General features: G+C 71.9%; 186 protein-coding genes, 1 tRNA gene and 2 pseudogenes (2 of these 189 running past the window's edge). 114 read left to right on the top strand and 75 right to left on the bottom strand.

Annotated features, from left to right (window positions below):
* Positions 1-1,022, top strand: partial view of a PucR family transcriptional regulator gene (locus O7607_RS22410; protein ID WP_442929498.1) — the 3' portion only. The gene continues 778 nt to the left of window position 1, outside the view; only the last 1,022 of its 1,800 coding nucleotides appear in the window; its start codon lies beyond the left edge, outside the window; it ends in the stop codon at positions 1,020-1,022.
* A gap of 222 nt (positions 1,023-1,244) precedes the next feature.
* On the opposite strand, the gene O7607_RS22415 is transcribed toward O7607_RS22410, so the two are convergent.
* On the bottom strand, positions 1,245-2,594 hold the full coding sequence (locus O7607_RS22415; protein ID WP_269705144.1) for a hypothetical protein: 1,350 nt from the start codon (positions 2,592-2,594) through the stop codon (positions 1,245-1,247).
* 87 nt (positions 2,595-2,681) lie between these two features.
* Here O7607_RS22415 and murD point away from each other — a divergent pair, with 87 nt between their 5' ends.
* Positions 2,682-4,028 (top strand): UDP-N-acetylmuramoyl-L-alanine--D-glutamate ligase, encoded by a 1,347-nt coding sequence (murD, locus tag O7607_RS22420; RefSeq protein WP_269705145.1) that lies wholly within the window; start codon positions 2,682-2,684, stop codon positions 4,026-4,028.
* 4 nt (positions 4,029-4,032) lie between these two features.
* On the opposite strand, the gene O7607_RS22425 is transcribed toward murD, so the two are convergent.
* The 3 genes from O7607_RS22425 to O7607_RS22435 all read right to left on the bottom strand — a co-directional run bounded on the left by O7607_RS22425 (position 4,033) and on the right by O7607_RS22435 (position 6,146).
* Positions 4,033-4,578, bottom strand: coding sequence for a DUF6114 domain-containing protein (locus O7607_RS22425; protein WP_269705146.1), 546 nt, complete (start codon positions 4,576-4,578; stop codon positions 4,033-4,035).
* A gap of 1 nt (position 4,579) precedes the next feature.
* Positions 4,580-5,209 (bottom strand): DUF6230 family protein, encoded by a 630-nt coding sequence (locus O7607_RS22430; RefSeq protein ID WP_269705147.1) that lies wholly within the window; start codon positions 5,207-5,209, stop codon positions 4,580-4,582.
* A 181-nt stretch (positions 5,210-5,390) separates the two neighbouring features.
* A complete protein-coding gene (locus O7607_RS22435; protein WP_269705148.1) occupies positions 5,391-6,146 on the bottom strand; it encodes a TetR/AcrR family transcriptional regulator in 756 nt (251 codons plus the stop codon).
* A gap of 349 nt (positions 6,147-6,495) precedes the next feature.
* Here O7607_RS22435 and O7607_RS22440 point away from each other — a divergent pair, with 349 nt between their 5' ends.
* Both O7607_RS22440 and O7607_RS22445 read left to right on the top strand, forming a co-directional pair.
* Positions 6,496-7,182 (top strand): Tat pathway signal sequence domain protein, encoded by a 687-nt coding sequence (locus tag O7607_RS22440; RefSeq protein WP_269705149.1) that lies wholly within the window; start codon positions 6,496-6,498, stop codon positions 7,180-7,182.
* Positions 7,183-7,310: 128 nt separating this feature from the next.
* Positions 7,311-8,606 (top strand): aspartate aminotransferase family protein, encoded by a 1,296-nt coding sequence (locus O7607_RS22445; protein WP_269705150.1) that lies wholly within the window; start codon positions 7,311-7,313, stop codon positions 8,604-8,606.
* 3 nt (positions 8,607-8,609) lie between these two features.
* On the opposite strand, the gene O7607_RS22450 is transcribed toward O7607_RS22445, so the two are convergent.
* Positions 8,610-9,989: an acyltransferase family protein gene (locus tag O7607_RS22450; RefSeq protein WP_269705151.1), complete on the bottom strand. Its 1,380-nt coding sequence runs from the start codon at positions 9,987-9,989 to the stop codon at positions 8,610-8,612.
* Between the two features lie 163 nt (positions 9,990-10,152).
* Between O7607_RS22450 and ngcE (O7607_RS22455) the strand changes: the two genes are divergently transcribed.
* From ngcE (O7607_RS22455) to O7607_RS22470, 4 genes are all read left to right on the top strand, one after another.
* Positions 10,153-11,568, top strand: a complete 1,416-nt coding sequence (gene ngcE / locus O7607_RS22455; RefSeq protein WP_269705152.1) for an N-acetylglucosamine/diacetylchitobiose ABC transporter substrate-binding protein — start codon at positions 10,153-10,155, stop codon at positions 11,566-11,568.
* Entirely contained in the window at positions 11,568-12,476 is a 909-nt protein-coding gene (locus O7607_RS22460; protein ID WP_013287344.1) for a carbohydrate ABC transporter permease, read from the top strand. Before ngcE (O7607_RS22455) ends, O7607_RS22460 begins: the two co-directional genes overlap by 1 nt.
* Positions 12,473-13,387: a carbohydrate ABC transporter permease gene (locus O7607_RS22465; protein WP_269705153.1), complete on the top strand. Its 915-nt coding sequence runs from the start codon at positions 12,473-12,475 to the stop codon at positions 13,385-13,387. Before O7607_RS22460 ends, O7607_RS22465 begins: the two co-directional genes overlap by 4 nt.
* Positions 13,388-13,472: 85 nt before the next feature.
* Complete coding sequence (locus tag O7607_RS22470; RefSeq protein WP_269705154.1) at positions 13,473-14,183, top strand: hypothetical protein; 711 nt, start codon at positions 13,473-13,475, stop codon at positions 14,181-14,183.
* A 167-nt stretch (positions 14,184-14,350) separates the two neighbouring features.
* On the opposite strand, the gene O7607_RS22475 is transcribed toward O7607_RS22470, so the two are convergent.
* A complete protein-coding gene (locus O7607_RS22475; protein WP_269705155.1) occupies positions 14,351-15,340 on the bottom strand; it encodes an N-acetylglucosamine kinase in 990 nt (329 codons plus the stop codon).
* A gap of 157 nt (positions 15,341-15,497) precedes the next feature.
* Here O7607_RS22475 and O7607_RS22480 point away from each other — a divergent pair, with 157 nt between their 5' ends.
* From O7607_RS22480 to O7607_RS22520, 9 genes are all read left to right on the top strand, one after another.
* Positions 15,498-16,445, top strand: a complete 948-nt coding sequence (locus O7607_RS22480) for a MurR/RpiR family transcriptional regulator (RefSeq protein ID WP_269705156.1) — start codon at positions 15,498-15,500, stop codon at positions 16,443-16,445.
* Entirely contained in the window at positions 16,442-17,191 is a 750-nt protein-coding gene (locus O7607_RS22485) for an SIS domain-containing protein (RefSeq protein ID WP_269705157.1), read from the top strand. Before O7607_RS22480 ends, O7607_RS22485 begins: the two co-directional genes overlap by 4 nt.
* Before the next feature lie 23 nt (positions 17,192-17,214).
* Positions 17,215-18,627, top strand: coding sequence for an N-acetylglucosamine/diacetylchitobiose ABC transporter substrate-binding protein (gene ngcE, locus O7607_RS22490; RefSeq protein WP_030500335.1), 1,413 nt, complete (start codon positions 17,215-17,217; stop codon positions 18,625-18,627).
* A gap of 22 nt (positions 18,628-18,649) precedes the next feature.
* Entirely contained in the window at positions 18,650-19,591 is a 942-nt protein-coding gene (locus O7607_RS22495) for a carbohydrate ABC transporter permease (RefSeq protein ID WP_120569017.1), read from the top strand.
* Between the two features lie 13 nt (positions 19,592-19,604).
* Positions 19,605-20,555 carry a carbohydrate ABC transporter permease gene (locus O7607_RS22500; protein ID WP_120569018.1) on the top strand — a complete coding sequence of 317 codons (951 nt, stop codon included), beginning with the start codon at positions 19,605-19,607 and terminating at the stop codon, positions 20,553-20,555.
* Between the two features lie 134 nt (positions 20,556-20,689).
* Positions 20,690-22,363 (top strand): bifunctional 3'-5' exonuclease/DNA polymerase, encoded by a 1,674-nt coding sequence (locus O7607_RS22505; RefSeq protein ID WP_269705158.1) that lies wholly within the window; start codon positions 20,690-20,692, stop codon positions 22,361-22,363.
* A gap of 140 nt (positions 22,364-22,503) precedes the next feature.
* A complete protein-coding gene (locus O7607_RS22510) occupies positions 22,504-23,097 on the top strand; it encodes a nucleotidyltransferase family protein (RefSeq protein WP_116507115.1) in 594 nt (197 codons plus the stop codon).
* A gap of 39 nt (positions 23,098-23,136) precedes the next feature.
* Entirely contained in the window at positions 23,137-23,469 is a 333-nt protein-coding gene (locus O7607_RS22515) for a TfoX/Sxy family protein (protein ID WP_269705159.1), read from the top strand.
* Between the two features lie 82 nt (positions 23,470-23,551).
* Positions 23,552-24,268 (top strand): VOC family protein, encoded by a 717-nt coding sequence (locus tag O7607_RS22520; protein ID WP_269705160.1) that lies wholly within the window; start codon positions 23,552-23,554, stop codon positions 24,266-24,268.
* 39 nt (positions 24,269-24,307) lie between these two features.
* Here O7607_RS22520 and O7607_RS22525 read toward each other — a convergent pair whose 3' ends face one another.
* Genes O7607_RS22525 through O7607_RS22560 form a run of 8 tightly spaced genes read right to left on the bottom strand, consistent with a single transcriptional unit; the run spans position 24,308 to position 33,353 of the window.
* The gene (locus O7607_RS22525) at positions 24,308-25,951 is read right to left on the bottom strand and encodes a DUF4127 family protein (protein ID WP_269705161.1); all 1,644 of its coding nucleotides are present in this window, start codon (positions 25,949-25,951) and stop codon (positions 24,308-24,310) included.
* Entirely contained in the window at positions 25,948-26,661 is a 714-nt protein-coding gene (locus O7607_RS22530; protein ID WP_269705162.1) for an N-acetylmannosamine-6-phosphate 2-epimerase, read from the bottom strand. The genes O7607_RS22525 and O7607_RS22530 overlap by 4 nt, the downstream gene beginning before the upstream one ends.
* Entirely contained in the window at positions 26,658-27,578 is a 921-nt protein-coding gene (locus O7607_RS22535) for an ROK family protein (RefSeq protein ID WP_269705163.1), read from the bottom strand. The genes O7607_RS22530 and O7607_RS22535 overlap by 4 nt, the downstream gene beginning before the upstream one ends.
* A complete protein-coding gene (locus O7607_RS22540) occupies positions 27,575-28,417 on the bottom strand; it encodes a carbohydrate ABC transporter permease (RefSeq protein WP_269705164.1) in 843 nt (280 codons plus the stop codon). Before O7607_RS22540 ends, O7607_RS22535 begins: the two co-directional genes overlap by 4 nt.
* A complete protein-coding gene (locus O7607_RS22545; protein WP_269705165.1) occupies positions 28,407-29,354 on the bottom strand; it encodes a carbohydrate ABC transporter permease in 948 nt (315 codons plus the stop codon). The genes O7607_RS22540 and O7607_RS22545 overlap by 11 nt, the downstream gene beginning before the upstream one ends.
* An 11-nt stretch (positions 29,355-29,365) precedes the next feature.
* Positions 29,366-30,649: an ABC transporter substrate-binding protein gene (locus O7607_RS22550; protein ID WP_269705166.1), complete on the bottom strand. Its 1,284-nt coding sequence runs from the start codon at positions 30,647-30,649 to the stop codon at positions 29,366-29,368.
* Between the two features lie 21 nt (positions 30,650-30,670).
* A complete protein-coding gene (locus O7607_RS22555) occupies positions 30,671-32,266 on the bottom strand; it encodes an FAD-dependent oxidoreductase (protein ID WP_269705167.1) in 1,596 nt (531 codons plus the stop codon).
* Positions 32,267-32,306: 40 nt separating this feature from the next.
* Positions 32,307-33,353: a LacI family DNA-binding transcriptional regulator gene (locus O7607_RS22560; RefSeq protein WP_269705168.1), complete on the bottom strand. Its 1,047-nt coding sequence runs from the start codon at positions 33,351-33,353 to the stop codon at positions 32,307-32,309.
* A 384-nt stretch (positions 33,354-33,737) separates the two neighbouring features.
* Here O7607_RS22560 and O7607_RS22565 point away from each other — a divergent pair, with 384 nt between their 5' ends.
* Complete coding sequence (locus tag O7607_RS22565; RefSeq protein ID WP_269705169.1) at positions 33,738-34,223, top strand: hypothetical protein; 486 nt, start codon at positions 33,738-33,740, stop codon at positions 34,221-34,223.
* Between the two features lies 1 nt (position 34,224).
* Here O7607_RS22565 and O7607_RS22570 read toward each other — a convergent pair whose 3' ends face one another.
* The 4 genes from O7607_RS22570 to O7607_RS22585 all read right to left on the bottom strand — a co-directional run bounded on the left by O7607_RS22570 (position 34,225) and on the right by O7607_RS22585 (position 41,213).
* Complete coding sequence (locus O7607_RS22570) at positions 34,225-35,034, bottom strand: metal-dependent hydrolase (RefSeq protein ID WP_073831818.1); 810 nt, start codon at positions 35,032-35,034, stop codon at positions 34,225-34,227.
* 198 nt (positions 35,035-35,232) lie between these two features.
* Complete coding sequence (locus O7607_RS22575; RefSeq protein WP_269705170.1) at positions 35,233-37,737, bottom strand: serine/threonine-protein kinase; 2,505 nt, start codon at positions 37,735-37,737, stop codon at positions 35,233-35,235.
* An 80-nt stretch (positions 37,738-37,817) separates the two neighbouring features.
* Complete coding sequence (locus O7607_RS22580; RefSeq protein ID WP_269705171.1) at positions 37,818-39,143, bottom strand: glycosyltransferase family 4 protein; 1,326 nt, start codon at positions 39,141-39,143, stop codon at positions 37,818-37,820.
* 126 nt (positions 39,144-39,269) lie between these two features.
* Positions 39,270-41,213, bottom strand: a complete 1,944-nt coding sequence (locus tag O7607_RS22585) for an amylo-alpha-1,6-glucosidase (RefSeq protein WP_269705172.1) — start codon at positions 41,211-41,213, stop codon at positions 39,270-39,272.
* A gap of 42 nt (positions 41,214-41,255) precedes the next feature.
* Between O7607_RS22585 and O7607_RS22590 the strand changes: the two genes are divergently transcribed.
* Positions 41,256-43,976, top strand: a complete 2,721-nt coding sequence (locus O7607_RS22590; RefSeq protein ID WP_269705173.1) for an MGH1-like glycoside hydrolase domain-containing protein — start codon at positions 41,256-41,258, stop codon at positions 43,974-43,976.
* 46 nt (positions 43,977-44,022) lie between these two features.
* Here the strand turns inward: O7607_RS22590 and O7607_RS22595 are convergent, their stop codons facing one another.
* Positions 44,023-45,345: a hypothetical protein gene (locus O7607_RS22595; protein WP_269705174.1), complete on the bottom strand. Its 1,323-nt coding sequence runs from the start codon at positions 45,343-45,345 to the stop codon at positions 44,023-44,025.
* Positions 45,346-45,483: 138 nt separating this feature from the next.
* Between O7607_RS22595 and O7607_RS22600 the strand changes: the two genes are divergently transcribed.
* From O7607_RS22600 to O7607_RS22635, 8 genes are all read left to right on the top strand, one after another.
* Positions 45,484-46,182, top strand: coding sequence for an HAD family hydrolase (locus O7607_RS22600; RefSeq protein WP_269705175.1), 699 nt, complete (start codon positions 45,484-45,486; stop codon positions 46,180-46,182).
* A gap of 22 nt (positions 46,183-46,204) precedes the next feature.
* Positions 46,205-46,990, top strand: a complete 786-nt coding sequence (locus O7607_RS22605) for a DUF4184 family protein (protein WP_269705176.1) — start codon at positions 46,205-46,207, stop codon at positions 46,988-46,990.
* A gap of 515 nt (positions 46,991-47,505) precedes the next feature.
* The gene (locus tag O7607_RS22610) at positions 47,506-56,637 is read left to right on the top strand and encodes a golvesin C-terminal-like domain-containing protein (RefSeq protein WP_269705177.1); all 9,132 of its coding nucleotides are present in this window, start codon (positions 47,506-47,508) and stop codon (positions 56,635-56,637) included.
* Positions 56,638-56,703: 66 nt separating this feature from the next.
* Positions 56,704-57,057 carry a hypothetical protein gene (locus tag O7607_RS22615; RefSeq protein WP_269705178.1) on the top strand — a complete coding sequence of 118 codons (354 nt, stop codon included), beginning with the start codon at positions 56,704-56,706 and terminating at the stop codon, positions 57,055-57,057.
* A 95-nt stretch (positions 57,058-57,152) separates the two neighbouring features.
* Positions 57,153-57,347, top strand: a complete 195-nt coding sequence (locus O7607_RS22620; protein WP_269705179.1) for a hypothetical protein — start codon at positions 57,153-57,155, stop codon at positions 57,345-57,347.
* A complete protein-coding gene (locus tag O7607_RS30600; protein WP_433493703.1) occupies positions 57,344-57,703 on the top strand; it encodes an HAD family hydrolase in 360 nt (119 codons plus the stop codon). Before O7607_RS22620 ends, O7607_RS30600 begins: the two co-directional genes overlap by 4 nt.
* A gap of 326 nt (positions 57,704-58,029) precedes the next feature.
* Positions 58,030-59,871, top strand: coding sequence for an AfsR/SARP family transcriptional regulator (locus O7607_RS22630; protein ID WP_269705180.1), 1,842 nt, complete (start codon positions 58,030-58,032; stop codon positions 59,869-59,871).
* A gap of 72 nt (positions 59,872-59,943) precedes the next feature.
* The gene (locus tag O7607_RS22635) at positions 59,944-60,645 is read left to right on the top strand and encodes an AMIN-like domain-containing (lipo)protein (RefSeq protein ID WP_269705181.1); all 702 of its coding nucleotides are present in this window, start codon (positions 59,944-59,946) and stop codon (positions 60,643-60,645) included.
* Between the two features lie 12 nt (positions 60,646-60,657).
* On the opposite strand, the gene O7607_RS22640 is transcribed toward O7607_RS22635, so the two are convergent.
* The 3 genes from O7607_RS22640 to O7607_RS22650 all read right to left on the bottom strand — a co-directional run bounded on the left by O7607_RS22640 (position 60,658) and on the right by O7607_RS22650 (position 61,765).
* Complete coding sequence (locus tag O7607_RS22640; protein ID WP_269705182.1) at positions 60,658-60,939, bottom strand: SCO0607 family lipoprotein; 282 nt, start codon at positions 60,937-60,939, stop codon at positions 60,658-60,660.
* Positions 60,940-61,010: 71 nt separating this feature from the next.
* The gene (locus tag O7607_RS22645; RefSeq protein WP_269705184.1) at positions 61,011-61,286 is read right to left on the bottom strand and encodes a hypothetical protein; all 276 of its coding nucleotides are present in this window, start codon (positions 61,284-61,286) and stop codon (positions 61,011-61,013) included.
* 47 nt (positions 61,287-61,333) lie between these two features.
* Positions 61,334-61,765, bottom strand: a complete 432-nt coding sequence (locus O7607_RS22650; protein ID WP_269705185.1) for a hypothetical protein — start codon at positions 61,763-61,765, stop codon at positions 61,334-61,336.
* Between the two features lie 396 nt (positions 61,766-62,161).
* Here O7607_RS22650 and O7607_RS22655 point away from each other — a divergent pair, with 396 nt between their 5' ends.
* From O7607_RS22655 to O7607_RS22670, 4 genes are read left to right on the top strand one after another with little or no spacing between them, the layout of a single operon-like run.
* Positions 62,162-63,445 (top strand): ABC transporter substrate-binding protein, encoded by a 1,284-nt coding sequence (locus tag O7607_RS22655; RefSeq protein WP_269705186.1) that lies wholly within the window; start codon positions 62,162-62,164, stop codon positions 63,443-63,445.
* The gene (locus O7607_RS22660; RefSeq protein WP_269705187.1) at positions 63,442-64,443 is read left to right on the top strand and encodes a carbohydrate ABC transporter permease; all 1,002 of its coding nucleotides are present in this window, start codon (positions 63,442-63,444) and stop codon (positions 64,441-64,443) included. Before O7607_RS22655 ends, O7607_RS22660 begins: the two co-directional genes overlap by 4 nt.
* Before the next feature lies 1 nt (position 64,444).
* A complete protein-coding gene (locus O7607_RS22665) occupies positions 64,445-65,281 on the top strand; it encodes a carbohydrate ABC transporter permease (RefSeq protein ID WP_269705189.1) in 837 nt (278 codons plus the stop codon).
* Between the two features lie 9 nt (positions 65,282-65,290).
* Entirely contained in the window at positions 65,291-66,499 is a 1,209-nt protein-coding gene (locus O7607_RS22670) for an ABC transporter ATP-binding protein (protein WP_269705190.1), read from the top strand.
* Between the two features lie 73 nt (positions 66,500-66,572).
* On the opposite strand, the gene O7607_RS22675 is transcribed toward O7607_RS22670, so the two are convergent.
* Positions 66,573-67,676, bottom strand: a complete 1,104-nt coding sequence (locus tag O7607_RS22675) for a winged helix DNA-binding domain-containing protein (protein WP_269705191.1) — start codon at positions 67,674-67,676, stop codon at positions 66,573-66,575.
* Between the two features lie 202 nt (positions 67,677-67,878).
* The gene (locus O7607_RS22680) at positions 67,879-68,370 is read right to left on the bottom strand and encodes a GNAT family N-acetyltransferase (RefSeq protein WP_442929499.1); all 492 of its coding nucleotides are present in this window, start codon (positions 68,368-68,370) and stop codon (positions 67,879-67,881) included.
* Between the two features lie 86 nt (positions 68,371-68,456).
* On the opposite strand from O7607_RS22680, the gene wrbA reads away from it, so the two are divergent.
* The gene (wrbA, locus tag O7607_RS22685; protein WP_120569050.1) at positions 68,457-69,074 is read left to right on the top strand and encodes an NAD(P)H:quinone oxidoreductase; all 618 of its coding nucleotides are present in this window, start codon (positions 68,457-68,459) and stop codon (positions 69,072-69,074) included.
* A gap of 66 nt (positions 69,075-69,140) precedes the next feature.
* On the opposite strand, the gene O7607_RS22690 is transcribed toward wrbA, so the two are convergent.
* Complete coding sequence (locus O7607_RS22690) at positions 69,141-71,060, bottom strand: chorismate-binding protein (RefSeq protein WP_269705193.1); 1,920 nt, start codon at positions 71,058-71,060, stop codon at positions 69,141-69,143.
* Between the two features lie 259 nt (positions 71,061-71,319).
* Here O7607_RS22690 and O7607_RS22695 point away from each other — a divergent pair, with 259 nt between their 5' ends.
* The 3 genes from O7607_RS22695 to O7607_RS22705 are packed head-to-tail and all read left to right on the top strand — an operon-like array spanning position 71,320 to position 75,807.
* A complete protein-coding gene (locus tag O7607_RS22695; RefSeq protein WP_269705194.1) occupies positions 71,320-72,690 on the top strand; it encodes a gluconokinase in 1,371 nt (456 codons plus the stop codon).
* A gap of 25 nt (positions 72,691-72,715) precedes the next feature.
* Complete coding sequence (locus O7607_RS22700; RefSeq protein ID WP_442929539.1) at positions 72,716-75,388, top strand: nitrate- and nitrite sensing domain-containing protein; 2,673 nt, start codon at positions 72,716-72,718, stop codon at positions 75,386-75,388.
* Complete coding sequence (locus tag O7607_RS22705; RefSeq protein WP_013287300.1) at positions 75,385-75,807, top strand: roadblock/LC7 domain-containing protein; 423 nt, start codon at positions 75,385-75,387, stop codon at positions 75,805-75,807. The genes O7607_RS22700 and O7607_RS22705 overlap by 4 nt, the downstream gene beginning before the upstream one ends.
* Positions 75,808-75,853: 46 nt before the next feature.
* Here the strand turns inward: O7607_RS22705 and O7607_RS22710 are convergent, their stop codons facing one another.
* Positions 75,854-77,347 (bottom strand): GH1 family beta-glucosidase, encoded by a 1,494-nt coding sequence (locus tag O7607_RS22710; protein WP_269705196.1) that lies wholly within the window; start codon positions 77,345-77,347, stop codon positions 75,854-75,856.
* An 851-nt stretch (positions 77,348-78,198) separates the two neighbouring features.
* Between O7607_RS22710 and O7607_RS22715 the strand changes: the two genes are divergently transcribed.
* Complete coding sequence (locus O7607_RS22715) at positions 78,199-81,096, top strand: glycoside hydrolase family 48 protein (RefSeq protein WP_269707065.1); 2,898 nt, start codon at positions 78,199-78,201, stop codon at positions 81,094-81,096.
* 288 nt (positions 81,097-81,384) lie between these two features.
* Here the strand turns inward: O7607_RS22715 and O7607_RS22720 are convergent, their stop codons facing one another.
* Complete coding sequence (locus O7607_RS22720; RefSeq protein ID WP_269705197.1) at positions 81,385-82,074, bottom strand: DUF3159 domain-containing protein; 690 nt, start codon at positions 82,072-82,074, stop codon at positions 81,385-81,387.
* Positions 82,075-82,166: 92 nt separating this feature from the next.
* Here O7607_RS22720 and O7607_RS22725 point away from each other — a divergent pair, with 92 nt between their 5' ends.
* Entirely contained in the window at positions 82,167-83,048 is an 882-nt protein-coding gene (locus O7607_RS22725) for a phosphatase PAP2 family protein (protein WP_269705198.1), read from the top strand.
* Between the two features lie 6 nt (positions 83,049-83,054).
* The gene (locus O7607_RS22730; RefSeq protein WP_269705199.1) at positions 83,055-83,726 is read left to right on the top strand and encodes a maleylpyruvate isomerase N-terminal domain-containing protein; all 672 of its coding nucleotides are present in this window, start codon (positions 83,055-83,057) and stop codon (positions 83,724-83,726) included.
* A 2-nt stretch (positions 83,727-83,728) separates the two neighbouring features.
* Here the strand turns inward: O7607_RS22730 and O7607_RS22735 are convergent, their stop codons facing one another.
* Together O7607_RS22735 and O7607_RS22740 are read right to left on the bottom strand one after the other, a co-directional pair.
* Positions 83,729-84,568 carry a DUF1028 domain-containing protein gene (locus tag O7607_RS22735; protein WP_269705200.1) on the bottom strand — a complete coding sequence of 280 codons (840 nt, stop codon included), beginning with the start codon at positions 84,566-84,568 and terminating at the stop codon, positions 83,729-83,731.
* Positions 84,569-84,614: 46 nt separating this feature from the next.
* Positions 84,615-85,826, bottom strand: coding sequence for a low temperature requirement protein A (locus O7607_RS22740; RefSeq protein ID WP_269705202.1), 1,212 nt, complete (start codon positions 85,824-85,826; stop codon positions 84,615-84,617).
* A gap of 144 nt (positions 85,827-85,970) precedes the next feature.
* On the opposite strand from O7607_RS22740, the gene O7607_RS22745 reads away from it, so the two are divergent.
* Positions 85,971-86,945: an LLM class F420-dependent oxidoreductase gene (locus O7607_RS22745; RefSeq protein ID WP_269707066.1), complete on the top strand. Its 975-nt coding sequence runs from the start codon at positions 85,971-85,973 to the stop codon at positions 86,943-86,945.
* 1 nt (position 86,946) lies between these two features.
* Positions 86,947-87,753, top strand: a complete 807-nt coding sequence (locus O7607_RS22750) for an SDR family oxidoreductase (protein WP_269705203.1) — start codon at positions 86,947-86,949, stop codon at positions 87,751-87,753.
* A gap of 15 nt (positions 87,754-87,768) precedes the next feature.
* Here the strand turns inward: O7607_RS22750 and O7607_RS22755 are convergent, their stop codons facing one another.
* The 7 genes and pseudogenes from O7607_RS22755 to O7607_RS30610 all read right to left on the bottom strand — a co-directional run.
* Positions 87,769-89,043 (bottom strand): MFS transporter, encoded by a 1,275-nt coding sequence (locus O7607_RS22755; protein ID WP_269705204.1) that lies wholly within the window; start codon positions 89,041-89,043, stop codon positions 87,769-87,771.
* 61 nt (positions 89,044-89,104) lie between these two features.
* On the bottom strand, positions 89,105-91,390 hold the full coding sequence (locus O7607_RS22760; protein ID WP_269705205.1) for a transglutaminase domain-containing protein: 2,286 nt from the start codon (positions 91,388-91,390) through the stop codon (positions 89,105-89,107).
* The gene (locus O7607_RS22765) at positions 91,384-92,538 is read right to left on the bottom strand and encodes a DUF58 domain-containing protein (RefSeq protein WP_269705206.1); all 1,155 of its coding nucleotides are present in this window, start codon (positions 92,536-92,538) and stop codon (positions 91,384-91,386) included. The genes O7607_RS22760 and O7607_RS22765 overlap by 7 nt, the downstream gene beginning before the upstream one ends.
* A gap of 2 nt (positions 92,539-92,540) precedes the next feature.
* Entirely contained in the window at positions 92,541-93,536 is a 996-nt protein-coding gene (locus O7607_RS22770) for an AAA family ATPase (RefSeq protein ID WP_269705207.1), read from the bottom strand.
* A gap of 24 nt (positions 93,537-93,560) precedes the next feature.
* A complete protein-coding gene (locus O7607_RS22775) occupies positions 93,561-96,125 on the bottom strand; it encodes a fibronectin type III domain-containing protein (protein ID WP_269707067.1) in 2,565 nt (854 codons plus the stop codon).
* Positions 96,126-96,330: 205 nt separating this feature from the next.
* Positions 96,331-97,101, bottom strand: a complete 771-nt coding sequence (locus O7607_RS30605) for a fibronectin type III domain-containing protein (protein ID WP_442929540.1) — start codon at positions 97,099-97,101, stop codon at positions 96,331-96,333.
* Between the two features lie 2,556 nt (positions 97,102-99,657).
* A pseudogene (locus O7607_RS30610) lies at positions 99,658-99,906 on the bottom strand (hypothetical protein); the annotation flags it as partial.
* Between the two features lie 125 nt (positions 99,907-100,031).
* Here O7607_RS30610 and O7607_RS22790 point away from each other — a divergent pair.
* Positions 100,032-100,115, top strand: a tRNA-Leu gene (locus O7607_RS22790).
* 53 nt (positions 100,116-100,168) lie between these two features.
* On the opposite strand, the gene O7607_RS22795 is transcribed toward O7607_RS22790, so the two are convergent.
* A complete protein-coding gene (locus O7607_RS22795; protein WP_269705208.1) occupies positions 100,169-101,560 on the bottom strand; it encodes a recombinase family protein in 1,392 nt (463 codons plus the stop codon).
* 224 nt (positions 101,561-101,784) lie between these two features.
* On the opposite strand from O7607_RS22795, the gene O7607_RS22800 reads away from it, so the two are divergent.
* From O7607_RS22800 to O7607_RS22815, 4 genes are all read left to right on the top strand, one after another.
* Entirely contained in the window at positions 101,785-102,249 is a 465-nt protein-coding gene (locus tag O7607_RS22800; RefSeq protein WP_269705209.1) for a hypothetical protein, read from the top strand.
* Positions 102,250-102,333: 84 nt separating this feature from the next.
* The gene (locus O7607_RS22805; RefSeq protein WP_269705210.1) at positions 102,334-102,720 is read left to right on the top strand and encodes a hypothetical protein; all 387 of its coding nucleotides are present in this window, start codon (positions 102,334-102,336) and stop codon (positions 102,718-102,720) included.
* Positions 102,721-103,132: 412 nt separating this feature from the next.
* Positions 103,133-104,254 (top strand): cytochrome P450, encoded by a 1,122-nt coding sequence (locus O7607_RS22810; RefSeq protein ID WP_269705211.1) that lies wholly within the window; start codon positions 103,133-103,135, stop codon positions 104,252-104,254.
* Complete coding sequence (locus O7607_RS22815) at positions 104,251-105,225, top strand: threonine ammonia-lyase (protein WP_269705212.1); 975 nt, start codon at positions 104,251-104,253, stop codon at positions 105,223-105,225. The genes O7607_RS22810 and O7607_RS22815 overlap by 4 nt, the downstream gene beginning before the upstream one ends.
* 7 nt (positions 105,226-105,232) lie before the next feature.
* Here O7607_RS22815 and O7607_RS22820 read toward each other — a convergent pair whose 3' ends face one another.
* Genes O7607_RS22820 through O7607_RS22830 form a run of 3 tightly spaced genes read right to left on the bottom strand, consistent with a single transcriptional unit; the run spans position 105,233 to position 113,650 of the window.
* The gene (locus O7607_RS22820) at positions 105,233-106,498 is read right to left on the bottom strand and encodes an aminotransferase family protein (protein WP_269705213.1); all 1,266 of its coding nucleotides are present in this window, start codon (positions 106,496-106,498) and stop codon (positions 105,233-105,235) included.
* A gap of 46 nt (positions 106,499-106,544) precedes the next feature.
* Entirely contained in the window at positions 106,545-106,808 is a 264-nt protein-coding gene (locus O7607_RS22825; RefSeq protein ID WP_269705214.1) for a phosphopantetheine-binding protein, read from the bottom strand.
* Positions 106,805-113,650, bottom strand: coding sequence for a non-ribosomal peptide synthetase (locus tag O7607_RS22830; protein WP_269705215.1), 6,846 nt, complete (start codon positions 113,648-113,650; stop codon positions 106,805-106,807). The genes O7607_RS22825 and O7607_RS22830 overlap by 4 nt, the downstream gene beginning before the upstream one ends.
* 135 nt (positions 113,651-113,785) lie before the next feature.
* Between O7607_RS22830 and O7607_RS22835 the strand changes: the two genes are divergently transcribed.
* From O7607_RS22835 to fabG (O7607_RS22855), 5 genes are read left to right on the top strand one after another with little or no spacing between them, the layout of a single operon-like run.
* Positions 113,786-114,910 carry an acyl-CoA dehydrogenase family protein gene (locus tag O7607_RS22835; RefSeq protein ID WP_269705216.1) on the top strand — a complete coding sequence of 375 codons (1,125 nt, stop codon included), beginning with the start codon at positions 113,786-113,788 and terminating at the stop codon, positions 114,908-114,910.
* A 1-nt stretch (position 114,911) separates the two neighbouring features.
* The gene (locus O7607_RS22840; RefSeq protein ID WP_269705217.1) at positions 114,912-115,817 is read left to right on the top strand and encodes an acyl-CoA dehydrogenase family protein; all 906 of its coding nucleotides are present in this window, start codon (positions 114,912-114,914) and stop codon (positions 115,815-115,817) included.
* Positions 115,814-116,575: a 3-oxoacyl-ACP reductase FabG gene (gene fabG, locus O7607_RS22845; RefSeq protein WP_269705218.1), complete on the top strand. Its 762-nt coding sequence runs from the start codon at positions 115,814-115,816 to the stop codon at positions 116,573-116,575. The genes O7607_RS22840 and fabG (O7607_RS22845) overlap by 4 nt, the downstream gene beginning before the upstream one ends.
* Positions 116,576-116,602: 27 nt before the next feature.
* Positions 116,603-117,346: a glucose 1-dehydrogenase gene (locus tag O7607_RS22850; RefSeq protein ID WP_269705219.1), complete on the top strand. Its 744-nt coding sequence runs from the start codon at positions 116,603-116,605 to the stop codon at positions 117,344-117,346.
* On the top strand, positions 117,333-118,109 hold the full coding sequence (fabG, locus tag O7607_RS22855) for a 3-oxoacyl-ACP reductase FabG (protein ID WP_269705220.1): 777 nt from the start codon (positions 117,333-117,335) through the stop codon (positions 118,107-118,109). The genes O7607_RS22850 and fabG (O7607_RS22855) overlap by 14 nt, the downstream gene beginning before the upstream one ends.
* On the opposite strand, the gene O7607_RS22860 is transcribed toward fabG (O7607_RS22855), so the two are convergent.
* Positions 118,087-119,994, bottom strand: coding sequence for a B12-binding domain-containing radical SAM protein (locus O7607_RS22860; RefSeq protein WP_269705221.1), 1,908 nt, complete (start codon positions 119,992-119,994; stop codon positions 118,087-118,089). The genes fabG (O7607_RS22855) and O7607_RS22860 overlap by 23 nt on opposite strands.
* A gap of 171 nt (positions 119,995-120,165) precedes the next feature.
* Between O7607_RS22860 and O7607_RS22865 the strand changes: the two genes are divergently transcribed.
* The 9 genes from O7607_RS22865 to O7607_RS22905 are packed head-to-tail and all read left to right on the top strand — an operon-like array spanning position 120,166 to position 128,128.
* Positions 120,166-121,194, top strand: a complete 1,029-nt coding sequence (locus O7607_RS22865; RefSeq protein WP_269705222.1) for a M20/M25/M40 family metallo-hydrolase — start codon at positions 120,166-120,168, stop codon at positions 121,192-121,194.
* A gap of 5 nt (positions 121,195-121,199) precedes the next feature.
* A complete protein-coding gene (lysX, locus tag O7607_RS22870) occupies positions 121,200-122,054 on the top strand; it encodes a lysine biosynthesis protein LysX (protein ID WP_269705223.1) in 855 nt (284 codons plus the stop codon).
* Between the two features lie 31 nt (positions 122,055-122,085).
* Positions 122,086-123,408 carry a DegT/DnrJ/EryC1/StrS family aminotransferase gene (locus tag O7607_RS22875; protein WP_269705224.1) on the top strand — a complete coding sequence of 441 codons (1,323 nt, stop codon included), beginning with the start codon at positions 122,086-122,088 and terminating at the stop codon, positions 123,406-123,408.
* Positions 123,405-124,238, top strand: coding sequence for a transketolase (locus O7607_RS22880; RefSeq protein WP_269705225.1), 834 nt, complete (start codon positions 123,405-123,407; stop codon positions 124,236-124,238). The genes O7607_RS22875 and O7607_RS22880 overlap by 4 nt, the downstream gene beginning before the upstream one ends.
* Entirely contained in the window at positions 124,235-125,197 is a 963-nt protein-coding gene (locus O7607_RS22885; RefSeq protein ID WP_269705226.1) for a transketolase family protein, read from the top strand. The genes O7607_RS22880 and O7607_RS22885 overlap by 4 nt, the downstream gene beginning before the upstream one ends.
* Before the next feature lie 47 nt (positions 125,198-125,244).
* A complete protein-coding gene (locus tag O7607_RS22890) occupies positions 125,245-125,415 on the top strand; it encodes a lysine biosynthesis protein LysW (protein WP_269705227.1) in 171 nt (56 codons plus the stop codon).
* Positions 125,412-126,449: an N-acetyl-gamma-glutamyl-phosphate reductase gene (gene argC / locus O7607_RS22895; RefSeq protein WP_269705228.1), complete on the top strand. Its 1,038-nt coding sequence runs from the start codon at positions 125,412-125,414 to the stop codon at positions 126,447-126,449. The genes O7607_RS22890 and argC (O7607_RS22895) overlap by 4 nt, the downstream gene beginning before the upstream one ends.
* Before the next feature lie 11 nt (positions 126,450-126,460).
* Complete coding sequence (gene argB / locus O7607_RS22900; RefSeq protein WP_269705229.1) at positions 126,461-127,285, top strand: acetylglutamate kinase; 825 nt, start codon at positions 126,461-126,463, stop codon at positions 127,283-127,285.
* Between the two features lie 9 nt (positions 127,286-127,294).
* Positions 127,295-128,128, top strand: a complete 834-nt coding sequence (locus O7607_RS22905; RefSeq protein WP_269705230.1) for an LLM class flavin-dependent oxidoreductase — start codon at positions 127,295-127,297, stop codon at positions 128,126-128,128.
* Here O7607_RS22905 and O7607_RS22910 read toward each other — a convergent pair.
* Together O7607_RS22910 and O7607_RS22915 are read right to left on the bottom strand one after the other, a co-directional pair.
* Positions 128,095-131,193, bottom strand: coding sequence for a non-ribosomal peptide synthetase (locus O7607_RS22910; RefSeq protein WP_269705231.1), 3,099 nt, complete (start codon positions 131,191-131,193; stop codon positions 128,095-128,097). The two genes, O7607_RS22905 and O7607_RS22910, sit on opposite strands and share 34 nt — an antisense overlap.
* The gene (locus tag O7607_RS22915) at positions 131,190-131,960 is read right to left on the bottom strand and encodes a thioesterase II family protein (RefSeq protein ID WP_269705232.1); all 771 of its coding nucleotides are present in this window, start codon (positions 131,958-131,960) and stop codon (positions 131,190-131,192) included. Before O7607_RS22915 ends, O7607_RS22910 begins: the two co-directional genes overlap by 4 nt.
* A gap of 236 nt (positions 131,961-132,196) precedes the next feature.
* On the opposite strand from O7607_RS22915, the gene O7607_RS22920 reads away from it, so the two are divergent.
* Complete coding sequence (locus tag O7607_RS22920) at positions 132,197-134,071, top strand: B12-binding domain-containing radical SAM protein (RefSeq protein WP_269705233.1); 1,875 nt, start codon at positions 132,197-132,199, stop codon at positions 134,069-134,071.
* Positions 134,072-134,197: 126 nt separating this feature from the next.
* Here O7607_RS22920 and O7607_RS22925 read toward each other — a convergent pair whose 3' ends face one another.
* Positions 134,198-135,484: an MFS transporter gene (locus O7607_RS22925; RefSeq protein WP_269705234.1), complete on the bottom strand. Its 1,287-nt coding sequence runs from the start codon at positions 135,482-135,484 to the stop codon at positions 134,198-134,200.
* A gap of 45 nt (positions 135,485-135,529) precedes the next feature.
* Positions 135,530-137,317, bottom strand: a complete 1,788-nt coding sequence (locus O7607_RS22930) for a cobalamin-dependent protein (protein WP_269705235.1) — start codon at positions 137,315-137,317, stop codon at positions 135,530-135,532.
* Positions 137,318-137,600: 283 nt separating this feature from the next.
* Between O7607_RS22930 and O7607_RS22935 the strand changes: the two genes are divergently transcribed.
* The 3 genes from O7607_RS22935 (at position 137,601) to O7607_RS22945 (ending at position 139,281) form a co-directional block, all read left to right on the top strand.
* Positions 137,601-137,822 (top strand): MbtH family protein, encoded by a 222-nt coding sequence (locus O7607_RS22935; protein ID WP_269705236.1) that lies wholly within the window; start codon positions 137,601-137,603, stop codon positions 137,820-137,822.
* A 94-nt stretch (positions 137,823-137,916) separates the two neighbouring features.
* A complete protein-coding gene (locus O7607_RS22940) occupies positions 137,917-138,858 on the top strand; it encodes a hypothetical protein (protein WP_269705237.1) in 942 nt (313 codons plus the stop codon).
* A 132-nt stretch (positions 138,859-138,990) separates the two neighbouring features.
* Positions 138,991-139,281, top strand: a complete 291-nt coding sequence (locus O7607_RS22945; RefSeq protein ID WP_269705238.1) for a hypothetical protein — start codon at positions 138,991-138,993, stop codon at positions 139,279-139,281.
* Here O7607_RS22945 and O7607_RS22950 read toward each other — a convergent pair.
* On the bottom strand, positions 139,273-140,055 hold the full coding sequence (locus tag O7607_RS22950; protein ID WP_269705239.1) for a transposase family protein: 783 nt from the start codon (positions 140,053-140,055) through the stop codon (positions 139,273-139,275). The genes O7607_RS22945 and O7607_RS22950 overlap by 9 nt on opposite strands.
* Positions 140,056-140,404: 349 nt before the next feature.
* On the opposite strand from O7607_RS22950, the gene O7607_RS22955 reads away from it, so the two are divergent.
* Complete coding sequence (locus tag O7607_RS22955; protein ID WP_269705240.1) at positions 140,405-140,710, top strand: HEAT repeat domain-containing protein; 306 nt, start codon at positions 140,405-140,407, stop codon at positions 140,708-140,710.
* A 1,018-nt stretch (positions 140,711-141,728) separates the two neighbouring features.
* On the opposite strand, the gene O7607_RS22960 is transcribed toward O7607_RS22955, so the two are convergent.
* The 4 genes from O7607_RS22960 to O7607_RS22975 form a co-directional block, all read right to left on the bottom strand.
* Positions 141,729-143,171: a GH1 family beta-glucosidase gene (locus O7607_RS22960; protein ID WP_269705241.1), complete on the bottom strand. Its 1,443-nt coding sequence runs from the start codon at positions 143,169-143,171 to the stop codon at positions 141,729-141,731.
* The gene (locus tag O7607_RS22965; RefSeq protein WP_442929500.1) at positions 143,168-144,067 is read right to left on the bottom strand and encodes a carbohydrate ABC transporter permease; all 900 of its coding nucleotides are present in this window, start codon (positions 144,065-144,067) and stop codon (positions 143,168-143,170) included. The genes O7607_RS22960 and O7607_RS22965 overlap by 4 nt, the downstream gene beginning before the upstream one ends.
* 10 nt (positions 144,068-144,077) lie before the next feature.
* Positions 144,078-145,010, bottom strand: a complete 933-nt coding sequence (locus O7607_RS22970; protein ID WP_030500465.1) for a carbohydrate ABC transporter permease — start codon at positions 145,008-145,010, stop codon at positions 144,078-144,080.
* 64 nt (positions 145,011-145,074) lie between these two features.
* A complete protein-coding gene (locus O7607_RS22975) occupies positions 145,075-146,346 on the bottom strand; it encodes an ABC transporter substrate-binding protein (protein ID WP_269705242.1) in 1,272 nt (423 codons plus the stop codon).
* Positions 146,347-146,612: 266 nt separating this feature from the next.
* Between O7607_RS22975 and O7607_RS22980 the strand changes: the two genes are divergently transcribed.
* The 3 genes from O7607_RS22980 (at position 146,613) to O7607_RS22990 (ending at position 148,914) form a co-directional block, all read left to right on the top strand.
* Positions 146,613-147,626 carry a LacI family DNA-binding transcriptional regulator gene (locus tag O7607_RS22980; RefSeq protein ID WP_269705243.1) on the top strand — a complete coding sequence of 338 codons (1,014 nt, stop codon included), beginning with the start codon at positions 146,613-146,615 and terminating at the stop codon, positions 147,624-147,626.
* Between the two features lie 326 nt (positions 147,627-147,952).
* Positions 147,953-148,336 (top strand): VOC family protein, encoded by a 384-nt coding sequence (locus O7607_RS22985; protein ID WP_269705244.1) that lies wholly within the window; start codon positions 147,953-147,955, stop codon positions 148,334-148,336.
* Positions 148,333-148,914, top strand: coding sequence for a GNAT family N-acetyltransferase (locus O7607_RS22990; RefSeq protein ID WP_269705245.1), 582 nt, complete (start codon positions 148,333-148,335; stop codon positions 148,912-148,914). The genes O7607_RS22985 and O7607_RS22990 overlap by 4 nt, the downstream gene beginning before the upstream one ends.
* A 7-nt stretch (positions 148,915-148,921) precedes the next feature.
* Here the strand turns inward: O7607_RS22990 and O7607_RS22995 are convergent, their stop codons facing one another.
* Entirely contained in the window at positions 148,922-149,626 is a 705-nt protein-coding gene (locus tag O7607_RS22995; protein WP_269705246.1) for a hypothetical protein, read from the bottom strand.
* A gap of 335 nt (positions 149,627-149,961) precedes the next feature.
* On the opposite strand from O7607_RS22995, the gene O7607_RS23000 reads away from it, so the two are divergent.
* From O7607_RS23000 to O7607_RS23070, 15 genes are read left to right on the top strand one after another with little or no spacing between them, the layout of a single operon-like run.
* Positions 149,962-150,549 carry a hypothetical protein gene (locus O7607_RS23000; protein ID WP_269705247.1) on the top strand — a complete coding sequence of 196 codons (588 nt, stop codon included), beginning with the start codon at positions 149,962-149,964 and terminating at the stop codon, positions 150,547-150,549.
* Complete coding sequence (locus tag O7607_RS23005) at positions 150,546-151,655, top strand: BtrH N-terminal domain-containing protein (RefSeq protein ID WP_269705249.1); 1,110 nt, start codon at positions 150,546-150,548, stop codon at positions 151,653-151,655. Before O7607_RS23000 ends, O7607_RS23005 begins: the two co-directional genes overlap by 4 nt.
* A 35-nt stretch (positions 151,656-151,690) precedes the next feature.
* Entirely contained in the window at positions 151,691-152,983 is a 1,293-nt protein-coding gene (locus O7607_RS23010; protein ID WP_269705250.1) for a DegT/DnrJ/EryC1/StrS family aminotransferase, read from the top strand.
* Positions 152,980-153,852: a transketolase gene (locus O7607_RS23015; RefSeq protein ID WP_269705252.1), complete on the top strand. Its 873-nt coding sequence runs from the start codon at positions 152,980-152,982 to the stop codon at positions 153,850-153,852. The genes O7607_RS23010 and O7607_RS23015 overlap by 4 nt, the downstream gene beginning before the upstream one ends.
* A complete protein-coding gene (locus tag O7607_RS23020; RefSeq protein WP_269705253.1) occupies positions 153,845-154,879 on the top strand; it encodes a transketolase family protein in 1,035 nt (344 codons plus the stop codon). The genes O7607_RS23015 and O7607_RS23020 overlap by 8 nt, the downstream gene beginning before the upstream one ends.
* Positions 154,876-155,040 (top strand): lysine biosynthesis protein LysW, encoded by a 165-nt coding sequence (locus O7607_RS23025; protein ID WP_269705254.1) that lies wholly within the window; start codon positions 154,876-154,878, stop codon positions 155,038-155,040. The genes O7607_RS23020 and O7607_RS23025 overlap by 4 nt, the downstream gene beginning before the upstream one ends.
* Positions 155,037-155,930, top strand: coding sequence for a RimK family alpha-L-glutamate ligase (locus O7607_RS23030; RefSeq protein ID WP_269705255.1), 894 nt, complete (start codon positions 155,037-155,039; stop codon positions 155,928-155,930). Before O7607_RS23025 ends, O7607_RS23030 begins: the two co-directional genes overlap by 4 nt.
* On the top strand, positions 155,927-156,952 hold the full coding sequence (argC, locus tag O7607_RS23035; protein ID WP_269705256.1) for an N-acetyl-gamma-glutamyl-phosphate reductase: 1,026 nt from the start codon (positions 155,927-155,929) through the stop codon (positions 156,950-156,952). The genes O7607_RS23030 and argC (O7607_RS23035) overlap by 4 nt, the downstream gene beginning before the upstream one ends.
* Positions 156,953-157,004: 52 nt before the next feature.
* A complete protein-coding gene (locus tag O7607_RS23040; protein ID WP_269705257.1) occupies positions 157,005-157,877 on the top strand; it encodes a [LysW]-aminoadipate kinase in 873 nt (290 codons plus the stop codon).
* Positions 157,877-158,965 carry a M20/M25/M40 family metallo-hydrolase gene (locus tag O7607_RS23045; protein ID WP_269705258.1) on the top strand — a complete coding sequence of 363 codons (1,089 nt, stop codon included), beginning with the start codon at positions 157,877-157,879 and terminating at the stop codon, positions 158,963-158,965. Before O7607_RS23040 ends, O7607_RS23045 begins: the two co-directional genes overlap by 1 nt.
* Positions 158,962-162,255 (top strand): non-ribosomal peptide synthetase, encoded by a 3,294-nt coding sequence (locus tag O7607_RS23050; RefSeq protein WP_269705259.1) that lies wholly within the window; start codon positions 158,962-158,964, stop codon positions 162,253-162,255. Before O7607_RS23045 ends, O7607_RS23050 begins: the two co-directional genes overlap by 4 nt.
* The gene (locus O7607_RS23055; protein ID WP_269705260.1) at positions 162,252-163,124 is read left to right on the top strand and encodes a thioesterase domain-containing protein; all 873 of its coding nucleotides are present in this window, start codon (positions 162,252-162,254) and stop codon (positions 163,122-163,124) included. The genes O7607_RS23050 and O7607_RS23055 overlap by 4 nt, the downstream gene beginning before the upstream one ends.
* A gap of 3 nt (positions 163,125-163,127) precedes the next feature.
* Positions 163,128-165,377 (top strand): acyl-CoA dehydrogenase family protein, encoded by a 2,250-nt coding sequence (locus O7607_RS23060; protein ID WP_269705261.1) that lies wholly within the window; start codon positions 163,128-163,130, stop codon positions 165,375-165,377.
* Between the two features lie 12 nt (positions 165,378-165,389).
* Complete coding sequence (gene cysD, locus O7607_RS23065) at positions 165,390-166,295, top strand: sulfate adenylyltransferase subunit CysD (RefSeq protein ID WP_269705262.1); 906 nt, start codon at positions 165,390-165,392, stop codon at positions 166,293-166,295.
* Complete coding sequence (locus tag O7607_RS23070; RefSeq protein WP_269705263.1) at positions 166,295-167,542, top strand: sulfate adenylyltransferase subunit 1; 1,248 nt, start codon at positions 166,295-166,297, stop codon at positions 167,540-167,542. Before cysD ends, O7607_RS23070 begins: the two co-directional genes overlap by 1 nt.
* A gap of 130 nt (positions 167,543-167,672) precedes the next feature.
* Here O7607_RS23070 and O7607_RS23075 read toward each other — a convergent pair whose 3' ends face one another.
* A complete protein-coding gene (locus O7607_RS23075) occupies positions 167,673-170,105 on the bottom strand; it encodes a non-ribosomal peptide synthetase (protein ID WP_269705264.1) in 2,433 nt (810 codons plus the stop codon).
* Between the two features lie 70 nt (positions 170,106-170,175).
* Positions 170,176-174,258 carry a non-ribosomal peptide synthetase gene (locus tag O7607_RS23080; protein ID WP_269705265.1) on the bottom strand — a complete coding sequence of 1,361 codons (4,083 nt, stop codon included), beginning with the start codon at positions 174,256-174,258 and terminating at the stop codon, positions 170,176-170,178.
* A 316-nt stretch (positions 174,259-174,574) separates the two neighbouring features.
* Here O7607_RS23080 and O7607_RS23085 point away from each other — a divergent pair, with 316 nt between their 5' ends.
* Entirely contained in the window at positions 174,575-175,918 is a 1,344-nt protein-coding gene (locus O7607_RS23085; RefSeq protein WP_269705266.1) for an MFS transporter, read from the top strand.
* A gap of 46 nt (positions 175,919-175,964) precedes the next feature.
* Here the strand turns inward: O7607_RS23085 and O7607_RS23090 are convergent, their stop codons facing one another.
* The 4 genes from O7607_RS23090 to O7607_RS23105 form a co-directional block, all read right to left on the bottom strand.
* Positions 175,965-176,630, bottom strand: a complete 666-nt coding sequence (locus O7607_RS23090; RefSeq protein WP_269705267.1) for a response regulator — start codon at positions 176,628-176,630, stop codon at positions 175,965-175,967.
* 340 nt (positions 176,631-176,970) lie between these two features.
* Positions 176,971-177,186 (bottom strand): hypothetical protein, encoded by a 216-nt coding sequence (locus tag O7607_RS23095; RefSeq protein ID WP_269705268.1) that lies wholly within the window; start codon positions 177,184-177,186, stop codon positions 176,971-176,973.
* A 563-nt stretch (positions 177,187-177,749) separates the two neighbouring features.
* The gene (locus O7607_RS23100) at positions 177,750-178,454 is read right to left on the bottom strand and encodes an SGNH/GDSL hydrolase family protein (RefSeq protein WP_269705269.1); all 705 of its coding nucleotides are present in this window, start codon (positions 178,452-178,454) and stop codon (positions 177,750-177,752) included.
* Positions 178,451-179,194, bottom strand: a complete 744-nt coding sequence (locus O7607_RS23105) for a class I SAM-dependent methyltransferase (protein ID WP_269705270.1) — start codon at positions 179,192-179,194, stop codon at positions 178,451-178,453. Before O7607_RS23105 ends, O7607_RS23100 begins: the two co-directional genes overlap by 4 nt.
* Between O7607_RS23105 and O7607_RS23110 the strand changes: the two genes are divergently transcribed.
* Complete coding sequence (locus tag O7607_RS23110) at positions 179,177-179,869, top strand: TetR/AcrR family transcriptional regulator (protein ID WP_269705271.1); 693 nt, start codon at positions 179,177-179,179, stop codon at positions 179,867-179,869. The genes O7607_RS23105 and O7607_RS23110 overlap by 18 nt on opposite strands.
* 553 nt (positions 179,870-180,422) lie before the next feature.
* On the opposite strand, the pseudogene O7607_RS23115 reads toward O7607_RS23110, so the two are convergent.
* Positions 180,423-181,052: pseudogene (locus O7607_RS23115) on the bottom strand (GNAT family N-acetyltransferase); the annotation flags it as partial.
* A 325-nt stretch (positions 181,053-181,377) separates the two neighbouring features.
* Positions 181,378-184,062 (bottom strand): helix-turn-helix transcriptional regulator, encoded by a 2,685-nt coding sequence (locus tag O7607_RS23120; protein ID WP_269705273.1) that lies wholly within the window; start codon positions 184,060-184,062, stop codon positions 181,378-181,380.
* Positions 184,063-184,159: 97 nt separating this feature from the next.
* On the opposite strand from O7607_RS23120, the gene O7607_RS23125 reads away from it, so the two are divergent.
* Positions 184,160-184,573, top strand: a complete 414-nt coding sequence (locus tag O7607_RS23125; protein WP_269705274.1) for a hypothetical protein — start codon at positions 184,160-184,162, stop codon at positions 184,571-184,573.
* A 179-nt stretch (positions 184,574-184,752) separates the two neighbouring features.
* Here the strand turns inward: O7607_RS23125 and O7607_RS23130 are convergent, their stop codons facing one another.
* Complete coding sequence (locus tag O7607_RS23130; protein ID WP_269705275.1) at positions 184,753-185,988, bottom strand: MFS transporter; 1,236 nt, start codon at positions 185,986-185,988, stop codon at positions 184,753-184,755.
* Between the two features lie 88 nt (positions 185,989-186,076).
* Between O7607_RS23130 and O7607_RS23135 the strand changes: the two genes are divergently transcribed.
* Positions 186,077-186,697, top strand: coding sequence for a CGNR zinc finger domain-containing protein (locus O7607_RS23135; RefSeq protein ID WP_269705276.1), 621 nt, complete (start codon positions 186,077-186,079; stop codon positions 186,695-186,697).
* A gap of 32 nt (positions 186,698-186,729) precedes the next feature.
* On the opposite strand, the gene O7607_RS23140 is transcribed toward O7607_RS23135, so the two are convergent.
* Entirely contained in the window at positions 186,730-187,518 is a 789-nt protein-coding gene (locus O7607_RS23140) for an SAM-dependent methyltransferase (RefSeq protein ID WP_269705277.1), read from the bottom strand.
* Between the two features lie 155 nt (positions 187,519-187,673).
* Between O7607_RS23140 and O7607_RS23145 the strand changes: the two genes are divergently transcribed.
* The 8 genes from O7607_RS23145 (at position 187,674) to O7607_RS23180 (ending at position 195,082) form a co-directional block, all read left to right on the top strand.
* Entirely contained in the window at positions 187,674-189,683 is a 2,010-nt protein-coding gene (locus tag O7607_RS23145; protein ID WP_269705278.1) for a hypothetical protein, read from the top strand.
* A 32-nt stretch (positions 189,684-189,715) separates the two neighbouring features.
* A complete protein-coding gene (locus tag O7607_RS23150; protein WP_269705279.1) occupies positions 189,716-190,111 on the top strand; it encodes a hypothetical protein in 396 nt (131 codons plus the stop codon).
* 417 nt (positions 190,112-190,528) lie between these two features.
* Positions 190,529-190,831, top strand: a complete 303-nt coding sequence (locus O7607_RS23155; RefSeq protein ID WP_269705280.1) for an urease subunit gamma — start codon at positions 190,529-190,531, stop codon at positions 190,829-190,831.
* A complete protein-coding gene (locus O7607_RS23160; protein ID WP_332367315.1) occupies positions 190,828-191,193 on the top strand; it encodes an urease subunit beta in 366 nt (121 codons plus the stop codon). The genes O7607_RS23155 and O7607_RS23160 overlap by 4 nt, the downstream gene beginning before the upstream one ends.
* Entirely contained in the window at positions 191,190-192,893 is a 1,704-nt protein-coding gene (locus O7607_RS23165; protein WP_269705281.1) for an urease subunit alpha, read from the top strand. Before O7607_RS23160 ends, O7607_RS23165 begins: the two co-directional genes overlap by 4 nt.
* The gene (locus tag O7607_RS23170; RefSeq protein WP_269705283.1) at positions 192,893-193,585 is read left to right on the top strand and encodes an urease accessory protein UreF; all 693 of its coding nucleotides are present in this window, start codon (positions 192,893-192,895) and stop codon (positions 193,583-193,585) included. Before O7607_RS23165 ends, O7607_RS23170 begins: the two co-directional genes overlap by 1 nt.
* An 88-nt stretch (positions 193,586-193,673) precedes the next feature.
* The gene (gene ureG / locus O7607_RS23175) at positions 193,674-194,345 is read left to right on the top strand and encodes an urease accessory protein UreG (RefSeq protein ID WP_332367316.1); all 672 of its coding nucleotides are present in this window, start codon (positions 193,674-193,676) and stop codon (positions 194,343-194,345) included.
* The gene (locus tag O7607_RS23180; protein ID WP_269705285.1) at positions 194,345-195,082 is read left to right on the top strand and encodes an urease accessory protein UreD; all 738 of its coding nucleotides are present in this window, start codon (positions 194,345-194,347) and stop codon (positions 195,080-195,082) included. The genes ureG and O7607_RS23180 overlap by 1 nt, the downstream gene beginning before the upstream one ends.
* On the opposite strand, the gene O7607_RS23185 is transcribed toward O7607_RS23180, so the two are convergent.
* On the bottom strand, positions 195,069-195,545 hold the full coding sequence (locus O7607_RS23185; protein WP_269705286.1) for a MarR family winged helix-turn-helix transcriptional regulator: 477 nt from the start codon (positions 195,543-195,545) through the stop codon (positions 195,069-195,071). The genes O7607_RS23180 and O7607_RS23185 overlap by 14 nt on opposite strands.
* Before the next feature lie 96 nt (positions 195,546-195,641).
* Between O7607_RS23185 and O7607_RS23190 the strand changes: the two genes are divergently transcribed.
* The 9 genes from O7607_RS23190 (at position 195,642) to O7607_RS23230 (ending at position 205,558) form a co-directional block, all read left to right on the top strand.
* Positions 195,642-196,724, top strand: coding sequence for a substrate-binding domain-containing protein (locus O7607_RS23190; protein ID WP_269705287.1), 1,083 nt, complete (start codon positions 195,642-195,644; stop codon positions 196,722-196,724).
* Positions 196,725-197,127: 403 nt separating this feature from the next.
* Positions 197,128-198,372, top strand: a complete 1,245-nt coding sequence (gene urtA / locus O7607_RS23195; protein WP_269705289.1) for an urea ABC transporter substrate-binding protein — start codon at positions 197,128-197,130, stop codon at positions 198,370-198,372.
* A 76-nt stretch (positions 198,373-198,448) separates the two neighbouring features.
* Positions 198,449-199,336 carry an urea ABC transporter permease subunit UrtB gene (urtB, locus tag O7607_RS23200; RefSeq protein ID WP_269705290.1) on the top strand — a complete coding sequence of 296 codons (888 nt, stop codon included), beginning with the start codon at positions 198,449-198,451 and terminating at the stop codon, positions 199,334-199,336.
* Positions 199,333-200,466 carry an urea ABC transporter permease subunit UrtC gene (gene urtC / locus O7607_RS23205; protein ID WP_269705291.1) on the top strand — a complete coding sequence of 378 codons (1,134 nt, stop codon included), beginning with the start codon at positions 199,333-199,335 and terminating at the stop codon, positions 200,464-200,466. Before urtB ends, urtC begins: the two co-directional genes overlap by 4 nt.
* On the top strand, positions 200,463-201,239 hold the full coding sequence (gene urtD, locus O7607_RS23210) for an urea ABC transporter ATP-binding protein UrtD (RefSeq protein WP_269705292.1): 777 nt from the start codon (positions 200,463-200,465) through the stop codon (positions 201,237-201,239). Before urtC ends, urtD begins: the two co-directional genes overlap by 4 nt.
* Positions 201,239-201,931 (top strand): urea ABC transporter ATP-binding subunit UrtE, encoded by a 693-nt coding sequence (gene urtE / locus O7607_RS23215; protein WP_269705293.1) that lies wholly within the window; start codon positions 201,239-201,241, stop codon positions 201,929-201,931. The genes urtD and urtE overlap by 1 nt, the downstream gene beginning before the upstream one ends.
* A 183-nt stretch (positions 201,932-202,114) precedes the next feature.
* A complete protein-coding gene (locus O7607_RS23220) occupies positions 202,115-203,182 on the top strand; it encodes a lytic polysaccharide monooxygenase auxiliary activity family 9 protein (RefSeq protein ID WP_269705294.1) in 1,068 nt (355 codons plus the stop codon).
* 97 nt (positions 203,183-203,279) lie between these two features.
* Entirely contained in the window at positions 203,280-203,864 is a 585-nt protein-coding gene (locus O7607_RS23225) for a hypothetical protein (RefSeq protein ID WP_269705295.1), read from the top strand.
* A 59-nt stretch (positions 203,865-203,923) separates the two neighbouring features.
* Complete coding sequence (locus tag O7607_RS23230) at positions 203,924-205,558, top strand: Ig-like domain-containing protein (RefSeq protein ID WP_269705296.1); 1,635 nt, start codon at positions 203,924-203,926, stop codon at positions 205,556-205,558.
* A gap of 24 nt (positions 205,559-205,582) precedes the next feature.
* Here O7607_RS23230 and O7607_RS23235 read toward each other — a convergent pair whose 3' ends face one another.
* Positions 205,583-207,121: an RICIN domain-containing protein gene (locus tag O7607_RS23235; protein WP_269705297.1), complete on the bottom strand. Its 1,539-nt coding sequence runs from the start codon at positions 207,119-207,121 to the stop codon at positions 205,583-205,585.
* A 353-nt stretch (positions 207,122-207,474) separates the two neighbouring features.
* On the opposite strand from O7607_RS23235, the gene O7607_RS23240 reads away from it, so the two are divergent.
* The 7 genes from O7607_RS23240 (at position 207,475) to manD (ending at position 213,741) form a co-directional block, all read left to right on the top strand.
* Positions 207,475-208,488, top strand: a complete 1,014-nt coding sequence (locus tag O7607_RS23240; protein WP_269707070.1) for a sigma-70 family RNA polymerase sigma factor — start codon at positions 207,475-207,477, stop codon at positions 208,486-208,488.
* Positions 208,489-208,526: 38 nt separating this feature from the next.
* Positions 208,527-209,366 carry a nuclear transport factor 2 family protein gene (locus O7607_RS23245; protein WP_269705298.1) on the top strand — a complete coding sequence of 280 codons (840 nt, stop codon included), beginning with the start codon at positions 208,527-208,529 and terminating at the stop codon, positions 209,364-209,366.
* Between the two features lie 103 nt (positions 209,367-209,469).
* A complete protein-coding gene (locus O7607_RS23250) occupies positions 209,470-210,630 on the top strand; it encodes an alkaline phosphatase PhoX (RefSeq protein WP_269705299.1) in 1,161 nt (386 codons plus the stop codon).
* Positions 210,631-210,769: 139 nt separating this feature from the next.
* Positions 210,770-211,906 carry a hypothetical protein gene (locus O7607_RS23255; RefSeq protein ID WP_269705300.1) on the top strand — a complete coding sequence of 379 codons (1,137 nt, stop codon included), beginning with the start codon at positions 210,770-210,772 and terminating at the stop codon, positions 211,904-211,906.
* Between the two features lie 49 nt (positions 211,907-211,955).
* A complete protein-coding gene (locus O7607_RS23260; protein ID WP_269705301.1) occupies positions 211,956-212,222 on the top strand; it encodes a hypothetical protein in 267 nt (88 codons plus the stop codon).
* Positions 212,223-212,279: 57 nt separating this feature from the next.
* Complete coding sequence (locus tag O7607_RS23265) at positions 212,280-212,450, top strand: hypothetical protein (RefSeq protein ID WP_184686617.1); 171 nt, start codon at positions 212,280-212,282, stop codon at positions 212,448-212,450.
* An 82-nt stretch (positions 212,451-212,532) separates the two neighbouring features.
* On the top strand, positions 212,533-213,741 hold the full coding sequence (manD, locus tag O7607_RS23270) for a D-mannonate dehydratase ManD (RefSeq protein ID WP_269705302.1): 1,209 nt from the start codon (positions 212,533-212,535) through the stop codon (positions 213,739-213,741).
* Between the two features lie 10 nt (positions 213,742-213,751).
* On the opposite strand, the gene O7607_RS23275 is transcribed toward manD, so the two are convergent.
* Genes O7607_RS23275 through O7607_RS23300 form a run of 6 tightly spaced genes read right to left on the bottom strand, consistent with a single transcriptional unit; the run spans position 213,752 to position 221,619 of the window.
* The gene (locus tag O7607_RS23275; protein ID WP_269705303.1) at positions 213,752-215,863 is read right to left on the bottom strand and encodes an alpha-glucuronidase; all 2,112 of its coding nucleotides are present in this window, start codon (positions 215,861-215,863) and stop codon (positions 213,752-213,754) included.
* Positions 215,860-216,549: a hypothetical protein gene (locus tag O7607_RS23280; RefSeq protein ID WP_269705304.1), complete on the bottom strand. Its 690-nt coding sequence runs from the start codon at positions 216,547-216,549 to the stop codon at positions 215,860-215,862. The genes O7607_RS23275 and O7607_RS23280 overlap by 4 nt, the downstream gene beginning before the upstream one ends.
* The gene (locus O7607_RS23285) at positions 216,546-218,072 is read right to left on the bottom strand and encodes a GH39 family glycosyl hydrolase (protein WP_269705305.1); all 1,527 of its coding nucleotides are present in this window, start codon (positions 218,070-218,072) and stop codon (positions 216,546-216,548) included. The genes O7607_RS23280 and O7607_RS23285 overlap by 4 nt, the downstream gene beginning before the upstream one ends.
* Positions 218,069-219,712 (bottom strand): ABC transporter substrate-binding protein, encoded by a 1,644-nt coding sequence (locus O7607_RS23290; RefSeq protein ID WP_269705306.1) that lies wholly within the window; start codon positions 219,710-219,712, stop codon positions 218,069-218,071. Before O7607_RS23290 ends, O7607_RS23285 begins: the two co-directional genes overlap by 4 nt.
* A 42-nt stretch (positions 219,713-219,754) precedes the next feature.
* Complete coding sequence (locus O7607_RS23295; RefSeq protein ID WP_269705307.1) at positions 219,755-220,693, bottom strand: carbohydrate ABC transporter permease; 939 nt, start codon at positions 220,691-220,693, stop codon at positions 219,755-219,757.
* The gene (locus O7607_RS23300) at positions 220,690-221,619 is read right to left on the bottom strand and encodes an ABC transporter permease (protein ID WP_269705308.1); all 930 of its coding nucleotides are present in this window, start codon (positions 221,617-221,619) and stop codon (positions 220,690-220,692) included. Before O7607_RS23300 ends, O7607_RS23295 begins: the two co-directional genes overlap by 4 nt.
* 67 nt (positions 221,620-221,686) lie before the next feature.
* Between O7607_RS23300 and O7607_RS23305 the strand changes: the two genes are divergently transcribed.
* Positions 221,687-222,712, top strand: a complete 1,026-nt coding sequence (locus O7607_RS23305) for an acetylxylan esterase (protein ID WP_269705309.1) — start codon at positions 221,687-221,689, stop codon at positions 222,710-222,712.
* Positions 222,713-222,799: 87 nt separating this feature from the next.
* Here the strand turns inward: O7607_RS23305 and O7607_RS23310 are convergent, their stop codons facing one another.
* The gene (locus O7607_RS23310; RefSeq protein WP_332367317.1) at positions 222,800-223,690 is read right to left on the bottom strand and encodes a sigma-70 family RNA polymerase sigma factor; all 891 of its coding nucleotides are present in this window, start codon (positions 223,688-223,690) and stop codon (positions 222,800-222,802) included.
* A 69-nt stretch (positions 223,691-223,759) separates the two neighbouring features.
* Here O7607_RS23310 and O7607_RS23315 point away from each other — a divergent pair, with 69 nt between their 5' ends.
* A complete protein-coding gene (locus tag O7607_RS23315) occupies positions 223,760-224,209 on the top strand; it encodes a carboxymuconolactone decarboxylase family protein (protein ID WP_269705310.1) in 450 nt (149 codons plus the stop codon).
* Positions 224,210-224,392: 183 nt separating this feature from the next.
* A complete protein-coding gene (locus O7607_RS23320) occupies positions 224,393-224,875 on the top strand; it encodes an iron chaperone (protein ID WP_269705312.1) in 483 nt (160 codons plus the stop codon).
* A 152-nt stretch (positions 224,876-225,027) separates the two neighbouring features.
* Here the strand turns inward: O7607_RS23320 and O7607_RS23325 are convergent, their stop codons facing one another.
* The 5 genes from O7607_RS23325 to O7607_RS23345 all read right to left on the bottom strand — a co-directional run bounded on the left by O7607_RS23325 (position 225,028) and on the right by O7607_RS23345 (position 229,166).
* The gene (locus tag O7607_RS23325; protein ID WP_269705313.1) at positions 225,028-225,858 is read right to left on the bottom strand and encodes an ABC transporter permease subunit; all 831 of its coding nucleotides are present in this window, start codon (positions 225,856-225,858) and stop codon (positions 225,028-225,030) included.
* Positions 225,855-226,814 (bottom strand): ABC transporter ATP-binding protein, encoded by a 960-nt coding sequence (locus O7607_RS23330; RefSeq protein ID WP_269705314.1) that lies wholly within the window; start codon positions 226,812-226,814, stop codon positions 225,855-225,857. The genes O7607_RS23325 and O7607_RS23330 overlap by 4 nt, the downstream gene beginning before the upstream one ends.
* A 95-nt stretch (positions 226,815-226,909) precedes the next feature.
* Positions 226,910-227,326 carry a VOC family protein gene (locus tag O7607_RS23335; RefSeq protein WP_269705315.1) on the bottom strand — a complete coding sequence of 139 codons (417 nt, stop codon included), beginning with the start codon at positions 227,324-227,326 and terminating at the stop codon, positions 226,910-226,912.
* A 128-nt stretch (positions 227,327-227,454) separates the two neighbouring features.
* Positions 227,455-228,231 (bottom strand): alpha/beta fold hydrolase, encoded by a 777-nt coding sequence (locus tag O7607_RS23340; RefSeq protein ID WP_269705316.1) that lies wholly within the window; start codon positions 228,229-228,231, stop codon positions 227,455-227,457.
* A gap of 122 nt (positions 228,232-228,353) precedes the next feature.
* A complete protein-coding gene (locus tag O7607_RS23345) occupies positions 228,354-229,166 on the bottom strand; it encodes an AfsR/SARP family transcriptional regulator (RefSeq protein WP_269705317.1) in 813 nt (270 codons plus the stop codon).
* Positions 229,167-230,375: 1,209 nt separating this feature from the next.
* Between O7607_RS23345 and O7607_RS23350 the strand changes: the two genes are divergently transcribed.
* Positions 230,376-230,686: the start of a helix-turn-helix domain-containing protein gene (locus tag O7607_RS23350; RefSeq protein WP_269705318.1), read on the top strand. The gene runs 604 nt beyond the window's last position; the window shows 311 of its 915 coding nt (coding positions 1-311); its start codon is at positions 230,376-230,378; the stop codon falls past the right edge of the window.

Below are 230,686 nucleotides of genomic sequence, written 5' to 3' on the forward strand. Positions count from 1 at the left end.
TGGCCCTGGGCCGGCTGATCCGGCGCGACGCCGAGGGCCTGGAACGGCAGATCCACCGCACGCTGCTGACCGCCCTGATCGACCACTCCCGCCCGGTGGACGAGGTGGCGCTGCGCGCCAAGGCGCTCGGCGTCGTCCTGGACCGCCGGCACCTGGTCGGCGTCGTGGTCCGGCACCGCGCCGACGAGCCGGCCGGGGACGCGGGCGCCCTCGACGACGAGTCCGCCCCGACCCGCCGGGGCGGGCGCCGCGACGCCGACGCCGAAGGCCCCGAAGTCGGCCCGGCCCGGTTGCGCGACCTCGCCGAGGCAGTCAGCCAGGCCGTCCGCGACGCCAAGCTCACCGCGCTGACCAGCCCGCTCGACGACCAGGCGGTGGGCGCGCTGCTGGCGCTCCCCGACGCCGCCGCCGAGGAGAAGGCACTGTCCGCGTTCGCCGCGGCGTTGCGTCGGGTACGCCTCGACGTCGCCCCCGCCCGCACTCCGGCGTCCCGCCTGTCGGAGTCACCCGACCGGCCCGCCGGCCGGGCCGTGACGTCGGGGAGCGCGCGACCGGCCGACGCGCCGCCCCGCGCCGCGATCGTGGTGGCGGCCGGGTCCGGCGTGGGCAGCATGCGCGAGGCGCGCCGGTCGCTGATCGAGGCGCGGCAGGTCGCCGAGGCGGCGCGGCGGGATCCCAGGGATCTGCCCTGCTACCGCCTGCCGCACGTCGGGCTGGCGGGGCTGCTGCACCTGCTACGCGACGAGCCCCGGTTGCAGACGTTCGTCGAGCGTGAACTCGGGCCGCTGCTCGCCTACGACGCCCAGCACCCGCGGGAGCAGTTGCTCGGCACCCTGCGGGCGTACCTGGAGCAGGGGCGGAACAAGTCGGCCGGTGCGGCCGCCGCGCACCTGTCCCGGCCGGCGTTCTACGAGCGGCTGGCCCGTATCGGCCGCATCCTCGACGCCGACCTCGACTCGGTCGACAGGTGCCTGTCCCTGCACGTGGCCCTGCTGGCCCTGGACGCCATCCGCACCCCCTGACCGCCCCCCGCCCCCGCCCCCCGGCCCCGCCCACCCTGCCCGCCCTCTCGGCCTCTGCCGCGCCGATCTTGGAGTTGTGGCGCCCAGAATGCCGGCTAAGCACCGTTATCAGAGGTGCCACAACTCCAAGATCGATAGGGTGCGGGCGGTGATCATGAGGTTGAGCCGGTGATTCGCCCTGAATTCGCACCGTCAAGTTCATGATCGACTGGGCGGGGTGGGTCAGGTCAGGGCTGTGAGGGTTTTGGCGTATGGGGCGGGCACGTAGTTGTCGCCGCCGGGGGTGAACACGTCGGAGGTCGCGGCCGCCTGCCAGGCGGTGTCGGGCAGCGCAGCCACCAGGGCGCGTACCACAGGGGCGTCGCGCCACTGGTCCTGCTGGGCGAGCAGGCTCAACGCGACGACCGACTCCTCCACCTCGCCCACGCACTCGAACGGCTTGTGCCCGTCGATGCCGAGCAGTTCCCGGTAGCCGGGGATCTGGGACTCGTCGGCCAGCAGGTCACCGCCGAAGATGCCGGTCAGCCGCTCGCGGGGCATGAACGGGGCCATGGCCAGGAACACGAACCGGCACTTCGGGCAGTCGCGGCACCAGCGCTCGCTCGCATCGCGCAGCTTGAACGCGGCGTTGCAGCTGGTCACCACCGCGTCGTACCGGTCGATCTCGGCGAACAGGCGGGCGATGTGCAGCTCGGACAGGGAACGCAGCAACGAGAAGTACGGCTCGGTGAGCCCGGCGTGCTCGGCCAGCGCGGCACGCAGGAGCCCTTCCGCCTCGACGCCCTTGGACCACTGGTGGTTGATCTCGTGACCGTTCCAGATGAGGTTCGGGTCGGACGCGGACCGCTCGTTCGACATCACCACCGGGCCGAGGCCGTGCAGGACCGCGGTGGCCACGGCGATCAGCGAGTTGATCGCGGTGACCGGGATGTGCCCGTTGCGCGCGCCGGCCGCGTTCAGCTCGAACAGCACCGGGTCCAGGCGCCGCCGGGCGGCCAGCGGCACCAGGTCCGACGCCTCGTTCACCGACACGATCACGTGGTTCGGGTTGACCGAGAACGGCACCGGCTCCAGGCCGGCGCGGCGCAGCGCCTCCAGCGTGACGATGGAGTCCTTGCCGCCACCCACCGCCGAGAGCGGACGGCGGTCGGAGTTGTCCACCGGCACCGCCGGGTCCACGGTGCCGGACGGCACCTCGGGACGCAGTTGCAGCACGTGCGGCAGCTCGTTGCGGTACGCGTACTCGGCGAGGCCCTTGGTGTAGACGGCGGTGACCAGCTCGACGGCGGCGGCGCCCAGCGGTGCGGGCAGCACCAGCCGGGGCGGCGCGGCGGCCTTGTAGTAGCTGACGCCGGCGACCACGTGCAGCAGTTCCAGCACCCGGGCCAGGGTGGCCGCGGTGGCGTCGGCGACCGGCTCGGCCGGCAGCGGAAGCGTGATCACCTCGGTGAACCGCTGCTCGCCGTCGGGGCCGGTCAGGGCGTAGTCGAACAGGACCTCGCCGGTGGCGAAGTCGATCGAGTAGGACGGGAACGTGAAGGCGTCCATCCGCCGCAGCTGCTCGTTGGGCACACGCCATACTAGGCCCTGGTTCGTCCGTCCGTGTCCGGCTGGGCCGGACCCTGCCCGCCGTGCGTCGACCGAGTCCGAGGAGAGCCCGTGCGCCTGTCTGATCTGCGCGGACGTCATGTCGCCGTCTGGGGCGCCGGCCGCGAGGGCCGGGCCGCGGTGACCGCGATCGCCGCGCACGGGCCGGCCGGCCTCGTCGTGGTCGACGACAGCGCGAACTTCCTCACGCTGCCGTGGGACGGTCCGCTCGCCGCCTCGGCGCCGCTCGTCACCGGCGAGGAGGGCTTCGAGCGCCTGGCCGCCGCCGACGTGGTGGTCCGCTCGCCGGGCGTGCCGAACACCCACCCGTGGATGGTGGAGCTGCGCCGCCGGTCCGTGCCGGTGACGCAGGGCAGCGCGTTGTGGATGGCCGACCATGCGGACCGCACCGTCGGGGTGACCGGCAGCAAGGGCAAGAGCACCACGTCCAGCCTGATCAGTCATCTGCTCACCGCGATGGACCGGCCGAACGTGTTCGGCGGCAACATCGGGGTGCCGCTGCTGGACCTGCCCGAGGCGGAGCTGTACGTGCTGGAGCTGTCCAGCTACCAGTGCTCCGACCTGACCGACTCGCCGCGGGTGGCGGTGGTGACCGCGCTGTTCCCCGAGCACCTGGACGCCCACGGCGGCGAGCGGGAGTACTACCGGGACAAGCTGAACCTGATCGCGCACGGTCCGCACGCCGTCGTGGTCAACGGCGCCGACCCGCGCCTGGCGGCGGAGCTGGGCGACCGGGCCGCGGTCCGGGCCGGTTCGCCGGACACCACGCACGTGGCCACCGGGCCGGACGGTACGCAGTGGTTCCACCTGCGGGACACGCCGCTGTTCCCGCGCGCGGTGCTGCCGCTGGTCGGCCGGCACAACGAGGGCAACCTCTGTGTCGCCCTCGCGGTGCTGGACGCGCTCGGCGTCGACGTGGTGGCGCGCAAGGACAGCCTCGCGGTGGCGGTCGCGGAGTTCCAGGGCCTGGCGCACCGACTCACCGAGATCGCCGACCCGTCCGGGCTGACGTTCGTCGACGACACGCTCGCCACCAGCCCGTACGCGGCGATGCACGCGATCGACGCGTACGAGGGTCGGCCGTTGACGGTGATCGTCGGCGGCGCCGACAGAGGGCTGGACTACAGCCCGCTGCGCGCGCACCTGGCCGACCGGGAGATCACCGTGATCGGCGTGCCGGACAGCGGCCCCCGCATCGTGGAGGCGCTGTCCGGGCTGCCGTCGGTGCGTACCGAGCTGGCCGACGACCTGGTCGCCGCCGTCGGGCTGTCCCGCAAGCTGACCCCGGCGGGCGGGGTGGTGCTGCTGTCCCCGGCGGCGCCGAGCTACGGCCGGTTCCGCAACTTCGAGCACCGCTCCGAGGTGTTCGCGCAGGCGGTGGCCGACACCGCCCGCTGAGCGGTCAGCCGCGCTCCGCGCGGGCGTTCCCCGGCGGGCCGGGCTCGCCGGAGAGGATCGCGTCGAGCGACTCCGTGGGCGCCGAACTGTCGACCGGCTCGCGCGGCGCGGGCGCCGTACCGGCGGACGTCGTCCCGGCGGGCGTCGCCTCCGGGCCGGCGTGGGCCGGGCGCCGCTTGACCGGCGTCCAGGCGAACGCGAGCGCGCCGCCGACGAGCGCCAGCAGCATGCCGATCAGGAACCCGCCCAGGTTCGAGGTGAGCCAGGAGACCAGCCCGAGCACGAGGGAGAGCACCGCGTAGAAGACGCGTTGCTGCGGCGTGGTGATCAGCAGCACGCCGCAGATGACCAGGACGGCCGGGACCAGGTACGCGGCCAGCCCTTGCGGCCCGACGTGCAGCAGCACCCCGAGCGGCGCGCGCAGCGTCACGAGCATCTCCGCGCCGCCGAGCGCGATGAGCAGCCCGGCGGTGAACGGCCGGGCCCGGCGCCAGCGCCGCCAGCGTGTGCGGACGCCGGCGGCGGGCGCCGAGTGCTGTCCCGCGGTCACGTCAGCACCCTTCGGAGCTGAAGCCCATGCGCAGGTTGGGCAGTGTGAAGACGGCGGCGGTGGTGGCGTAGTTGTTCTGCCGCAGGTTGGTGATGGTCACGGTGTCGGCCTGCTGGGCGAACACGCCCGGGTTGCCCTTGACGCCGGGGACCTTGTCGACGGTGCTGGCGTCCTGACCGACGTCGATGTTCTTGAAGGAGGCGTTACCGGCGATCTCGTCGCCGTCGACCACGAGTGTGCGCGCGGTGACGGGCTTTCCGGAATTGCCGGCGGTGATCCGCAGGTTGGTTCCGCCCAGGTTGATGCTCTGGCACAGATTCGTCAGTTCGGCCTTGTCGATCGCGGAGACGATCACGAGCACCTGCCCGCCGGTGTCGCCCTGGTTGGGGCTGTCCGGGATCATCTGGTCGAGCGTGGCGAACTGCTCGAACCCGGTGCCCTCCAGCTTGTCGGCGGTGACGGTGAAGGGCATGCCCGAGATGGCGAACTGCGCGCCGAGCACACCCTGCGCGGTCAGCACCACCATGCCGGCCGCCCCGGCCGTCACGGCGCCGAGCGTGACGGCGAACCGGCGCCAGCGTACGCCGCTTCGTGGTTGATCGGCCTCGATCTGCTCGATCTGCTCCGACATGCCGGCCCCTTTCGAGATCAATTCATCTGCGACGATGCGAATTGGCTTCGCATGATGCGCGCCGAGGGGCGCAGGCCGAAGTTACCGCTGAGTAAAGGGGCGGTCAACTGCCTGTAGCAGATCATTGGTCGGTATTTGCCAAAAGCGGCCAAAGTGAAAAACCGCTGCGGTTTCTCACCGCTCAGGGCTGGCCGGGCGCGCAGGGCGCGGTGGCGGCCGGACCGTCGTCCGCCCTCCCCGTGCGGGCGATGCGACCCGCCTCGTGCGGTCCGAGGAACGGCGCGACGGCCGCGTACGTGAGGGCCGGCAGCAGCAGCGGCAGCTCCTCGGCCCGCCCCTGCGCCACCCGCTCACGGATGGTGGCGTGGATTCCGCCGACCACTGTGGACAACAGTGCCTCGCGGTCCAGGTCGGCCGGCTCCGGTCCGGCGCCGGCGAAGAACCGGCGGAAGCTGCGCAGGAGCGCGTCGCGCTCCCGGCGGGCATCAGGCCCGGCCGCGTCCACCTCGACCAGCGCCATCCGGGCGAAGGCGGGCACGCTCGCCAGCACGTCGAGCAGCGTGCGCAGCGCCGCCCGGACGGCCTCCGGCCACTCCGGGCCGGCGTCGCGGTAGGCGTCCTCCATCAGGTGCGACACCACGGCGATGCCGTGCCGGTACGCGGCCAGGAACGCGTCCTGCTTGCCGCTGAACAGCGTGTAGAACGCGGGCCGGGTGACCCCGGCGGCGTGGCAGATGTCGCTGACCCGGGCGTTGTCGTACCCCCGGGTGGCGACCTCCCGGACCAGCCCGTCGAAGAGGCGGTCCCGCTGGGTCGCCGCCACCTCCTCGGCCGGCACGCGGCGCGGGCCGCGCTTGATGGCGCGGTCCGGGTCGCGGCCGTGGCGGGCGCCCGGCAGGGGTACGGGCGCCGGCGACGGCGGGCTCGGGACTGTCACTCATCGACCTTTCTTGATGCGTTGACTTTACGACCCTCCGGGGTTTATAACTTTCGACACGCTCAGTTCACGCCTCGTCACCGCTGGTGATCTCTCCTGATCGGTCACCCGAACGCGTCGAAGGAGGGCCGGATGGCTGCCATTATCGCCGCGCGGACCCGTCCCCCCAAGGCCGGAGAGACCCAGGTGACGCGGCGACGCCGCACTGCGCCACGCCGCCCGGCCCGCTGAGGCCGCCACGGCGCACCACCACCTGCGGCGGACCGATCCCGGCCGCCGCACCCACCGGCTCCGTCCGCTCCGGACGCCGCCGGCACCGTTTCCTGTCCCACCGCCGGAAGGAACAACCATGCCCAGGTACGGACGCATCGGCGCGGGCCTCGCCGCCCTGGCGCTGCTGACCGGTCTGGTCGGCGCCGCCCCCGCCACCGCCGCACCCACCACCTCGCTCGCCAGCGCCGTGCTGACCTACCCGACCGTCGCCGGCACCGCCGTGTCGGTGGGCGACGTCATCCAGGCCAGCCTGCGCAGCGGCACCAACGCCACGTTCTACTCCTCGACCAGCGGCACCACCGGCATCAAGTGCGCCGCGTCCAGCTTCAGCGCCAAGGTGCTGACCAACCCGACCGCACCCGGCACCGCGACCGAGAGCCTCACCGCGCAGTCGTTCACCAGCTGCACGACGAACGTCTTCGGCACCACCGGCGTGCAGAGCGTGACTGTCAACAACCTGCCCTACACCACCTCGGTGACCAGCGCCGGCGTCGTCAAGATCTCCGGGACGACGGCGGCGCCGATCCAGAGCACCGTCGTGCTCAACTCCCTGCTCGGCACGATCACCTGCGTCTACCGCACCAGCACGAACACGCTGACCGGTACGGCGTCCAACGCCACCAACTCGATCACCTTCACCAATCAGCCCCTGACCAAGTTCTCCGGCCCGTCGCTGTGCTTCGGCACCGCGTACTTCACCGCGGCGTACTCGCCGGTGAAGGACACCAGCAAGACCGGTAGCCCGGCCGTCTACGTCAACTGACACCCGGCTCTCGGGCCGGTGGCCGGCGATCCGCCGGGCACCGGCCCGTGGTCGCGCCACCGTGGCACTTGTCCCCGCCGCACCGTGGTGGCAGCGTGCGGAGACTACCGCCGCTGAAGGGTGCGCCGATGACCTCCGACGACCTGCTGGCCCGGCACCGGGCCGTGCTCCCGTCCTGGATGCCGCTCTACTACGCCGAACCGCTGGAACTCGTCGCCGGTTCCGGCCGCCGGGTCACCGACGCGGCCGGCCGGACCTATCTGGACTTCTTCGGCGGTGTGCTGACCACGATGGTCGGTCACGACATCCCGGAGATCCGGGAGGCGGTCGAGCGGCAGCTGCGGACCGGCCTCGTGCACACCTCCACGCTCTACCTGATCCGCCGGCAGGTCGAGCTGGCCGAGAAGATCGCCCGGCTCTCCGGCATCCCGGACGCCCGCGTCTTCTTCACCAACTCCGGCACCGAGGCGAACGAGGCCGCGCTGCTGGTCGCCACCAACCACCGGCGCTCGCACCAGATCCTCGCGGTGCGCAACAGCTACCACGGCCGGTCGTACGCGACGATGGGCGTCACCGGCAACCGCGGCTGGTCGGCCAGCGCGCTCAACCCGTTGCAGGTGGCCTGGCTGCACTCCGGTGAACGGCTGCGCGGCCTGCTGGCCCGGCTCGACGCCGCCGACCGGGTCGACGCGGCGGTCGAGGACCTGCGCGAGGTGCTCGCCACCCAGACCGCGGGCGACGTGGCTTGCCTGATCGCCGAGCCCGTCCAGGGCGTGGGCGGCTTCGTGCACGGCCCGGACGGGCTCTTCGCCGCCTGGAAGAAGGTGCTCGACGAGCACGGCATCCTGCTGATCAGCGACGAGGTGCAGACCGGGTGGGGTCGTACCGGTGAGCACTTCTGGGGCTACCAGGCGCACGGCGTGACGCCGGACCTGCTCACCTTCGCCAAGGGCATCGGCAACGGCTTCGCGCTCGCCGGCGTGGTCGGCCGGGCCGAGGTGCTGGAGTCGGTGCCGGCGATCAGCTTCTCCACCTTCGGCGGCAACCCGGTCTCCACCGCCGCCGGCAACGCGGTGCTCGACTACCTGCTCGACCACGATCTCCAGGGCAACGCCGCCCGCGTCGGCGCGATCCTCGGCGATGGCCTGCGCGCGGCCACCGCCGGGCTGGAGCAGGTCGCCGAGGTACGCGGCAAGGGCCTGATGCTCGCCGTCGAGTTCGTCCACCCGGGAACCGTCGAGCCGGACGCGGCGCTGACCACCCGCGTCTTCGAGGCGTGCCGGGCCGGCGGTCTGCTGGTGGGCAAGGGCGGCCTGTACGGCAACGTGATCCGGATGGGCCCGCCGCTGACGCTCACCGAGGAGGAGGCGCGGGAGGGCCTGGCGATCCTGGTCGACGCGATCCGCGCCTCGATCGAGGCGTGAGCGTCAACCCGGCCGGCGCAGTCCGGACCTGAGCAGTCGCAGCAGACCCGCCCCGGCCAGGTACGCCACGAGCGCCGGGGCGGGCAGGCCCAGCGGTTCCGGTGCCTCCTCGGGTGCGAGGCTGTTCAGCAGCAGGCCGACGAGCACGCCCGCGTACCCGGCGACGGCCAGAGCGGCGCGCAGCCGCCGGCCGCCCGCCCCGGCCGGCCCGGTCGCGGCCGGGCGGCGGGTGCGGGCCTCGACCGGGCCGAAGACGGCGACCAGCACGGCCAGCACCGCGGCCAGCGCGAGCAGCCACGGTACGCGCCACGCCCACCAGGCCGCCGAGCCGGCCGGGGGAGTGGGCAGCACGCCGAGCCGGTCCAGCAGGCCGACGAGCAGGATCGCGGCGGTCAGGTGCCAGAGGAACAGGGTGAGCACCACGGCGTTCACCGCGAGCACCGCCTGCCAGGGGCCGGACCGGCGCAGCCAGCGCCCGGCCGGGTGCCGCAGCAGCAGGATCAGGCCGAGCTGGGCGGCGGCCGCGGCGAGGAGCGCCAGGCTCGGCGGCGCCGCGTTGTCCAGCCGCTCGCCGGGGACGTGGAGCATCGCCACCGGGTACGGCCCGGCCACCGTGAGCAGCACCAGCGCGACCAGGCCACCGCCGAGCAGGACCGCGCCGGCCCGGCGGGACAGCGGCAGCCGGCGGCGGAGCAGGCCCCGCGGCGCGGCGTGTCCGGCGCGGGTGTCCGCCCGGGCGGCGTCGTACCAGGCGAAACCGAGCTGGTGTACGGCCAGCCAGCCGAACAGGTAGTTGCCGTCGGCGAGCACGGCCGGGCCGAGGAGCCGGCCGAGGTCGCCGAGCGCGACGAGGACCACGAGCACCACCGGCACGGCGAGTCCGAACCGGCGGTGCAGCGCCTCCATCGGCGGGGTCAGCGCCACCACCGCGACGTAGGCCACCAGGAACCACAGCGGGATGGTGGCGAACCAGACCACGGCGCGAACCTGCCCCGGGTCGGCGCCGCGCAGAGTGGCGATCCCCGCGCCCGCGGCCAGGACCAGCAGCAGCACGGTGGTGGGCCGGATCAGCCGGGCGCTGCGGTCCACCAGCCATCCGGCCGCCGACCCGCCCCGGCGCCGGCGGGCGGCCAGCGAGGCGGCGTTGGCGTAGCCGCCGACCAGGAAGAACACCGGCATCACCTGGGCCACCCAGGTCAGCGGCCAGGCCCAGCGCAGGTCCGCCAGCGCCGAGTGGCCGGCGGGACGGCCGTCGTCGTACCCGATCGCGGTGACGCCCCAGTGGCCGAGCACGACCATGGTGATGGCGAGCGCCCGGAGCAGGTCGATGTAGCGCTCCCGCCCCGGCGGCGTGCGTTGCGCGAGCTGCCGCAGGCGGCGCATGGGCTCAGGCTAGGCCAGCGGACGCCGACCGGTACCGATAACGGATCGGTCGAGAGGGCTTGTGGTCCCGGTCGCACTGTCGTAGAAATTCTTCATCGGAAATGCTTCTGGTGAAGACAAGCGACAGGGTGCTCACCGCGCGTACCCGGACCGAGGAGATGCGATGAACAGGCGTGAGATCCTTCGGCGCAGCGCCGCCGCCGGTCTGCTGGCCACCCCCGCCGCCGGGCTGCTCGCCGGCTGCGCCACGTCGGGTGGGGGCGACGAGGGCGACAAGGACGCGTACAAGGGCACCAAGAGCGAGCAGAACCCGCTCGGCGTGGCCGAGGACGCCCCGCTGGAAGTGGTGATCTTCAACGGCGGCTTCGGGGAGGAGTACGCCAAGGCCCACGAGGCCATGTACAAGGAGCGGTACCCGAAGGCGGCGATCAAGCACTCGGCCACCGCGGAGATCAGCAAGACGCTCCAGCCGCGCTTCGTCGACGGCAGCCCGCCGGACGTGGTGAACAACTCCGGCGCCGGCCAGATCGACTTCAACGGCCTGGTCTCGCAGGACGCGATCGCCGACCTGGGCGAGCTGCTCGCCGCGCCCAGCCTCGACACGCCTGGCAAGACGGTCAAGGACACGCTGCTGCCCGGCACCGTCGAGGTCGGCTCCTACGACGGCCGGTTCCTGGTGCTCAACTACACCTACACGGTGTACGGCATCTGGCACTCCACCAAGCTGTTCGCCGACCGCGGCTGGGAGGACGCCAAGACCTGGGACGACCACATCGCGCTCTGCCGCCGGATCAAGGCCGCGGGCATCGCACCCTGGACGTACGCCGGTGTGCACCCCCGCTACATGAGCTGGCCGCTGATCTCCACCGCGATCAAGCTCGGCGGCCCCTCGGTCGCGCTGGCGATCGACAACCTGGAGCCGAACGCCTGGAAGTCGGACGCGATGAAGACCGCCGCCGACGCCTGGCACCAGATCGTCAAGGACAAGTTCATCCTCGACGGCTCCCCGGGCCTGGACCACAAGCAGTCGCAGACCGCCTGGTGCCAGGGCAAGGCCGCGTTCATCTCCTGCGGCTCCTGGCTGGAGAGCGAGCAGAAGGACGTCACGCCGGCCGGCTTCAACATGACCGTCGCGCCGACGCCGAGCCTGGGCAGCGGCGACAAGCTGCCGTACGAGGCGATCCGCGGCACCGCGGGCGAGCCGTTCATGGTGCCGGCCAAGGCGCGCAACGTCGCCGGCGGCCTGGAGTACTTCCGGACCATGCTGTCCCGCAAGGGCGCCCAGGACTTCACCCGGAAGGTCGCCAGCCTGCCCGTGGTCGCCGGCGCCACCGAGGGCATCGACCTGCCGTACGGGCTCAGCACCGTGGTCAAGGCGCTCGACGCGTCCGGCTCCAACGGCTTCAACTGGGTCTACAACAACTACTACCGCAAGCTGGAGCGCAACCTGGTCGACGCGGCCTGCGGCGAGTTCTTCAGCGGCCGGATCGGCCCGGCCGAGTTCCTCGACCAGTGCCAGAAGGGCGCCGACTCGATCGCCGGAGACAGCTCGGTCAAGAAGTACAAGCGGTCCGCGTGATGCGACAGGGCCGCCTCCCCCTGATCCTCACGTTCCTGCTGCCCCCACTGGCGTTGTACGGCATCTTCGTGCTCTCGCCGTACCTCCAGGCTTTTCAGATCTCCACCACCGACTGGATGGGCTACTCCGCGCAGGCCGACCCGGTCGGCATGGCGAACTTCCGCACGCTGCTGCACGACGGGTACGTGTGGAACGCGTTGAAGAACAACGCGATCCTGCTCGCCGTGGTGCCGGTGGTGACGATCGGGCTGGGCCTGTTCTTCGCCAGCATGCTCACCATGGGCGGCCGCAAGGGCCGGGCCGGTGTGACCGGGGTGCGCGGCACCTCGGTCTACCGGCTCGTCTACTTCTTCCCCCAGGTGCTCTCGGTGGTGATCATCGCGCTGCTCTGGAAGGAGATCTACAGTCCGACCAGTGGCCTGCTCAACGGCGCCCTGCGCGCCGTCGGGCTGGCCACCCCGGCCTGGCTCGGCGACCCGCGCTTCGCGTTCTGGTGCGTGCTGGCGGTGATGGTGTGGAGCAACGTCGGCTTCTACGTCGTGCTCTTCGGCGCCGCCATGCAGGCGATCCCGCGCGACATCTACGAGGCGGTGCTGCTCGACGGCGCGTCCCGCACGACGATGCTGCGGAAGATCACCATTCCGCTGCTCTGGGACACCATCCAGGTCGCGTGGATCTACCTCGCCATCGCGGCGCTGGACGGCTTCATCCTGGTCCAGCTCATGACCAACGGCGGGCCGAACTTCTCCTCCGACGTGATCGGCCTGCGGATGTACGACACGTCGTTCGGCAGCGAGAACAAGTTCGGGTACGCCTCGGCGATCGGCGTGGCGATGTTCTTCCTGACCCTCTCGGTGGCGGTGCTGGCGCTGCGCACCGCCCGGCGCGATCGGATCGAGTACTCGTGACCACAGTGGATCCCACCGCGACGACCGCCGGCACCGCCCTCCCGGTCGACGGCGCGCAACCGGGCGACCGGCCGCCGCGCCGTGAGCTGGGCGTGGCGAACGTCTTCTCGCACGGCTTCCTGCTGCTCTGGGCGGCCATGACGGTGCTGCCGCTGGCCTGGATGGTGCTCAGCTCGCTCAAGACCAACGGTGAGATCGTCGCCGAGCCGTGGGGGTTGCCGGAGGCGCTGCGGTTCGACAACTGGACACGCGCCTGGACCACCGCGCACATCGGCCGGTTCTTCTTCAACAGCATCGTCGTGGTGGCCGGCTCGCTGAGCCTGACCATGCTGCTCGGCGCCACCGCCGCGTACGTCTTCGCGCGCTACGAGTTCCGCGGCCGGCAGGTGGTCTACTACCTGTTCGTCGGCGGCATGATGTTCCCGGTCTTCCTGGCCCTGGTGCCGCTGTTCTTCGTGGTCCGCAGCGTCGGCCTGCTCGGCACCTGGCCCGGCCTGATCCTGGTCTACACCGCCTACTCGCTGCCGTTCACCGTGTTCTTCCTGACCGCGTTCTTCCGGACGCTGCCGACGTCGATCGCGGAGGCCGCGCTGATCGACGGCTGCGGGCACTTCCGGCTGTTCTTCCGGGTGATGCTGCCGATGGCGCGACCGGGACTGATCAGTGTCGGGATCTTCAACTTCCTCAGCCACTGGAACCAGTTCCTGCTGCCCCAGGTGCTTCTGCCGGGCGACGGGCAGGACCGGATGCTCGCCCAGGGCCTGAGTTCGCTCGCGGTGAGCCAGGGCTACGCCGGTGACTACGCCCAGTTGTTCGCCGGCCTGACCATCGCGGTGCTGCCGGTGCTCGTGGTGTACGTGGCGTTCCAGCGTCAGGTCCAGTCCGGACTGACTGCCGGGCAGCTCAAGTGAGGTCGTTGCCACAGGTGACGGGGCAGTGGAGACGTTCGAGCTGACCTAGGGTGAGCCGGCACGCTCATCTATCGACAGGAATCTCATGTTCTTCCTTCTCTACACACTGTTGCTGATGCTCGGCGGCATCGCGATGGTCGTCGTCGGCGCGGTCGTCAAGGAACAGGGCAAGGGCTCCCGGATCCTCAACGTGGTCATCGGCCTGGCCTTCTTCGGGTACGGCTTCTACCTGCTGTTCCTGTTCGATGGCGACAGCTACCGGATCTTCTTCTACGTCTTCGTGCTGCCGATCCTGCTGATCGTGCGGGCGGTGAAGGCCCGCAAGGAGGCCCGCGAGCAGGCCGAGGCGCAGCAGTTCGCCGGCGGACCGCAGTTCGCGGGCGGCCAGCAGTACGGGGGCGGCCAGCAGTACCCGGGCGGGCCGTCGTTCCCGGGTGGTCAGCAGTACCCGGGCGGGCAGCAGCAGTTCGCGGGTGGGCAGCAGTACCCGGGCGGACAGCAGCAGCACGGCATGTACCCGGGGGCGGGGCACGGCCAGCCCGGCCAGGGGTTCCCGCCCGCTCCGGGGCAGCACGCCCCGGGTCAGCCCGCACCGTACGGCGCCGCGCCGCAGGAGCACCCGGGCCAGCCCGCCCCGCAGGGCTGGCACCCGAATCAGCAGGCACCTCAGGGCGGCGCGCCCCAGGGCCACCCGGGCCGGCCCACGCAGTACGGCCCCCCGCCGCAGGCCCACCCGGGCCAGTCCGCCCCGCAGGGCTGGCACCAGGATCAGCCGGGCTCGCAAGACCGATACTGATCAGCCGGAGTGCCTGCTCACGCCGACACCTGCCGGAGGCGGCGAGTGGAACGTCATGGGTGTCAAACGGGCGTTTTGACACCCATGGCGTTCCACCCAACGGCCGAGCCCCGCGGCGGGGCGGGCAGCGCGGCGGGCGGGCAGCGCAGCGCGGCGGGGCGGGCGGGTCAGGCGGGTGGGGGCACCAGGCGGGCGTGCAGTGCGGCCGGGTCGGTTACCTCGGGCAGGTTCCGGGCGGCGAGCCAAGCCGCGGCGGCCGCACCGTCCCCGGCGGCGTGCAGCGGCGCGTCCGGCCAGCGGCCTGCCAGTTCCGCGCGTACCGCGCCGGCCAGCGGGGTGTCGCCGGTGAGCAGCCCGCCGCCGAGCACCACCGGAACGGCCGCACCCGGCGGGCGGATCCGGGAGACGCTCTCCGCCAGCAGCGCCGCGGCCCCGGCGATCAGCGCGACGGCCGTCGGCTGCCCGTCGTGGGCCGACGACACGACGAGCGGCGCGAGCCGGGCCAGTTCCACCGGCGGCCGCCGCGTCACCGCCTGCACCACGGCTCCGGCGGTCGCCCGCGGCTGATCGTCCACCTCGGTGGTGCCGGTCAGCTCCGCCAGCACCTGGCGTCCCAGGTCGTCGGGGGCTTCCGCGCGGTCCAGGTCGGCCAGTAGCCGGCGGACCGCCTCGCGGCCGAGCCAGAACCCGGATCCGGCGTCGCCGAGCAGCCAGCCGTGACCGTCGGCGGTGCGGTCCAGCCGCAGGTCGCGTACCTGGGCGGCGATCGCGCCGGTGCCGGCGACGAGCACGGTGCCGTCCGGGGCGGCGGTGCCGGAGGCGTAGGCGACCAGAGCGTCGCCGTGCACGGCGTACGGGCACCGTAGCCCCGCCTCGGCCCACGCCCGGTCGAACGCGTCGCGGCCGTGCGGGTCGGCCAGGAGGCGGCCGGCCCCGGCGAGGCCGATGACGCCGGCGCGTACCCGAAGGGGGTCGATGTCGGCGAGCGCCGCGCGCAGGGCGGCGAGCAGCTCGGCGGCGGCCCGTTCGGCGCCGTGGCTGGTGGGGTTGCCGCCGCCGGCACGGCCGGTGCCCAGGCGTGTGCCGTCGAGGCTCAGCGCGGCCGCGCGGGTGGACGTACCTCCGACGTCGAGGCCGATCACGACGGTGTCCGACATGGTCTTCATGCTGGTCGGCCGCGTCGCCGGACGCAAGATCGCGCCGGTGCGCCAGGTAACAGTTTGAAAACTTCACCCACGCCCTTGACACGGAGGGGCCTTCAGTAAGAACTTTTACCACTAACAGTTAACACTCTTTTCCGAAAGGCTTCCGCCGATGGTCGAGCACGAGGTGGAGACTTCCGCGGCGACCGCGGTGGTCGATGCCGGTCCGGCCGACCGGCTGGGCGCCGACGGCGTGCTGGCCAGGGTCCGGGCCGGCACGGGGGAGCTGACCGGGGCGCTGCGCCGGGTCGCTGAGCACGTGCTCAGCGACCCGGAGGCGGCGGCCCGGGCCACCATCGTCGAGCTGGCCGAGCGCAGCGGCACCTCGCCGGCGACCATCACCCGGTTCTGCCGGGCGATGGGCTTCGAGGGCTACGCCGACCTGCGGCTCGGCATCGCCGCCGAGACCGGGCGGGCGCGCTCGGCGGGCTGGACCGTCGACATCGGACGCGAGATCCAGCCCGGCGACCCGCTGTCCCGGGTGCTCGACCAGATCATGGCCGCCGACACGCGGGCGATGCACGACACCGCCGCGCTGCTCGACCTGGCCGAGGTGGAACGCGCGGCGGTCGCCATCGCCGGGGCCAGCCGGGTGAACATCTTCGGCGCCAGCGGCAGCGCGCTCGTCGGCGAGGAGATGCAGTTCAGCCTGCACCGCATCGGCGTCGCCGCGTGGGCCTGGAGCGACGTGCACGAAGGGCTCGCCAGCGCCGCGCTGCTGGGCGCCGGGGACGTCGCCCTCGGCATCTCGCACACCGGGCAGACCCGGGAGACGATCGAGCTGCTCGCCGAGGCCGGCAGCCGCGGTGCCACCACCGTCGCGCTCACCGGCTTCCCCCGCTCGCCGCTCGCCGAACTGGCCGACATCGTGCTGGTCACCGCCAGCCAGGCCACCACGTTCCGGCCGGACGCGCTCTCCGCCCGGCACCCGCAACTCGTCGTGCTCGACCTGCTCTACATCGCGGTGGCGCAGCGCACCCACGACCGCGCCCACGCGGCCTTCCGGCGTACCGCCCAGGCCGTCGACGGGCACAAGGCCGCGAAGGGGTCCCCATCATGATCAGTGCCCAGCGGTACGCCGACGCGGTCCGCCCGGTGCTCGACCGGCTGGTGGACAGCCAGGCCGTGGCGGTGGACCGGGCAGCCGACCTGATCGCCTCCGGGCTGCGCTCCGGTGGCGTGCTCCAGGCGTTCGGCGCCGGCCACTCGGAGGCGTTCGCCGCCGAACTGGTCGCCCGGGCCGGCGGCCTGGTCCCCGCCAACCGGCTCTCCCTGCACGACCTCGTGCTGCACGGCGACGCGCCCCGCGATGTGCTCGCCGACCCGAAACTGGAACGCGACCCGGCCGTGGCGCACCAGCTCTACGCGCTGGCGGCGCCGCAGCCGGAGGACGTGTTCGTGGTCGCCTCGCAGTCCGGCATCAACGGCTCGGTCGTCGAGCTGGCGACGCTCGTCAAGCGTGGCGGCCATCCGCTGATCGCTGTCACCTCGGTCGAGCACACCGCCCGGGTAGCTCCTCGGCACCCCTCCGGGCACCGGCTCGCCGACCTCGCCGACGTCGTGCTGGACAACGGCGCGCCGTACGGCGACGCACTGCTGCCGCTCGAGGGCGGCGGCGCGGTCTGTGCGGTCTCCTCGGTCACCGCGGCGCTGCTGGCGCAGCTGCTGACCGCCGAGGTCGTACGACGGTTCCACCAGGCCGGAGAGGTACCCCCTGTCTACCTCTCCGCCAACGTCCCCGGTGGGGACGAGCACAACCTCGCCCTCGAGTCGCGGTACGCCGGGCGTCTCCGGCGGACCGCCTGACCCGACCCACAAGGAGAGACAAGATGTCGGTTACCCCCGAGAAGTTCGGCGACGTCAGCCGTCGGACCCTGCTGCGGCGCGCCGCCGCGGCCGGTCTGCTGGCCGTACCGGCGGCGGGTCTGCTGAGCGCGTGCGCCGGCAGCGAGCCGAGCAAGTCCGACGGCGGCGGCGCGGCCAAGAGCAAGGACAACCCGTTCGGCGTCAAGGACGGCAGCGCGGTCAAGGTGGTCGTCTTCAACGGTGGCCTGGGCGACCAGTGGGCCAAGGAAGACAAGGTCATCTTCAACGCCAAGCACCCGAACATCACGGTCAACATGTCTTCGACCCAGAAGATCAAGACCGAAGAGCAGCCCAAGATGGCGACGCAGCCGAGCGACCTGGTGATGAACTCGGGCGCCGACATGATGGACCGCAGCACGCTGATCAACGAGGGCGCGATCGAGCCGCTGGACGACCTGCTCACCGCGCCGGCCTGGGACAGCGAGGGGACGGTGGCCGACAGCCTGCTGCCGGGCACCGTCGCCGACGGTACGCAGAACGGCAAGTTCTACGTCGTGAACGTGGCGTACACGGTGTGGGGCAACTGGTACAACGCGGCACTGTTCAAGAAGGAGGGCTGGACGGCGCCGACCACCTGGGACGAGTTCTTCGCGCTCGCGCCGAAGATCAAGGCCAAGGGCATGGCGCCGTACGTGCACGACGCGGTGCACGGCTACTACCCGCGCTGGGCGCTGTTCGCCAGCATCTGGAAGGCGGTCGGCAAGCAGGCCGTCGTCGACATCGACAACCTGAAGGACGGCGCCTGGAAGGCCGACGGCATCGTCGCGGCGCTGGAGCCGTGGGAGAAGCTGGTCAAGGACAAGCTGCTGCTGCCGGGCAAGCTCGACCACACCCAGTCGCAGCAGGCGTTCCTGGACGGCAAGGCGGCCTTCATCCAGGTCGGCACCTGGCTGAAGAACGAGATGGCCGCGACCATCCCGCCGGGCTTCGAGATGACCATCTCCGACTACTGGAGCAAGAGCGGCGACAAGGCCGCCAAGGACGTCTTCGCCTCCTCCGGCGAGGGCTTCGTGGTGCCCAGCAAGGCCCCGAACAAGGAGGCCGCGAAGGAGTTCCTGCGGGCCATCCTGTCCAAGGCCGGCTCGGCGAAGTTCGCCGAGCTGACCAAGTCGCTGGCCTCCACCAAGGGCTCCGGCGACAACGTCCAGGACACCGCGCTGGCGTCGGCGAACTCGCTGATGAAGAACGGCAGCTCGGACCTGATCTCGGTGAAGTTCCCGGACTTCTACGCCGACCTGGACAAGGAGAGCCAGAACCTCTCCGAGGAGCTGATGGCCGGCCGCCTGACCGCGCAGCAGTTCGTCGACAAGATGCAGGCGGCCGCCGACAAGGTCGCCAAGGACTCGTCGATCAAGAAGCAGACCCGCACCGCCTGATCACCGCGAGGAAGTGAGTCCAATGCGGCACGGAGTCGCGCGTTTCGTCACGGGCTTCCTGGCCCTGCCCGTCGCGCTGTACCTGTTCTACGTGGTGTGGCCGTTCGCCCAGGCGGCGGGATACTCGCTGACCGACTGGGGCGGGTACTCCGATTCCCAGCGCTTCGTCGGGCTGGACAACTACGTCCGGCTGTTCTCCGACGAGCTGATCCGGAAGGCGTTCTGGCACAACGTGTTCTTCCTGGTCACCGTGCCGCTGTTCACGATCGCGCTGGCCCTGTTCCTCGCGTTCCTGCTCAACGTGGGCGGACGCGAGGACAGGGCCGGCATCCGCGGGGTGTTCGGCTCCGGGATCTACAAGGTCATCTTCTTCTTCCCGCAGGTGCTGTCGCTGGTGGTCATCGCCGTCATGTGGCAGCAGATCTACCGCACCGACGGGCAGGGCCTGATCAACGGCCTGCTCATCAAGATCGGGCTGGTCGACGCGGACAACCCGATCGCCTTCACCGCCGACCCGGAGCCGTTCCTCGGCGTGCCGGCGGTGCTCTGGTGGTTGCTGTTCATCGCGGTGTGGAGCGGCGCCGGCTTCTACATGGTGCTGTTCTCCGCCGCGATGCAGTCGATCCCGAAGGACATCTACGAGGCCGCGATCCTCGACGGCGCGGGCCGGTTCCACACGTTCTTCAAGGTGACGCTGCCGCTGCTGCGGGACAGCATCTCGGTCGCCTGGGTCTATCTGGGCTTCATCGCGCTGGACATGTACGCGCTGGTCTTCGTCATGACGCCGAGCCAGGGCGGGCCGAACCACGCCAGCGAGATCTTCGCCTCGGTGATCCAGTTCAACGCGTTCCAGAAGGGCCAGTTCGGTTACGCCTGCGCGATCGCCGTCGCGCTGGCCATCTTCACCATTCTGCTGGCCGCGCTCCAGCTGAGGATCACCCGCCGTGAGCGGATCGAGTACTGAGGAGGTCTGGACGATGAGCACTGTGACCCACACCTCCGGTCCGGCCCGGTCCGACACGGCACCGCCGGACCGGCCGCCGGCGGACCGGCGGAACGTCGGCAACGGCTTCGGCGGCCGCATCTTCAACGGTTTCTCGCACCTGTTCCTCGCGGTCTGGGCGATCATGGTGGTCTACCCGCTGCTGTGGGTGGTGATGTCGGCGCTCAAGACCGACTCGGAGGTGATCCGCGAACCGCTGTCGCTGATCCCCGACGCGTTGCAGTGGGACAACTTCGCCCGCGCCTGGACCGCCGGGATCGACAGCTTCTTCCTCAACACGCTGCTCGTGCTGGTGTTCAGCGTGACGCTGACGATGCTGCTCGGCTCGATGGCCGCGTACGCCCTGGCGCGCTACGAGTTCCGCGGCAACCGGCTGATCTACTGGATGTTCCTGTCCGGGCTGACGCTGCCGATCTACCTGGCCGCGGTGCCGCTGTTCAAGGGCGTCTACAACACCGGCGTCAGCCTCCCGTTGCTCGGCCCGAACAAGCACCTCATGCTGATCCTGGTCTACGTGGCGTGGTCGCTGTCGTTCACGATCTTCTTCATGCACTCGTTCTTCCGGACGCTGCCCGACTCGATCGCCGAGGCGGCCCAGGTCGACGGGGCGTCGCACACCCGCACGTTCTTCAGCGTGATGCTCCCGATGGCCAAGCCGGGCCTGATCAGCATCGGCATCTTCAACGTGCTCGGCCAGTGGAACCAGTGGTACCTGCCGACGCTGCTCATGCAGTCGGTGTCCGGCGAGCCGAAGAACCAGGTGATCGCCCAGGGGTTGATCGAGCTGTCGGTCAACCAGGGCTACAAGTCGGACTGGTCCGGACTGTTCGCCGGGGTGACCATGGCGATGCTTCCGGTGCTGATCGTGTACATCGTCTTCCAGCGCCAGGTGCAGTCCGGCCTCACCGCCGGCGTCGGCAAGTAACCCTCCGGGAGGTAAGGAAGGGCCCCTTCTTAACGCTCAGCGTTAACAAGGGGCCCTTCCTCTACCGCAGGCGTTAAGAGGGGGCCCTTCCTTCCCCGCGGAGCGTGTCGGGGGGAGGGGGCAGAATCACGTCCGTGCTGGTGGCGGTGGAGGCGGACGAGCGAGGCGGCGGCGTGCTGCAACCGCTGCGCGCCGACGGCACCCCGTCCGGCCCGCCCGAGGAGGTGGCCGACCTGGCCACCGCCGTCGCCGCCCGGGAGGCCGCCGGCCACCCCCGCTGGCTGTGGGCCGCCTGGGCCGGCGTCTACCCGGCGCTGCTGCGCGCCGGCGTGCGGCTCGACCGCTGCCACGACGTCGAGCTGACCGAGGCGCTGCTGCTCGGGCACGCCGGCCGGTGGGGCGAGCCCCGCGCGCTACCGGCCGCCTGGGCCCGGGTCACCGGCGCACCGGTCCCGCCGGACCCGGCGCCCCGCCCGCCCGAGCCGCCGGGCCACGCCCAGGCCGCGTTGTTCGAGCCGCCGTCCGGCCCGCCCGGTCCGGGCATCACGGCGTTGACCCGGGTGTACGCCGACCAGCTCGCCCGGATCGCCACGACCACCCACCCCGGCCGGTTCCGGCTGCTGGTGGCCGCCGAGTCGGCGGGCGCGCTGGTGGCGGCCGAGATGGGCGCGGCCGGGCTGCCGTGGCGCGCCGACGTGCACGACACGATTCTGGCCGGCCTGCTCGGCGAGCCGTCCCCGGTCGGCGGGCCGCCGCGCCGGCTGGCCGAGTTGCAGGCCCGGATCGCTGACGCGTTCGGCGTACGCCAGGTGCACGCCGACTCGCCCGCGGAGCTGTTGCGGGCGTTCGCCCGCGCGGGCGTGGACCTGCCGAACACGCGCGCCTGGGTGCTGCGCGGGGTGGAGCATCCGGCGGCGCCGCTGGTCCTGGAGTACAAGGAGCTGTACCGGATCTGGACGGCGCACGGCTGGGCCTGGCGCGACGCCTGGGTGTCCGGCGGCCGGTTCCACCCGGAGTACGTGCCGGGCGGCGTGGTCTCCGGCCGCTGGGCGACCCGGGGCGGCGGGGCGTTGCAGATTCCGAAGGTGATCCGGCGGGCGGTGGTGGCGGACCCGGGCTGGACGTTCGTGGTCGCCGACGCGGGCCAGCTCGAACCGCGCGTGCTCGCGGCGGTCTCCGGCGACGAGCGGCTCGCCGCGGCGGGCGGTGCCGGTGACCTGTACGCCGCGCTGGCCCGGGACGCGTTCGCCGGTGACCGGGCGAAGGCCAAGGTGGCCCTGCTCGGGGCGATGTACGGGCAGACCGGCGGGGCGGCCGTGCCGGCCCTGGCGGTGCTGCGGAAGAACTATCCGACCGCGTTCGGCTACGTGGAGGCGGCGGCCCGCACCGGTGAGGCGGGCGGGCTGGTCCGGTCGTGGTTGGGGCGCACCTGTCCGCCCGGGTCGGCGGGGTTCGCCGAGGGGGAGGAGGCGATGCCGGACGGCGGGGCCGATCCGCACAGCCCGTCGGCGCGGGCGGCCCGTTCACGTGGGCGTTTCACCCGCAACTTCGTCATCCAGGCCACCGCCGCCGAGTGGGCCTCCACGCTGCTGGCGACGCTGCGTACCGAGCTGGCCGGCACGGAGGCGGAGCTGGTCTTCTTCCAGCACGACGAGGTGATGGTGCACTGCCCGGCCGGGCAGGCGGCGGCGGTCGCCGAGGCGGTCACCGCCGCCGGGGCGCGGGCCACAGGGCTGCTGTTCGGCGACACCCCGGTCCGGTTCCCGCTGGACCTGTCGTCAGTGGACTGCTACGCGGACGCGGCATAGTCACGCAAATTTCCGTTTTGCCCCGCTACCCGGTCCCGGCCGTGCTCGTTGGGCCCGGTGTGCGTACGACGGGACGGACCGGGCGGCTGTGCCCGGTCCGTCCCCTGATCGAGGGGGCACCGCTGAACCGGATCGCTGCAATGATCATCGCCGCCGGTGGCGGCCGCCGCATCGGCGGACCCGAAGCGCTGCTGCACCAGGGCGAGAAGCCGCTGGTCAGCCAGATGATCGACACGATGGCCGAGGCGGGCTGCGCGCAGGTCGTGGTCGTCCTGGGCGCGGCGGCCGAGCAGGTGCGGCAGACCACCGACCTGACCGGCGCCACAGTGGTGGTCAACCGCGCGTGGGGCACCGGGGTGGGCTCCTCGATCCGGGCCGGGCTCGCCGCGCTCACCGACGACGACATCGAGGCGGTGGTCGTGGTGCCGGTGGACATGCCCGGGCTCACCGCGACGGCGGTCCGCCGGGTGACCGCCCTGCCGTATCCGGACGTGCTGGTCTGCGCCACCTACGACGGGCTGCGCGGCTACCCGATGCTGTTCGGCCGCCGGCACTGGTCCGGCATCGCCACGCTCGCCAGCGCCGACGTCGGGGCCCGACCGTACCTGCTGGCGCACAAGGACCAGATCGTCGACATCGCCTGCGACTCGGTGGCCGACGGCAGCCGGATCGACAGCCCGGAGCTGATGGCGCTCTACGGCCTGTCCATCCCCGAGCAACGCGTCGGCGCCTGAGGCGCGCCGCTTGTCGGACCCGGGTGCCAGGATCGGACCGTGGCCTACGACGAGGACCTGGCGAACCGCGTACGCGAACGCCTCGGGGGTGAGCCCGGCATCACCGAGCGGCGCATGTTCGGCGGCCTGGCGATGATGCTGCGCGGCAACATGGCGGTGGTCGTGCGCGGCGCGGGCGGCCTGATGGTCCGGGTCGACCCGGCCGAGGCCGAACGTGCCCTGGGCGAGCCCGGCGCCGAGGCGACAGTCATGCGGGGCCGGGAGATGCGCGGCTGGGTCACCGTGTCGCCGGCCGCCTGCGAGCGCGACGCCGACCTGGCCCGCTGGGTCGACCGGGGCGTCCGCTACACGCGCGGCCTCCCGGCGAAGTAGCCCGCCCGGATATCCGGGTGCGCGACCCGGCCGCCCGTCCTACGCTGCGGCCAGTCGGCAGCGGGGGATCGGAGACGGGCAGATGGCGGTTCACCTCTACGCGGTCAGCCTCGACGCGGCCGACCCGCGCCGGCTCGCGCGGTTCTGGTCCGGCGTGCTGGGCCGGGAGATCTTTGACGACCCGCGCGAGGGCGTGGCGCTGGGCGGCGACGCACACAGCGACGTCCGCATCCGGTTCCTGCCCAGCGAGGCGCCCAAGACGGTGCAGAACCGCATCCACTTCGACCTGACGAGCGCGTCGCCGCAGGCCCAGCGGGAGACGGTCGACCGGGCGCTGGCACTGGGCGGCCGGCACATCGACATCGGCCAGGGCCCGGACGACGACCAGGTGGTGCTCGCCGACCCCGAGGGCAACGAGCTCTGCGTCATCGGCGCGGGCAACACCTTCCTCGCCGGCTGCGGCCCGCTCGGCGCGATCAACTGCGACGGCACCCGGGCGGCCGGCCTCTTCTGGACCGAGGCGCTGGGCTGGCCGCTGGTCTGGGACCAGGACGAGGAGACCGCGATCCAGTCGCCGCGCGGAGGCGCGAAGGTCACCTGGAGCGGCCCGCCGCTGATGCCCAGCGGCGGGCGGGACCGCGTACACCTGGACCTGGTCGCGGCCGGTGACCGGGGCGCGGAGGCCGACCGGCTGCTCGCGCTCGGCGCGACCCGGGTCGGCACGGGCCGGCACACCGCCGACGACCTGGTGCTGGCCGATCCGGACGGCACCGAGTTCTGCCTGCTGACGGCCCGGTGACGCGGGTACGGCCCCAGGGACCGCACCCGCGTCGTCCGATCAGCGCAGCCGCAGGCTCGGCTCCAGCATGACCTCGAACAGCCGGTCCCACGGCAGCTCGACCCGCACCGCGGTGACCCGGTTCAGCGTCGCGGTGAACGTCTTGCGTCCGCGTACCCCGAGCACCAGCTCGTGCCCGGCGAAGTGGTCGGCGAAGTACCGCTCGGTCAGCGGCACCAGCCGGTCGCGTACCCAGCCGTCGAAGTAGCGCTTCTGCTCGGCGGTCAGCGCCAGCGGATCCCAGCCCTGCGCGCGGGCGTGCGCGTACGCCTCGACCTGCACCACGTTCTTCCACGGGTCGTCCTTGACGAACCGGTAGAGCAGGTACTCGGCGTGCGCCTGGGCCGGCCCGCGCAGCTCCGGCACGCCGAAGCCGCTGCCGGACGAACGCAGGTACGCCCACCGCGCGGTGCCGTGCGCGAGCGCCAGCCCGAGCGCGTTGCCGCCGGTGTTCCACCCCGAGTACGACAGCAGCGCCGGCAGGTCCAGGCGGGCCTCCATCCGGGACACCAGGTCGTGGTCGCCCTTGTTGACGATCAGCGGGTCCACCACGATCACCGGGGTGCCGGCGGCCAGCAGCTCACCGATGCGGCCGACGAACGCGTCCAGGTCGGCGGTCCGCTGCCCGGCCGTGGCCGAGGGGGTGTTCACCGCGAGGACGATGTCCGCGTCGCCGGTCACCACCCGGCCGCCCACCGAGGTGACGTGCCGGCGGATGTTCTCCGCGAACGGGATGCCCTCCAGCGCGGCGGTCCAGCCCTCCCCGGACACCCCGGCGTACTCCACCCGGTAGGTGGGCGCGGCGCCGGCGGCGACGACCCGCGCGACGAGCAGCGCGTTGACCTCGTCGGCGCCGGGGAAGATCTCCACCCGGTCGCCGACGCCGAGCCGCGCCACCAGCGCCTCCAGCTCGACCCGCTCGGCGCGGGCCAGGCCGACCGGCGCGGTGTCGTCCTCGGAGAGCACCAGGTGGCTGATCGTCCCGTCCGCGACCCACTCCACCATCAGCCGGTTGACCTGGTGGTTGCGTGCCCGCGCGGCCAGGTAGTCCTCGACCACGGCGTCCGGGATGCGCGCCCGCACGGCGTCGAGCTGGCCCCGCAGCGACTCCTGGCCCAGATTGACCACCTGGTCGTACAGCTTGGCCCACTGGACCAGCAGGTCACGGTAGTTGTCCAGATCGGTGCCGGTGCTGGTGATCGCGAGCCGCTGGATCGTGTCGTGCACCTCGATCACCGCGTCGGACCGGCGTGCGCGCAGCCGCCGGATCGCCTCCAGGTTGCGCAACGCGTCGGCCAGGGCCGGTGCGGCGGTACGCGAGGCGATCAGGCCCCCGTACGCCAGCATGCTCACCGAGATCACGTACCCGTCGACGCCGTCGACGCCGTCGAGCCAGCGGGCGATGCCGGCACCGTCACCGGGGGTGAAGAAGCGGCCCAGCAGGTTCCGCGGCGGCAACAGCACCTCGGCGTCGGCGCTCGCACCGGTCATCTCCGCGCAGTACGTGTTGACCGGCCGGTCGTCCAGCGGCACCAGCGCCACGCTCGGTCGCCGGCCGGCGGGCCGGGCGAAGGCGGGGCCGCCGAGGGCGACGGTGGCCAGGCCGGCCGCGCCGGTGGCCGCAAGAAGGGTTCTTCTCTTCATCGATGCTCCCTTTTCTCCGGCACGCTCGCCGCCCGGGGGGTGGCCGGAACCAGCCGGCGGGTGATCCACAGCGGTGAGGTGACGGCGTTGCCCGTCACCACCGCGTGGGCGCCCGCCTCGAAGGCCCGGCTGATCTGCTCCGTGGTCCGGTAGCGCCCCTCGGCGATCACCGGTACGGGCAGCAGCGCGGCGAGTCGCGCCACGAGCCCGAGGTCGGGCCCGTCGATCGGTGGGCTGGCCGGCGTGTAGCCGGACAGCGTGGTGGCGACCGCGTCCGCGCCGGCCTCGACGGCGGCGACGCCTTCGGCCACAGTGGCGACGTCGGCCAGGACCAGCGCGTCGCTCTGCTCGTGTACGGCGCGGACGGTGTCGGCGAAGGTCCGGCCGTCGGGCCGGGGACGGTCGGTGGCGTCCACCGCCACGACGTGCGACCCGGCCCGCGCCGCCTCCAGCGCGTGCCCGGCGGTCGGGGTGATGAAGACGCCTCCCGTGCCGTGCTTGTACAACCCGATCACCGGAACATCGACGGCGGCGCGTACCGCCCGCACGTCGTCGGGGCCGTTGACCCGGACCGCCACCGCACCGCCACGGACCACGGCGGCCGCCACGCGGGCCTGGACGTACGGGTCGCGCATCGGGTCGCCGGGGTCGTCGGGCAGGGGCTGGCAGGACACGACCAGCCCGCCGGCCAGATCGTCCAGGACACTCACGTGCTTGTTCCTCCGTCGTGGTGGATCGGTGCGGTGGCGAGCCGGGCGGCGCCGACCACCACCGCGTCGGCGCCCAGCGCCGCGGGAAGCAGCGGCACGTGTGCCCAGCCGCCGGGTAGCTCCGCCCGGTAGGCGGCCGTCGCGGCGGGGAGCACTGTGGCGGCGGCGCCGCCGGCGACCACCACCGCGTCCGGGTCGAGCAGGGCGACCAGCCCGGCCAGGGCCGCGCCGAGCGCGGCGCCGGCCCGGTCGACGACCTGCCGGGCGATCGCGTCACCGGCCGCCGCGCGCCGCGCCACCTCCCGCCCGGTGACCGGGTCACCGCCGGCGAGCGCGTACGCGGCGGCGAGGCCGGTGCCGGAGGCGATCGCCTCCAGGTGCCCGTACCGGCCGCAGCCGCAGCGCAGCCGGTGCGCGCCCGGGACCGGCAGGTGCCCGAGCTGGCCGGCCGCGCCCCGGGCGCCGCTCACGACCTGCCCGGCGTTGACGATCGCGCCGCCCAGCCCGGTGCCGACGGCGGCCAGCAACACGTGCCCCCGGCCCCGTCCGGCGCCGGCCCAGCACTCGCCGAGCGCCGCCGCGGCGACGTCGTTGGTGACGCGCACCGACCGGCCCAGCCGCGCGGCCAGCTCGTCGGCGACCGGGGTGCCGGCCCATCCGGGCAGGCTGCCGGTCGCGTACCGGATGGCGCCGGTCGCCGGGTCGACGGTGCCCGCGGTGCCCACCCCGACCGGTTCGGGGCCGGCGGCGGCGAGCAGGTCCGTGGCCAGGCCGGCGGCGGTGTCGAGCACCGCGGCCGGCCCGCCGCGCGCGGGGGTGGTCGCCTCGCGGCGGTCGAGCACCCGCGCGCCGGGACCGACCAGGGCGACGGCGGTCTTGGTGCCGCCGATGTCGATCCCGACGACCGGCGCGGTCATCCCTTCAGACCGGTGTGCGCGAGGCCTTCGACGAACTGCTTCTGCGCGATGACGAACACCGCCAGCACCGGCAGCGCGGTCATCGACGCCGCCGCGAGCTGGACATCCCACATCGGACCGCCGTATGCGTCGACGAACTGGGTGAGCGCCTGCGGCAGGGTGAACTTCTCCGGCGAGGAGAGGAACACAATCGGTTCCAGGTACAGGTTCCAGCTGTGCAGGAACGTGAAGATGGCCACCGCGCCGAGCGCGGGCCGGGACAGCGGAAGCGCGATCTTCCAGAACGTGGCGAAGCGTCCCAGCCCGTCGACCCGCGCCGCCTCCTCCAGTTCCCCGGGGAGGCTGATGAAGAACTGCCGCATGATGAACGTCGCCAGCACGCTCGGCGCCCCGAAGATCGGTACCAGGATCAGCGGCCAGTGGGTGTCGATCAGGTCGAGCTTGAAGAACATCTGGAACAGCGGCACGATCGTCACCTCGCTCGGGATGAGCAGGCCCGCGAGGACGACCAGGAACAGCACGTTCTGTCCCCGGAACCGGATCCGCGCGAACGCGTACCCGGCCAGCGACGCCACGGCCAGCGTGCCGACGGTGACCAGCAGCGCGATGTAGAGGCTGTTGAGGTACTGCTGCCCGAACGGCTGCAGCTCGAACACCCGCCGGTACGCGTCCAGCCGCGGATCGGTCGGCAGCAGCTGCGGCGGGAAGGAGAAGATGTCCGCCACCGGCTTCAGCGACGAGGTGACCATCCACCAGGTGGGGAACACGAACGGGACGGCCAGGACCATCAGCACCCCGTAAAGGACCAGCTTGGTCCGCCGGGACAGGTCACGATTCATGGAAGACCCACCTCTTGCGCATCTGCCACTGCAGCACTGTCAGCGCGAGCACGATGACGAACAGCAGGATCGACAGCGTGGCGCCGTAGCCGAAGTGATGGAACTGGAAGGCCTGCTGGTAGAGGTAGTAGACGAGCACCGTGGTCGAGGTGCCGGGCCCACCCTGGGTGAGCACCGCGATCTGCGCGAAGACCTGCAGCGAGCCGACCACCGTGATGATCGACGTAAGCATGATCGTCGGGCTGATCAGCGGCACGGTGATCCGCCAGAACTGGCGCAGCCGGCTCGCGCCGTCGACCTCGGCGGCCTCGTACAGCTCGGCCGGCACACCCTGCAGGGCGGCCAGGAACAGCACCATGTTCAGGCCGACGTTCTTGAACACCTGCACGACGATCACCGACAGCATCGCCGTGCCCTCGCCGCGCAGCCAGTTGGGGCCGTCGACGCCGATGGTGTCGAGCAGGCCGTTGATGCCGCCGTTGTCCTGCAGCAGGAAGCCCCAGACGATGGTCCACGCGACCAGCGAGACCACCACGGGGGAGAAGAACAGGGTGCGGAAGACGATGGTCCCGCGCAGCCTCTGGTTGAGCAGGACGGCCAGCAGCAACGCCAGGCCGAGGTTGAACACGACCAGGCCGACCGAGAACAGGCCGGTCGACCGCAGCACCGGGCCCAGGTTGGGGTCGTCGGCCAGCGCGGCGTAGTTGTCGGTGCCGATGTAGTCGAAGCTGCCGGCCAGCACGTTCCACTCGTGGAGGCTGTACCAGACCACGAGGACCAGCGGCAGGATCACGAAGACCACGCTGCCGAGCAGCTGCGGGGTGATGAACAGGTATCCGGTGAGCTGGTCCCGGCGGCGGGTGGTCCAGAACGGCCGGGCCCGGCCCGGGGCGGGCCCGGCAGCAGCCGGGCCCACCCTGGTGTCCGTCTGGGTCATGATCCTCGGCCCTACTTCGCCAGCAGCGGCTGGATCTTGGAGCAGACGCCGTCGAGTACGCCCTTGACGTCCGCGTCCGCCTTCCACAGCGGGTCGAGCGCGGCGCGCACCTGCTGGCTCAGCTCGGCCTGCCCGGAGTGGCTGGGCTTGACGGTGCCGTTGGTGATGCCGTCGATGACGACCTTCTGCAGCTGCTCCGGCTTGAGCTTCGGGTTCGTCTTCGCAAGCGTCTCGGCGGTCAGCTGGGACTGCCGCGGCGGCGGGAAGAACTGGGCCAGCTTCGCCGAGTTGGTGGGGTTGGTGAAGAAGGCCAGGAAGTCGGCGGCCTGCTCGGCGTGCGGGCTCTTCTTCATCACGCCGATGCCGGCCTGGCCGACCACCGCGTACGGGCCCTTCGGGCCGGCCGGCAGCGGGACCAGGTCCCAGTCGAAGCCGTTCTCCTTCAGCAGCGAGGCACGGGAGATCTGGGTGACGGTCATGGCGGCGTCACCGGCGAAGAAGTCGGCGGTCGTGCCCGGACCGGGCAGCGCCTTGCCGGTGAAGATCGCCTTGTGCAGCGTGGTCATCGCCTCGACCATCTCCGGGCTGTTGAACCCGCAGCTGCGGCCGTCCTCGCTCCACGCCTGGGCACCCCAGCCGGTCCAGAACGTGGCCAGGTTGTCCCAGCCCTTGTAGTCGAAGTCGCGGACCACGAGCCCGGCCTTGCCCGACTTCGCGGCGGTGGCGCCGGCCGCGGCGAGCGCGGTGTCCCAGGTCCACTGCCCGGCCGCGATCAGCTCGGCCGGGGTCTTCTGCCCGGCCTTCTTGAGCATGTCGTTGTTCACGAACACGCCGAACGGCGAGGTCGAGAACGGATACGCGAAGAGCTTCCCGTCGTTGCGCCAGAGCTTCAGCGTGGCGGGGGACAGGTCGTCGTACTGGTAGCCGTCGGCCTTCTTCAGCGTGTCGTCGAGCGGGCTCAGCGCGCCGGAGGCGACGAAGTCCGGTGCCGAGTTCTCGAAGATCCACGCGAGGTCCGGCGCGTTGCCGCCGGCGATCTGCGTGGTCAGCGTCGTGGTGTAGTTCTCGAACGGCAGCGGATCGAACTTGATCTCCGCGACGTCCGGGTTGTTCTTGCGGTACTCGTCGGCGATCTCGTTGAACAGCTTGAGGTGCGCCTCGTTCGCCGACCAGACGGTCATCCGCAGGCTCGCCGGACCGTCGTCCTTGGCGTCGCCGCCACCGCCGCAGGCGGTCAGGGCGAGCACACCGGTCATGGCCGCCGTGACCAGGCCGGACAGTCTTCCGTATCTCACTTTCTTCTCCTCACCGGGGGTTCAGTAGCCCGCGATCTGCGGCCAGCGGCATTCCACGCCGGCGGCCGAGATGCGGTCCGTGAATTCGGCCAGCAGGCGGGGGGTGCCGCGGACCGCGCGCGGGGACTCGCCCCGCGCAAGGCAGAAGTCGGCCAGCAGGCCGGCGACCTCACCGACGTTCCACTCGACCGGGTGCAGTCGGTAGCTGCCGTTGGTGATGTGCGTGGTACCGATGTTCTTGCCGGCCGGCAGCAGGTTCTCCATCCGCTGCGGGATGAGCGCGCCGAGCGGGATCTCGAACGGGCAGGAGCCGACGTCGATGTAGTTGTCGCCACCGGTCGACGGGTGCAGGTCGATGCGGTACATGCCGACGCCGATCGAGTCGGGGTAGCTCACCGCGCCGTGCTCGCCGCGTACGGCCAGGGAGAGGTCCTGCTCGACCACCGTGTACTCGGCGCGGATGCGACGCGACTCCCGGATGTAGGGCGCCTGCGCCAGCCCGTCGGGGCTGCCGGTCACGTCGCCGCGCAGCCGCAGCCCCGGGTAGCCGGTGCCGCCGTCGGGGCGGGGCGCCTCGGTCTGCAGCCAGTACAGGACGGAGTACGACAGCTCGCGCGCCTGGGACAGGTGCCAGGACGCGTTCGGCACGTCGATGACCGGGCCCTCGAAATAGTCGATCATCGGCCAGTTGACGAGCGTGATGTCGCTGCCGTACGCGCCGTCGACGAAGTTGCGCCGCGCGGCGATGCGCCGGAACGTCCAAAGGTTGCCGTCGCCCGGGTTGAGCCGCTGGTCGGCGTTGACGCCCAGCGGGTCGTCGTCCGGGTTGGGGGTGAAGCTGCGCTCGACGATCTCCAGCGTGCGCGGGTGCGGCGACCGCCAGGACAGCAGCCGGTCGCCCCAGAAGTCCGGCTTGTAGTCGCGCCAGAAGTCGTAGCCGGCGGGCCGGTCGATGGTGTGGTCGCCGTCGACGTGGTCGAGTGCGAAGCAGACCGACACCGCCTGCATGTTCAGCGGCTGCGCCTCGGCGGGCGCGCTCGGCTCACCGGTCTGCGCCTGCGACTCGAACCCGGTCACGTACTCGGTGCCGGTCAGCGGCAGCAGCTCACCGGTCTCGGTGGCGTCCAGGACGTACGGCGCCTCCACCTCGATCCGCTCGTCGCGGTCCCGGTGGACGAGCGTCACGCCGGTGACCCGGTCGCCGTCGGTCTCGGCCGCGACGGGCCGGTACGGCTGCAGCACCGTCAGCCGCCCGGACCCCCGGTACGGCGCGAGCATCTGCTCCAGGACGGCGACCGCGACCCGGGGCTCGTGGCAGAGCCGGCTCACCCAGCCGGCGCCCGGGTTCAGGTCGGTCCACGCCCGGGACCGCTCGGTCAGCGGGTAGTGGCGGCGGTAGTAGTCGCGGATGCCGTCGCGCAACTCCCGGTAGCTCGCGGTGGCGCCGAACTGCTCGATCCAGGAGTGCTCGTCCGGCGGGACAGCCTGGCTGGTGAGCTGCCCGCCGAGCCAGTCGAACTCCTCGGTCAGGATCACGGACCGGCCGGCACGGGCCGCGGCCAGCGCCGCGGCGACACCGCCCAGTCCGCCCCCGACGACGAGGACGTCCGCACGCATTAGTACCACTTGCTTCCTTCCAGTTGCGCGGCCGGGCGTGTCAGCGCCGGTCGGCCGCCGATCCAGGGACGCCGAGGGTGTCGCCCTCGACGAGTTCGCAGGGCAGGAGCCGTTGCTGGAGGCCGCTGGCGCTGCCGTCGATGACGCCGGTCAGCACCTCGACGGCCTGGCGGCCCATCTCCTCGCGCGGGATGCGGAACCCGGTGAACGTGATGTCGGTGGGCACCGGGACGGTCGGGTCGCCGAGGGTCACGACGGACAGGTCACCGGGCACCGTGAGCCCCTTGCGGCGGGCGGCCGCCTCGAGCGCCACGGCGGTGGCGAAGTCCTCCACGAAGGCGACGGTGCTGCCGTCGGCCCGCAGGGCGTCCACTGTGGCGTCGGCCGTCCCCGCCGTCGCGGTGATCTGGCGGGCGCTGTCCGCGCCGGTCGCACCGGCGTGGAAACCGCTGCGCCGGTCGTGCGATGACTCGGCCGAGGTGCCCATGCCCACGTACGTCAGGCGCCGGTGCCCCAGCTCCACCGCCCGCTCGGCCAGCCGGTGGACCGCGCTGGCGTAGTCGGCGCCGACGTAGGGCACCGGGCCGCCGGCGTCGTCGCGGCGTCCGACGGCGACGTAGGGGAACCCGTCGCGGTTGAGCCGGAGCAGCTCCGCGCCGTCGATCTCCCGGCCGAGCAGGATGCAGCCGTCGGCCAGCCGCAGCCGGTTGTCCTGGTGGAAGATGCGCCGCCGGCCGTCCACCACCGGGGCGCTGGTGAACAGCAGCAGGTCGCAGCCGACCCGTTCGGCGTACTCCTCGATGCCGAGCAGGAACGGGTGGAAGAAGTCCCGGCTGCCGCTGGGGAAGGCCGGCTCGTAGGTGAAGACGCCGATGATCCGGTTGAACCCGGAGGCGAGGCGGCGGGCGGCCGGGTCGGCGGCGTATCCCGTCTCGGCGATGACCTGCAACACCCGGTCCCGTGTCTCCGGCGCGATTCGGACGTCGGCGTCGGTGCGGTTGTTGAGCACCAGCGACACGGTCGCCTGGCTGACGCCGGCCATGCGCGCGATGTCACGCTGGGTGACACGCCTGGGGGGAGGGGTCACGTCGGTCCTTCCACTTCCGCTAATGCGTATTAGCGATCGGGTCGGGATGGAGCCTCGCTGCTCTCCCGGCGTCCTGTCAAGGGGTGCCCGGAAGATTTCCGCCCGATGAACTGCCTGATGTAATGCGGATTAGCAACCGTGTCCGTCGCCGCCTGGCGGCTGTCCGGCCGGGGATCTTGACAAGGGCCGACCGGGCGCGCGACAGTAGGCGGGCCTCGGCGCTAATGCGCATTAGCGTGTCGTCGATCGTCCACGCTGACGATCGACGGACTCCTGCTTCCCTACCCATAGTGATATTCGGGTGCGGCCTCTGCCCGCCGCCGCCCGGGCGCTACCGTTCTCATCGGACGGTCGTGGCGCCGTCCGCACGGGGGAGGGGACAACGTGGGCACCGCTGTCGCTCGTCATCTCGCCGGAGCCGTCGCGGCGTGGCTCGTCGTCGTCGCGGAGGCGGTCGCCGGCTACCTCGGCCTGCTGGCGTACGCGCTGGTCACCGGCGCCGACCCGGGCGGCCCGCTGGCCGGGCCGCTGGTGGTGCTGATCGTCGGGCTGCTCGGCGTGGCCGCGCTGCCGCTGCTGTTCGCGCCGGCCGTCGCGCTCGGCGAGGTCGTGGGCCAGCGCCGGGCCGCGCCGGCGCTCGCGTACGCCGGGCTCGTCGCGGTCGTGCTGGCCGCCGGGTACACCGCGGCGGTGGCGGTCGCCACGGACGTGCCCGGCGACCTGGTGCCGCTGGTGGCTGGGATCAGCGCGCTGCTGGCCCTCGCGCCGACGGCGGCGTACGCGCTCACCGCCCGCGGCGTGGGGTGGACGGCCCGGCTGATCCGGCGCCGGGCGGCCGGCGCCGGGGCGGCGCCCGCCGAGGCGGGCTGACCTACACCTGGATGTCGAAGCGCTGCAGCACCGAGGGCGCGACCAGCCCCACCGCGGCCAGCACGGACAGGATCGTCATCGCGGTGCGCAGCACCACCGTCTCGGCCTTGCTGCCGGTACGCAGAGCGATCTTGTTGGGCAGGCCGATCATCGTCCACATCCGCCGTTTGATCGGGATGGGCCACAGGATCGGCACCCCGGCCCGGGTGATCATGTCGCCGAGGATGTGCACGAAACAACCCACCCCGACCGCGAGCCCGATCATCGGGTAGCCCCGGTCGCCGGGCAGGTTGGCGAACGTGAACCAGGCCGCGGCGGCGGACACCAGCGTGACCACCACCCAGCCGGCGCGCTCGGCCCACCTGTCGAACAGCCCGCGCAGCGCCAGGCCGATCATGAAGAAGAGGATGCCGACCACCGCCCACTTGCCGTAGTGGGCGCACAGCGCGGTGGTGCCCCAGCCGACGAGCACGGTGAACGGGATGGTGTGGGTCAGCGTGCGGTGCCCGTTGTTGCGGCGCGGATCCTTGCTCAGCTTGGTGGCGTAGTAGACGCCGAGCGAGATCTTCTCCATCACCTCGGCGACGAAGAGGCTGACCACGCCGAAGGTGCGGGCCACGGTGGCGCCGCCCTGGTTGCGGGTTACCTTGCCGGACAGGTCGAGGTCGGGAAAGAGCGCCCCGCCGGCGCAGACCGCGGTGCCCACCGCCAGGGCCAGCGGTGTCTGGTGGTAGTCCGCGAACTGGGCCATCGCCCAGGAGCCGGTCAGCCACACCGCCGCGCCCGAGAGCGCGTGGGACGGTCCCATCATCTCGGCTCGCCCTTCCCGAAGATCTTGATCCACAAAACTACGCCACTGTAGTCAGCGCGTGCGACAGAGGGGCATCAGCCGGACGGTCCACTGGGGAAGGGGTTCCGTGGGCGCCGCGGGGCGTACCGCGCCCACCCGGGAGTATGGCGGCCCGCGCGGCCGGAGCCACGCCGACTGTCGGTGATGGGACGGTCCGGTTCAGCCCGCCGTCCGGGTGGGCCGGACCGTCCCCAGGCTCGCGCGGATGACGGCGAACTGCTTCGAGGCGGCCGGCCAGTCGGCGTCGGACGTGGTCCAGCCGAGCGTCCAGCCGGCCCGCTCGCCGGGCAGGACGCGCAACGCGCGCATCCGCTCTCCGTAGGGTGCGGTCCAGACGCACTCCCACGCCGCGCCCGGTCCGTCGGCCTCCAGCCGGATCTTCTCGTACTGCGGAAGCCGGCCCGCGGAGGTCAGGTCCCGCTCGGACGACTTCAGCCGGCCCACCGGGTCACCGCCCGGGTACGGCTCGACGCCCAGGATGCGCCGCGTGGCCGGATCCTGGAAGCAGGTGGTGTCACCGGAGCGCAGTTGCAGCCAGCCGGCGGGCAGGGCGATGCGGAAGCCGCCGGTGTCGGCGGGCCAGACCCAGCCGGCGGGAACCGCCACCGGCGGGTTGTCCGGGGGCGGCCCCTTGCGGACCGGAGTGCCGGCCACGTCGGGCCGGACGCACGGGAACGGCGGAGGCGGCGCCCCCGGCCCGGGCGGGCGGTCCCAGGGCTGTGCGACGGCCTCGCGGGAGCGGTCCCCCTGCGGTGGATCGTCGCGACCACCGGTGATCGCCAGCGCGGTGCCCACACCCGTCGCCACGGCGAGCAGCACGGCCCCCAGGACGAGTCCCCACCGGTGCAGCGGGTTTCCGCCCCCGGCCGGGACCGGAGGCTCGGCGGGGCGGGGGACCCCGGCGGGCCGGGGCGGGGCGGGATGCACCGCGCCGCTGTCGACCGGCCCGCTGTGTGCGACGGGGGGAGGCGTGGTGACCGGCGCGGCGCCGGGGCCGACGATGTGCACCGGGCTGAGGGCGTCGGCGCGGGGTGCCGACTCGGGGCCGGCCGGGCTGCCCGGGTCGACGAAGCTGGTGAGGACCGTCGGACCGAGGCTGATCGGGCCGGGGCGGGCCGGCCCGCCCCGGGGCGGCTCCACTGTCGCGCCGGGAGCGGCCTGCCCGGGTTCACCCGCGGTGCCTCGCTCCGGCGCACCCGCTCGGCCCCGTTCCGGTTCACCGTCCCGGCCCCGTTCCGGCTCGCCGCTCCGGCTCTGCCCGGGTGGCACGGCCCGGCCGACCGCGGCCGCGCGGCCGACAGCGCCCGCGCGGCCGACAGCGCCCGAGCCGGTCCCGGCCGAGCCGCCGACCGCACCCGAGCCGTTGGCCGCCGGGTCACCGACCACGCTCGCGCCGCTGTTCGCATCCGCACGGCGGTTCGCCTCCCCCCGGCCGGTCGAGGACGAGGGGTCGCCCGTGTCCGCGCGCCGGAGTGCGCCCGAACGGCCGCCCGGGGACGACTGACCGACGGCGTCCGCCCGTCCGGTGGGGACCGGCCGGGACGCCGTACCGGAGGGACCCGCCGGGCCGGACGTGTCCGCCACGTCGCCCGATGGTGACGCGCGGCCGCCCTCGGTGGGCGGCGCCCATTCGCTGCGCTTCGCCGCCCGGCTCCACGCCCGGGCGGCGGCAGCCGGTGGCATCAGGTCCGGGTAGATGCCACCGGGAGCCACTGCCGGGCTGCCCGGCGGCCCCGGCTCGTCACCGGCCCCGGCCCGCGCCGCGACGTCGTTCTCGCGTCCGCCGGCGGGCCGGTCGGACGACGCGGCGGGGGCGCGGCCCGCGGACCCGGCGGCCTCCGCGTCGGCCTCCGACACCGCGGCGACGCCGAGCAGGCGGGCCGTCTCGCGGTGCCCGAGGCGGGTACGCGGATCGCGGCGCAGCAGCCCGGTCAGCACCGGTGTCAGCGGGCCGGCGTGCGGGGCCGGATCGGGCGGCCGGGTGGCGAGCGCGGCGAGCGTGGCCATCGCGGTGCTGCGGGCGTACGGCGAGCGGCCCTCCACCGCGGCGTGCAGCGTGGCGCCGAGCGACCACATGTCCGCCTCGACGCTGGACACGCCCTCGGCGGCCCGCTCCGGTGCCACGTACTGGGGGGAGCCGAGAACCAGGCCGGGCCGGGTCATCGCGCCGTCGCCGCCCTCGAACACGGCCAGCCCGAAGTCGGTGAGCAGGACGCGGCCGTCCCGGGCCAGCAGCACGTTCGCGGGCTTCACGTCCCGGTGCAGCACCCCGGCTTCGTGCGCGGCGCGCAGCGCGGCGAGCACCGACAGGCCGATCTCGGCGGCCCGCCCGGGCGGAAGCGGGCCGTCGTTCTCGATGATCTCCTGGAGCGAGCGGGACGGGACGTACTCCATGATCAGCCAGGGTTCGCCCTGGACCCGGACCACGTCGTAGACCCGCACCACGTTGGGGTGGTTGAGGCGCGCCGACGTCCGAGCCTCGCGCAGCGTACGGGCGCGCAGCTCGTCCTGCTCGTTCTCGGCGAGCCAGTTCGGCGGCACGACCTGCTTCACCGCGACCTCGCGTTGCAGCTCCTCGTCGCGCGCCCGCCAGACCTGGCCCATCCCGCCGCGGCCGACCAGTTCGAGCAGGCGGTACCGCCCCGCGATCACTACCTCCCGCACCGCACTCCTCACCGCTGGTCAGTGGTCCACAATAGCCAACGGATCGGACGGTACCTATCGCATGTCAGTGCGTCATTCCCCTAACTTGCCGCGCCGGCGAGCAGGTTGCCCTCCGGGACGGCGATCGGGGACCGGTAACCGGCCAGCAGGGCGGTGGCCCGGCGGGCCTGGAACGCGTCGTGGTCGCGGCGGGCGGTGGCGTAGGCGGCGGCGGTCCGGGCGGCGATGGCCGACCAGGTGTACCGGCGGCTGACCATCGTCCGGGCCTTGCGCGCCACCCGCCGGGCGAACACCTCGTCGCCGAGCAGCCGGTCGACGGCGCCGGCGAGCGCGTCCGGGTCGCCGTGCGGGAACGTCACCCCGGTCACCCCGGGCTCGACGATCTCGGCGAGCCCGCCGGTACGCGAGACAGCGAGCGGCGCGCCGGCGGCCGCCGCCTCCAGCGCGATCATGCCGAACGGCTCGTAGAGGCTGGGGATCACCGTGGCGTCGGTGGCGGCGAGCACCGCGGGAAGCTGGGTGGCGTCCATGAAACCGGCGAACCGGACGGTGTCCCCGAGGTGCAGCCGCCGCGCCTGGTCGACCAGTTCGTCGCGGTACGGCCCGTCCCCGGCGATCACCACCCGCAGGCCGGGGTGCCGCTTCGCCAGGTGCGGCACGGCGTGCACCAGGTGCTGCACGCCCTTCTCGTAGACCAGCCGGCCGGCGTACCCGACGAGCGGCCCGCCCGCGGCGAAGCGTGCCCGGGCGGAGGCGACTGCGTGCGGCCGGGCACGCCAGGCCCGGTCGTCGACGCCGTTGGCGACCACGTCGATGCGCCCGGCCGGTACGCCGAACAGCCGGGCCACCTGGTCGCGCATGTATCCGGAGCAGGCGATCACCCGGCCGGAGGCGTTGCTCAGCCAGTGCTCGACGCCGTGGATGGTGCGGTTCATCTCCTCCGGCAGCCAGCCCTGGTGCCGGCCGGCCTCGGTGGCGTGGATGGTGGTCACCAGCGGCACGTCCAGGTGTTCGGCCAGCGTGACGGCAGTGTGCGCGACGAGCCAGTCGTGGGCGTGGATCACGTCGTAGGAGCCGGACGAGGCGGCGCGCAGCGCGGCCCGGGTCAGCGTGTGGTTGAACGCCATGGTCCAGGCCAGCAGCGAATCGGTGGCGAGCGGGAACCGGACCGGGTCCTCGGCGGCGCGGACGACGCGCACGCCGTCGGCGTACTCCTCGAGGGGAGCGCCCACGGCGTGGCGGGTGACGACGGTGACCTCGTGCCCGGCGGCGGCCAGCGCCACGGACAGCGCGTGGACGTGGCGGCCGAGGCCACCGACGAGCACCGGCGGGTACTCCCAGGAGAGCAGCAGCACCCGCAGGCGCCGGGCGGGCTGGATGTCGATCACTTCGGCGTCAGCTGACACGCGGCCCCCTTTGAGTTGTGGGCCCCACCCCGGCGGCGGTGTCGCCGCGCTCCGGTGGGGTCGGCACCCATCCTGCCGAGGGGTCGATAACCGGCGGCGACGCGCCGGTTGCCGGTCTGTAACGCGTTACCGGCGTGTCCGCCGCGCGCGCAGCAGCTCGGCCACCGACCACGCCTGGAACGGGCACCCGGTGGCCCTGTGCGGTGCCGCGCCGTCGGCGGTCTCGCTCACCGAGCCCAGGCCGTCCTCGGCCAGGTGACCCACCAGGCCCACCAGCAGGTCGTCGGTGGGCAGCCCGGCCCGGCGGTACGCGTCGAGCAGCGGCCCGGTCAGCCACGGCCACACGGTGCCCTGGTGGTACGCGGAGTCCCGCTCGGCGGGTCCGCCCCGGTGCCGCCCGCTGAAGCCGGGGGAGTCCGGGGCGAGGCTGCGCGGGCCGAGCGGGGTGAACAGCGCCTCGGTGACGCGGCGCAGCACGGCCTCGTCCGGCTCCAGCGGAGCGTGTGGCAGGGACCAGGCGAGCAGCTGGTTGGGGCGCAGCAGGTCGTCGTCGTGGTGCGTGGCCCCGCCCAGCGGGTACGCGGGCGCCGGGGCGTCCACCACGTCGTACAGCCAGCCGGCCGGGGCGGGGAAGCGCTCCCGGAACGCGGCGGTGGCCCGGCGGTGCAGGGCGTGCAGCGCGGCGGCGTCGCGCCCGGCCAGCTCGGTCAGCTCGGCGAGCCCGGCCAGCCCGTTGATCCACAGCGCGTTGACCTCGACCGGCTTGCCGGTACGCGGGGTCACCGGCACCCCGTACACCCGGGCGTCCATCCAGGTGAGCGCCACGTCCGGCGGGCCGCCCTGGGCCAGCAGGCCGTCGGCCGGGTCGACGCCGATGCCGTACCGGGTGCCCGCCACGTGGGCCTCGACCACGCCGTGCAGGGCGGGCAGCAGCTCGTCGCCCAGGTCGGTGTCGCCGGTGACGGTGACGTGCCGGTGCACCGCGTGCAGGAACCACAGCGTCGCGTCGACGGTGTTGTACTCGACCCGCCCGGTGTCGGCGGTGTTCGCCAGCATGCCCTCGCTCAGCGTGGCCGCGTACGCCCGCAGCAGGTCCCGGCCCTCGTCGGCCCGGTTCGTGCACAGGAACAGGCCCTCGTAGGAGATCATCGTGTCCCGCGACCAGGCCCCGAACCAGGGGTAGCCGGCGACCACGTCCGGGCCGGTGGCGGTGCGCACCACGAAGGCGTCGGCGGCGAGCGCGAGCGTCGCCTCGACCGCGTCACCGGGTTTCGCCGCGGCGACCACCGCCCGGCTGCGCCGCCGGGCCGCCTCGACCACCGCGGTCGCCGGGGGCGGCTCCTCGGCCAGGTCGTCCGCCCAGGCCAGCACCGACACTGTCGCGCCGGGCTCGTCGAGCGCGCCGGTGAACCGGCCCGCGTACCAGAGGTCCTCGTCCGGGTGCAGGCCGCGCTCGGCCTCGGTCCGGTGACGCACCCCGTGCCACCACTGCCCCTCCGGCGTCCAGTCCGGTCCGGCCAGGCGGTACGCGCCGTCGACCACCGCGCCGCCGGCCGCCGGCTCCAGCCGGGGCGCCGGGCCGTCGGCGCGCCGCTCGCCGTGCGCGTCGCGCCAGGTGCAGGCGGCGGCCAGGTCCAGCCGCACCGGGCCGCCGGAGATCAGCCGGTGCACCACCGCCACGCAGGAGCGGCCGTACGTCATGGCGATCTCCCGCTCGATCACCACGTCGCCGACGCGCCACCGCCAGCGGGGCACCCCGTCGGCCAGGTCGAAGTGCTCCAGCAGCTCGAAGCCGCGCGGGTCGACCACGCCCGAGGACCACTCGTGCGCGCCGAGGCGGACCTGCCGCCCCGACGGCAGCGTCACCGCCGGGTCCAGGCTCACCAGTCCCACCTTGCGGGACGCCGGCGTGTCACCGGCCACCACGAGCAGCCCGTGGTAGCGCCGGGTGCGCAGTCCGGCGACGGTGCCCATGGCGTACCCGCCGCGCCCGTCCGTGACCAGCCATTCCCGCGAGGCGGCGGTGGACAGCTCGCCGCAGACCCGCGGCCCGAAACGGATGTCGATCAACTTTCCTCCACCGCCAGCGAGGTGTGACATGCCACGGCGACAATGGCCGCTGTGGAGAAGTACCCCGGTGGCGTCGAAGATGTGCCAGTGATCACCGACCGGTCGACCTCCGCGTCCCCCGACCCCGAGCGGCACCGGCTCGCCCAGGCCGACGCCGGGGAGCAGGACTGGCGCGCATGGGGCCCCTATCTGTCCGAGCGGGCGTGGGGGACGGTACGGGAGGACTACAGCGAGCACGGTACGGCGTGGGACTACTTCCCCCACGACCACGCGCGGTCCCGAGCGTACCGGTGGAACGAGGACGGCATGGCCGGCGTCTGTGACGACCGGCAGACGTTCTGCTTCGCCCTCGCGCTGTGGAACGGGCGCGACCCGATCCTCAAGGAGCGGATGTTCGGCCTCGGCGGCGACGGCGGCAACCACGGGGAGGACGTCAAGGAGTACTGGTGGTACCTCGACAGCACCCCGACGCACTCCTTCATGCGCTGGCGCTACCACTACCCGCAGGCCGCCTTCCCGTACGACGAGTTGGTCGCGGTGAACGCGCTGCGCGGCCGGGACGACACCGAGTACGAGCTGGTGGACACCGGCATCTTCGACGACGACAGGTACTGGGCGGTCACCGTCGACTACGCCAAGGCGTCACCGACCGACATGTGCGTGGTGATCACCGTGGCGAACCGGGCCGACACCGACGAGACCCTGCACGTGCTGCCCACGCTCTGGTTCCGCAACACCTGGGCGTGGGGGCTGCCCGGCACCGACCGGATGCCGAAGCTGGTCGGCGAGGCGGCCGGGGAGGGGGCCGGCGCCCGGCTCGTGGGTGAGCACTGGGTGCTCGGCCAGCTGCTGCTGGAGGGCGACGGCGACCCGGTGCCGCTGCTGTGCGACAACGAGACCAACGCCGAGCGGCTGTGGGGGCTGCCGGGGCGGTCGGCGTACCCCAAGGACGGCATCAACGACCACGTCGTGGCCGGCGCCGCCACCGTCAACCCGGACCGCACCGGCACCAAGGGGGCGCTGCACTACGTGCTCGACGTGCCGGCCGGCGAGCAACGCCAGATCCGGCTGCGGCTGACGCGGACCGCGCCGCCCCCGGCCACCACGCCGCCCGCCCCGGCCGACCTGGGCGACGGGTTCGACGCCGTGCTCTGGGCGCGCCGGGCCGAGGCGAACCGGTTCTTCGACAGCGTCATCCCGGACGCCGCCACGCCGGACGAGGCGCTGGTGGCGCGCCAGGCCATCGCCGGGCTGATGTGGGGCAAGCAGTTCTACCACTTCGACGTCGAGCGGTGGCTGACCGGCGACCCCGGGTCGGCGCCGCCGCCGGCCGGCCGCCGGCACGGGCGCAACAGCGCCTGGTGGCACATGAACAGCTTCGACGTGATCTCCATGCCGGACCCGTGGGAGTACCCCTGGTACGCGGCCTGGGACCTGGCCTTCCACTGCGTCACCATCGCCCGCGTCGACCCGGGTTTCGCCAAGGAGCAGATCCTGCTGCTGCTGCGGGAGTGGTACCTGCACCCCAACGGGCAGATCCCGGCGTACGAGTGGGCGTTCGGTGACGTGAACCCGCCGGTGCACGCCTGGGCGGCGCTGAAGGTCTTCGAGATCGACGGCTCCCGCGACCACGAGTTCCTCGCCCGGGTGATGCACAAGCTGCTGCTCAACTTCACCTGGTGGGTCAACCGCAAGGACACCGGCGGCAACAACGTCTTCGAGGGCGGCTTCCTCGGGCTGGACAACGTCGGCCCGTTCGACCGCTCGGCCGCGCTGCCGGTGGCCGGGACGCTGGAGCAGTCCGACGGCACCGGCTGGATGGCCATGTACGCGCTCAACCTGCTCGACATGGCCATCGTGCTGGCCGAGCATGACCGCGCGTACGTGGACACCGCCACCAAGTTCTTCGAGCACTTCGCGTACATCGCCGCCGCCGCGTACCACCAGGGGCTGTGGGACGCCGAGGACGCGTTCTTCTACGACGTGCTGCGCCTGGCCGACGGCACGAAGGTGCCGCTGAAGGTCCGCTCGGTGGTCGGGCTGCTGCCGCTCGCCGCCGTCACCCGGCTGACCGCCCGGACCATGCGGCGGCTGCCCGAGCTGGGCGCGCGGCTGCGCTGGTTCCTCACCAACCGGCCCGAGTACGCCGAGGTGATCGGCGCCCGCCGGATCGGGCCCGACGGCCGCCAGCAGCGGCTGCTGTCGATGGTCGCCCCGGACCAGGTGGTACGGCTGCTGGCCCGGATGCTCGACACCGACGAGTTCCTCTCCGAGTACGGGCTGCGCACGCTGTCCCGGGCCCACCTGGACAAGCCGTTCACCGTCACGCTCGGCGGGCAGGAGTTCAGCGTCGGTTACGAGCCGGCCGAGTCGACAAGCGGCCTGTTCGGCGGCAACTCCAACTGGCGCGGCCCGATCTGGATGCCGACGAACTTCCTGCTGATCAGCGCGCTGCGCGACTACGCGGCGTTCTTCGGCGACGACCTCCAGGTCGAGTACCCGACCCGGTCCGGGGTGAAGCGCACGCTGGACGAGATCGCCGACGACCTGTCCGCGCGGCTGATCTCGCTGTTCACCCGCGACGGGTGGGGGCGGCGGCCGATCTACGGCGCCGCGCAGCTGTTCCAGACCCACCCGGACTGGCGCGACCTGATCTGCTTCCCGGAGTACTTCCACGGCGACAACGGCGCCGGCCTGGGCGCCTGGCACCAGACGGGCTGGACCGCGCTGGTCGCCGACCTGATCCTCACGCTACGCCGCTGACCCGCGTGCGTGGGGCGCGACGGGAGCCCCGCCGCGCCCCACGCGCTCACGACAGCGGCAGGAACGCCAGCCGGGCGTGGTACTCCCCGGCCACCGTCACCGTGTCGCTGCCGATCCACAGGCCGCGGTCGGTGGCGTACAACTCCTGGGTGCCGACGCCCCGGTCCTTCGTCGGGTTCCACGGCAGCGCCTTGCCCGTGGTCGGGTGGATCGCCCCGACGCCCGGCCGCGGCACCGCGCCCGGACCGGCCGAGTTGCGGCCCTGCGGGTTGTCCAGCCAGCGCTGGTGGCCCCCGACGTAGACCGCCGCGCCGGTCACCGCCACCGACAGCAGCGTGTCACCGCCGGTGTAGTTGGCCCAGGTCGGCTGCTTGCCGCCGGTGGCGGTGCCGAACTCGAAACGCGCCGCGGTGTCGCAGAGCGTGCCCGGGAACGGGCCGCCGGTGGTGACCACCGCGAACCAGGTGCCGTCCGGCGAGATGTCGACGCCGCGCATGTAGACGGGCATCGTCCGCGCGCACTGCGGCTGGTAGCGGACGGTGGCCCAGCCGGAGAGCGTGGCACCGGCCGCGCTCAGGTCGGCGACGGCGATCTGGTGCCGCGCCACGCCCGCGACGCTGCTGAAGCCGCCCACGAACACCAGCCGCCGGCCGTCGGCGGAGACGTCCAGCGCCTCGACCTTAACCGGCGCGGTGGCACCGGAGGTGGTCGTACGAGGGCCGGCCAGGTTCAGGTTTACCGACGCGTCGGCCGCCCCGGTGGTGGCGTTCACCGCCGCCAGGGCGCGCCGGGTCACCCCGCCGACGGTCTGGAACGCGCCGCCGACGATCAGCCGGTTGCCGACCAGACGCATGTCGTTCACCTGGTTGTTCAGCGCCGGCGTGGTGAACCCGGCAACCCGGGCGCCGGTGGCCGCGTCGATCCGGGCCAGCCGGGACGCCGCGGTGCCGTTGACAGTGGTGAACGCGCCGCCGATGTAGAGCGAGCGGCCGTCCGGCGCGGCGGCGAGCGCCTTGACCGCGCCGTTGACCTGCGGCCGGAACGTGGTGTCGATCCGGCCGGTGGTCGCGTCCAGCGCCACCAGCCGGGGCATCGCCAGCTGAGCCGTCTGGTTGGCGTTGCGCACCTTGGTGAACGTGCCGGCGACGTACACGCGGTTGCCGATCTGGAGGATGCGGTGGACGGTGCCGTCCAGCGCGTGCGGCGTCCAGTCGACCGGGTTGGTGCCGACCACAGTGGTGTGTGCGGCGTTGACGGCACGTGCCGGGGCTCCCGGCAGCGCCGCGCCCGCGACGGCGAGCGTCGCGGCCACCGCGACGAAGGCGCGCCGCCGCCGCCGTCCGGGTGGATGATCGGGTGAGATCGTCATGGCCGAAGCATGCCGCCCGACCAGGGATTGCGCAGTCGGGTAGCCGCCGGTAACCGGCGGCCGACCGGATAAACCGCGTGGCCCGTCCGGCGAGCGGGCAGTACGGTGTGCGAGGTCCGCGAGGGGGAGGGGGAGACGATGCCGTCGCGCCGGGACGCCGCCGTGCTGGTCTTCGACGCCGACGACACGCTCTGGGAGAACAACGTCCTGTTCGAGCGCGTCATCGACGACTTCCTCACCTGGCTCGACCATCCCACGCTGGACCGGTCCCGGATCCGCGCGGTGCTCGACGACATCGAGCGCGCCAACGCCGTGGCGCACGGCTACGGCAGCAAGGTCTTCCTGCGCAGCCTCGGCGAGTGCCTGGAGAAGCTGCGTGAGCGTCCGGCCACCGCGCGGGAGCGCGCCGAGATCGAGCAGCTCGCCGCGGCGCTGGTCGGGCACCAGGTGGAGCTGATGCCGGGCGTGGCCGAGACGCTCGACGACCTGGCCGGTCGGCACGAGCTGCTGCTGCTGACCAAGGGTGAGCGCGAGGAGCAGCAGCGCAAGCTGGACGCCTGCGGGCTGCTGCACCACTTCCGCGCCGTGCACATCGTGCCGGAGAAGGACGCGGACACCTACCGGTGGCTGGCCCGTGAGCACGCCTTCGACCCGGCCGCCGCCTGGATGATCGGCAACTCGCCGCGCTCGGACATCCTGCCCGCCCGCGCCGCCGGGATGAACGCGGTCTTCATCCCGAACGAGAACACCTGGGTGCTGGAGCACGACGAGCTGGATCCGTCCGACCAGCGGGTGATCCGGCTGGCCGCGTTCCCCGACCTGGTCCAGCACTTCTGAGCGGGCCGGTAACGTCCGGGACGTGCCGCTGACCTTCCCGTCGCACCTGGCGCCGGTACTGCCGCTGAAGCGGTGGCGGCCGGACTGGTTCGACGGGGTGGCGCTGTGCACCGGCGCGGTGGCGCCGGACGTCGGGTATCTGGTCACCGGCACGTCGCTGGCCCTGGACCTGCGGACGCACACGCTCGGCGGGCTGCTCTGGTGGTGCCTGCCGGTGGCCCTCGCGTACGCCTGGGTGGTGCGTCGCGTGGTCGCCGGCATCGCGGTGCACCTGCCCGCGCAGCGGTTGTTCGGCTGGCCCTGGTACGTGACGCTGGCCCGGGTGCGGCACCCCTGGCAGGTGACCGTCTGCTCGGCGCTGATCGGCGCGTTCAGCCACGTGGCGTGGGACCGGGCCAGCCACAGCGAACGCCTGCCCCGGCTGCTCGGCGTCGCCGACTTCCGCGCGCTGACCGGCGTCTACTGGTTCCAGTTCGCGGACGTGGTCGCCGGCCTCGGCGGCGGGCTGCTGGTGGTCGTCCTGGCCGTGCACGAGGCCCGTCGCGGCCTGCGGGCGGACGGCGTACCCGCGTGCGCGCCGGCGGCGAACCCGAGCGTGTTCTGGCGGGTGGCGCTGGCGGTAACCGGGCTCGGCGCGCTGCTGCTGCCCGCCCTGCCGGCCGCAGGCGTCCCCGCCCCGGCGGGCGTACGGGCGCTGCACGTGGCCGCGCTGGCGCTCGTCGCCGGGGCCGTCGCGGCCCGCGCCGTCCCGTCGCGGCCGGGCGGGCGCAGTCCCCGTCTCGAAGTCGAACAGCGCGAAACCGGCTGACCCCGTTACGCCGACATGCCGCAATTCGGCATAGACATCAATCACAAGCGCAGCCGCCGGTCATCGCTTGTCCGGCCTGCGCGGACGCGCCTAACCTGAGCCGGCGTCCACGCCTCGTCGGGGTGAGACGGGGGCGCACCGGAGTCCGGTGGTAAGAGCACCGTGGAGCTGAGTGCGGGCATACCGGCTCGCCGTGCGGAGCCCGGCGGAAGGCGTCGTGCCACGCCTGCCGGGTTCCCGTGGCGCAGACCGCTACCGAACCGGACGGCCGGGGTCAGGACCGGGGAGTTGCGGACCCGGTCCTGACCCGTCCGGTCCTGCCGCCGCCCGTTCGCGCTCGGCGCCTGTCGCGATCGATACGCCTCCCGTCGTCGGCGGGACGGTTCCGCCTGCTCGCGGCCCGGTCGCCCGCACTCGCGGCGCCGCCTGGGAAGTAGCTGACGGATAGCCCGGCGTGTATGTGGTGTTCCTAGCCTTCACCCGTCCTGTCACCGGAGTTGACCGGAGGGTAACGGGTGAGACGACCATCGAAGGGCGCCCTGATCGGGGGCCTGGCGCTGGCCATGGTGGCCACGCTGGGCGGTGCCGCGGTCCTACCGGACCGCGATCCCGCCGCGACGGAGCAGGCCGCACCGAGCGGGAAGAACGACGACAGCGGACTGCTGGACCGGCTCGGCGGCGCGGCGCGCGACCTGGTCGCCGGTGGTGGTCACCGTGCGAGACCCGAGGTGGTCAGCGCCGGACTTCACCGCAGCGACAAGCCCGTCGCCGGCCGGAAGTGGCCGGCGCAGAAGCGGGTCAAGGAGCTGACCGGCCGGCGGACCGAGAACGCCAAGATCTATCAGCTGTCCGACGGGCGGTTGCAGGCGGAGATCTCCGCCACGCCGCTGCACTACCGGGACGGCCGGGGCAAGTGGCAGCCCATCGACACCAGCGTCCGCCCGGTGGGCGAGTCCGGTTACGTGCAGGGCAACCGGACCAACGCCTACACCAGCCTCTTCGGCGACAGCTCGGACGAACTCGTGCGCTTCGAGCGGGACGGCCGCGCGATCGAACTGGGCCTGGCCGGCGCCGCCAAGGACGTCAGCCCGAAGGTCTCGGGCTCCACCGTGACGTACCCGGGGCTGGCCGGTGGTGCGGACGTGGTCTACGACGTGACCAGCACCGCGTTGAAGGAGAAGATCGTCCTGCGGCAGCCGCCGGCCGGTCCGGTGTCCTACACCTTCACGCTGGAGACGGCGGGCCTGACGGCGCAGCAGCGCGACGACGGTTCGATCGCGTTCGTCGGCCGCGACGGCGGCGCTCCGGTGTTCGTCATGCCGCCGCCGTTCATGTACGACAGCAAGGACGACAAGTCCTCCCCGCACGGCAAGGCGTGGTCGGACAAGGTCACCCAGAAGGTGACCCGCATGGGTGACACGTCGGCCGTCACGATCACCGCCGACGCGGGCTGGCTGGCCGACCGGTCCCGGGTCTACCCGGTGGTGATCGACCCGACGATCAAGGTGCAGCCGGTGCCCACCGACGCGCAGGACGTGCAGATCTACTCCGGCGCCACGACCACCAACTACAACGACACCTACCAGCTGAAGGTCGGCACGGACGCGTCGAACGCGTACCGCACGCTGGTGAAGTTCGACGTCGGCTCGATCCCGCGCAACACGCCGATCGACGACGCGCAGCTGCAGATGTACTACTCGCAGACGCACCACGCGTGGGGCTTCGACGTGGCCATGGAGGCCCGCCGGGTCACCCAGTCCTGGACCGAGAGCACCGCGACCTGGGCGAACATGAACGCCAACATGGCCGCCCAGCCGGCCGGCAACATGGTCACGCAGGACGACGGCGACGCCGGCACCTCGGTGAGCGGCACCTGGTCGTACTCGACGAACACGGCGCTGACCGGGCTCGCCGTCAACGGCGACTACCGCTTCAACAGCGACACCACCACCGGGCACACCCACACCTGGGTGCCGACCATCACCGAGGCCGGCAACTACCAGGTCGAGGTGCACTACGTGTCGGAGTCGGACCGGCCGACGAACGCGCCCTACACGGTGCACTACAACGGCGGGTCGAAGACGTACACCGTCGACCAGACCGGCAGCGCCCGCGGCGAGTGGAAGACCCTGGGCGTGCACCCGTTCGCGGCCGGCACCACCGGCAAGGTCGTCCTCGGCGACGTGTCGGGCAAGTCGGTGATCGCCGACGCGGTGCGCTTCACCAAGTGGGGGGCGGCCACCAAGAAGGCCTCGGTCTCCAACGCGTGGAGCTCCTTCCCGGTCCGCAACGTCGTGCAGGACTGGGTCAACGGCACGTACGCCAACAACGGCTTCATGGTGAAGGCGGTCGACGAGGCGGCCAAGGGTCGCGGCGGCCCGATCTACGAGGCCTCCGAGTACGCGTACAACAACGCCCGCCGGGACTACAACCTGCCGAAGCTGGTCATCACGTACGGCCGGCCCGGCGTCGCGGTCAGCCCGCCGACGACGCTCACCTCCACCGGCGCGGTGCTGGACTGGCCCGCGTACGTCGACCCGTCGTCGTCGACGGCGGACGACGCGGTGGAGTACCAGGTGCACCGCAGCATCTACCAGAACTTCACCCCGTCGGCGGCGACCCTGATCGCCCCGGTGTCCACCAGCACCCGCACCTATCAGGACACCACGGCGATCCCGACGGCGGCGGACAATACCGACCCGCTGGCGCGGAAGTTCTACTACTACATGGTCGCGGTGAAGACCCGCGACGGACAGGTCGTGGCCGGGCCGACCCAGTCGGCGATCCTGCCGAAGGCGGGCCAGATCACCCGCATCTACCGCACCGGCACCACGGACACCACGCTCTCCCAGGCCCGCCCGACGGAGAACGTGGACGTCTACGACGGTGACCCGTACGTCAGCCCGGGCAACAACTCGTCCTACTACGGGGACACCCGGGGCCTGGTGAAGTTCCCGACGCTGACCGGCATCCCGGCCAACGCCAAGGTCGTCGACGCCGACCTGCGGCTGTACAACAGCGGGCTCTACCCGGGCACCGACACCGATGAGTACGTCGATGTCCACAAGCTGACGCGGAACTTCACCGAGACCGCCGCGACGTGGAGCACCTACGACGGCACCAACGCGTGGACCACCGCCGGCGGTGACTACGACACGACCTGGAAGGCGAGCTACAACCAGTTCACGAACGACCCCAAGTGGGCCACCTGGGACGTGACCCCGGCGGCCGACGGCTGGGTCAAGGACCCGACGAAGAACTTCGGCCTGCTGCTGCGGCAGCGCGACGAGGCGAACCAGACCGCGCGGGCGGTGCTGCTGTCGTCCGAGGCGCCGGAGCCGCTGCTGCGGCCGACGCTGGAGGTCACCTACCTGGAGCAGACCGCGGAGTCGACGTACTACGCGGCCTCGACCCCGGCGCTGGCCACCGCCAACTCCACGTACACGGTGCCGGTGACCCTGTCGAACCCGACGCTCACGGCGTGGAACCCGACCGACTGGGAACTCGCATACGACTGGAAGCGGGCCGACGGCGTCACCGACGGCGCCGACGCCGCCTACGAGCTGCGGACGGCACTGCCGAAGAGCGTCCCGGCCGGCGGCACCGTCGACGTCTCCGCGCAGGTGAAGACGCCGCCGTCGTCCACCGAGGGCAACGAGCGCACCGACTACGTCCTGCAGTGGGACCTGCGCAACAAGCTCACCGGCAAGAAGCTGTCGGAGACCGCGTCGATCCCGGCGCTGCCGCAGAACATCTCCGTCGAGGAGCCGACCTCCGACCAGCTCGGCCTGGAGAAGTTCTACTCGTACGCGGGGAAGAACACGGGCGCCGGCGGCACCCTGATGAACAACCTGTACTCCGGCAACACGGTCTGGTCGTACAACGCGTTCAACAACCCGTCCCGGGGCCTGGCGACGTTCGTCCGGATGTCCTACAACTCGCTGGACACCACCGACACGGTGGCCGGGTACGGCTGGTCGTTGCAGGCGTCGTCGATGATGCGCCTCGGCGCCCCGCTGGACTTCCACCCCAATCCGAACCCGACGAAGGTCACCCTGACCGACGGTGACGGCACCAGCCACCGGTTCACCTGGGACGCGACCGCGAACGAGTGGAAGAGCCCGAAGGGCGTACACCTCTACCTGCAGAAGTACAGCAGCGTGGACTGCAAGCCCAACACCGACGAGCCGAAGGCGTGGGTGCTCACCCGGCCGGACCGCACGCAGTTCTTCTACGACTGCGAGGGCTTCCTGTCGAGCGTCGTCGACAACAACGGCAACGAGATGCTCTTCACCTACGAGGAGCGCAAGTCCAACAACAAGCCGACGAAGTTCCTGCGGTACATCACCGACCCGACCGGCCGGATCACCCTGACCATCGACTACTACGCCAAGGGTCAGACGTACGACTACATCAACGACACCACCTGGACGCGGGTCTCCGGCGCGACGAACCTGACCAACCCGAAGATCATCGACCACATCTCGCAGATCACCGACGTCTCGGGACGCAAGCTCACCTTCACCTACACCGACAAGGGCCTGCTCGGTGAGCTGATCGACGGCGCCGGGTCGGCGAACGGCACGCCGAAGACGTTCAAGTTCGCCTACGACATGACTCAGGGCAACAAGAACGTCAAGCTGGTCAAGGTCACCGACCCGCGGGGCAACGCGACCGGCGTGGTCTACAACTACCCGCAGACCGGGGACGACCCGAAGTTCCACTGGACCACCAAGTCCTACACCGACCGGCTCACCCACCTGACCCAGTTCGCCTACGTCGACCCGGACGGCCCGCAGGGCAACAACATCAACACCACGGTCACCGACGCGGAGAACCACGCCAGTCAGTACCTGCTGGACGGCTACGGCCGGGCGTACCAGACCACGAACGCCAAGAACGAGGTGACGAAGACCGGCTGGGACGACGACCACAACGTCATCCGGCTGGAGGAGGCGAACACCGCCGTCTCGACCTGGGCGTTCGACCCCAAGACCGGCTACCCCACCCAGATCCGCGACGCGGAGGCGGTCAAGAACAACTGGCCGGGCACCGTGCTGACCTACCAGCGCCAGCTCAACGGCTACGTGGCCGAGGTGGTCAGCAAGACCAGTTCCGAGGGCCGCAAGTGGACCTTCACGTACACCGCTGAGGGCGACGTCGCGACGGTCACCGACCCGGTGGGCAACACCACGTCGGCCGACGGCGACTACACGAGCGTCAACACCTACGACGAGTGGGGTCAGCTGCTCAGCGCCCGGGACGCCAACGGCAACACCACGGCGTACGGCCCGTTCCACCCGAGCGGCTACCCGACGACCATCACGGACGCCGGCACCGGCAAGTCGTACTTCACCTACGACGACCGGGGCAACGTCACCGAGGTCAAGAACGGCAAGAACGCCAAGGTGACCCAGGCGTACGACACGTTCGGCCGGCCCACCACGAAGGTGGAGCCGATGGACGCGGCCAACAACCGCTTCATCACCACCAAGGCCCCGGTGTACGACCAGAACGACAACATCACCACCGCGTACGCCGCGAACGGCGCCGTGTCGACCTCCGTCTACGACAAGGCGGACCAGGTCGTCGAGACGCTCGCCCCGAAGGACGAGTCGGGCGACCCGGAGCGGAAGACGACCACGACGTACGACAAGGTCGGCAACGTCCTCACCGTCACCGAGCCGCAGGGCAACCTGACCTCGAAGGCGGGCGACTACACGACGACCACGAAGTACGACGCGATCTACCAGCCGATCGAGGTCACCAACGGCCTCGGCCAGAAGGTGAAGTCGGAGTACGACAACGTCGGCAACGTCACGGTGCTGTACGACGCGAAGAAGACCGCCAGCGCGGCGGACGACTTCACCACGAAGTACGAGTACGACCTGAACCGGCGGGTCGTGAAGACCATCGACGCGGCGGGCAAGTTCACCACCGCCCGCTACGACAAGGACGGCCTGACGGTCGGCACCACCGACGCCGACGGCAACGAGTCGCTGGCGACGTACGACCCCCGCGGCGCGCTGGTGGAGTCGAAGGTGCCGCACAGCAAGGACGGCTCCGGCACCGTCACCTACCGCACCACCAAGTACGAGTACGACCAGGTCGGCAACCAGACGAAGCTGATCACCCCGCGCGGGGTGGACACCGCCGACGACGCCGACGACTTCTCCGTGGTGACCGTCTACGACGCGCTCAACCGCAAGAAGGAGGAGTGGTCGTCCTACGACAAGGACGACAGCCGTTACAAAACGCCCGACAAGACCTTCTACAGCTACGACGAGATCGGCAACCTGACGAAGGTCAGCGCGCCGCCGTCGGACGGGCAGACGGTCCGCAACGACACCGAGTACACCTACTACGACAACGGGTGGACCCGGACGTCCAAGGACCCGTGGGACATCGTCAACTCCTACGACTACAACGACCTGGGCCAGCAGACCAAGAACACGCTGAGCTCGGCCGGCGGGTCGACCACGCGGACGATGACCTGGCAGTACTACCAGTCCGGCAACGAGAAGGGACGGTCGGAGGACGGCCTGCCGGTCGGCAAGGACGTGGTCCTGGTCGACAACACCGACACCAACAACACCGCCTCGCAGGGCACCTGGACCAACGGGGCCGCCACCGGGCAGTGGGGCTACGACGTCTCCACCGCCCCGGCCGGCAGCGGGTCGGCGCAGTTCAACTGGCAGCTGACCATCCCGCGCGACGGCACGTACGAGGTGTTCGTCCGGCACCCGCAGGTCACCGGTGCCGCGACGGACGCGAAGTTCACCATCACCCACGACGGCGGCAGTGTCACCAAGACGGTGAACCAGACGCAGAACACCGGCGCCTGGATCAGCCTGGGCAGCTACTCCTTCAAGGAGGAGGGCGTCCAGAAGATCACCGTCACCGACCAGGCGACCGGCAAGGTGCTGGCCGACGCGGTCAAGCTGGTGCGGGACAACTCCGCCGACGTCGACAACGAGCGCAAGGAGTTCACCTACCGGTACAACCCGAACGGGATGATGGTCGAGGTCAAGGACCTCAGCCCGGGCGCGAAGATCGGCCGGTACGACATCGCGTACGACCAGCTCAACCAGATCTCCACGGTGAAGGAGTTCGCCGGGCTCAGCGACACGAGCGCGAAGAACACCACGGCGCTGACCTACGACGACAACGGCAACCCGCTCACCTCGACCCACGACCTCACCTGGTCGAAGATCGAGTACGACCCGCGGGACATGGTCGCCAAGGTCACCAACGCCGACTCGCCGACGGCCGGCAACCAGCAGATCTCGTCGTTCACCTACACCAACCGCGGGCAGCTGCTCAAGCAGACCAAGCCCAACGGCAACACGGTGGACTTCGAGTACTACCTCGACGGCGCCACCAAGCGTCAGCTGGAGAAGACGTCCGGCGGCGCGACGGTCGCCGAGCACAACCTCCAGTACCAGGCCAACGGGCACCCGTCGCGGGACGTGCTGAAGCTGATGAACGCCGACAACTCGTCGGACTACATCGACAACACGTACGTCTTCAGCTACGACCCGCAGGACCGGATCGCCAAGCTGGACAAGACCGGTGACAGCACCTCGACGGAGACCTACACCTACGACGCCAACGGCAACACGGTGTCGCAGACCGTCGGGGGGACGACAAGCACCAGCAAGTACGACCGCAACCGGCTGCACTCGACCACCACGGCGGGTGTGACCTCGACGTACAACTACGACCCGCTGGGGCGCCTCGACACGGTGTCGGTCGGCGGCCAGCGGGCGCAGAAGTACTACTACGACGGCTTCGACCGGACCGCGAAGACCACCGCGGGCATCGGCGCCAACGCCAAGTCGACCACCTACGTGTACGACCCGTTCGACCGGACGGTGTCGCAGACGACGGCCGGCAAGACCACCCTGTTCACGTACCTGGGGATGGACAACCAGGTGCTGCGCGAGGAGGTCGCGGGCAAGGCGACGAAGTCGTACCAGTACGCGCCGTGGGGTCAGCAGCTGACCCAGATCAAGCACAAGGACGACGGCGCGCGGGAGTACTCGCAGTTCATCTACCGGCCGCGCGGCGACGTCATCGGCATCACGAAGGAGGACGGCAAGACCCGGGCGACGTACGGGTACACCGCGTACGGCAAGGACGACTCGTCGCAGTTCACCGGTGTGGACAAGCCGGGCGCGCAGCCGGCGGGCGAGGAGCCGTACAACGCGTTCCGGTTCAACGCCTCCCGGTGGGACGCGGGCTCGGGCACGTACGACATGGGGTTCCGCAACTACGACCCGGGCCTGAACCGGTTCCTGACGCGGGACACCTACGGCGGCGCGATGGCGGACATGGCGCTGGGCATGGATCCGTTCACCGGTAACCGGTACGCGTTCGCCGGCGGGAACCCGATCAGCTTCATCGAGCTGGACGGGCACCTGTTCGGGATGTCGTGGTCGGACATCGGCCACGCCACCCTGGACGTGGTCGGCATGGTGCCGGTGGTCGGTGAGGTAGCCGACGTCGCCAACGGCATCTGGTACGCGGCCGAGGGCAACTACGTCGACGCGGCGTTGTCGATGGCCTCGGCGATCCCGCTGGCGGGCAACGCGGTGACAGCGGCGAAGCTCGCAAAGACCGGCAAGAAGATCGCCGACGGCATCGACACCGCCAACGACGTCAAGAAGGGCGTCGAGGCGACCACCGACGCCTCGAAGGCGCTGCCCACCAACACACCGAAGCCGAAGACCGAGACCCCGGCGAAGCCGACCAAGTGCAACAGCTTCGTCCCGGGCACCAAGGTGCTCCTGGCCGACGGCTCGACCAAGGCGATCGAGGACGTCAAGGTCGGGGACCGGGTCCTCGCCTCCGACGTCGAGTCGGGCGACCGGCAGGTCCGTCCGGTCACCCAGCTCATCCGGGGTGACGGGGTCAAGAAGCTGGTCACCATCGTCGTGGACACCGACGGCAACTCGGGTGACGACACCAGCACGATCGTGGCCACTGACGGTCACCGGTTCTACCTGCCGGACTCCGGGGTCTGGGTGACCGCCGGCCAGCTCAAGGCCGGCGCCTGGCTTCAGACGTCGTCGGGCACCTGGGTCCAGATCGCTGCCATCCGGCACAAGACCCAGGTCCAGCGAGTACACAACTTCACCGTCGACGGACAGCACACCTACTACGTCCTCGCTGGCGAAACCCCCGTACTCGCCCACAACGACGCCTGCCCGGTCGGCAATGAGGTTCGCTACAACAGCGACGAGTTGAGTTCCGCGGCGTACAACGCCCGGGTCGATGCGAACTCCGCACACTTCCCGAGTGGACCGCGCACCTCGTCACCAGGAGGAAACGTTGCCGTAGCCAAGGTTGAGGGACACGACGGGCTCATCGTGGGATTCAGTAAGGGCGACGGATACCACGCCGAAGACCACATCATGGACCAGATCGACGCTCTGAAGGCGAACAACAAGGGAATCGGTAGGATTACCGACCTCTACAGTGAGCGTCAGCCGTGTTCGGTGTGCGCCGGGAAGCTGCCCGGCCATCTGGCGGACAATGCGAGAATTACCTGGTCCGTGCCATGGACCAACAACGGACTGATGAATTCGGTTTCCAATGAGATGCTTGCGAGAATGATCCGGCTGGCCGGCGGAGGTAGAGGCTAGCTGACAGGAGGTGGGGCGGTCGCCCCGCCCCACCTCCTGCCTCCGTCTTGCGGCTACAATAGGGCAATGTCTGGCTTTGATGAGTTCTCTGAATCGGTGGACCGAGAGCTCCGTGCCGCAGGTTTGCGCTCAGCCGACCTGGAAACAGGGGAAGGCGGCTATGCGATCCAGGCCGGCGAGGTGAGTAATACGGGTGAGCCTTGTCTGATCGTGATCTGGTCCGCGTCTGCGGAGTTGACAGATCGAGCGTTCGAGGAAATGCGGAGCGGCCAGCAGGGTGCCGGAACTGTCTTGCACGTGGGTCGAATCAAGCACTCGATGGCGGACGCCGTCTCGGAAATCCTCGTATCGGCCGGGATGGTCGCCCGGATCAGTTCTGACGACCTGGCCCCGGCAGTTGTCGAGGTCCTGCCCTCCTGACCTCACGAACCGCCACCGAGGCGTTTGCCCGGAATGGCTGATGGCTCACTGCGCCATGGCCCGCAGAACTCGTCGTGTTGATCTAGGGTGATGCGATGACCGCCGGGCGCGTGACGACGGTACTGTTCGACTTCACCTGGACTCCGTTCGCCAGAGAATCGGAACGTTGGGTGGGCAACGCGGAGGCATCGATCGACCAGACATTGACTGCCGGCGAGGCGCACCGTATTGTCGGCGACTTCGCGGGATCGGGCGATCCTCACCGTGCTGGAACAGATTCCTGGGGTTGACCAGGCGCTGGCGTCGGTCCTGCACGCGACACGCCGAAGCAATCGAGCCGTACGCCGACACCGTCGCCACCCTGTCCGCACTGCGTGACAGCGGTGTTCGCATCGGCGTCGTCAGCAACGTCGGCCGGGACATCCGCAAATGCTTTGCCCGGCACGGACTCGACGGTTATGTCGATGCGTTCGTCCTGTCGTACGAGGTCGGTCTCGTCAAACCGGACCCTCGGATCTGGGGCGTCGCCCTCGAAGCCCTCCATGCCGCACCGGGCCAGACCCTGATGGCCGATGATCATCCCACCTTCCCGGTGCTCGTCCATGCGGCAGAGCCTCGAAGGCATGCGCGAGACGCGTGTCGGTGAGGAGCTGTCAGGGCGGGCTGGGTGACCCGATCCGCGTCGGCGCGACCTGTGCGCGGTGCTGAGGCGTACCAGGCGGGCGGTATGTACGCTGCGGGATGCCGGTACCGCGACGGCACCCGGGCCTCCGCAGACCGGAACGGACGGCCTCGGCCTCCCGTCACCCGGCGTGATCAACCCGAAGCGTCCTCAGCGGGATTTCTGTTACCTCGACACACCGCCAACCACATTGACATTCATCACGCTTAGTTGTCCGGTTCGACCCTTGTTGGCCGCGATCCGCACCCCTAGCGTGGGCTGCGCGTCTAGGGTTCACGGGGAGCGGCGCGATGGAACTTCAGATTCGGCTTCTGGGCACAGTGGAGCTGTGCGTCGACGGCGAGACCGTCACGCCCGGCGCGGCGAAGAGACGGGCCGTCCTGGCCGGGCTGGCGATCGAGGCGAACCACTCGGTCTCCCTGCCCCGGCTGGCCCGGATGGTCTGGTCCGACCACCCGCCGACGTCCGCCACCGCGAACCTCCGTACCCACGCCGCCGGCCTGCGGCGCACGGTTGGTGACCGGCTGGTCGCCCGGCCGCAGGCCTACGAGTTGCGGCTGGCACCGCACGAGCTGGACGTGACCGAGTTCCAGCGCCTGGCGGCGCAGGGGAGGTCGCTGCTCGCATCGGCCGATCCCGCCGGCGCGATCGAGACGCTGAGTTCCGCCCTGGCCTGGTGGCGGGGCCCGTCCGGTGACGGCCTGCCCCGGGGCACCGCGCTGGACAACCGGTGGGCCGCCCTCGACGAGCAGCGGCTCCAGGTCTTCGAGGAACTGGCCGAGGCGCGACTTGCCGCCGGTGAACACGCCCACCTCCTTCCCGACCTGCGCGCGCACCTGGCCACGCACCCGCTGCGGGAGCGGGCCTGGGGCCACCTGATGCTCGCCCTCTACCGCTGTGGGGACGTGCCGGCCGCGCTCACCGTCTACCGGGACGCCCGCGCCGTCCTCGACGAGCAGCTCGGCCTGGAACCCGGCGCGGAACTGGCCCGGCTGCACCGGTCGATGCTCGACCGCGCGCCGGAGCTGTCGTACGTCGAGCCGGGAAGCGCGATCGTGACCGCCTCGGTGCCGGTCGCGGACCTTCGTCCCGCCGTCGGCTGGGCGGTGCCGCGGGAACTGCCGGCGGACCCGCTCACCTACGTCGCGCGTACCGGGGAGACCGCCGACGTGGTGGCGGCGCTGACAGCGGAGACCCCGGCCGCGGTGGTCGTCACCGGCGCCCCGGGCAGCGGCAAGACCACCCTCGCGGTACGCGCCGGGCATGCCGTCTCCGCCCTGTTCCCCGACGGGCAGGTCTTCGTGGACCTCGGCTACCGGACCTCGGTGACGGCGGGGGAGGTGCTGGCCCGGGTCCTGCGTGCGCTCGGCGTACCGGCCGCGGACGTCCCCGAGAAGACCGACGAGCGGGCCGGCTGGTTCCGGTCGCTGGTGGCCGGCCGCCGGCTGCTGCTCGTCGTCGACGGGGTCACCCGGGCGGCTCAGGTGCGCCCGCTGCTGCCCGCCGGCCCCGGCCCGGCGCTGATCACCGTCGCCCAGCGGCACCTGGGCAGCCTGGACGGCGTACGCCGGGTGGCGCTGCGCCCGGTCGGGGGCGCGCAGGCCCGCAACCTGCTGGCGACCCTCGCCGGGCCGGAGCGGCTGGCCGCAGAGCCGGCGGCCACCGCCGACCTGCTGCGGATCTGTGGCGGATCGCTGCTCGCCCTGCGCATCGCCGGCGCCCGGCTGGGGCGGCGGTCCGGCGCGCCGGTGTCCACCCTCGTCGCCGAGCTGGGTGACGGGCGGGCCCGGCTGGACCTGCTTGCCTACGAGGACCTGTCGGTACGGGCGAGCCTGGCCACCGGCGTGGCGGTGGTCCGCTCCGACGACGAACTGGCCGGCCGGATGCTCGAACTGCTCGCCGCGCGGCCGGGCACACCGGTGCACACCGCCGCGGATCAGCTCGGCGTCTCCCCGCAGCGGGTGCACCGTGCCCTGGACGACCTGGTCGACGCGCACCTGGCGCAGCGGGACCGGCACGGCGCCTACCGGCTGCCGACGCTGGTGAGCGACTACGCCGCCGAACTGGCCGCGGTGGGGCACGTGTCCGTCCGCGAGGCGGCCGAGCAGCGGTTCGACCCACGCGCCGCCTGAGGACCGGGACCGGCGCGAAATCGCTGTGGGACGCCTCTGGTGCGCGAGCCGGTCACGGGCTGACACTGAGTCATGACTCCTCAGCGCGTACCGCTGCTCGCCGGCCTGGTCGTGCTGTTCGCGGCGGCCTGCACGGCGACCGGCCACGACGGTGCGTCCACGGCGCCCACCCCGACGGCCGCGGCGGCGTCCGCCCCGGCCGGGACCGAGGCGCCGCAAGCCACGCCCACTCCACCCGTGCCGACGGAAGCCGAGTCGGCCGCCGGATCCTGGCGCGTCACCTGGGGCTGGGGAGTGCCCGGCGGCCCGGCCCGGGTGACCCATCGGGTACGGGTGCCGGTCACCCCACCGCCCGGGGAACCACTGCCCGTCCTGGTGTCGGTCGACGTCGGCGACCATCCGGCGGAGGGGTACAGCCGGATCACGTTCGCCTTCCGCGGCCCCACCCCGTCCTACGAGGTCTCCTACGTGCCGCAGGTGGTGACCGAGGGGCGCGGGGCGCCGGTCGCGCTGCCCGGCACCGCGTATCTGTCGGTGCGGTTCGATCCGGCCCAGGCGCACGACAACCGGGGCGGCGGGACGGCGAAGCTGCCGCCCGCGGCCATCCGCTTCCCCACGCTGCGCGGATGGGCGGTGGCCGGTGACTTCGAGGGGCACCTGGGCTTCGGGCTGGGCCTGCGGCCGCCCGAGGGCGGCCGGCTGCCCGTACGGCTGGGGGAGGGCGACCGCCCGGACGGCACCCACGTCGTCTCGGTCGACGTCCGGCGCAGCTGACGCGGGCCCGCGTCAGCGGTCGATGACGGTGTTGTTCTCGTCGATGCCGTGGGTGCGCCAGTAGACGTCCCACTCGTCGTCGACGTGCTTCGGCACCTTGCCCTCCGGGTAGCGCACGTACGGCGGCGCCGGTTCCTCGCCGTTCGGTACGCAGGAGCTGCCGCCCTGCGGGCCGACCGCGATCACCGGGTACTCGTCGCTGCCGCAGATGCTCTGCCGCAGGGAACACCCGGTGGTCGCCATCAGCCCGGTCAGCCCGAGCACGGCAAGAACGATCATGATTCGAGTTCGCACGGGAAGAATTCTCGTCGCCGCGGGCGCGCCCGCCATCGGTACGCGTACTCAGTTCCCGTGCCGGTGCCGGCTCAGGTCAGCTCGCCCCGCACGATCGCCACCGCCACCCGGCAGAACTCGTCCATGTCCGGGTTGAACCCGGCCGCGATGTCGGGGTGCAGACCGGAACGGGTCTCGTCGAGCAGCCGACGGCAGACGTCCTCCACCGGCTCGCCCGCGTACCCCGCGCGGACCCGGTCGGCGGCCGCCTGCAGGGCCGAGGTCAGCTGATCCTCCAGCGGGCCGCGCAGCTTCTGCTGCACCGGGTCGAGCCCGCTCGGATCGAGCGTGACATGTGGCTCCGACATCGGCACTCCCTTCCTCGGCGTCCGCGGTACCCCACCGCGGACGTCGGTCAAACCATCGTCGGTACGGCCGACACCCGGACCAGATACGAGAACTCCTCCGCCGGCTCCTCGGCGTACGACAGCCGGCGGATCTGCCGGTCGTCGGACCAGAGCGCGACGTCGACAAGCACCCCGAGGTGGGCGAGACCGATGGAGGAGACCCGCTTCTTGTCCTGGAGCACCGCGCACACGCCGCCCAGCAGCGTGCTGGCGTCGGAGGTGCGGTGCCCGGGCGGACAACGCAGGGTCAGGTCCACCTCGACCGGCCCGGTCAGCGGGGTCCACCCGGTGCGCTGGGCCGCCGTGCAGGCGGCCTGGAGCAGGGTACGGACCCTCGTGGCCTGCCGGTGCCCGGCGGCGAAGATGGACAGGGCCTCGGTCTTGACCGGGGGCAGGCCGCTCACCTCGAACGTCAGGGCGAGAGCGCGGGTGTCCTGCACGACGGCACCTCCTCGGGGGAATCCTGCCCAACCGGGGAACGCACGCACGGCACTTCCCTGCAGAACCAACCGATCGGGCGGGCGATGGGGGACGGCCGGAGGCGCATCGGCGTCGACGGCGACGCGCCGGCTACGGAGCCAGCCCCACGCTAGTGCAGACCGCTGACGCTGGGTAGCCTCCCCGTTTCACTACGTGGGACGAGCTGTCGGTCGTCCCGGCCGGTTCGTGCTGTCGCCGTCACATGTCCGTGATGTTTCGCTCCGTCGCAGGTCGGGCACGTTCAGCCGCACGACACGCCCGGGGCGTCGGGCGATCGGGCCGATGCCCCGGTCGTCTCGCCGTGCACCGGGGCGCGGGTCACTCCCCGGTTCTTCGCCGAAGAGAGGGGGAGGGTGATGACGACAGTCCCCGACACGGCCGCACGGCGGCCGGCCGGACGCGCGGCGGCGGCAGCCGCCGCGCTGGCGTTGGTGGCCCCACTGGCCGCCTGCGGATCCGGCGGCGACGGCGGCGTCCCCACGATCAACCTGTACTACCCGCCCGAGCAGAACCTGCAGAAGGTCGTCGACACCTGCAACACGGCGGCGCAGGGGCGGTACCGGATCGACTACCGGGTGCTGCCGCGCGAGGCCGACGAGCAGCGGGTGCAGATGGTGCGGCGGCTCGCCGCGCAGGACAGCGGGATGGACGTGCTCGGCCTGGACGTCACATGGACCCAGGAGTTCGCCAGCGCGAAGTGGATCCGGGAGTGGACCGGCCAGGACAAGGCCGAGGTCGAGCAGGGCACGCTGGCGGGCCCGCTGGACACCGCCCGGTACGAGGACAAGCTCTACGCCGCGCCCAAGAACACCAACGTGCAGCTGCTCTGGTACCGGTCCGACCTGGTGTCGCAGCCGCCGGAGACCTGGGACGAGATGATCTCCGCCGCCCAGCAGCTCAAGGAGCAGGGCAAGCCGTACCAGGTGCTCACCATGGGCGCCCAGTACGAGGGCCTGGTGGTCCTCTACAACACGCTCGCCGAGAGCGCCGGGGGCAAGATCCTCAGTGACGACGGCAAGAAGGCGGAGATGGACGCCGGCGCGGTACGCGCGCTCGACCAGCTCCAGAAGTTCGCCACCTCGGGCGTGACCTCGCCGTCGTTCAGCAACGCGCTGGAGGACCCGGTGCGGCTGGAGTTCCAGTCCGGCAAGGGCGCGTTCCAGGTGAACTGGCCGTTCGTGTATCCGGCGCTCCAGGAGGCCAACCCCGACCTGGCGAAGAACGTGAAGTGGGCCCGGGTGCCGGGCATCGACCCGGGCACACCCAGCAAGGTCACCATCGGCGGGGTCAACCTGGCGGTCAGCAGCTACTCCAAGCACCCGGAGGAGGCGTTCGAGGTGGCGCGCTGCCTGCGCAACGCCGAGAACCAGAAGTTCTCCGCCGTCAACGACGGCGTGCCGCCGACCATCGAGGCCGTCTACGACGACCCGGAGATGACCGAGGCGTACCCGATGAAGGAGACCATCCTCGAGGAGCTGAAGGAGCCGGCGGTCCGGCCGCTGACCCCGGCGTACCAGAGCATCTCCACGGTGATGTCGGCGATCCTGTCGCCGCCGTCGGCGATCCGGCCCGAGCAGACCGCTGACGAACTGCGCAAGGCGATCTCCGACGCGTTGGAGTCCAAGGGAGTTCTGCCATGAGCGTGAACGCCACCCCGGCCGGCGCGCAGGCCGCCGCCGAGGCCGAGGCCGAGCAGCCGGGCGGCCGGCACGCCGCCGTGCCGGAACAACGGTCCCGGCGCGGCTCCCGCGCCCCGCTGAGTGAGAACAAGCGCGCCGAGCGGCGCCTCGGCCTGCTGCTGTGCGCACCGGCCGCGCTGGTCATGGTGCTGGTCACCGCGTACCCGATCCTGTACTCGGTCTGGCTGTCGCTGCAGCGGTTCGACCTGCGCTTCCCCGACGAGCGGGAGTTCGTCGGGCTGGAGAACTACGTCACCGTGCTGACGAACGACTTCTGGTGGACCGCGTTCGGGGTCACCGCGCTGATCACCGTGGTCACCGTCGCGATCGAGCTGGTGCTCGGCATGGGACTGGCGCTGATCATGCACCGGACGCTCGTCGGCCGGGGCATCGTGCGGACCGCGGCGCTGATCCCGTACGGCATCGTCACCGTCGTCGCGGCGTTCTCCTGGCGGTACGCCTGGACGCCGGGCACCGGCTACCTGGCGAACCTGTTCGACGGCAGCGCCCCGCTGACCGAGCGGGCCAGCTCGCTGGCGATCATCATGCTGGCGGAGATCTGGAAGACCACCCCGTTCATGGCGCTGCTGCTGATGGCCGGGCTGGCGCTGGTGCCGGAGGACCTGCTCAAGGCGGCCTCTACCGACGGCGCGACGGCGTGGCAGCGGTTCACCAAGGTGATGCTGCCGGTGATGAAGCCGGCGATCCTCGTCGCGCTGCTGTTCCGCACGCTCGACGCGTTCCGGGTCTTCGACAACATCTTCGTGCTCACCAACGGCGGCAACGAGACGTCGTCGGTGTCGATGCTCGCCTACAACAACCTGATCCGGGGCCTGAACCTCGGCATCGGCTCCACGATGTCGGTGCTGATCTTCATCACCGTGGCGATCATCGCCTTCGTGTTCGTGAAGCTGTTCGGCACCGCTGCCCCGGGCAGCGACGATGGGGAGAGGCGCTGACATGGCAGTGGAAACCACCACGCGGGCGAAGGTGCGCTGGGGCCTGCTGGACGTCGTGGTCGTCGTCTTCGCACTGGTCCCCGTGCTCTGGATCGCCTCGCTGTCGTTCAAGACCCCGGCCACGCTCACCGACGGCAAGTTCTGGCCGCGCGAGTGGACCCTGGACAACTACCGGACCATCTTCGACACCGACCAGTTCGTGCGCGCCCTGGTCAACTCCATCGGCATCGCGCTGATCGCCACCACCATCGCGGTGGTGCTCGGGGCGATGGCCGCGTACGCGATCTCCCGGCTGGACTTCCCGGGCAAGAAGGTGCTGGTCGGGGTATCGCTCCTGATCGCGATGTTCCCGCAGGTGTCGCTGGTGTCGCCGCTGTTCGAGATCGAACGGCAGCTCGGCCTGTTCGACACCTGGCCCGGTCTGATCCTGCCGTACATCACGTTCGCGCTGCCGCTGGCGATCTACACGCTGTCGGCGTTCTTCAAGCAGATCCCGTGGGACCTGGAGAAGGCGGCGAAGATGGACGGCGCCACCCAGGCCCAGGCGTTCCGGCGGGTGATCGCGCCGCTGGCCGCGCCGGGCGTGTTCACCACGGCCATCCTGGTCTTCATCTTCTGCTGGAACGACTTCCTGTTCGCGATCACGCTCACCTCGACCGAGCGGTCCCGCACGGTCCCGGTGGCGCTGCAGTTCTTCACCGGCGAGTCGCAGTTCGAGGACCCCACCGGGGCGATCTGCGCCGCCGCCGTGGTGATCACCGTGCCGATCATCCTGTTCGTGCTCTTCTTCCAGCGCCGCATCGTCTCCGGTCTGACCTCCGGCGCAGTCAAGGGATAGGTGGTAGCAATGGCCGACATCGTGCTGGACAAGGTGAGCAAGCGGTTCCCGGACGGGACCACCGCCGTACAGGACGTCGACCTGGAGATCGCCGACGGCGAGTTCGTCATCCTGGTCGGCCCGTCCGGCTGCGGGAAGTCCACCACGCTCAACATGATCGCCGGGCTGGAGGACATCAGCTCCGGTGAGCTGCGCATCGGCGGCGAGCGGGTCAACGACAAGGCGCCGCGGGACCGCGACATCGCGATGGTCTTCCAGTCGTACGCGCTCTACCCGAACATGACGGTGCGGGAGAACATGGCGTTCCCGCTGCGGCTGGCGAAGCTGGACAAGGAGACCATCAACCAGAAGGTCGACGAGGCGGCGAAGGTGCTGGAGCTGACCGCGCTGCTGGACCGCAAGCCGGCGAACCTGTCCGGCGGCCAGCGGCAGCGGGTGGCGATGGGACGGGCGATCGTCCGCCAGCCCAAGGCGTTCCTGATGGACGAGCCGCTGTCGAACCTGGACGCCAAGCTGCGGGTGCAGATGCGCACTGTGGTGTCCCGGCTGCAGAAGCAGCTCGGCACCACCACCGTCTACGTCACCCACGACCAGACCGAGGCGATGACGCTCGGCGACCGGGTGGTCATCATGCGGGGCGGCGCGGTGCAGCAGGTCGGCCCGCCGCAGGAGCTGTACGACCACCCGCGCAACCTGTTCGTCGCCGGGTTCATCGGCTCGCCCTCGATGAACTTCGTGCACGCCGTCGTGGAGGACGGCCGGCTGCGGACCGCGCTCGGCGACGTGCCGGTCGGCGACCGGATCCGCCGCGAGCTGGAAGGCGGCGACGCGCCCCGGGAGCTGATCCTGGGTATCCGCCCGGAGCACTTCGAGGACGCGGCCCTGATCGACGACGAGACCCGCCGCCGGGGCATGGAGTTCGAGGCGCCCGTCGACATCGTCGAGTCGATGGGCTCGGACAAGTACGTCTACTTCACCGTCGAGGGGGAGCGGGCCACCGCCGCCGAGCTGGAGGAACTGGCCGCCGACACCGGTGCCGCGGACTTCGCCGGCGGCGGGTCGAACCTGGTCACCCGGCTGTCGGCGGAGTCGCCGGTACGCGAGGGCGAGTCGCGCCGGGTGTGGTTCAACCTGGAGAAGATCCACCTGTTCGACCCGGGCAGCGGCCGCAACCTGACGCTGCACGAGGGCCGGTCGGCCGGAGCGCTCGCCGACTGAGCGCGCCCTCCGGAGGTGAGTGGAACGCCGTGGGTTCTGACACCCATGGCGTTCCACTCGCACCCGTCCGGAGCTACCAGGAGTGGCGCAACTCCAGCCCGAGGAAGCGGGCGTAACCCGTCAGCGCGGCGTCCACCCGCTCACGCAACGCGGCGTCGAACGGCACGAGTTGCTGCACCTTGACGGTCACCGCCCGCGCGCCCGGCGTCCGCGTCCAGGTGCCGACCACCCGGCCGCCGCGCACCACCGTGGACCGGAACATCCCGTTGTTGCCGGGGACCACTGCGGCGGCGTGCGCCGGGTCGAGCATGAGCGACCGGTCCTTGACGCCGAGGAGGTATTCGTCGAAGCCGGGCAGCGTGTGCACGTCGTCGACCGGCGCGCGGGGCGCGTCCAGCAGCGCGGCGTCGACCACCGCGGCCTCGCCGTCGACCTCGACCGGGGCGAGCAGGTCACCGGCCAGCGTGATCGCCCGGGTCGCGTCGGTGACGGTCAGGCCGGTCCACCGGGCCAGCTCGCGCCGGGACACCGGGCCGTGCCCGCGCACGTAGCGGTGCGCCAGCAGCGCCAGCGCCTCGTCGCGCTCGAGGCGGCGCGGCTCGGGCGCCCACTCGTCGAGCAGGGCGAACGTCTGCTCGGTGCCGACGTGCGGGGCGATGCAGGTGACGCCGCGCTGGCTGGCGTACCAGAGCAGGTGGTAGCCGCGCTGGCCGTCCGTGGCCAGCCCGGCGGCGCGCAACGCGGCCACGCACTCGGCGCGGGTCAGCCGCCCGCCGCCGGTCAGCGCCGCACCCAGTACGTCGCAGGCCCGCTCGCCGTCGGCGACTGTCAGCTCGAGTTGCCGCCACCGCCCGGCGATGCCGGCGAGCGTCCGTACCCCGGTCAGCTCCAGCATCCACCGCGCGTCGCGTGACGGAACGAGATGCACGGTGCCGCGCATCGGCCAGGTGCGCAGCGCCTCACGCCGTTCCAGCGCCGCGCGGATGTCGTCCTGGGTGGCGCCGGGAAGGCGGACGCCGAGCGACCACAGCCCGCTCGCCGCGTCCTGCGCCTGCATCGCGCCGAACCACTCGACCACGTCGGCGACGCCCTGCGGACGGGTGGTGGGGTGCGGGCGCAGCAGCAGGCCGGTCATGCGCAGCGCGAGCGCCTCGGCGCGGCTGAGGCGTACGGTCACGGGCGTCAGCGTAGGCCTGGGGTACGACATCCGGCCCCTGATCGCGCTGCGCCGGCGACGTTGCCGAACCCAGCGCGATCCCCCGTTCAGGTTCCCGGCGCGGGGGCGGCCGGTGCGGCCGGCGCCGGTCCGCTCAGCATCCCGCGCGAGCTGGGCGGAGACAGCGGTTACGCACGGAACTTGCGCAAATCTTGAGCCACGCTCAGCCCAGGCGCCGGTGCATGACCAGCAGGTCGACGTACCCCTCGGCCGGATGCCGGAAGCCCTCCGGCACCCGGCCGACCACCTCGAAACCCAGCGACCGCCACAGCGCGACGGCCCGGGTGTTCGTCGCCACCACGGCGTTGAACTGCATGGCCCGGTAGCCGTCGGCCCGGGCCGCGTCGAGCACGTACGCGGCCAGCGCCCGGCCGACGCCGCGCCCGGCGGCGGCCGGGGCGACCATGAACGAGGCGTTCGCGACGTGGTCGCCCGGACCGGCCTGGTTCGGCGCCAGCTTGGCCGAGCCGAGCACCGTGCCGTCCGGCGCCACCGCGACCACCGTCCGCGCCGGCGGGCCCGGCATCCACAGCTCGCGGGCCCGCTCCTCCGGGACGTCGCGAGGCCAGGTGTACGTCTCGCCGGCCGCCACGATCTCGCGCAGGAACGGCCAGATCAGCGGCCAGTCGGCGGACGTGGCGGTGCGGATCTTCACCCCGCAGAGCATGCCACGCCCGGCGTTTGACGGAACAAGTAACGGGTAGTCGCCGGAGCTGACCCGAAACGAGGAGGGAACGTCTGATGGATGGCCAGGTCAAGGTCGCGGTGATCTACTACAGCGCGACCGGCATCACCTACCAGATGGCGCAGGCGGCGGTCGAGGCGGCGGGGGAGGCCGGTGCCGAGGTGCGTCTGCGCAAGGTGCGTGAGCTGGCGCCCGACGAGGCGATCCGCTCCAACTCCGGCTGGCAGGCGCACCGGCTGGAGACCCAGGACGTGATGGAGGCGCAGCCGGACGACCTGTCCTGGGCCGACGTGATCATCATGGGCTCGCCGACCCGGTACGGCATGATCGCCGCCCAGCTCAAGCAGTTCATCGACACCACCGGCCCGCTCTGGGCCGCCGGCGCGCTCGCGGACAAGGTCTACAGCGGGTTCACCTCGACCGCCACGTCGCACGGCGGCCAGGAGGCGACGCTGCTGTCGCTGTACACGGTCTTCTACCACTGGGGCGGCATCGTGGTGACCCCCGGCTACACCGACCCGAGCCAGTTCGTCGCCGGCAACCCGTACGGCGCCTCGCACACGAGCAACAACGGCGAGGTCGCCCCGGACCACGTGGCGCTGGCCGCCACCGCGCTGACCGCCAAGCGGGCCGTGCTGATGGGTGCCGCGCTGAAGCGGGGCATGGCCGGCTGACCCGACTGGCGACCGGTGGCCGGACGGGGGCTCTCGAACCCGTCCGGACCACCGGTCGCCAGTGCCCTACCCGCGTTCGGCCGCTCCATGCGCGCTCAGCGCCGGCCGGTCGAGCAGATGCCCGAGCAGATCCGCCAGGACCCTCGTGCCGTCCTGGCTCAGCACCGACTCCGGGTGGAACTGCACCCCGGCGAAGCCCGCGCCGCGCAGCGCGTGCACCGCGCCGTCGGCCGGGTCGCGGGACACCTCGACCGGGCCGTACGGGCCGGGGACGCGGTCGGCGTCGGCGAGAGCGGTGAAGCTGGCGTAGAACCCGACCCGCCGGGTCGTCCCGAACACCGGCACGTCCCGCGGCAACCCCTGGTACGGCGCGTCGCGGCGGTGCAGCGGCAGGCCCAGCAGCCCGGCCAGCAACTGGTGGCCCAGGCACACCGCGAGCGTCGGCCGGCCGGACGCGAGCAGCTCGGTCAGCAGCGCCCGCAGCGCCACCATCTTCGGCGCGGTCGCGTCCCGTGGGTCACCCGGGCCGGGGCCGACCACCACCAGGTCGTAGCCGTCCAGCGGGCCCGGGTCCGGCCAGTCCCGCCGGGTCACCGCCAGGCCCAGCGCGCCGAGCTGGTGGGCGAGCATGCCGGTGAACGTGTCCTCGCCGTCGACGATCAGCGCCCGGCGCCCGGCCAGCCCGCGCAGCGCGAGCGCCCCCGGCTCCCGCTGCTCCAGCCAGAACCGGGCCAGCGGGACGTTGCGGGCGGCCAGCGCCGCGCGTACCTCCGGGTCGTCGGCGTACCGGACGGCCGCCCCGGCGCCGGCGTGCGGCGCGTCCGGGCCGAGACCGAGCGCGGCCAGCACCCCGGCGGCCTTCGCGTGCGTCTCGGCCACCTCCCCGGCGGTGGTCGAGTGCCGGACCAGCGTCGCGCCGACCGGCACTCGCAGCGCGCCGGTGGGGGAGATCTCGGCGGTACGGATCAGGATCGGCGCGTCGAGCGTCTGCCGGCCCTGGTCGTCGCGGCCGAGCAGCGCGAGCACCCCGGCGTAGTAGCGCCGCCCGGTGCGCTCGTGCCGGGCGATCACCCGGCAGGCGTTCTCCATCGGGCTGCCGGTGACGGTGGGCGCGAACATGGTCTCCCGCAGCACGTCGCGCACGTCCCGGGAGCAGCGCCCGGCCAGCAGGTACTCGGTGTGCGCCAGATGCGCCATCTCCTTCAGGTACGGCCCGACCACCTGACCGCCGTGCTCGGCGACCACGGCCATCATCTTCAGCTCCTCGTCCAGCACCATGTACAGCTCCTCCACCTCCTTCGGGTCCTGCAGGAAGCGCAGCAGCTCGGCCCGGTCGACGGTCGCGCCGCTGTGCCGGAACGTGCCGCTGATCGGGTTCATCTCGACCAGCCCGTCGGCGACGCTGACGTGCCGCTCCGGGCTGGCGCCGACCAGGATCCGGGTGCCGGTGTGCACCAGGAACGTCCAGTACGCGCCCCGCTCGCGCATCAGCAGCCGGCGCAGCGCGGCGAGGGCCGCGGACAGCGGGTCGCCCTGCACCGTGGCCCGCATGGTGCGGTGGATGACGAAGTTCGCCCCCTCGCCCCGGCCGATCTCGTCGGTCAGCACCCGTTCCACGATCGCCGCGTACTCGTCGTCGGCGATGTCGAAACCGGCGTCGCGGGTACGCACCTCGGCGTCGGGCAGGTCGTCGAGCAGGTCGGCCAGGGGTATCCGCCGATGCTCCTCGACCGCCAGGAACTCCAGCGGCAGCCCGTCGTCGACGCACTCGAAACCGCGTTCGGTGACCTGCCGGAACGGCACCAGGGCCAGCGTGCGCGGACCGGCGCCGTGCTCGGGCAGCGGCAGGTCGGCGAGCCGGCCGGCGGTGCGTACCGGGCCGGTGAACAGGTCGACGTGGTCGGCGCCCTCGCGGCGGACGAGCGCGAACGGGCCGGGGTCGCGGCCGGCCGCGACGGCGGCGAGCGGGTCGGACAGGCGGGTCATCGGGTCTCCTCGGTGTGCCGGTGGCCGCCGGTGAAGGCGACCCGGGATGCCGGGAGAGACCGGCGGCCGCCTCGTCGGGCGGCCGCGTGGGGAAGCTACGCGCGGGGATGGGCCGCCGGGTCGGCGGGCCACCAGCAGGACAGGTGCGCGGGCATGACGGTGACTGTACGCGATCGGCAGGCACCGTGGAACCCGATCGCGCGGCACCGGCTACGGATCTTGGCGTGACCACCGGTCACGGCGGGTAGGTTGACCGGCGATGGACATTCTCGCTCTGGATCTGGGCACCTCCTCGGTGCGCGGCCTGGTGCTCGACGCGGACGCCGCACCGCGCCCGGGCGCGCTGGCCCGGCGCCGGGTGCACCTGGTCACCGGGGACGACGGCAGCGGGACGCTCGACGGCCCGGCCTACCTGGCGTGCCTGGTGGAGTGCCTGGACGAGCTGGCCGCCGGCGGGCACCTGTCCGACGTCGGCCTGGTGGCCACCTCCGCGCAGTGGCACTCGGTGCTGCCGGTGGCGCCCGACGGCACGCCGTCGGGGCCGGTGCTGACCTGGCTGGACACCCGGCCGGAGCCACTCGCCGGGATGACCGGGCCGGCCGACCCGGCGGACTTCCACAGGCGTACCGGAACGTGGTGGCACCGCTGCTACTGGTCGGTGCGGCTGCCCTGGCTGCGCGAGCGCGCCGACCGGTCCGCCCGCTTCACCGGGCTCGCCGAGTACGCGCTCGGCACGCTGCTCGACGAGGCGCCGATGTCCATGTCGCTGGCCTCCGGCACGGGGCTGCTCGACCTGTGCCGGTTGGACTGGGATCCCGAGGCGTGCGAGCTGGCCGGCGTCCGCCCGGACCGGTTGCCGCCGCTGGCCCCGGTCGGCTGGCACGGCCGGCTGAACGCGGCGTACGCGCGGCGCTGGCCGCAGCTGGCCGGCGCGCGGTGGGCGCCGCCGGTCGGCGACGGCGCGGCCGCCAACGTCGGGTCGGGATGCGTCGACCCGACCCGCGCGGCGGTGACCGTCGGCACCTCCGCGGCGGTCCGCATGATCGAGGCCGTGCCGGTCGGCGCGGAGCCGCCGCCGCTGCCGGAGCAGCTCTGGCGTTACCGGGTCGACCACGAGCACGTGGTGACCGGCGCGGCGTACTCCAGCGGCGGCAACCTGTTCGCCTGGGCGGCCCGCGAGCTGCGGCTGCCGGCGGGCAGGGAGCTGGAGATGGCGCTCGATCGCGTCTCCGGCTCGGTGCGGGCCAACCCCCGCTTCGGCGGCGACCGGCCACCCGGAACCGCCCCGGCGGGCTCGGGGGAGCTGCGCGGACTGAGCTTCGGCACCACCGCCGTGGACATCCTCGCCGGCCTGATGACCGGCCTGTGCCGGCTCGTCGCCGACGACCTGACCCTGCTGGAGGCCGGCATCGGCGAGCCGATGGAGGTGATCCTCGGCGGTGGGGCGCTGACCGCCTCGCCGTGGTGGCGCGGGGCGTTCCTCGACGTGCTCGCGCCCCGCCGGGTGTGCTGGCAACGCAACCCGGAGATCGGCGCGACCGGCGCGGCGCTCGTCGCGCTCGGCCGGGTGGCGGAGGCGGGCGACATCGCCGGGGTCGGCCGGACGGACGAGGCCGCCTCGCACGCGTGACCGTCCACCCGAGGCGCTGACCGTCCTGGTCACACCGTCCGGGCGGCCGTTGACACGGACCGACGGCCTGATTGGATGGACTCCGCTCCCCGACGTGGTGGGGCGGGACGAGGAGGCAACCGTGGGCGCAGGTCCCGACCCGGTTCGCGGTGCGGCCCCTCAGCCGCACCGGCGGCGCTCCGGGTTCCGGCTGCGGGACTGGCGGATGGGCACCAAGCTCGCCACGGTGCTGGTGATCCCCTCACTGGCGTTCCTGGTGCTGGCCGGCATCCAGACCCGGGGGCTGGTCGGGCAGACCACCACGCTGAGCGCCTTCGCCGAGCAGGTCGGCATCGGGCGGCAGATCGCGACCGCCGTCGACCGGCTGCAGCACGAGCGGGACCGCACCGCCGGGGAACTGGCCGCGTTGCGCCGGGCCGGCACCGGCGCGGACCGGGACGCCGCCGTCGCCGCGCTCCGGCCGCTGCAGGAGGCCACCGACCGTGCGGTGGCCGAGCTGCGCGCCGCGGCGGCGCCGCTGGCCGACGCCGACGCCGCCTGGCGCGTCTCCTACTCCGAAGCGATCGAGGCGTACGACCAGGTGGTGAACATCCGGGCGGCGGTGGCGCCGGCGGTGCTCTCCGCCGACACAGTGCTGAGCAACTACCACAGGTCGATCGCGTCGCTGCTGAACCTGCTGGCCGAGCCGTCGCCCGGCGGTGGCCGGCAGGAGCTGACCGAGGCGGTGCTGCGGTACGTGCAGCTCTCCCGGGTCAAGGAGCTGTCCTCGCGCGTCCGTGCGGAGCTCTACGCCGCCGCCCGGGCCGGCCGGTACGAGCCGGACGCGCAGGTGACGCTCAGCGACCTGCGGGCCCAGCAGCTCACCGCACTCGGCGCGTTCCGGGTCGCCGCCACCTCCGACCAGATCCGCCGGTACGACCGGACCTCGGTCGACCCGGCCTTCGTCGCCGCCACCCAGATGGAGGAGCGGACGCTGCCCGCCGGCGATGCCCGGCCGGCCCTGCTCGACGCGACCCAGTGGTGGGCGGCGAGTGAGCAGCGGCAGGAACTGTTCCGCCAGATGGAGAGCGAGATCGTCGCCGACGCGGTCCGCCAGGCCGACGACGCCAGCGCCCGCCAGCTGCGTGACACGCTGCTGGTGGGCGGCGCGATCGCCACCGTGCTCCTGTCCGCGGTGCTGATCTCGCTGCTGGTCGGCCGGTCGGTGGCCCGCTCCATGCGGCAGCTGCGCGGGCAGGCGCTGCGGATCGCGCAGGTAGACCTGCCGCTGACACTGCAACGGCTGCGGACGGTGGACCGCCCGATCGGCGCGATCGACGTACCGCCCGCGGTGATCGACTCGCAGGACGAGATCGGCGAGCTGGCCGAGGCGTTCGTGGCGGTGCACCGCAGCGCCGTCGACGTGGCGGTCGAGCAGGCGATGATGCGGCGCAACGTCAACGCCATGTTCGTCAACCTGGCCCGGCGCAGCCAGGTGCTCGTCGAACGGCAGCTGGAGCTGCTCGACGACCTCGAACGCGAGGAGAGCGACCCGGACCAGCTGGAGAACCTGTTCAAGCTCGACCACCTGGCCGCCCGGATGCGCCGTAACGACGAGAGCCTGCTGGTGCTCGCCGGCACCGAGTCGACCCGGCGGTGGAACCGCCCGGTGGGCCTGGGCGCCGTGCTGCTGGCCGCGAGCGCGGAGATCGAGCAGTACCAGCGGGTACGCCACGAGAACCGGACCGACCTGCACGTCGTCGGGCACGCGGTGGGCGACCTGGTGCACCTGTTCGCGGAGCTGCTAGAGAACGCCACCGCCTTCTCCCGTCCGGAGACCGCGGTACGCGTGGTCGTCGAGCCGGACGGCCGGGGTGCGCTCGTGCAGATCGTCGACGAGGGGCTGGGCATGAGCCCGTCGGCGCTGGCCGAAGCGAACGCCGTGCTCGCCGAGCCGCCGGCCGCCGACGTGTCGGCCTCGGAACGGATGGGCCTGTTCGTGGTGAGCCATCTCAGCGCCCGCCACGGCGTACGGGTGCGGTTGAGCGCCGGCCGGGAGGGCCTGGTGGCCCGGGTGCGGATCCCTGTCGAGCTGCTCGCCGAGGCGCCCGCGCCGGAGGTGGGTCAGCCGGCGCCGGTCCGGCTGGCGCGCGGGACGGCGCAGCCGGCGCTCACCGGCCCGGTCTCCGCGTCCGGGGCACTCGCCGGGGCGACCGCCGAGCTGCCGGTGGCCGGGTGGCGTCCGGCGCCGGGCCGGCCCGCGGCGCTGCCGGTGTCCCCGCTGACCGGCCGTCCGCTGGGTGACGGGACGGACGCCGGAGCCGGTGCGCCGGTGCCGGCCGCCGCGCCGGTGACGGTGCCGCGTCCCCGTCCGGGCCGGGCCGAGGACGTGCTCACGCCGGACGCCGGGGCGGCGGGCGGCGGCTGGTTCAGCAGGCAGGGGCCGGCCTCGTCGTCGCTGGGTGTGACGCCGGCACCGGCGGCGACGCCGGTGACCGGAGGGACGAACGAGCGGGGCCTGCCGGTACGCGTGCCGATGGCCCAGCTCACCTCGGTCGCCCCGGCCGACCGCCCGGACCGACCGGTGGTGCGGCACGAGCCGGACCCGGAGGCGGTCGGCGGCATGCTGTCGCGTCTCTACAGCGGCGTACGGCGGGCCGAGGCCGAGGAGACCACCGAGATGTACCTGCCGCGCGACGAAGGAGGACGACGACAGTGACGACGTTGAGCCAGGAGGCACGCGACCTGAGCTGGCTGGTGAACGCGTTCGCCGAGCGCGTTCCGGGGGTGGCGCACGCGGTGGTGGTGTCCTCCGACGGCCTTCTGGTGGCGATCTCGGCGCACCTGCCGCGCGACCACGCGGACAAGCTCGCCGCGGTGACCTCCGGCCTGATGAGCATCACCGCCGGGGCGGCCCAGATGTTCGACGGTGACGTCGTCAAGCAGACGGTGGTCGAGATGGGGCGCGGCTACTTCCTGGTGATGCAGATCCGCGACGGCTCGATCCTGGCCACGCTGGCCGGGGCGGACGCCGACATCGGTGTGGTCGGCTACGAGATGGCGCGGCTGGCCAAGCAGGCGGGCGAGATGCTCACCCCGGCGCTGCGCGCCGAACTGCAGCAGGCGCTGCCGCGCTGATCCGCCGGCGTCCGGCCGGCCCACCACCGGCCGGACGCTCACCGTTTCACAGCCCGTTGCGGCGGATCACGTCGCGGTACCAGTGGGCGCTGCGCTTGAGCACTCGCCGCTGGCTCGCGTAGTCGACGTAGACCAGGCCCCAGCGCTGCTCGTATCCCTCGGCCCACTCGAAGTTGTCCAGCAGCGACCAGACGTGGTAGCTCTCCAGCGGCACCCCGTCGCCGATCGCCCGGTGGGCGGCGGCGAAGTGGTCGCGCAGGAAGGAGACCCGCCCGGGATCGTCGACGTTGCCGTCCGCCCCGGGCACGTCGGGGCAGGGCAGCCCGTTCTCGGTGATGGTGATCGGCACCCGGCCGTAGTCGCGGGTGACCCGGGTGAGGATGTCGTACATGCCCTCCGGGTAGATCTGCTGCCACTCCGCCTCGGAGGTCGGCCACTTGCGGACCGTGCTGCCGTCGCCGGTGACGTAGATCGGCGTGTAGTACTGCACGGCGAGCAGGTCGACCGGGCTGGAAATGATCTTCAGGTCGCCGTCGCGGACGCCGCGGACCATCCGGCTGTCCGGGCCGAGGTCGTCCAGCACGTCCTGCGGGTACGCGCCCTTGAAGATCGAGTCGAGGTAGAGGCGGTTCTCGTAGCCGTCGTAGAGCCGGGTCGCGGCTGCCGACTCGGCGGAGTCGTCGGCCGGGTAGCAGGGGTGCAGGTTGAGCGCCGGGCCGATCCGGCCGGTGAGGCCGGAGGCGCGCAGCGCCTGCACGGCGAGGCCGTGGGCGAGCTGGAGGTGGTGGGCGACCAGGTATGCCGCGTCCTCGTCCTGGAAGCCCGGGGCGTGGTGGCCCCAGATGTAGCCGTTCTGCACCACGGTCTTCGGCTCGTTGACTGTCAGCCAGACCGGCACCTGGTCACCGAGGGCGCGGAAGACCGCGTCGGCGTACTCGGCGAAGCGCTCGGCGGTGTCCCGGTTCTCCCAGCCGCCGTCGTCCTGAAGGGCCTGGGGGAGGTCCCAGTGGAACAGCGTGGCCATCGGCGCGATGCCGCGCTCGTGCAGCCCGTCCACCAGCCGGCGGTAGAAGTCGAGGCCCCGCTGGTTGGGACGGCCGGAGCCGTCGGCCTGGATGCGGGGCCAGGAGATGGAGAACCGGTAGCTGCGCAGCCCCAGGTCGCGCATCAGGTCCAGGTCCTGCTCGTACCGGTGGTAGTGGTCGGCCGCGACGTCGCCGGTGTCGCCGTTGCGGATCCGGCCCGGCGTGTGGCTGAAGGTGTCCCAGACGGACTCACCCCGCCCGTCCTCCTTCGCGGCCCCCTCGATCTGGTACGCCGAGGTCGCCGCCCCCCAGCCGAAGCCCTCGGGGAAGCGCAGCCCGCGGTCCGGCTCCGGGTCGGTGACGCGCTCGGGCGGGCTGTCGCAGCCGCCGAGGGCGGCGGTGGACGCGGCGATGCCCGCCGCGGTGGCGCCGGCGAGCCCGGTCCGGGCCGCGCCGGCCGCGGTCGCGGACAGGGCGGCGCGGCGGAGCAGGCGCCGTCGGGTGAGTAACGACATGAGGTTTCTCCTCGGAGTGACGGGCCGCCCTGGGCCGGGAGCGCTCCCATTCTAGCCAGGAAGCGGCCGGCCCCGATCCGGCGGTCGCGGCGAGGTGCGCGCGGCCGGCGGGCGGCCGGAAAGTGGGTGGGCGGGGGCGTCGCTCGGGAACACCGGGGGCGGCGTGAGCGGCGAGGGGTGGGGTGGATAGCGAGAAAGGCCGTCCGGGTGGCGTGTCACGCCTGTCCCGTCGGCCTCTTTTGCCGTCGACAACGGGGGTTTAGTGTGGGGACGGGGGAGGGCAACCCCCGTCCCCAACGATGGTGCACACACGCACGAAGTGGAATTGGCGTCCGTCGTGCGCGTCGCGCGGGAGCCGGGCCACGCGAGTGGCTCTGGTTCCACCTCCCTCCGTCTGGCGGGTGGCGGCCGGCGGCGGCGTCCGGGCTGGTCCGCCGTCGGCCTCTGGGCCGACGCGCCGGGCGCGGGTGCACCCGGCGATCCAGTACTTGTATCACCGTCGATGGAAGCGCTCCCATCGGCGATGCTGCGACTGTAACGCCCGTCACGGGTTTGGAAAAGCCCCTAAACGAGATCGAAACATGGAAGCGCGTATCTGCGCTGGCCGTTGTGGTGGGAGCGCTTCCATGTCACACTCTCGTCACGCCACGCGGAGCCAGTGAACGCGAGCGCGGGCCGCCGAGGGCACCCGGTGACGAACCGGTGCGGCGTCCCCATCCCCGGCACGGCCGGGACGACCACCTTTCCGGACGCCTCCGTCCCCCCGCGTACGCCCGTCGTCGCGTGGAGGCGCCCCGCCGGGACCCCGAGGTCCCGGCCCGGTCCGAGGAGACACCGCCCACATGAGACTTCTGGCCAGACGTCGCCGTACGGCGATGGTCGCCGCCACCGCCCTCGTCATAGGCGGGGTGGCCCTGCCCGCGGGCGCCGCACAGGCCGCACCCGCCTGCGACGTGACCTATGCGACGAGCGACTGGAACAACGGGTTCACCGCCACCGTCACCATCAAGAACCTGGGCGACGCGCTGAACAACTGGTCGCTGAAGTTCACCTTCCCGAACAGCAGCCAGCGCGTGGTTCAGGGCTGGTCGGCCCGGTGGAGCCAGTCCGGCAGCGAGGTCACCGCGACGAACGAGTCGTGGAACGGCAGCCTGCCCACCGGCGCGTCCACCAGCATCGGCTTCAACGGCAGCTACAGCGGCAGCAACCCGAAGCCCACCGCGTTCACCCTCAACGGGGTCGCCTGCAACGGCGCGCAGACCAACCAGCCGCCGACGGTCTCCCTGAGCGTGCCGTCCGGCCCGTTCGAGGCGCCGGCGGACGTCCCGCTGACCGCGACCGCCGGCGACGCCGACGGCACCATCAGCAAGGTCGAGTTCTACCGCAACGGCCTGCTCGTCAACACCGACACCACCGCGCCGTACGGCTACGACCTGCTCGACCTGCCGGCCGGCAGCTACACGGTGCAGGCCAAGGCGTACGACAACGCGGGCGGCACCGCCGTCTCGGAGAAGTCGTTCACCGTCACCGCGGCGACCGGGCCCAGGCTGGTCGCCAGCCCGTCGGCGGTCACCGTGTCCGAGGGCGGCAGCGCCACGGTCCGGTACACGCTCAGCGCGGCGCCCACCACCAACGTACCGGTGAGCCTCGCCGTCACCGGTGACAGCGACATCACCGTCTCGCCGTCCACGCTGACGCTCACCCCGAGCAACTGGAGCACCGGCGTCACCGCCACGGTGTCCGCCGCGGAGGACTCCGACACGGTCGGCGGCACCGCCACGATCACCGCGTCGGCCACCGGCTACGCCCCGATCTCGGTCGTCGCCACCGAGGCGGACAACGACACCCCCGGCGGCGACAACGACTACATCAAGAAGTTCCTCGACCAGTACGGCAAGATCAAGAACTCGGGCTACTTCAGCCCCGAGGGCGTGCCGTACCACTCGATCGAGACGCTGATCGTCGAGGCGCCCGACCACGGCCACGAGACCACCTCGGAGGCGTTCAGCTTCTGGCTCTGGCTGGAGGCGCAGTACGGCCGGGTCACCCAGAACTGGGCCCCGTTCAACAACGCCTGGACCGTGATGGAGAAGTACATCATCCCGTCGCACGCCGACCAGGCCACCGCCGGCTCGCCCGGCACCCCGCAGTACGCCGCCGAGCACAACCTGCCCAGCCAGTACCCGTCGACGCTGGACGCCAACGTCCCGGTCGGCCAGGACCCGCTGCGCTCGGAGCTGCAGTCCACCTACGGCACCGGTGACATCTACGGCATGCACTGGCTGCTCGACGTGGACAACACCTACGGCTACGGCCGCTGCGGCGACGGCACCACCCGGCCCGCGTACATCAACACCTTCCAGCGGGGCACCCAGGAGTCGGTGTGGGAGACCGTGCCGCAGCCGTCCTGCGACACGTTCAAGCACGGCGGCCCGAACGGCTACCTGGACCTGTTCGTCAAGGAGTCCAGCGCCCCGGCCAAGCAGTGGAAGTACACGAACGCCCCGGACGCCGACGCGCGTGCCGTCCAGGCCGCCTACTGGGCGCTGACCTGGGCCAAGGCGCAGGGCAAGCAGGCCGACGTGGCGGCCACCGTGGCCAAGGCCGCCAAGATGGGCGACTACCTGCGCTACGCGCTGTTCGACAAGTACTTCAAGAAGATCGGCAACTGTGTCGGCGCGACCACCTGCCCGGCCGCCAGCGGCCGTGACTCGGCGCACTACCTGCTGTCCTGGTACTACGCCTGGGGCGGCGCGTACGACGCCTCGCAGAACTGGTCGTGGCGGATCGGCTCCAGCCACAGCCACTTCGGCTACCAGAACCCGTTCGCGGCCTGGGTGATGACCAACGTCTCGGAGCTGAAGCCGAAGTCGCCGACCGCGGCCTCCGACTGGCAGAAGAGCCTCGACCGGCAGCTGGAGTTCTACACCTGGCTCCAGTCGGCCGAGGGCGGCATCGCCGGTGGCGCCACGAACAGCTGGGACGGCAGCTACGCCCAGCCGCCGGCCGGCACCGCCACCTTCTACGGCATGTTCTACGACGTCGACCCGGTCTACAACGACCCGCCGTCGAACCAGTGGTTCGGCATGCAGGCCTGGTCGATGCAGCGCATCGCCGAGCTGTACCTGGAGACCGGCAACGCGAAGGCCAAGGCGCTGCTGGACAAGTGGGTGCCGTGGGCGATCGCCAACACCACGCTCGGCACCAACTGGTCGATCCCGTCGGACATGAAGTGGACGGGCCAGCCGGCCAACTGGAACCCGAGCAGCCCGCAGCCGAACACCAACCTGCACGTCGAGGTGACGGTCAAGGGCCAGGACGTCGGCGTCGCCGGCGCCTACGCCCGCACGCTCATCGCGTACGCGGCGAAGTCCGGCAACACCGCGGCGAAGGACACCGCCAAGGGCCTGCTGGACGCGCTCTCGGCGTCCGCCGACAGCAAGGGCGTCTCGACGCCGGAGAAGCGCGGCGACTACAAGCGTTTCGACGACGTCTACAACGCCGCCGACGGCCAGGGTCTCTACGTCCCCAACGGCTGGACCGGGAAGATGCCCAACGGCGACGTGATCGCCCCGGGCAAGAGCTTCCTGGACATCCGCTCGTTCTACAAGAACGACCCGGACTGGCCGAAGGTGCAGGCGTACCTGGACGGCGGTCCCGAGCCGGTCTTCAACTACCACCGGTTCTGGGCGCAGGCGGACATCGCCATGGCGTACGCCGACTACGGCACCTACTTCCCGCAGGGGTGAGGTGACCCCTCCTCCGTGGGCGGGCGCGAGCCCGCCCGCGGAGGAGGCCGACCCGGCCGATGGGGGAACGGAGCGGCCGGGTCGGCGAACGGCCTGACGCCCACGGTCAGGCCGGGTGGGCCGGCCGTCCGGCCGACGCAGCGGACCGGCCGGCCCACCACTCCGCCCGGCGACGACCCATGGCGCGAAAAGGCACGCAAAAATCAGCGGTCCACGGGATCACATCCGGGCTCTGGACGGAGTAACGTATTTGACGGAGAGGCCGCTCCCCCCGTGGCGGCCTCTCCATTATTCTGTGCGCGCCGCCACACCGTCCGCGCCCGCCGCGTCCACCGGGTGCCGCAGCCCCGGATGGCCGGCCGGCAGCGAGCGCCGGATCACCATCCAGCTCCCCGCCAGCGCCGCCGCGATCAGCGGCCAGGTCAGCGCCGCCCGCGCCACGGTGAGCGCGACCACCTGCCCGTACAGCCACAGCGGGACGAACACCGCGACCCGCAGCACGTAGGTGGCGGCCCACACCCAGCTGCCCCGGCCGTACGCCCGCAGCAGCGCCGGGTCGCGCCGCCACCGGGTCCGCTGGCCCAGCGCCGTGCCGACCACCACACCCAGCAGCGGCCACCGCACCACGATGCTCACCACCCAGGCCAGCGCGCTCGCCGTGTTCGCGGCGATCTGGAGCAGGAAGAAGTCGGCCGCCCGGCCGGTGCGCAACGCGATGAGCGCCGCCACGCAGACCGCGAGCAGCCCGACCAGTACCGAGCGGGGACGGTCGCCGCGCCGCCACCGCCAGCCGGCCACCGCCGTACCGGTCAGCACCGCCGCGAGCACTCCGCCGCCCAGCCCGCCGAGCACCCAGCCGAGCCCGAACGCCAGCGGCGGGAGCGTCGCGTCCACCGCCCCGCGCCGGCCGCCGAGCAGGTCGGCCAGCGACTCCGGCCGCGGCCCGTCCGCCGGTTGCCGCTGCGGCGTGCCGGTCACGCGCCACCTCCTCGAATCGCCCGCCTCACCGTACGCCGCCACCGATGGCGCTCCGCCGCGCGCGTCAGCGGTCCTACCGTTAAGTTGTCCGGGTGCGGGAGACGGCGAGGGGTTGGACGGCGGTCTGGTTGGTCGTACTGGCACTGTTCCAGACAGCCGTGTTCGGGCTGGTGTGGCGCTTCGCCGTACACACCGAACTGGGCCAGTGGCTGGACACGGTGGCGCTCACCGGCAACCGGATCGGCCAGGACCGCATCGACGGTCCGGTGGACACCCTCCTCAACGCCATGTCGGTGGTGTCGCTGCTGGCCGCGACCGCGGTGATCGGCTTCATCGCGCTGATCCGGGGGCGCAAGGCGCTCGCCGTCACCGCGACGCTGCTGATCGGCGGCGCGAACGTGACCACCCAGGTGCTCAAGCACTACCTGGTCCGCCCCGACTTCGGCATCGATCCGGAACGGGCCGCCGCCGGCAACAGCCTGCCCAGCGGGCACACCGCCGTGGCGGCCTCGGTCGCGATCGCGCTGATCCTGGTGCTGCCGCGCAAGCTGCGGGTGACCGGAGCGTTCCTCGGCGCCGGGTACGCCGCCGCCGCCGGTGTCGCCACGCTCTCCGCCGGCTGGCACCGGCCCAGCGACGCGGTCGCCGCGTACCTGGTGGTCGGCGCGTGGGCCGCCGTCGCCGGGCTGGTGCTGCTGTTCTTCCAGCGGGAGCAGGCCGTGGTGGAGCCGGGCGACGCGCACCGGATGGCCGGCGCCGTGCTCGCCGGCCTCGGCGTCGTCGCCCTGCTGGCCTCCGCGGTGGCGCTGTCCTGGCTGGTCGACCGTTCCACCATCCCCGTCGAGGCGCTCGGCCGCCGTCCGCTGTTCATCGGGTACGCGGGCAGCGCGGCCGGCATCGGCGGCACGATCGCGGTGGTGGCCGCGCTGGTGCTGGTCGTGGTGCACCGGCTGGTGCCCCGCTGGAAGGGCTGACCGCCGGTGGAGCACGTGCGGGAGGCGTTCCGGGCCGAGTGCGCGCGCCTGGAAGGGGTGCTGCGCGACCTGGACGACGCGGCGCTGGACCGGCCCACCCCGTGCCCGCCCTGGCGGGTACGCGACCTGATCGCGCACGTGAGCACCGGAGCCGGGCGCCTGGCCGGGATGCTCGCCGAACCCGCGCCGCCGCGCGCCGAGGTCGACGCCGCCACCTACTTCGGCGCGGCCAAGTTCAGCCCGCCGGTCGACCGGGACCGTATCGACTCGGCCCAGCGGGCGGCCCGAGAGCACCCGGGCGCGGCCGAGGTGGCCGAGGAGTTCGCCCGGGCCTGGTGCGCCACCGATGAGGCGGTCGCCGGCGCGCCGCCCGGCCGGGTGGTACGCACCCGCCACGGTGACGCGATGGCGCTGCCGGAGTTCCTGCGTACCCGCGTGGTGGAGGTCGCGGTGCACGGCCTGGACCTGGCCGACGCGCTGGACCGGGCACCGTGGCTGACCCCGGCCGCGGCGGACGTGGTGGTGGGTGTGCTCACCGGCGGCGTGCCGGTGCCGCCGGTCCTGCGCTGGGACGCGCTCACCGTGCTGCGCAAGGCCACCGGGCGGCTGCCGCTGACCGGCGGCGAGCGGGCCGAGCTGACGCGGGCGGGCATCGGCCGGCTGGCCTTCGGCGGCTGACCTCAGCGTCCCGCGCACCGCCGCAGGTGCGCCAGCACGATCGGGTCGATCCGGCCGGGCACGAAACGTTCCTCCAGGTTCTCCAGACCGGTCCAGGCCGCGAGCGCGTCGTCCAGGCCGGCCGGGCCGACCGGGTGACCGGTGGCGGCGAGCAGTTCCGCCACCTCGGCGGCGAGCGGGCCGGTGAGGTCGCTCAGCGTGGCCGGGTCGGGGCGGCCGAACAGCATGTGGTGGATGCCGAGCAGGCGGCCCAGCTCGGCGACCGGATCGGGATGGTCGTCCACCCGCAGATCCACCAGTTCGTCGCCGGTGCCGGCGTACCCGCCGTGGCGCTGCACCACGAGCATCGCGGCGCTCTGCCGGCCGCGCCGGTCACCGCCGGCCGCGTCACCGGCGGTGAGCGCCGCCAGCAGGCGCTGCGGGAACGGCAGGTCGTCGCGGGCCAGCCAGGCGTCGCGCAACGCGTCGATCACCTGCGGGCCGCTCAGGATGTTGCCCTGCGCGGCCCAGCCGTCGCCGGCCTGCCCGCCGGCCCACGGATGGCAGCGCGGCCCGGTCCAGGTGGCCCCGTCGCCGGTCGCAGCGACCACGGCGAGCTGCCGGTCGTCGCGGCCCGGGTCGGCGGCCACCAGCCCGGCCACCGCGTCGGTGGCGGTCACTCCGGTGCGCAGCAGCGCGAGCGCCTGCGCCCGGTAGGCGAGGTTGGCGTGGGCCTGGGTGGCGACCGCCCCCACCTCCGCTTCGGCGGCGGGCACCAGCGCCCCGGCGGCGAGGAACCGGCTGGCCACCGCCACACCGTGCAGGCGCCCGTCGGCGGAGCGGGCGACGAGCGAGAAGGTCACGCGCGGATCGTAGCCCGGGTGCGGCGTCCGGCACCGGCGTCGCCGGTCAGAACGGCGGTGCGGCATCCTCCGGCGGGCGGCCCCAGGCACGCCGCGCGTCGGCCACCGCCACCGCCGTCAGGACCACCGCGGCGACGCCCGTCGCGACGAGCGGCGCGAGGCGCACCAGCAGCGGTACGGGCAGCAGCAGCGCGGCGATCCCCACCAGCCGGGACGGGGAGACCCGGCCGAACACCTCGTACTCGAAGCGGGCCCGGCCGGCCAGGAACAGCGCCGGCCCGCCGAGGATCATGGCCAGCCAGGGCAGCTCGTTGTGCCCGGCCGGATGTTCGATGACCAGCTCGTAGCCGATCGCGGTGGCGACCACGCCGATCACCATGACCAGGTGGGTGTCGGCGGCGGAGCGGCCGACGGTGGCCGGGTGCGCGGCCCGGGTCACCGCCTCGCCCAGGATCTGCCCGGCGCGCTGCACGTAGATCCGCCACAGCAGCACCGAGGTGGCGAGCGCGAGGGCAAACGCGGTGACCATGCCGGGGCTGGTGGGGGAGCGGGTGAACGACAGGCCGGCGAGCAGGATCGTCTCGCCGAGCGCGACCAGGAAGATCTGCTGGTAGCGCTCGGCCAGGTGCTCGCCGTGGATGTCCCAGCGGGAGACCGTCGAGCGGCCCAGGCCCGGCACCGGCCAGCCGAAGCGGCCGCCGAGGTACTCCAGCAGCAGCGCCGTGCTCCAGAGCACCACCCGGGCGTTCACCGGCAGCAGCGCGCCGGCCAGCCAGAGCACGCCGGTGGCGCAGAACGTGATCAGCATGCGCAGCTTGAGCCGGCGGTACTGGATCTTGTGCAGCACCAGCATGAGGATCGCCGGCCGGCTGACCTGTGCCACCACGTACGCGGCGGCGAACATCAGGCCGCCGTGGCTGAACGCGCGCGGGATCGCCACCCCCATCACCATGGCCGAGATCAGCGCGGTGATCACGATGACCTGCAACCACAGGTGGTGCGGGTCGTAGCGGCTGGTCGTCCACGCCGTGCCCTGCCAGACGGCCCAGAGCGCGACCAGCAACAGCAGTGTCTTGCCGCCGCCGGTCACCGCCTCCCAGCCGGTCTGCCCGCCCTCCAGCACCAGGTCCTCGAAGGCGCGCGCCGAGATCCGGGTCAGCGCGAACACGTACACCAGGTCGAAGAAGAGCTCCAGGAACGTGGCCCGGTCGGGCCCGCCGCCGGACGTGCGCAGCGCGGCCGGCTCGGCGGTCCTCACCGCCGCGCTCCGTCCCCGGTCCGACTCATGCGGCAGTCGTAACACTCTTTCCCGGCACCTCGGTGCGGATCACCCATATCTGCCTGGATCTTGCTCCGGGCGCTGCCCGACGGGCACCATCGACGGGTGACGAACCGATGGGGCATGACCGTGCCATTGGGCGGAATTCCGCTCGCCGACCACGCCGCTGTCTACGCGGCCCTGGACGACGCCGGGTTCACCGACGTGTGGTCGTCGGAGGTGGCCGGCGCCGACGCGTTCACCCCGCTGGCCCTGGCCGCCGCGTGGTCGCCGCGGCTGCGCCTCGGCACCGCGATCACACCGGTGTTCACCAGAGGACCCGGACTGCTCGCGATGAGCGCCGCCGCGCTGGCCGAGGCCGCGCCGGGCCGTTTCGCGCTCGGCGTCGGCGCCTCCTCGCCGGTGCTGGTACGCGACTGGAACGCGATCGCGTTCGACGAGCCGTTCAAGCGCACCCGGGACGTGCTGCGGTTCCTGCGGGCCGCGTTGCGCGGCGAGACCGTCGACGGGGAGTTCGACACGTTCACCGTCCGGCGGTTCACGCTGGAGCGCCCGCCCAGCGTGCCGCCGCCGGTCGTGCTGGCCGCGCTGCGCCCCGGCATGCTGCGCCTGGCCGCCGCCGAGGCCGACGGGGTGATCCTCAACTGGCTGGCCGCCGACGACGTGCCGACCGCGCTCGCCGAGGTGGGGGAGCGCCGGCCCGGCTTCGAGGTCGCCGCCCGCATCTTCGTCTGCCCCACCGAGGACGCCGCCTACGCCCGCGCACTGGGCCGCCGCATGATCACCGGCTACCTGACCGTGCCCGCGTACGCCGCCTTCCACAGGTGGCTGGGCCGCCAGGACTCACTCGGCCCGATGTGGGAGGCCTGGGCCGCGGGGGACCGGCGGGGCGCCTCCGCCGCCGTACCGGACGAGGTGGTCGACGCGCTGGTGCTGCACGGCTCGCCCGAGCAGTGCGTGGCATCCGTCCGCCGGTACGCCGACAACGGCGTCGACGTGCCGGTGGTCGCGGTGCTGCCCACCCCCGAGATCACCGAAGGTGGCGCGGCGGCCTGGATGGATCTGCTGCCCCGACTCGGCCCCGGAAAGGTGGCCTGAGATGAACCTGACCGACCGGGTGGTGGTGATCACCGGAGGGGCCGGCGGGATCGGCGCGGCACTGGGCCGCCGGTTCGCCGCCGAGGGCGCCGCCGCGATCGTCCTGGCCGACCTGGCCGCCGACGCGGCCCGCGCCGCCGCCGACGCGATCGGCCCGGTGGCCGGCGGCGTCGGACTGGACGTCACCGACGAGGCGGCGGTGCACGCGCTGGTCGACGAGACCGAGCGCCGTCACGGCCGGATCGACCTGTTCTGCGCCAACGCCGGCGTGGCCACCGGTGGTGGCATCGAGGCGCCCGACGCCGACTGGGACCGGGCCTGGAAGGTGAACGTGCTCGGGCACCTGCACAGCGCCCGCGCGGTGCTGCCCGGGATGCTCAGCCGGGGCCAGGGGCACCTGTTGCTCACCTGCTCGGCGGCGGGTGTGCTCACTGCGGTCGGTGACGCCCCGTACACCGCCACCAAGCACGCCGCCGTCGGTCTCGCCGAGTGGCTGGCGATCACCTACCGGGACGCCGGCATCCGGGTCAGCGCGCTGTGCCCACAGGGCGTCGACACCCCGATGCTCGCCGACGGCCTCGCCGAGGGACACCTGGGCGCGCGGGTGATCGCCGCGTCCGGGACGATCCTCAGCCCGGACCAGGTCGCCGACGCGGTGGTCGCCGGGCTGGCCGAGGAGCGGTTCCTGATCCTGCCGCACCCCGAGGTGGCCGACTACGCGCGGCGCCGCGCCGAGGACCCGGACGGCTGGCAGGCCGGGCTGCGCAAACTCGTCCGGAAGCTACGGGCCGGCTCCCCTCAGTCGTGACGCATCGACGGCGATTCAGCCGTCGCCACCGGTTCCGGCTGTCGCCGGCCGAGGTGCCGTCGCTGCCGGCTCCGCCACCGGCGGTCCGGACCGGGTGGGTAGCCGGAGGGCGGCGACTGCTGTGCCGGCCGCCAGGACGCCGAGCACGAGCCAGACCGTGGTGTTGAGGGGCAACTGTTGTCCGGCGATGCTGCCCGCCGAGGCACCCACGACGGTCGCGGCCATCTCGGCGGCGGAGAAGGCGGATCCGACCCGGCCGAGCCGGCGGTCCGGGGTAAGGCGTTGGACCTGGATCTGGACCAGCATCAGCAACGCGCCGCCGGGCAGGCCGGCCAGGGCGATGAACACCAGCGCGGCGGCGAAGTGGTGGATGAGGAAGAGCCCCGCGAAGCAGAGGGTGATCGCCGCCAGGCAGCCGGTGAACGAAAGCCGGAGAAGGCCGCTACGGGACAGCACGTTGCCGACGTACGCGCTGGCCAGGAAGCCGCCGCCCAGCGCGGCCATGAGCACGCCGACATCACCCGCGTCGCCGCCGAGGACGCTGATGACGTACGGCACCAGAAGCACGTTCAGAGCGGCGTTCGCCATCAGGAAGAGGCTGGAGACGCCGAGCGTCGTACGGAGAACGGGATGCCCGAAGAGGAAGGCCAGTCCCTCCCGGATCTGCCCCCGGAAAGCGGCCGGCCAGGACGACGTGTCCGGCCGGCGCCCCTCGTCGGCCACCCGCAGCCGACCCATTCCGAAGATCAGCACGGCCGAGACCAGGTACGTCGCGGAGTCGATCAGCACCAGAGCGTCGAACCCCACGAGGGCGTAGAGCGCGCCGCCCAGGGGCGCGCCGGCGAGGCGGACGATGCCGCTCGCCACCGTGTTCCAGGCGTTCGCCGCCTCCAGGTCACTGCCCCGGCCGACGATGGCGGGCACCACCGCCCGGGCCGCGGGCTGGAAGACGTGCCCGATCGCGCTCTCGAAGAACATCACCGTGTAGAGCAGCCACAGCTTGCCCGGATCGTCGACCACGATCAGCGCGAGCACGACGGCCGCGCGCAGCAGGTCCGCGCCGACCATCACCGCGCGCCGGTCCCACTGGTCGGCCAGCACCCCGGCCAGGGGCGCGAAGACGATCGCGGGCAGGGTCTGCGCGACGAAGGCGAAACCGCTGCTGAGCGTCGACCCGGTCATCGTGTAGACGTAGACCGGCACCGCGACGATCATCAGCCAGTTGCCCAGGTTGGACAAGAGCGTACTGGTCCAGAGCAGACCGAAACGCCGGTTCCTGATGCAGATCACCGCTCACCTTACTTCCCGCGACGCCGGCCGCCGCCCCGGGCGATCCGGTTACGGCTCTTGATCAGCGTCGCCACCGGAGCGGCCCCGGATGGACCGTCCACAACACCTGTCGCCACCGTGACCGGGCCGCGCGCAGCGCGTCCGCGAAGCCGGCGCTCAGTCCTGCGGCCCGGTCCGCCTGTTCCGGCGTGACGCTGCCCGGCGCGAAGCCCGCCTGGTTGAGCAGAGCGGCCAGCTCGTCCACCGCTGCGCCGTCCAGGGCGTCGCTCGCCGCGCCCTCTCCGGGCCGCGCCGCGCGCGCCTCGGCGAGCGTCCGGCGGGCCCGCTCAGCCACCTCGGCCGCTGCCAGGTCCGGCCCGACCGGGTGCCCGGCCAGGCGCAGCGCGTCGGTCAGCTCCCGCCACGCACCGGCGACCCGCGAGCCGGGGTCACCGGTTTCCAGGCGGGAGCGGGTCAGCCGACGGCGCAGCGCGACCAGCACCGCCAGCACCGCCCCGACCAGCAGCGCCAGCCCGCCGACACCACCACCGACCAGCACCGGCGTGCCGAGCCCGCCCTCGTTCCGCGCGGGCGCGGGCGCGGCGGCCGGGGGAGTGGCGCTCGGCTCCTCGGTGGGCGCCGGCACCTCCGACGGTGGCGGGTCCTCCGGCTGCGGCCGGAAGTCCTCCTCCACCGGGCGGGGCTCGGAGTCGGGACGTGGCATCGGGTCGAACGGCACCCAGCCGACGCCGTCGAACAGCACCTCCGGCCAGGCGTACGCGTCGGCGGCCCGCACCGGCCCGTCGCCCCTCGGCTCGAACCCGACCACCACCCGGGTCGGCAGGCCGGCGAGGCGGCCGAGCACCGCGAACGCGGCGGCGAACTGCTCCGAGGTGCCCCGCTGCCCACCGCCGTTACGCGGTCCGAACAGGAAGAACGCCAGGTTCGGGTACGCGTGCCCGCTCGGCGCGTCGGCGGTCACCCGGTAGTGCTCGGCCAGGAACGTGGCGATCGCGTCGGCGCGCGCGTACGGGGCGCCGTTCGACTCGGCGAGCTGGGCGGCGAGCCGGCGCAACGGCTCCGGTGCCCCGTCGGCCACCCGCAGCACCCGGGCGACCTCGTCACCGGCGGGCACGTTCGCCGTGCTCAGCAGGTTCACGTCCGGGCGCTCCCGCACCGAGGACACCGCGTACCGCAGCCCCGGCGCGAGCCCTTCCGGGCGGATCAGCGTCCCGGTCGCCGGGTCGTACGCCACCCGCGCACCCGTGACCTCGCGCGGCGTGGGCACCGCCGGCAGCAGCCGCCCGGTCAGGTCGCCGACGGTGATCTCCTGGCGCACCTCGTCGGTGGCCGCGTCCGGGGCCGGCTCGGCGGCGGGCAGGATCCGCCCCGCGTTGCGGTACGTGGCACCGACCCGCCAGGTCACGCCGTCGTAGTCGCTGAGCACCGCCAGCCGGATCCGCGGCGGCCCGCCGTCACTCGCGCCCGCGACGGTACGCACGTCGAGCAGCCGCTGGTCCGGATTCAACGCCCACCCCGAGATCCGGATCAGCGGGTTCTCGTCCAGCGACTCCACCCGGGGCGGCTCCACGTACCGGCGCGGGTCGACGGGCCGCTCGTCGACCTGGGCGGCCACCACCGGGGCGAGCAGTGCCGCCAGCGCCACCACCACGGCGAGCCCGGCCGCGCTCGCCGCGACCAGCCGCAGCCGCACCGCCGCGCGTACCGCCGGATGGAGACCGGCGGCCGGATCGGGCGCCGGGCCGTCGCGGCGCCCGGGTGTCGCCAGGCCGGCCGCCGCGACCGCCGCGAACAGCACCGTCGGGCCGATCGCCGGATCCGCGTTCGGCCCGACCACGTAGAGCGCGCCGGCGTACAGCAGCGCCGGCGGCAGGTAGCCCAGCAGCACCCGCCCGGCCCGCAGCGCCACCTCGGCGGCGGTCAGCCCGGTCAGCCACGCCGCCACCACCGGGACCAGCACCGTGTCCGGGGCCGGCTCGACCGGGATCATCGCGGTGAGCAGCCGGGGAATCGCGTTGCGGGCCGCGTCGGCGGTCACCTCGCCGAGCCCGCCCGGCAGCGCCGCGTGCGCGGCGGCCAGCCGCAGCGACAGCAGCGTCCACCCGGCCATCGCGGCCACCGACAGCGGCGCCACCAGCCAGGACGGCAGCCGCCGGGCGGCCACGCCGACCAGCACCGACCCGACCGCCGCGCCGGTCATGAGCCGGGTCAGCAGCGGGTCCGCGTACACCCGGTCCAGCACCACGCCGGAGAGCGCGACCAGCACGATCAGCGCGGCCGGCACCGGCACGGCCCGCAACAGCCGGGCCACGCGCTCCGCCGGTTCGGTCCGGGGCGGCGTCACCACCGGCGGACCCCGTCCCACTCGGCGGCGAACGCCGCGCCGTCCGCCGCGTCCAGCACCGTGAGGCCCGCCGCGCCGGCCGGCGTCGGCCCGTCCGCGCCGAACATCCCGACCACCACCGACGGGTACGCGCCGCGCAGCGCGCCGACGTGCCCCAGGTCGTCGCGACCACCCGGCCCGGTCAGGAAGACGAGCGTGTCGCCGAGCCGGTCCCGGCGCAGCCGGCCCGTCACGGCGGGCAGCACGTCCGGCCCGGCGTCCGTCAGGTCCACCGCTGCGAGCCGGTCCAGCGGCCCGGCCGCGCCCGCCGGTTCCACCTCGGCCGGTACGACGAGCAGCAGATGCACCGGCAGGTCCTCCCGCACCGCGGCGGCCACCACCGAGGCCGCCGCCTCGCACGCCGCCTCGAACGACTCCGCGACACCGCCGGCCCGGCCCGGATGCGCCGACACCCGGTTGTCCAGCACCACCACCAGGCGCGGCAGGCTGGTGTCCACGTTCTCCCGCACCATCAGCTCACCCACCCGGGCGCTGGTGCGCCAGTGCACGCGGCGCAACTCGTCGCCCACCACGTACTCCCGCAACGAGTCGAACGTGATCGACCCGTGCGGCACGCTGTCGGTACGCCCGTCCAGGCTGCGCCCCGCGCCCGTGGGCACCGCGGAGAGCGGGTGGATGCGCGGGTGCACCCACACCGGCACCGTGCCGCCGTAGCCGCGCGCCAGCGCCACCAGCCCCAGCGGATCCCGGCGCACCACGCGCAGCGGCCCGACCGGCACCACCCCGCGCCGGTGCGTCGGCACCTCGTACCGCACCACCGTGTCCGCGCCCGGCCGCAACCGCAGCAGCGGCACCGGCACGAGCGCGCCGGCGCAGCGGTCCTCGGCCACCAGGTTCGCCGCCCGCAGCCGGCCGGTGTTGCGCACCGTCAACTCCATCGCCGCCGGCTCACCCCGGGCCACCCGGTCCGGGTCGGCCCGCCGCTCGACGCTCAGCCGGGGCCGCCAGGCCGCGTTCACCACGGCGTAGCCGACCGCCACGCCGGCCGCCGCGCCGAGCACCGTCAGTTCCGGGTACGCGTACCGGAACCCCACGCCGAGCAGCACCATGGCGGCGACGAGCAGCCCGATGCCACGGGCGGTGATCCCCACGCTCAGCCGTGCACCGTTGCGGCCTGGCCCGACGGCAGCGGCACCGGCACCGACGCGACCGCCTGGCGCAGCACCTCGGCGGGCGTCACACCCCGCACCTGCGCGTCGGGGGTGAGCAGCAGCCGGTGCGCGAACACCGGCTCGACGAGCGCCTTGAGGTCCTCCGGCATGATCCAGCCCCGGCCGTCGATCAGCGCGTACGCGCAGGCCGCGCGGGTCAGCGCGATCACCCCACGCGGGCTCACCCCGACCCGCACCTGCGGATGCGTACGCGTCGCCGCCGCCAGCCGCACCGCGTACGCGTAGAGCGGCTCGGCGATGTGCACCCGCCGGGCCATCTTCACCATCTCGCCCACGGTGGCGGTGTCGGTGACGGCGGTCAGCGAGTCGGGGGAGCGGACCGTGGCGCCGCGCAGCACCTCCACCTCGACCGCCTCGTCCGGATAGCCGACGGACAGCTTCACCAGGAACCGGTCGAGCTGGGCCTCGGGCAGTCGGTAGGTGCCGTCCATCTCCACCGGGTTCTGCGTGGCCACCACCAGGAACGGCTGCGGCACCGGATGCCGTACGCCGTCCACGGTGACGGTCCGCTCCTCCATCACCTCCAGCAGCGCCGACTGGGTCTTCGGCGACGCCCTGTTGATCTCGTCGGCGATCACGATGTTGGCGAACACCGGCCCCGGGTGGAACTCGAAGCCCCGGCTGGCCTGGTTGAAGATGGTCACCCCCGACACGTCGGAGGGGAGCAGGTCCGGAGTGAACTGGATCCGCCGCCACTGCCCCTTCACCGTCGCCGCGACGGCCCGCGCCAGCGTCGTCTTGCCGACGCCCGGTACGTCCTCCAGCAACACGTGCCCCTGCGCGAACAAGGCGGTCAACGCCAGCCGCACCACCTGCGGCTTGCCCAGCACGACCGCGTTGACGTTGTCGGCCAGGCGGGCGGCCAGGGCGGCGAAGCCCTGGACCTCCGGCTGGCTGAGCGGTTCGTGCGTGTTCACGGTTGCGCCTCTCGGATGGTGCGGTCAGCAGGCGGGCAGGACGCCGAGGTCGTCGCCGCCCTCCAGGTTGAGCCAGGCCCACGGGATGTACGTCTTGCCCTTGTAGTCCACCTGGACCCACCAGGTGCTCTGCTTGTTGTTGTTGTAGATCCAGGCGTCCACGTCCTCGCCCTTCACCTTGCAGTAGGTGCGCAGCCGGTGGCCGTCGCGCACCCAGCCCGCCTGACGGTCGTTGTCCTGCCGGGGAACCTCGAAGATCTCGTTGCCGTTGCGGCCGGCCACGTCCTTGTCGCAGTACGTCCGCTGGTCGCCGTCCGGACCGTTCTTGCACGTGGCGATGCCGTACACCGGGTCGGTGGTCTGCGCGCGGGAGGCGGTGCCCTTACCGGCGGCGTTGCTCGCGGTCAGCGTCACCGTGTACGCCGTCCCCGGCGTCAGGCCGGTCACCCGCAGGCTGGAACAACTGCCGCTCGCCGTCTTCCCGCCGGTCGCCGCCGTGCAGGAGGCGCGACCGCCGCCCGCGTCCACAGTAAACGTAACTGTCACCGACGTGGCGTCCGCCGACGAGCCGGTCACCGTGATCCGGGGCTCGGCCACCGTCCGCGCGGTGGTGCTCGCCTCCGGTCCCGGCCCGGCCTCGTTCACCGCCTTGACCTTCACCGTCACGTTCTGCCCGTTGCCCAGGCCACCCACAGTGGCCTGGACGTCGGTCACCTCGACGGACTTCCCGGCGGCCTCCACCACGTACTTCGTCACCGGGCGGCCGTTGTCCACCGCCGGGGACCACTGCACCGCGATCGTGCCCGGCTGGTCGGCGACTGTGGACGCGCGCAGCTCCGTCGGTGCCTTCGGCGTGGTGAACGGCACCACCGTGTTGCTCACCGGCGACGCCTTCGACCCGGCGCCCTTCTCGCTGACCGCGGTCACCGTGAACGCGTACTGGGTGCCGTACTCCAGTTGCCCGGCCGGCACCACCAGCTCCGTCTTCGCCGACTCGCCCGCCGGGGCGCTCGCGCCGGCCGAGGTCGCCGTCACCGCGTACTTCGCGATCGTGTTGCCCTGGCCGTCGGCCTCCGGCCAGCTCACCCGCACCGTGCCGTCCGGTCGCGCCTCGGCGGTCACCGACGCCGGCGGGTCCGGCACCTCAGCGGTCGGCACCACCGGGTTGCTGCGCCGCGACGGCCCCTCACCCTTGGCGTTCACCGCGTGCACCGAGAACGTGTACGTCTCACCGTTTGTGAGGCCGGTGATCTCCAGGGCACGCTGGTTCGCGCCGACCTGGTGGGTCTGACCGGCGCCCTCCACCACGTACCGGGTGATCTCGGCCCCGTTGGACGCGGCGGCCTGCCAGCTCACCCGCGCCGACGCGTCACCGGCGGCGGCGGTGACCGACTTCGGCGCACCCGGCTTGCCGACCTTGGGCTTCTTCGGCGGGGGCGGCGGCGGAGCTACCGGCGGCGGGTCGCCGCCGAGCACGTCGTTGGCGTACTTGTCGACCTCACGCACCTGGTTGCGGTCGTCGACCACCTGCGCGGTGGACGAGTCCGGCGGGTTGATGAACAGGTGGTTCTCGCGCACCTCCAGCTCGACCGGACCGGGGCGGCCGGAGCCCTTGACGGTCTGCACGAGCTGCCCCTCGCCGTCGAAGGCGTACACCGTGCCGGTGGTCTCGTCGGCGCAGTAGAACCGGCCCGCCCACGCCACCGCCGGGCTCAGCCGGGCACCGGTGCCGGGCACCGTGAACCGCTTGACCTCGCGGCTGTCCCGCACCACGTGCACCGACCGGTCACCGGAGACCGTGACCGGCACCTGCGGCCCGCTGGTCCGCGTCGGCAGGTTGCCCGGCGCTGTCATGCTCAGCTGCGCCCGCCGGGTCTGCCCGCCGGCCACCGTCACCAGCGACGCCGAGGTCCGGTCCAGCACCGCGACGCCGTCGTCCAGCGTGGACACCACGAGGTCGTGCGCCGGCTCGGCCACGTCGTACGTCTCGACGCGCTTCGGGCTCAACCCCGCGGGCGGCGCGTCACCGGGCGTCTCGGGCAGCTCGGCGGCGGTCACCGCCGAGACGGTGCCCTCGCTGGGCACCGCGACCCACAGCTTGCCGGTGCCGTCGAACGCGCCGCCGGTGATGCCCGGCGGGTAGCGGACCGGCTCGCCCACCGGAGTCAGCGCCCGCGGGTCGAGCTGTCGGACGATGCCCTGCACCGCGTCCACCACGAACGCCGCGTCCTCGTGCAGCGCCACGCTCACCCCGAGCCCCGGGGCGGTCGGCGTGGTCGCGGTGATCTGCAGCGTCGCCAGGTCCAGCGAGCTGACCCGGCCGGTGTTGAGGTCGCGCAGGATCAGCAGCCGGTCGGTCTGGGCCACCTGCATCTGGTGCCGCCGCCCACCCGGCACCTCCATCCGGGTGTCCACCCGCGCCGTGACGCCGTTGACCCGGGCCAGCTCACTGCGGGTGGTGCTCCACAGCCAGGAGGACGCGTCGAAACTCGCCACCGCGTTGTCGGCCGCGCCCAGCCCGAGCACCGTGAGGCCCATCGCGGCCAGCAGAGCGGCCACCGTACCGATGGTGACCAGCCCACCCCGCATCCGCGATCGTGGACGAGCCTGCTCCGGCCCGGTGCCCGTGACGTCCTCGATGGTGGTCACTGCCGGCTGCCTCCCGTGTCGGTGGGGGAGGGGCGATGCGCACGGCCGACCCTCCCCAGAGCCGGGAGCCATCATAGGTGCCGCCCGGAGGCGGTGAAACCCGCACCGTCCTCCTGTGGACACCGAGCGTGTCGCTCGTGGACCGTCAGTTCGGGGTACCGCCGCCCTCCCGGTCCGTGCAGACCTGACCCGAGGTGGCGTACGAGTCGGTCGAGTAGACCGCCAGGACCGTGAAGCAGTAGTCCAGCTTCGCGCTCAGCCCGTTCACCGTGTAGCGGGTCTGCCCGGCGTCCACAGTCGCCATCACCCCGAGCTTCTGCCCGGCCCGGCCGCCCGCCACCACGAACGGCACCCCGCCGTTCGTCGGGTCGGTCCAGGTCACCGTGACGGTCGTACTGTCGTCGCGCAACGCCAGGTCCCCCGGCGGCGGCCCGGCCACCTTCGGCGACGCGGCGCCGGACGCGGGCACGGGGGCGGGCGGCGGCGCCGCCTCCCGGTTCAGCAAGACCGCGCCGACACCGACCGCCGCCACCACCGCGAGCACCGCACCCCCGACCACGAGGGCCAGCACCGTGCGATTCCGGCCGTGCGCCGGTTCCTCCGTCCCGGGGTACGCGGCCGGCGGCTGGTGGAACATCGGCGGGGTCGCCGGCCAGGCGCTCTGCTCGGGTTGGGCCGGCGGCTCCGGTCGGGTGGACTCGGGGAAGTCCAGCAGGTCCTCGTAGATCGTCATCGGCCGGTTCGGTTCGGCCTCACCTGCCGCGTCGGCCGGTGCCGCCTCGCCTGCCGCGTCGACGGGTGCCGGCTCGTCCTCTTCCGGGTCGGGGTCGGCGGGCCGGTCGACCGGCTGGGAGGGGGCGACGCTGCTCCACGGCGGCGCGACCATGCCCCACGGCGGTACGGAGGACCCGCTCACCGGTGCGGCGCTGACCGGTGCCGCGGGTGGTCCGCTGACGGGCGGTGGATAGGTGCCGGGGGGAGCGCTGACCGGTGGGTGTCCCGCTGGTGGTCCGCTGGCCGTCGGAGGGTAGCCGGGTCCGGGCGGCGCGCTGACCGGCGGGCCGGGAGGGCCGCTGACGGGTGGCCCGCCGGCCAGCGACGGGTAGACGGGTGCCGGTGGTCCGCTGACCGGCGTCGGGTGGCCAGGTGCGGGCGATCCGCTGACCGGGGTCGGGTGACCGGATGCGGGTCCGCTCGCCGGTGGGGAGTAGCCCACCGCCGGTGCGGCAATGACCGGTGCGGCGGGGGGTCCACTGACCGGTGGTGGGTAGCCGGGTGCGGGTGGCCCGCTGACCGGTGGCTCTGGAGGCCCGCTGACGGACTGCCCGGAGGGCCCGCTGACCGGGTGCACAGGAGGCGCGCTGACCGGAGACGCCGAGGGCGATCCGATCGGCGGTGCGCTGACCGGCGTTGCGCCGGCGGGTGACTGGCCGGCCGGCGCGGCGCTGCTGGGCGGCGTGCTGACCTGGGGGGCGACGGGCGGTGGTGCGGCGTCTGCCGTCGGCGCACCGGTGGCGGGTGCGCTGGGGGCGCCTGCTGAGGGCGAGCTCGGCCGCGTCACGCTCGCGGCAGCATCGCCTCCACCCGTAGCCGACGGGCTCACCGGCGGTCCGTCGACCGGGGGTTCGCCGGCGGCGCCGGTCGCTGCGGGCTTCACCGGGGTGCTGGGGGCAGCCGCTGCGGCGTTGCGCGCTGCCTCCTCTTCCAGCAGCGGACCGATCTGCTGCACCTGGATGGTCGGCTTGTCCCAGCCCGGTCCACCGGGGACAGACGGTGTCGTACCCCGGCCGGATGCGCTCGGCTCGGCGCCGATGGCCCGGTCCACGGCGGGCCGCGGGGGAGCGGTTGCCTCGGCCGTCGGTGTCGCCTGCGGGGCGGGCGCCGGCCGGGGCGGAACAGGCACCGAAGTCGGCGTCGGTGCGGCGGCGGTCGGCGCCCGTTCGGCCGTCGGCTGGGAGGTGGGCGCCGGTGGGGCTGCCGAGGCCGCAGGGGTGACCGGTGGCGGGGCGGGCGGGGAAGACACGGGCGGTACGACCGGAACGGCCGGGGGTGGTGGCAGGACGCCGCTCGCCGGAGCCGGCACGCGCGGCGCCGGTGGCAGGACGGTCGGAGGTGGCGGCACGAGGCCCGTCGAGGGCGTCCGCGACGGTGGCGGGGTGATCCCGGCGGAGGGCGGCGCGGTGACCGGCGTCGCGGGCGGGGGTGGGATGACCGGCGGGGGCGGCAGCGTGGGCGTACCGGCGGTTCCGGGCATCCGCTGCTGCGGCGGTGGGGGCGTGCCGGCCGTTCCGGGCATCGGCGAGGGCGGTAGCGGTGGCGTGCCGGCGGTTCCGGGCACCGGCGTCCCGGCGGTCGGTGCTGTCGTCGGAGTGCCAGGCGCCGTCGCGGAGGTTTCCGGTGTCGGACCGGGCATCGACGTGCCGGCGGTTGCCGGGTGCGGGAGCGTGACGGGGGCGCGCGGCGGCACCGGGGTCACCCCGGGAGCGGCGGCCGGCCGGCCGGCCGTTGCCGGTGGAGCCTGGGTGGCGCGCTGAGCCGGGGGAACCGGGATGACGCCTTGGGCCGGGGGCACCGGGCGGACCCCGGGAACCTGCGGGGCCGCCCCGGCAGTCGGCGGCTTTGCTGGGACGGCGGGTGCGACGGGCACTGCCGGGAACCGGGAGGTGGCCTCTTCCGTGATGGGCGCGAACCGGGAGGTGGGCTCCTCTGCGATGGGCGCGAACCGGGAGGTGGCTTCCTCCGTGACCGGCGCGAACCGCGTCGTTGCCTCCGAGGCGGGCGGCGATGGCGGTGCCCACGGACTCGCGGGTCCGTTCGGCCCGGCGGCGGGACGCTGGTGCGGCGGGGCGGGCGCCACCGGAGGCGGCGGAGCCACGATCCGCGGGTCCGGCGCGGACTGAGGCGGCTGCCCGGCGTGGGGCGCATGCGGTGCCGGGCCCGGGCGGGGAGCCCACTGCGAACCGGGTACCGGCGCACTCGCGGCGGGTGGCCCCGGGGTGACCGGTCCGGGCGGGGCCGGAGTGTGCGGGTGCGGCGGCGTGACCGCCCGCAGCGAGACGCTGGGCTCGGGCACTCCGTGCCCGGGGTACCCGGAGGAGGCGGGACCGGGGTGCCCGGGTCGGCCCGGATTCGGGTAGCCGGGAAGGGGTGGAGCGGGGACCGGGCCGGCAGCGGCGGCGGAGCCGCCGGGGGAGGGGCCATAGCCTGCGGGAGCGGCGGCGGAGCCGCCGAGGTACTGGCGGGCTGCGCGTACCGCGGGGTGGTCCGGACCGAGCACGGCGGCCCCGGCGGTCGCCACGCGGCTGTAGTTGCGGCGGGCCTCGTGCCGGTTGCCGAGCTCCTCGGACACCCCGGCGAGGTCGAAGCTGAGCGCGAGCATCAGCGGGTCGGTCTCGCCGCGGCGGCGCTCGCCGGCCGCGTAGGTCTCCTCGAGGACGCGGCGGGCGGCGGCCGGGTCGTCGGCCTCCCGGTGCAGCCGGGCCAGCAGGTGACCGGTGGCCAGGACGTCCTGGTGGTCCTCGCCGTACGCCGGGCGGGCCGCGACGATCGCGTCGGCGAGCAGGCGGCGGGCGCTTGTCAGATCACCCGCGGCGCGCAGCGCGAGGGCCTGGTGTTGAGTGGCGATCAACGGGGAGGGGTGGGACACGGGAGCAATGCTGCCCGGAATCGCCTGTTGCGCGCTACCCACCCGATGTTTGTGGGTGCTGACCTGCGCAAACATGCCGCGCTGGAGCTGATGTGCATGATCGTTCCGGGCCGTGTACAGTAATGCCCCGTGCGGCCCGCCAGGCCGACCGATGCGGTGAGTAGCTCACATTGGTCGACCGGGTAGGCTGATACGTGCAGGTCCGGGTGGCGGAATGGCAGACGCGCTAGCTTGAGGTGCTAGTGCCCGTATAGGGCGTGGGGGTTCAAGTCCCCCCTCGGACACGTTAATACCCCACGGAATCTCCGGTGGGCATTGCGCTTGGCTCGCCGGTGTGCTATCGGCGATCGGATGTGAGGGTCAAGTCCCAGGGGTTGCCATGGGAGATGATGGTCATTTGGTTTTCGCGCAGAATCGCTACCACCTCCGTTGGCGCAAGGGCGTGAGCCCGCCGCCTCGCTTGGCCCTGCCTGCTGCTGCGGTGAATGTCTGCCGTGAGGCTGGTAAGTAGGTCGTCCTCCCGTAGGTAGATGTTCTTGAGGCCGCATGGGAGCTTCGCGCTGGTGTGCCCGTGCCGGCAGCGGTAGCCGGCTCGGCCGTGCACCCAGTGCGATTCCATCCGCCGCCCGCAGTGGCCGCAGCGCAGCAGACCGGACAGCAGGAACGTGCGGGCGTGGCCGTCCTCGGGGGTCGGGTTACATCGGATGGATTGGGCGGTGACGAAGTCCTCCTCGCTGACCAGCGCGGCGTGCGCCATCTCCTTAGAGACCACCCACTCCCCGGCCGGGTTCAACCGGTGCACCTCGCTGCGCTGGTGGTCGACGGGGTTGTGGTCGGTGCGTTGCCGGTTCCAAACCTCTCGGCCGGTGTAGCGGGGGTTGCTCAAGATTGCGGCGACCGTGCGCAGGGTCCATCCGTCTCCGCTGCGGTGCGGGTTGCGGTCCGGGTCGACGCCGGACGGGCAGGGAATCTCCATTTCGTTCAGTGCTCGGGCGATGCTGGCGACGCTGCGGCCGGCAAGGCGTTGGGCGAACATCCACCGTATGTGTGGGGCGGTGGCCGGATCGGGTTCGAGCCGGCGTAGCCGGCGGCCCCAACGGGCGTGGGCGGCGTTCGGGTGAGGCCCGGCGTCGGCGAGCCGGTAGCCGTAGGGTGGCCGGCCGCCGAGGTAGCGTCCCTGTTCGCGGGCTTGTGCCTGCATCGCGGCCATGACCCGGAACCGCGCGCGCTGTACCTCGCGTTTGGACTGAGCCCCCAACATCATGATCAACGCCCGGTGAGTGGGGTTGTGGTAATCGAGTGGGCCGTCGGTCTCGGGTAGCCACAGCTGTACGCCGTGGCGCTCAAGGGCTGGGGCGAGGTGTAGTAGTTGGTTGCCGTGGAACGCGCGTTCGTACTCACCGACCACGATTGCGTCGAACGCGCAATCGGGATCAGCGAGCGCATCCAGTAGCGCTGCGGCTTGCGGACGCTCATCCCACGTCTTGCGGCGGGAGTGTCCGATGTCGAAGAACTCGGCCACGACCGTGCCGCGCCCTGCGGTCAGGCCGAGGGCCACCTCACGTTGCCAGTGGTACGACGATGCCGGGTCCTGGAAGTCCTTCGTTGACATTCGTCCGTAGAACGCGAACCTCAGCCCGCGGCCGGAGGGAGTCGCGTCGGGGCGACTCGCGGCCGCACGCTTCTGTTCGCGATCGATCCACCCGGTCAGCAGGTCCGGATTGCTCATACTTGTGGCAGTTGTCGTCACGTCTCGCTCCGTCGATAGGCAGTTGCTTGCGGAGCCGAGACTGCTCACTCACGACCACGCTTGGCCAGAGCGGGCACCTAGAAGCGTTCTCTCTCAGCGCTTCAATCGGCGGGGTCCGGGTTGTTGCGTGGTTGCTTTCAGGGGACAGTTACGGCGGCCGCTCCTGGCCGTGCTGGTGCAGGATCGCGCGCGAGCTCGTCGGCATGCTGCCGGGATTCGAAGTCCGGTTCGGCTACCCGCCGGACCGGCACACGATCGGCGGCCCGGCGGGGGAGGAGGAGCTCGCCTCGCTCGCGGGCACGCGTCTGCCCGGTGATCTGCTCGTGTGGTACCGGCATGTGCGCGAAGTAGGTCTGCCGGACATCGGCAACGGCTACTTCATCCACGAACCCGGCCTGGTCGCGCCCCGGGAGGTGACGTCCATTCGGGGGCGCTTCACCGCTGATGTGGTCGTGTTCGCCAGTGATGGTGGCGGCAACCTGTCCGCGGTAGGCGCGGTGACCGGCTCGCCGGTGTACCGGCTTCCTGCCGGCGAGATCGTCTCTGGTGTCTACCGCAGCGATGACCCACGATTCGACGTGGTGGCAGTGAATTTGATCGGCTTTCTCGACCGGCTACGCGACGCGGTTGAGGTGTTCGCCGCCACGGGCGCAGCCGGCGACTTGTAGAATCGGCTGGCACGGCTCGGTCGGAGAGGTGAGACTTCGTGGCTGTGGCACAGGTTGCGGGTGCTCCGGCTGGCCAGTTCCTCCGTGCCCAACGCCCTCGCCGCGCTTCTGCTGCACATCCGCGACCTGACCCATCGCCGACCCCACGTCTACTTCGAGTGGACCGAGGGCAACCCGGCCGGCAACTTCCTGCGCTACCCGATCTTCGGTCAGGGCGAGATCGCCTCCGTCACCCGGGAGATCCTGCGCCGGCAGGAGCCCGACCCGACTCGGCGGCCCCGTGCACACCGGCTGACCCGGCGCGGACGCGTCCGCCGGACCGGGCCGGAAGACCCTGCGCCTGGGCCACCCCCGGGGGCGAGCATCAAGGGGGTACGCGGACCAAGAGGAAGCTCATGGCTGACAGCGACGCCCGTCCCGCCCGACGGCACCGGCACACCCACTGGCCGCCGGCGGTGGTCAACCGGCTGATCCTGGAGGTCCTACGTTCCGGCGCCTGCACGGCCTGCTCGACGGGCAACTGTGCGAGGTGCGCTACCGCGCCGCCGACGGGCGGCCGGCCAGCCTGCCGGTGCGCTACGCCGTGGCGGGGGAGCGGTACGTCGTGCTTGTCGGCGACGCCTCGATGTACCGCTCGGTGAACACATGCCGGCGCCATCTGTCCGACCATTGGTTCGACGAGTGGCGTGACTTTCCACCGATTCACTCCATGCGGGCCTGCTGCCCGCCGACCGGTGGGTGCGGCGGACCGCGCTGGATCGTGGGTCTTCAATGGCGCAGGCGATACCGATAGGGTTGCCACCACGGTGCGACGGGGGCGGGGTGGAGCGTGGTCGTGCACTACAACCCATACGATCCGGCGACTCACGCGGATCCCTATCCGGTGTATGCGCGGCTGCGCGCCGAGGCACCGGTCTATCGCAACGACGAGCTGGACTTCTGGGCCCTGTCGCACCACGCGGACGTGGCCGCCGGCTACCTCGACCACGTCCGCTTCTCCAACGTCAACGGCAACACCATCGAGCCGGCCAGTTGGGGGCCGAACGCCTGGCGGTACGCGTCGGTGCTGGGCATGGATCCGCCCCGGCACACGAACGTCCGGATGCCCGTCTACCGCGCGCTCAACCAGCGATTGAGCGAGATCGAGCCGGCCGTGCGTGACCTCGTCCGGGCCCGGCTCGACGCGGTGCTGCCCTCCGGTGAGTTCGACTTCGTGACAGACTTTGCCGCGACGTTCCCGATCGACGTGATGTCGCTGGTCATCGGCATTCCGGCCGGTGATCGTGAGCTTATTCGGCGGTTGGCCGAGGCGGTCGTGGCACGCGAGGAGGGCTCGCACGACGTGCCCATCGTCGCGCTCGAGGCGACGCTGGAGCTGATGGACTACTACACCGCCCTGGTCAGGAGGCGGCGCGAGGAGCGCGGCGACGATCTCGTCTCCCGGGTGCTCGACGACGTGGACCGTGGCGCCGGTATCACCGACGAGGAACTGGTGGCGTTCCTTAACCTGATCACCGCGGCGGCCAACGACACCATCATCCAACTGCTCAGCCAGGCGTGGTACTGGGCGAGCCGTTACCCGCGGCAGCGGGAGATCGCTTTCGCCGGTGAGATCGAGGGCTGGATCGAGGAGACACTGCGGTTCGACAACCCGAACCAGTTCGCCGCCCGCACGGCAGCCGTCGACATCCCGCTGCACGACGCGGTCATCCCGGCCGGCGGCCGGGTCCTCCTGCTGACCGGTTCGGCCAACCGCGACCCGGCGGTGTTCCCCGACGGCGACGACTACGACCTGCGCCGCAACACCTCCAGCAAGCTCAGCTTCGGCAACGGGCGACACTTCTGCCTCGGGGCCCGGCTCACTCGACTGGAAGCCCGTGTCGCGCTGGAGGAGCTGGTCGCCAGCGTCGCCGACTTCGAGATCGACGAGGCGGGCGCGCGGCTGGTCGTGATGGCCGAGGCCCGTGGCTTCGCGGCCCTGCCGACCTCGGTCCAGCTGCGATGAGCGACCTGGACCTGGAGCTGAACCTGGACCGCGTCGCCGAGGCGACCCGGATGGTCGATCCGGTGTTCCGCGACTCCCCCCAGTTCGTCGACGACCGCCTGTGCGCCGCGATCGGACGGGAGGTGCTGGTCAAGGTGGAGACGGTCAACCCGGTCGGCAGCTTCAAAGGCCGCGGCGCGTCGTACCTGGCGCACCGGGTGGCCCGGCGTCATGACCGCGCCGCGCCCACCCTGGTCTGCGCGACCAGCGGCAACTTCGGGGTGGCGGTGGCCTACGCCGGCCGGGCGCACGGGCTGGGCGTGCATGTCTTCGTCCCGCCCGACGTCAACCCCGCCAAGCGCGCACGGATGGTCGCCTGCGGCGCCGAGGTACGGGCCGTCACCGCGTGCGACACCGACTCCGTGGAACGGACGCTGCGCGACCACGTCGGCGCCGAACCGGGCCGGATGCTGGTCACCGGCGGTGAGCCGGAGATCGCCGAGGGAGCCGCCACCATCGGCGCCGAGCTGCTGACCAGGGCGGGGAACCTGGACGCGGTGGTGCTGCCGGTCGGCGGCGGTGCTCTGGTCACCGGCGTGGCGCTGTGGTTCGCGGCGCACTCGCCGCGTACCCGGATCATCGGCGCCTGCGCGGCCGGCTCACCGGCGGTCGCCGCCAGCTGGCGGGCCGGGCACCCGGTGTCCGGCGCCGTCGAGACCATCGCCGAGGGGATCGCCGTCGATCGGCCTCACCCTGCGGCGGTCCGTCGGTTGCGGGCGTTCGTACACGACATGGTGCTGGTCGACGACGCGGCGATCCTGCGGGCCACCAGCCTGATCGCCGGCACGCTGGGCCTGCTGGTCGAGCCGACCGGCGCCGTCGGGCTGGCTGCGGTCGCGGCCGGCGCCGGCCCTGGCCGCCGGGTCGCTACCGTGCTGACCGGCGGTGCCCCGCGTCCGGAGCTGCTTCCGGCGCTTCTCGGCCTGGGCTGATCGCGGCTCAGAACAGGACGGCGATGTCGTCCAACGCCAGGTCCAGGGCGAGCAGGATTTCGTCGATCTCGGCGGGCTCGATGATCAGCGGTGGAATGATCATGATCGCCGGCCACAGCGCGAGCGTGGAGACGAGAACCCCGCGCGCCTCCATCGCCAGCCGGAGATGATTGGTGGCCGCCTCCTCGACCGGCTTTCCGTCAGAGTGGCCCAGCTCGACCGCGTACATCAAGCCGGAGCCCCGGACCGCGGTGATCCGTGGGTGTCGCGAGGACAGCGCGAGCAGGCCCGCGTGCAGCTGTTCACCGCGCGCCGTCACATTGTCCAGCAGGCCTTCCTTGGCCAACGTCTCGATCACCGCGATGGAGGCGGCCAGCGCCAGTGGGTGGCCGTCGTTGGTGGAACCGATGAAGAACTGCCGGGTGTAGGGCAGGTCGTAGAGCTGCGCGAAGATCTCGTCCGACAGCACGACTGCGGCGAGCGGCGCGTACCCGGAGGTCAGTCCCTTACCGAGCAGGAGGATGTCGGAGTCGACGTCCAGTTGCCCGGTGCGGGTGAATGCGCCGGTGCGCCCCATGCCGGTGGTCACCTCGTCCACGACGAAGTGGATCCCTCGCGCGCGGCAGAACGCGGCCAGCGAGCGCAGGTAGTCTGCGCCGAGAACGTGGCCGCCCTCGCCGACGATCGGCTCCACCACCACCGCGGCGACCCGCTCGGGCCCGTAGTCCTCGATGGTGCGCTCCAGGTCGCTGCGCGATCCGTCACCCATCGGCTCGAACGGGCCGGGCGCGTGGCGCACGTCCGGCAGCAGTGGTCCGGCCTGCCGGTGGACGTAGGGCAGGCCGGTGAGCGCGCCACCGGCGGCGCCGAGTCCGTGGAAGCCACGCCACATGCCGAATACCGCCGTCCGGTCCGGCTGGCCGGCCGCCCGGTGCAGGAACCGGGACAGCAACATCGCCGTCTCGTTCGCCTGGGAGCCGTTGCTGCAGTACCGAACCTTCTTCAGATTCGGCGGAAGGTGCGGGAGAAGGGCGTTGGCGGCCGTCACCGCGATCTCTGCCGGCCGGCCGTAGCCGATCAGATTGGCGTACGGGAGCGCGTCGACCTGCCGCTTGATCGCTTCGCGGACGGCCGGGTGGTCGTAGCCGAGGGTGACGTTCCACAGCCCGGACCGGGCGTCCAGGAACCACCGCCCGCCACTGTCGCGCACCCGGACCCCGCGCCCCTCGGTCAGCATGACCGACGGGGACAGGGTCTTCAGGTACGCGTTCATCGCCGGACTGTTCCACAACGGATAGTCGTCCGCTTCGATCACCGGCTCAGCCCTTCTGCGCGACCAACTCGTCGATCGCCTTGGCCAGCTCGACCGCGGTCGGGTTCTCGAAGATCAGCATGAGCGGTAGTTCGACCGCGAACTCCTCGCGCAGCTTGTAGGTGGACAGCGTGGCCGACATCGAGTTGCCGCCGATGGCGAAGAAGTCGTCGTCGCCGGCGATGCTGTCCCTCTTCAGAACGCCGGACCAGATCCGCAGCACGGTCTGCTCGGTACCGGCACCGGGGCCGGCGGTCGGTTCGGTGGTCATGGGTGTCCTCCTGCGGCATGGTTGGTATGGGTTGGTCTCTCCGGGCTCGCCAGGACGGTGTCCAGGAGTGCCCGGTAGCTCTCGGCGAACGCCGCGACCGTGGTCGCGTCGTACAGGTCGGTGCTGAACTCGACGGTGCCGTCGACCCCGTCGTCGCCGCGCACGACCGTCACATCGAGATCGAACTTGACTGTTCCGTTGTGGACCTCGACGGTCTCGGCCTCGATGCCCGGCAGGTCGAGCCCGCGCCCGCGGTCGTCACGCACCGAGAAGATCACCTGGAACAACGGGGAATGATTCGGTCCGCGGGTGGGGTTGAGGCCCTCCACCACGGCCTCGAAGGGCACGTCCTGATGGGCGAAGGCGGCGAGCGTGACCTCCTGAACCCGGCGCAGCGCGGCGGCGAACGCCGGGTCGCCGCCCAGGTCGACCCGCAGCACCACGGTGTTGGCGAAGAACCCGATGAGCGGGGCGGTCTCCGGGCGCAGGCGCCCGGACACCGGCGTCCCGATTGCCAGGTCGCTCGCCCCGCTGGCCTCGGCCAGCACGGTGAACAGCGCGGTGACCAGCACCATGAACTCGGTGACCCGGTGCTGCCGGGCGAACTCGGCGAGCCGGACCGCCCCGGCCGCGGGCAGCACCGGGAAGCGCAGCTGGTCACCGCGGCCGGAGGGGCGGCGCGGCCGGGACCGGTCGGGCGGCAGTGTCACCAGCGGGACCCCGGCCAACTGCCGCCGCCAGTAGGCCAGGTCGGACGGGCGGGTGGCGGGGACGATGTCACGGGCCTGGGCCGGCAGTGGCGGCAGCGGCCGACCGAGGTAACCGGCGCGCAGTTCGTCCCACAGCACGCCGACCGACCAGCCGTCGAACGCCGCATGGTGCACGGTCAGCGCCAGCAGGTGCTCACGGGGCGCGACGCGGACCAGGCGCACCCGGATCAACGGCCCGGTCGCGAGCGGGATCGGCTCTGCCGCGTCCGAGGCGGCCGCCTTCTCGGCGACCCGGCGGGCCTCGGCCAGTGGCCGGTCCGACACGTCGTCGACGACCGGCGCCACACACCCCGGCTCGCGGACCCGCTGGACCGGCCCGTGCTCGTCCTCCAGCACGAAGGCCGAGCGCAGTACCTCGTGCCGCGTGACCGTCCGGGTCACCGCGGCGCAAAGTGCCTCGACATCGAGTTCGCCGCTCAGGCGGACGACCAGCGGTACGTTGTAGGCGGGCACACCGGGCCGTAGCTGGTCCAGGAACCAGAGCGCGCGCTGGCCGGGCGTCAGCGGCGCCGGACGGCCGCCGGGAACGCGTGCCACCGCCGGCCCGGCCGGGACCGGGTCGGCGTGCCGCCGGTCGAGTTTGGCCGCGAGCTCCGCCACGGTCGGATGCCGGAACACCGTGATCAGCGGCAGCTCCACCCCGAACGCGTCGCCGACCAGGGCGGCCATCCGTGTCGCCAGCAGCGAGTTGCCACCGACGGCGAAGAAGTCGTCGCGGGCGCCCACCCGATCGCGGCCGAGGACCCGCGACCACACCTCGGCCACGCGGATCTCGGCCCCCGTGCGCGGCGGCAAGTGTTCTGCCGTCCGGTCGACGTCCTGCCCGCGGCGGCGCAGCGCCTCGCGGTCCACCTTGCCGGTGGTGGTCAGCGGCAGCGCGTCGGTGCGAATCCAGGCGGTGGGCACCATGAAGGACGGCAGCCGTTCTCGCAGGTGGGCAACCAGCACGGCCGGCTCCTCGGCCGTCACCACGTGCGCGACCAGCTCGGTCGTCAGCCCGTCGCCGCGGGGAAGGACGAACGAGTCATGCACGGCCTGATGCCGGTTCAGCTCGGCTACGATCTCACCCGGCTCGATCCGAAACCCGCGTATCTTGAGCTGGTCGTCGACCCGGCCGAGGAACTCCAGCACGCCATCCGTGGTCCACCGGACGAGATCGCCGGTCCGGTAGAGCCGCTCGCCGGGCGCCCCGAACGGGTCCGCGACGAACCGTTCGGCCGTCCGGCCCGACTGCCCGTGGTAGCCGCGCGCCAGGCCGGCGCCGCCGATGTACAGCTCACCGGCGATGCCGGCCGGCACGTGCCGCAGCCGCACGTCCAGGACGTGGACGCGGGTGCCACCGATCGGCCGTCCGATCGGTATCGAGGTCGCGTCGGTGGTGGCGGCCACCGGGTGGGTGGTGGCGAAGGTCGTGGTCTCGGTCGGCCCGTACCCGTTGACGATGAGCAGGTGCGGATGCGCGGCCGCGAGCCGTCGGATGTGCGGGACGGACAACGCCTCACCGCCGGTGATCAGCAGCCGCAGGGGAGCCAGGGCGGCTGGGACCGTGTCGACGACGAGATTGGTGAGCGCTGCGGTGAGCCACAGCACGCTCACCGCCTCGCGGCGTAGCAGCTCGCCCAGCCCTCCCGGGTCGACCGCGCCGGGCGGGTGGACCACCAGCCGGCCACCGTGGCTGAGCGGCGCCCAGACCTCCAGCGTGGACGCGTCGAACGCCACCGGCGCGAGCATCAGGAACGTGTCCTCGGCGCCGATGCGAAGCTGGTCGAGACCGCGCACCAGCCGGGTCACCGCGCGGTGCGGCACCGCCACGCCCTTGGGTCGGCCGGTGGAGCCGGAGGTGTACATGAGGTAGGCGAGATCATCCGGGTCGGGCCGAGCCGGGGGAGCGTCCGTGAGGAAGCCGGGCTCCTCCGTGGGCGGCTCGTCGAGCAGGATCTGAGGCGTCCCGTCGGGCAGCACGCCGGCCAGTGACCGCTCCGTGACCACCACCGCCGCACCACTGTCGGCCAGCATGAACCCGACCCGGGCCGGCGGGTAGGTCGGCTCGATCGGCACGTAGGCCGCGCCCGACTTCAGGACGGCCAGCAGCGTGACGATCAAGTCCGCGCCCCGGTTCAGGCAGACGCCGACCCGGCGGCCCGGGCCGACCCCGTCCCGGTGCAGCCGCTGGGACAGCCGGTGCGCCGCGGCGTCGAGTTCGCCGTAGGTCAGCGTGCGCCCCACGTCCACCACGGCGACCGCGTCTGGTCGGGCCGCGGCGTGCGCCGCGACCAGCACGTCGACCGTCGGCGCGGCGACCTCTCCGAGACCGCTACCGGCGACGAGCAGCTCGTCGCGCTCGGCGGCGGAGAGCAGCCCGAGCCGGGAAATCCGCTGATCCGGCCGGGCTAACCCGTCGGCCAGCAGCGTGCGGTAGTGCCCGGCCACCCGGACCGCGGTCGACCGGTCGAACAGGGCGGTCCGGTAGACGAGGCTGCCGGTGAGCCGGCCGTCGGCACCCTCCTGCACCACCAGGGACAGGTCGAACTGGCTGGCCGGGGCGGCGACCGGCACCGGTCGGGTGCGCAGGCCGGCCAGTCGTAGGCGGGCGCCCGGCTCCTCATAGCTCTGGAAGGTGACCTGGAAGAGTGGGTTGCGGCCCAGGTCGCGCGCCGGTTCGAGGTGCTCCACCAGCCGCTCGAACGGAAGCTCCTGGTGCGCGAACGCGGACAGCGCGGTGTCCTTGACCGCGTCGAGCAGGTCGCGGAACGTCGGGTCGGCCGTGCAGTCCTGGCGCAGCACCACCATGTTCGCGATGAGCCCGACGGTCCGGTCGAGTTCCGGTCGGCTGCGGTTGGCGACCGGTGTGCCGATGACCACGTCGCCGGTACGCGAGTATCGGGCGAGCAACGCCACGAATGCGGTGAGCAGCGTCACGAACAGCGTGGTGCCCGCCTCGCGGCTGATCGCCCGGGCCCGCTCGGTCACCTCTGCCGCCACCTCGAAGCGCACGGTGTCGCCGCCGTGGTGTGGCACCGTCGGCCTGGGACGGTCCAGCGGCAGCTCGACGGTGGGCGGGAGGCCGGCGAGTCGTTCGCGCCAGTAGGCCAGCTGGTCGTCCAGCGCGCCGCTGGCCAGCCGTTCCCGTTCCCACCAGGCGAAGTCGGCGTACCGTGCGTCCGGCGCCGGGAGGGCCGCGTCGGCCGCCAGGTATTCGTGGCTGAGCTCCTCGAAGAGCACCTCGGTGGACCGGGCGTCCGAGGCCAGGTGGTGGACCACGAGGCAGAGCACGTGCTCGTGGGCGCCGAGCCGGATCAGGGCGACCCGCATCAGCCGCCCGGCGCCCAGGTCGAACGGCCGGGACCACAGCTCGCGCAGCACCTCCGGCAACCGGTCGACGTCGGCCAGCTCGACCTGCTCCCAGTCCAACGAGCCGGTGGGATCCACCCGGAGCGAAGGGATCCCGTCCTGGACGGTGATCCGCGTGCGCAGCATCTCGTGCCGACGGACCAGGGACTCGGCCGCCCGCCGCAGCGCCCGCGGATCGAGCGGCCCCAGCATGAGGTGGGCCTCCAGCACGTGGAAGGCCGCCGGGTCCGCGCCGAGCCGGTCGAGGAACCAGAGCCCGCGCTGCCCGGCCGACAGCGGCACCTCCGCCCCCTCGGGGGCCCGGACCAGACGGCCGGTGTCCGCACCCGTGCCGACCAGTGTGGACAACGTCGCCGGGGTCGGCTCCCGCAGGAACCGCAGGACCGGCACGTCGACCCCGAGCTCCTGACGTACGCGGTTCAGCAGGCGGATGACCTGCAGGCTCGTACCGCCGGCGGCGAAGAAGTCGGCGGTCTCGGCCGGCTCCGGCAGTGGTTGTCGCAGGCACTCCTCGAACAACCGAAGGACGGTGGCGGCGATGCCGTCGGCCGGCCCGGCCGTCGACGGCGCGGCGGCCTGGGCGGGGGAGGCCGACGCCAGCGCGGTCCGGTCGATCTTCCCGTTGACGTTGAGAGGAATCGCGGCCACCTGGACGAGCCGGCCGGGCACCATGTACCCGGGCAGGCGCTCGCCGAGGTGGCGGCGCAGTGCGGCCACGTCCAGGTGCCGGTCGGCCACCAGATAGGCGGAGAGCCGTTCGTTGGCGAGGTCGGCCACGGCCCGGCGGACGCCCGGGTACGCAGCCAGCGCGGCCTCGATCTCGCCCAGCTCGACCCGCTGACCGTGCACCTTGGCCTGGCGGTCGCGGCGACCCACGAAGATCAACTCGCCGGCCCCGTCCTGGCGGACCAGGTCGCCGGTGCGGTAGAGCCGGGCTCCGGGCGGCCCGAACGGGTCGGCGACGAACGCCGCCGCGGTCGCTGCCGGATCGCCCAGGTAACCGCGGGCCAGGCCGGCGCCGCCCAGATAGAGTTCGCCGATCGCGCCCAGCGGCACCGGTCGTAACCGACCGTCGAGTACGTGGGCCCGGTGCTGGTCGACGGGCCGGCCGATCGGCGGCGCGGACCGCAGCTGGGCGGGACAGTCGTGGTAGATGACGCCGATGGTTGCCTCGGTCGGTCCGTACCCGTTCACGACCCGCCGCCGCGCCGTCCGCCAGCGGGCGACCAGCGACGCCGGGAACGCCTCACCGCCGACCGAGGCGATGCGCAGATCCGGGAAGCGGTCGGCGTCCATCGACTCCATCAGGGCCGGTGGCAACTCGGCCACGGTGATCCGGTCGCGTTCGAGCACACGCGACAACTCCTCGAGGGAGAGCCGCTGCGCATCGTCGACCGGCCAGACCGAGGCGCCGGTGAGCAGCGCGGTGAACACCTCCTGCACCCACACGTCGAAGCCGGGGGAGGCGTACTGCAGGATGCGGTCCGCCGGCGTCAGGGCGAAGAGCCGGGCCATCGCCCGCACGAAGTTGACGACCGGAGCGTGGGGCACGACCACGCCCTTCGGCGTGCCGGTGCTGCCGGAGGTGTGGATGACGTACGCCGCGTTGCGCGCGTCGACCGGCCCGGCCGGTCGAGCGTCGTCGGCAGCGGCGATCTGCCCCGCGTCGGTGTCGAGGTCGACCACCGGCCGGCCGGCCAGCTGCGCGGCCAGCCGGCCGTCGGTGACGGTGGTCTTCACGGCGGCCCGGTCGAGCAGCGCCGAGACCCGGGCGGGCGGAGTGTCCGGGTCGAGCGGGACCCAGGCCGCGCCGGCGTAGAGCACGCCGAGGCAGGCGATCACCCAGCGCGGGTCGCCACGGCCGATCAGTATGCCGATCCGGTCCTCGGGGCCGGCCGCGACCGTGGCGTGCAGGTACTGGCCCAACCGGCGGGCCTCGGTGGCCAGCCGGGCGTAGCTGAGCGGGCCGACGGCCGGGTGGTCGGGATGGCGAGCGACGGTCGCCTCGAACAGGTCCACCAGCGTGCCCCCGTCGGACGGCTGCGTGGCCCCGGTCCATGGCGGCACCTCGCTCGGCCCGGGCAGTGGCACCTCGAGAACCGGGGTGTCGGGCTGTTGCTCGAGGGTGCGCGCGCAGTGGCGCAGGAACCGGACGACGGTGTCGTGGTCGTGCCGGTCGGCGTCGAACTCGGCCGTCAGCCGGCCGGCGGCCGGGAGCGCCTCGATGACCAAGCCGTCGGCGATCCCGTCGTCGAGCAGGTCGCCGGGCGTCCGCAGCCGTACGGTCACCGGCCGGGGGGTCGTACCGGGTGCCGGGGCCACGTCGGTCAGCCGGGCGGCGATCGTGGCCAGCGTGTCGCCCCGCTCGATCGTCACGTCCAGTCCGCCGCGCACGGCCCGGCCACCGGTGCGGCGGACCAGCCCGATCGCGACCCGTGGCCACCCGGTGTACCGGCTCAGTGTGGCGACCACCGCCGCGAGCAGCGGACCGGGATCGGTGCCGGCGGGAATCGCCGTCACGCAGCGCATCCGGCGCGGTGGCGGCGCGGGGCCGGTCGCGGTTGCCTCGGGAAAGCGGGTGGGCCGGTCCGCCGTGGTGGCCGCTCTGGTGGGGCCGGGCGGTGGCGCGGCGATGGCGTGGATCCGGCAGAGGAACGCGTCGCGCCTGCTCGCCAGCGAGTCGCGCGCTGGTGGCGCCGCCCGCTTGATGACGCGAGACATCCCGCCCGGTCTCCTCCCCGCAGAAGACAACACAGGGAGTCTATCCCGCCGCTCAGGTCACCATCTACCTCCGCAAATATTTACATTATTGCTATGATCGGCGGGCGACGTCGACGGGGGAATAGGCGGTGGCGCATGGACTTCAGCCCCACGGCCTCGGACGTGGAGTTCCGCGACCGGGTCCGCGCCGTCCTCGCGGCGCCGGAGGCGATCGAGCTTCTCGCCGACCTCGCCCACCCCGACCCCGGTGAGCGCGACGAGCGGCCGCTCTATCGGTTCCTCGGCGCGGCGGGCCTGCTGGCCCCGCACTGGCCCCGAGGCTACGGCGGCGGTGGTGGCGACGCGCGGTGCGGCGTCATCGCCCTCGAGGAGCTGATGCGGGCCGGCATCCCGGACACCCTGCTGGTCAACAGCATCCTGACGGTTGGTCAGTTGATCCTGTCGTGCGGCCGCGACGACCAGCGCGACGACCTGCTGCCGCGGCTCGCGCGCGGCGAGATCTTCGCCAGCATCCTTTACACCGAGCCCGGCGCCGGCTCCGACCTCGGCGCCTTGACCACGGCCGCCGAGCCGGTGACCGACGGGTTCCGGATCACCGGCAGCAAGGCGTTCAACCTGAGCGAACGCTGCGACGTCGGGCTGTGTGCGGCCCGCACCTCGCCCGCCTCGACCCGGTACGACGGTCTCAGCCTCTTCCTGGTCGACCTCCGCGCGCCCGGCGTCCGGATCGAACGGATGCCGAGCCTACCCGACGAGCAGTTCACCCTCGTCCACCTCGACGGCGTCGCGGTCGACCAGGCCGCCCTGATCGGCGCACTCGACGACGGGTTCGCGCTGCTGACCCGCGCGCTCGCGTTCGAGCGCACCGGCTTCGACTTCGCGCTGCGCGCCGCCCGCTGGTTCGACCTGGCCGGTCGGGCCACCCCTGACGATCCCGACGAACTGGAGCGGACCGGACGCTACGGTGCCGGGGTGGCCGCCGCCCGGCTGCTGGCCTGGCAGGCCTCGCTGGCTGTCGCAGGCGGCGATGCCGACCCGACGCGGGCTCCGGTCGCCAAGTGGTACGGCAGCGAACTCGCCGCCGCTGTCGCGACGTGGGCGCTGTCGCGGCACGGCCTCGACGACGACGGACGGCTCCCGGTCGACGTCGACCGGGCCTACCGGGAGGCGCCGGGCCTCACGCTGGCCGGCGGCACCTCCGAGATGATGCTGCGCACGTTGGCCGAGCAGTTGACCGATGCCGTGGCGGCGGAAGGCTGACATGGATCTCGAGCTCGACCCGGATCAGCTGGCCCTCGGCCGGGCGGTGGGCGGGGAGCTGGACCGGTTCGGCGACGACCAGCTCCCGGGCCCGGTCCACGACCGCCTCGCCGGCCTGCAGCTGTACGCGCTGGAGGCCCCGGCCGCCGCCGGCGGCCTGGAGCTGGGGCTGGGGTATGCCGTTGTGGTCTGCGACGAGCTGGGCCGCCGGGTCGCGCCGGACGGGTACCGCGCCGCCGCGCTCCTCCTCGACCTACTCGGCGGCCAGGACGCGGCGCTGGCCCGGGACCGGGGTGCGGCGGTCGTCGCCGGCACGGTGCGGGTGGCGCTGTCGGGCGGCACGGACGACGCCGACGTGGTGGTGGCGGTGGACGGCGCGGGCGCGTTGCGGGCGGTGCATCGGCGGTCGGGCGCCCTCTGGGCCGAGGTCGCCGGCACCGGCCCGGCCGGCCGGCCGCCCCGTCCGCTGTACCGGGCCCGGGTGCGGCAGGCCGCCTACCTGTCCGGGTTGGCGGCCCGGGCGCATCGGCTGGCGGTCGAGCGGGCGGCCCAGCGCCACCAGTTCGGGCAGGCCCTGCTGAGCCACCAGGCGATCGCCTTCTCGCTGGCCCGGCAGCTCGCGCACTTGAGAGCCGCGCGACTGCTGGTGCACGAGGCGGCCTGGCGTGACGACACCGGGGCGCCGGCCGGGCTGGCCGCCACCCGCGCGCTGGCCTACGCGAGTGAGCTGGCCCTCGAGATCACGGCCGCAGCGGTGCACGTGCACGGCGCGCTCGGCCTGACCGGATCGGCGCCGGTCCACCGGTACTACCGGGCGGCGGCCGTGGAAGCGCTGCGGTTCGGTCGCCCGGCCGAGCTGTGGCGTGCCGCTGGCCGGTGGGAGCGGTCGGCAGAGGAGGCAGGATGAGCACAGCAGCGAGGGTCGCGGTGGTGACCGGCGGTGGACGCGGCATCGGTGCCGCGACCGCGGTTCGGCTGGCCGAGGACGGACACGCGGTGGCCGTCGTGGACCGCGACGCCGAGGCGTGCGCGGAGGTCGCGGCGCGGATCGCCGCCGCCGGTGGGCGGGCACTCGGGATCGCCGCCGACGTCAGCGATCACGGGGACGTCACGGCCGCGGTCGCCCGGATCGCGGACGAACTCGGCCCGCCGGTCATCCTGGTCAACAACGCCGGCCTGACCCGGGACGCGCCAATCGAGGAGCTGACCGAGGACGACTGGGACGAGGTGATGGCAACCAACCTGCGTGGCGCCTTCCTCGTCACCCGCGAGGTCCGCCCGCATCTCGGTGGCGAGCGGTGGGGCCGGATCGTCAACATCTCCAGCATGGCCGCGCTCGGCACCCGCAACCAGGCGAACTACTGCGCGGCCAAGGCCGGCATCCAGGGCCTCACCAGGGCACTGGCTTTGGAACTCGGCCCCGAGGGCATCACGGTCAACGCGGTGGCCCCCGGGTACATCGCGACGCAGATGACCGCGACGAACGCGGCGAACCTTGGGGTCAGCTTCGACAAGCTGCAACGCGTGGTGGCCGCGCAGACGCCGTTGCGCCGGGTCGGCCAGCCCGAGGACGTCGCCTGCGCCGTCGCGTTCCTGGTCAGTGAGGGGGCCGGCTTCATCACCGGGCAGGTGATCGCGGTCTCCGGCGGCCTGATGCCGGGCTGAGCGGCCCAGGAGGGAACGGTGGAGCGGATGAACGGAATCCTCAGCGGACAGACGGCGCTGGTAACCGGCGGCTCGCGGGGCATCGGGCGAGCCGTCGTGCAACGGCTGGCCCGCGACGGCGCCGCGGTCGCCTTCAGCTACCGCACCCGCGAGGACCTGGCCGACCAGCTCGTCGCCGAACTCACCGAGGCGGGCGCCCGGGCCTGCGCGATCCGCGTCGATCTGACCGACCTGACCGCTGTCCGTGGCCTGTTCGCCGCGGCCGAGGAGCGCCTGGGAGGCCTGGACATGCTAGTCAACAACGCGGGGGAGACACGGGTCGCGAGTATCGCGGACAGCACCGAGGAGGATTTCGACCGTCTCATGGCGGTGAACGTCAAGGCGGCATTCTTCCTGATCCAGGAGGCGGCCCGCCGGATGCGCCGGGGCGGCCGCATCGTGAACATCTCCTCAACCAACACCGTGCTCCACGCGCCCGGCATCGCCCTCTACGCGGCGAGCAAGGCGGCCCTCGAGCAGCTCACCCTGGTCGCCGCGCGGGAGCTGTCATTACGGAGGATCACCGTCAACACGGTCTCGCCGGGCCCGGTGGACACCGACATGCTGCGCGCCTCGCAGCCGGTGGAGGCGTTGGACATGGCCGCCGCGATGACGCCGCTGCGCCGGCTGGGCCAGCCGGCCGACGTGGCCGACGTGGTCGCGTTCCTGGTCGGGTCGGACGCCCGATGGCTGACCGGGCAGAACCTGCGGGCCGCCGGTGGCCTCGCCTGATGCCGGCCCGCCGCAGCGGGTCGCGATCGTCACCGGCGCGGCCCGGGGCATCGGCGCCGCCACCGCCGCGCGGCTGGCGGCCGACGGCCTCGCGGTGGCGGTCCTCGACGTCGATGCGGCCGGTTGCGCCCAGGTCGTCGCGGACATCACGGTGCGCGGTGGCCGGGCGCTGCCGGTGCCGGGCGACGTGACGGACCCGGTCCAGGTGCGCGCCGCCGTCGCTGCCGTCGCCGAGCGGCTCGGGCCACCCACCGTCGTGGTCAACAACGCCGGAGTGATCCGGGACGGCCCGCTGGCCGAGATGACCGACGACGACTGGGACGTCGTCCAGGCGGTCAACCTGCGCGCGGCGTACCTGATGTGCCGGGAGGTTCGCCCCTACCTGGTGGGCGGTACGGGCGGCCGGATCGTCACCCTGTCCAGCGTGGCCGCCGTGCTGGGCAACCGCGACCAGGCGAACTACGCGGCGGCGAAGGCCGGCGTGCTGGGGCTGGTGCGCGGGCTTGCCCTGGAACTCGGGCCGTTCGGGGTGACCGTGAACGCGGTCGGACCGGGCTACATCACGACCGAGATGACGCGGGCGGCGGCCGGCCGGCTCGGCGTCGACTTCACGGAGCTGCAGCGGATGGTCGCGGCGCAGACGCCCGTCCGCCGGGTGGGCCGGCCGGAGGACGTCGCCCACGCCGTCGCGTTCCTGGTGAGCCCGGACGCCGGCTACATCACCGGCGAGGTGCTGCACGTCAATGGCGGGGTGTTTCGCTGAGCGTCGCCGCGGGCGTCCACTCCGGCAGCATCTCCCGCAGGTGCAGCGTCATGCCCTGGCAGTAGGAGATGTTGTCGTCGAGCGTGCGGTGCCGCAGGTAGGGCAGCTTGTGGCGGACCGGGTGGCGCAGCAGCAGTGGCCCGTCGACCGCCCGGCCGCCCATGTCGAGCTCGCTGAGCAGGCTGCCGACCAGCTCCGGGGTGGTGACCTCGAACCCGTCGTCGCGAGGGCGCACGTCCAACTCGGTGAACGGGTAGTCGGGCATGGCCGGGGTTTCCCGGTAGATGTACGGGCGGGCCAGGAGGTCCAGCTCGAACATGGCGCGAGCGTCGGCGTCGGACCAGAACGGCTGTGTGCGTACGAAGTCGGTCAGCAGCCGGGTGAAGTGGTCGCGTTCCGCGTGCAGCGTCAGGTGCGCCAGCCGGCCACCGTTGAGCAGGTAGTAGTTGCCCAGCCCATGCACCGACTCGTCGATGAACCGGCAGATCGGCGAGTCCGCCACCCGCCCGGCAAAGTAGCGGGCGGCCTCGGCGTAGAGGTCTCCGAAGGTGATCTGGCCGCTGCGATCCAGGTGATTCGCCAGGTAGTAGAGGCCGCGGAGGCTGTACAGCGCGTGGACCGCGTAGTAGAGGGCGGACCCCTCGTGATAGTCGTCCTCGGTGACCCACCTGGTCCCGACCACGATGTCGGCCTCGGCCACGACATCGTCCACCCGGCGCAGACTGATCCCGTAGCGCTCCCGGTTCTCGTAGATCGGGGTGTTGTGCAGCAACATCTGCGGATACACCAGGATGGTGTCGGCACGGGCGCGGGCGAGCGCGGTGATGCCCTCGCGGAACGACGCAACGGTCTCGCCGGGCAGCGGCCAGATCATCTCGATGTACGAGCTGATGTTCTGCTCGCGCAGCGTGCGTTGCAGGGCGGTGTAGGTCTCGGCGCGGATGTTGCTGCGATCGATGAGCTTCAGCACGCCGGAGTCCATCGTCTGCAACGAGATCGGCTGGCTGGTCAGCATGCCGCCCTGGACCAGCAGCTTGGTGATCTCGGCAACCCGCTCGGGCTTGTTCTTGGCCGCGTTCATCGAGATCACCATCGGGAACCCGGTGCGCTCGCGGCACGCCAGCATGTGCCGGGTGAACTCGACGTCGCGCGGGGCCATGCCCCAGTTGGCATCGGCGAGGAAGATCGTCACGCAGCCGGTCTCGCTCATCCACGTGATGTCGTCCAGCACCCGCTCGGTCTCGAACCGGTTGACCTTCGCGTTGGTGGCCGCGCCCCAGAAACAGAACCCGCAGTTGTATGGGCAGCCACGGTTGGTCTCCAGGATCGCGAACGTGTACTTCCCCGGCTCGTAGAGCCCGCTGGTGTACGGCGACGGGATCTCGGAGAGTTCCTTGATGCGCTCGGGCCGTTCGGTGGTGACCAGTTCGTCGTCCCGCCAGAAGCTGATTCCCGGCACCGCGGACAGGTCCGGCTCGTCGTTCAGCAGCTCCCGCAGGTAACGCTGGAAAGTCTTCTCGCCTTCGCCGTTGCAGACGACCACGTTGGGCAGCCGATCGGGCACGTACTCGTGGGCGTGGCTCATCACCTGCGGACCGCCCAGGATGCACCGGGCGTCCGGCCGGCGCGCGAGCAACTCCGCGAGCAGCCAGCGGACCAGGCCCATGTTCCACACGTAGCAGCTGAAGCCGTAGACGGCGCTGTTTAGGGCGACGAGATCGGCGAGCACCGCGTCCCGGTCGAGGGTCACCGGACCGTCGTAGATCCGGAACTCGTAGCCCGAGTCGACCTCGGGATCGAGCCGGGCGTAGCCGCACAGGTAGCCAGAGGCCAACGGAACGATCTTCTCGAAGGCCGTCAGCTCGACCAGCGTGACCATCTTCATCGCGTATTACCCCGCCCCCGTCGGCCGGTCCCCGTAGCCCCTACGTTAGCGGCCGTCGATGGGAGAGTCCATTGGCGAACGCCACTGTACGATCGGGGATCACCACGGCTCGCGCAGGCGATGGGGGAGGTCGTGACAGTACGGGTCACACCGGCGACGGTGCTTCGCCGCATGGTGGAGATCTACTCTCCGACCGGTGCCGAGGACGAGTTGGCCGACTACGTCGTGCGGGTGGCCCGGCAACTGGGCCTGGCGGCGCACCGCGACGAGGCGGGCAACGCGGTGGCGGTCGCGGGCGACGCCGGGCCGACCGTGATGATGCTCGGCCATCTGGACACCGTGCCCGGCCGGCTGCCCGTGTGCGAGCGCGAGGGCGTGCTGTACGGCCGGGGCGCGGTCGACGCGAAGGGCGCGCTGGCCGCCATGCTCTGGGCGGCGGCCGGGTCGCTCCGCGCCGGCACGCACCGGGTGGCCGTGGTCGGCGCGGTCGGCGAGGAGGGCGACTCGCCCGGTGCCCGGCACCTGCTGACGGGCCCGCGCCCGGACGCGGTGATCGTGGGCGAGCCGAGCGGATACGACACCGTCGTGGTCGGCTACAAGGGAATCCTGCGGCTGCGGCTGGAGGTGACGCGTCCCCCCGTGCACAGCAGCCGCCCGGACGCCAAGGCGATCGAGGTCGCGGCCGACTTCTGGCAGGACGCGCGGGCCTGGCTGTCCGCCCGGCACCCGACCGGCAGCGCTTTCCACCGGGCCATCCCGACCCTGGTCGGGCTGCACGGCGACGCGCGGCGCGCGACCCTGCGCCTGTCCTGCCGTACGCCGCCCGGCTTCGACGTCGAGGCGGCCCTCGGCTGGCTGCGCGAGCGGGCCGCCGGCGACCGGCTCACCGTGGTCGAGCGGATGCCGGCGGTTCGGTCCTCCCGGGCCGACCCGGTGGCGTCGGCGCTGGCCGGCGCGATCCGGGACCGGGTCCGTCCACCGGCAACCAGGCTGAAGCTCGGCACCTGCGACATGAACGTGGTCGCCCCGGCCTGGTCGGTGCCGATCGCGGCCTACGGCCCGGGCGACGCGCGACTCGACCACACCGAGGAGGAGCGCATCGACCTGGCCGAGTTCACCGCGTCGATCGGGGTGCTGGCCGATGCGGCGGGTCGGGTCGCCCGCGCGGTGGCCCACGACCGGGCGGGCGGACCGTGGTGACGCCGGTGCTGGCCCTGCTGGCGTCGCGGATCCGGGCCGAGGAGAAGTGGCTCATGGCCGCGCTCGACCAACGCCGGGTCGCGTTCGACCCGCTCGATCCCCGACGGCTGACGTTCCGTCACGAGTCCACCGGGCCGGCCGACCGCCCGCCCTACCGGGTCGCGTTCCTTCGGGAGATCTCCCACCACCGCGCGCTCTACGCCGCCCGCCTGCTCGAACACGCCGGCGTGCCGGTGGTCAACCCGTCCCAGGCGGTGGCGGTCTGCGGCGACAAGGTACAGACGACGCTCGCCCTGCGCGCCGCCGGCGTACCGACACCGCGCGGCATGGTCGCACTCACCACCGAGGCGGCGCTGGCCGCGCTCGACGAATTCGGCTACCCGTGCGTGGTGAAGCCGCTGGTCGGCTCCTGGGGGCGGCTGGTCGCCCGGTTGGACGGCCCGGAGGTGGCCCGAGCCGTGCTGGAGCACCGCGCCGCACTGCCCAACCCCCAGCACGCCATCACCTACGTGCAGGAGTACGTGGACAAGCCGGGCCGCGACATCCGTGGCCTGGTCGCCGGCGACGAGGTGATCGGCGCGGTGTACCGGGTCGCGGCCGACTGGCGTACCAACACGGCCGGCTCGGCCGTGACCCGTCCGTGCCCGCTCGACGACGAGCTCGACCGCCTGCTGCGGGCCGCAGCCGCGGCGATCGGGCCGGGGTTCTACGGCATCGACGTGATGGAGGACCGGGACGGCCGCCGCTACGTCAACGAGATCAACCACACGCCCGAGTTCCGCGGCGCGGCCGAGGTCCTGGGCACCGACGTGGCCGTCCGCTACGTCGACTACGTGACGAGCCTGCTGCCACCGGACTGAGTCCGATCCGGCGAACGCGACGGGGGGTGTGATGGACCGGCTGGCGATGTTCGGTGGAAGCCGGACGGTCGTGCTGGACGACGCCGATCGAGACCGGCTCGCCTGGCCGATCGTGACCGACGCCGAGCGCGGCGCGGTCGGCCGCGTGCTGGACGGTGGTGGCTTCACGAGCGTCGGCCGCGGCGCGGCTGAGGTGGAGAGCCTGGAACGGGAGTGGGCGGAGTTCACCGGAGCCGAACACTGCGCGGCGGTCTCCTCCGGTACCGCCGCCCTGGAACTGGCCCTGGCCGCAGCGGACCTGCCTCCCGGCGCCGAGGTGGTGGTCCCCGCGCTGTCGTTCGTCGCCACCGCGTCCGCACCGGCTCAGCGGCTGCTGGTGCCGGTGTTCGCCGACATCGATCCGGTGACCTACACGCTCGACCCGGCTGCGGTGGCGGCCGCGATCACCCCGCGGACCGCCGCGATCGTCGCCGTCCACCTGCACGGGCTGCCGTGCGACATGGCAGCGCTGCGCGCGCTGGCCGACCGGCACGGGCTCTTTCTGCTGGAGGACGCCGCACAGGCGCACGGCGCAACATGGGCCGGCCGGAACGTCGGCACGCTCGGCGACGCCGCCGCGTTCAGCCTCAACGCCAGCAAGAACCTACCGACCTGCGGCGAAGGTGGCCTGGTCACCACGGGCGACCCGGTGCTGAACGAGCGGCTCGGGCGGCTGCGCCAGTTCGGCGAGCGGCCGGCCGGCGGCGGACCTCGGCGCTACATCTCCGAGGAGATCGCCGGCAACGCGAAGCTGGCGGCCGTGCAGGCCGCGTTCGCGCGGTGCCAACTCGCCCGGTTCGCCGAGCGGCGGGCCGCGCGAGCGGCGCAGGTCGCGGCGCTGCTGGACCGGCTGGCCGCGCTTCCTGGGCTGGTGGTTCCCGAGTGCCCACCGGACCGGACCCACGCGTGGCACATGCTGCGGCTGCGGATCGACCCGGCGGCGGCCGGCCACGCCGGGTTGGATGCCGGCGCGCTGCGGGCGATCCTGCAGCGAGCGTTGCGGGCCGAGGGTGTGCCGGTCCAGCCCTACCAGTCGTTGCCGCTGCCCGGCCAGCCCGCACTGCGGGACCACGCCGCGCCGGGCGGCTACCCGTGGCGACTGCCCGGGGTGTCGCAGCGACCGTACCGCGCTGAGGACCACCCGGTGACCGTCGCCCTCATCGACCGGTCGTTCACGCTGCAGCGCTGGCACCTCAACCCGGCTGCCGGGCCGGTGTTGCGACGCTGCGCGGACGCGTTCGAGAAGGTGTGGCACCACCTCGACCGGCTGGCCACGGTGGCCGCGTTGCGACGCACGGTCGAGGTGGCCCGGTGACCGCGGCGCCCGACCCGCTGCGGGCGGTGGCCGCGCGGGTCCGCCGTACCGTGCTGGACATCGCGGCCACCGAGCACGGCACGCACGTCGGTGGCAGCCTGTCCGCCGTGGACCTGCTCGTCCTTCTGTACGCCGAGGTGCTGCGGGTGCGACCGCGGGAGCCGGACTGGCCGGACCGGGACTGGTTCGTGCTGAGCAAGGGGCACGCCAGCGCCGCGCTGTACGCGGTGCTCGCCGAGCACGGGTACTTCCCACCGGAGGAGTGCCTGACCTACGGGCGACCGGGCAGCCGGCTGGCCGGGCATCCGCTGGCCAAGGTGCCGGGCGTGGACTTCCCGACCGGCTCGCTCGGACACGGGCTGTCACTGGCCACCGGCGTGGCGCTCGCGGCCAAGCGGACCGGCCGGCCGGCCCGGGCGTTCGTCCTGCTCGGCGACGGGGAGCTGCAGGAGGGTTCGAACTGGGAGGGGATCATGTCCGCGCCCGCATTCGGCCTGGACAACCTGGTGGCCATCGTGGACCGGAATCACTGGCAGATCACCGGCCGCACCGAGGACCGCATCCCGCTGGAGCCGCTGGCCGAGCGCTGGCGCAGCTTCGGCTGGACCTGCGAGGAGGTCGACGGCCACGACTTCGGCGCGTTGCGGGCGGCCATGGCCGGCGTTCCCCGGGTAGCGGCACGGCCGACCGTGCTCATCGCCCGGACCGTCAAGGGCCGCGGCGTACCGATGTTCGAGGACCGGGGAAAGAGCCACTACGTCCGGCTGACGCCGGCGCTGTACCAGCGGGCCCTGGCCGGGCTGCGGTCCCGGGAGCGGGACGCCTCGTGACCACGCCGGCACCAGCCACCCGCGACGTGTACCGCCGGACGCTGCTCGACCTGGCCCGCCGCGATCCGCGGATCTTCTGCGTGGACTCCGACATGGGCGGGCTCGAGGACACGTTCGGCGCCGAGCTGCCCGGGCAGTACGTCAACGTCGGCATCGCCGAGGCCAATCTGATGGGCGTCTGCGCCGGCCTGGCCGCGGCCGGCCTCATCCCGTTCGCCAACACGATGAGCGGGTTCGCCCTGTGGCGCGCCGGTGAGCAGTTGCGTAGCGACATCGCGGCCAACAACCTGCCGGTGCGGGTGGTGGTCACCCACGCCGGGCTGTCGGCCGGCCACTACGGCCCGTCGCACCACGCGCTGGACGACCTCGCGGTCGCCCGCACGCTGCCGAACCTTACGCTGGTGGCGCCGGCCGACGCGGTGGAGACCGAGCACGCCGTCCGGGCTGCGGTCGACCACCCCGGACCGGTGTTCATCCGGCTCGGCCGGGCCGCCACCCCCGCCGTCCACTCCCGCCCGTACCGGTTCGAGCTGGGCGTGGCCGTCGAACTCGCCGCAGGCGACGACGTCGCGATCATCGCGGCGGCCCCACGGCCGGTCGGTGTCGCGCTCGCCGCCCGCGACGAACTGGCGCGGGCTGGCGTCGCCGCGCGGGTGCTGGACATGCACACCGTCAAGCCCGTCGACCGCGCGGCGGTCGTGCGCGCCGCCCGACAGACCGCCGGCATCGTCACCGTCGAGGATCACCTGACGACCGGCGGGCTCGGCGGCGCGGTGTGTGAGGTCGTCTGCGCCGAACAGCCCTGTCGGGTGACCCGGATCGGGGCGGCGGAATCCTATCTGGACGCCGTCGCCGACGAGGAGACGTTGCTGGCCGTGGCCGGCATCACCGTTGAGCGGGTCACCGAGGCGGCCCGCGAACTGCTCGGGCACCGGGCCCGATCGGTCACCCTGCGATGAGGACCACCGGTATCAGGACGCCCCTACGGGCGGAAGGAGCAACGATCATGGTGCAGACCACGTGCCCGACCTGCGAGAGCGACGTCGTGCTGCAGGATTCGGTGGTGCCCAACGAGATAGTCGAGTGCGCGGAGTGCCGGTCGGAGCTGGAGGTGCTGAGCGTGGCGCCGCTGGTGCTCGCGCAGGCCCCGGAGATCGAGGAGGACTGGGGCGAGTGACGGGCGGTGACCTGCGGATCGGGATCGTCGGCGCCTCGGGTTACCTGGGCGGCGAGCTCCTGCGCCTGCTGCTCGACCATCCCCGGGTGGCGGTGACCGGCGCGGTGTCCCGGCGGCTGGCCGGGCGGCGGGTCGACGGCCCGCACCCCCACCTGCGAGGGCTGACGGACCTCGCCTTCGTCGATCCGGCTCGGCTGCCCGCCTGCGACGTGGTGTTCCTGTCCACGCCGCACCGGGAGACGATGAAGCTGCTACCCGAGTTCGTCGACCGGGCTCCCACCCTGATCGACCTCAGCGGCGACTTTCGGCTGACCGACCCGGCCCGGTACGAGCGCTACTACGGCGTCCCGCACACGTCGCCGGAGCTGCTCGGCGCGTTCGTGCCCGGATACCCGGAACGGTGCCGCGCCGAGTTGGGCGGCGCGGACCGGATCAGCGTGCCCGGCTGCATGGCCAACGCGGCCGTGCTGGCGTTACTGCCGCTGGCCGACGCCGGGCTGGTGGCCGGCCCCGTCACGGTCGACGGCCGGGTGGGTTCCAGCGGTGCCGGCGCGGGCGCGGGGGCCGTCAACACGCACGCCGAGCGCAGCGGCGCTATGCGGGTCTTCGCACCCGTGTCGCACCGGCACGAGACGGAGATCGCGCAGGCCACCGGCCTGTCGGTGGCGATGAGCGCGTCCGGCATGCCGACCGTGCGCGGCGTGCAGGTGGTGTGCCGCGTCGGGTTGACTGCCCCGGTACGCGAGGTCGACGTGCGGCGGCTGTACCGGGACCGTTACCGGGACGAGCCGTTCGTTCGGGTGGTCGCCGAACGACGGGGACCGCACCGGCTGCCCGAGCCGAAGATCCTGCTGGGCTCCAACTTCTGCGATGTCGGCTTCGCACTCGGCGTCGACGGCCGTGAGCTGGTCGCGGTGGCCGCCCTGGACAACCTCATGAAGGGCGGTGCCGGCAACGCCGTGCAGTGCCTCAACATCCGGATGGGCTGGCCGGAGCGGCTCGGCCTGGCCTTCCCCGGCCTGCACCCGGTCTGAGTGGCCGCGCGATGGGCGTGACCGTGGTGAAGATCGGCGGAGAGGTCCCGGCCGGCCCGTTGGGCGTCGACGTGGCGGCGCTCACCGCGACCGGGGCCCGGGTGGTGGTCGTGCACGGCGGCGCCGCGGCCATGGCCCGGCTGGCCGGGCGGCTCGGCGTCGCCCTGCGCGAGATCGTGTCGCCCGACGGCGTGGTCACCCGGCGGACCGACGCGGCGACGCTGGAGGTGCTCACCCTGGCCCTGGCCGGCGACGTCAAGCCGGCTCTGGTGGTCGAACTGGTCCGGCACGGCGTGCGGGCGGTCGGGCTCACGGGGCTGGACGCCGGGCTGGTCCAGGCGCGTCGCCGCGCCGCGGTGCGTGCCACCGTGGACGGCAGGACCGTCGTGCTCCGCGGCGATCACAGCGGGCGGATCACCGGCGTCGACGGCGATGTGCTGCGTACCCTGCTGGGCGCCGGCCTCGTCCCGGTGGTCTCGCCGCCGGTCCTGGCTGACGACGGCACCCCGGTCAACGCCAACGCGGACCGGGTCGCCGCGGCGATCGCGGTCGCGCTCGGCGCCCGCCGGCTCGTCTTCCTCACGGCGTCCGGCGGCGTACGGGCCGACCCGGACGATCCGGCCAGCGTCCTCGCCCGGTATCGGCTGCCGGCATCGGGGAGCCGACCCGGCGCCGGCATCGGTGGCGGGATGCGGATCAAGTTGGTCGCGGCGGCCGAGGCCCTGGCCGGCGGCGTCGCGTCGGTGTCGGTCGGCGAGCATCTGCTGCCGACGGTGCGGGGTGACGCCGGAACCCTGGTACGACCGCCCTTGTCTCCCGGCCCGGACGGGCTCTAGGTTCGACAGATGTATACGGGGATCTATGTCGAGACGTTCGAGGAATGCGCCGATGTTCGCCTGCTCGCCCAGCTGGCGGTCGAGGCCGAGGCGGCCGGCTGGGACGGGTTCTTCATCTGCGACCAGCTGATCTGGCCCTGGGCCGACGACATTGTCGACACCACGGTCGCGCTCACCGCGATCGCGCTGCGGACCGAGCGCATCCGCTTCGGTCCGCTGGTCGTGCCGCTGCCCCGGCGTCGCCCGGCGAAGGTCGCCCGGGAGTACGCGACCCTCGACCGGCTCAGCGGCGGCCGCCTCGTCTTCGGGGCCGGTGCCGGTGGGTTCCCCGAGGAGTTCGGGGATCTCGGCGAGGCGACCGAGGACGCCACCCGGGCCGCGATGCTGGACGAGGCGCTGACCGTGGTCACCCGCCTGTGGTCCGGCGAGACCTTCGACTTCGAGGGCGCCCACTACCGGGTCCGTCGCACGCGTTTCCGCCCGACGCCGGTGCAGCGTCCCCGGATCCCGATCTGGATCGGCGGTCAGTGGCCGCGGCGGGGGCCGGTCGCCCGCGCCTCCCGGTGGGACGGCTTCGTGCCGATGAAGCGGGACGGCTCCGACATGACGCTGGACGACCTGCGGGCCATCGCTGCGCGGCTGGACCTGCCGTCCCGCCCCGGGTTCGACCTGGTTGCCTACGGCGCCGAGCCAGACCTGGCCGGACTGTCCGAGGTCGGCGTGACCTGGTGGGTGCACGCTCGGCCGCCCTGGGCGGTGTCGGTGAGCAAGACCCGCGACCGGATCGCGGCCGGGCCGCCCCGGATCGCTCAGCCCGGCGGAGCGTCGCCCTCGGCCAGGTAGGCGGCGACCGCGCGTACGGTCCCGCGCCGGTAGAGCTCGGCCAGGGGGACGCCGGCCCCGCGGGCGTCCAGCTCCGCGACCACCCGCAGCGCGGTCAGCGAGTCGCCGCCCAGGTCGAAGAAATCGTCGTCCAGCCCGATGTCGGGACGGTCGAGCGCCTCGCGCCAGACCGCCGCCACCAGCTCCTGATCTGCCGTCAGGGGTTCGGGTGACGGGGCGGGCGGCGCGTCCGGCACCGTGGGCAGCGCCGCCCGGTCCACCTTGCCGTTGGCGGTCAACGGAAGCTCGGGCAGGCCGACCAGCACAGCCGGCACCAACGGGGCCGGCAACCGGTAGCGCACGTGGTCGAGCAGGGCCGCAGTGGTCACCGGGTCGAGCGCGGTGCCGGCCTCCGGGACCACGTACCCGACCAGCCGGAGACCGCCGGCGCCGGAGCGGGGCACCACGACGGCCGACCGCACCAGCGGGTGCTCGCGCAGCGCGGCCTCGGTCTCGCCCGGCTCGACCCGGATGCCGCGAATCTTCAGCTGGTCGTCGTGGCGGCCGAGGAACTCCAGCGCGCCGTCGTCGAGCCAGCGGGCCAGGTCACCGGTCCGGTACATGCGTTCACCCCGTACGAACGGATCGGCCACGAACCTCTCCGCGGTCAGCGCCGGGGCGCCCAGGTAGCCACGGGCCAGGCCCGGACCGCCCAGGTAGAGTTCCCCGGTCACGCCGAGGGGCACCGGGCGTAGCCGCACGTCGAGGAGATACCCACGCATCCCGGGCAGCGGGCGGCCGATCGGTACCCGGTCGAACGCCGTGCGCCGCGAGGCCGGTCCGGCCACCGCGGCGATCGTGCACTCGGTGGGGCCGTAACAGTTGAGCGTGACGCGGTCTGGTGACGCCGCCCGGGCCCGGGCCCGGGCCACCAGGTCGGGATCGACCCGGTCGCCACCCAGGCCGAGCAGCCGAGGACCGGCCGCGATCGCCGGATCCACCCGTAGCAGCGTGGCGAGCAGCCCGGGCGTCATGAACATCGCGGTCGAGTGGTGGGCCAGCCAGCGGTAGTCGTCCGGGTCGAGACGTTCCTTCGGCGGTGCCAGCAGCAGCCGGCCGCCCGCGCACAGTGTGCTCCACACCTCGTATCCGAACGCGTCGAAGCCGGCGGACGAGTGGACCGCCATCACGTCTTCCGGGACGGGCGTCATCGGGCTGCGCGCGGAGGTGAAGTTCACCAGCCCGGCGTGGGTGATCGAGACGCCCTTCGGTCTGCCGGTCGAACCGGAGGTGTAGGCGACATAGGCGAGGTTGGCCGGGTCGACCCGCACCCGGGGTCGGTCGGTGGGGCCGTCGACGGGCAGTGCCGTGCCGTCGGTGACCACCAGGGCCGGCCGCGCGTCGGCCAGCATCCACCGGCGCCGCTCGGTCGGCTCGGCCGGGTCGAGTGCCAGGTAGGCCCCGCCGGCCTTGAGGACGCCGAGCAGCGTCACCACCAGTTCGGGACCGCGCGGCAGGCCGACGGCCACCAGCCGGTCCGGACCGACACCGCGGGCGACCAGCGCGTGGGCCACCGCGTTGGCCCGGGCGTCGAGCTCCGCGTAGGTCATCACAGCGGTTGCGGTGACCAGCGCGGGCGCGTCCGGGCGGCGGTCGGCCACGCTCTCGATCAGGGTGTGCAGGCCAGCGGGTGGCTCGGCGGGACCGGTGACGGCCAGCTCCGTCACCAGCCGGCGGCGTTCACCCGGACCGCACACGTCCAGGTCGGCCAGCCGGGCCCCGTCGACCACCGCGCCGGCCAGCAGGTTCTGGAACCGTTCGGCGAGCCGTTCGACCGTCGCCCGGTCGAACAGATCGGTGCGGTATTCGAGGTACCCGGAAAGCTGCTCGCCGGTGTCGTGGAACAGCACGTTGAGGTCCAGCGTGGTGCTGGGGCCGATCGGCGTCGGCAGCACCTCGGCGCGCAGGGTCGGGAACTCCACGCCGTGCTCCGGGATGGCCTGGACCGAGAACACCACGGAGAACAGCGGGTGGCGGCCCGGCTCGCGGCGGGGCGCGAGGTCGCGGACGAGCCGGTCGAACGGCACTGCCTGGTGCGCCATGGCGTCCAACGTGGCCCGTCGCACCAGAGCCATCAGGTCCGCGACCGTGTCGCAGGACGCCATCGGCAGCCGGATCGGCAGCGGATTGACCAGGAGCCCGATCAGGTCGACGGTGTCGGGCCGGTCGCGGTTGGCCAGCGGCACGCCGACCACCACGTCCTCCGTGCCGGCCATGTGGGCCAGCAGGCGGGCGAAGACGGCCAGCAGTGTCACGAACATCGTGGTCCGGTGTCGGGTGGCCAGCCGCCGCGTCTCGTGTGCGAGACCCGGCGGAAGCGTGAACGCGTAGCCGGCGCCGTCGTAGCCGCGCACCGGCGGGCGCGGCCGGTCCAGCGGCAGCTCGAGGTCGCGGCCGCCGTCGGCGAGCCGGTCCCGCCAGTGCCGCAGCAGGTCGTCAAGACGCCCATCGCGCAGCGTGTCGGACAGTTCCGCGGTGTAGCCGGAGAAAGTGATCGGCAGCGGCTCGAACGGGCCGGGCACACCGGCCAGCGCCGCCTCGTAGGCGATCGTCAGGTCCCGCCACAATACGCCCATCGACCAGCCGTCGATGATGACGTGGTGCAGCGTCAGGAACAGCCAGCTCTCGTCGTCGGCCACGGTGAGCAGCAACACCCGCCACAGTGGGGCGCGGCCGAGGTCGAAGATGAACTCCTGCGCATCGCGAAGCCGCTGCCAGGCGGCCCGCTCCCGCTCGCCGGGCGGCAGCTCGCGCAGATCGTGGTGCTCGAGGACCGGCGGCAGGCCGTCGTGGATGACGAGCGCGGCCCGGCCGTCCACGAGCCGGATCGCCGACCGGAGCATCTCGTGCCGCGCGGTGACCTCGACCAGTGCCGCCCGCAGCGCGCCGACATCCAGGTCGCCGCGCAGCCGCAAGCCGCTGGCCAGGGTGTACGCCGGGCCGATGTCCTGGAGGTTCTCCTCGGCAAACACGCGCTGCTGGGAGAACGACGGAGTCGCGTACGACCAGCCGGGCGTCTCGTTCACGGCACACCGACCGGCAGGCCGAGCCGGTGGCACACGATCCGGCTCAGCTCCGGCCCCTGGCTGGTGAGATAGAAGTGGTTGCCCGGCAGGCGATAGAGAGCATGGTCGGTCCGCGAGACGCCGGCCCAGCCCGCGAGGTCGACGACCACCGGATCGTCGGTGCCGGCCAGCGCGGTCACCGGCGCGTCCACCGTGACGTCGGCCAGCGAGGTGCCGTGCAGCAACCGCAGGTCCGCTCGGAGGATCGGCAGGATCAGGGCGGCCAGTTCGGCGTGGCCGTACCGGAGCGCGGCCGCCGGGTCGAGTATCGCGAGCGACCTGAGCAGGTCCTCGTCGGTCGCGGTCGGCGGCGCGATCAGTCGGGCGTCGGTCGGCCACGGGCCGGTGCCGAAGTGACCGGAGACGAACAGATGGCGGACGGGACGGCCGGACTGCTCCAGCGCGCCGCACAGGCGGGTCGCGAGGACCGCACCCATGCTGTGGCCGAACAGCGCGAGGTCGGTCAGCCCGGCCCGTCCGATCACCGTGGTGAGGTCCGCGACCAGCGCGTCGAGGCTCTCCGCGAACGGCACGCTCATCCGGTTCTCCCGGCCGGGCAACTGGATCGGCAGCACGTCCACGTGCGGGGTCAGGTCGCGCAGCCAGGTGCGGTAGCTGGACGCCGCTCCGCCGGCGTGGGGCAGGCAGAGCAGCGAAATCCGGTCGGGGCGGGTCCGCAGTCCACCGAGGAACCAGCGGGGCATGTCGTCCCCGTCCTGCGCCGACATCGCCCTCCCCGCCCGGTCGATCGTCTTCGGCGAATCTATGCCACGGCCGGACAGGCTGGCAACCTTCGGCTGACGGACATCGATGAACCCTTTCCAGCGCGCCGGAGTTGTAGCATGCTGGATCCGTTGCCGTGCCGTTCACGACGGCGACCGGAGCTTCGACCAACGGGGGACGGTGTTCGAAGACAATGGTAACTGCTGCGATCAGGTCCACTCTGGCCGTGACGCTCGTCGAAATGGCGGCATTCGAAGGGATCACACCGCTGGCTTCGGGCTACCTGTCCGGCTACGCCGCACTGGATCCGACGATCGCCGAGGCGTGCACGTTCTCGATCTATGACGCACCGGTCACGAAGGGCCGGGCGACCATCCTCGACGACCTGCTCGAACGCGGCGGCGACGTGTTCGGCTTCAGCTGCTATGTGTGGAACATGGGCCTGGTCCGCTGGCTGATCGACGCGCTGCTGGCGGCCCGGCCGGAGGTGCAGGTCATCATCGGCGGTCCCCAGGTGATGGGCCACGCCACCGAATACGTGGCACCCGAGCGGACCAACGTGGTGGTGTGCGACGGCGAGGGCGAGAAGTCGTTCCAGCAGTACCTGCTGCAGCTGCTGCGCCCGAAGCCCGACTTCGCGCGCGTGCCCGGGATCAGTTTCTGGCGGGACGGCCAGCTGGTCACCACCGACCGGCCCGAGCGGATCAAGGAACTCAGCGAAATTCCCTCGCCGTACCTCGGCGGGGTGTTCGAGCCGGGCCGTTACACCTACGCCATCCTGGAGACCAATCGCGGCTGTCCGTACAATTGCGGGTTCTGTTTCTGGGGTGCGGCGACCAACTCCAAGGTGAACCGGTTCGAGACCCAGCGCGTCCTCGACGACATCACCTGGATCAGCGAAAACGGCTTCATGATGCTCTATATCGCCGACGCGAACTGGGGGATGGCTCCCCGCGACGTGGAGATCACCCGGCATGTCGTGTCCTGCCGGGAACGCACCGGCTACCCGCTGATGATGGGCATGAACGCGGCCAAGAACCGCCCGGACCGGGTGGCCGACATCACCCGGCTGATGGTCAAGGGCGGCATGCTCACCAGCCAACCGGTGTCCCTGCAGTCGATGGAGACCGAGACGCTGAAGCTCATCGAGCGGGCTAACATCCGGCCGGAGACCTACACCGCGCTGCACCGGACGCTGCGGGAGCAGGACATCAGCTCGTTCACCGAGATGATCTGGCCACTACCCGGCGAGACGGTCGAGTCGTTCCGCCGCGGGCTCACCGAGCTGTGCCGGGCCCGAGCCGACATGATCCTGGTATACCTGCAGCTGCTGCTGCACAACACGCCGATCTACGAGAACCGGGAGCGGTTCGGCATCACGGTCCGCCGGGTGCCCGACCCGGCCGCCGAGGCGGACGTGGTGGTCGCCACCAAGTGGGTGACCGAGGAGCAGTACGACGAGGGCGTCGCCCTGTACTACGCGATGCAGAGCCTGTACAGCCTGCGCGGCCTGTATTTCCTGGCCAACCACCTCGACCGCACCGGTCAGCTCTCGTTCGGCGACCTGTTCAGCCGCGCTTCTGCCTACTTCGCCACGCGGGCCGCCGACTCGCCGATCTGCCGTTTCATCGCCGACTCGGTACGCGAGCTGGGCAACTACTACCTGCTCAACAGCGGCCGGCACACGCACATGCTCCTGCACGGCAATCGGGACGAGTTCACCCGGCTGCTGCGCGACTTCGTCACCGGGCAGCCGTTCTGGTCCGACCCGGATGCCCGGGCGATGTTCGAGCTCGACCTCGTCGCCCGCCCGTACGTGTACCGGGAGGGCCCGACACTACCCGACCACGAGTTCACCGAGCTGCGCGTCGACCTGCGCGACGACGGGGCGGTGGAGATCGACGGTCCGGCCGCGATCACGGACGTGCTGCGCGCCCTCGATGTAGCGCCCGATCTCGGCGACGGTCCGGTCCTGATGCGCCATCCGTTCCGGCGCAAGCTACCTTTCCGGGCCGGCCAGCCACTGGACGACAACATCGCCTACTGCCAGGGCATGACCGTGCACCTACGGATGATGTTGCCGGAGTTCTCATCGGTGCCGGCGCTGACGCGCTGAGCCGGGGGCCGGCTCAGCGCGCCGACGCGGGACCGGCAGCACGAGTGTGACCCCGGCGAACCGCGGCCGGCCGGGCCGCGGGCGGACGTGACAGGGCCACCGCGCACTGCGGTCTCGCCGCGCCGGTCACCTGTCGGCGTCGGCCCCTCCCGCCACGGCCGGCTCTCCGGCCCGGCGGGCGTCCGCGGTCTCCGCCGAGTCCTGCCCGGGCGCGACCGTCGTGTCCGCCGCCTGCGTCCCGGCCACGGCCGGTGCGTCCGCCTGGGCCGTCTCCGGATCCGGCGCAGAGGGCCGGACGAGCAGCGACAGCGCCGCGCCGAGGGCGGCGGCGCAGCCCGCCACCACGAACGCGACGGTCGTCTCCCCGCCGGCCCGCTGCACGAACTGACCGGTCGCGGCGGTGCCAGCGGCGTAGCCGACCCACATGAACGTGCCGAGCCAGGCGAACGCCTCGGCCCGGTACCGCTTTGGCGCCGCCTCGCCCAGGATCACCTGGTGCAGCGTGTCCCGCGGGCCGCCGGCCAGGCCGATGCACAGGATGATGAGCGCGAACAGTGCGATCAGGCTGACCTGGCCGGCGAGCACCAGCAGGATCGCGCCGGCCAGGTGGAACACGGCCAGTTGGCGGCCCGGTGCGGCGGCTCGTGGCCGGGCGCCGTAGATCACGCCGCTGATGACAGCGCCCAGGGAGCCGAGGCTCAGCAGCGCCCCGCCCAGGGTCTGCGTGCCGAGGTCCGCGGCCGCGGCCGGCACGCCGACCACCATGGACCCGAACGCGAATGTGTCGCACACGATGATGCCGAGGAGGATGAGCACCTGCGGGTGGGCGAGCGGGCCGAGGTAGTTGCGCGGCTCGGACTGGTCCGGCGGGCGGCGGTCGCGCAGGCTGGGCACATTGACCAGCAGCAGGACCCCGCAGAGGAGGGACAGGCCGACGATCCCGACGATGACGGTGGGGGGAGCGATCAGCAGCAGCCCCGAGACGAGGAGCGGGCCGCCGACGAAGAGTGATTCGTTGAGCACCGCGTCCATTGCGTAGGCGGTCTGCAGCCGCTCGGCCGGGACCAGCGACGGCCACAGGCCCCGGGTGACCGGTCCGGCGGGCGGCGTGGTCGCACCGAGCAGGACGGCACACGCGATCAACACGCCGACCGGTGCCTTCGCCTGCAACGCGACGATCGTCGCGGTGTACCCGATGACGTTGCCGGCGAGCCAGGTGAGCAGCACCCGCCGGGCGGGGAGGCGGTCGACCAGGCGGGCGGCGATCGGTACGAAGATCGCCAGGGCGCCGGCGTAGCCGGTGAGAACGAGACCGCCGGAGGCGTACGAGCCGGTCGCGGCGACCACGGCCAGCAGGAGGCTGAGGGCCAGCATGGGTGCGGCCAACCTTGTCAACAGCAGAATGAGCGCCATCGAGCGGACCTCACGGATGGCAAAGAGTTCCCGGTAGGCGCGCATTTATCCTCCAATGGTGGCCGGAACGGCCGTCCACTCCGGCAGGATCGACCGAATCTGGATGGTCATGCCGTCGCAGTAGGCGATGTTGTCCTGTAGCGGCTGGTTGGCGTGGAACGGCATCTTGCGCCGGTACGGGTGCCTCAGCAGCAGCGGCCCGTTCCCGGACAGTGGAACGCTGTCCAGGTCGGCGAGGATCGCCACGGCCGCCGGCGGCGCCGTGACCTCCATCGAACCGTCCGGCCGTGGTGCGACCCGCAGCTCGGTGAATGCATAGTCGGGCAGGGACGGCTTTTCCCGGTACACGAACGGGCGCGCCAGCAGGTCCAACTCGAAGAGGGCGCGGGCGTCCGGGTCGGACCAGAACGGCTGCGTGCGGACGAACCCGGCCAGCAGCCGGGTGTATTCGGCCCGCTCGCCGTGCAGGAGCATGTGCAGGTAGGTACCGCTGTTGAGCAGGTAGTAGTTGCCCAGGTCTCGGACCGAGTCGGCGACGAACCGGCCGATCGGCGAATCCTCCCGGTGACCGGCGAGATACCGCGCGGCCGCGGCGAACAGCTCGTCGAAACTCATCGCCCCGGTGCGGTCGAGGTAATTGGCCAGATAGTAGAGGCCACGCAGACTGTAGAGGCCGTGGACCGCGTAGTAGAAGGCCACGCCCTCGCGGTACTGCTCCTCGGTCACCCACTTGGTGGCGACCACCACGTCCGCCTCGGCGGCCGGGTCGGGCACCCGGCGGACCGTGATGCCGAACCGCTCCCGGTTCTCGTAGATCGGCGTGTTGTGCAGCAGCAGTTGCGGGTATACCACGATGGTGCCGCTGCGAGCGCGGCACAGCTCGGCGATGCCCTTGCGGAACGACTCTACGGTCTCGCCGGGCAGCGGCCAGATCACCTCGGTGTAGGAGCTGATGTTCTGCCCGCGGAGCGTCTCCTGCAGAGTCGTGTAGGTCGCCGGGCGGATGTTGTCCCGCTCGATGAGCTTCAACACGCCGCTGTCCATCGACTGCAACGACACCGGCTGGCTGGTCAGCATGCCGCCGTCGACCAGCAACCGGGTGATGTCCGAGACCCGGTCCGGCTTGTTCTTGGCGGCGCTCATGCCCATCATCAGCGGGTAGCCGGTGCGCTCCCGGCAGGCTACGACATGCCGGGTGATCTCCACGTCGCGCGGGAAGATGCCCCAGTTCGCGTCGGCGATGTAGAGCACGCTCAACTCGTTGTCGCTGATCCAGGTGATGTCGTCGAGGACGCGCTGGGTCTCGAACCGGTTCACCTTGGAGTTGGTCGCCGCACCCCAGAAACAGAACCCGCAATTGTATGGACAGCCGCGATTGGTCTCCAGGATGGCGTAGGTGTAACGGCCCGGCTCGAACACCCCGCCGAGGTACGGCGAGGGAATTTCGCTGAGTTCCTTGATCCGCTCGGGCCGGTCGGTGGTGACCAGCTCGCCGTCCCGCCAGAAACTGATCCCGGGCACCCCCGACAGGTCGCGCTCGTCGTTCAGCAGCGCCCGCAGGTAGGCGCGGAACGTCCGCTCGCCCTCGCCGTTGCAAACGGCCACGTCGGGTCGGCTCGGCGGCACGTATCGCTGCGCATGGCCCATCACCTGCGGGCCGCCCAGCAGGAAGCGGGTGCCCGGACGCCGCTCGGCGAGCTCGTCGACCAGCCAGCGGACCAGGCCCATGTTCCACACATAGCAGCTGAATCCGTAGACGTCGCTCGACTGCTCGACGAGGTCGGCCAGGATCTGCTGGCGGTCGGCGGTCACCGGCGCGTCGTAGAGGCGCAACTCGACATTGTCCGCGATCTCCGCAACTTCGCGAGCGTAGGCCCAGAGGCATCCGGAGGCCAGGGGAACGATGTTTGCGAACGTCGCCAGCTCGACCAACGTAACAGTCTTCACTGTTCTCGAACTCCCCCGTCGAACACGAATTGTCGATCGTCGCTACTGCCGACCCATTCAGCATGCCCGAGTTCCGCCGAGATGAAAAGGCGCGAGGCTGTTGACACTGGGTCTGACGAGGTCATATGGTGCGGACTTGCTGGTGCTCGCTCGGGCTGGGGAGGACGCCGTGACCAATCCGTTCGATGACGACGACGCCGAGTTCACGGTCCTGGTCAACAACGAGGGCCAGCACTCGCTGTGGCCCATCTTCGCCGACGTGCCGGCCGGCTGGCACGTTGTGCACGGTCCCGGCACCCGAGCGGCTTGCCTCGCCTACGTCGAGGAGAACTGGATCGACATGCGCCCGCGAAGCCTCGTCGACCGAATGAGCGGCACCGGTTCGTCCTGAACGCACTGGTCGCTGCCCCGGGGCGGCGGCCGGCCGCCGGTCAGACCTCGCGGTAGCGCGCCTCGCTCTCGATCAGTTGCCCCGCTGCACGGCGTTGACGTGGGCCGGCCCGGACCGTGGCCTCGGCCGCGCGTTGGCAGACCACCCGATTGTCTCGTCGCTGACGTGGCGGGACGCCCCGCCGGTCGTGGATTTGGCCGTCACTGGTCTGCAGCACCTGTCGCTGGCTGGCGCGGATGTTCGCGAGGTGCGGCTGCCCCGTGGCCTGCACGGCCTTGAGCTGGCCGCAGTGGCCCGGGGCCTGACCGTGTCCGCGGCGGACGACGGCCGATGGCTTCGTCTCACCCTGACCGGCGCCGACGCGGGAACTACGGTTCCTGCCGGCCTGCACGGTGTTCGAGAGGTCGCCCTGGACGGCAGCGGCACCATGTCCGCTGCTGCCCTGGAGGAACTGAAGGAATTGGAGAGCCTCCGGATCTACTGGCGCAAGCCCCCGGGTCACCTGGTCGATGCCGCTGCCCTGGCCAGCTTGACCCATCTGGCCGTTCTCGAGTTTGTCGATGGCTACGGCCTGGACGCGGATACCCTGCCAGACCTGGCCTCGCTGACGCAGCTGAGCATCAGCGGTCTACGCCGATCGATCGTGCCCGCCTTGAAGGCCCGGTACCGCGGCACCGGGGTGCGCCTGGTCATCGAAGGCGCGAAGCCCGATACGTGGCTGGCCGCCAACCTGAACAACCCGTTCCGGGACTGGGTCGACGACGAGGCCCGAGGCGGAGCCGCCGCCTGCAAGGCATACGCCAGCGCGGTCCGCACCATTGACAAGCTTCCGCAGGACCACGGTGGGCGGGCCGACGAAGCTGAAGCGGCCTTGCGCAAGCTGGTCGAGGCGCTCAACGGCATCGACCAGAAGTACGAGATCATCGACACGCTACGCCGAGAGGAAGCCTTCGACGCGTTCGTGGAACTCGCCGCCCGGGCTGAAGTGCCAGCGCATCTGGCCGACCAGCGGTTCGACGAGTGGCGTGACTTCTAACTGACTCCATGCGGGCCTGCTGCCCGCGTCTCCGGGCGATGCAAGATCAGACCAGGCTCCACCGGTATCGGGTTCGCCCGGTTGGATACCCCCAGCAACCGCTATCGCCACTGACGGCGCGGGTTCCATCCGATGTACGACGTCATCAATGAGGCGGGTCTCGGGGCGGATGGAAGGGCGGGGTTGGCCGCCGGCGGGAGAGAGGTCGCCTGGGGGCAGGATGGCGGGGTGGCGGTGGGGTTGGACTGGGCCGGCTTCGAGGGTGCGCTGGTGGACGCGTTGGTGCAGGCCGTTCGGTCGGCCGTCACCGAACATCCCGGCGAACGGTTCTACGCCGCAGTGCTGGACGGTGTCTACCGCGAGACCGATGGTCAGATTACGCTACCCAACCTCGGGATGAACAGTGAGCCCTTTTCATCCTGAGTAGCGGCTGGTCTCGACGCGGTGCAGGACGAGGATGGCCTGCACGATCGCGGTCGCGCGGCGGGGGCAGCAACGCCGTTTGGTCAGGACCTTCCAGCACTTGAGCGTGGCGATGGCGCGCTCGCCGCAGGCGCGGATACGGGCATGTGCGCGGTTGACGGCCTTCTGCCGGCGGGACAGCTTCGGCCGGTAGCGGTGGCGCTTGAACGGCGTGCGCACGCTCCCACCGGCTGCCTGATAGCCCTTATCCGCGAACGTCATCACTCCAGCGCTGGTCAGCGCCTCGATGATGCCGTGAACGCGGGCGGCGCTCAGGTCATGGGTGGCACCGGGCAACGCGGCCGACGCCCAGACCAGGCGACCTACCGCGTCCGCGATGACCTGCACGTTGACCCCATGCCGCTTGTGTTTGCCCGAGTAGTAGGGCCTCTGGTCGGCGACCCGGTCGATCGAAATCAGCGTGCCGTCGAGGATCGCGCACGCCAGCTGGCGGACTCGGGCCATGACGGTAGCCAGGTCGTCGGCGGCTGCGGCGAGCAGGTCGACGGCTTCGCGGACGTAGCGCCAGGCGGTGGCGACGCTGATGCCGAATCCGGCGGCGAGGCGGGTGTAGGTGTCGCCGTTGCGCAGGTGAGCGAGGGTGAGTAGGGCTTGCCGGCCGGGGTCCAGGCGCCGCCACCGGGATCGACGCTGTCGGCGGTGGGTGCGGACGAGCTCGGCGAGGTGGTTCAGGGTTCGGCTGGACAGCGGGATCGTGGCGGGGTAAGACAGCACGGCGAGGCTCCCGGCAGGGGCATCGGATCTTGGTCGACTGCTGTCCTACCTGGAGCCTCGTTCTCATCGATCTCGAGGGCACCTGCACCCGCCGTGACCAGCATGATCACGATGAAAAGGGCTCAGTATCGAGGCGTTGGCGCAGCTTCCCGTCGAGGACCAGGCGGATGTTCGGTGAGCGCAGCCGACTGGGACCACTACGACGACGAGTGGCTTGCCGGAGACCTGGCCCGAGATTGGAGCGGCAACTGACCGCGGAGGCCTGCCGAGGGACAACGCGGCAGTGGCAGGCGACGTTCCGCAGGTACCTTTCAATGCTCGGGGGTATTGCGACATCACTGTCGACGAGGTGGACGAAGCGATCCGCGGGCTGGCCTCGCCACACGTCGTCATCCGCCGGCACGCGGTGTGCGTACTCGGCGAACGACGTCTCGGTGCCACCGTCGCCGGACGAGTCATGCCGCTTCTCGGACAGACCGTCAGCCAGGACCCGGACGCCACCGTGCGGAGGCTGGCAATCCTGTCCCTGCTGTGGTGGCGCAAGGACCCCCACCGGTACGCGAACGTGGTGCGCGAGGCGCTCAACGACCCAGCCGCACAGGTCCGCGAGGTCGCCGCCTACTGGCTGCGGGAACAGGATGGCCGACCGGCGTGACCGCCTTCGTGCTTTGGTGGGGATGGCGCGGACGTCTGTAACGACGGCAGCTCGGCGGTGGTGCTGGTGGCGGACCTCCGCGCCGCGTCGTGCCAGATCAGCGGGTTGAGGTCGTCGGGGCCCGGTGGGCTGGGCAGTTCGATGAGGGTTTTCTGGCGGGCGAACCGTATGGTCACTCGCCACCCTCGATGACCCACCCTTGCCGAGATTCAGCGCCGCGTCGGGGGTTGCCATCGACGCGCCCTTCTCTCTGATGCCACACTGCTAAAATCACGGCATGAGCACCCATGCTGAGCATGGGTGCTGCAAATTTGTGTTTAGCTCCCCCCTCGGACACCAACTGAATCCCAACGGTGCGCGGCAAGGTCAACACTTGCGCGCACCGTTCGCGTTTCCGGGCCGTACGACAGGTGCAGCCCGAGGCTGCGGTAGACCTCCAGTTTGTGTTCCGGCTGTGCGTTCCGCAGGGCGGCCACGAGGTCTCCGAGTTCGCGAATCGCGCCGCCGGTCCCGCGGCGGCGGTTTCTGAGGATTCCTGAACCTTCGACCGCGACGCCGCCACCGCGTGAGGTCCCATTGGCGAGTTGGCCGAGGACGGGCTGAGCAGGCAGCCGCACGAACCTCGTCGACGGAGTCGGTCAGCAGGAGCCGCCGGTCCGGTCCGGGGGCCTGCGTCCACCACCGTGCGAGGGTGGCCCGGACCGGCGGGTCAGGGTCCGTGGCGAGCCGGGCGAGCAGATCGGCCGGTACGTCGTCGCGTTCGGCGAGGTGTCTCCGTACCAGCCTGTCCGGATCGTCGATGAGTCGCTCGTACAACTCGCGGGGCGCGTCACGGGCGCCGACAACCAGGGCAGCCCGGACGGCGGGATCGGCGTGGGCAGCCGGCCGCATCCGGACGGCGTTCGGCAACTGGCGGTTGAGCGCCTGACGGGTCAACCAAACCGACTCCACCGAACCGGGGCGGTTCGTTGCCGGGTGACTGCGCATACCGTTGCCGCCACGAGCCGCGGGCGGCGCTTCAGGTGGAGGTGCGTTCCCGCCACGCCCGCAAGCGGTCACGCAGCCAGTGGTAGCTGGCCTTGGGCGTACGGGATCCGGTGCCGTAGTCGACGTGGGCCAGACCGAAGCGGGGCCCGTACCCGCGGGCCCACTCGAAGTTGTCGATGAGCGACCAGTAGAAGTACCCCCGCAGATCGAGCCGGTCGTCGACCGCGGCCGCACGGGCCGCCGCCGCCAGGTGCCCGGCCACGAACGAGATCCGTTCCGGGTCCGGCTCGGGTCCGTCCCGCAGGTCGGCGCAGCCGTTCTCCGTCACGTACACGGCAGGCAGGCCCGGGTAACGGTCCGCGAGCCCGGTCAGGGTGTCGAACAGCCCTTGCGGCTCGACCGGCCAGCCCAGGTCGGTGGTGGGCAACCCGTCCGGCCGTAGCTGCCGGACCCCGATGTCGAACGCGCTGCGCAGCGCCGGGTCGGGCTGCTCGTACGGGGCGTCGGCGACGTGCACCCGGTAGTAGTAGTTGACACCGAGGAAGTCCAGCGGCGTGGAGATCACCGCCAGGTCACCGTCGCGGCGGAACGACAGATCGCTCACCCCGGCGTAGAGCCGCTCGAATCCGGACGGGTACGCGCCGCCCAGCACCGGATCCGTGAACTGCCGGTTGAGCATGAGGTCCTGCCGATCCGCCGCCGCCCGGTTGGCCTCGGTATCGCTGGCCGGCACGGCGGGGGAGAGGTTGAGCGCGATGCCGACGCGCGCCCGCGGGCCGGCGGCGGACCGGACTGCGGCGACCGCCCTGCCGTGCCCGAGCAGCAGGTGGTGGGCGGCGGCCAGGGCACCATGTCCTTCGGCGGCGCCGGGAGCGTGCCGGCCCTCCGCGTAGCCGACCATCGACGAGCAGTACGGCTCGTTCAGCGTGATCCAGTCCTGGACCCGGTCACCGAGGACGCCCGCCACCGCGGCGGCGTACTCGGCGAACCACTCGGCGGTGTCCCGTACCCGCCAGCCACCCTCGTCCTCGAGCGCCTGGGGCAGATCCCAGTGGTACAGCGTGACGAACGGCCGGATGCCGTGCCCGCACAGGGCGTCGACGAGCCGGTCGTAGTAGTCGAGGCCTCGCCGGTTCACCGCGCCCCGACCGGCCGGCATGACCCGTGGCCAGGCGACCGAGAAACGGTAGGCGTCCACGCCGAGGCCGGCCAGCAGGTCCACGTCCTCCCGCCAGCGGTGGTAGCTGTCACAGGCGACCGAGCCGGAGGTGCCGTCGTCGACGGCACCGGGGCGGCGGCAGAAGGTGTCCCAGATCGACGGCCCGCGGCCGTCCTCGTCGACCGCACCCTCGATCTGGTACGCCGCGGTGGCGGCACCCCAGCTGAAGCCGGCCGGCAGGTCCGGCAGATCCGGCAGCTCGGGCAGGTCCGGCCGGGTTGCGGCCGCGGCGGCGCCTTGGGATGTGGTGGTCATCCCTTCACCGCCCCCTGCATGATGCCGTCGACGAGATGCCGGCCGAGGAGCATGAAGACGACGAGGATCGGCAGCGTGGCGAGCAACGTGCCGGTCAGCGTCAGGGTGTAGTCGGTGGTGTAGCCGCTGGCCAGTGCGGAGAGCGCCACCTGCACGGTCGCGTTGTTCTGCAGCACGACCAGCGGCCAGAAGAAGTCGTTCCACGCCTGCATGAAGGTGAACAGCCCGAGCACCGCCGCGGCGGGGCGGGCCGCCGGCAGGACGATGTGCCAGTACAGGCCGAACGTGCTGGACCCGTCGACGCGGCCGGCCTCCAGCAGTTCGTCGGGTACAGCGCGGCCGAGGTACTGGGTCATGAAGAAGACGCCGAACGCGGTTACCAGCCCGGGCACGATCACGGCGGTGAGGCGCCCGGTCCAGCCGAGGTCGGCCATCAGGATGTACAGCGGGATGATGCCGAGCTGGTGCGGCACCATCGAGGTCGCGATGGCCACGACGAGAAGCGCCTTTCGGCCTCGGAACCGCAGTTTGGCGAAGGCGAACCCGGCCAGGGTCGAGAAGAACACCACGGAGACGGTGATCGAGCCGCTGACGATGAAGGAGTTCACCAGGGCTCGGCCGAAGTCGGTCGTGTCGAACACGCGCGCGATGTTGTCGAAGAGGTGCCCGCCCGGCACCAGGGCCGGCGGCACCTTCGTGACGGCGTCGCTGGTCTGCGAGGACACGACGACGGACCAGTAGAGCGGGAAGACCGACCCGGCCACGACCGCCAGCAGGGCGCCGTAGCTCCAGACCGAGCCCTTGCGTGGGTACCCGAAGCTCCGGCGCCGGTGGGACCGGCGTGGCGGCGGCGAGGGTGTGGTGCCGGTCTGAATGGGGTCCGCGAGGGTGGTCACGGCGTTCTCCTCAGTCCTCGTCCTTGGCGATGCGCCGGGTGAGCAGGAAGTTGATGATCGCGAAGATGGCGATGACCAGACAGAGCGTCCAGGCGACCGCCGAGGCGTAGCCGAAGCGGAACTCCCGGAACCCCTGCTCGTACATGAACAGGGCAACGGTCTGGAACTGCCGGTCGGAGCCGCCGGTGGGCGTCTGGGAGCTGGCGAACAGCAGGGGTTCGGCCATGATCTGCAGGCCGCCGATCGTCGAGATCACCGTGGTGAAGATGATCGTCGGCCGCAGCATCGGGACGGTGATCCGCCTGAACTGCTGAGCCTGCGACGCGCCGTCGAGGTCGGCGGCCTCGTACAGGTGATGCGGAATCGCCTGCATCGAGGCGAGGTAGATGAGGGCGTTGTAGCCGGTCCACCGCCAGGCGACGATGAACGAGATGGCCAGGTGGGAGCTCCAGGTGTTGGCCTGCCAGTCGATCGGGCCGATGCCGACGAGGCCGAGCGCCCAGTTGACCATGCCGAAGTCGCGGCCGAACAGCTGGGTGAAGACGATCGTCACCGCCACGATCGAGGTGACGTTGGGCAGCAGCACACCCATCCGTAGCGCGGTGCGGGCCCGCAGCCGGTGGTTGAGCAGGTGGGCGATCCAGAGCGCGGCGAGCAGTTGCGGCACGGTGGACAGCACCCAGATGCTGAGTGTGTTGCCCAGGGCGTTCCAGAAGTACGCGTCCTGCAGCATCTCGCGGTAGTTCGCGAGGCCGACCCAGCGGTGCGACCCGGAGTCGAGCAGGTCCCAGTCATTGAACGAGACGTACGCCGTGTACAGCAGCGGGAACAGCCCGAACGCGCCGAACAGCAGGAAGAACGGCAGGATGTAGAGGTAGGGCGAGCCCTTGGTGTCGAGCCGGCTCAGGCCGGCCCGCCGGGCCTGGTGGAGGTAGGTGGCCATCGTCGATCCTTCGTCGCCGGGAGCCGCCGGCGGTCAGGGGCGACCGCCGGCGGCGCGGGTCGAGTTACTTGGCGAGTCGCTCGACGTCGCTGACCATCTGCTTCCAGGACTCGTCGGAGCTTTGCTTGCCCTGTTCGATGCGGACGAGCGCGTCGCGGATGGTGGTCTGCACGTCTCCGGCTCGCGGGCCCTGGTACTGGGGCTTGAGCTGCTTCGCCGCGGTGGTGAAGAGCTGGCCCACCGGTGCGTTGTTGAAGAAGGCGTCCTTGTACTGGGCAATGTCGGGCTTGTCGTACAGAGCCGGGATGGACGGCAGGTTGCCCCGCGCGGTGAACACCTTGGCCTGCTGTTCCGGGGCGGTCAGCCACGCCGCGAGCTTCTTGGCCTCCTCGGTGTGCTTGCCCTGCTTGGGAACGGTGAGGTACGAGCCGCCCCAGTTGCCGCCGCCGCCCGGGACGCTCGCCACGTCCCACTTGCCGGCGGCGTGCTTCGCCTGGTCCTTGATCTTGGTCATCATCCAGGCCGGACACGCGATGGTGGCGAACTGGTCCTTCGCGAAGCCGTTGTTCCACTCCTGCGAGCTGCCGATCAGCTTGGCCGACAGGTTGCTCTGGATCGCCTTCACCGTCAGGTCCCAGGCCTTTCGGACATCGGGGCTGGTGCCCACGACGATGGCGTTGTCCTCGCTGTAGTACCCGACCGGGGCCTGGCCGATGATGGCGTTGAACAGTTGGCCTCCGCCGTCGAAGAAGGCGCTGCCGGCCGGGGCCTTCGCCGCGTACCGCTTGCCGAACTCGATGTACTGGTCCCAGCCGCTGCCCCAGGCGGCCGACACCTGGTCGCGGTCGAACGGCACGCCGGCCTTCTCGAACAGGTCACGCCGATAGCAGATGGCCAGGCCGCCGACGTCGGTGCCGTACCCGATCTGCTTGCCGTCCTTCGCCAGCGACGCCGCCCACTTCCAGTCGAGGTACTCGGACTGGCGGTCTTTGCCCAGGTCGACGAAGAGGTTGCCCCGCTCGCGCATCTGCGCGATGAAGCCCGTGTCGACGCCCTCGATGTCGCCCGCGCCGGAGCCGGTGGCCAGGTGGGTGATCAGGTCGCGATGATGGTCGTTGTAGGCGGCCGTGCGCTCCTGGATCGTGATGTTCGGATGCGCCTTCTGGTACTCGGCGTACAGGTCCTGGTACCCGAAGTTGCCGAACAGGTTGACATTCAGGGTGATCTTTTCGTTGCCGCCGCCGGAGCCTCCCTCGGTGCCGGTGCCACACGCGGTCAGCAGTACTCCGGCGGCCAGGGTGGCCGCCGCCAGTCGCAACAGTCGTTTTGGGTGCATGCCAGGGAACCCTTTCGTGCGATGTAACCGGTTACCTGAAACCGGTTACATTGTCGGCGAGCGATGGTGGTGGGGGTGGGTGGAGTTGGATGAAGATCGGATGCCGGCCGAGTTGCGGGTGACCGCCGGCGAGCGCCTTTCCTGGGAAGTGTGAACGGGTTCGGCTATGGGGTGTCAAGTTACGAAAAGGTAACGGTCGATGCGGGTTGACCGGCGGACATCGCTGGCGCTACGGTCGTGAAACCGGTTACAGAGAAGGCACCACATTGACCACTATCAGGGAGCTGGCGCGCCGCTCCGGCGTGTCCGTCGCCACCGTGTCCCGCGTCTTCAACACCCCCGAGGTCGTCAGCCAGCACACCCGCCAGCGCATCCTCGACCTGGCCGCCGAGATCGGCTACCTGCCGAACGGGTCGGCCCGGACGCTCGCCACGAAGAAGTCCAACATGGTGGGCCTGGTATGGGACACCGACCATCGCCGCCCTGGGTGGCGCCACCCATTCCTGCAGGAGATCCTCGTCGCGCTCAAGACGGCGCTCAGCGCGCACGGGCTGAACCTGCTCATGCTCGCCGGCCACGACGCGGCGGGGCCCGACGACGGGCAGCGATACGTGCGCGCCGTCCGCCAGCACAACCTCGACGGCGCGGTCATCATCGACAACGGCACCCGGGACCCGGCCGTGCTCGCCCTCGTCGAAGCCCAGGTGCCGTGCGTCGCTCTCGACCTGCGGGTCGACGGCCCGACGTCGACCTACATCACCTCGGACAATGCCGGCGGCGCGGCGCTCGCCGTGCGCCACCTCGTCGAACGCGGCCACCGGTGCATCGCCACCATCACCGGCCCGCTGCGAACCTGGCCGGGAGCCGAACGGCTCGTCGGCTTCCGGGCCGCGCTGGCCGGGGCCGGCCTGCCGCTCGCCGACGGCCACGTCGTCGAGGGAGACTTCTATCTCGACGGCGGTCACGCCGCGATGGACCGGCTGCTCGCCCTCGACGACCGCCCTACCGCAGTGTTCGTCGCCGGTGACGAGATGGCTGTCGGCGCGATGCGGGCGGCCCAGGCGGCCGGCCTACGGATCCCCGACGACATTGCGATTGTCGGCTTCGACGACATCGAGGTGGCCGCGCTGATCCCGCCCGGGCTCAGCACCGTCGCCCAGAACAAGCCCGGCTTCGGCACGGCCGCCGCCGATGCGCTGGTCGCCATGCTGCACGGCGGCGACGACCCGCCCAAGCCGACCGTGCTGCCGACGACGCTCGTCGTCCGCGGCACCACCTGACCCGAAACGCGACGTCGGCGCCGTCCCGCTCTGGATCGTGCTGCTGCTCGCGGTCGGTGTTTCCGGAGCCGCTGTCACCGACCCCGCAACCGGGCCTGCCTCGAGCGTCACACCCGTGCCTGGGCGAGGTCGGGGCCGGCGGTGGGTTGACGGTAGACCTCGGCCTTGTCCGCGGGGTCGGCGTCGCGATGGGCGACGGCAGTGTCGCCGAGGTCGTCACCATGCCTGTGATTTCCGCTCGGCCCATGCGGCGTGGGCTGTTGCCCGCGATCGGGTCAAGATCTGCCGTAGGTGTGGTTTCCGCTGCGGCGGGGTACGGGCCGGGTATGGCGTGCAGAATCAGCGAGCTTGTGCTCGACGCGCATGACCCGCACCGACTCGCGACCTTCTGGTGCGGCGTGCTGGGCTTCACCGTGTTGACGCACGAAGAGGACAGCGTGGAGATCGGCCCTGGTGAGGGGTTCGGCGGGGCGCAGCCCACGATCGTGTTCAACCGTACGGACAACCCCAAGCGGGAGAAGCTGCGGTTGCACATCGACGTGAGCGCCACCGACCAGGATCAGGCGGCCGAGTTCGAACGGCTCCGCGAACTGGGCGCCCGTCCGGTCGACGTGGGGCAGACCGGGGAGGAGACCTGGCACGTGCTCGCCGACCCGGAGGGCAACGAGTTCTGCCTGCTGGACGGCAAGGTGGAGCCGGTGACGTCGTGAGCCGGGCGAAGGGCGGGCGCAGCCGGACCGACGAGCTGGCGTGCCACCCCCTGACCGAGGAGCGCTGGCCGGACCTGCTGCGCCTGTTCGGCGACCGAGGTGCCGCCAACGGCTGCTGGTGCATGTTCTGGCGGCTGCGTCGCAGCGAGTTCGAGGCGAACCGCAGTCCCGGTAACCGGCGTGCGCTGCGCGAGTTGGTGCGGTCCGGCGAGGTGCCGGGCGTACTCGGCTACCGGGACGACGAGCCGGTGGGGTGGTGCTCGGTGGCGCCGCGCGAGGAGTACGGCTCGCTGGAGCGCTCGCCGAAGTACCGCAGGACCGACGAGACCCCGGTTTGGTCGGTAGTCTGCTTCTTCCTGGCCCGGGAGCACCGGGGCAAGGGACTCGCGGCGGCCCTGCTGGACGGTGCGGTGACGTACGCCGGGCAGCAGGGCGCCACGGTGGTGGAGGGCTACCCGGTGTGCGGCGACGACGGCTCGCACTACATGGGCACCGCCTCCCTGTTCGAGAGGTGCGGCTTCACGCAGGTGCGCCGGGTGGACGAACGCCGCGCCGTCTACCGCCGCCAGGTGGGCTGACGGACCGTCACACCGGGCGCAGTCGCCGCTCCCAGAGCTTGTGGTGGTACGGCTGGTGGTAGCGGTGGTATTCGGCCAACTGCGGGTCGTTGTCGACAGTGCGCGCGTACTGCCGGGGCGCGCGGGAGAACCCGCTGCTGGCGGCGGCGGCCTCGTGCCAGCGCTCGGTGCGCTGCCACTGCCGTGGCGTCCCCGGCTGCCAGCGCAGCGCCTCGGCGTCGAAGGGGATACCGACCCGCGCGCAGTACGCGGCCACGGTGTCGGCCGGCCGGTCGATCAGATCGTCGGAGTCGATGACCACGGGCGCCTCGCCGGTCGCCTCGGCGACCGCGTCGTAGATCTCGTGCAGCCGCGCGAAGCCGATGTCGTCGCGGGACACCTCCGGGTTCAGGTGGGCATGGGACTCGATCACCTCCCGCGGGTCCCGGATGATGAACGTGTGGACTCCGTCGCGGAGGAAGGGTTTGTCGTTCAGTAGTTCGGGGTAGTAGAAATCAGTTGTGTCCTTGAAGAAGACGCGCCCCGGCAATTCCTTCAAGGTGGACAGCAGTTCCTTCTCGCTCGTCACCTGACGGTCCATCACGGTTGCAGAACCGAAGTCCATGACGTGTGAGAACGGTTCGTGCAGGACGGCGAAGTCGCCCCTCTCCATCATCATCCGTTCGAACGCAGTGGAACGGCTGCGAGGCGCGCTCCACATGGTGAGCATCATCCGCTCGGAAGCGTATCTGCTGGTAGAGCCCATCGGCGCGGTCCTTCCCGGCTCGTGGTGACCGGTCCCCGGCTGGCGGGCGCCACCCGTCGTCCCCGGTCGGATCAGGGTCGAACCTACTTCCCCCAAGGGGCGCACGCGCGCTCGGAATTCATATTCCGGGTCCATTTACCAGTTTCGCTTACCGGCGTGTGCGCGAGACGTAGCCAGGCGGTCCAAACTCCTTCTGACAGCGACTTGAATGTCGTTCTGTCGCGGCTGTTCACACGTCGCGGCAGCCGTAGCTTCGGATGTGGGTTCCGGCTCGACAAGCCCTCTCGCGGAAGGAGCAGCGGGTGCCGACATCAGCGACCATCGCCGCCCACGTATTGGATCTCGCGTCACACTTCAACAACGTCGGCGCCTCCCGTGCGGAGGACACGAGTGCCGGCCGGTTCAACGTCTGGGGGAACTCCTTCGCCGCCGAGCATCTGCCGTCGGCGGGCAGCCAGGTGGTCGTGGACGGAGTTCCGTTCCAGTTGCCCCCGCTGGGCACCGGCACGCCGGACAACGTGCGATGCGACGGGCAGTTCGTACGCGTGGCCCCGGGCCGCTACGACTGGCTGTACCTGCTCGCCTCGGCGGAGCGCCGGGTCGAGGACGAGATGGCGCTGCACTTCGCGCACGGCGCGGTGGACTTCGAGCCGCTGCGAGTCTCGGACTTCTGGGCGGCACCCGCGACGTTCGGTGAGACCCGCGCCTTCGAGTCGCCCCTCATGCACTACCCGCACCACGTGCAGTTCGGCGTGCCTGCCGCGATGTGGTGCCAGCGGGTGCCGGTGGTGCGTCGCGCCGACCTCACGGCGGTCCGGCTGCCGCACAACATCGCGGTGCACGTCTTCGCGGCCACCCTGGTCGGTCCCGTCGAGCAGGCGAACCGATGACGCCGGCCGCGATCACCACCGAGGACGCGGAGCCGATCGTGCGCGCCGATGCGGCCGAGTCGGCCGGCCCGGCCGGGCGGCGGCCGGTGCAGGCGCTGCGGCGCCCGCTGCTGTGGTACCGCGACCCGCTGAGCTGTCTGCAGACGACGTTCGCCGCGGTGGTCGACGCGGGCGGCGGCGACCCGCTGGAGGTGCTGGGCGCCGGCTGGGAGTTCCGGCACATCCCCGGTGACGTGCGGACCGAGGAGTTCTACCACCCCAGCCGCCATCCCGAAGACCTCGGCCGCAGCATCGCCCCGCACCACCATGTGCGGTCGCGGTGGACGACGCCGGCCGCCGACCGGGATCCGCTGTCCGAACTGGCCGACGAGATCGCCGCCGGACGGCTGCCGATCGCCGCGGTGGACAACTTCCACCTGCCGTTCCGGCCGGCATACCACGACGTACACGCCGCGCACCTGGTCGTGGTCTACGGCGTGGACCTGGCCCGCGGCCTGGTGCTGGTCTCCGACGCGCAACCCCCGGCGTTCACCGGCCCCATCCGCGCCGAGGACTTCCTCGCCGCCTGGGGCTCGGTGAATCCGGCGGACGACCAGGATGCCTTCTTCAGCGCCACCCGCATCGACCGGCGTTACCTGCGGGTCGAGATCGGCGACTCGCGGCCCCTGGACCGTGACGGCCTGCGGGCGGCGCTCCGCGCGAACGTCGACGGGTTCACCGCCGCGCCGGCGTCGGACGGCGGAGCGTGGACCGGTCTGGCCGGGCTGCGCCGCTACCTCGACGAGGTCGTCGCCGCCGCTGCCGCCGGCGACTCCGCGACGGTGCGCGACGTGTACCCCTTCGGCTGGTCGATGCAGGCGCAGGCGTGCCTGCACGGCGAACTGCTGCGCACGGTCGGCGTCGACCGGGTCCTGCCATGCCTGCGCGAGGCAGGCCGGGCGGTGGAGGCGGTCGGACACACCTGGAGTGGCCTGCGCGTCACCGCGGCCCACGGCTGGCCGGCGCCGCAGGCGGCGGCCGAGTCCCTCGAACACCACGGAGCGCGGCTCCAGCAGCGGTACCAGTGCGCTGTGGAGGCGGTCGACCGAGCCGTCGGGCGCCTCTGACCCACCCTCACCACCGAGACGGGAGAGTGATCGTCGTGACCAAGCTGGCCATGCTGGGCGGTGCTCCGGCTGTGCCACGGGACATCCGGCAGGTGCCCTGGCCCATCATCACCGAGGAGGACCGCAAGGCGGTACTGACCGTGCTCGACGGCGGCCAGCTCGTCTCCAACGCCGAGAACGAGACGGCGGTACGGGACCTCGAGCGGCGATTCGCCGAGCGGACCGGAGTCACCCACTGCGTCGGGGTGTCGAACGGGACCACGGCACTGTCGCTGGCCCTCGCCGCGCTGGGGATCGGCCCCGGCGACGAGGTGATCGTGCCCTCACTGAGCTTCATCGCCTCGGCGCTGGCGCCCCTGCACCAGATGGCGGTGCCGGTCTTCGCCGACGTCGACCCGGTCACGTTCAACCTCGACCCGGCCGACGTGGAGCGGCGGATCACCGGCCGTACCCGGGCGATCCTCGTGGTCCACCTGCACGGGCTGCCGGCGGACATGGACGCGCTCGGCGAGCTGGCCCGGCGGCACAACCTGGCGATCCTGGAGGACGCGGCTCAGGCCCACGGCGCGCTGTACCGGGGCAAGCCGGTCGGCTCGCTGGGCGACGTGGCCGCCTTCAGCCTCCAGGTGACCAAGAACCTGCCGACCTGCGGCGAGGGCGGCCTGCTGACCACCGACGACCCGGCCCTGGCCGAGAAGGTCCGGATGGGCCGCCAGTTCGGCGAGGTCATCGAGTCCGGTCGGCCCCGCGACTACATCTCCTACTTCCTGGGATGGAACTCCAAGCTGAACCCGATCCAGGCGGCCTTCGCCGCCAGCCAGTTGGACCGCTTCGACGACTACGCCCGCCACCGCCAGGAGAACGTCACCCGGTTCCTGGACCGGTTACGCGAGCTTCCCGGGATCGCCGTGCCGGGCGCGCCGGCGCACGCCACCCACGCCTGGCACATCCTGCGGTTCCGGTTCGACCCGGCCGCGCTGGGACTGCCCGAGGTGGCGCCGACCGCGCTGCGGGACGCGCTGCGTCGCGTGCTGCGTGCCGAAGGCGTACCGATGTCGCAGTACCAGTTGGTGCCGCTGCCCGAGCAGAAGGTCTTCACCGACCGGATCGGCTTCGGCTCGGGGTACCCCTGGGCCGCCGCGGAGGGCACGGCCGGGCCGGACCAGCGGTTCCCGGTGGCCCGCGCGATCATCGACGACTCGCTGACCCTCCAGAAGCGCCACCTGCACCCGGACTCCGGGCCCCTGCTCCAGCGCTACGCCGACGCCTTCGAGAAGGTGTGGCAGCACCGGGACGTGCTGGCCGCGGTCGCCGGGAGGGCGTCATGACGGCGGTGCTGGAGCCCGCCGCCACGCGTGCGCCGCAGAGCCTGGCGGAGCTGACCGAACGCGCCCGGCGCATCCGGCAGCACATAGTGGACGTCTGCACCGGTGGCGAGGGCGGTCACCTCGGCGGCTCGCTGTCGCTGGTCGAGGTGCTGACCGCGCTCTACTTCGACGTACTGACCGTCGACCCGGAGCGTCCGCAGGCGCCGGAACGGGACATCTTCCTCCTCAGCAAGGGCCACGGCGCCGTCGGCCTGTACGCGACGCTGGCCGAGCGGGGCTTCTTCGACCCCGCCGAGCTGGCCGGGTTCGGCCGGCCGGGCAGCCGGCTCATGGCGCACCCGGTGCGCGCGGTGCCGGGCGTGGAGATGCCCACCGGATCGCTCGGACACGGGCTGGCCCTGGGCGTCGGATTCGCGCTGGCCGCCCGCCTTGACGGCAGCCCCCGGCGGACGTACGTCGCCCTGGGCGACGGCGAGTTGCAGGAGGGCTCGGTGTGGGAGGCGGCCGCCGGGGCGGCCGGCCTGGGCCTGGACCGGCTCACCGCCGTGGTGGACCGCAACGGGCTCCAGCTCACCGGCGCGACCGAGCAGATCTGCCCGCTGGAGCCGTTGGCCGAGCGGTGGCGGTCGTTCGGCTGGGCGGTGCGCGAGGTCGACGGCAATGACATGGCTCAGGTGCGGTCGGCGCTGCGCGCGGCGCCGTGGACGCCGGGGCGGCCGAGCGTGCTGATCGCGCGAACCGTGAAGGGCGCCGGTGTCCCGTTCGTGGCCGACCGGGTGGCCAGCCACTACGTCCGGTTCACCGAGCGGCAGCACGCACGGGCCAGCGCCGCGCTGCGCCGGCAGGCACGAGGTGACGGCGATGACTGAGGCGACAGTGGTGCCGTCCCACGCGACACGTGAGGCGTACCGGGACCGGCTGGTGGCGCAGCTCGCCGAGCAGGCGAAGCTGATCTGCCTGGACACCGACACCGGCTTGTTCGGCGGGGTGGACTTCGGCCCGGCCGCGGACCGGTACGTCAACCTCGGCATCGCCGAGCAGAACCTGATGGGTGTCGCGGCCGGTATGGCCGCCGCCGGCTGGACGCCGTACGTGAACACGTTCGCGGCGTTCGCGGCGGCCCGCGCGATCGAGGCCGTCAAGATCGACATTGCCTACAACGCCCTGCCGGTACGCATCGCGGCCACCCACAGCGGGCTCGCCGCGGGTCACCTCGGCCCGACCCACCAGGCGCTGGAGGACCTCGCGGTCATGCGGGCGCTGCCCAACATGACAGTGGTGGTGCCGGCGGACGCCGCCGCGGTCGAGGCCGTGATGGAACAGGCCACCCGGCTGCCCGGCCCGCTGTACCTGCGGCTCGGCCGCAAGGCCACGCCCGCCGTCCCCACGGCGGAGCCGCTGGTCATCGGCCAGGTGCAGATGCTGCGGCCCGGCCACGAGGTGGTCCTGGTGGCGTGCGGCCCGCATCCGGTGCGCGCGGCGCTGGCCGCCGCCGAGGAACTGGCCGCCGAGGGGATCGAGCCGGTCGTGCTGAACATGCACACGGTCAAGCCCCTGGACGTCGCCGGCCTCTGCGCCGCCACCGCCGACGCGCGGCTGGTGGTCACCGTGGAGGAGCACTGGCGCGGCGGCGGACTGGGCAGCGCCGTCACCGAGACGCTCGCCGAGCACGGCCCCGTGCCCGTGGTGCGGGTCGGCATGCCGGACACCTTCGCCTCGTACGTGGGCGGACACGAGCCGCTGCTGGAGCACTACGGCATCTCCGCCCCGGCGGTGGCCGCCGCCGTGCGCGAGCATCTGCCCCGATTCAGCCCGCCGGCGAACCCCCGCCGGGCAGTGCACCCAGTTGTCGACCCGAACGGTTCGGGTCGTGTCAGAAGAGAGGTCGAGCAATGAGCGCGTGTCCCGAGTGCGCCGCCACCGTCCCCACCGGCGCCGGTCTGCGTCCGTCCGAGCTGGTCGAGTGCCCCGACTGCCGCAGTGAACTGGAGGTGCTGAGCATCAGCCCGGTCACCTTCGCGCTGGCGCCGGAGCCGGAGGAGGACTGGGGCGAGTGAGCGCCGTTACTGACGCCCCGGCCCGGCTGGCCGTGCTGGCCTCCCGAGTGCGGGCCGAGGAGAAGGGCATCCTCGATGCCCTGGAGCAGCGCAGGATCCCGGTGGAGCAGGTCGACCCGCGTCGCCTGTCCGCCGGGGTCGGCGCCCCGGTCGGGCCGTGGTCCCTCGTCCTCAACCGGGAGATCTCCGCGACCCGGGCCCGGTACGCGGCGGTGAGCCTGGAGGCCGCCGGCACACCGGTGATCAACTCGGCGGCGGCCATCGGCACCTGTGGTGACAAGTGGCTGACCTCGCTGGCGCTGCAGCGCGCCGGCGTGGCGACGCCGCGCACGGTGCTCGCCCTGACCCCGGAGGCGGCCGCCGAGGAGATCGAGCGGCTCGGCTATCCGGTGGTCGTCAAGCCGCTGAGTTCCTCCTGGGGGCGCCGGGTCTCGCTGGTGCGGGATCCGGACGCCGCCCAGGCGGTGCTGGAGCACTGCGCGGCGCTGCCCGCCCCGCAGGCGCATCTGATCTACCTCCAGGAGTTCATCGACAAGCCGGACCGCGACATCCGGGTCGTGGTGGTGGGCGGCGAGCCGGTCGCGGCGGCGTACCGCCGGTCGGCGCACTGGCGCACCAACGTGGCCCAGGGCGCGGGCACGCAGCCGTGCCCGCTCGACGACCGCCTGACCAAGCTCGCGGTGGCCACCGCGGAGGCGGTCGGCGCGGACATCGCCGGGGTCGACGTGGTCGAGGACCGCGACGGCGCCATGTACGCGCTGGAGGTCAACGCCGGCGTGGAGTTCGCCGGGCTGCAGGCCGCCCACCAGGGGCGGGTCGACGTGGCGGGAGTGATCGCGGACCTGGTGGCGCGACGGTTCCGCGACCTGACGAAGGGTGGTGCCGGATGATCCGGGCAGCGGTGGTCGGCGCGGCCGGCTACATCGGCGGGGAGGTGCTGCGGCTGCTGCTGGGCCACCCCCGGGTGGAGGTGGCCGCGGCGGTCTCCTCGCGGTTTCCGGGTAAGCGGGTGGACGGCCCGCACCCGAACCTGCGCGGCGTCACCGATCTGACCTTCTGCACCGAGGAGCAGCTCACCGAGTACGACGTGCTGTTCCTGGCCACTCCCCACCGGACCACGATGCGGACGCTGCCGCGGCTGGCCGCGCTGGCCAAGACGGTGATCGACCTGTCCGGCGACTTCCGGCTGCGCGACGCGGAGGTCTTCCGGCGCTACTACGGTGAGCCCCACGAGGCACCGGAACTGCTCGACGAGTTCGTGCCGGGTTTCCCGGAGCTGGCCCGCGAGCAGCTCACCGGCGCGGACCGGATCGCCGTGCCGGGTTGCATGGCCGCCGCGGCGATCCTGGCGCTGACCCCGTTGACGGACGAAGGGCTCATCGAGCCGGACGTGGACGTGGACGCCCGTACCGGATCGAGCGGGTCGGGCGCCACCGCCGGTGAGGCCAACCTGCACGCCGAGCGCAGCGGCGCGTTGCGGCTGTTCGCCACCTCCGGCCACCGGCACGAGGCGGAGATCGCCCAGGCGTGCGGGGTCCGGCCGACCATGACCGCGACCGGCGTCGAGGCGGTACGCGGCGTACAGGTGGTGTGCCGTACGCGGCTGCGCGAGGGCGTCACCGAGCAGGAGGTGCGGGCCGCCTACCGACGCCGCTACGCCGAGGAGCCGTTCGTGCGGGTGGTTGCCCAGCGGCGGGGCCTGTACCGGCTGCCGGAACCGAAGATCCTGCTCGGCTCGAACTTCTGCGACGTCGGTTTCGCGCTCCAACCCGACTCGCGCCGGCTGCTGGCGGTGTCCGCCCTGGACAACCTGGTCAAGGGCGGCGCCGGCAACGCCGTGCAGTCACTGAACGTACGGATGGGCTGGCCCGAGCGGCTCGGCCTGGAGTTTCCCGGTCTGCACCCGGTCTGACGGACCTCACCCACGCGGCCCCGTCAGCGTCTCTGGAGGAAGGCACGATCTGATGAAGCAGAACAGTGGACGTCCACCGGTCACGGTGGTGAAGTGCGGCGGTAACGGCGACGTGGACGCCGCCGCGGTGTGCGAGGACGTCGCCGAACTGGTCCGGCAGGGCCGGCGGGTGGTGGTGGTCCACGGCGGGTCGGCCGACATCGAGGACCTGGCGCAGCAGCTCGGCGTGCCGCAGCGCAAGCAGGTCGCCCCGGACGGGGTGAGCGCCCGGCACACCGACGAGCGCACCCTGGAGGTGGTCACCCTCGCCCTGGCCGGCCGGGTGAAGCCCCGCCTGGTGCGCTGCCTGGTCGAGCAAGGGGTCCGGGCGGTCGGCCTCACCGGGATCGACGCGGGTCTGCTGGTCGCGCGCCGGAAGAAGGCCCAGCGGGCGGTCGTCGACGGCCGGGTCGTCCTGGTACGCGACAACCACTCCGGCGTGGTGGACACCGTGGACGGTGAGTTCCTGGGCAGCCTCCTCGACGCCGGTGCGGTACCGGTGATCTCCCCGCCGGCGATCACGCCGGACGGCGAGATCGTGAACATCGACGCCGACCGGGCCGCGGCGGCCGTCGCCGCGGCGCTGGGTGCCGAGTCCCTGGTGTTGCTGACCGGCGCCCCGGGCGTTCAGCAGGACCCCGGCGACGAGCACTCGGTGCTGCCGATCTGTCACGTGCCGCCGGCCGGCCGCCCGCCCAGGTGGGCGCGGGGCGGGATGGCCCTGAAGCTGGTCGCCGCCCGCGAGGCCCTGCTCGGGGGCGTGCGTCGGGTGCTGGTGGCGGACGGCCGCTGCCGCGGCCCGGTGCGTCGGGCGCTGTCCGGCACCGGGACGCAGGTGGCCCTGGAACAGCCGGTCCGGCAGGAGTCCCTGGCGAAGGCGTCCTGATGGGCGCCCCGTCCGATGTGGACCTTCTAGAGGAGATGGTCCGCATCCCGTCCCCCTCCGGCGCCGAGCACCGGTTGTCGGCGTTCCTGGCCGAGGCGATGACCGGGCTGGGCCTGGACGCGCACGTCGACGAGGTCGGCAACGTGGTCGGCGTGACCGGGACCGGCGACGGGCCCACCGTGGTCCTGCTGAGCCACCTCGACACCGTGCCGGACCCGATGACGCCCCGCCGGGAGAGCGACCGGATCATCGGGCGGGGCGCGGTGGACGCCAAGGGCCCACTGGCCGCAATGGTGATGACCGCCGCGGCGTCCACTGACTTCCCCGGCCGGCTGGTGGTGGCCGGCGTGGTGGAGGAGGAGACCCCCGGCTCGCGTGGGGCGATGCACGTGCGCGCCACCTGGCCCTGCCCGGACGCGTTGGTGGTGGGCGAGCCGAGCGGCTGGCAGAACGTGGTGATCGGCTACAAGGGGAAGCTGGACCTGCGGTACCGGGTGCACCGGGCGGCGACCCACCCGAGCAACCCGGTGGAGAAGGCCACCGAGGCCGCCGCCGCGTTCTGGCACGACGCGGTCGCCGCGGCCGGGCCCGAGGTCAGCCACGCCGCGTTCGACCTTCCCGGCGTCACCCTGGTGGCGATGTCGGGCGACACCACCGACGCGACGCTGGAGCTCAGCTACCGGACCCCGGTGGGGTTCGACGACGCCGCGCTGCTGGAGCGGCTGCGTAGCGTCTCCCGCGGCGGCGGCCTCGAACTGCTCAACTCCGTCTCGGCGGTACGCAGCGACCGGCGTGACCCGGTCGTGCGGGCGCTGACGGCCGCGATCCGCGAGGTCGGCGGCACGCCGCGGCCGAAGCTGAAGACGGCGACGTCGGACATGAACACCCTGGCCGAGGTCTGGCCGGTGCCGATGGCCACCTACGGGCCCGGCGACAGCAGCCTCGACCACGCCGCCGACGAGCACATCCTGATCGACGACTACCGGTGCGGCATCGAGGTGCTCCGCCGCGCCGTGACCGACCTCGGCCGCCGCCCGCCGGCCGCCGCGGTTTCCCCTTCCGCCATCAGCCCTGGAGGCCGATCGTGAACGATTTGATGAAGCGGCTGGCCCGACTGCCCGCGGACCGCCGCGCGGAGCTGCTCGCCCTGCTGCGCGACGACGAGCCGGACACGGCCGCCGGTCCCACACCACGCCAGCGCGGTGACAGCTCGCCGCTGTCGTACGCCCAGGAGACGCTCTGGTTCCTGGACCGGCTGGCCCCCGGGCAGCCGACGTACAACGTGCCGGTCTGCTTCCGGCTGCGGGGCCGCCTGGACGCGGACGCCCTGCGCACCGGCCTGGCCACCGTGGTGGCCCGGCACGAGTCGCTGCGGGCCCGGATGGCCGACGGGGACGACGGGCCGGTGCAGGTGGTGGCGGCCGAGGTGCCGGTGGAGCTGCCGGTGCAGGACGTCACCGGCGGTGCGGATGCCGCCGTCGAGGCGGCCCGGGCGCTGGCCCGGGAGGCGTTCGACCTGGGCCGGGCGCCGCTGTGGCGGGCTCGGCTGATCCGGGTCGCCGACGACGACCACCTGTTCGTCTTCGTCGTGCACCACGTGGTCTTCGACGGGTGGTCGCTGGGTGTGTTCGTCCGCGAACTGGGCGAGTGCTACCGGGCGGCGGTCGACGGGGACCGGGCCGACCTCGAGGCGGTGCCGTTGCAGTACGCGGACTACGCGTTGTGGCAGCGGGAGTGGCTGCGCGAGGAGAACCTGGAGCGGCTCACCGGGTTCTGGCGGGAGCGCCTCGACGGGGCACCGGTGCTGGAGTTCCCGACCGACCGCCCACGGCCGGCGGAGGCCACCTACCGCGGCACGTTCATCCGCCGGTTCCTGCCGGTGGGCGGCCCCGGCGCGGTGCAGCAGTTGGCCCGTTCGCTGGGCACCACCCCGTACAGCGTCTACGTGGCGGCGTTCTTCGCCCTGCTGCACCGCTACACCGGCCAGGACGACCTGGTCATCGGCTCGCCGACGGCGAACCGGCAGCACTCGGAGGTGGAGGCGGTCGTCGGGTTCTTCGTCAACATGCTGGTGCTGCGCGCCGACGTCGCGGGCGACCCGACCTTCCGGGAGCTGGCCGGCCGGGTCACTCCCACCGTGCAGGAGGCGTTCGCCCACGGCGAGCTGCCGTTCGAGAAGCTGGTCGAGGCGGTACGACCGGACCGCGACCCGTCCCGCTCGCCGATCTTCCAGATCGCGTTCACCTTCCAGAACGCCGAGGGCGAGGTCACCCTGCCCGGCCTGGAGACCGAACGGGTCCTGCTCAGCCCCGGCACCTCCCGCTTCGACATGAGCTGGAACCTGTTCGAGCGCGACGGCGGGCTGGACCTCAACGTCGAGTTCAACACCGACCTGTTCGATCCGGAGTCCATCGAGCAGGTGATGGCGCACTACGGGCGGCTGCTGTCCGCGGTGGTCACCGACCCGGACCGCAAGGTCACCGAGATCCCGCTGCTGGACGAGCGGGAGCGGGAACGGCTCCTGCACGAGTTCGACGGTCCGCGCCGCGAGCGGCCGGACACCACGGTGGTGGATCTGTTCGCCCGGCAGGTGGCCGAGCGTCCCGACGCCGTCGCCGTGGTGGTCGGCGACACCGAACTGAGCTACGCGGAGCTGGACCGGCGGGCCGAGGAGATCGCGGGCCGGCTGCGCGCAGCCGGAGCCGCGCCGGACACCCTGGTCGGGATCTGCCTGCCCCGGGGCGCCGACCTCGTCGCCACGGTGCTCGCGGTGCTCCGCTGCGGAGCCGGCTACGTACCGCTGGACCCCGGACATCCGGCGGCCCGGATCGCGGCGATCCTGACCGACAGCGCGGCCGTCGCGGTGGTCAGCACCACCGCAGCGGGCGGCGCGCTGCCGGCCGACGGGCCGGCCGTCGTACACCTCGACCGCCCGGCCGGGGACGACCGGGCGGAGGTGGCGGCGGCGCCCCCCGCCCCGCACGACCTGGCCTACGCGCTCTACACCTCCGGCAGCACCGGCACCCCGAAGGGGGTGCTCATCGAGCACCGCGCCGTCACCAACTTCATCGCCTCGGTGCAGGAGCTGTTCGACCTCACCCCACAGGACCGGGTGCTCGGCTTCGCCGCTGTCACCTTCGACGTGTCGGTGTTCGAGATGTTCGCGGCCCTGCTCACCGGCGCCCGCCTCTACGTGGTGCCGGACGAGGACCGGCTGGAGATCGACAGGCTGCAGGCGCTGCTGGAACGCGCCGAGATCACCGTGATCGACCTGCCGCCGTCGCTGATGGCGCTGCTCGAACCGGAGCGGCTGCCGAAGCTGCGCATCGCCTTCGTCGGCGGCGAGGCGTTCCCGGGCGAGCTGGTCAACCGGTGGAACCAGGGCCGGCGCTTCTTCAACGGCTACGGCCCGACCGAGTGCACCGTCACCATGGTGGTGCAGGAGTGCACCGGCACCTGGGACACCTCGCCCCCGATCGGGCTGCCGATGGCCAACCACGTGGCGCACGTGCTCGACCCGCACGGCGAGCCGGTGCCCGTCGGCGTACCCGGTGAGCTGGTGATCGGCGGGCTCGGTCTGGCGCGCGGCTACCTCAACCGGCCCGAGCTCAGCGCGGAGAAGTTCCTCGACGACCCGTTCGGGACCGCGCCCGGCGGCCGGCTGTACCGCACCGGCGACCTGGTCCGCCGTCAGCACGACGGGGCGCTGGTGTTCTGCGGCCGGATCGACCAGCAGGTGAAGATCCGCGGACTGCGGATCGAGCTGGGTGAGATCGAGGCCGTGCTGAGCCAGGTGCCCGGCGTGCGGCAGGCAGTCGTGCAGCCGTGGGCGGACGACCGCGGCGATCGGCATCTGGTCGGCTACCTGACCGGTGAGCCGCCGGCCGACGAGCGACTGCGCGCGGCGCTGGGTGAACAGCTGCCGCCCTACATGGTGCCGGCCCACTTCGTCCGGATCGCCGACATCCCGTTGACCACCAGCGGCAAGGTCGACCGCCGTGCGCTGCCGGCGCCGGAGACCACCCAGGCGGCCACCGGCGAGGTGCGCTACGCCGACGAGACCGAGGAGACGCTGGCCCGCGAGGTGGTCGGGCCGGTGCTGCGCCTGGAGCAGGTGGGCCCGGAGGAGAACTTCTTCACCCTGGGCGGGCACAGCCTCGGCGCCGCGCAGGTGGTGTCGCGTATCCGCCGGCAGTTCGGGGTGGAGGTCGGGCTGACCGACTTCTTCCGCGCCCCGACCGTACGGGGACTCGCCGCGCTGGTTCGCACCGCCCAGGCAGGCCAGCTCAACGACGACGACCTGCTGCGGATGATCGAGTCGATGAGCGACGAGGAAGCGGCGGCCATGCTCGCCGCCGAGCAGGGGCAGGCGTCGTGACCTCCGTACCGTCGGCCGGAGCGGTGCGCGAGGTGGGGGCGGACGTCACGCTCTCACCAGCCAAGCGGGCGCTGCTGGCCCGGTTGCGGCACCGGTCGGTGCCGCAACCGGGTGGTCCGGCGATGCTGCGGCCCGGCGCCGGCCGCCCCGGGCTGGTGCTTGTGCATCCGGTCGGCGGCGCGGTCCTCTGTTACGCGGCGCTGGTGTCCGCTCTCGGCGGCGACGAGCCGGTGTGGGGCTTCGCGGCGGACCGGCCGGCCGACGACCTGCCCGACGCCGGCCGCCTCGGCGGTCTCGCCGAGCGCTACCTGGCCACGCTGGACCCGGCCGAGCGCCGGTGGGTCTTCGCGGGCTGGTCGTTCGGCGGCGTCGTCGCCTACGAAATGGCCCGCCGCGCCGGCGGGACGGCGGTGCTGCTGGACACGGCGTACCCCGGGTCGGATCCACCGGAGGACGAGGCGGCGATCCGCCGATTCTTCCTGCACGACCTGTGCCGCACCGCCGGCCTGCCGCCACCTGCGTCGGCGGCCGGGGCCGGCGGGACCGGCCCGGGCGTGGCCGAACTGGCGTCGCGGGCCGGCCTCACCGCGGACCTGACCGCCGCGGAGATCGAGGCCCGCTACCGGGTCTGCCGCAGCAACGCGCTGGCGCTGGCCGCCCACCGGCCCGGCCGGTACGAGGGTCCGGTCTGGTATGTCCGGGCCGGCCTGTCGCCGGACCACGGGCCGGCCTGGCAGCAGGTGGCGCCGGATCTGCGGACCCGGTCGGTGCCGGGCGAGGACCACTACACCCTGTTGGGCGCCGGCCCGGTCGGCGCGGTCGCGGCGGTGGTGCGGGAAGCGATGCGCCGCGCGGATCGAGGAGAGTGACCGATGGAGACCAGTATCGACGTCGACGAGGGCCACGAGCGGTTCCGCCGGTCCGTGCGGGACCGGCTCGCCGACCCCGAGCTGCGCCGTGAGCTGGCCGCGCTGCGGGCCGGCGGGCAGCCGGAGCCGGACGCCCGGGAGGTCTACCGCCACCTCGGCCGGCTGCGGCTGCTCGCGCCGAACTGGCCCGAGGAGTACGGCGGGGACGGCCTGGGGCACAGCGCCGCGGCGATCGTCTACGAGGAGTTGGTACGCGCCGACGTGCCGGACACGTTGCACGTCAACACCATTCAGATCGTCGCGCTGTTCCTGCTGCTCGCCGGCAGCCCGGAACAGAAGGCCGCGCACCTGCCCGCGATGGCCCGGGGCGAACGCTTCGCCAGCGTCCTCTACACCGAGCCGGAGGCCGGCTCCGACCTGGGCGGTTTGCGGACCACCGCCACACGCGACGGGGACGGCTGGCGCCTCGACGGGGTCAAGGTGTTCAGCCTCAAGAGCGACATCACCGATCTCGGCCTGTGCGCGGCGCGTACCGGATCGGGCGCGGGCCGCTACGACGGCATCACCCTGTTCCTGGTGGACCTGCACGCCGACGGGGTGGCGCGCAGCCGGATCCCGAGCATCGCCGACGAGCAGTTCCACCGCGTCGAGCTGACCGGGGTGCGGGTCGGGCCGGACGCGGTGCTCGGCGAGGTCGGGCAGGGCTGGCCGCTGCTGTCGCAGGCGTTGGCGATCGAGCGGACCGGCCTGGACTACACGCTCAAGGCCGAGCGATGGTACGAGGCCGCGGTGGCGGGACTCGGCCACGACGACAGCCCGGCCGAGGCGGCGCTGCTCGTCGACGCCGGAAGGTTCGACGCCCGGCTCGCGGCCAGCCGGGCGCTGGCGTGGTCCGTGCTGACGAGGCTGGAGGCCACCGACACGGCCGACGAGGCCGCCACCGCTGTGGCGAAGCTGTACAGCAGCGAGCTGGCCCAGGAGGTGGCCGGCTGGGCGGTCGGCGTGCACGGGCTCGGCTACCACCCTGCGGTGCTGGGGCGGCGGCGGGCGGACGTGCTGGAGGCGGCGTACCGGGAGGCGCCGGGTCTGACCTTCTCCGCCGGTGCCTCGGAGGTGATGCTCCAGATCATCGCGAACCTCGCGCTGGACGACCCGGATCCGGCCGCCGGTGGCCCCGCCGATCCGATGCGGGACCGGCTGCGGCAGGTGATGCGCGGCCGGCTCGCCCGGGTGCCGGTGCACGCGTCGGGCGCGGACCCACAGGCCGCGTGGGACGCCGTACGGCGGGGCGGGGCGTGCACGCTGGACGTCCCGGTCGCCGCCGGGGGCATGGAGCTGGGACTCGGGGCGGCGGTGGTGGTCGCCGAGGAACTCGGGCGGGCGGCGGCCGTCACGCCGTACCCGGCGGTGGCGGCGGCGATCGACGCGGCGCTCGCCGGCGGTGCGTCCGAGGACATGCTCGCGGAACTGGTCGCCGGCGCGGTGCCGGCGGACATGGGGGGTTTCGACCCGGTGTCGGTGACAGCCGCCCCGGACGGCGACGGGGCGTGGAAGGCGTCAGGCGCGATCCCCGTGGACGGCACGGACGTGGCGGTGCTGCTGCCGGTCGCCGTCGAGGACGGCACGGCACTGGCGCTGCTGCCGGCTGGCAGCACCGTGCCGTCGGCCGAGATCCCGGGCGTCACGGACGCGGCTGGGGTCCGTATTCCAGGTGAGCGGGTGCTCTGCCGGGACGTGGCGCTCGACGACTGCCCGGAGGGCGTCGTCGGGCGGGCCCGCATCCGCCAGGCCGCCCTGCTGCTCGGGCTGGCGCAGGGAGCGCTCGGCGAGGCGGTGCGGCACACCGGCGCCCGGGAACAGTTCGGCCGGCGGCTGCGCGACTTCCAGAGCGTGGAGTTCGCGCTCGCCGGCGCGTACGCGGAGGTGGCCGCGCTGCGGCTGCTCGTGGAACAGGCGGCGGAGCTGGCCGACGCGGACCGTCCGTTCGGCGTGGCCGGCACCCGGGCGCTGGCCCTGGCCGCGGAGACGACGTTGGAGGTGACCCGGCTGGCCATGCACGTGTGCGGTGCCCGTGGTCTCACGCCGCAGCTCCGGGTCGCGCCCTACTACCTGCTGGGCCGGTCCGAGGCGGTACGCCTGGGCCGTCCGGTGGCGCTCTGGCACGAGCTCGGCGCCCGGGCGGTAGCGCGCTCCCGGCGAGATGACAGTGGCGGCGCCGCCGCCGACGCAGCGCCCGGCGCGGGCGCGGATTGACGAGGTGAACCGATGTCCGTGTACCGACTCTCCCATCTGGAGGCGCTGGAGGCCGAGGCGCTGCACGTGCTACGTGAGGTGGCAGCGGAGGCCGACCGGCCAGCGCTGATGTTCTCCGGCGGCAAGGACTCCATCGTCATGCTGCATCTGGCCCGGCTCGCGTTCTGGCCCGCGCCGGTACCGTTCCCGATGCTGCACGTGGACACCGGGCACAACTTCCCGGAGGTGCTGGCCTTCCGCGACCGCCTGGTCGAGGAGTGGCGGTTGCGCCTGGTCGTGTCCTCGGTGCCGGAGATGATCGCCGACGGGCGGATCGTCGAGCCGCCCGGGGAGCCGTCCCGCAACCGCCTGCAGACCCCGGCGCTGCTGGAGGCTGTCACCCGGCACCGTTTCGACGCGCTGTTCGGCGGTGCCCGTCGCGACGAGGAGAAGGCCCGGGCCAAGGAACGGGTGCTGTCCTTCCGGGACGAGTTCGGCCAGTGGGATCCGAAGAACCAGCGGCCGGAACTGTGGAACCTCTACAACGGGCTGCTGCGGCCGGGGGAGCACCTGCGGGTGTTCCCGCTGTCCAACTGGACCGAGCTGGACGTGTGGCAGTACATCGCCGAGCGCCGGATCGAGGTCCCCTCGATCTACTTCGCGCACAAGCGGGAGGTGTTCCGCCGGGACGGGATGATCTTCTCGGTCGGCCCGTACCTGCCGATGCGGGACGGGGAGAGCAGCGCGGAGGAGCAGGTCCGGTTCCGCACGGTGGGCGACATGAGCTGCACCGGCGCGGTGAGCTCGACGGCCACCACCGTCGAGGAGGTGCTGCGGGAGGTGGCCGCGAGCCGGCTCACCGAACGCGGGGCCACCCGGGCCGACGACCGGGTCAACGAGAGCGCCATGGAGGACCGCAAGAGGGAAGGGTATTTCTGATGGACCTGCTCCGGATCGCCACCGCCGGCTCGGTCGACGACGGCAAGAGCACACTGATCGGGCGGTTGCTCTACGACACCAGCGCCGTGCCCGAGGACCAGCTCGACGCCGTCGAGCAGACCAGCGAGCGGATGGGCGCCGACGAGGTGAACCTGGCGTTGCTCACCGACGGCCTGCGCGCCGAACGCGAGCAGGGCATCACCATCGACGTCGCCCACCGCTACTTCGCCACCGCCCGCCGCAAGTTCATCATCGCCGACACGCCGGGGCACGTGCAGTACACCCGGAACATGGTCACCGGCGCCTCCACCGCCAACCTGGCCGTGGTGCTCGTCGACGCGCGGGTCGGGCTGACCGAGCAGAGCCGCCGGCACGCGTTCCTGTGCTCGCTACTCGGCGTGCCCCACCTGGTGCTGGCGATCAACAAGATGGACCTGGTGGACCACGACGAGGCCGTGTACCGGCGGATCCGGGACGAGTTCACCGAGTTCGCCACCCGGCTGCGCATCCCGGACGTGACCGCCATCCCGATGTCCGCGCTGCGCGGCGACAACGTCGTGCACCGGTCCGCGCGGATGCCATGGTACGAGGGCCCGCCGCTGCTGCACCACCTGGAGGAGGTGCACGTCGCGTCCGACCAGAACCTGGTCGACCTGCGGCTCCCGGTGCAGTACGTGATCCGCCCGCGCACCGACGAGCACCACGACTACCGCGGCTACGCGGGGCAGGTGGCCGCGGGTGTGGTCCGGGTCGGTGACGAGGTGGTCGCGCTGCCCAGCGGGATGACCAGCCGGGTCACCGCGATCGACGGTCCGCTCGGGCCGGTGGAGGAGGCGTTCGCGCCGATGTCGGTGACCGTACGACTGGCCGACGACATCGACGTGTCCCGGGGCGACCTGCTCGCCCGCCCCAACAACCAGCCGCGCGCCACCCAGGACCTGGGCGCCGTGGTGTGCTGGATGGACACCGCGCGGCTCACCGCCGGTTCCCGGCTCCTGGTGAAGCACACCACCCGGGTGGTTCCGTCGATCGTCACCTCGCTGCGGTACGGCATCGACGTGAACACGCTGCACCGGCACGACACCGACGAGCTGGAGTTCAACGGGATCGGCCGGATCGGCCTGCGGACCACCCAGCCGCTGATGTGCGACGACTACCGGCTCAACCGGTCCACCGGCTCGTTCATCCTCATCGACCCGGTCTCCAAGCGAACGGTGGGCGCGGGCATGGTCCGCGCCTCCGGCTGATCCGCCCGGCCCGACGACGGCTGGTGTCCCCGGACACCGGCCGTCGTCGTGTGTGCGCCGCCCTGCCGGTGGTCCGGGTGCGACGCCGGCCCCCGCTCGGTGCTCCGGGCGGGGGCCGGTGGGGTGGTGCTCAGGCGGCGTCGGCCAGCTCCAGCACCTCACGGACGACCGCGGCACGACGGCGCAGCCGGTCGGCGGCCGAGCCGGCCAGCAATGCCTCGGCGAACAGCCGCACGGTCGGCCGGCTGAAGAACAGCGCCGTGTCCACGTCGATCCGGAGCAGGTCCCGGAGCACACCCAGCGCCCGGGTCACGGTGAGCGAGTGCGCGCCCAGGTCGAAGACGTTGGCGTCGGCGTCGACCCGGTCGACGCCGAGCAGGTCGGCCCAGACCATGGCGAGCACGGCCGTCACGTCGTCGGCCGGCGCCGGGGCGGCCGTACCGGCATCGGCCGGTGTGTCCGTTGCCGCCGCGCGCAACCGGGCCCGGTCGACCTTGCCGTTGGGCAGCAGCGGCAGCTCCGCGACGGGCACCAGCCGGGCCGGCACCCACGCCTCGGGGAGCTGCGTACGCAGCCGGTCGGCCAGCGCCGCCGGGTCCGGCTGCCCGTCGTGCACCACGTACCCGACGAGCACCGACTCGCCGTGACGCTCCTCGGCGAGCACGCACGCCTGGCGCACCCCGGGCTGATCGAGCAGGGTCCGCTCCACCTCGCGCGGCTCCACCCGGAAACCGCGGATCTTGACCTGGTCGTCGGCGCGGCCGACGAAGACCAGGTCACCGGCGGGGGTCAGGACACATACGTCGCCGGTGTCGTAGACCCGCCCTCCGGTGAGATCCGGCCGGCCGGGCGGATGGGCCACCGACTGGAAGCGCTGCCCGGTCTGCTCGTGGTCGCCGAGATAGCCGCGGGCCACCCCGGCACCCCCGATGAACAGCCGGCCGGGAACGCCGACCGGAGTGGGGCGGCCCTCCGGGTCGCGCAGCTCGGCCCACACGTGTGACAGCGGCGCACCGAGGGAGACGTCCCGTCCCGGCCGGGCGGGTGCGGCACCGGCGAACGCGCCGATTGTCGTCTCCGTCGGCCCGTAGTGGTTGTAGACCCGCAGCTCGGGCCGGAGAGCACGGAGCCGCTCCAGCAGCGCGGGGTCGAGCCGTTCCCCGCCGAGCACCAGCGTGCGGGCCGGGAGGCAGGCCGGGCCCTGCGGGTCGGCGAGGAGCGCCGCCAGGTGGGACGGGGCCATCTTGACCAGGTCGACTCCGGCCGCGCGTAGGTGGGCGGCGAACCGGCCCGCGTCGAGACGGGCGTCCGCCGGGACGGCCGCGACAGTGCCGCCGTGGGCCAGGGTGGGGAACGTGGCGGTGTAGCCGAGGTCGGCGCCGATACCGGCCGGGCTGGCGGTGGTGACGCCGGGGCCGAGGGAGAGCAGCGCGGCCACGGAACGGGCGTACGCCGACAGTTGCCCGTGCTCCACCGCGACGGCCTTGGGCGTCCCGGTGGAGCCGGAGGTGAACAGCACGTACGCCAGGTCGCCGGGGCCCCCGGCGGGAACCGGCGGCGGACCGGCCGGTGCCGGGGCGTCCAGCGGCAGGACCGGCACGTCGCTCAGCGCCGAACGGTCGGTCCCCGGCCCGGTCAGCACGACGCTCGCGCCGGCTCGGCGGACGAGCGTGCGGATGCGCTCCACCGGCAGGGCCGGGTCGAGGGGCAGGAAGGCCGCACCGGCGGTCATCGCGGCCAGCGCACCGGTCAGGAAAGACGTCAGGTCGTCCGCGAGCACGCCCACGATCTGCTGCGTCGCGGCGGCCGGGAGGTGGCTGCGCAGCGCCGCCGCGTACCGGAGCATGTCGGCGCGGAGCGCGCCGTAGGTGCGGACGGCCGGTCCGTCGACGATCGCGCGGGCGTGCGGGTTCTCCGCGCCGTGCCGCAGCACCGCCAGGTGGCAGGGCTCGGCCGGCGGGTCGTCCAGCCGGTCGCCGGTGAGCCGGTGGCGGATCCACGCCAGCTCCTCGTCCCCGACGACGTGCGTGACCGGTCGCCCGGCGGCGACGGCCTCGGGGATGCGCGTCAGCACGGTGTGCAGCCGCTGCGCGAACAGCTCCGCAGCTCTGCCGTCCAGGTCCTCGCCGTGGACGTGCACGGCGGTGGCGGGACGCCCGGCGATCCGCAGCGCGAGGGCAGTGCCGGCGCGGACTGGGCCGTCCCCGGCCGGTGCGGGGGACCAGCACACCAGGGGGTCCGGCGCCGGGATGCCGTCCACGGTGTCGACGGCCGCGGCGCGGATGCGGTCGAGCAGGCCCGGCACGGTCGGTGGCTCCGCGAGGTCGACCGGGACGGTACGCCGGCCGGCCGGCCCGGTCAGGACGAGCTCGCCCGGGTGTCGCAGGGCGAACTGGACGATCGCGGTCGCAGCGGCGAGTACCTCGTCCTCGCCGGCGGCCGCGGCCGTGGCCGCGTCGCGCAGCGCCCTGACCGTGGCCGGGGGCAGCGGGCGGGCGGAGTCCTCGGCGGCCGGGCCCGCAACGCGGACAGCCGGGGTGTGACGTGCATCGGTAGTGCGCACCGTGACGCTCCTTGGTCGACAGCCCGGTGCCGGCATCGCCGGCACCGGGCGGGGACGGACGGGGTCGCTTTCAACTACGCTCGTGAATCAGATCGTCGATGATTGATGCGACGTCGGTCAGGTGTGGTTCCCGCAGCATGCTGTAGTGGGTACCCGGCACCCGCCGGTGCTCGACCCGGGCGAGGTTCGCCTCGATCCACCGACGCGTGTGGTGGTCGCCCGAACCCTCCGCGGTCAGCAGCGACACCACCCCGTCGTACGGTGCCGGACGGTAGCGGCGGAACGCCAACGCGTTGGCCCGGAACACCGCGCTGCGACGGGCCATCTCGTCGACCGCCTCGGCCGGCACGAGTCCGCGCTCGCGGAGCGCGGCCAGGACCGCCGCGGTCCGCTCATCGGGTGGCAGCGCGGCGAGCCGGTCGCGGTCCAGCGCCGGTACGTCGGCGTCCTGGAGCGCCGCGACGTCCTCCGCGAAGTCGATCAACAGATCGGTGTCGTCCGGCAGCGGGCCGTCCCCGGCCGGGGACGAGGTGTCCAGCAGAAGCAGCAGCTCCACCCGCTCGCCGTCCCGGGTCAGCCGGCCGGCCATCTCGTAGGCCACCATCCCGCCGAACGACCAGCCACCGAGCCGGTACGGCCCGTGCGGCTGGCGGCGGCGCAGCTCCGCGACGTACCGGGCCGCCATCTCCGGCAGGTCCGTGCACGGCTCGCCGTCGTGCAGCCCCGCGGCCTCGAAACCCCACACCGGCAGGTCGGTGGGGAGCAGCGCGACCAATGGCAGGTACGGCACGACCGAGCCGCCGACCGGGTGCACCAGGTGCAGTGGTGTCCGGCTCCCCTCGGCTCGCAGCGGTACCAGCGACGAGGCCGTCGCCCGATCCGCGCCGTCGGTGCGGACCGTGTCGATGGCGGTGGCCATGGTGGTGAGGGTGGGGTGGGTGTAGAGGGTGCGTAGGGGGAGGTTGATGTGGAAGTGGTTGTGGATGTGGGTGATGAGTTGGATGGCGTGGAGGCTGTTGCCGCCGGTGGTGAAGAAGTTGTCGTGGGGTTGGGGGTTGGGGTTGTTGGTGAGGGTGGTCCAGATGGTGGCGAGGGTGTGTTCGGTGGGGGTGTGGGGTTGGTGGTGGGTGGGGGTGTCGGTGTGGGGGAGGGGGAGTTGTTTGCGGTCGATTTTTCCGCTGGTGGTGAGGGGGAGGTGGGTGATGGGGGTGATGGTGGCGGGGATGAGGTGCAGGGGGAGGTGGTCGGTGAGCCAGGTGCGTAGGTCGGTGGTGAGTTGGTCGGGGTGGGGGTGGTCGGTGGTGATCCAGGCGATGAGGTGGGGGGTGGTGTGGGGGTCGGGTTGGTGGGTGCCGGCGATGGCGTGGTTGATGTGGGGGTGGGTGGTGAGGGTGTTTTCGATTTCGCCGAGTTCGATGCGTTGGCCGTTGATTTTGACCTGGTGGTCGTTGCGGCCGAGGTATTCGAGGGTGCCGTCGGGGTTCCAGGTGGCGATGTCGCCGGTGCGGTAGAGGCGTTGGCCGGTGGTGGGGTGGGTGATGAAGGTGTGATGGGTGAGGTCGTCGCGGTGGTGGTAGCCGCGGGCGAGGCAGGTGCCGGCGAGGTGGAGTTCGCCGGGGATGCCGATGGGGGTGGGTTGGTGGTGGGGGTCGAGGACGTGGCATTGGGTGTTGGCGATGGGTCGGCCGATGGGGATGGTGGGGTCGGTGTGGTGGGGGTGGCATTGCCAGTAGGTGACGTCGACGGCGGCTTCGGTGGGGCCGTAGAGGTTGTGGAGTTCGGCGTCGAGGTGGGTGAAGAAGCGGTCGCGTAGGTCGGCGGTGAGGGCTTCGCCGCTGCAGAAGACGCGGGTGAGGGTGGTGGGTGCGGTGGTGGTGTCGAGGTGGTTCAGGAAGTGGCGGAGCATGGCGGGGACGAAGTGGACGGTGGTGATGTTCTCGCTGGTGATGGTGTGGGTGAGGTAGGCGTTGTCGCGGTGTCCTTCGGGTCGGGCGAGGACGAGGCGGGCGCCGACCATGAGGGGCCAGAAGAACTCCCAGACGGAGACGTCGAAGGTGTAGGGGGTTTTCTGCAGGACGGCGTCGTGGGCGTGCAGCGGGTAGGTGTGTTGCATCCAGCGCAGGCGGTTGTCGATGGCGCGGTGTTCGACCATGACGCCTTTGGGTTGGCCGGTGGAGCCGGAGGTGTAGATGACGTAGGCCAGGTTGTCGGGGGTGACCGTGGTCTCGGGTGGGGTGTCGGGGTGGGTGGCGACGGTGGGCCAGTCCGTGTCCAGGGCCAGGTGGGCGGTGGTGGCGGGGAGCCGGTCGGTGAGGTGGTGCTGGGTGAGTACGACGGGCACGCCGGTGTCGTCGATGAGGTAGCGCAGGCGTTCGCGGGGATGGTCGGGGTCCAGGGGGACGTAGGCGGCGCCGGCTTTGAGGGTGGCCAGGAGGGCCACGACGAGTTCGGTGCTGCGCTGGGCGCAGATGCCGACGAGCCGGTCGGGTCCGGCGCCGAGGTCGATGAGGTGCCGGGCGAGTTGGTTGGCGCGTCGGTCCAGTTGTGCGTAGGTGAGGTCGGCGCCGGCGTAACGCACGGCCACCGCGTCGGGAGTGCGGGCGGCCTGCCGGCTGATCGTCTCGTGCAGACACGCCGCGGGTCCGTAGTCCACCGCCGTGTCGTTGAAAGAGTCCAGCAGCCGCTGTTCCTCCTCGTCCAGCAACGGCAGCCGACTCACCGGCAGCCCCGGATCAGCCACCGCGGCGGCCAGCACCCGACCCAGATGAGCGACCAACCGCCGAACCCGACCCTCCCCGAACAACTCCGTCGAATATTCGACGAGCACTTCGAGTTCGTCATCGGGGCCCTGAATGGCGGTCACCGTCATGTCGAACCGCGACCGGGTGGTGTGGAAGGGGAGCATTTCCCCGGGCACCTCACCCAATCCGAAACCCGAATCCGCCGGCCCCGACGAACGCAGGGAGAAGCTGGTTTGGAAGAGGGGGTTTCGGCTGGGGTCGCGTGGGGGTTTGAGGTGGCTGACGAGGGTGCTGAAGGGGATGTCCTGGTGTTGCAGGGCGCCGAGGACGGTGTCGTTGCAGCGGTTGATCAGGGTGTGGAAGTCGGGGTCGCCGGTGAGGTCGGTGCGGAGCACGACGGTGTTGGCGAAGTAGCCGACGAGGGGTTCGACTTCGGGGTGGTGGCGGCCGCTGAACACGGAGCCGACGGTGATGTCGCTCTGGCCGGTGTAGCGGGACAGGACCACGGTGAAGCCGGCCAGGAGGGTGGCCAGGAGAGAGGCGTTGTGGTCGGTGGCGAGTCGGCGGAGGCGGTGGCCGAGGTCGCGGGGCAGGTGGGCCCGGTAGCTGGCGCCGGCCCAGGTGCGTTCGGCGGGGCGGGGCCGGTCGGTGGGCAGGTCGAGGGTGGGCAGGTCGCGCAGGTTGTGTTCCCAGTAGGTGAGGTGTTCGCGGAGGGTGTCGCCGGTGAGGTGGCGGCGTTGCCAGGCGGCGACGTCGGCGGGCTGGACGGTCAGCGGGGGTAGCTGGGGTTGCCGGCCCTGGGTGAGGGCCTGGTAGGCCTCGGACAGTTCGTGGGTGAGGATGCTGACCGACCAGCCGTCGGTGACGGCGTGGTGCAGGCTCAGCAGCAGCACGTGGTCGTCGGTGTGCAGGCGCAGCAGGGCGGCGCGCAGCAGCGGGCCGGTGGCCAGGTCGAACGGCCGCTGGGCCTCGGTGTCGGCGTGGCGGACCGCTTCGGTGAACGGGTCCTCGGCGGTGGACAGGTCGATCACCGGCAGGTCCGGGCCGTCGCCGGCAGCGTCGATGAGCAGGCGCGGACTGCCGTCGCCTGCGGTGGTGAACCGGGTCCGTAACGCCTCGTGCCGGGCGGTCAGCAGCCGTAACCCCGACCGCAACGCCGTCACGTCCAGCTCACCACGCAGCCGCAACGCGAACGGCACGTTGTAGACCGTCTGCCCCGGATCCAACCGGTCCAGGAACCACAACCCCTCCTGCTGGAACGACGGCAACAACGGCTCGTCCCGCGACACCACCGGCACACCCCGTTGCACCGACGCCCGCTCCCGCAACCGCCGCCGCAACAACTCCTGCTTGACGTCGGACAGCATCGACACTCGATCCGTCGTGGCGTCCTCTCGCCGCATCTGCGTCATGGCCCCTCGCTCGTCGGTCGCGGGAATCTGATCCGGAATGCTCCTCACGCTAGGCAGCGCGGAGGACGGCGTCTGCCTCGTGACGTTGATTCGGCAGGCGCTGCTGGGTTGCAGTTGAGCGGCTCAAACGCATTTTCCGAGGTAATCAGCGCCATCATTTTGCTTACCTTGATGACGTCGCCGGGCCGAGTGCCCGGGTTGGCGGTAACGTCGGTATGCCCGGGACGTCCCCCGTCCCGAGCCTGAAGTTCGCCGGGCACGCCTTTCGCACGGCAACCCCCTTTGACGTACGCGAGCCCGCAGTGGAGGACCGCAGGTGAAGGCATCCGCAGACGTCCCGTTGAACCGCAACGCCAGCTTCCTCAAGTTGTGGGGCGGGCAGTCGGTCGCGCTGCTGGGCAGCAAGGTGTCGCAGTTGGCGCTGCCGCTGGTGGCGATCTACACCCTGGATGCCAGCCCGTCCATGGTCGGCCTGATCGGCACCGCGACGTTCCTGCCGTACCTGTTGTTCGCCCTCTGGGCGGGGGCCTGGATCGACAGGCGTCGCCGGCTCCCCATCATGATCACCACCGACGTGGTGCGTGGCGTCGTCCTGCTCGGCATCCTCGGCCTGGCGGTGACCGGCACGCTGACCATGTGGATCATGCTGGGCCTGGTCTTCGTGTTCAGCACCTGCTCGGTGCTGTTCGAGCTCTGCTACTACTCGTTCGTCCCGTCGATCGTGCCGTCTCGTGACCTTGTCGCGGCGAACAGCCGGTTGCAGGCCAGCGACTCGGTCGCCGAAGTCGGCGGTCCCGGCCTCGGCGGTGTGCTGGTGCAACTGCTCACCGCACCGTTCGCGCTGCTGGCACAGATGATCTCGTTCGTCGTGTCGGCCGTGACGCTGGCGTCGATCCGGGACCGGGAGCCGCAGCCCGAGCCGCCTGCCGGGGGCGCTCCACCGATCATGGCCCAGATCCGCCAGGGCCTGGTGACTGTCGTACGCGCTCCGTTGCTGCGTACCCTCGTGGTGAGCGCCGCCCTCTACAACTTCTTCGCCAACTGGGTGATGGCGTTGTTCCCGGTCTTCGCCGTCCGGGCGCTGGACCTCAACGCCGCGACGATCGGTCTGATCCGCTCCTGCGGGGCGATCGGTGGCGTGCTCGGTGCCGTCGCCGCCGGGCGGCTGATCGCGCGGCTGGGCATCGGCCGCTCGTACCTGGCGTCGATCGTCCTGCCGTTCGTGGCGTTCGTCGTCATCGCCGTGACGCCGGCGAACACGGCGTTCACCGTGGTGGTGCTGACCGTGGCGTTCGCCGCCAGCGGCTTCCTCGTCGTGTCGAACGTGGTCGCGATCAGTGTCCGGCAGACCATCACCCCCAACGACCTGCTCGGCCGGATGAACGCCACCTACAAGTTCATCTCCTACGGGGTGATCGCCCTGGGCACCTTCGCCGGCGGAGTGGTCGGCGACCTGCTCAGCCTCCGGACCGGAATGATCATCGGTGCGGTGGGTCTGGTGCTCAACGTGCTCTGGATCCTGACCAGCCCGCTGCGGCCCATGCGTGAGCTGCCGGAGCCGGTCGACGAGACGCCGGCATCGGGGCCGGAGCCCGGGGCCGACCGGGAGGTGCCGCCACCGCGCGAGGTGGTCGAGGATGCGCCGATCAGCCGGGGCTGAGCAACTTCCGTCGGTGGCTCCGCCCCGGCCCACCGACCGCGCGCGGTCAGTTGAAGTTGACCAGCCCGGCCTGATAGGCGAAGGAGACGAGCTGGGCGCGGTCCCGGACCTGGAGCTTGCACCGCAGCCGATAGATGTGGGTCCGCACCGTCGCCACGCCGATGTAGAGCTTGCTCGCGATCTGCTCGACCGACAGCCCTTGCGCGGTGAGCAGCAGGATCTCCCGCTCCCTGGTGGTGAGCGTCATGGCCAGGGGGTCCAGCGGACGCGGCCGGTCGGTCTCGTGCTTGCGGAACCAGTCGAGCAGTCGCCGGGCCACCGACGGGCCGAGCATCGCCTGCCCCCGGGCCACCGCCCGGATCGCGAGCACCAGCTCCTCGCGGCTGGCGTCATCCGACAACAGCGCGTTGGCTCCGGCCCGCAGCACCTCCGTGTGCGTCTCCTCGGAGCCCTCGACCGCGTACACCACCACCGGGGGGTTGGTCTGTTCGTTGTCGCCGCGCAGCCGACGGGTCAGGTCGGTGCCCGACATTCCGCGCAGGCGTAAGCCGGTCACCACGGCGTGGGGCCGTTCGGAGCGTACGAGCATCAGGGCGTGCACACCGCTGTCCGCCACACCCACGATCTCGAAGTCGGGCTCCGCCGACAGCAACCGCTGCAAGCCGGCAGTGACCAGCGGTCGCTCGTCGCAGATGAGTACCCGAAGCGCCATCCTGGGAACACCCCCGTTTGTCCGGCCCTTCCATCGGCAGCCGAGGGAGGGCCCCTGTCCTGTCGGCAGGCCGTGAAATATTCACGGACCTGATTGCGAAGATTAAGTGCCCTCCGGCAACTGTGCTATTCAGCGCATGCACGCTTACTTTCCGTTACTGGAGTCCTCGGGCCGTCCGAAGTGAGTTGACCTGCCTGTTTCCAACCGAGGCACGCATAGTTCTGGTAGAACCTTTCGGATGATGGGATCCGGCGGGCGGAAAGTTCCGGCATCTGAAACGTTGCCGTCCGGCTTGACACTCTGTTGCCGGCACCACAAACGGCCGGCGCCTGCACCTGTGCTACCGGTCCAGGTCGGCGAGGACCGCCGCCAGGACGGGATCGAGCTGCCTCAGCGCCGGGGTGCGCATCATGCGGTGGTGCGTCGTGGCGACCTCGTGCGTGGTGATGTGACCGCCGATGTAGGGACGCCATTGATCCGCCAGCCCGGACGGGCCGGCCGTGCAGAGCAGCAGGTCGCCCCCGAACACGCTCGGCGTGAAGCGCCATCCGACCACCCGGCGGGCCGTACGGGTCGGGCACGAACCGCTCGGCCGTCAGCCCGGGACGGTTGCCGTATCCCCGGGGCAGGCCCGCGCCGGCGGTGTACAGGTGGCCGGGTCTGGCATGACGTGCCCGATCAGGCACCGCTCGCCCCGTGCGTCCGTGCCGCGCTTCGCCCGCGCTGATCGAACGCCTCGCCGCCCGCAGGACCGCCTGACGCTGCGGATCGAGCAGCCGGCGTTGCTCCTCGCTCTTCGGCGTGCCCGAAGAGGTCACCGACCAGATGGACTTGGGTTATCCGCAAGGTTTTGCCGATCCTCATCGGCGGTGGGGCAATGGTTCGTGTGGTCTCTCGGACACAAACGACAACCCCACGGTGTGCGCTGAGGTCCACTTCAGCGCGCACCGTTTGCGTTTTCCGGCTGGTAGTTCTCCGCGGTCACCTCGATCCCGACACCGGTCATGCCGACCGACGGTAGTGCGCCACCGCCGCAGCCATAACCCGATGGTGGACCCGCCTGGTGCGAACGGTGCGAACGACCCAGGGACCCGCCGGTGTGCAGGTCGTGCCGGCTCGTCAGGGCGCTGGTTGGCCAAGACGGAGCCGGTCGGCGACGTCCCGTGCCCAGAATCGGTATCCGTGGGTCGACGGGTGGAAGCGGTCGATGCTGAAGAAGTCGGGTGGCGGCGTCCCGGCGGGTTGGTCGATGAACGACGTTCGGGGGTGGTCGCAGCAGACCTCCCGGGTGACCGCGTCCAGTGCGGCGGCGCGCTCTCCGAGATAGCGCGCGAGGGTGGCCGGAATGGCCGGGAACAGGGTGAACGGCGGAAGTCCCACTACCGCCACCCGGTGTGCGCGGCGGGTGAGCCCGGCGAGGATACCGGTCAGGTCCTCGCGCCAGAGGTCCGGTCCGCGGCCGGCCAGCACGTCGTTCGCGCCGGCGAGCAGTACGACCAGGTCGAGGTCGTCGTCGAGGCGCGGCACGAGCTGGAATCGGATCCGGCGGGAGGTGGCGCCGAACTGGCCGACGGCCTGCCAGTCGACCGGCCGACGGGTGCGGGCGGCCAGTGCCCGTGCGAGGCTGGCCGCGAACGCCTCCTCGCCGTCGGTCACGCCGCAGCCTGCGGCGGTCGAGTCGCCCAGTACGGCCAGGCGCAGCGGCTCCGCCCCGGGGCCGGGGACGGTGCCGCTGACACCGCCACCCGGTGCCGACGCGAGCCGCAGAGTCGAGCGCAGCCAGGCTCCCTGGACCACGACGACCGGCAGCCAGACCGGGTTCATGCCATCACTCCGGCGCCGTTGCGGGCCAGGGTCAGGGTGGTGCGCAGGTCGAGAGTCAACGTGCCGCCGAGGTCGTCGACCACCCGGCCGAGCAGTTCGAGGCCGCGCTGCCGCAGTTGCGGCGGGGCGGTCAAAAACGGGCCGAAGGTGCGTACCAGTGCGAGGTACGGGTCCCGGGTGAGCGGCAGATGGCGATGGAACTGCTGCATCCGGGCGTCAGTGAACATGTGGCTGGCCATCACGTCGTGGTACATCCAGTCGGCCGGAGGTTCCCGAAGCGCCGGGTCAAGGGAATCCAGCGCCGATCGGATGGCAGCCGCGTGCCGGGCGTCGGCGAAGCCGTACCGGTGCCCGAACAGGGCGAGGACGCCGCCGGGTGCCAGGGCGTCGCGGGCCCGGGAGGACCGGGTGTGCGGGTCCAGCCAGTGCCACGCCATGGCGCAGCCGAGCACGCCCACGCCGCCGGGCGGCGGAGTCCACTGCTCGAACGTTCCCGTATACACCTCGGCCCGCGGAACCTTGTCCTTCAGGAGGCCGGCCTTGCGTGGATCCGGCTCGATGCAGATCAGCGGCGCGCCGATGGCGGCCAGCACCTCGGTGCCCTTGCCGGTGCCAGCGCCGATCTCGGCCACCGAGGCGGGCCCGCTGCCGTGGTAGGCGACGATCGCATCGGCAACGCCGGCCGGGTAAGCGGGCCGCTCCCGCTCGTAGAGGGCGGCCACGTGACCGAAGACGTTCATGACGACCTCCTGGGCGGCAGCGCCCCCGTGTACGCTGCCGTATACGGAAGGCTAGCTGGCCATGTACGGTGCCGTATACGGTGGAGTGAGGTGGATCACATCAAGTTCGAAACGCGGACCCCGCGAGACCGATGGATCGAGGCCGGCCTTGAGGCGCTCGCATCCGGCGGTCCGGATGCGGTACGGGTCGAGGCGCTGGCCAAGCGGCTCGGCGTATCCAAGGGCGGCTTCTACGGCTTCTTCGCCGACCGTGATGCGCTGCTGACGGCCATGGTGGACACCTGGGAGCGGGAGAGCACCGACGAGGTCATCAACCGGGTCGAGAAGGAAGGCGGCAGCCCGAAGACCCGAATCGCCCGAGCCGGCGTCCAGACCTTCTCCAGTGACCGGCTGCTGCCGATCGACCTGGCGATCCGTGACTGGGCCCGGCGCGACCCGGTGATCGCCGATCGTCTCCGCAGGGTCGACAACCGGCGGATGGGCCTCCTGCGGGAGATGATCGGCACCTTCTGCGACGACCCGGACGAGGTGGAAGCCCGCAGCGTCCTCGCGTTCTGCCTCCTGATCGGCGAGCACTTCCTGGCCGCCGACCACGGCGATCGGTCCCGGGCGCAGGTGCTCCGTCGCGCGGGTGACCTCATCCTGAACCGACACCCGGGCCAAACGCCGGCGTGACCGGCGAGCCCGGTCGCCGCACGGGCCAGGGTGGCGTCCGCTCATGCCGCGATTCAGCGGTTCGCGGGTCGGGGCGCGCTCAGTCGGGCCAGCAGATCACCCGTCGCCGTCCCGTGCGGCCGCGACGAGCAAGCGGTACGTCGCTGAGATCGTCACGGACATCGCGCGTGAGACGTGACCGCTCCGCCGGCGTAGCCGTCTTGCTGGGCACACAGAGCCGGGAGGTCTCGACGGCCTCCCGGAGCCATCGCCGGTCGACGTCCGAAACCACACTTCCCCCGTTCCTTCGAAACATCAGACTGATGTGCGTCGTACCGCACGGCAACGGGTCACTTCTGTGCGCCAGGGACAGGCAGCGGCAGCAACCCGGCGGCGACTGCGGCGACGACGACCAGCAATCCGGTGACTGTGATCACGACGACGCCCGGAAGGCAGTACGCGAGCGCGGGCCACCTGCCCTGATGCGGTCCACACCGATACCGTGCTGTTGTGCGACTGGCCCGTGACCGCCGACAGGGTCCGTTGGCGAGCCTGCAGCTCGGCGGCCGGGCAGGAGCAGCGCTTCGGCTCCCACCGCCCGGAACCCGGCAGCTTGAAACGCCCGCACGCTGCGGGCGTTCCCGGCGGCCTGCTGGGACCAGACCGGCTGCCGATCAGGCACCAGATGCCGTGCGGCCAGCGCCAGCGACCGCCCCAGCCCTTGATGACGAAGCCCTTCATCGACCTCTATGGAGGCCTCCCAGCGGCCCGCCACACCTTGGCTCAGGACGATCACCCCGCCGTCAGCCGCCCAGACGCGAATGTTGTCACGACGGTGGCGCGCTCTGCCCGCTCGGGGGTGATCGGCTTCCAACAGCTCGGTCAGTCGCAGGGGAGGCGCGCCGGCGAGCGGGCTCGCGACAGTCAGCAGATCAATCGTGTCCATGGATCGCCCTGTCCGGCCGAGCAGCGCGCTCAAAAAGCCCGGATTCATGGTGGCGGCCAGGGCATCGCAGTCCAGGGCCGCCAGGACGCCACGTACCCAGAGCGGATCCTCGTCGGTGAATACCACCGAGTGTGCGGTGAACGCGATCACTCCGGCATCGCGATGGTTTGGCTGTGGCACTACCGTGGTTCCGCCGTCCGGTGCGGGAAAGTGCCCGTGCGCGGCAGCATTCAGGATGTCGGCCAATGCACTACTCATGATCAAGCTCTTTCCTGCCCGAATCGTCCAGGTGGCTTGAAGGTCGATCCTAGGCTCGCCACCCGAACCAGGGCTGTCCGTCCGATGAGTTCTTCGGCACGTCTGTGGTCATCAGCGACAGCGCTCCCCGTCGACGACCACGACCGCTCAGAGTCGGCGCGGTGTTGGCTCGAACGACGCTTTCGGCGGTGGGGCAATGGGTCGCGTTGCCGGGCCGGGTGACAGGTACAGCCCAAGGCCGCGACAGACATCCAGTTTGTGTTCCGGCCGGGGCCCACGAGGAACATCTGCCCGGACGCTGGCCGTCTCCTGCGGGCGGCCGTCCTCACTCGGCGGACGCGACCCCGACCAGCGTCGCCAGCTGAGCCCGCGACGTGATGCCCAGCTTGGGGAACGCCTTGTAGAGGTGGTAGCCCACGGTCCGTGGGCTGAGGAAGAGTTGGGCGGCGATGTCGCGGTTGGAGGCGCCGGCGGCGGCCAGCCGCACGACCTCGCGTTCCTGCGCCGTGAGCACGCTGAGCGGATCGCCGGCCCGGCGCGGCGCGGCGGGGACGTCCCCGGTCGCGCGCAGCTCGGTGCGGGCCCGCCGGGCCCACGACTCCGCGCCCAGCCGGTCGAAGACCTCCAGCGCGGCGCGGAGCTGCGTGCGCGCGTCCGCCCGCCGCCGGGTCCGCCGCAGCCACTCGCCGTAGGCGAGTCGCGTCCTCGCCTGCTCGTACGGCTGGTCGTCGCCGTCGTGGGCGCGGACGGCGGCGACGAAGTGCGCCTCGTCCTGCTCCACCAGGGCCCGGCAGCGCAGGGCGACCGCGTCCGAGGCCGGTTGACGGACATGCCGTGCCCAGGTCACGTAGCGCTCCAGCGGCTCGACGGCCCGCTCCGGCCGGCCACTGCGGACCGCCGCCTCGACGAGATCGGCGGCGGCGAGCGCCCCGAACCCGGTCGGCGGGATCCGTTCCAACTGCTCCACAGCGGCGTCCGCGTTTCCCTGGCCGAGTTCGAGCCGGCCGAGCGCCCAACGTCCGAGGGTCGCCGCGAGGACCAGCTTGCGCTCGTCGGCCCGCCGGACGGCGTCCTCGGCCCTCGCGCGGCACCCCGCCACGTCGTCCTGATGAGCGAGCACCCAGGCGAGGCAGCAGGTGAGGTGGATGACCCGGTGCTCGTGACCAAGGGCGGTCGACAGCCGCAGCCCTTCGTCGAGGGTCGCCCTCGCCTCCCCGTAGCGGCCCTGTAGCCCTTGCGCGAACCCCTGGTCCTGGAGGGCGAACGCCAGCCAGCCGATCATCCCGCTCTTCCGGCAGTCCGCCACGACCCGCCCGGTGAGTTCCTCACAGAGTGCCGCGCGGCCCGTCGCGAGGGCGGCGCCGGCGGTGAAGGTCAGTCCGGGAACTCCCAGCCCGGCGAGCCCGGACGGGTCCAGCGCACCGCCGGTGAGCGGCAGCCCACCCGCGAGGTCGCCGGCCAGCAGCCGGGCCAGCCCGACCGCCTGGCCGACCAGCGGCGAATTGGTCGCCGGGAGCTCGTGGAGCGCCGTCGCCGCCTGTTCGGCCAGCGGCGCGTCGCCGGCGAACCAGGCGCAGCGAACCGCCTCCACCAGCAGCCAGGTCGCCTGCTCAGGTCCGTGCGCCGCCACCCGGGGCGCGGCGTCGAGGATGATCCGGCCAGCGGCCAGCGGGGTGCCCAGCTCGACCTCACGGTGGGCACGCACCTGGGTCAGCGCCACGATCATCGCCGGGTCCTCCACGTCGGGCGTGGCGCTTGCGGCGAGCGCGGCGGCGCGGTCGGTCAGACCGGCGTCGCTCGCGGCCAGTGCCGCCGCGGCCAGCCGAGCGGATCGGCGTACCGGATCGACGGTGAGCTCGGCGGCCCGCTGGTAGGCAGCCGCCACCGCGGCGTGACCGCCTCGGGTACGGGCCCGGCCCGCCGCCTCCTCCAGCTGCCGCGCGACGTCCTCATCGGGACCGAGCGCGGCGGCGGCCAAGTGCCAGATACGCCGGTCGGCGGCGTCGGGCGAGGTCGAGGCGCTCAGCGCGTCAGCGAGCGCCCGGTGTACGGCGAGGCGGCGGCTCACCGACGCGCTCTGGTACGCGGCCGCCCGGATGAGGGGATGACGGAAACCGACGGCCGTCCCGTTGATCCCGATCAACCGGCTCCGCTCGGCGGCTTCCAGACCGTCGAGCGGAGCGCCGGCGGCGACCAGCGTGGCGAGGTCGCCCGAGCCTTCCGCCGCCGCGACCAGGAGCGCGGTACGCGCGGCCTCGGGCAGCGCGGCCACCTGCGCGAGGAAGGCCTCCTGGATCCGCTCCGACACCGGCATCGCCCCCACCGGCGACAACCGCCCAGCCCGCTGTTCGGGCGTCAGCGCGGCCGACAGCTCGATGAGCGCCAACGGGTTGCCGGCCGACTCCTGGACGAGGTGCGCCCGAACCTGCGGCGGAAGATCGGCGGGAAGCAGGGCGGCGGCCGCCGTGTGGTCGAGCCCGGCGAGACGGTGTTCGGGAAGGCCGGTGACCGGGAGGGCCGGACGGGCGGCGAAGATCATGGCGACACCCTCGGCCCCGAGCCGGCGTGCCGCGAACACCAGGGCGTCGACGGACGCCTCGTCGCACCATTGCACGTCGTCCACGAGGCAGAGCAGCCCACCGTCCCCGGCCAGCTCCGACAGGAGACTGAGGGTTGCCAGACCCACCAGGAACCGGCTCTCCGGTGGCGCGTCGCGCAGTCCCAAGGCGGCGCCGAGCGCCCTCACCTGCGCGTCGGGCAGCGCGTCAATCCGGTCGAGTCCGGTCCGCAGAAGCATGTGCAGCGCGGCGAACGGCAACGCCGCCTCGGACTCGATGCCGACAGCGCGCACCACCCGCATGCCGGTCGCCCGCATCGCGGCGTACTCCAGCAGCACCGACTTGCCGATCCCCGGCGGTCCCCGGAGAACCAGGGCACCGCTGCGACCTTCCCGGGCGCCGTCCACCAGCCGGTCGATCTGCGCCTGTTCCTCGACCCGCCCGTATAGCACGACTGGCAACCTACCGTCACGATGACGGATTCGGCATGGCCATCAGCTCCGTAGCTTCGTGAGCAGACGCACGTCAGCACCACGAAGGGACTTCGAGATGGCCACCATCGCCAGCACCGCCCGGACCGCCGACGACGCCAAGCTGCTCCGCTTCGCCCTCAAGCAGGACGCGATCGGCTCGGGTGCCAACGGCGTCGTCTACCTCGCCGCCGCGGCGATCTTCGGCCGGATGTTCGGCCTTCCCGCCGGTCTCCTCTACCCCGTAGGCGTCTTCCTGGTCGCCTTCGCGGCCGCCCTGCTCTTCCTCGCGTCGAGGCCGACGGTGAGCCGACCCGCCGTGGTAGTCGTGATCGCCCTCAACATCGCCTGGGTCGCCGCGAGCGTCGAGCTGCTCGTCGCCGGCTGGTTCCCGTTGACCACCCTCGGCGTCGCGCTCGTCATCGCGCAGGCGGTGGTGGTCGCCGGCTTCGCCGCCCTCCAGATCGCCGGCCTGCGCCGGACCGCCTTCTGATTCGTGCTGATCCCCGGGTGCCCACTCCGGACCGGAACGCGGGGGGGGATCTCGCAGGCCGATCCGGCCGGCGCCCGTCCAGTGATCGAGACGCCCGTACCGTCTGCGACAACCCACGGTGTGCGCTGAAGTCGATCGCTCTGGCGTGGACCGCCCGGCGGCGGTGCCGGTAGTCCTCTCTAGACGCGGGTCGGCCGGCTGGCCGAGGAACTGGACGTACCGCCACCGGCGCTTGCGTGACGAAAGTCCGCATCGTGACTGAGAGGACGTGCGGGCGGGATGAGTCGTTCGCCGAGAGCCAGCACCAGGGCGGCCACGCCGAGCAGAGCGCCGATCAGCACCGTGGCGCGCACACCGTGGCTCGGCAGGGCCAGGCCGCCGACGAAGGCGCCGGCGGTGATGCCGACGTTGACCGCGGCGGAGACTGCGGCGGCGGCGAGGTCGGAGCGCCCGGGGGCCACCTGCAGTACGAGGCCGCCGAGCGTCGCGGTGAACGCGGCGAATGCCAGTCCGGCCAGAGCGATCAGGCCGACGGACACCGACGGCCGTTGGCCGAACGTGTACAGGCCGAGCAGTGCTGCCGATTGCAGTGCGACGGTCGTGAGGAGAGCGAGCCACGGGCTGCGGTCCAGCAGCGCGCCGACGGCGAGGATGCCGAGCACGCTGGCGATGCCACGCACGAACAGGACGGCCCCGACTGACGCGGCAGAGAATCCGCTGACCTCGGTGACGAAGAGGGCGACGTAGGTGTAGGCGGCGATGGCGCCGGCGGTCGCCAGGACGGCCATCGCCACCAGCAGCCAGAAGCGTCGGGCGTCGGGCGTCGCACCTCGGGCGGCGTGTCCGTCTTCCGGCCGCGTCGAGGGCAGCAGCGCGGCCACCACGACGAGCACGACCGCGCCGAGACCGGCTACCGCCAGGAACGATGTGCGCCATCCGGCGCGGTCGCCCAGCCAGGTGCCTGCGGGCACTCCCAGGGCCAACGCGACGGTGCCGCCGGCGAACACGACCGCGACGACCCGCCCGCGTCGTGCGGGCCGGAACAGTTCGGCCGCAGCCGGCACCACCACGGCCCAGAACAGCGCATGGGTCGTTGCGGTGACCATCCTGGCGACCAGGAGCAGCGCGAAGGTGCTCGTCAGTGCCGTGACGGCGGTGCTGAGTACGAAGCCGGCCAGGAGCGCCGACAGCAGCCGGCGGCGAGGGACCCTGCGGACCAGCGCCGTCAACGGGACCGAGGCGACCATCACCACCGCGCCGTACGCGGTGACGAGCATGCCCACCTGCGGCGGCGAGACGGCCAGGTCCACCGCCATCGGAAGCAGCAGCCCGACCGGCAGCGCCTCGGCGGTGGTGTAGAGGAACGTCCCGCCGGACAGTCCGATCAGCGCCCCCACTGCCCGTCCGCGTCTCATCTGGCCCCCTGTTTCCGGTAAAAGGACTTACGATGGCAACACGCTAGCGGCGCCCGTCGATGCAGGTCAACTGGTAAAGTGAGTTTCGATGGAAACACTTGAGGGTGTGACGCGGGTGCGCCTGGTGGGCGGCAACCTCGCGCTGGACTTCATCAACACCCGTACCGGTCCGCCCGTCGGATCTCCGGACGGCGACGTGCTGACCGGCTACCCCGAGCTCGTCGCCTGGAGCGTGTACGCGGGTACGCTCAGCGAGCCGGAGGCGGAGGCGTTGCGGCGGCTGTCACGCGATGATCCGGCCGGCTCTCAGACCGCCTTCGCCCGATCGCTGCGGATCCGCGACGACCTCGACGACGTGTTCCGGGCAGTCGCTGCCGATCGCAGCCCGGGCAGGTCCGTGCTGGCCCGTCTGCGGGACGACGAAGCGGACGCGCTCGGTCACGCACGACTCGATCAAGGGCGTACGTTCGAGTGGACCTGGCGGGACGACCAGACCCTTGCCCGGCCGCTGTGGCCGGTGGTGCACGCGGCGGTCCAGCTCCTCACCACCGGCGCACTGGACCGGATCAAGGGATGCGGCGGCTGTCGCTTCCTCTTCCACGACGAGAGCAAGAACCGCAGTCGCCGCTGGTGCAGCATGGACGACTGCGGAACGTCCGAAAAGATGCGCCGCTACGTCGCGGCGCGACGTACCCGCGCGACGAGCTGAGCCTGGCCCGTCACGATCCGGCGGCGCGGCTGTCAGTCGAGCCGGCCCACCCCGCAGTAGGTGGAGAAGCGGCGAGGGTCCTCGTCCGGGTCGACCGGCCAGTCGGGCCGCCACTCGGGCAGTTGCACCAGCCCTGGCGGAATGAGGGTGTAGCCGGTGAAGAGCCGTTCGATCTCGGACCGGCTGCGCAGGGTCATCCGGGCGGTGTTGGCGTACCCCTGGTTGTAGGTGTCCCGTAGCGCCAGTGCGTCGGAACGTTCGTCGGAGGAGGCGTGTGACAGGGCGAGGTAGCTGCCCGGGGCGAGCCGGTCGCGGTAGTGGGCGATGATCGGCGCCGGGTCGGTGGTGAGCTGGTGCAGCACGCCCACCAGCAGGACCGCGACCGGCCGGTCGAGGTCGAGCACGTCGCGCAGTGTCGGGTCACCGAGCACCGCCTCGGGCTGGGTGAGGTCGGCGTGCAAGACCACGGTCCGCGGGTCGTCGGCCAGGAGGCGTCGGCTGTGGTTGTACGCCACGGGGTCGATGTCGACGTACGCGACGACGGTGTCCGGGGCGGCCTGGCCGGCGACCTCGTGCACGTTGCCCACCGTGGGGATGCCGGAGCCGAGGTCGAGGAACTGCCGGATGCCCGCGTCGACGAGCGCCCGAACCGCGCGCCGCAGGAACGCGCGGTTGGCCCGCATGATGTGCCCGATGTCGGGCATGGCCTGCTCCATGCGGGCCGCCAGCGCGCGGTCCGCCGCGAAGTTGTGCGACCCGCCGAGGAAGTAGTCGTAGACCCGCGCAGGGCTGGGCGTGTCGAGATCGGGGGTGAGGTCCATGACACAAGTGTCCGCCGATACGCCTGTTCCGCGCTGTCCTGCGACACCCGACGACGTTCTTTGAGGGTGTCCACGACGTGCGGAAAGCCGGAAACGCGGTTCTCCGAATGACGTTCGCTTCCGTAGGATCTCCGGCGATCAAAGGGGATGAGACGGTGGGCGACTTCCAGCAGTTCGTGACAGATGTGACCTCGCGTCTGTCCACCATGTCCAGGGGCGAGTTGTACCTCGTGGGCGACGGTCTCGACCGGGACTCGCTCTGGCTCACGTTCCTCGAGTCCTTCCCCGCCGGCACCAATCTGCGGTTCCGTGAGCGGTCCGAGTACGACTGCTCGACCTGCCGGGGGTTCATCAAGCACTTCGGCAACGTCGTCGAGATCCACGACGGGCGGGTCCGTACCGTCTGGTCCGGGGTGTCGGCATCCGACCCGGTCTTCTCCGTCGTCGCCGCCGCGATGGACGAGTTCGTCCTCTCGCTGCCGTTGACCACCATCTTCCGGTCCAGCCAGGCGCAGTACGGGACGAAGACCACCCGGACGCTGCGCGACGGCCAGGTCGAGGTGTGGCATCACCTGCACGGCCGGGTGGCAGAGCGGCATCACACCGAGGACGTCGGCACGGCACAGGGCACCTTCGACGGCGCGGTGCAGGTCTTCCGGCGTGGCCTGGCCGAGCTGACCCGGCACGCTCTGGACACCGTGGTCGACCTGATCGACGACAACGCCCTCTACCGCGGCACGGAGCATCGACCGGCGGTGACCGAGTTCCGGTCGCTGCAGAGCCGGTGGGCGAAGGCGACCGACGGACGCGCCTTCGTCTTCGCCAACGCCATGAACCCGGCGGCACGTCTGCGCAACACGGTGATCGGCACTCTCGTCCAGGATCTCTCCGCGGGCGTCGACCTGGCGCAGGCGGTCCGGTCGTTCGAGACGAAGGTGGCGCCGCAGAACTACCAGCGACCCACCGCGTTGATCACCCCGGCCATGGTCAAGGCTGCCATGAAGACCATTGACGAGCTGGGTATCGAGGATTCGTTGCAGCGACGGTTCGCCCGGCTGTCCGACGTGTCGATCACCAACGTGCTGTGGGTGGACAACGACACACAGCCGCTGATGAAGGACGGCATCGAGGGGCTGCTCATGCAGGCGGCCACCACGACGTCGACGGGTGCGCGCCTTCGTGACGCGAAGCCGGAGGAGGTTCCCGTGGTCTCCTTCATGAAGGACATCCTGCCCGGCGCCACCACCATCGACCTGTGGGTCGCCAACGCCTACGAGCCGCACTTCGTCAGCCTCACGACCGGGCGGCATCCGGCCGCTCCGCGGTTGTTCAAGTGGGACAACGATTTCGGCTGGTCGTACGGCGGCAACGTCACCGACTCGATCCGGGAGAAGGTCAAGCGGGCCGGCGGCAACGTCACGGGCAAGCTGCGGGTGAGCCTGTCCTGGTTCAACCACGACGACCTCGACCTGCACGTGTTCGAACCCAACGGCGACCACATCTGGTACCAGGAGAAGCGCAACAAGCTGGACGTCGACATGAACGCCGGCGGGCCGCTCTCCCGTGAGCCGGTGGAGAACGTCACCTGGGCCGACCGTGTGCCCGACGGTGAGTACCGGATCGAGGTGAACCAGTACCGCAAGCGGGACAGCGCGCAGGTCGGCTTCGTGATCGAGACCGAGAGCAACGGGAAGATCGAGCATTACCGCCACGAGCGCGCGGTCGGCCACAAGGAGACCGTCGAGGTGGGCCGGATGACTGTCTCCGGCGGGGTGATCACCGCTTTCCGGCCGGGTAAGGACGTGCAGCAGGGCAGTGCGGGCAAGGAGTTGTGGGGCATCACCACCGAACAGTTCGTACCGGTTTCCACCGTCATGTACTCGCCGAACTACTTCGACGACAACGAGGTGGGCAACCGGCACTACTTCTTCATGCTGAAGGGGTGCGTGAACGACCAGCCGACGCGGGGGATCTACAACGAGTTCCTCCGCGCCGATCTGCAACCGCACCGCAAGGTGTTCGAGGTTCTCGGCGACCGCACCAAGTGCGAGCCGTCGCCCGATCAGCTTTCCGGCCTCGGCTTCAGCTCCACGGTACGCAACTCCGTGGTCGCCAAGGTGACCATGACCGGCGGCCGCCGCCGCCTCATCAGCATCCAGTTCTGATTCCCACCCCGACATCGGGGAGAGAGGCCATCGTGACCATTTTTGAGAAGGCCACGCGGGAGAAGTTCCGCTATCCGTCGGCCAAGGGACAGCTGACCACGGAACAGTTGTGGGAGCTGCCGCTGACCGCCAAGTCCGGCTTCAGCCTCGACGACGTGGCCAAGGCGGTCAACGCCGAACTCAAGGCCGTCGACACCGAGTCGTTCGTCGCCACCGAGGCCAATCCGGCCAAGGCGACCCTGGAGACCAAGCTGGAGGTCGTCAAGCATGTCATTGCCGTCCGCCTCGCGGAGGACCAGGCGGTGAAGGCGGCGGCGGCCAAGAAGCTGGAGAAGGAGAAGCTGCTGGCGGTCCTGGGCCGCAAGCAGGACGCGGTCCTGGAAAACCTGACCGAGGCAGAGCTGCTGGCACGGATCAACAACCTGTAGCCCGCCTGCGGTCGGCCTCGGCCAGCCGGTCCGCACATCGACCGGACCCCCCCGTCATCGGCATGGACGTGCACGGGATCGGGGACACGACCCACAGGCTCACGGTGCGCGCCGAGATCGGCTCGGCGCGCACCCTCTGCGTATTCGCCGGCACCCGATCCCTCATCCCGAGCACACTGTTGCCCCCGCCGGTGACGATCCTCTACGGTCGGCTGAAGCGGTGGGCGGTGCGGTCCGCATCCGACCGACACCGCCGGGTGCCCCTCGCGGGCCGGGACGGTGGAGTCCCGGGCCACCCCGTCGGCGGCGTCGCGGCGGTCGTGTGACTCCAGCTCGTCCTCCGGGTGGTGCTGCCCGGCGCGGCTCCGCGCGGAGCCGGCGGCGAGCGGGCCACGCCGATCCCCACCGGAGAATCCCGTGTTCCTCAGCCCGCACGAACAGGACCGCCTGCTCGTCCACGTCGCGGCCGACGTCGCTCGCCGCCGCCGCGAGCGCGGCCTGCGACTCAACTATCCCGAAGCCGTCGCGATCATCGTCGCCTTCCTGCTCGAAGGGGCCCGCGACGGACGGTCGGTGGTCGACCTCATGGCCGCCGGCCGGACGGTGCTCGGCCGCGAGGACGTCCAGGACGGCATCCCCGAGATGCTGAGGGAGGTGCAGGTGGAGGCGACGTTCCCGGACGGTACCAAGCTCGTGACGGTGCACCACCCGATCCCGTGATCCCCGGGGAGATCCTGCCGGCGGCCGGCCCGGTCGAGATCAACGTGGGTCGGCCGGTGACCACGGTGGTCGTGGTCAACACCGCCGACCGTCCGGTGCAGGTCGGTTCGCACTACCACTTCGCCGAGGCCAACCCGGCCCTGATGTTCGACCGGGCGGTCGCCTGGGGTCAGCGTCTCGCCGTTCCGGCGGGAACCTCGGTCCGGTTCGAGCCGGGCGTGAGCCGCGACGTCGAGCTGGTCCCGCTCGGCGGCGCACGCGTCGTGCCCGGTCTGCGCGGCGAGTGCGCCGGGCCGCTCGACGAAGCGCCACCGACCGCGCCGGAAACGGACGCGCCGACGAGCGACGGGCCGGCGCGGTGAGCGCCGTGCGGCGGGACCGCTACATCGACTTGTACGGGCCGACCACCGGCGACCGCATCCGGCTGGCCGACACGAGCCTGCTGATCGAGGTGGAGACCGACCACTGTGTGGGCGGCGACGAGGCGGTCTTCGGCGGCGGGAAGGTGATCCGCGAGTCGATGGGCCAGTCGCGGGCCACCCGCGCCGAGGGTGCCCTCGACACCGTCATCACCGGTGCGGTGGTGCTCGACCACTGGGGCGTGGTCAAGGCCGACGTGGGTCTGCGCGACGGGCGGATCGTGGCGCTGGGCCGGGCCGGTAACCCGGACACCATGCCCGGCGTCCACCCCGAGCTGGTCATCGGCCCGGCCACCGAGGTCATCGCCGGCAACGGCCGGATCCTCACGGCCGGCGCCGTCGACACCCATGTGCACTTCATCTGCCCGGAGATCGTCACCGAGGCGCTCGCAAGCGGCATCACCACACTCGTCGGCGGCGGCACCGGCCCGGCCGAGGGCACCCGGGCCACGACCGTCACCCCGAACGCCTGGCACCTGGCCCGCATGCACGAGGCGCTGGACACGCTGCCGGTCAACGTGCTGCTGCTCGGCAAGGGCAACACCGTCTCGCCGGAGGCGCTGTGGGAGCAGTTGCGCGCCGGCGCGGGCGGGTTCAAGCTGCACGAGGACTGGGGCACCACACCGGCGGCGATTGACGCCTGCCTGCGGGTGGCGGACGCCTCCGGGGTGCAGGTGTCCATCCACACCGACACCCTCAACGAGGCCGGTTTCGTGGCCGACACGCTGCGGGCGATCGCCGGCCGGGCCATCCACTCGTACCACACCGAGGGCGCGGGAGGCGGGCACGCGCCGGACATCATCACGGTGGCCGGCGAGCCCAACGTGCTGCCGTCGTCGACCAACCCGACCCGGCCGTACACCGCCAACACCCTCGCCGAGCACCTGGACATGCTGATGGTCTGCCACCATCTCAACCCGTCCGTGCCGGAGGACCTGGCCTTCGCCGAGAGCCGCATCCGGCCGTCCACCATGGCCGCCGAGGACCTGCTGCACGACCTCGGCGCGATCTCGATCATCGGCTCCGACTCGCAGGCGATGGGCCGGGTGGGCGAGGTGATCCTGCGAACCTGGCAGAGCGCGCACGTCATGAAGGAGCGGGTCGGCACGCTACCAGGCGACGGCGCGGCCGACAACCACCGGGCCCGCCGGTACGTGGCGAAGTACACCATCTGCGCGGCCATGGCGAACGGGCTGGACCGGGAGGTCGGCTCGGTCGAGCCGGGCAAGCTGGCCGACCTGGTGCTGTGGGAGCCGGCGTTCTTCGGCGTACGACCGCACCTGGTGCTCAAGGGCGGCATGATCGCGTACGCCCAGATGGGTGACGCCAACGCGTCCATCCCGACGCCGCAGCCGATGCTGCCGCGCCCGATGTTCGGGGCGTACGGTGCCGCCGCCTCGGCTACCAGCCTGGCGTTCGTCGCGCCGGCCGCCCTCGACGCCGGGCTGCGCCTCGACGTGCGGCGACGGGTGGTGCCCGTCGCGGACGTGCGCTCGCGGGGCAAGGCGGACCTGCCGGAGAACGACGCGATGCCCCGGATCGAGGTGGACCCGGACACCTTCACTGTGCGGATCGACGGTCAGGTGGTGGAGCCGGACCCGGTGCCACGCCTGCCGATGGCCCAGCGGTACTTCCTGTTCTGATGGCGACGTCGAGTCTGCTCCTGCTGCTGGCCGACGGCCGCTTCCCGGCCGGTGCGCACGCCCACTCGGGCGGCCTGGAGGCGGCCGTCGCCGCCGGCCGGGTCACCGACCTGGCCACGTTGGAGGCGTTCCTGGCCGGCCGGCTGGCGACCGCCGGGCTGGTCGGTGCGGCGTTCGCGGCGGCGGCGCACCGGGCGGTGACCTCGGCCGGTTCCGCCGTGCGCCGGTCCACGCTGGCGTTGCTCGACGCGGAGCTGGACGCCCGGACGGCGGCGCCGGCGCTGCGTACGGTGTCCCGTCGCCAGGGACGGGCTCTGCTGCGCGCGGGCCGGGCCATCTGGCCGGAGGCGTCCTTCGACGACCTGCCCGCCACACCGGGCGGAGCGCACCAGCCGTTGGTGCTCGGGCTGCTCTGCGCCGCCGCCGGCCTGAGCCGCGCCGAGACCGCCACGGTCGCCACCCACGGGACGGTGACCGGTGCGGCCAGTGCTGCCGTACGCCTGCTCGGCCTCGACCCGTACCAGGTCCAGGCCCTGCTGGTCGGTCTCGCCTCCCGGTGCGACGGCACCGCCGCCGCGGCGGCCCGGGCCGCCGACGACCCACCCGAGCGGCTGCCCGCGGCAGCCGCGCCCCTTGCCGACATCCATGCCGAAGCTCATGCCACCTGGGAGGTGCGTCTCTTTGCGTCCTGAAACCGTTGCGCCGGCCGCTGCGCCCGATGCCGACCGGAATCCCGCCCCACACGACGAGACCGTTCCGCACACCCACCCCGAACCGGGGGTGGACCCGCATCCGCCGCTGGCGCAAGCCGGGCGGGCGCTGCGCGTCGGCGTCGGCGGCCCGGTCGGGTCCGGCAAGACCGCCCTGGTGGCGGCCCTGTGCCGGGCGTTCGCCGGCGAGCTGCGGCTCGGCGTGGTCACAAACGACATCTACACGACCGAGGACGCCGACTTCCTCAAGCGGGCCGGCGTGCTGGACCCGAGCCGGATCCGCGCCGTCGAGACCGGTTGCTGCCCGCACACCGCCATCCGGGACGACATCGGGGCCAACCTCGACGCCGTGGACGAGTTGGCCGAGGCGGTCGGCCCGCTGGACCTGGTGCTGGTCGAGAGCGGCGGGGACAACCTGACCGCCACCTTCAGCCGGGGCCTGGTGGACCGGCAGATATTCGTGGTCGACGTGGCCGGCGGGGACAAGGTGCCGCGCAAGGGCGGACCCGGTGTGACGTCCGCCGACCTGCTCGTGATCAACAAGACCGACCTGGCCCCGATGGTGGGCGCGGACCTTTCCGTCATGGACCGGGACGCGCGGGCCCGGCGCGGCGACCTGCCGACCGTGTTCCTGTCGATCGTCGGCGACACGGCGGCGGGACCGGTCGCCGACTGGATTCGCCACGAACTGGCCCACCACGCGGCAGCGCATCCGGTCGCCGCGCGGGGCGGCCCGGCCTGATGCGCGCGTACGCCCGGCTGGTGGCCCGGGCCGACGGCCGGGGCGGCACGGTCCTCGCCGAGCTGCGCGGTGAGACGCCGCTGCTGCTGCGACAGACGCCCGGCACCGGTCGTGCCGTGACCGTGTACGTCGTCGGCGGAGCGGCCGGCCCGCTCGCCGGCGACGACCTGCGGCTGGACATCGACGTGGGACCGGGGGCGGCGGTGCGGGTACACACCGTCGCCGCCTCGGTCGCCCTGCCCGGCCGGCCCGGCGTCGCGTCGCGGATGGCGGTCCACGCCGTGGTGCGCGACGGCGGCGCACTGCACTGGCTGCCCGAGCAACTGGTCGCGGCGGCCGGCTGCGCGCATCTCGCCGAGTCCCGGGTGGAGCTGGCCGCCGGGGCGAGGCTGACCTGGCGCGACGAGGTGATCTGCGGCCGGTACGGCGAGGCGCCGGGCGGCGCCGTCGTCCACACCCGGGTCGACTACGACGGCCGGCCGCTGCTGCGCCAGTCGCTTGCCGTGGGACCGGGTGCGCCCGGCTGGGCCGGCCCCGCGGTGCTCGGCGGCGCACCGGCCACCGGGTCGCTGCTGGTGGTGGACCCGTCGCTTCCCGACGAGCGGGCGACGGTCGAGGGCACCGTCGCCCGGCTGCCCCTGGCGGGTGGTCCGGCGACACTGTGGACCGCCACCGCTCCCGACGCGCACACGCTGCGCGCTCACCTCGACGGCGAGCCGCTGCTCACCGAGGTGTAGGGAGGCGAAGGCCGGCCGCTTCGGCGTTGTCGCGGCGACCCGCCGGGTCGAGCCGGGCGATCAGGTCGGCGAGATGGTCGAGCAGGGCGGTGTCGGCCGGTATGCCCGCCTCGGCGAGGCTGGTCCGGACCCGTTCGTCGACGCGGGCGTGCTCACGGCGGCCCCGGGCGGTCAGGTAGGCCCGGATCCGCCGGCGGTCCAGCGGGTCGATCCGCCGGAACACCAGGTTACGGTCGACGAGCTGGTCGACCAGCTTGGTGAGGGTCCCGGGCGGCAACGACGCCTCGGCGGACACCTCGCTCATCGGATGGCCCTGGCCGTCGGCGAGCAGGCAGAGCACCCGCCACGCCTCGGTGGTCAGGTCGTCGTCGGCCAGAACGGCGGCCAACCGGCGGGAGAGCAGCCGTTCGGCGCGGGTGAGCGAGCGCAGCAGATCGGCTGGCGCCCCGGGCACGTCTGACATGGAACTCCCTGGGCCGGTGGCCCTGTCATCGTAGCGACTCGTCCCGCTCCGTGGAGAGCTGTGGTTTTCCCACGTCGGCCGGGCAATCATGGGCTCATGTCCGCGCCGGCACCGCCGTGGCTCACAGTCGATCGGGCCGTGGTCAGCATCGCGCTGGTGTACCCGATGCGCGGGCCAGCGGGAATGTTCGGTCCGACCTGCGAACTCTGCGCCCAGCTCGCGGTCGAGGAGATCAACGCCGGTGGCGGGGTGCTGGGCCGCGAGGTGCGGCTGGTGCCGGTCGACGGCGGCGCCCCGCCGGCCGAGGTGGCCGCCCAGGTGGAGGCGCTGGTGTCGATGGGCGCCGTGCAGGGTGTGACCGGCTGGCACATCTCCTCGGTGCGGCAGGCGCTCGCGCCCCGGGTCGCGCACCGCGTGCCGTACGTCTACACCGCCCTGTACGAGGGAGGTGAGCGTACCGAAGGGGTCTATCTGACCAGCGAGACACCGGATGCCCAGCTGTGGCCCGCGATGCGGCTGCTCGCGGGGGAGCAGGGCGTGCGCCGCTGGTTCGTGGTCGGCAACGACTACGTGTGGCCCCGGCGCACCGCGCGGGCGGCCCACCGGTACGCGCTGCGCGGCGGTGGCCGCGTGGTGGGGCAGGCGTTCCTGCCGTTGGAGACGCACGACTTCGACGACGTGTTGCGCCGGATCGAGCGCAGCGGCGCCGACGCCGTGGTGATGCTGCTCGTCGGCGCGGACGCGGTGCGGTTCAACCGGGCGTTCGCGCGTGCCGCGATGGACCAGCGCTGCCTGCGGCTGAGCACCCTGATGGACGAGAACATGCTGCTGGCCAGCGGGGCGGGCGCGACGCGGCGGCTCTACAGCACGGCGGGCTTCTTCGCCGGCCTCGTGACGCAGGAGAACCTCGACTTCCACGGCGAGTTCGCCCGCCGGTTCGGGGTGGAGGCGCCGCCGCTGGGCAGCCTGGGGGAGTCCTGCTACGAGGGCGTGATGCTGCTCGCCGCCCTGATCGGGCAGGCCCGCACCCTCGACGTACGGGCGATCGAGACGGCTGCCGACACGGTGGCGTACCACGGGCCGCGCGGTCGGCTGCAGCTGCGCCGGCGGCACGTGCGTCAGCGGATCTACCTCGCCGAGGCCGACGGCCTCGACTTCACCGTGCTCGCCCAGATCTGACCGTCCGATGCGGACCCTTGACACGTCCACCCGGCCCGGCCCTAAGATACTTCCTGCGTGAAGTATCTGTCCCGGAGGGTGGATACCGCGATCTCCTGTCCACCGTCGGCGGAATGCGTCCGCCGACCATTCCGGTGGCAATTTTTTCACTGCGTTGACCACGGCTGAAACCGCCTTACACCAGGCGGTTGCGGCCGTTGTGGCGTGCGTTCTCTCCGCTGTGCGGGAAACAGTCAATTAAGGACTGGGAAACGTCCGCGCAATCATGCCGGTCGACGCTTTGCGTGCCCGTAGCCAATGCGATGACCGTAGTTGACGTCCACCCGTCGGCTCCGGCGTCGCCAACTCCACCGGACCGCACCGACCGTCCTTTCGCTACCTGAGTGCACCGCAGGGAGATTAGATGTCACTTCTTCGGAGCCGCCGCATCATGGCGGGTGCCATGACCCTCGTCGCCGCGGTCGCCGTGACCGCGTGCGGCAGCAAGACCAGTGACGAGGGCGGCGCGGCCGGCGTCACCGCCGACGTCTCCGGCAACACCGTCAAGGTGGGCCTGCTCAACTCGCTCTCCGGCACCATGGCGATCAGCGAGGTCACCGTCCGCGACTCCATCATGCTCGCCGTCGAGGAGATCAACGCGGCCGGCGGCGTCCTCGGCAAGAAGATCCAGCCGATCGGGGAGGACGGCGCCTCGGACTGGCCCACCTTCGCGGAGAAGGCCGAGAAGCTCATCTCCGAGGACCGGGTGGCCGCCGTTTTCGGCTGCTGGACGTCGGCCAGCCGCAAGGCGGTCAAGCCGGTGTTCGAGAAGAACAAGGCGCTGCTGTTCTACCCGGTGCAGTACGAGGGTCTGGAACAGTCGCCCTACATCTTCTACACGGGCGCGACGACCAACCAGCAGATCGTCCCCGGGCTCGACTACCTCAAGGCTCAGGGAACGAAATCGGTCTACCTGGTCGGCAGCGACTACGTCTTCCCGCGCACGGCCAACAAAATCATCAAGGCGTACGCGGCGGCGAACGGCATGACAGTGGTCGGCGAGGATTACGCGCCACTCGGGTCGACCGAATTCGGCACGATCGTCAACAAGGTCAAGTCGTCCGGCGCGAAGGCGGTCTTCAACACCCTCAACGGCGACAGCAACGTGGCGTTCTTCAAGGAGTACAAGTCGGCCGGGCTGACCGCCGCCGCGATGCCGGTGGTCTCGGTGTCCATCGCCGAGGAGGAGGTCAAGGGCATCGGCACCCAGTACCTGGAGGGCCAGCTGACCGCCTGGAACTACTACCAGACCACGCCCGGCGCGGCGAACAACAAGTTCGTGGCCGCGTACAAGGCGAAGTACGGCGCGGACAAGCCGACGAGCGACCCGATGGAGGCCGCCTACGTCAGCGTCTACCTGTGGAAGGCGATGGTCGAGAAGGCCGGCACGTTCGACGTCGAGAAGGTCCGTGGCGCCTCCGACGGAATCACCTTCGAGGCGCCGGAGGGCCTGGTCACCGTCGACGGCAAGACCCAGCACATCGCCAAGACCGCCCGCATCGGCAAGGTCGGCGCGGACGGCCTGATCACCGAGGTGTGGAACTCCGGCAAGCCGATCGCGCCGGACCCGTACCTGACGACCTATCCGTGGGCGAGCGGCCTGAGCTGACGACGCCGGCCCCGGGCGGGCACCGCGACGACGCGCCCCGCCCGGGTCCCCGACCAGCAGTACGGGAGTACCCACCGTGACAGTCCTCTTCGGTCAACTCTTCACCGGCATCAGCATCGGCGCTGTCCTGCTGCTCATCGCGCTCGGGCTGGCGCTGACCTTCGGCCAGATGAACGTCATCAACATGGCGCACGGCGAGTTCATCATGGCCGGCGCCTACACCACGTACGTGCTGCAACAGAGCATCACCGGCGCCGGCCTGTCGCTGCTGGTCGCGCTGCCTGTCGCGTTCGTGGTCGCCGGCACGATGGGGGTGCTGCTGGAGATCCTGCTGATCCGCCGGCTCTACGCCCGGCCCCTGGACACCCTGCTGGTCACCTGGGGCGTGTCCCTGATGCTGCAACAGCTCGCCCGGGACATCTTCGGCAGTCCGAACGTGCAGACCCGCGCGCCGGACCTGCTCACCGGCAACGTGGCGCTGCCCGGCGGGCTGACGGTCGCCAACAACCGGCTGTTCATCCTGGCCCTTGCCCTGGCCGCCGTCGCCGCCCTCACCCTGGCGCTGCGGCTCACCCCGTTGGGGCGCCGGATCCGCGCGGTCGTGCAGAACCGCGACCTCGCCGCGGTGTCCGGCGTACCCACCGCCCGGGTCGACCGGACGACCTTCTTTCTCGGCGCGGGCCTGGCCGGGCTCGCCGGGGTGGCGCTCACCCTGCTCGGCCCGATCGGCCCGACCATGGGCACCAACCTGATCATCGACGCCTTCCTGGTCGTCGTGGTCGGCGGGATCGGCCAGCTCAAGGGCAGCGTGATCGTCGCCTTCGCCCTCGGGGTCCTCCAGGCCACCGGGGAGTACCTCACCACCCTCAGCGTCGCCAAGGTGATCGTCTTCGTGGCGATCGTCGCGTTCCTCCAGTGGCGGCCACAGGGCCTGTTCACCCTGCGGACCAGGAGCCTCGCATGACCGCCGTGACACCCGCGCCGCCGAGCACCGCCGACCCGCCGGCTCCGGCCGGCACCGCACCGGGAAGCCGACCGGGTGGCCGGTCCCGGCTGCGCGCGGCGGCGGGGTTCGCGTTCGGCGCGGCGCTGCTGTTCGCCGTCGCGCCGCTGGCGCTGTCGGACTTCCGGCTGGCCCTGCTCGCCAAGTACCTCTGCGTCGCCATGGTGGCCGTCGGCATCGGCATCGCCTGGGGACGCGGCGGCATGCTCACCCTCGGCCAGGGCGTCTTCTTCGGCCTGGGCGGCTACGCGATGGCCATGCACCTCAAGCTCGCCGACGCGGGTCGCGGTGGGATGCCCGACTTCATGCAGCTGTACGGGCAGCTCGACGAACTACCGGTCTGGTGGCGGCCGTTCGCCAGCCCGTGGTTCGCGCTGCCGGCCACGGTGCTGCTGCCGATGGCCGTCGCCTTCGGGCTCGGCTCACTGGTGTTCCGCCGCCGGGTGCGGGGCGCGTACTTCGCCATCCTCAGCCAGGCGCTCGCCGCCGCCATGGTGATCCTGCTGATCGGCCAGCAGGGGACCACCGGCGGCACCAACGGGCTGACCGACATCCAGGGCTTCTTCGGGTACGACCTGGACGACCCGGTCAACCAGCGGATGGTCTACTTCATCATCGCCGGCGTCCTGCTCGCGCTGCTCGCGCTGGCCCGCCAGATCGTCCACAGCCGCTACGGGGAACTGCTGGTGGCGGTACGGGACAGCGAGGAACGGGTCCGTTTCCTCGGCTACGACCCGGCGTCGGTCAAGCTCGTCGCCTACGTGGTGGCGGCGGGCATGGCGGGCCTCGCCGGCGCGCTGTTCGTGCCGGCGGTTGGGATCATCTCGCCCGCCCTCATCGGCATCGTCCCGTCGATCGAGTTCGTCATCGGAGTGGCGGTGGGCGGCCGGGCCACGCTGCTCGGGCCGGTGCTCGGCGCGGTGGCGGTCGCCTGGGCGCGTACCGCCCTCTCCGAACGTTTCCCGGGCACCTGGACGTACCTGCAGGGTCTGCTGTTCGTGGTGGTGGTGGCGTTCCTTCCCGGCGGCCTGGCGTCGCTGTGGGCGCTGGCCCGCCGCCGCGCGAAGCGGGCGGAGGTGGAGACACCGTGAGCGACGACCGGCTGGACGGGCTGTCCGTCCGTGACGTGCGGGTCAGCTTCGACGGCTTCACCGCCGTCGACGGCGTCTCGCTGGAGGTGCCCGCCGGTGACATCCGGTTCCTGATCGGGCCGAACGGCGCCGGCAAGACCACCCTCGTCGACGCGATCACCGGTCTGGTGCGGGCCACCGGTTCGGTCTGCTTCGGCGACCAGGAACTGCTGGGTCGCCCGGTGCACCGGATCAGCCGGCTCGGCATCGGCCGGACGTTCCAGACGTCGGCGGTCTTCGAGGAGCTGTCGGTGCTGCAGAACCTGGACATCGCCGCGGGCGCCCGCCGGAGCTGGGCCACCCTGGCCCGGCGCCGGCGGGGGATCCCCGACGAGGTGGCCGCCGCGCTGGAGACCATCGGGCTCACCGGCCGGGCCGACCAGTTGGCCGGCACGCTCGCGCACGGCCAGAAGCAGTGGCTGGAGATCGGCATGCTGCTGGTGCAGGACGCGCGGCTGCTGCTGCTCGACGAGCCGGTCGCCGGGATGAGCCACGAGGAGCGCGACGCCACGGGCGCCCTGCTGGAGACGGTGAGCCGGGACCGCACGGTGGTGGTGATCGAGCACGACATGGACTTCCTGCGTCGCTTCGCGCGCAGCGTCACCGTGCTGCACGCGGGGAAGGTCCTCAGCGAGGGCACCGTGGCGCAGGTCCAGGCGGACCCGCGCGTGCAGGAGGTCTACCTCGGCCACCCGGTCGACGCCGGGTCGGTCCCCAGCGGTCTGGAGGCATGATGCTGACCCTGCGTGGGGTGCACGCCGGATACGGGCGTTCCCGGGTGCTGCACGGCGTGGACCTCGCCGTCCCGCCCGACGGGGTGGCCGCGGTGCTCGGGCACAACGGCGCCGGCAAGAGCACACTGCTGCGGGTCGCGACGGGCCTGCTGCGCCCGACCGCCGGCACCGTCGAGCTGGACGGCGAGGACGTCACCCGTCTCGCGCCGCACGAGCGGGTGGCGCGCGGCATGGCGTACGTCCCGCAGGGCCAGCAGTGCTTCCCGCACCTGACGGCGGCGGAGAACCTGCGCCTCGTCGCCGACGCCCGGCGCGACGGCGCGGTGGCGACGGCGGAGGTGCTGGACCTGTTCCCGGCGCTGCGCCCGCTGCTGCGGCGGCGGGCCGGGCTGCTCTCCGGCGGTCAGCGTCAGCAACTCGCCATCGCCCGCGCGTTGATCACCCGGCCGCGGCTGCTCATGCTCGACGAGCCGACCGAGGGCATCCAGCCGTCGGTGGTCGCCGAGATCCAGGAGCGGATCGTCGAGCTGACCCGGCAGTCCGGCTTCAGCGTGCTGCTCGTCGAGCAGCACCTCGGGTTCGCGCTGCGGGTGGCGAACCGCTACCACGTCCTCGAATCCGGCCGGGTCACCTCGCACGGCGACGGGGGAGTGACGGCGGAGCGGGAGGTACGCGCGGCCCTCGCGGTCTGACCCGGGCCGGCGTCCGATTTACATTGACCGCGGTCTCTACTACCATCGTGGCTGGGAGTCGCCAAGCGCTGCTGGGCAGCAGTGCCGTCCGCCCCTGGGACGGCTTGAATCGATCGGCGTCGTCTTCTCCGGGGTGGGCACCCAGCGAGGGTCACTGGGCGCCGGCGCATCCACTGGAGCATCATGAAAATCTCACGGACAGCACGCCGTCTGGGACTGGCTGCGGTCGCAGTTCTCGTCGCCTCGTTCACGATGGTCGTGGTCAACCAGGCCGGTCCGGCCTCGGCACACGGATCGGTCACCAACCCGCCGTCACGCAACTACGGATGTTACGAGCGCTGGGGTTCCGATCACCTCAACCCCACGATGGCCCAGACCGACCCGATGTGCTGGCAGGCGTGGCAGGCCAACCCGAACACGATGTGGAACTGGAACGGCCTGTACCGCGAGAACGTCGGCGGCAACCACCAGGCCGCCGTGCCGGACGGGCAGCTGTGCAGCGGCGGTCGCACCCAGAACGGCCTGTACGCCTCGCTCGACGCGGTCGGCGCGTGGACCGCGAAGCCGATGCCGAACAACTTCACCCTGACGCTGACCGACGGTGCTCGGCACGGCGCCGACTACATGCTGATCTACATCACCAAGCAGGGTTTCGACCCGACCACCCAGCCCCTCACCTGGAACAGCCTCGAGCTGGTACTCCGTACCGGCAGCTACCCGACCACCGGGCTCTACGAGGCGCAGGTGAACGCGGGCAACCGCACCGGGCGGCACGTCGTCTACACCATCTGGCAGGCGTCCCACCTCGACCAGCCGTACTACCTGTGCAGTGACGTGATCTTCGGCGGTGGCGGCACCCCGCCGCCCACGACGCCGCCGCCCACCACCACGCCGCCGACGACCCCGCCGCCCACCACGACGCCCCCGACGACCCCGCCGCCGGCCGGAAACGGCGCCTGCACCGCCACCTTCCGCAAGACGAACGAGTGGTCCGGTGGCTTCGGCGCCGAGGTCACCGTCCGGGCCGGTAACGCCGCGATCTCCGGATGGACGGTGGCGTGGACCTGGCCCAACGGCCAGAGCATCACCAACGCCTGGAACGCGACGGTCACCTCGAGCGGTTCGTCGGTCTCCGCGTCGAACGTCGCCTACAACGGCTCCCTGAGCGCCAACGCCAGCACCAGCTTCGGCTTCAACGCCTCCTGGAACGGCACCAACTCCACACCCACCCTCACCTGCACCGCCCGGTAACAGCGTCCGCGGTGGGGTGGCGCGGCACGCGCCACCCCACCGTCGAAAAGGCTGCCCTCCGCCAGCATCAGGAACCGCAGTGAGGTGAGGAACGACAATGATTTCCCGGGCAGGCGCCAGCGGCTGGTACCGAAACCGGTTCGTGTGGATCGAGGTGTGCCTGCTGGCCGCGTCGCTCGGTGCGGCCAGCGTGGTCACCTCGATCGTCCCGAGGACGGACCCGGCAGTTCTCCGCCAGGAGATCCTGACCCGGATGCGTACGACGCTCGAGCAGGCGGACCCGAAAGATCATCAGCACGCCGGGCACACCGTCCCAGAGGCGCCGGCCGGAGAGCAGGCCGCGCCGGCGGTCGTCTGCGGCGTCCATGTCTACGGCTACGAGCCCACCGGGGCGGCCACACTGGCCGACGTCCACACGGTCTACGGCTTCCACCTCTGCGGCGTGGCCGAACAGAGGCGCCACTGGGACGGAGCGGTCAAACTCGTCGGCCCGGTGATCATGGACATGACCACCCAGCCTCCCGGCATTCAGGTGGTCGAGGCGACCGCCGACGTCAGGTTCGTCGACCGGCTACGGGAGATGTTCCCCGACAAGTACGAGGAACTGGCACTCAGGGAAGCGTTGCCCGCATCGGAGATGGCCGACCTGCGGCGCCGGTACGACGCCGCCGCCGGCCTCTGACCACGCCGAGCGACCGACCGCTGAGGCTGCTTGACGCGATGCAATCGACACATGGGGGCATGATGCGACGCAGGATCTTCGCGCTGGCTACAGCCGCAGCGGTCGTCGTCGGCGGGGCCACGACGATGGCGCTGCGGCCGGCGTACGCCGCGACGGTGTGTACGGTGGACTACACGATCACCCGGGAGTGGTCCAGCGGCTTCTGGGCCGAGCTCACCCTCACCAACCTGGGCTCTCCCGTCACCGACTGGTGGCTGCGATTCCGGCAGGCAAACGGCCAGACGATCACCATGGGTCTCGACCGGCTGCCGGACGGATACACGCTCGGCAGCGGCGAGCTGTACCCGGTGACCATGCTCCGCCCACCGGCGGGCTCCACGCTGCCCACCGGCGCCTCGGTGACTGTGCGGTTCGGCGGCAACTACCGGGGCGCCGACCCCGAGCCGACCGACTGGGTGTTGAGCGGCCAGCCGTGCGACGCGGACGGCGGCGGCCCGACCGGCTCGTCGCCGCCGTCGGCCTCGGGGAGCCCGCAGCCCAGCCCACTGCCGGGCGGGCCGTCGGTGGCGCTCACCTCGCCCCTGCCCAACGACTTCTTCGCCGCGCCGGGCGTCGTCCCGATCCGTGCGGAGGCCACGGCGGCGCCCGGTCGGCGGATCGAGCGGGTCGAGTTCCGCGAGCGCGGCACGTTGCTCGCCGTGGACACCACCGCGCCGTACGCGTTCGACTGGCGCGGCGTGCCGCCGAACAGCGGTACCCGCGTCACCGCCACCGCCTACGACAGCGCCGGCGCCCGGGCCACCGCCGAGGTTCGCGGCGTCCGGGTGCTCCCGCCGCAGGCGCCCGGTGCCGCACCCGCGCTGAAGGCGTTCGGCAACCGCATCCTCACGGTCACCGCCGACCCGAGGCCGTACCGGCCACGCGGAGTCATCCGGTCGGCCGCGCCCGGCGAGTGCGCGTGGGGACCGATTCGCTGGGACGGCCCGGTCGACGACGCGTCAGTGGGCGCGCTGCGGGCCCGCGGCGTCAACGCGGTGCGGGTCGTGCTGAGTGACGCCTGCTACGTCTACACCGGCAGCCCTGCCGACAGGCAGAACCGCGTCGGCTACCTCGACGAGGCGGCCCGGTACGTCGACCGGCTCGTCCGGGGCGGCATCACACCCGTCGTGTCGCTGCGCCAGAGCGACATCCTCGCCACGCGCTCGTTCTGGAGCGCGGTGGCGGAGGTGTTCGGCGACGACAACGCGGTGGTCCTCGACATCTCGCCGTACGACTTCCCGGCGGCGGGCGGCACCGACCCCGCGGCGGTCTGGACCTGTTGGCGCGACGGAGGCCCTGCTTGCCTGGACGCCGGCCTGCCGAACTTCGGCGTGCAGGAGCAGATCCGCCTGCTTCGCGTCCAGGGCTCGTTCAACCTGGTCCTCGCCGCCGGGGTCGACGGCGGCAACGACCTGCGGCGGTGGCTTGAGTACCGCCCGGCCGACCCGGACGGCCGCAGCGTTGCCGCCGCCTGGCGTGTCGACGACCGCTCGGCCTGCGCCACGCCGGCCTGCTGGCAGTCCACGCTGCTTCCGGTCGCCGCCCAGGTACCGCTGGTTGCCACCGACGTCAGCGCCGGCCCGGCAGCGCCGACGTTCGTGCCGCGGACGGTCACCTGGCTCGACCGGCACGGCATCGGCCACCTGCGCCGGTGACCGCCCCTTAGGCAGCCGGACTCGTCAGGCGCTCGTGCGCGACCACTGCTGGTTGGCGCCGGTGTTGCACGCGTACTGCTTGAGGACGACTCCGTCCGCGGCCGACGCGGCCGGTACGTCCACGCACTTGCCGCTGTGCCGTGCCCGGAGCTGGAAGTAGCTGCCGCCGGCGACCATCTGGAACTGCTGGTTGGCACCACCGCCACAGGTGTACTGGATCAGCTCGGCGCCGTCGGCGGTGGACGCGCTCACCACGTCGAGGCACTTCCCGCTGTTGCGGCTGACGAGGCGCCAGTAGCCGCTGCCGGCGTCCTGGAACTGCCACTGCTGCCACACGTTGCCGTTGTACGTGTACTGGCCGACGCGCGCGCCGTTGTCGGTGTTCGGTTGCTGGACGTCCATGGCCTTGCCGCTGTGCCGCACGGTGATCCGGTAGAACGTGCCAGTCGGCGGGGGCGTCGTCGGGCCACCCCCGACGGTGTCGCCCCACGCGTACCGGATCTGGTCGGCGCCGGAGGTGTTGCGGACGGTCAGGTTGAGGTCGGTGCCGCCGCCGCTGAGCGAGTACATCGAGTACCAGTCGTAGCCGATGGTGCCGGGCTTTCCGCCGAGGGCGGGCCAGTAGGTGCCGCCCATCCGGTTGTCGCGCATGACCTGGGCCATGGCGCGGATGTGGCGCACGAAGTTGTCGCTGCTGTTCGCGTCGGCGTAGTTGCGGCCGTCGTTCATGGGTGCGCCGAACTCGGTGGCGACCGCCCGCGACGCGCAGTTGCCGAGGCGGGTCTGGATGTGGCTGCGGAAGGCGTCGTAGGTCATCTCGCCGTAGAAGAAGGCGTAGTGGTGGAAGGACAGCAGCGTCGAGGCGAAGCGGGTGTCGTTGCAGACGTCTCGCAGGTCCTGGCTGAACCCGGTGCCCCCGATGAGCACGCGGCTGGGCACCGCCGAGTAGTGGTAGCTGAGCCAGTTGGCCGCGACGTTGCGCCACTCCGTCGAGCTGTAACCGTGCGGTTCGTTCATCGGCTCGAAGTAGACGTTGGGGTTCGAGCCGTACGTGTTGGTCACCGTGGACCACATCGCGTTCCACGCGGCGAGGTTCGTGATCCTGCCGCCGGAGGCGGCACCGTCCTCCCAGTACGCGAGGATGACCTTGAACCCGCGGGCGGTGGCGGCGTCGACGGCGCCTCGGTAGGCCTCCCACCACGCCGTCCCGACCGTGTGGGTGTTGATGGGCAGCCGGACGGTGTTGACCCCCATGGTCGAAGCCATGTCGTCGTAGAGGGCGTTGGCCTTGGCCCGTACCGTCGCGTTGCTGTCGGAGGAGCTCAGGCCCTGCACGACGAGGGGGCCGGTGCTGAAGTTGTCACCCAGCACGGCCCAGTTCATGCCTCGGAACTGGCTGGTGGCGGCAATGGCGGGCGACGACATGACGACGACGCCGCCGGCCATCGCCGTCATCGCGGCCACCAGCGCGATCAGCAGCCGGCGTAACGACCGGGTGCGCCGCGTTGGTCCCGCTGCGTGACCCCGCAGCAACGTGATCCGCGTCAAGAAGTGGTCGATCACTGATCCAGCCTCTCTGGGTTCGGATGTCAGACCGATCGCCGGAGCCGCTGCTGCCACCGACGCCCGACGTCGTTAGCGTTAACATCGCTCAATCACCCACAAGCCAGGTCTTCGCGGCCGGGCCGATGTTTTCTGGTGGTTAAGTGCGCGTTACCGGCAAGTGTTAGCGGTCTCATCTGGAGAGTCAAGGGATCGACCAAGGTCGTTCCCTTTGCGTCCCCGCTCACCGGCCTCCGCCGGGTGGGCGCGGAGACCAGGCACCCAGCGCGGTGCCCGGCACTAGATTGAGGCGGGTGAGCCGGGGCGAACCATCGGCGCAGGCCGGTCCGTCGGGCGAGGACGCGACGGCGAGGATGCTGGCGGCGGCGCGCGCGGGCGACGGCGCGGCCTTCAGCCGTCTGGTCGCACCCCTGCGGGACGAGCTGCGTGCGCACTGCTACCGGATGCTCGGTTCCTTCCACGACGCGGAGGACGCGGTCCAGGACACCATGGACCGGGCATGGCGGGCCGTCGACAGGTTCGAGGGTCACCGCTCGATCCGGCCGTGGCTCTACCGGATCGCCACCAACCGCGCTCTGTCTCTCCTCGGCGCGCGCGGGCGGCGTGAACTGCCCACCGACTTCACCGGCCCGGGCATGTCCCGGGCCGAGGTGAGCTGGCTCGAACCGTATCCGGACCGCCTTGCGGCCCGGCCCGCCGAATCGGATCCGGAGACCCGCGCGATCGCGCGGGAGACCATGGAACTCGCGTTCGTCGCCGCGTTGCAGCACCTGCCGCCGCGACAACGTGCCGTTCTGTTGCTGCGTGACGTTCTCGGTTACTCCGCCGAGGAGACCGCCGGGATGCTTGGCACCACCGTCGCCGCGGTCAACAGCGCGATGCAGCGGGCCCGCCGGATCGTCGCCGGGCTGAACCCGTCCGGGAGCCGGCAGCGGATCCTCGCCGAGCTGGGCGACGCGGGGCAGCGGGAGGTGGCCAGGCGGTACGCCGCGGCGTGGGAGTCCGGCGACGTCGAGACGATCGTGGCGATGCTGACGGAGGACGCGCGGTACTCGATGCCGCCGCTGACCGTCTGGTACGAGGGCCACGAGCAGATCCGCGGTTTCCTGACCGAGGTGACAGCGGGGCGAAGGTGGCGGTTCCTGCCGACGGGTGCCAACGGGCAGCTCGCCTTCGGGACGTACCTGTGGGACGACGCGGCTGCCGCCTACCTCCCGGCGGGGCTGGACCTGCTCGTGCTGCGGGGACGCCGGGTGGCCGAGGTCGTCTCGTTCCTCGACGCGCGCCTGCCTGCCTTCGACCTGCCGGATCGGCTGCCGGAAAGTTCGCGCGGAGGCGATGAGTTCGCGGCCCGGCCGGGGTTGTAGTCCTGACGGGTTCACCAGCCACGAAGGGCAGAGCCGACATGCCGAGCAACGAAGAACAGATCCGGGCCCTGGTCGCGCGCTGGGCCGCCGCGGTCCACGAGGGGAACCTCGCCGGCGTCCTGGCCGACCACGCCGAGGACATGGTGATGTTCGACGTGCCGCCGCCGTACGAGGGCGTGCGCGGGTTGGACGCCTACCGGGAGATCTGGCCGCCGTTCTTCAGGTGGCAGGCGCAGGGCGCGTCGTTCGAGGTCGAGTCGCTGGACGTCGTCGCCGGCGAGGACGTGGCCTTCGCGTACGCGCTGCTGCGGTGCGGCACGCCGGCCGACGTCGCCGCGGATCCGGAGAACCGCCTGCGGGTGACCTTCGGCCTGCGGAGGCGGGAGGGCCGGTGGATCGTCGCTCACGAACACCATTCCTTCCCGCTCGCCGGTACCGAGCCGGACGCGGACGCGGCCGAGGCGGAGGTGCGCCGGCTTCACCGGCGGTGGTTCGAGGGCACGGCGGCCAAGGACCTCGATGCCCTGATGGATGCCGTCGCCGACGACGTGGTCTCGTACGAGCACGACCAACCGCTGCGATACGTCGGTGTGAACGCTGTTCGCGAGGTCTGCGCGGCGGGCCTGGCGGCGTCGGGTGACGGATCAGTCGCCTGGGACGTTCCCGACCTGACGATCGTGGTCGACGGTGACCTCGCCGTCGCGTGGGGCCTCAACCACGTCTCGGTACGCCCGAGCAGTGGTCCACCGATCGAGAGCTGGTCCCGGGGCACCCGGGTCTTCCAGCGGCGCGACGGGGCCTGGCTGATGACCCACCAGCACCTCTCCTACCCGTACGACCCCTCGACCGGGACGGCACGGACGGATCTGCGTCCGTAGCGGCGGGACATCGCACATCGAGCCGTCCATCGACGTTCATCCACCAGATCGGCGTGCGTAAGCTCCGCACGGTCGGATCTGGGGAACCTACGGAGGAGGTTCCATGGATCGTCGAGCGATGTTGCGGGCCACTGTTCTCGGTGCGGGCGCCGTCGCCCTGCCGTTCACGGCGTGGTCGGCCGCGTACGGAGCCCCGGCGCAGAACGCGGCGGGGCCGTACGGTGGGCTCCAGGCCGCCGACGCCAACGGCATCCAGCTGCCGGCCGGATTCACCAGCTCGGTCGTCGCGCGATCCCGGCGGAAGGTGCCGGGGACGTCGTACACCTGGCACGACGCCCCGGACGGCGGCGCCGTGTTCCCGAACGGCTCCGGCTGGATCTACGTGTCGAACTCCGAGGTGTCGGCCGGGGCGGGCGGCGGCGCCTCACGCCTCGTCTTCAACTCCAGCGGTGTCGTGGTCGGGGCGTCGCGAATCCTCTCCGGCACCGACAACAACTGCGCCGGGGGCAAGACGCCGTGGAACACCTGGCTCTCCTGCGAGGAGGTGTCCCTGGGCCGGGTCTTCGAGACGTACCCCCTCGGCGGGACCGCGGTGGCGCGTCCCGCGATGGGCCGGTTCAAGCACGAGGCGGCCGCGGCCGACCCGGTCCGCCGGGTCGTCTACCTGACCGAGGACGAGACCGACGGCAAGTTCTACCGCTTCGTGCCGACCACCTGGGGCGACCTGTCCGCCGGAACCCTCCAGGTCCTCCGCGCCGGTACGGCCACCTCCGGCACCTTCACCTGGGCCACGGTGCCCGATCCGGACGGCTCGCCCACCCCGACGCGGCAACAGGTGTCCGGCGCGAAGACGTTCAACGGTGGCGAGGGCTGCCACTACGCCGACGACATCGTCTGGTTCACCACGAAGGGCGACAACCGTGTGTGGCAGGTGAACCTGGCCGCCGGCACGTACGAACTCGCCTACGACGACAACCTGGTCAGCCCCGGCACCGCTCCGCTGACCGGCGTCGACAACATCACCGGGTCCACTGCAGGTGACCTGTACGTCGCCGAGGACGGCGGCAACATGGAGATCTGCATGATCACGCCGGACGACAAGATCTCGGTGTTCCTGCGGATCACCGGACAGAGCGGCTCGGAGATCACCGGGCCGGCGTTCACCCCGGCCGGCGACCGGCTGTACTTCTCGTCGCAGCGCGGCACGACCGGCTCGTCCTCCGGCGGCATCACCTACTGCGTCACCGGGCCGTTCCGCCGATGACCGGCTCCCGGCCCCGCTGACGGCCCCGAAGCCGGACCAGCCGTTCTTACCACTGTCTTACGGGACCGTCGCCGGGCGTACGCGGAACGTCCCGGAGCGCGATGCTGAGGACCTGCCATCAATCGGGGAAGAGGGCATCATGGGATCTCTGGCACGGTACGGGCTGTCGGCGGCGGCGGTCTCCACTCTGACGGTGGGCATGGTGCTCCCGGCGGGCACGCCGGTCGTGGCCGCATCATCGTCGGCCTGGACGGCGACGGTTCCCGCGCTGATCCACGACAGCCGGCTCACCGACGTGGCCGCCACCGGCCCGAACAACGCCTGGTCCGTCGGCTACCAGGCGTCGACCTACACGGGGTACTCGATCGACCAGCCGTACGCCCTGCTCCAATGGAACGGAGGGGCATGGATCGAGCGGCGGCTGCCGCACCAGGCGCATGTGCTGTACAAGGTGGACGCGGTGAACGCCGGCGACGTCTGGACGGTGGGCATCCGGCGCTCCGGAGAGCCGTACGCCGGGCACTTCGACGGCGTGACCTGGACGTCCCACACGCCGTGGTCCGCCCCGTCCGGGACCTCGGACCTGCTGGACGTGGCCGGGACCGGTGGCGGGCGGGCCGTGCTCGTCGGTCACGACGGCGGCCGGCCGCTGGTCGTCGAAGGCGACGCGCGTCAGTTCAGCCGGGTGGCGGTACCGGGGACGGAAGGAGTGAACGGCGTCCTGCGGGCGGTCTCGCGCACCAAGGACGGTGCCGTCTTCGCCGCCGGCGACCGGTACGTCACCGACGCGCCCTACCCGGAGCCGATGATCGTGCAGCGCATCGGCGGGTCGTGGCGGGTGGCCCCGATTCCGCCGATCGCGAGCGTCCACCTCACCGGCGTGTGGGCCCGCTCGGCGACCGACGCCTGGGCGGTCGGCACCCAGGACTTCGACTCCTCGCCCAAGCCGGTCATCCTGCACTGGGACGGCCGGACGTGGCAGCGGGTGGCCGGACCGGCGCCAGCGGGCTGGGTGTACGCGGTCGCCGGCGACGCGAACGGCAACGTCTGGATCAGCGGCACGAACCCGATTCCGCCGTACGTCGAGTACCCGGGCACGCTGTTGCTGCGCTACACCGGCGGGCGGTGGAGTGTCGCGTACGGACCCAAGGTCGACGGCAACGACCCGCACCTGGACGCGCTGGCCAACATCCCGGGAACCTCGTCCTTCTGGGGCAGCGGCGCTGCGACCGTCGACGGGTTCCGCCAGGCCGGTGTGATCGAGCGCACCAGATGAGCGGCCAGGCCCACGCCCCTGCCCGGGGTGACTCGGCAACGACCGGGGCGTGGGCCTGGCCCTGCTGTGGCGAGGTCATGATGCAATGAAGCGCATGATTCTCCAGCGGATCGGCGCCGGCCTCCTGTTGCTGATCGGGATCCTGGCGATGGCGGCCACGCGCACCTTCCCGTTCCTCGACGATTTCCCCGAGCTGGCGGAGACGGCGGTCGCGATCGGTGGCGCGGCGTGCATGCTGGCGGGGGTGTGGCTGTGGTTGCGCAAGCCGGCGGAGGGGTCGTCCACGCCCGCGACCGGCGACGTCGAAAGCCGGTGACGGCGCTCGATCAGACGTCGGCGGGCGATCCCGGCGGTGGCGTCGGATACTGGGCCGATGACCAACCCCGACCTCGATCCCGAGCTGTACCCGCCGATCGACCCGCGTGAGGACGTGCCGGACGACCCCGGCGAACTCCTCCCGGACACGCCCGGCGAACTGCCCGAGGCGCCGGTCGAGCCGATGCCCGACGACGGGGAGCCCGGGGGCGTGCCCGAACCGGCCTGACCGGCCGGCGCAGGGCGCCCGGCAGATCGACGATGATGGATAATCCTGTGGTGACCGGAGCGCCGATCGCAGGGGAGACCGGATGAGAATCGTCGACGCCCGGGTGATCGTGACCTGCCCCGGCCGGAACTTCGTGACCCTGAAGGTCGTGACCGACGAGGGAGTCACCGGCGTCGGTGACGCCACCCTCAACGGCCGGGAACTCGCAGTCGCGTCCTACCTGCGCGACCACGTCGTGCCGCTGCTGATCGGGCGCGACCCGGCCCGGATCGAGGACACCTGGCAGTACCTCTACCAGGGGTCGTACTGGCGGCGCGGGCCGGTCACGATGAGCGCCGTCGCCGCCGTGGACACCGCGCTGTGGGACATCAAGGGCAAGGTCGCCGGGCTGCCGGTCTACCAGCTGCTCGGCGGCCGGTCCCGCGAGGGCGTGACGGTGTACGGACACGCCAACGGCGAGACGGTCGACGAGGTGCTGACCGAGGTCGCCCGTTTCGTCGACCTCGGCTACCGCGCGGTGCGGGTGCAGTGCGGCGTGCCCGGCCTGCCCCGGACGTACGGCGTCAGCGCCGACAAGATGTTCTACGAGCCCGCCGACGCCGCGCTGCCGACCGAGACGACCTGGTCGACGGAGGCGTACCTGGCCCACGCGCCGGGCGTGTTCGCCCGGGTCCGCGAGGAGTTCGGCCCCACCCTCCGGCTGCTGCACGACGTGCACCACCGGCTCACCCCGATCGAGGCGGCGCGGCTCGGCAAGAGCCTGGAGCCGTACGCGTTGACCTGGATGGAGGATCCCGTCCCGGCGGACCTGCAGGAGGGGTTCCGGCTCATCCGCTCGCACACCACCACGCCGATCGCCGTCGGCGAGGTCTTCAGCAGCATCTGGGACGCCGCCCAGCTCATCCGGGAACAGCTCATCGACTACGTGCGCACCACAGTGGTCCACGCCGGGGGGATCACCCACCTGCGACGCATCTTCGACCTCGCCGCGCTGCACCACGTCCGCAGCGGCTCGCACGGCGCCACCGACCTGTCCCCGGTCTGCATGGCCGCCGCGCTGCACCTGGACCTGGCCATCCCCAACTTCGGCCTGCAGGAGTACATGCGGCACACCGAGGCGACGGACGAGGTGTTCCCGCACGGCTACCACTACGACGGCGGCTACCTGCATCCGGCCGAGACTCCGGGGCTCGGGGTGGACATCGACGAGCAGGCCGCGGCCCGCTACCCGTACGCACCGGCCTACCTGCCGGTGAACCGGCTGGCGGACGGCACCGTGCACCCCTGGTGAGCGCGCCGGTTCAGTGGATGCGGCGACCGTGCGCGTCCGGGATCCCGGACTTGCGGAAGAAGTAGGTGTTGATCTGGTCCCGCCACTCCACGGCGCTGCGGAACTGTTCGTCGAGGCGCTCGGCCACCCGGTCGTGGACGGCCGGGTCGATCGCCCCGGCGAGGAGCCGCCACCGTTCCCGCATCGCCGCCACCTCCTCGACTCCGGCGAAGTGCGTGTCGTAGATGTGCTGGATCACGGTACGGCCGCTGTGCAGCACGTGCCGGTACGGGACGTGCTGGAAGAACAGCAGCAGTTCGTCGGGGCAGCGCTCGCGTGACTCGTACACCTCCGACCACGGCGGCGGGTACTGGCCGGTGAACCCGGTCCCGGTCGCCCGGGTCCGGTCCACCCCGACGCCGTCGCGGTCGGCGAAGTGGTAGGTGCCCCACGGGGTGTACTCGTAGCCGTCCACGTCCGGGCCGTAGTGGTGGCCGGGCCGCACCATGAAGCCGACGCCGAGCGGGGCGGTGTAGCGCTCGTAGGTGCGCCAGGAGTCGTCCATGACGGCGTGCATCGTCCGCCGCACCGTCTCCGGATCGCCGGTGGAGACCGGCAGCCAGGTCAGGTCGATCCACTCGTCGAGGATCGCGCCGGGATCCAGCAGCGGGTCCCAGGCGAGCCGGCCGAAGGCGTACAGGTTCGCCTGGGCCAGCGGGTGCCCGGTCCAGAACGGGTCGTCGCCCACGTTGGACACGGCGACCAGGCCGCCACCGGTGCCCGCCGGGCCGGCCGCCACGTCGGCGATCGTGTCGCCGGTCGCGCCCCGGGGCCGGAACCGCAGGACCTCGCTCCACCAGGGTGCGAGGTAGCAGACGTGCCGCTGCTGGCCGGTGTACTCCTGCGTCGCCTGCACCTCCACCGCCAGCCGGGTGGCCGGCATCGCGGCGAGCACCGGGGACACCGGTTCGCGTGGCTGGAAGTCGATCGGGCCGAACTTCACCTGGAGGATCACGTTGTCGGCGAATCGTCCGTCCAGCGGCGCGAAGTGGTCGTGGGCGGCCCGGGCCCGGTCGGTCGACCGGTCCCGCCAGTCCTGGTGGTGGTCGTAGACGAACGCCCGCCAGCGCACCACGCCTCCGTGCGGTGCGAGCGCCTCGGCGAGCAGGTTCGCGCCGTCGGCGTGGTCGCGCCCGTACGCGAACGGGCCGGGCCGGCCCTCGGAGTCGGCCTTCACCAGATACCCGCCGAAGTCGGGGATCCGCCGGTAGACCCGCCGGGTGGCGGCGGCCCACCAGGCCCGTACCCGCTCGTCCAGCGGATCGGCGGTGGGCAGGCCACCGAGGACCACCGGGGCGGCGAAGGTCACCGACAGGTGCACCCGGATGCCGTACGGGCGGAGCACCTCGGCGATCTCCGCGACGTCGCCGAGCCGGTCGGTCAGCAGCAGTGCCTCGGTGTCGTGCACGTTGACGTTGTTCACGCAGATCGCGTTGACCCCACAGGCGGCGAGCAGGCGGCCGTAGTCGCGGAGCCGGGCGGGCTCGCGCCGGGCGGCGCCGTCGCGCCAGAACACGGAGCCGCCGGCGTAGCCCCGCTCGACCTGGCCCGACACCGGGTGTACGGCCACGTTGTCCCAGTGGTCGAGCATCCGCCGGTCCAGTGCCGGCCGGTGCCGCCGCGCCGGAAGGTCGTCGTCGAACGCCGCCGCGCCGAGCCGGACCACGTGGAACATCCCGTACAGCAGGCTGGCCGGCGCGTCGGCCAGGACCACAGTCACGCCGCTCGCCCGCGTCAGCAGGTACCCCTCGTCGCCGAGGGAGCCGTCGCCGGTGCCGTTCACCGCCGGTGTCGCGCCGAGCCGGGCCGTCTCGGCTGCCGCGTTCGGCACCGGGCCGGCCCCGCGCAGGGCCAGCACCAGGTCGGCGTCGACCGGCCATGGCGGACCGTGCCAGAGCCGCCCGCCGTACCGCGCGCAGGCCCGGCTCACCTCGTCGAGGACGGTGTCGACCAGGGGTCCGTCGCCGTGCACCAGCACGCTGCGTGAGCCGAGTTCGCGGAACGCCGCTGGTGGGAGCCAGGCGGCGTGCCAGGCCGACTCGCCGCTGCCGGCCGACGCGCGGCCGGTGGCCGGAACGCTCACGCGGTGAACTCCGCCCGGATGTCGTCGATCATGGGATGGCCGATCCGCAGCAGCGCCAGCACCAGGAGCGCCGCGAGCAGGGCGAGCACCGCCTCGGAGAACACCGCGGTGACGCCGGCGGCGGCGGCCAGCAGCGCGACGTTGCCGATTGTGACGCCGGGCTTGCGCGCCACGTAGTACACGGCGAGCCGGAGCACGTCGCGGGTGCGGAAGGTGAACAGAGAGACGATCACCAGCGCGTTGACCCCGACCAGGATCACCCCCGCCCCGACCACCACCAGCGGCACCGCCCACCAGCCGGGGACGGCGGCGGCGGGCAGGTTCGCCAGGTTGACCGCGATGACGGCCAGCCACAGCAGCGTGGGCGCCCAGACGCGCAGGACGCCCGGCAGGTTGGCCCGGTAGGCCCGGCGGAACGCGGCGGCGGGACGCAGATCGGTCAGGTCGGGGCGCTGGTGCCGCAGCGTGTACAGCGCGGCGGAGACGGCCGGGCCGACCGGTAGCGCGGCGACGGCGACCAGCGGGAGGTTGCTGCTGTCGCGGTCGAGCAGCACGAGCACGGCCAGACCGGGCAGCGTGCTCACCAGGAGCAGCAGTTCGACCACGAGCAGGGTGTGAACCGTCGCGGCGGCCCGCGACAACGGCCCGTCGCCGAACTCCCGCAGCCCGCCCGTCGCGCCGGTCACTGTCGATCCCCGGGCGGGTCGAGCAGCCTGTCGTCCCACCACGGCGGGGTCTCGTCCACCACCGGGGTCAGCTCGGCGAGAGTCACCTCGTGCCGGGCGAGGTCGAGGTCGAGGTCCGCCCGCCCGGCCGCGACCGGCACCGCCCGATGGGTACGGGCCGGCTCGGCGGCCTCCCGCAACGCGTCGAACTGCCGGGGCCGTGGTGAGTGCGGGCTGCCCATCTCCCGCCAGGCCGCGAAGGCGTTTCCGGCGTCCTCGCTCACCGACGAGCGGAGCAGGAACGCCGACGCGGTGCCCGGCGGACCGATCGGCACCGACAGCGACAGGGTGTGCCGCTCGGGTGCCGGCTCGCGGCCGGTGACATCGACGGGGGCCCAGGCCAGCACCGCGATCCGGCCGTCGGGGTGCCGGGTGACGAGGTGGTCCGGCCCGCGCGCGAGCACCTCGTCACCGAGCCGGGCCATGAACGCGTACAGGTGGTAGGTGGGTTTCTTGATCTGCCGGTGGGTGAGCAGGCCGAAGCCGCCGTGCAGCGGCGCGGTCGGCACCCCCTCCTCCTCGAACACGTCGCTGAAGGTCCAGTAGGAGAAGGAGTCGACCAGGTCCCCGCCGCCGGCCAGCACCGGAGCGAGGTAGGCGGCGTGGAAGGCCGTGTCGTGGATCGGGTTGTCCGGCCGGTAGGAGGAGTTGAACTCGGTGATGTGCACCGGGCGGTCGGCCAGCGCGGTGCCGGCCAGGTGCCGGCGGAGCGCGGCGAACTGCTCCAGCAGTTCCGCGGCCGGGGCCAGGGTCTGCCGGGTGCCGAACGGCACGTGCCGGGCCGGGCCGGAGGTGTAGGCGTGCCGGCTGACGAAGTCGACAGGCACGTCGCGGTCGGCGACGAACTCGGCGAACGGCTTCAGCCACTCGTCGGCGCCGGGGGACAGGGCCGGGCCGCCGACCTGGAGCGCCGCGTCGACGTCCTTGACGGCGTGCGCCGACACCTCGTACAGGCGGTGGTAGGCGTCCTGGTCGGCGCCCGCCCAGAACGCCGGCAGGTTCGGCTCGTTCCAGACCTCGACGGGCCAGCCGCGCACCTCGTCGAGGCCGTACCGGTCGACCAGGTGGGCCACCGTGGCGCGCACCAGGTCACCCCATTCGGTGTACGACTCCGGAGGCGTCACGTTGCCCCGCCACCAGAACACCGTCTGGTCGCCGGAGGCGAGCGCCGAGGGCATGAATCCCAGCTCGACCAAGGGCCGGATGCCCATCGCGAGGTAGGCGTCGACGACCTGGTCGACGTAGGTGAAGGCGTGCCGCACCCGGCGCTCGCCCTGGTACGTGTAGGGGCGGTGCACGCCGACGCCGTCGCTGAGCAGCCCGTGCCCGCGGATGTGCCGGAACCCGATGTCCCGCTGCACCAGCGCCAGCGAGTCCTGATAGTCGCGTCGCAGCGCCAGGTCGAACCGGCCGGTGCCCACGCAGGTACGCCAGGCGTCGGTCAGCCGGCCGACGGGCCGGTCGGGGACGAGGAGCCGCATCATCCGTGGTCTTTGCGGTACCGCTCGTACGCCTTGTTGACCAGGTCGATGTAGGCCTGCGCGTTCTTGCCCTTCAGCTCCGAGACGTAGGCGTCCCACTCGCTCAGCGGCCGCTGGCCGAGGGCGAACTTCAGCGTGTTCTGGGTGACGTGGTCCTTCAGCGCGGTCGCCCAGAGCGTCGTCTGCTCCCGCTCCTCGTCGCTCAGCGGCGCGGGTGGCGGAGTCACCCAGGGCGCGGCCTTGCGGGCGTTCATCTCCTTCTGGAACTCCAGTTCCTCGGGCGAGAAGAACGACTGCACCAGGTCGAGCTTGCCGCCGTACGCGAAGACGCCGTTGTAGAAACCGAAGTCCTTCTGCAGATGCTTGCTGGCCTTGGGGTTGAGCCCGATGACGTTGACGTCCGGGGCGAGGCTGCGCTTGCCCGAGGCGTCCTTGGTGTACGTGGTGCCCTCGACGCCCCACTTGGCGAACTCCTGGCCGGCGTCGGAGTACCAGAGCCAGTCGACGAACTGCATCATGGCCACGAAGTTCTTGCCGTCGCGGGCCTTGCTGGAGATCATCACGCCGTTCTCCAGCCGGCTCGCCGCGTTGACCGGGCCGGCCGGACCGACCGGGAAGAGGATCTTGCCGAGCCGGGCGTTCGGGTTGATCTTCGCGATGTCCGGGCGGTAGTCGTTCACCAGGGTCTGCGCGTTCGTGCTGATCACGAAGGACTTGCCGCTGGCGAGCTTCTGCCGGGCCTGGTCGTCGGTCTGGGTGAACGTCTCCGGGTCGAGCAGCCCTTCGGCGACCAGCTTGTGGAGGTACTCCACGACCTGCCGGTAGCCGTCCGAGGCGCCGGTGAAGACGTACTTGCCGGCGCCTTCGTCCCAGCTCGTCGGCTGGTAGTTCCAGCCGGCGCCGGGCAGGCCGTGCGCGAGGGCCAGCATGTTCAGCAGGTTGCCGGCCGGGTTGGGCTTGCCGAACCGGTCGGAGAAGGGGATGACATCCGGGTGGGCCGCCTTCATCGCCTTGAGCATGGCGTACACCTCGTCCCAGGTGGTCGGGGACGGGATCTTCAACTGCTCCAGCACGTCGGTGCGGACCGCGAGCGTGTAGTCCTGCCAGGGCTTCTCGTGCAGCCCGGGCAGCAGGTAGAACTTGCCGTCCTCCTGCCGGAGCGTGTCCATCTCCGGCTTGAGGTTCCACTTCTCGATCTTGTCCTTGAAGTGCGGCATCAGGTCGAGGTAGTCGCTGACCGGCAGGATCGCGCCGGACGAGACGTACGAGTTCTCCTGCGGATGGTAGGTCTTCGGGATGATCAGCGGGGCGTCGCCGGAGCCGACCAGCACACTGCGTTTCTGCTCGTAGTCGCTCAGCGGGACGGCGACCGGGTCCAGCTTGACGTTCGTCCGCCCGGCCAGCTCGGTCCAGAACAGCCATTCGGGCTTGAGCGGGTAGTTCGGGTGGTTGTTGTAGAGGATCGAGAACGTGACCGGCTCGGTGGCCTTGAACTGGACGCCGACGCCGTACTTCTCCATCGCGCCCGCGCGGTTGCGGTCGAGGTCCTTCTTGTCCGGGGCGTCGTCGCCGCAACCCGCCAGGGAGGCGACGGCGGCCGCGCCGGTGGCGAGCAGCACCTGGCGCCGGGACAGCTTGGCCATGGGTTCTTCCTTCCGGTGGTGGGGTGGTGATGCCGGTGGCGGCTATCCCTTCACGGCGCCGAGCATGATTCCGGAGACGAAATAGCGCTGGATGAAGGGATAGACCGCGAGGATCGGCAGGATCGTCAGCACGATGGTCACGGACTGGATGGTGGCGGCGGACTGGACGACGTCGCCGGCGCTACCGAGGCCGCCGCCGGTCTGCGTGGCGTCGGTCGCGCCCGCGATCAGGTTGCGCAGATAGACGGTCACCGGGAGCAGGTCCTGACGGTCCATGTAGAGGAACGCGGCGAACCAGGAGTTCCAGAACGAGACGGCGTAGAACAGCACCATCGTGGCGACCATCGCCTTCGACAGCGGCAGCACGATCCGCAGCAGCGTGCCGTACGTGTTCAGCCCGTCGACGGCGGCCGCCTCCTCCAGTTCGACCGGCAGGCTCTCGAAGAACGCCTTCATCACCAGCAGGTTGAACACGTTTATCGCGTTGGGCAGGGCGATCGCCCACACGGTGTTCTTCAGTCCGAGGCTGGTGACCAGGACGTAGTTGGGGATCAGGCCGCCGGTGAAGAACATGGTGAACACGGCGATCCCGACCAGCGCGGTCCGGCCCCGCAGGTGCTTCTTCGACAGCACGTACGCGTAGCAGGTGGTCAGCACGACGGAGATGAGCGTGGCGACCACCGTGTAGAAGACGGTGTTGCGGTAGCTGACCCAGAACGTCGGGTCCGACGTCACCACGCGGTACGCGGTGAGGTTGAACCCGCGCGGCACGAGATTCACCTCGCCCGCGACGATGTACGCGTTGTCGCTGAGCGAGCGGGCCACGATGGTGAGGAACGGATACAGGGTCACCACCACGACGCCGGTCAGCACGACGGCGTTCACCACCTGGAAGATCCGGTAGCCCCGGGTGGGCCGGGGGCCACGCGGCCGGGCCGCCGGTTCTCGCGTCGGGGCCTGGGTGCGGGCCTGCGTGCTCACCACAGGCTCGTCCCCACCGTGCGCCGGGAGATCGCGTTCGCCGACAGCACCAGCGTCAGCCCGATCACGGACTCGAACAGGCCGATGGCGGCGGCGTAGCTGAGGTTCCCGGAGACGATGCCCACCCGGTACAGGTAGGTCGAGATCACGTCCGCCGTCGGATAGGTGAGCGGGTTGTACAGCAGCAGGATCTTCTCGAAGCCGACGGCCATGAAGGTGCCGATGTTGAGGATCAGCAGGGTCACCATCGTCGGCCGGATCCCGGGCAGCGTCACGTGCCAGGTCTGCCGCCACCGGTTGGCGCCGTCGATGCGGGCCGCCTCGTACAGATCGCCGTCGACGGTGGTGAGCGCGGCGAGGTAGAGGATGGTGCCCCACCCGACGGTCTGCCAGACCTCCGAGGAGACGTAGATCGTCCGGAACCATCCGGCCTGCTGCATGAACGCCACCGGCTCGCCGCCCACGGCGCGCACCATCTGGTTCACCGTGCCGTCCACCGACAGCAGCTGGAGGACCATGGCGGCCACGATCACGATGGACAGGAAGTGCGGCAGGTAGGACACCGACTGGACGAACCGCTTGAGGGCGCGGTTGCGCACCTCGTTGAGCAGCAGCGCGAGGACGATCGGCAGCGGGAAGCAGAACAGCAGGGTCAGCGCGCCCAGCACGAGCGTGTTGGTGAACACGCTCCAGAAGGTGGGGTCGGTGAAGAACAGCCGAAAGTACCGCAGCCCGGTCCAGTACTCGCCGAAGATGCTGCCGCCCGGCTGGAAGCGCCGGAACGCGATCACGTTGCCGAGCATCGGCAGGTAGCGGAACGTCACGAAGAACAGCAGCGGCAGGACGGCGAGCGAGTAGAGCTGCCAGTCCCGGCGCAGGGCCCGCCGCCAGGGCGTACGACGACTGCGCGGGATCGGGGCTGCCAAACTCGTCCTCCCGCCTGACCGTCGGCTGGAACTTTCCGGTAATACGTCCTAAGCCTTTCGGAAATTTATGGGTATCGTTATCGGCGTGTCAAGAGCGTCGATTGATAACTCCCTCGACCAGCTCCGTCGCTACACGCCGGCCGTCGTCGAGCCCGCCGACTTCGACCGGTTCTGGCGTGCCACCCTCACCGCCGCCGCAGCCACCCCGGTGCTCGTCGACGTCCGGCCCGAACCCACCGACCTGCGGCTGGTCGACGTGTGGGACGTGACGTTCGCCGGGTTCGACGGCGAACCTGTCCGGGCCTGGTACACCCGTCCCGCGGGCGTACCGGCGCCGCTGCCGGCCGTAGTGGAGTACCCCGGCTACGGGCGCGGCCGGGGCCTGCCGGGCGAGCGGCTCACCTGGCCGGTGGCCGGTTACGCCCACCTCCTGGTGGACAACCGGGGCCAGGCCGGGCTGTACAGCCGCGGGGACACCCCGGACCCGCACGACGCGCCCGGCGGGCCCAGCCCGGCCACGCGGGGAATCCTGTCCCCGGACGACTACCACTACCGCCGACTGATCACCGACGCGGTCCGCGCGATCGACGCCGTCCGCGTCCTGCCCGGGGTGGACCCGGCCCGCGTCGCCGCGGTGGGCAACAGCCAGGGCGGGGGACTCGCGCTCGCGGCGGCGGGCCTCGCCGACGGCCTCGCCGCACTCCTGGTCACCGCCCCGTTCCTGTGCGACATCCAGCGCGCCGTCGAACTGACCGAGGCATCCCCCTACGGCGAGATCGCCCGCTACCTGGCGGTGCACCGCGAGGCCGAGGAGGCGGTCCGGCGCACCCTGTCGTACGTGGACGGCGTCACCTTCGCCCGGCGGGCCACCGCCCCGGCGCACTTCGGGATCGGCCTGCGCGACGAGGTCTGCCCGCCGAGCACCGGCTTCGCCGCCTACAACCAGTACGCCGCCGCCGGATCGACAGTGCCGTTACGGGAGATGCACACGTACCCGTTCAACGGCCACGAGGGCGGCGAGGCCGTACACGTCCGGCGGCAGCTGCGCTGGCTCGACGCGGTGATCCGTGCCGCCGGGACGGCAGCCGGCTGACCGGCTCACCGGATGCCCGCACGGAGCGCCCGCACCTGGGCCGGCGCGTGGTGGTCCGGCTCGGGGCACCGGGTGGCGGGCGACCGCTCACGCCGGGTCCAGGTGCAACCGTGCCAGCTTGGCCGGGTCGATCACGGCCGTGACGGCGGTGATCCGGCCGCCGGTGACGGCGAACGCGAGGATCGAGAGCGGCGTGCCGTCCGCGCGCCAGGAGACAACTCCGGGCAGGCCGTCCACCAGCGCGGTCCGGGTCGACGCGGCCTGGCCGGCGGCGGCCCGCGCGCCGGCGGCGACCCTGGTGGCACCGATGGTGACCACCGCGTCGCCGGGGCCGTCGACGGTGAGCCTCACGTCGGGATCGAGCACGCGAAGCAGACCTTCGAAGTCTCCACCGCGAGCCGCCGCCAGGAAGGCGGAGACCACCTCGCGTTGTTCCCGGCCCGGGCCGGTCGGGCGTTCGGTCGCCTGGACCTTCCTGCGGGCACGGCTGGCTAGCATCTTGGTGGCGTCGGTGGACTTGCCGAGGATGCGGCCGATCTCGTCGAACGGCACCGCGAACAGATCGTGGAGCACGAATGCCAGCCGCTCGCTCGGGCGCAGTGAATCGAGAACGACGAGGAGCGCGAGCCCGACCGAGTCGGCGAGCACCGCGTCGTCGTCCGGAGCGTGTGCGTCGTCGAACGTCACCACGAGGTCGGGAAGGTGGATGTCGAAAGAGGCCTCGGGGCGGGCCTGGCGCGCCCGCAGGACGTCGAGGCTGAGCCGGCCGACCACTGTGGTGAGCCATCCGGCGAGGTTGTCGATGGTGTCCGCGTCCTGGCGGGCGAGTCTCAGCCAGGCTTCCTGGACCACGTCCTCGGCGTCGGCGTGCGACCCGAGTACGCGGTAGGCGACCGCGCGCAGCCGGTCGCGGTGGGACTCGAATGCCGTTGCCGCCGAGTCCGTCGAGCCGCTGTCGACCATGTTGTTACCTTCCACGATTCCGCTTCGTCAGAGGTGATGACGGGCCCGGGCGGGCCCGGGTAACCGCTGAAGGAGCAGGGACTGATGGAACCACGCCTCAAGAGTGCGATGAACCCGGATCTGATGACTGCGGTCCAGCACCTCCACAAGGCGATAGCCGCCGGGGGTGTCGAGCCGCGCCTGCTGTCGCTGGTCCACCTCCGCGCCAGTCAGATCAACGGCTGTGCGCCGTGCGTCTTCGCGTCCGTCTCGGGGGCGAAGAAGGCCGGCGAGACGGACGAGCGGCTGCACCACGTGGTCGCGTGGCGGGAGACGCCGTTCTTCAGCGAACAGGAGCGGGCGGCGCTCGCGCTGACCGAGGCCGCCACCCGCATTCAGGACGGCGCCCCCGGCGTGACCGATCAGGTCTGGGACGCCGCCGCCGAACACTTCAGCGAGGAGGAGTTGAACGCGATCATCCTGGAGATCGCCATGACCAACTTCTTCAACCGGATCAACCACTCCATCCGGGAACAGGCCGGCAAGACCTGGTGAGCCGCCCCGCACCATCACCTCACCGCCGCCGATGAAGGCGAAGACATTCCTGATTCGACCTCGGTTTCTGGCAATACGGATCGTGGGTACCGGAAAGAAAGTGATCAGGAATAGAGAAGGCGTGGCACACCGGGTGCGACTAGCCTGAGGAGAACGGTGACGAGAGAGAGGAGCGGTACCTAAGTGAGCACCACGTCGAAAGCCAGTAAGGTCGGCAAGCAGAGCAAGTCTTCCGATGAGGGATTCTCCGAGGTCGAGCGAGCCGCCATCAAGGACCGCGCGGCCGAGTTGAAGTCGGAGGCTCGCCGCAGCAAGAGCGCGAACAAGGCGGCGGCCGACGAGAAGGACGTGCTCGCGAAGATCGCCGAGATGGGGCAGCCTGACCGGAAGGTGGCCGAGCGCCTGCACGCCATCATCACGGAAACCGCTCCCGAACTGGCCCCGAAGTTGTGGTACGGCCAGCCCGCCTACGCCCGCGGCGGGAAGGTGGTGTGCTTCTTCCGCAGCGGCAAGGTGGACAAGGAACGCTACTCGTCGTTCGGGTTCACGACGGAAGCGAAGCTCGACGAGGACCACGGCCTCTGGCCGACGTCTTTCGCTCTCACCGAGCTCAGCGACAAGGGTGAGGCGACGATCAAGAAGCTTCTGAAGAAGGCTATGGGTTGATTTCCGCGGTCGAAAACAGCGCGGGCAACCCAGCGTCATAGTCCGGCCGAGCAGCGACAGCTGCTCGGCCGGCCCGCGCTTCCGGCCCGTCTCTGCAGCCCGTGTGCCCACGGCGTCGCGCGACGCCGTGGGCACACGGGTTCCGTCGTCGGTCAGGCGTCTCGGCGCTTGAGCAGGACAGCTGCGAGCGCGAGCAACGCGGCGGTCCACAGGCAGAACACTCCGAAGCCCTGCCACGGCGTGAGCAGATCGCCGGGGAGCTTCGTGGCCTGCCCGATGAGGATTCCGGCCTCGGTGGGCAGGTACGCGTGGGCGTACTCACCGACCTTGCCGGGCAGCAGCTGGACCAGCGGAGCCAGCACGAGCACGAACATGATCACGCTGGTGATGCCGGCCGCGGTGCGCCGGACGATGGCGCCGATGGCGAACGCGAACAGGCTCAGCACGGCCAGGTACAGCGCCGTGCCCACCACGGCCCTCGCCACACCGGGGTCGCCCAGCGAGACGTCGACCTTGCTGGCCAGCATCGAGGCCCCGACGAAGAAGGAGGCGAACGCCGCCACGAGACTCACGGCCAGGACCAGCAGGCACAACACCACGGCCTTGGCGGCGAGAAGCGGCATCCGCCGCGGTACGGCGAGGAGGCTGGCACGGATCATGCCGGTCGAGTACTCCGACGCGATCGCCATGACACCCAGGACGCAGATCGCCGGCTGGCTGATCAGGAAGCCGCTGCCGAGGATGACGGCGGCGGGATCCGAGGCGGCCAGGGCCCGGTCGCTCTCGGTCATCTGATCCCACGAGGCGACGGTCAGGCCGACGAACAGCGCCGTGAAGGCCGGATACAGCACCGCGAGCAGGGCGAGCGACCATCCGGTCGACCGCACCGACTTCAGCTTCGTCCATTCGGAGAGCATCACCTGGCCGAACCCGGAGCGACTGGCCACCGGTGTCGTGGTGACGTCAGCAGTGGCCGTGGTCATCGGGCAGCTCCTCGGGAGTTGGGGGCGACGGTTTCGCGGGTGGATCCGGTGCCACCGGTACCGGTGTACTCGACGCTCTCGCGCGTCAGTTCCATGAACGCCTCTTCCAATGTGCTTCGCTGCGGCACGACCTCGTGCAGGACGTGCCCCCCGGCGGAGGCGATCTCGCCGATCCGGGCCGCCGTCATGTCCTGGACACTCAGTTCGCCGTCGCCGTTGCGGGTCACCTCGCCGCCCTCACGCGTGATCGCCTCGGCCAGCAGGTCGGCGTGCGGGCTGCGGACCAGGACCGTGTGCTTTCTGCCGCGTTCGATGAACTCCTGGGTGGGGCAGTCGGCGACCAACCGGCCGCGTCCGATGATGATGAGATGCTCGGCGGTCACCGCCATCTCGTTCATCAGGTGGCTGGAGACGAACACGGTTCGCCCCTCGGCCGCCAGTTTCCTCATCAGGGTGCGAATCCACAGGATGCCCTCAGGGTCGAGCCCGTTGACCGGCTCGTCCAGGATCAGCACGGACGGGTCGCCGAGCAGGGCGGCGGCCAGCCCGAGACGCTGCCCCATACCGAGGGAGAAGCCGCCGGCCCGCTTGCGTGCTACCTCCGTCAGCCCGACGAGGTCGAGGACCTCGTTCACCCGCTTCTTGCCGATGCCCTGCGACTGGGCGAGGCAGAGCAGGTGGTTGTACGCGCTGCGGCCGGGGTGCACGGCCTTGGCCTCCAACAACGAGCCGACGACGGTCAGCGGCGTGGCGAGTTCGTGGTACTGCTTGCCGTCGATGGTGGCGTTGCCGCCGTCGGGACGGTCGAGGCCCAGCAACAGGCGCATCGTCGTCGATTTTCCGGCGCCGTTGGGCCCGAGGAATCCGGTCACCTTGCCGGGGCCGACGGTGAAGGACAGATCCTTCACCGCGGTCTTGTCGCCGTAGCGCTTGGTAAGGTTCCTGGCTTCGATCATCCGTTCCGTCCTGGATTAGGCGATGAGTGGGACAAAGCGAGGGAGTCGGAATCAGTCGCGTTCGCATTCGCCCCGGGAACAACGCTCCCGAGCAGTCATCGGGAACGCGGTTGGGCGAAACGCAGCGCATTGCCGGCGGGATCCTGGACGGCGCAGTCGCGAACGCCCCAGGGCTGATCCGTCGGTTCCTGCGTGACCGTCGCTCCCGCTTCGCGGAGGCGCTCGAACGTGGCGTCGCAGTCGTCGGTACGGAACACGAGACCGGGCAGCAACCCCTTCGCCAGAAGGCTTGCGAGGGCCTGCTGGTCGGCGGGCGAAGTCTCCGGATCGACGACAAGGGACTGGAGGACGATGTCGGCGTCAGGCTGTGCGGCCGAACCGAGAGTCACCCAGCGCAGTCCCTCGAACGCTATGTCCTTGAGCACCTCGAAACCGAGGACATCCCGGTAGAAGGCAATTGCCTTCTCGTGGTCGTCCACGGCGACGAAGCACTGTGAAACCTTGACTCCCATGCGTGTCACGCTACTGACAGACGGTGCCCGGTTGCTTCTCGATTCCTGACGGGTGTCGGGCCGATCCGGACGGGAAGGCCCGTGTGCCGACGGTTCCATAAGAGCGTCCTTCCGTGCGCCGGTGAGCCTCAGGCCTTGACGAATTCGACCAGGACCCGGGCGAGGGTTTCGGTCTCCACCCGGTGCCAGGATCCGGGCAGTTCGCGTCCGGAGCCGTTGGGCAGGGCCTTCGCCGTCGCCTGCGCCGCCGCCCGCAGCCAGTCACTGGTGCCGTCGCTGTTGACGACCAACGTCTCCGTCCGGAGGGCCGCGAGCCGCTCGACCGGGACGTCGAAGTCACCGCAAATTGCCGTGTCGTACGCGAGCGTGTGGGCGTTCGCCTCGTTCGTCGCCCACAGCGGGCCCTGCCGCCACTGGCTGATCGCCTCGGGCGGCAGTCCCATCAGCACCGTGAGGAAGTACTCCGCCGCTTCGCCGCGCCTGCCGTCGGCAACAAGCGTCCGGAGCGCGTCGGCGGCGTCGAGGGGCGGCTTCGGGTGACCGTCGACCCGGAAGTACGGCTCGTGCAGTGCGAGCTTCGTGATCGCCAGACCCGCCATCGCCGCCTCCAGCGCGAGGTTCGCGCCGCACGAACCGGCGAACACCACAGCGCTGCCGCCGGCCTCCTCGATCACCGCGGCGAGATCCTCGATCTCGCGCTCGACCGCGTAGACGGGCGAGTCACCGCTCTGCCCGCGTCCTCGGCGGTCGTAGACGAACGTGGTGCAGTACGGTGCCAGCTCGGGCACGAGGGCGTCGAAGATCGTGTGATCGCGAAACGCGCCGTTCAGCAAGACGATCGGTGGCCCTTCGCCGGCTCGTCGATAGGCGATCGTCGTACCGTCCCGCGAAACGACCTTGCGCATGGCGCTCTCCTCAGTGGGCCCGCACGGATGAATCCGCAGCCAACGTGCGGCTGGCTGGTTGACGTCCGGTCGAGGAGCGGTCGTGCCTGACGCGGTCCGGATCGCCGCGCCGGCGGCGAGGTCTACGAGGCGATGGCGGTGACGCCGCCCTCCAACCCCGGATCGCCGGCGAGGATCGCGGCCAGGAGTCGTTGCACCCGCGGGCCTGGTTCGACGCCGAGCTCGTCGTTCAGCACGGCACGAAGGCGGTGATAGACCTGCAGCGATCGACCGACGTGGCCGGCGCGGTACATGGCTGTCATCAGCAGGGCACAGAGGTTCTCGTTCATCGGATTCCGGGCCGTCAGGAGCGTCAGCTCGGCCAGCAGGTCGGAGTGCCGCCCGAGAGCGAGGTCGGCTTCGATCCGGCGTTCCAGCGCGCCGAGCCGGCTCTCCTCCAGCGAAGCCGCCTCGATCTCGAGTATCGGCCCCATTCGGACGTCGACCAGTGCCGAGCCGCGCCATACCTGCAGCGCGCGACTGAATTCATGGGAAGCCCGGCGGTGATCGTCTGATTCGGCCGCTTCGCGACCGGCGACGAGATGGCGGGTGTAGACCTCGACGTCCGTTTCGCAGGCGTGGTCCTCGAGCAGATAACCGTTGTGGCGGGTGCTGATGATCTGCCGTGCCCGCAGATTCCCGCAGCCGGCGGCGGCAAGAGCGTTGCGCAGCTGCAGAATGTACGTCTGCAACGTGGTGGCGTGGCTTCGTGGTGGGCGGTCCCCCCACAGTTCTTCGATAAGTGTCGGCACGGTGACGACGCGGCCCGCATTGAGCGCGAGAAGAGCGAGAACCTGTCGTTGTTTCGGTGCGCTTGCCGTCACCGCCGTCCGGCAGAAACGTAGGGACAGTGGGCCGAGCAGCCCGATACTGAGTGGCTTCTGATTCTTCTCCATATAATCTCCTGCCCCGTTTCGGATTGCTGTGGCCGAGCTCTCCGTCGTGACATAACAAATGCTTGACTGATGCGTCTTCGGTACACAACGATTTTATTCACGCGAATGTGAAAATAGGCGCGATTGGGGCACAAGGCCCGGCTCGGCGCCGATGGTAACGGGTGCAAGTTTTTTACTCGATGAGTCTCCCCCTACAAGATCGAATAACTGGATTACTGCACGCGATTACGCATTGTGGTGTGATCCGGTGGTCCCGGGGAACTGCGGGTTTATCGTACCCGACCGCTTACCTGATGCGCTGCAAAAGTTGGCGTGGGATCGCGTAGCCGGAGGCTGAGCTGCGAGAAGCCGATGTGTCGAGATTTGGGACGCGTCCTCTTTAGACTGCTTCGACGGACTCGGCGCCCGCCGGTTCCCGCGCTGCTGCCGGGGTGCGGCCGGCGGCCTCCGGGGGCCGCGTCGAAGCAGCGGAAAGCGCCCGCTCGGGCCAGCTCGCGGCGAGCCTCATCGGTGCCCGGTCCGCGTCGGTGCAGGCCGTGATCCACACCGGTGGCGTTCGTCACAACTGCTCGTCAGGTGCCCTGGGCAACCGAATTCGCGCCAGGCGGCGGGTCGGCCGACGAACCCGGCGGCGACCGCGTCGGAGGGCCGGCGGATCACGGTCTGCAACGTCCGCCCCGCTTCCGGCCGCATCGCCGGGCCGCCGCAGCGACTTCGCAGCAGCGTCGTTTCCGGGCCGGTTCGACTTCCGGGAAGACCAGCGCCGGGTTCCGGCGAATAGGAGGACGAGCCGCGCCAGGAATCGGGCGGTAACCGGTGACCCTGTCGCGCGAACCGGGCCGGTTCGCTCCTCATCTCCGCAGAGCCACGAATTGTCGCGGGCCGTGGTCGGTCGATGATGCTGCTCCGACCTGATGCGCCGCATGGAGGATCTGGTGAATGGGCCGGCGAAAGGCGTGCCACCGATCATCGATGCCGCCTTCCGGTTCGAGATCCGACGGATCCATCATTCGCCGCGCCGCACCGTCGTGTGAGGGTGGCGCGGAGTGTTGCGAAGATTCGCCGGCCGGCTGTCCGGGCCGGCGCTGCCGAGCGGAAATGGCGGGCGTCCTGGCTCGCGGCCCGGCCTCACGTCGGCGGTCCCGGGGTGCCGAATTGGTTTCCGGCGCTTCAGGTCCGGGATTTGCTGCTCGGAGCCGGGCACCAGCGGTGCTCGAGCTGATCCCGACGGCCCGAGGGGATGCTGACGGCTGCCACGGATGTAGTGAGGTGCCCATGGAAAATGCAGTCGAACGTGCCGTCGAGTATCTCTGGAAGCACTACGACCGACCGCTGTCGCTGACCGAGGTGGCGGAGAGCGTCCGCCTGAGCCGTTTCTACTTCGCCCGCCTGTTCCGGGACACCACCGGAATCACCCCCGGGCGCTTTCTGGCCGCCATTCGCATACACCACGCCAAACGGCTCCTCATTGACACGTCGATGCGGATAACCGATGTCTCCGTGTCGGTGGGTTACAACAG

The organism is Micromonospora sp. WMMA1949 (assembly GCF_027460145.1).
Classification (GTDB): Bacteria; Actinomycetota; Actinomycetes; order Mycobacteriales; family Micromonosporaceae; genus Micromonospora.

What these genes read in the sequence shown, in the direction of transcription:
- O7607_RS22430 (WP_269705147.1), bottom strand. Translation starts at nt 5,209, where the DNA reads ATGTCGGAGCAGATCGAGCAGATCGAGGCCGATCAACCACGAAGCGGC.
- O7607_RS22440 (WP_269705149.1), top strand. Translation starts at nt 6,496, where the DNA reads ATGCCCAGGTACGGACGCATCGGCGCGGGCCTCGCCGCCCTGGCGCTG.
- O7607_RS22445 (WP_269705150.1), top strand. Translation starts at nt 7,311, where the DNA reads ATGACCTCCGACGACCTGCTGGCCCGGCACCGGGCCGTGCTCCCGTCC.
- O7607_RS22450 (WP_269705151.1), bottom strand. Translation starts at nt 9,989, where the DNA reads ATGCGCCGCCTGCGGCAGCTCGCGCAACGCACGCCGCCGGGGCGGGAG.
- ngcE (WP_269705152.1), top strand. Translation starts at nt 10,153, where the DNA reads ATGAACAGGCGTGAGATCCTTCGGCGCAGCGCCGCCGCCGGTCTGCTG.
- O7607_RS22460 (WP_013287344.1), top strand. Translation starts at nt 11,568, where the DNA reads ATGCGACAGGGCCGCCTCCCCCTGATCCTCACGTTCCTGCTGCCCCCA.
- O7607_RS22470 (WP_269705154.1), top strand. Translation starts at nt 13,473, where the DNA reads ATGTTCTTCCTTCTCTACACACTGTTGCTGATGCTCGGCGGCATCGCG.
- O7607_RS22475 (WP_269705155.1), bottom strand. Translation starts at nt 15,340, where the DNA reads ATGTCGGACACCGTCGTGATCGGCCTCGACGTCGGAGGTACGTCCACC.
- O7607_RS22480 (WP_269705156.1), top strand. Translation starts at nt 15,498, where the DNA reads ATGGTCGAGCACGAGGTGGAGACTTCCGCGGCGACCGCGGTGGTCGAT.
- O7607_RS22485 (WP_269705157.1), top strand. Translation starts at nt 16,442, where the DNA reads ATGATCAGTGCCCAGCGGTACGCCGACGCGGTCCGCCCGGTGCTCGAC.
- ngcE (WP_030500335.1), top strand. Translation starts at nt 17,215, where the DNA reads ATGTCGGTTACCCCCGAGAAGTTCGGCGACGTCAGCCGTCGGACCCTG.
- O7607_RS22495 (WP_120569017.1), top strand. Translation starts at nt 18,650, where the DNA reads ATGCGGCACGGAGTCGCGCGTTTCGTCACGGGCTTCCTGGCCCTGCCC.
- O7607_RS22500 (WP_120569018.1), top strand. Translation starts at nt 19,605, where the DNA reads ATGAGCACTGTGACCCACACCTCCGGTCCGGCCCGGTCCGACACGGCA.
- O7607_RS22510 (WP_116507115.1), top strand. Translation starts at nt 22,504, where the DNA reads ATGATCATCGCCGCCGGTGGCGGCCGCCGCATCGGCGGACCCGAAGCG.
- O7607_RS22520 (WP_269705160.1), top strand. Translation starts at nt 23,552, where the DNA reads ATGGCGGTTCACCTCTACGCGGTCAGCCTCGACGCGGCCGACCCGCGC.
- O7607_RS22525 (WP_269705161.1), bottom strand. Translation starts at nt 25,951, where the DNA reads ATGAAGAGAAGAACCCTTCTTGCGGCCACCGGCGCGGCCGGCCTGGCC.
- O7607_RS22535 (WP_269705163.1), bottom strand. Translation starts at nt 27,578, where the DNA reads ATGACCGCGCCGGTCGTCGGGATCGACATCGGCGGCACCAAGACCGCC.
- O7607_RS22540 (WP_269705164.1), bottom strand. Translation starts at nt 28,417, where the DNA reads ATGAATCGTGACCTGTCCCGGCGGACCAAGCTGGTCCTTTACGGGGTG.
- O7607_RS22545 (WP_269705165.1), bottom strand. Translation starts at nt 29,354, where the DNA reads ATGACCCAGACGGACACCAGGGTGGGCCCGGCTGCTGCCGGGCCCGCC.
- O7607_RS22555 (WP_269705167.1), bottom strand. Translation starts at nt 32,266, where the DNA reads ATGCGTGCGGACGTCCTCGTCGTCGGGGGCGGACTGGGCGGTGTCGCC.
- O7607_RS22570 (WP_073831818.1), bottom strand. Translation starts at nt 35,034, where the DNA reads ATGATGGGACCGTCCCACGCGCTCTCGGGCGCGGCGGTGTGGCTGACC.
- O7607_RS22590 (WP_269705173.1), top strand. Translation starts at nt 41,256, where the DNA reads ATGGCCGCTGTGGAGAAGTACCCCGGTGGCGTCGAAGATGTGCCAGTG.
- O7607_RS22595 (WP_269705174.1), bottom strand. Translation starts at nt 45,345, where the DNA reads ATGACGATCTCACCCGATCATCCACCCGGACGGCGGCGGCGGCGCGCC.
- O7607_RS22600 (WP_269705175.1), top strand. Translation starts at nt 45,484, where the DNA reads ATGCCGTCGCGCCGGGACGCCGCCGTGCTGGTCTTCGACGCCGACGAC.
- O7607_RS22615 (WP_269705178.1), top strand. Translation starts at nt 56,704, where the DNA reads ATGTCTGGCTTTGATGAGTTCTCTGAATCGGTGGACCGAGAGCTCCGT.
- O7607_RS22620 (WP_269705179.1), top strand. Translation starts at nt 57,153, where the DNA reads ATGACCGCCGGGCGCGTGACGACGGTACTGTTCGACTTCACCTGGACT.
- O7607_RS22630 (WP_269705180.1), top strand. Translation starts at nt 58,030, where the DNA reads ATGGAACTTCAGATTCGGCTTCTGGGCACAGTGGAGCTGTGCGTCGAC.
- O7607_RS22635 (WP_269705181.1), top strand. Translation starts at nt 59,944, where the DNA reads ATGACTCCTCAGCGCGTACCGCTGCTCGCCGGCCTGGTCGTGCTGTTC.
- O7607_RS22645 (WP_269705184.1), bottom strand. Translation starts at nt 61,286, where the DNA reads ATGTCGGAGCCACATGTCACGCTCGATCCGAGCGGGCTCGACCCGGTG.
- O7607_RS22655 (WP_269705186.1), top strand. Translation starts at nt 62,162, where the DNA reads ATGACGACAGTCCCCGACACGGCCGCACGGCGGCCGGCCGGACGCGCG.
- O7607_RS22660 (WP_269705187.1), top strand. Translation starts at nt 63,442, where the DNA reads ATGAGCGTGAACGCCACCCCGGCCGGCGCGCAGGCCGCCGCCGAGGCC.
- O7607_RS22665 (WP_269705189.1), top strand. Translation starts at nt 64,445, where the DNA reads ATGGCAGTGGAAACCACCACGCGGGCGAAGGTGCGCTGGGGCCTGCTG.
- O7607_RS22670 (WP_269705190.1), top strand. Translation starts at nt 65,291, where the DNA reads ATGGCCGACATCGTGCTGGACAAGGTGAGCAAGCGGTTCCCGGACGGG.
- wrbA (WP_120569050.1), top strand. Translation starts at nt 68,457, where the DNA reads ATGGATGGCCAGGTCAAGGTCGCGGTGATCTACTACAGCGCGACCGGC.
- O7607_RS22690 (WP_269705193.1), bottom strand. Translation starts at nt 71,060, where the DNA reads ATGACCCGCCTGTCCGACCCGCTCGCCGCCGTCGCGGCCGGCCGCGAC.
- O7607_RS22695 (WP_269705194.1), top strand. Translation starts at nt 71,320, where the DNA reads ATGGACATTCTCGCTCTGGATCTGGGCACCTCCTCGGTGCGCGGCCTG.
- O7607_RS22710 (WP_269705196.1), bottom strand. Translation starts at nt 77,347, where the DNA reads ATGTCGTTACTCACCCGACGGCGCCTGCTCCGCCGCGCCGCCCTGTCC.
- O7607_RS22745 (WP_269707066.1), top strand. Translation starts at nt 85,971, where the DNA reads ATGACCGTGCCATTGGGCGGAATTCCGCTCGCCGACCACGCCGCTGTC.
- O7607_RS22750 (WP_269705203.1), top strand. Translation starts at nt 86,947, where the DNA reads ATGAACCTGACCGACCGGGTGGTGGTGATCACCGGAGGGGCCGGCGGG.
- O7607_RS22775 (WP_269707067.1), bottom strand. Translation starts at nt 96,125, where the DNA reads ATGCGGGGTGGGCTGGTCACCATCGGTACGGTGGCCGCTCTGCTGGCC.
- O7607_RS22795 (WP_269705208.1), bottom strand. Translation starts at nt 101,560, where the DNA reads ATGAGCAATCCGGACCTGCTGACCGGGTGGATCGATCGCGAACAGAAG.
- O7607_RS22800 (WP_269705209.1), top strand. Translation starts at nt 101,785, where the DNA reads ATGCTGCCGGGATTCGAAGTCCGGTTCGGCTACCCGCCGGACCGGCAC.
- O7607_RS22815 (WP_269705212.1), top strand. Translation starts at nt 104,251, where the DNA reads ATGAGCGACCTGGACCTGGAGCTGAACCTGGACCGCGTCGCCGAGGCG.
- O7607_RS22820 (WP_269705213.1), bottom strand. Translation starts at nt 106,498, where the DNA reads ATGAACGCGTACCTGAAGACCCTGTCCCCGTCGGTCATGCTGACCGAG.
- O7607_RS22825 (WP_269705214.1), bottom strand. Translation starts at nt 106,808, where the DNA reads ATGACCACCGAACCGACCGCCGGCCCCGGTGCCGGTACCGAGCAGACC.
- O7607_RS22830 (WP_269705215.1), bottom strand. Translation starts at nt 113,650, where the DNA reads ATGTCTCGCGTCATCAAGCGGGCGGCGCCACCAGCGCGCGACTCGCTG.
- O7607_RS22835 (WP_269705216.1), top strand. Translation starts at nt 113,786, where the DNA reads ATGGACTTCAGCCCCACGGCCTCGGACGTGGAGTTCCGCGACCGGGTC.
- O7607_RS22840 (WP_269705217.1), top strand. Translation starts at nt 114,912, where the DNA reads ATGGATCTCGAGCTCGACCCGGATCAGCTGGCCCTCGGCCGGGCGGTG.
- fabG (WP_269705218.1), top strand. Translation starts at nt 115,814, where the DNA reads ATGAGCACAGCAGCGAGGGTCGCGGTGGTGACCGGCGGTGGACGCGGC.
- O7607_RS22850 (WP_269705219.1), top strand. Translation starts at nt 116,603, where the DNA reads ATGAACGGAATCCTCAGCGGACAGACGGCGCTGGTAACCGGCGGCTCG.
- O7607_RS22860 (WP_269705221.1), bottom strand. Translation starts at nt 119,994, where the DNA reads ATGAAGATGGTCACGCTGGTCGAGCTGACGGCCTTCGAGAAGATCGTT.
- O7607_RS22865 (WP_269705222.1), top strand. Translation starts at nt 120,166, where the DNA reads ATGGTGGAGATCTACTCTCCGACCGGTGCCGAGGACGAGTTGGCCGAC.
- O7607_RS22875 (WP_269705224.1), top strand. Translation starts at nt 122,086, where the DNA reads ATGGACCGGCTGGCGATGTTCGGTGGAAGCCGGACGGTCGTGCTGGAC.
- O7607_RS22890 (WP_269705227.1), top strand. Translation starts at nt 125,245, where the DNA reads ATGGTGCAGACCACGTGCCCGACCTGCGAGAGCGACGTCGTGCTGCAG.
- argB (WP_269705229.1), top strand. Translation starts at nt 126,461, where the DNA reads ATGGGCGTGACCGTGGTGAAGATCGGCGGAGAGGTCCCGGCCGGCCCG.
- O7607_RS22905 (WP_269705230.1), top strand. Translation starts at nt 127,295, where the DNA reads ATGTATACGGGGATCTATGTCGAGACGTTCGAGGAATGCGCCGATGTT.
- O7607_RS22915 (WP_269705232.1), bottom strand. Translation starts at nt 131,960, where the DNA reads ATGTCGGCGCAGGACGGGGACGACATGCCCCGCTGGTTCCTCGGTGGA.
- O7607_RS22920 (WP_269705233.1), top strand. Translation starts at nt 132,197, where the DNA reads ATGGCGGCATTCGAAGGGATCACACCGCTGGCTTCGGGCTACCTGTCC.
- O7607_RS22925 (WP_269705234.1), bottom strand. Translation starts at nt 135,484, where the DNA reads ATGGCGCTCATTCTGCTGTTGACAAGGTTGGCCGCACCCATGCTGGCC.
- O7607_RS22945 (WP_269705238.1), top strand. Translation starts at nt 138,991, where the DNA reads ATGTACGACGTCATCAATGAGGCGGGTCTCGGGGCGGATGGAAGGGCG.
- O7607_RS22960 (WP_269705241.1), bottom strand. Translation starts at nt 143,171, where the DNA reads ATGACCACCACATCCCAAGGCGCCGCCGCGGCCGCAACCCGGCCGGAC.
- O7607_RS22970 (WP_030500465.1), bottom strand. Translation starts at nt 145,010, where the DNA reads ATGGCCACCTACCTCCACCAGGCCCGGCGGGCCGGCCTGAGCCGGCTC.
- O7607_RS22975 (WP_269705242.1), bottom strand. Translation starts at nt 146,346, where the DNA reads ATGCACCCAAAACGACTGTTGCGACTGGCGGCGGCCACCCTGGCCGCC.
- O7607_RS22985 (WP_269705244.1), top strand. Translation starts at nt 147,953, where the DNA reads ATGGCGTGCAGAATCAGCGAGCTTGTGCTCGACGCGCATGACCCGCAC.
- O7607_RS22995 (WP_269705246.1), bottom strand. Translation starts at nt 149,626, where the DNA reads ATGATGCTCACCATGTGGAGCGCGCCTCGCAGCCGTTCCACTGCGTTC.
- O7607_RS23005 (WP_269705249.1), top strand. Translation starts at nt 150,546, where the DNA reads ATGACGCCGGCCGCGATCACCACCGAGGACGCGGAGCCGATCGTGCGC.
- O7607_RS23015 (WP_269705252.1), top strand. Translation starts at nt 152,980, where the DNA reads ATGACGGCGGTGCTGGAGCCCGCCGCCACGCGTGCGCCGCAGAGCCTG.
- O7607_RS23020 (WP_269705253.1), top strand. Translation starts at nt 153,845, where the DNA reads ATGACTGAGGCGACAGTGGTGCCGTCCCACGCGACACGTGAGGCGTAC.
- O7607_RS23025 (WP_269705254.1), top strand. Translation starts at nt 154,876, where the DNA reads ATGAGCGCGTGTCCCGAGTGCGCCGCCACCGTCCCCACCGGCGCCGGT.
- argC (WP_269705256.1), top strand. Translation starts at nt 155,927, where the DNA reads ATGATCCGGGCAGCGGTGGTCGGCGCGGCCGGCTACATCGGCGGGGAG.
- O7607_RS23040 (WP_269705257.1), top strand. Translation starts at nt 157,005, where the DNA reads ATGAAGCAGAACAGTGGACGTCCACCGGTCACGGTGGTGAAGTGCGGC.
- O7607_RS23045 (WP_269705258.1), top strand. Translation starts at nt 157,877, where the DNA reads ATGGGCGCCCCGTCCGATGTGGACCTTCTAGAGGAGATGGTCCGCATC.
- O7607_RS23060 (WP_269705261.1), top strand. Translation starts at nt 163,128, where the DNA reads ATGGAGACCAGTATCGACGTCGACGAGGGCCACGAGCGGTTCCGCCGG.
- cysD (WP_269705262.1), top strand. Translation starts at nt 165,390, where the DNA reads ATGTCCGTGTACCGACTCTCCCATCTGGAGGCGCTGGAGGCCGAGGCG.
- O7607_RS23070 (WP_269705263.1), top strand. Translation starts at nt 166,295, where the DNA reads ATGGACCTGCTCCGGATCGCCACCGCCGGCTCGGTCGACGACGGCAAG.
- O7607_RS23080 (WP_269705265.1), bottom strand. Translation starts at nt 174,258, where the DNA reads ATGACGCAGATGCGGCGAGAGGACGCCACGACGGATCGAGTGTCGATG.
- O7607_RS23090 (WP_269705267.1), bottom strand. Translation starts at nt 176,630, where the DNA reads ATGGCGCTTCGGGTACTCATCTGCGACGAGCGACCGCTGGTCACTGCC.
- O7607_RS23100 (WP_269705269.1), bottom strand. Translation starts at nt 178,454, where the DNA reads ATGAACCCGGTCTGGCTGCCGGTCGTCGTGGTCCAGGGAGCCTGGCTG.
- O7607_RS23105 (WP_269705270.1), bottom strand. Translation starts at nt 179,194, where the DNA reads ATGAACGTCTTCGGTCACGTGGCCGCCCTCTACGAGCGGGAGCGGCCC.
- O7607_RS23125 (WP_269705274.1), top strand. Translation starts at nt 184,160, where the DNA reads ATGGCCACCATCGCCAGCACCGCCCGGACCGCCGACGACGCCAAGCTG.
- O7607_RS23130 (WP_269705275.1), bottom strand. Translation starts at nt 185,988, where the DNA reads ATGAGACGCGGACGGGCAGTGGGGGCGCTGATCGGACTGTCCGGCGGG.
- O7607_RS23135 (WP_269705276.1), top strand. Translation starts at nt 186,077, where the DNA reads ATGGAAACACTTGAGGGTGTGACGCGGGTGCGCCTGGTGGGCGGCAAC.
- O7607_RS23140 (WP_269705277.1), bottom strand. Translation starts at nt 187,518, where the DNA reads ATGGACCTCACCCCCGATCTCGACACGCCCAGCCCTGCGCGGGTCTAC.
- O7607_RS23170 (WP_269705283.1), top strand. Translation starts at nt 192,893, where the DNA reads ATGGCGACGTCGAGTCTGCTCCTGCTGCTGGCCGACGGCCGCTTCCCG.
- O7607_RS23180 (WP_269705285.1), top strand. Translation starts at nt 194,345, where the DNA reads ATGCGCGCGTACGCCCGGCTGGTGGCCCGGGCCGACGGCCGGGGCGGC.
- O7607_RS23185 (WP_269705286.1), bottom strand. Translation starts at nt 195,545, where the DNA reads ATGTCAGACGTGCCCGGGGCGCCAGCCGATCTGCTGCGCTCGCTCACC.
- O7607_RS23190 (WP_269705287.1), top strand. Translation starts at nt 195,642, where the DNA reads ATGTCCGCGCCGGCACCGCCGTGGCTCACAGTCGATCGGGCCGTGGTC.
- urtA (WP_269705289.1), top strand. Translation starts at nt 197,128, where the DNA reads ATGTCACTTCTTCGGAGCCGCCGCATCATGGCGGGTGCCATGACCCTC.
- urtC (WP_269705291.1), top strand. Translation starts at nt 199,333, where the DNA reads ATGACCGCCGTGACACCCGCGCCGCCGAGCACCGCCGACCCGCCGGCT.
- urtE (WP_269705293.1), top strand. Translation starts at nt 201,239, where the DNA reads ATGCTGACCCTGCGTGGGGTGCACGCCGGATACGGGCGTTCCCGGGTG.
- O7607_RS23220 (WP_269705294.1), top strand. Translation starts at nt 202,115, where the DNA reads ATGAAAATCTCACGGACAGCACGCCGTCTGGGACTGGCTGCGGTCGCA.
- O7607_RS23225 (WP_269705295.1), top strand. Translation starts at nt 203,280, where the DNA reads ATGATTTCCCGGGCAGGCGCCAGCGGCTGGTACCGAAACCGGTTCGTG.
- O7607_RS23230 (WP_269705296.1), top strand. Translation starts at nt 203,924, where the DNA reads ATGATGCGACGCAGGATCTTCGCGCTGGCTACAGCCGCAGCGGTCGTC.
- O7607_RS23240 (WP_269707070.1), top strand. Translation starts at nt 207,475, where the DNA reads ATGCTGGCGGCGGCGCGCGCGGGCGACGGCGCGGCCTTCAGCCGTCTG.
- O7607_RS23245 (WP_269705298.1), top strand. Translation starts at nt 208,527, where the DNA reads ATGCCGAGCAACGAAGAACAGATCCGGGCCCTGGTCGCGCGCTGGGCC.
- O7607_RS23250 (WP_269705299.1), top strand. Translation starts at nt 209,470, where the DNA reads ATGGATCGTCGAGCGATGTTGCGGGCCACTGTTCTCGGTGCGGGCGCC.
- O7607_RS23255 (WP_269705300.1), top strand. Translation starts at nt 210,770, where the DNA reads ATGGGATCTCTGGCACGGTACGGGCTGTCGGCGGCGGCGGTCTCCACT.
- O7607_RS23265 (WP_184686617.1), top strand. Translation starts at nt 212,280, where the DNA reads ATGACCAACCCCGACCTCGATCCCGAGCTGTACCCGCCGATCGACCCG.
- manD (WP_269705302.1), top strand. Translation starts at nt 212,533, where the DNA reads ATGAGAATCGTCGACGCCCGGGTGATCGTGACCTGCCCCGGCCGGAAC.
- O7607_RS23285 (WP_269705305.1), bottom strand. Translation starts at nt 218,072, where the DNA reads ATGATGCGGCTCCTCGTCCCCGACCGGCCCGTCGGCCGGCTGACCGAC.
- O7607_RS23290 (WP_269705306.1), bottom strand. Translation starts at nt 219,712, where the DNA reads ATGGCCAAGCTGTCCCGGCGCCAGGTGCTGCTCGCCACCGGCGCGGCC.
- O7607_RS23305 (WP_269705309.1), top strand. Translation starts at nt 221,687, where the DNA reads ATGGGTATCGTTATCGGCGTGTCAAGAGCGTCGATTGATAACTCCCTC.
- O7607_RS23315 (WP_269705310.1), top strand. Translation starts at nt 223,760, where the DNA reads ATGGAACCACGCCTCAAGAGTGCGATGAACCCGGATCTGATGACTGCG.
- O7607_RS23325 (WP_269705313.1), bottom strand. Translation starts at nt 225,858, where the DNA reads ATGACCACGGCCACTGCTGACGTCACCACGACACCGGTGGCCAGTCGC.
- O7607_RS23330 (WP_269705314.1), bottom strand. Translation starts at nt 226,814, where the DNA reads ATGATCGAAGCCAGGAACCTTACCAAGCGCTACGGCGACAAGACCGCG.
- O7607_RS23335 (WP_269705315.1), bottom strand. Translation starts at nt 227,326, where the DNA reads ATGGGAGTCAAGGTTTCACAGTGCTTCGTCGCCGTGGACGACCACGAG.
- O7607_RS23340 (WP_269705316.1), bottom strand. Translation starts at nt 228,231, where the DNA reads ATGCGCAAGGTCGTTTCGCGGGACGGTACGACGATCGCCTATCGACGA.
- O7607_RS23345 (WP_269705317.1), bottom strand. Translation starts at nt 229,166, where the DNA reads ATGGAGAAGAATCAGAAGCCACTCAGTATCGGGCTGCTCGGCCCACTG.